The organism is Brevundimonas sp. UBA4553 (genome assembly GCF_002387245.1).
In the GTDB taxonomy this organism is placed as follows: Bacteria; Pseudomonadota; Alphaproteobacteria; order Caulobacterales; family Caulobacteraceae; genus Brevundimonas.
In genome coordinates, this window is record NZ_DGLD01000019.1 from 218,043 (window position 1) to 441,153 (window position 223,111).

Here is a 223,111-nt window from a genome sequence, read left to right on the forward strand (position 1 = left end):
GCCAGCATGATGCTGAGCGCCAGGAAGGCGGCGGCGCCGGCCTGCAGCATCAGAAAACCGAACATCCGCACCTGGAAGTCCTGGCCCCAGTCCTGGCGCAGGCGGGCGTAGCGAGCATCTTCGGTTTCACTGCTGGCTCGGGCGGCGATATGCAGACCCAGACGCAGACTCCACAGGCCGATCAGCGCCGCCGTAAGCCACTGACGCGCCGATGTCGGCGTCTCGTCGATGGGAATAAGAGCAACCCCGACGCCGGCCGCGCCCAGGCCGAATGACCAGAAGACATCGGCCCACCCGCCCTGGCCTGTGCGTCTCTGCACCAGCCAGGCCGCGCTCATCACCACGATCAGAAAAAGCCCCGCCGCCCCCCAGAGCGGCAGCAGGCGGATCACAGTTTCACGAAGGGTTGCATCAACCGGCCCAGCCAGCCGTCCAGCTGGATTTCCCCGTCCAGGGCGACGACACAGAGGCAGGGCTCGTCCGACACCACGCGCGGTTGGTGAAGCGTGTCGGGGTCTGCTTCCTCCAGATCTCCGACGTCGAACCGCTCCGTTCCGGTGGCATAGGCGCCCGACAGGACGCAGGTCAGTTCAACGCCACAGTGGGTGTGTCGGGGCGTTTCGCGACCGGGATCGATCTTCAACAAAATCACCCGGCAGTCGCCGTCACGTGGCGCATGGACGTCGCGCGCCCTGATGCCGGGGCCAAGCCAGCGCCAGGGTCCGAGAGCATAGCGCCGCAAGGGTTCGGGCAACTCGGCCATGTCGTTGAGCGGCGGTGGAGCCTTGGCTTCTCCGGCGTCCGTCTCGATCCTCGCCAAAGCCCGGGCCAGGGCGTCGTCCGCCATCGGCGAGGGCGGGGTCTCCTCCAGCAGTTCCCCGCCGACGACCTGAAGGCGGCGCACCCAGGCGTCATTGGCCGGACGCAAGGCCAGGTGCGCGGCGATCACGACGGCTTCGGGCGGGCTGAGAGTCCCTGCCGCGTAGGCCAGCAGGCGCTCTTCGGAGGGATTGCGGCGCGGGTTCATTGCGACGCGTCCTCTGACGGTTCGAGAAGAAGGCGAAGTTTGATCATGGCGTTGCGGATGCGTGATTTGACGGTGCCGAGCGGCAGATCGAGCCGGCGGGCGATTTCGGAATGAGGGCTGTCCAGGAAGAAGGCGAGGCGAAGGACCTCGACCTGATCCGGCTTGAGGCGCGACAGCGCCTCGCGGACCCGTTCTGCATCCTGGGACATGGACAGGAGGGCGTCGGGGCGAGGGGGCTCTTCGCCGATCAGGTCGACCTCCGGCGTCGGCAGGGGGCGTGCATCGCGACGCAGCATGTCGAGGCGACGGTTGCGCGCGATGGTGAAGATCCAGGTGGCCGCGCGCGCCTTGCTGGCGTCAAACAGATCAGCCTTGCGCCAGACCGTCAGCATGGCGTCCTGCGCGAAATCCTCCGCTGCGCCCGGCGTCGCGCCAGACTTGATCAGCCAGGCCTTCAGGCGTGGCGCGAAATGGCTGAACAGCTGGGCGAAGGCTTCGCGATCGCGGCGCAGGGCCACCGCCTCGATCAGCCGGTCGTGCGCAAAAGCGTCATGCGAGGAGCCGTCCGCCGTCATGCGGCTCGAAACCCTTGCAGAAGATGTGAATGATGAGGCCTCGGCATGCATGGAGCCTAATACGGTTCGTGGAAATGTCTGGATCATTCGCAATCCGATCACGGCAACGGTGCGTAGACAGGCGAGCCCGCAAATGGTCGGCGGGCGCGTGCCGGAGCCCCTCATGTCGCAGTCGTCCACCCCGTCCAGAAACGGCGAACTCAGGATCGCCGTGATCGGCTCCGGCGTGGCGGCCCTGTCATCGGCCTGGCTGTTGTCTCAACGCCATCAGGTCACCCTGTACGAGAAGGCCGACCGGCTCGGCGGGCACTCCAACACCGTGACGGCCGGCGTCGCGACAGGCGATGTGGCGGTGGACACCGGGTTCATCTGCTTCAACGACGCGACCTATCCCAATCTGATCGCCCTGTTCGCGCATCTGGGCGTCCAGACCCGTGCGACCGATATGTCGTTCGCCGTCTCGCTGGACAGCGGTCGGTTCGAGTATGCTGCGCCCGGGCTTTTCGCCCAGCGCCGCAACGTCCTGCGTCCCCGCTTCTGGTCCATGCTGGGCGAAATCATGCGCTTCTACCGCGAAGCGCCCATTGATCTGGGCGGGCTGACGGGGTCCGATCTGACGCTGGGCGGTTACCTGAAGCGCGAGGGCTTCAGCGAAGCCTTCCGCGACGACCACCTGTTGCCGATGGCGGCGGCGATCTGGTCCTCGCCGGCGCACACCTTGATGGACTACCCCGCCGAGGCCTTTATCCGCTTCTGCGGCAATCATGGCCTGTTGAAGCTTGTCGGACGTCCGACGTGGCGCACGGTTGAGGGCGGCAGCCGCACCTATGTCGAGCATATGGCGCGGGCGATCGATGACGTGCGACTGAACACCGGGGTGACGGCGGTGCAGCGCACCGATCAGGGCGTGACGGTGCGCGACAGCGAGGGCGGCGTCGAACGCTTCGATCATGTGGTCATCGGCGCCCATGCCGATCAGGCCCTGGCCATGCTGGAAGAACCGACCGCGCGGGAAAAGGAACTGCTGGGCGCTTTCCGCTACAGCCGAAACCTGACGGTTCTGCACACCGACGCCGGCCTGATGCCGCAGCGCCGCCGGGCCTGGGCCAGTTGGAACTATATCGGCGCTGACGAAGGCCTGTGCGTCACCTATTGGATGAACAAGCTTCAGGGCCTGCCGGGCCAGGATATCTTCGTCACCCTGAACCCGCCGCGCCCGCCGCGCCCGGACACCCTGCTGCGCAGCGAACTGTACGAACATCCCACCTTCAACCATGCCGCCATTCAGGCCCAGAAGAAGCTGTGGAGCCTGCAGGGGAAAGGCGGCGTCTGGTTCTGCGGCGCCCATTTCGGCGCCGGCTTCCACGAAGACGGTCTGCAGTCGGGTCTGGCAGTGGCCGAGCAACTGGGCGGGGTTCGGCGCCCCTGGTCGGTCGAGAACGAGAGCGGCCGCATCCACCTGTCGTCGACGTCGCTAACAGGGGCTTTGGAGAGCGCGGCGTGACCCAGGCCTCCGCCCTCTATCGCGGCGGCGTCATGCACCGGCGATTGCGACCGAAGGTCCACGAGCTGAACTATCGTGTCTTCTGGCTGCTGCTGGATCTGGCGGAGATCGAGGGTCTTGATCGACGTCTGCGCCTGTTCTCGCGCAATCGCTTCAACCTGCTGTCCTTTCATGACCGGGACCATGGCGACGGGTCGGGGAACGCGCTACGTCCACAGATCGAAGCCTGGCTTCAGCGCGCACGCATCTCGATCAGCGGCGGGCCGATCCGTCTGCTGACCATGCCGCGCGTGCTGGGCTACGTCTTCAACCCGATCAGCGTCTATTACTGTCATCAGGTCGACGGGCGTCTGGCGGCGATCGTCTATGAGGTGACCAGCACCTTCGGCGTGCGCCACGCCTATGTCGTTCCGGTGCCGGACGAAGATCAGGCGGCAGGTCTGATCCGCCAGGCGGCGGCCAAGGCGCTCTACGTCTCGCCCTTCATGGACATGGAGATGGACTACGAGTTCCTGGGCCACACGCCGGGCCAACGGCTGGATCTGACCGTCACCGGTCTGGACGCGAAAGGGGTGCTGATCACGGCCGCCATGTCCGCCGAGCGACGGCCGCTGGCCGATCGGGAGATCTGGTCGGCCGCCATCGCCCTGCCGTTCATGACCCTCAAGGTCATGGCCGCCATCCATTGGGAGGCCTGGAAATTGTGGCTCAAGGGCGTGCGTCTCACCCGCCAGCCGCCGCCAGCGTGGGAGCCGGTGACGATCCAGCGTCAGGCGCGGGAGAGCCGCCTTGGACGATAGGTCCTCGCTCCCGGTCATCCTGTGGTTTCGACGCGATCTCCGGCTGGACGACAATCCGGCTCTGAACGCTGCGATCGCAACCGGAAGGCCGATCATCCCGCTCTACATTCTGGACGATTTCGCTGAAGGGCGGCGTCTCGGCGGCGCCTCGCGCTGGTGGCTGGATCGGTCTCTTCGGGCCTTGGCGAGCGACCTTCGAGCGCGGGGCGGGCGCCTGATCCTGCGGCGAGGAGACGCCGAGGCCGAACTGCATCGCCTGATTGCAGAGACGGGGGCCGATCGGGTCTTTATGAACCGGCGGTTCGAGCCGGACGCCTTTGCCCGGGACGCCGACATCGCACACGCCCTCAAGAGCGAGGGCGTGGAGTGTCTGGGTTTCAACGCGACGCTCCTGTGCCGGCCGGGCGCGGTGCTTAACGGGTCGGGCCTGCCGTACAAGGTGTTCACGCCGTTTCACAAGGCGCTGCTGGCGCAGGCCGAGGCGCCGCAGGCGATTGATGCGCCGGCCGCGATCAAGGTCGTGGAAGGCCTGGCCACCGAGGCGGTCGAGGACTGGTGTCTGCATCCGACCAGCCCCGACTGGTCGACCCAGTTCACGGGAACGCCTGGAGAAGCCGGCGCCCAGGCGGCGTTGGGGCAGTTCGTCGAGCAGAGGCTGAAGACTTACGCCGCCGATCGGGATCGGCCGGATCGGGCAGGGACCAGCGGCCTGTCCGCGCACCTGCACTGGGGCGAGATCAGTCCGTGGCGAGCCGTGGCGGCTGCGCGCGCCGCCGCTTCTGGAAAGGTCCCGCCGGCGGAAGCCGAGAAGTTCGTGGCCGAGATCGGCTGGCGCGAGTTCTCGGCCCATCTGCTGCATCACTTCCCCTATCTGCCCGATCGCGCCTTCAAGGCCGAGTACGACGCCATGCCGTGGCGTGACGATCCAAAGGCCTTGGCGGCGTGGAAGGCGGGGCAGACGGGCTATCCACTGGTGGACGCCGGAATGCGTCAGCTCTGGACGACGGGGACCATGCACAACCGCGTCCGGATGGTGGTCGCCTCCTTCCTGGTCAAGCATCTGATGATTGACTGGCGAGAGGGCGAAGCCTGGTTCTGGGACACGCTGTCGGACGCCGACCTGGCGAGCAATGTCCAGAATTGGCAGTGGGTCGCGGGCTCGGGCGCGGACGCCTCGCCCTATTTCCGGATCTTCAACCCGGTCGCCCAGGGCGAGAAGTTTGATCCTCGGGGAACCTATGTCCGGCGCTGGGTCCCCGAGATCGCCAGCCTGCCGGATCGTTGGATTCAGACGCCCTGGACCGCACCGCCATCGGTGCTGGCCGATGTGGGGGTGACGCTGGGGCGGGACTATCCGAAGCCGATAGTCGACCATGCCAACGCGCGCGAGCGCGCATTGGACGCTCTGAAAACGCTCGCGTCTGCATCACGGCGTGGAGACGAAGAATGACCCTTTTCTCTTCTCGGGGCTTCAGCAAGCCATGACCACCACCTTGTACGGCGTCCAGAGCCAGAAGCGGTCGCGGTCGCCTGTGTTTGACCTGCTTCTGCGCCTCCTGTCCGCGAACTGGACCTGGGGCCGCCTGACCCTGATCCTGCCTGATGGCAGCCATCATCGTTTGGTCGGTCAGCAGCCGGGCCATGCCGCCGTGATGAACATTCGCAGCTACAACTTCGCCGCGCGGGTGCTGAAGAGCGGAGATATCGGCTTCGCCGAAGGCTATATGGCGGGCGAGTGGGAGACGCCGCAGCTGGCGGTGCTGCTGGAGACCCTGGTCAACAACTACGACCACATCCGGCGCCTGTTCGACGGCAATCCGCTGATGAACGGGATCAACTGGCTGGGTCACCGGCTGAACCGGAACAGCCGTCGCGGCTCGCGTCGCAATATCCACGCCCACTATGACCTGGGCAACGACTTCTATCGTGCGTGGCTGGACCCTTCGATGACCTATTCCGCCGCGCGGTTCGAGCGGTCGGATCAGACGCTGGAGGCGGCGCAGCGGGCCAAATACGCCGCTCTGGCGCGTTTGATGGACCTGAGGGCTGGCCACAGCGTGCTCGAGATCGGATGCGGCTGGGGCGGCTTCGCCGAGTTCGCGGCGCGGGAGGTCGGAGCCGTCGTCACCGGCGTCACCATCTCTCGCGAGCAGCACGACTTCGCTCGGCGGCGTCTGTTCGAGGCCGGGCTGGCCGACAAGGCTGACATTCGCCTGGTCGACTATCGCGATGTGGAGGGTCGGTTCGATCGCGTGGCGTCGATCGAGATGTTCGAGGCGGTAGGGCGGGAATACTGGCCGACCTATTTCAGCAAGGTCCATGAGGTGCTGAAGCCGGGCGGCCGCGCCGGACTTCAGATCATCACCATCCAGGACGGGCTGTTTGAAGAATACGACGCCCGCACGGACTTCATTCAGAAGTATGTCTTCCCGGGCGGCTCGCTGCCTTCGGAGGCGAAGCTGGCGCCGGTGGTGGCGGCCGCAGGCCTGACCTGGGGCGAGACCGAGCGCTTTGGTCGCGACTACGCCGACACCCTGGCCGAATGGACGCGCCGGTTCGAGGCGGCCTGGGGCGACATCGGTCGGGCAGGGGCAGGCTTCGACGATCGCTTCCGTCGCCTGTGGCGCTTCTACCTCGCCTACTGCGAGGCTGGCTTCCGATCGGGTCGGACCGATGTGATCCAACTGGCTCTGGATCGGTCTTCCTGACGCGATCAGTCCCGTATGAAGTGGGGCAGGAAGCGCGAGGTGTTGCGGGTGATCAGGCTGGTGTCTTCGCGCAGGCTCATGCCCGCCGCCTGGTCGCCTACCACCCACGAGCCGACGATGACGTGGTTGCCGTCGAAGCTGGGCGGGTTGCAAAGGGCCTGACGGATCCAGCGGCCTTCGCCATAGCCGCCGTCGATCACCTCGGCGGCGCTGCGGCCCTGTTGGATCAGTTCGACATTGGCGCCTTCACGCGAAAACAGCGGCTTGCGGACGTAAGATGATCCTAGCGCTGAATGGGCGGCGTCGTCCTCGAAGTAGGCTTCCAGCAGGTTGGGGTGGCCCGCGTGGCGTTCCCACAGCAGGGGCAGGATGGCCTTGTTGGAGAGGATGCTCTTCCAAGCCGGTTCCAGCACCGTCACACCCGCTGTCGGCAAGGGGGCGGCGTAGTCGTCGCGCAGCATCTGCTCCCACGGATAGAGCTTGAACATCGCCTGGATGACCCAGTTCTCGTGGTCGACGAACTGGCCGTCGGCGTTCAGGCCGATCTGGTCGATGGCGACGAACTGGGGCTCCAGCCCGGCCTGCTGCGCCAGGTCTTCGAGGAAGCGCACCGTCTGCCGATCCTCGACGAAGTCGGCGTCCGAGCTGAAGTGGACGAAGCCGCCGTTCGGGAAGATGGCGCGGAAGCGGTCCACCAGCTTCTCGTGCAGGCTGTTGAACTGATCGACGTCGGCGGGCAGGACGCCGGCCTTGATCTGATCCTCCAGCCACAGCCACTGGAAGACCGCCGTCTCATAGATACTGGTGGGGGTGTCGGCGTTGTATTCGTACAGCTTGGCGGGACCCGTGCCGTCATAGGCGAAGTCGAAGCGGCCATAGAGCGACGGATCGCCCCGCTTCCAGCTCTCGGCGACGTAGTTCCGCATGGGCTCGGGGATATCGAGCTGCTCCATCAGCCGTTCGGACTGGACCGCCTCGGCGACCAGATCGAGGCACATGGCGTGAAGGTCCTCGGTAGGCGCCTCGATCCCGTCCTCGACCTCGGCCATCGTGAAGGCGTAGGCGGCGGTTTCGTCCCAGTAGAGTTCGCCGCCGGTATGACGCCAGGTGAAGCCCAGGCTGTCGGCCTGGGCGTCCCAATGGGGGCGGGGATCAAGGCGCAGACGCTGCATGGGTCAGGCGGGGTCCTTGTCGGGCGTCGATTGGCCAATGCGCGGGGTGACGATGGTCACGTCCTTCTGGGTCAGGCGGGCCAGGACGTCGTCGGCCGACGAGTGGCCGGGCAGGATGCCGGCGTCGCGCAGCTTGGCGTCCAGATCGGCGCCGGTGCGGCGGTCTTCCAGCGCCTGGTTCTCGCGCAGCTTCTCTTCCTGAACGGCCTGGCGCTGCTTGATGCGTTGCAGGCTGTCGGCGGCCGAGCCGATGCGCGACTGGGCGCCGGCGGAGTTCAGGGCCACGGAGGTCTGGGCGCGCTGAACGGACTCGTTGACCTTGACGATGTCGATCTCGCGGCGAAGCGTCTCGATCTTCTGGTCGGTCGAGGCGATGGCGGTGCGCAGGCGTGTCTCAGCCGTCTTCATGTCCTCGATCAACGGGCCGCGGCTGCTGATCTCGACTTCCAGCTCAGCGATGCGGACGGCTACCTCGCGGGCCAGATCGGTCTTGCCCTGACCCAGGGCCGACCGGGCCGAGCTTTCGTACTTGCCGATCTGCTCGTGGAAGCTGGCCATCTCGTTCTCGGCCATGCGGCGGCGCGCCACCAGACCGGCCAGGTCGTCGCGCGCCTTGCCCTGGGCGTTGTCGGCGTCGCGGATCTCCTGATCCAGGATCTTCAGCGCGTTGGCGTCGACGACGCCTTGCGCCGCGTCATGGGCGGTGCCGCGGAACAGGGCGGAGAGTTTTCTGAGCATGGACATGGTCGGGTTCCCGGATCAGGCGGCGTCGGCGCCGAAGGTTTCACGCAGTTCGGTGGCGTCGATGGCGTTTTCCGCCAGGGTGCGCAACTCGATCAGAATGGTCTGCAGCGTCGTCTTGCACGACAGTTCGCCCATCAGCTCATAGACGTCCTCGCCGCCGACGTTTGTGATGGCGAAGTTGGATAGCGGCACCACGCGCTGGGCCTTCAGCAGGAACTCGTTGAAGGCGTGGCGGTCGGCCTGTTCGGCCACGGGCCACAGCAGGACCGAGCAGACGATTTGGGCGCCGCCGACGCTGAGATAGACGGGCAGGTCGCCATATTCATGCATGGTGGCCAGCAGCACCGGTTCGGCGCCTTCCAGCACGCGCAGGGTCATCTCGCCGTCGCGGACCAGGGGCGAGGCGTCCAGCGCCGTCTTGATGGCCGGCACGGTCCAGGGGGTTTCGATCACGGCGTCCATGTGGTGGTCGTCTCCAGAGATGATGAGATCAGAAGTGGGGCGGCGCGCCCCGCCGGCAAGGTGGCGGCCGGCAAGATGGGGCCCGCGCGTCGAATCGGTCACGATGGCGCGGACGGCGGCCTTCACATCCTCACGCGCGGCCTCGGGCACCCAGAGTTCCAGCTTGACCAGACCGGCCTCGCGACGCGCTTGTCGCCACGCACGAATGCGTTCGGTCGCGGCGGAGGAGGGGGCGGGCGGTGTGCTCATGTTTCATGTAACGCGTAACATGAACGCTTGACATCGGGCAATCCAGCACGGAATTTCAGGCCATGATCCGCATCATTCGGTCGCACCTTCCCTGTCCACTCGCCGTCGGCTCGCAGCGGGGCTAGATAGTCGCCCATGTTCAAGAAACTTTTCGGACAGTCGGACAAGAGCGAACCCGCGTCACGGCTGGCGACGGTGCGAAACATCACCGTGGGCCGCACGGTGGCGCTGGATCCTCTGGCCTGGCGTCGTCTGGGCGACGAGACGCATTTCACCCTCGACCGCGACGTGCTGGACATCACGGCGCAGGGCCTGGTCAGTCTGGACGGCGGGCAGTACGTGCACCGCTTCTACACCGACGATCATGTGATGCTTCAGGCCATGAGCGACGACGCAGCGGGCGCCGAAAGCTATGACTTCAGCCTGTTCGTGCCCTGGACCTCGGCCTATCCGCCGGGCGAGCGCGAGCGCCGCATCTGGCGAGACCGGCTGTCGGCGCCGGTCTTCCACGGCGCGGCCGAGGATTTGCCTGACTATCCGCGCTTCTGGTTCGCCGAGAGCGACGCCATCCAGCCGCCCGTCACCCTGTGGGAGACGATCTGGGACGACCGCGCGGCGGCGACGCCCTATGCCAAGATTTTCCAGACCTGCATGCTGTACGGTCGCGACCTGGCGGGCGGTCGTGAACTGATGATCGCCCTGGAACAGCAGCCCGAGGGCGGCGAGACGACACACGAAATCATGATCGGCATTCCGCTGGAAATGGCCGAGTTCCGCGCCTGACGGCGCCTGGGGAGACGCAAGACATGTTCGACTGGTTCACGTTTCAGCAGGGGGCGATCGCCTTCCTCATCGCCTTCGCCATGGCCGGCGCCTTCACCTTGGCGTTCAAGCTGATCTACCAGTGGGTCACGCCCTATCACGAGCATATGCTGATCCGGGAGGGCAACACCGCCGCCTCGATCGCCCTGGGCGGCGCATTGATAGGCTACGTCCTGCCTCTCGCCTCGGCTCTGTCGCACACCGTCAGCCTGATGGAATTCGCGGCCTGGGCGCTGCTGGCCGGCGTCATCCAGATCGTGGTGTTCGTCGCCATCAGCCGCATGGCCTTCCGCAACCTGGTGGTCCGCATCGAAGCGGGGGAGATCGCAGCGGCTGTCTATCTGGCCTCCATCTCCATCTGCGTCGGCCTGCTGAACGCCGCCTGCATGACGGCGTGAGCGCGATGACCGATCCCAGGGACCTCCCCCAAACCACCACGATGCGCCGGATGAAGCGCTCGCGGGTTCTGCAGGTCAGCAGCCTGATGGCCACCGCCGGCTTCTCCCTGGCCGCCTGCGGTTCTCCCCAGCGCGTGGCGCCGCCCGAGCCAGAGCCTGTCCAGGTCTACACCTCGCTGGAGGAATGCCGCGCCGCCAACGACATCTCGGACGCCGAGTGCGACGCGGCCCAGTCCGAGGCGCAGAAGCAGGCGGCGGCGACCGCGCCGCGCTACGCCACCCAGTCCGAATGCGAAGGCCAGTGGGGCCCCTCGCAGTGCCAGCCGAACAACAGCGGCGGCGGCTCCTTCTTTACGCCCCTCCTGACCGGCTTCATCATCGGCCAGATGCTGGACGGCGGGCGCTATCGCGGCGGCGGTCCGATGTATCGCGACCGGGACGGCCAGTATTCCAACGGCTACGGCGGGGGATACGCCTATCGGGACTACCGCACGGGCAAGATCCTGACCAACGGCCGTGAACATGGCGACGTGGCGCGTCAGGCGCCGAGCCGGGTGCAGAGCCGCACCACGGTGGTGTCGCGCGGCGGCTTCGGGGGCGGTGGGCGCGGCTACGGCGGCTAGGCCAGGCTAGCGGCGCCACACCTCGCGGCCTTCCTTCCAGGTGGCCTGCACCTTGATCCCGGCCAGCCTGTCTGGGGCGATGGTCATGGGATTGTCGCCCAGCAGGGTCAGGTCGGCCAGCTTGCCGACGGCCAGCGAGCCCTTCCTGTCGTCTTCATAGTGCTGCCAGGCGGCCCACAGGGTCATGGCCTTCAGCGCGATATCCACCGGCACGCGCTCGTCGGGGCCGAGGATGTCGCCCGAGCGGGTGCGGCGGGTGACGGTGGCGGACAGCACGCGCATGGCGTCAGGATTGGCCACCGGCGCGTCGTGGTGGCTGGTGAAGCGCATCCCGCGCCGCACGGCCGAGGCGCAGGGCGAGATCCTCTCCGCCCGGCGCGGCCCCAGCACCGAGTCCCGATGGAAGTCGCCCCAGTAGAAGGTGTGCATGGGGAAGAGGGACGGCACGATGCCCAGCGTCTTCAGATCGTCCAGTTGATCCATGCGGACGGTCTGCCCGTGGATCAGAACCGGACGGCGGTCACTGGCCCCGTGCCGGCGGGTCGCGTCGCGCACGGCCCCGATCAGCAGGTCGATGGCGGCGTCGCCATTGGCGTGCACCTCGATCTGCCAGTCGTTCCGGAAGGCCAGCTCGATCGCGTCCAGAGCCTGTTGCTCCGTCACCGCCGGATAGCCGCGATAGGACGCCGGCTGGCCCTCGGGCGGGATATAATAGGGCTGGGACAGCCACGCGGTCTTGCCCTGCGGCGAGCCATCCAGCGTCAGCTTGACCCCGCCGACCCGGAATTTTCCGACGTAGGTCTTTCGATACAGGGGCGTCGCCATGACATCGGTCGAGGTCAGGATGTCGGGGAAGGACAGGATGTCGATCGGCAGATCGCCGCGCTCGGCCATCTGGGCCATCAGCTGGCAGGTCCCGGTCGAAGAACGCCCGTCCTGCGCGGTGGTGTAGCCGAAGCTGGAGTAGAAGCGCGCGCCCTCGCGGATCATTTCCATATTGGCCCGGGCGTCCAGCCGGGTGAACAAGGCCCCCATGACGGCGAAGTGGGCGGTTTCCTCCATCACCCCGTTCGGCTCTTGCGAGCCCGCCTCGCGGCGGAAGGCGCCGCCGTCGGGATTGGCCGTCGAGGCGGTGACGCCCGCCGCCGCCAAGGCTGCGCTGTTGGCCGCGCCCAGGTGGCCGGACTGGTGAATGAACAGGATCGGCACGCTGTCGGAGATGGCGTCTAGGTCTGTCCGCGTTGGGTGGCGACCTTCCTTGAGCTGGGAGTCGTCGTAACCGAAGCCGATGACCAGCCGGGTGTCGCGGACCAGTTGCTCCTGCGCGTTCATCCAGTCGCGGGTGATGCGCTGCAGGGCCGCGATGTCATTTCCCTCGCCGTCTGGAGCGGGCAGCAGGTTGGCGTAGCGCGCCTGCAACCCCACCATGGAGACGTGGCCGTGCGGATCGAAGAAGCCGGGCGCCAGGGTGCGCCCGTCCAGGTTCACTGTCTCGACGTTGCGGCCTGCGGCGGCCCGTGCGGCGTCCAGCGAGCCGACGGCGACGATGACGCCGTTCCGCACCGCTATGGCCTCGGCGCTCGGGGCGGCGTCGTCCATCGTCAGGATCGGCCCGCCGGTGAAGATGGTGGCCGAAGGCGTCTGGGCCATGCTGCGGCCTCCCAGCAAGGCGGCGCCGGCCGCCGCGCCGGCGCCTGACAGCAGGCTGCGGCGATGGGGCGAGGATCGCCGGACAGACTCAGGGTCGATGACGCCAGACGGCATGGCTCGCTCCTCTTCTGCCGGGACGCTACGCCTAAACCGCGACGTTCGATAGCGCAGCCGCTGAACGCGACGCTGGCCGGTCTGTCAGAAAGGAGGAAATGGTGGACGCGACAGGGATTGAACCTGTGACCCCCTCGGTGTGAATCCTATTTGAGCGGTTTCAGGCTTTTTCAAAACGCTTCGATTTTTGAAACAACTTGCTGTTTTAGCAGTATTTATTTCTTGGTCCCTATTTCAGACGTTTTCAGGCTGTTTCGTTTTCGGCGCCCCCCTAACGCCCCCCTTGGTGTACTACGAGGGGGTCAGAAGTGATTTGGGGGAGAAATGCCTCAGGATCCCGTGCGTACAGATCGCCAGATCGCCGCCCTGAAGCCGCGCGACGGGCGGTACGAGGTGGCTGTGGCGGATAGCCGCGGCCTCTATGTCCGCGTCTGGCCTACCGGGGCGAAGGGCTTCGAACTTCGATACACCGCCGAGAATGGGAAACGGCGACGTCACGTCCTGGGCGCCTACCCGGACATCACCCTTGCTGAGGCTCGCCGTCTGGCCGCCACGGCCCGGGTCGCTGTCACCGGCGGGACGGATCCGGTCGCTGAACGCAGGTCGCGTCGTGAGGAAGCAAGGACAGGAGAGACGCTTGAAGATCTGGCCGAGGCCTACTGGAGAGCGGCGAGCAAGGGCCTCCACGGCGGGCGGCGACGTCCCAAGCAGGCGAGGACCATCGAGTCCGAACGTTCGCTCTTTCGTCGCTATATTCAGCCAGCTCTCGGCGACATGAGGTTTGCGTCCATCAGGCGCACCGACATCCGCATCTTCATGCGGGATCTGGCGGCCAACAGCGGCCTGGCCCCGGCCAGCCTGGCCTCGGTCGGGGGCGTCCTCCTGGGCGTTCTGGGCTTTGCGGTTTACGAGGATCGCCTTGAAGCCAATCCGGCCTATGGACTGACCAGGCCTCTTGCGCTCATTCCCCGTGAACGGATGTTTGACGACGAGGCGCTGCGAATACTCTGGCAGGAGGCGTCGCTGGCGTCGCTGCCCCGGGCTCCCGGCGAGAAGACGGCCGGCATGCATGCTCGCCTCGACGCCCCCACGGGCCTGGCGATCCAGTTTCTTATGACGACCCTCACGCGACGGTCCGAAGCCGCCGAGGCGCTTTGGAGCGAGATCGATATGGACAGCGCAGTCTGGACGATTCCCTCGCATCGCACCAAGGCGCGACATGTTCATGTCGTGCCTCTCCCAGAGGAAGCCCTGGCCATCTTGCGACGGGCGCGGGCGTTGTATCCGAGGAGCCCCTGGGTGTTCCCGGCGCCGCGAAACAGGACGGGGCCGGTGGATTCCCGCGCCCTGACCAGAGCGGTCGTCCGTACCTGCACGCGTCGCAACCTTGTGCCGGGGTCGCCTCACGACGTGCGCCGGTCGGGCGCAACCACCTTGACCGGCAGGTACGGGGTGGGGCGTTTTATCGTCGGTCATCTTCTGGGACATACTGTACGGGACGGCGCGACCGTCACTGGCGTGTACGACCGTTACAGCTACATGGCGGAGAAACGCGCGGCCCTTCAGTTATGGGCCAGTCATATCGCCAATCTGAAACCCTCCAAATCAGACGGTGGGACTGACCAGCCAAGCCGGGATTAGAGGCGCATCCTCAATCATCAAAACGGCGGCGATGCTTCGTGGCTGGCGGCCGGGTCGGCGCTTCTTCCAACCAAAAGCGGGGGGCGACGGGGAAGAAGACGGCCGGTTACGCCAAAGGGGGGCAATCACGGAGCCGGCCGTCTGCCGATCTTCCCGAGAAGAATCCGCATTCAGACAACGTTCGGCTTCGGCCGGGCCGCTCCCTTGGTCGGGTACCGGACTTAGCGGCTCCGGCCGACAGCGAAATGCGTGCATTGAAAAGCGTGACGGAGCGGGCCGTCCGGCTCGGCGTTTGCTCCTGAGTTGCAAGGAGCAGACGCCGAGCCGGACGGCCAGACTTTCAGGACCGTGGAACTCCCGGCGCTTCCGGGAAGACTGGGTGAGATCGACGCCCTCCTCCGGGCGGCGAGATCGTCCGGAGGCGCAAGCGGCGAGCGGGCCGTTCTGGATGAAATCTCCCGTATCATCGCCCGTTCCGGAGGTGAGACCTACCAGAAGCCGCTTGGCTGAGGCCGTCCCGCTCGCGCGGTGCGACGAATTCAATCCGCGCGGCCAGCCCTGTAGTCCGGCGCAGATCAAGGCCGAGCCCGCCGCTTACGCGTCCGGGAGTTCAGGACGTCGCGCGCCTCCTGCGCCCCCCTTGTCGGCGATCGCCAATGACGCGGTCACCGGGGGGAAGACGCCCGGAACGCCTGCGAGAACAAAGAAGAGAAACCGTCTTCCACGAGGGGCTGGCCGACGAGCCCGAACCCCGTCACCTGCCGCTCTTGCTGGACACCCTGATCGACCTCGCCGGCCACCGGCGATGGATCGCCGGCTTGGGGCGTCGGACCGCGGTGGCGCGGCTCGCCCATCTCCCGTGGGAACTCTATTTCCGCCTGGAGATCGCCCATCGCGCAGGAAGGGGCAGGATGGCCCTGCCGCTGAGCCACGCCGTGTTCGCGGACGTCCTCGGTTTTCCGACGTCTACGTCAATCGGTCCATCGCCCAGCGTCAAGGATCGGGACCGGTCAGGCGGGCGGGACGCGCTGTCGAGATCTGCGAGCGGGCGGCCCGGGTCGGGCAGGCGGGGTTAGACCCCGCCTGTCTGAGGCTGACAAGGGCGCCGGTCTAGGATTGCCGGAGCTCGAAATCGCCCAGGACGAGGCCCGAGGGGCGGCGGCTGCGGAATTTCCACAGGGAAGCCGGCTCCGGAACCGGGACGACCGAAAGACTGTCCAGCCCGGTCAGCCGTTCCTTCAGATCGGTCTCGCAATATTTGTCCCTGGGCAGGGAGCCGAGCCGCTCAAAGGGACCGTTCGGACCCTCTTCGAGGGCGGCGTGGTCCCGCCATAGGCGCCGCCATTGCCGGATCCAGGCGCGCGTCGCCAGGATCTCGGACGGCGTCGTGGTCTCCACCTCGCCTGCGACGACCCGCATCAGATCCATGATCGCGATCAGGTCGTCCACGACCGAGCGGTCGATATCGACATAGCGGGGGTAAAGCAGTTCCTCGCGGATGATGGAGACCATGGCGAACAGCCGGCAGAGTTCGGCAGGGCTGTCCGCGCCGGTCTCCGACTCGAGATGATCCTTGAAGCGACTGTCGAGATAGCGGAGCCCGGCGAGCATGTTCAAACCTCCTTTGCGGAGCAGGGACGGGACTGAAAGCCGTCCGTCCGCGCCGCGGCGCCCAGAGTCCGCTTTTGGTCACTGGCGGGGAAAGGGGCCAGGTAACCCCCATGGATCAGAGCCGCCAGGCGAGGCGCCGGTCGTTTCGCAACACCTGCAGCAGGCAGGAAGGCCTCGACGATCTGGTGCTCGCGCGCCGAAACCATTTCAAATTCGTGCGGGGCGAGCTCGAAGGTCTCGGTCATGACGCGCGCCGCCTTCATCTGGCCGAGACCCGGGACGCCTGGGGCGGTCTGCTGATCGAGGCGCGGTCGCTTGATTTCGAGCGCCTGGTCCTGGCGACGGGCGCCGGAAGCCATCTGTTCGACAGGCCCGGCGCGGCCGAACACGCCTGTCTGCTGGAGGACGTGGCGGATGCCGAGGCCTTTCATCGCCGGCTGGCCGCGCTCTTCCTGTCATCGGCCTACGACGGTCGCCGCCTGCTCAGGATCGCCATTGTGGGCGCCGGGCGACCGGGGTCGAACTCGCCACAGAGCTTCTCGAGGGACATGCGGTCCTGTCGGCGGCGCTCGACCCGACGGAACGGGTTCACCCTCGGAGTGACGGTGGCGGAGGCCGCGCCGCGCATACTCGGCGGTCTTCCCGAGACGGGCGCCGACAAGGCTGGCCAAGCGTTGCGGGCGCGCGGCGTCCGAACCCTCGGGCCTATATGACCCTTCACCTGCAGCACCACCGCGTCGTCGTGGGCCTGCGCAGGACCGTCCTGCTGGCTCTAAGCCGCTTGTTCCACCGCCGGGTCTCGGGACGACTCAAGCTTCATTGACGAGAATGACGATGCCATCGGACGGCCGGGGCGTTCAGGCGCGCCGGGTCGGAGCCGGCCGCCGGGGCGCCGCCGGGCTTCTGGCCCCGCCCGAGCGGCGCATCAGCGGCGTTCGGCCGAAGAAGAAGCCCAGCAACCGGCCGAGAAGACCGCCCCGTCTTTTCGTTTCGGATTCCGCTCTGGACATGAAGCCATCCTGACCCTGGGCGCAGGGGCGCCAACAACATGGGTTAGGAAGGCCGGTCTCCGTCAGCGCGGAGAATGGGCTCGCCGAAGATGCGGGCGCCATGCCCGGATGCCCGGACTTGCGGTCTGGCCGGAACCGGCGGTCTGGTGCCGTGATCCGTCTCCGGCGGCGATGCGCCCGGAACGCCCAGGCCGCCGAAGCGCTAACCGGACAGGTCAGGCGCCGGACAGGTTCGGCGCGGTCGAGGAAACCGCCCCGAACCCGCAGAGGAACGGATATGAAATTCTATGCGATCACTGCCGCCGACGCCCAGGGGGTCGAACGAAAGCTGAGGGCGCCTTCCCCGACGGATGTCCAGGCGGCGGACGCCGCCGCTCCCTTGATGAAAACCGGAGAGTCCGTCCATTTGATCCGCGAGACGCCGGACGACGGTCTTCAACGCGCCGATGGTCCGCCCCCCAGGACCCAGGCCGGGGAGCTGGCGCCGACCACGCCGGGCATGGCGGCGCGTCGCGATCCTTCATGATCCCGGGCGGCTGGTCCGGCAGCCCGGATGACGGCAGCGGCGACGGGATGAGGATCCGGATCGGCACGGCGGGCTGGGCCATACCTGCAGCGGTCAGAGATCGGTTTCCCGTCGCGGGCGGGGGGCTCGAGCGCTACGCCGCCCGGCTCGGCGCCGTAGAGATCAACTCCACCTTTTACCGACGTCACCGGGTCTCCACCTTTGAGCGATGGGCCGCCGCCACGCCGGCTGACTTTCGTTTCGCCGCCAAGGCGCCGCGCCAGATCACGCATCGTCGAAAGCTGGAGAACTGCGAAGACCTGCTTGCGGAGCTGGCGGCCGATTTGAAGGGGCTGGGCGATCGCCTCGGGGCCGTCCTGATCCAGACGCCGCCGAGCCTAGCCTTTGACGAGACCCGGACGGGTTCCTTCCTGGACGCCTGCCGCGGCCTGTTTGAGGCGCCGATCGTGATCGAGCCGCGACATGCTTCCTGGTTCACGGCCTCGGCGGATCATTGGCTCGCCGCCCGCCAGGTGGCGCGCGTCGCCGCCGATCCGGAGCCGGCGCCGGGCGCCGGCATGCCTGGCGGCTCCAGGGGCCTTGTCTACTTCCGTCTCCATGGCAGTCCCGAGATGTATCGCTCGGCCTACGGACGCGACCGGCTCGAGGTCATTCTTCAAGGGGTCATGGCTGCGGGCGAGGCCGGGGCCGAGCGCTGGGTCGTCTTCGACAACACGGCCTCGGGCGCGGCCGCCGCGGACGCGCTTGCGCTGGCCAGGATGGCGAGGTCGGCCTAGTCGCCGGTTTGGTCGTGGGAGGCGGCGACCGGCTTGGATTCAGGCGACTCGCGCTGCCTCAGGAAGATCGACAGGACCACGAGGACCGCCGTGGACAGGAACTCGCTCTGCCAGTTCTGGAAGGATTCGAACCAGAGCTGCGGGTCGGCGAGATAGGCGAGGGCGCCCTTGGACGCTTCTCCATGCTGCAGCGCCTCTTCACCGGCCGCACGCGCGCTTTGCGTCCAGTGAACAAGGAAGGAGAAGACGAAAAGCAGGATAAGCGCCAGGCCCAGAGAGCGTGCATAGACCGCGCGTGAGAAGGCGCCCCAGCGCAGGGGCGCGGGCGCGCCCGGCTTTCGGGCCTGGGCCGCGAGGTCGGCGTCGCGCGGCGGAGCTTCGGGATCCCGGGATTCCGACGAGCCCTTCTGGATCAGGAAGGCGGTGAGAACCACATAGGCCGCCATCTGCAGGAACTCGCTCTCCCAGTTCTCGAAGACGGTCGACAGGAAGGGGGCGCTTCCCAGGTATTCCATCAGCGTGCCGCCGCCCTGGCCGTGTCGCAGGGCCTCGGCCGTCTCGACGCGCCAGCCTGTCAGGGCGTGGCCCAGAATGCTGAGGGCGAAGAAGAGCAGCAGGACGAGGGTCAGGCTGTTGTCTCGCAAGAATCGCATGGGGTCCTCCGGTTCCTCCGTGAGAACGTCGCTTGACGGTCGAGGCTCCTTTGACGCGCGAAGCGTCCCAGGAGCTCCCTGTGTCGGGTAGAGGGCTGAGAAACGGACGCTCGCGAAGAGGCTGAGGCGGCTTGGGCGACAAAAGCCTCCGCCCAGGCGAGCTTGTAGTCGAAGCAGGACCCGGAGCCAGGTGTCCGTTGGGCGGGTAGAGGCAAGGCGCGAGCACCCCCTTGGCCGTCTCGATCTAGCGGCTATGCCCCCGGATCGGGATAGCCGGGAAGGGTACCGGCGGATCTCGTGGATGGCGGCGCCTCTCGCCAGGACGGCGACGCCGTTCCAGCTCTTCTGGCCCAACCAGATCGCCTCATAGCCGAGATCGCCGAGCGCCCGCCTGGGAAGTTCGCCTACCAGCGGAGCAGGACTGGGAGCCGGCCGTCTATCCCGTCGACGTTGTAGGCGGCGATCCTCATCGCGTACCGATGCCGGAGGCGAAGGGTCGGCCGGGGAGATCGTCTGCCGACGTCTCCTGATCTGGGAACAGGAAGACCGTGGCGTTCAAAGACGCGGGGGCGAGGCCGTTCCGCCGTCCCAGAATCGGCGGCCTCACGGACGGACGTCGGGCGGAACAGGGGCGCTTATGTCCACGCGCCAGATCAGGCGCTTGTCGGCGTTTTCGACGACGAGGCGGAAGACGATAGGCGTCTGGCCGGGCGAAGACTGCTCCGCCAGCAGCTCGGCGGCGAAACGCACCCCTTCACGGTAGGCGACGGCGTCCGAGACGGCCTCGTTCTCAAGCACGAGTTCCTTGTCCGACTGGGTGACGATATACCTGTAGAGCGCCATGACAGACATCTATACGACGGAACGTGAACATCGGATGATTGCGGGCCAGACGCCGACGCAGGGGCTGATCGCCCGGTTCGAGCGGCGGGACAAAATCAGCCCCGCCGAGCGGGCGGCGCTGCACGAGATTCTCGACCTGTCCGTCCTGCATCGCGCGGGAGAGCTGGTCATCCACGCCGGCGCCAGGTCTCAGGAGTGCCGGTGGCTGGTTTCGGGCCTCGCCGCGCGGATCAGCGGGTTCCAGTGCGGCGCCCGTTCCTTCACCCAGCTGAGCATAGCCGGCGATTTTCTGGACCTGCACAGCCTGGTCATGAAGCAGATGGACCACGGCGTCCTGGCCCTGACGGACTGCATCACGGCCGCCATGCCGCATGGCCGCATGATCGAGATGATCGAGGACCAGCCTCATCTCGGTCGGCTGTTCATGCTGGAGCTGGCGGTCGACGGAGCCATACAGCGCGAATGGTTTCACCGCCTGGGACGGCAGGACGCGCTTGGGCGGATGGCCCATCTCCTGTGCGAAATCGAGGCCCGCATGGCCTTGGCCGGGCTGGGCGACGGGAGCGGCTTCGGCCTGGCCATGACCCAGCAGGGCTTCTCCGACTGCCTGGGAATGTCATCCATTCATGTGAACCGCACCCTGGCCGAGTTGCGTCGCCGCAATCTTGCGACCTGGCGAGCCGGACGGGTCGAGATCCATGATCATGCGGGGCTCGTCGCCCTGGCCGCTTTCGATCCGGCCTATCTCCGGCTCCACCACGCGAGTCTAGCCGGCAGGGGCCGGCAGTCGGCCGATGGCGATCCGCAGGCGACGGCCAGGCTCGATGTCCCGTTGCAGATCGTCGCGATCGAACTCGGCCGGTCGTGCCAGCAGCGCCCGGTCCGGGGCATGGGCGGATCGGCCCGCCGGGGCCGCCGCGGACCTGAGGGCCTTCAGGATCCGGTGAGGCGAACGGAGGCCATGCCTTTGGGCGTCGGCGATTTGGATCTGGATCGGCGCGAATTCAACGACAAGGCCTGAAATTCGCACGCGCCCCGGCGCGTCGCGGTTTCGCACAGAATCCTGTTTGGGCTGTTTCAGGCTTTTTCAAACCGTTTCATTTTTTGAACAGCACGCTGTTCATAGCATTTGTTGGTCTCTTCTCATTTCAAGCGGTTTCGGGCCCTTTCGTTTTCGGCGCGCCCTATGGCGTATTCGAAAACCGTCGTCACCGACTTCGACGCGCTTTCCGAAGGCGTTTCACGCGCAACGCCCGGCCTCGCTGTCGGGGCGGTCCAGGGGGCGGCCCGAAACGGGCGACCAACTCTTCACACGGTCGGGTTTCGTGCGGGCCGCTCGGGCTGGAAGCTGACATCAGACGGCGCTCCAGGCGCTGCTGTTCCAGAAACTCGCGTCGAGGCAGGTCGCAGGCCGCGTGTCCGCCCCAAGACCGTCAGAGAGAATCTCCAGCGCCGGGGCCAGTCGTCCGGGGCGGGAGGGCACGAGACCGTCGCGGGGCGCCCAGAGGGCGTAGGAGCGCATGTGGGCGTCCGCCGCCGTAAACAGGACGCAGAGATCCGCAGCCAGACCCACGAGCACCAGCCGGGTTGCGCCGAGGGAAGGCAGGAGCACGGGCAGGCTCGTGCCGTAGAAGCCCGACTGCTGGGGCTTGATAATGAAGACGTCATCGTCGGCGGGCGCCAGCCTTCGGCAGATCGACGCCCCCCGCGCCCCGGCGCGGCAGGCCCGCTCGACGATCTGCCGGCGGTCTTCGGACCACCGGTCGAAGTTGTCGTTGACGTAGATGACCGGGGCGCCGCAGCGGCGGGCGGTCGCCCGGAGGTCGCGGATGACGTGGCTGGCGGCTTCGGCATGATCCAGAATCGCCGCCGCCCCCTCGAACTCCAGGTCGTTGATCATGTCTATGATCAACAGTGCGGGGCGGTCTCCCGCGGGATGTGCGGAGGCCGTGGGCGACATCGCGGTCAGCGGCCGACGTATCGATCGAATTCCTGGAGATATCGGATCGTCAGTCGGTCCTGATCCTCGGCGTGGGACTTCAGATGGAGAAACCAGCCGTGTTCTTCCTCGTACATATGGGTCAGGACGGCGCCTTCGACATGTTCCCACTTGTCGAGCCATGCCTCCGAATCCGGCGCGATTGTTTCAAGTTCCGCCATCTGCATCTTGGCGGCCGTCTGCTCGCCATAGGCCAGTCCGGCCTGGCCCTTGTGGCCATGGCGGGCCATGGCCGGATAGAGAACCAGTTCCTCCGCCAGGCTATGACCATTGAGTACTAGGGCCAGCGCGTCGCGCGCCGTGAGGCGCTCCGCACTCGTGGCCGCCTCGCGACCGTCGCGGAAGGCCGCCCTGATCGCATCATGATGATCCAGGGCCGTGGACAGCCAGTCTCCTGGAACAGCGGCGTCCCGGGCGGCCGCCGTGGCCTCCGCCCTCTTTTCGGCTGAGGGCGCAGGCGTGATGGCGGCGAGGGCCTTGTCGATGACGGACATGTCGGTCTTCTCCCTATGGCTTCGTCAGCCCTAACGATCCGCGATCGGGCTGGTCGGCTAAGACCGGAAGCCGACACAGCTGGGGGGGGGCGTCCCCAGGGTCCGGCGCCGGACATTTCTCCACACCCGGAATCGGCGCGATGCTGGTTGCAATGACCAGTTCCGCGGAGGGGTTTGCCCGGCCCGTGACGCTGAGAGGGCGCGCGGAGGAAGCCTGCGGCGCGTTCAGCAGGCGGAGGTTTTTCGTTTCGAACGGAACCTGCGTTCGGGGGGGCCCGTTGGGAGACTGCGATTACGCGCGGGGGCGTCGAGAATTGTCACAGCTAATGGATGAGAATGCGCGTTATCGCCTCTTGGTCGAGGCGATTACAGACTATGCCGTCTACATGCTGGACGAGGACGGGCGGGTTGTCAGCTGGAACCCGGGCGCCGAGCGGTTCAAGGGCTATCGAACCGAGGAGATTCTCGGGCGGCATTTCTCCTGCTTCTACACGCCCGAGGATCGCGCCGTCGATCTTCCGGCTCGAGCCCTCGCCATAGCCGCAGCGGAGGGGCGCTTCGAACAGGAGGGCTGGCGTCTTCGAAAGACAGGCGAGAGGTTCTGGGCCCACGTCGTCATTGATCCGATAAGCGGGGGCGAGGGACGCCTCATCGGTTACGCCAAGGTGACGCGGGATCTCACTGAGCGTCGTCGCGCCGCCGAAGACCTGCGCCGCAGTCAGGAGCAGTTCCAGATCCTGGTGGACGGGGTGACCGACTACGCCATCTACATGCTGGATCCCGGCGGGCGCGTCAGCAGCTGGAATTCCGGGGCTCAGCGCATCAAGGGATACCAGCCGCAGGAAATCATCGGCGCCCATTTCTCACGTTTCTATAGCCTGGAGGACCGAGCGAACGGCGCCCCCGAGCAGGCCCTGGAAGTCGCCGGACGGGAGGGACGGTTCGAAAAGGAGGGCTGGCGCCTGCGCAAGGATGGAAGCCGGTTCTGGGCTCACGTGGTCGTCGACGCCATCCGGGGCGAGGACGGCGGATTGATCGGCTACGCCAAGGTGACGCGGGACATCACGGAACGGGTCGAGGCCCAGAGGGCTCTGGAAAAGACACGGGAAGCCCTGTTCCAGTCGAAGAAGCTTGAAGCCATTGGTGAGCTGACAGGCGGAATAGCCCATGATTTCAACAATCTCCTGGCCGCCATCCTCGGAAGCCTGGATCTGGTTCGCAAACGCCTGCCGCATGATCCGCGGATATCGCCCCTTCTGGACAACGCCGTTCTCGGCGCCGAGCGCGGAGCCCAGCTCACTCGGCGCATGCTGGCTTTCGCCCGTAAGCAGGAACTGCGTCACGAGATTGTGGACCTCGGCGCACGACTGCCGGGGCAGAGAGAATTTCTCCAGGGCCTCGTCGGGGCGGACCATGAGCTTCGACTCGCTCTTGCACCCGACCTCGAAGCCGTGCGCACGGACCCGGTGCAACTGGACGCGGCCGTGGTGAACCTCGTCGTCAATGCGCGTGACGCCATGCCCGCCGGGGGCCGCATCGAGATTTCGGCCATGTCCAGAATCGTCGGAATCGAGGATCCCTTCCTCGCCCCCGGGGCATATGTGCGCCTCAGCGTGACCGACCACGGCGAAGGCATGGACGCCGAGACCGCAGCCCGTGCGATGGAGCCCTTCTTCACGACCAAGGGGGTGGGACGAGGGACGGGGCTCGGCTTGTCCATGGTCCACGGCTTGATGCTGCAGTCGGGAGGCCGGCTTGAAATCCAGAGCGAAAAGGGCGCTGGTTCCGTGGTCTCTCTGTGGCTGCCCCGCGCCGTCGGCCAGACCGAGGGCCTGCGCCCGGTTGCGGAGGACCCTCAGCTTCCCCAGGCGCTGAGGCTTCGCGTGCTGGCGGTCGACGACGACCCTCTGGTCCTGACCAATACCGTAGCCATGCTCGAGGAGCTCGGGCACGTAGTGACCGCCGCGAGCTCGGCGGGGCGGGCGCTCGAACTGCTGACCTCTGGGTGGGCCGTCGATCTTTTAATCACCGACCATATCATGCCGGTCATGACGGGCGCAGATTTGCTTGAGAAGGTGCGGCTTTCTCGCCCGGACCTCCCGGGCGTCCTGGCGACCGGCTATGCCGAAGCGGGGACGGCGGCGGAGGGCGGGGGCCCCGCCCGACTGGCGAAGCCCTTCACCCTGGAAGACCTGAAGCGCGCCATCCATCACGCCATGGAATGATCGGCGGACAGGCGGCGCCCTTGTTCACGCGGCGGACGGCTGACGGTCTTCGGGCGCGCCGCGGTCGCCGGCAGCTCGAACCTGCGGCCGCCAGGCGCGCAGGAGCGATGGTCTCCAGAAGTGTTCCGATCCGTGGTGTCTCCAGCACGACGCCTGGAATCGGGGATTCGAGAATCTCCGGCTGCCTCGCGCAGAAGCCTGTATGATCACGCCGCCAACTCTGCGCCCCGCCAGACGGGCTTGTCGTCGGCGGACGGTCGGCGATCGCCTTGGGTCATCAGCGAAATCCTCGATGGCCAGGTTCCGGCGGGGCGTGAAAACAGGCCGGCCCCCGCCGGATGGGCGACAGTGTCCGGCTTCCGACACAGGGGAGACGCCAGCGGGCCAGGACGATTGTCGAAGGAAGACCGGGAAGCGAACAATGCCCTATCTGGTGAGCTATGAGGTCGGGGAGAAGGCTATCGCCACCTGCGTGTCAGACGACCGTGCCGCCCTTCGCCTCGCCGCATGCTTTGAAGCCCAGGGGCTGAGAGGCGTTTCCATCCAGGACAATCGGAGCGACGAGGTCTATTCGCTCCGGGCCTTTCGTCTTATGCGCGGCGGGGATCGCGCGGGAGATCGGCTGTCGGAGTAGCGGTCGGCGCCTGCCCCCGGCCAGATCCCAGGGTTACGGCATCTGCGCCCTGGCTTCATGAGAAGGACAGTTCCGCGCGCTCGGCGCCGTCCCGCGCCGTCACGCAAACCGACCGGCCTCTTACGCGAAGGCGGTTGATCCGCACCGCCTCCCAGCCCTTGGGGAGGGTGATCGGTCGGCGCGCCCAGGTTTCCGGCTCGCCGTCGTCCACCACCAGTCCGGTAAGGCCGAAACAGAGACCCAGGAGCATGCCGCCTAGGTTGGCGAAAAACGGCCCGGCCGCCGGACCGTCCGCCCGGTCCGGCCTGTATTCCAGGCACTGGTGGAACCGGGGGCTGTCATAGGCGGCGAAGCCTTCCTCAAACAGTTTCAGCGCCAGGTCGCGGTCTCCGGCCATCGTCGCCCAGACGCAGTAGAGAGCAGGCAGCATGGGCGAACCCACATAGTCCGGCCAAAGCTTCAGATAGAAGCTCAGGGTCTTGCGGCGCACGGACGACGCAGCCGGATAGTCGTAGGGAAAAAGCCCGGCGAGAGGCGAGGGGGTGGCGCCCTTTTCCTCACGGCGATCATAGTCGTCATGGGCGGCGATCACCCCGTCGGCGCGCACCGGGAGATAGAGGTCGGCGAGAACCGCCTTCCAGGCGTCAGGCGCGGGTCTATGGAGCTGGCCCGCTACGCGCAGCGCCCGCTGCAGCACGTCGGCGCCGGCCATCAGGGTGAAGGCGTCGTTGTCCGGAGGCGAGGGAACCTCGGCCGGTCCCATGGAACGCAGGAGCTCGAAACCCCGGTCCGTTCGGGTGACCCGGCTTACGAACCAGTCGGCCACCCCGCTGAGGACCGGCCAGGCCTCCTGCTCCATGAACATCTGTTCGCCCGTGGCGTCGGCGAAAAGGGAGAAGGCGCGGGCCACATGGAGGGAGACATGGTCCTCGTGGTGAGCGGCGTCGCCGGCGCCGGGCGCCGCCTCCTGGCCCGTGCCGGGCGCCGCCTCCCAGGGATACTGCAGTCCCTGCCTGTTCGAGAGTCGCGCATTGTCCGCCGCCGCCGACCGTCCGCGGCTCCTGAAGGCGAGCATGGCGCGCGCGGCGTCCGGTTGCATGAGGATCAGGGGCGGGAGGCAGAAGGCCTCCACGTCCCACATCACATGGCCGTAATAGTAGTGATAATCGCGCCAGGTCGCGAGGCCGAAGATGGAGGTGGAGGACGGCGTCGCGGGGTGCGCGGAGGCGTTGAGATAATAGAAGGCCGCGTCGACGAGCGCCTGGTGCCGTTCACTCGCGCCGACAATGACGATCCGGCCCTCCCAGATTTCCGACCAGGCCGCGCGGTTGCGGCGTCTCAGGACGTCAAATCCGGTCCGGCCCGCCCTGGAGACGCGCCTGACCGCCTCCTCGTCCGGCCGAACGTGGAGGGCCGAAGGGACCAGAGCCGCCAGCTGATGGAAGCTCGACGCCCTGCCTGAGGCCAGCCGGATGTCGTATTCCGTGCAGAGGGGACCGGCGTCGCTCCAGGCCAGGACCTGTCGCCCGGCGGCAGCGGGGGCGCGGGTGACGAGGGCCAGACCGCATTGGCCGAGCGCGTCAGCCGTTTCCCACAGGAGGCTGCCGTCACAGGCGGGTTCGGGTTCGCCGGGCGTGTCGGTCCCTCGTCGGGCGATGCGTCCGGGCAGGCCTGCGATCGACACCAGGGCCCGGAACTTCAGGTCGCAGGGCCCATCGGCGGTGACGCGGACTTCCTGGGCGACGATCGAGGGGGCGGTTCGGCTGGCGAAGGCGACGATCTCGACCCGGATGCTCCGGGCCCTTGCTCGGAAGGTGAAGGCGGAATGAAGCTCGGCTTTCGCGAAATCGTAGGATTGACGGAGGTCGCCGACAGCCCAGGGTTGCTCGCTCATCCAGACCCCGTCGATCGCCAGGTCCCCGGACAGAGGATAGGGTGCGGCGGCGGCGGCCTCGATCCCGCGCTCCGGGTGGGCGCCGGCCAGGCCGCTGACGAGGACCATGCCGGCGAAGAGGGGGACCTCGCGAACCCTCAGGCCGATCAGGCCGTTGCCAAGATAGGCCGGCAGCTCGCCGTCTCGAGGTCCGGAAACAGGTTCAGGGTTCAGCGGCGGCGCAGGAGGGTCATCCATTCGGGGGAGGCTCCGCCGGCCTTATCTCACCGGGCTGTTCGACCGTCTTCGATCGGCAGGCCTCTTGAAGGTGTCGCCGACCACCGTGGCGTCCGGGCCGTCGGGACCGGCGCGCTTGCGGGATTCGCGACCGGTGCGCGCCACGGCCTCGTCGGACTCGTCAGCCTCGGGCTTGCCGCCCGGCGTCGCGGCGTTGCGGGCCCGTCCGCGTGATTGCTCCGTCACAATGATCATGCTCCTGACCGCCCCACGCCATACAGACGGCCTCTGGCCGGAATGGTTCCTTCCCACGCGCCCGGACGAGCCTGTGTCGGGCGCCGGTCTCTGCGCGTTCGCAGTTTCAGAAGAGGAGCGCAGGACGATCATCTCCGGCGCTGCGGGTTGCGACCGGACGGACGCGGTCCTGCCGAGAGCAGATCGCGGCGGCCGACCCCCGGCTCGCAGCCGCCGCTGCTCTTTCCTCCCGCCTTCTTCGTGTCGCGGCTCAGGGCCGTAGAGCCGGGGAAGGCGAAGCAAGGGAGGGCGTGGGCGCTCCGCAGAGGAGTGGAGGAGGCCCCATGGACAGCATCAAGCGATCGCCCGACCTGGAAATCACGACCTTGAGCCCGTCTGACCTGCAACGGCCGGCCCAGCCGGCCTTCCTGGAGGAGAGGGCCGATGCCGCCCTTCTGACCGGCTTGCTGGAACAGGAAGGCAAGAAAGGCTCCTGGCGGACGGCCTGCCGTCTTCTTGAGGAATTCGGCGACCTGGCCGGACTGGCGTCCGCCGACGAGGCCGCATTGGCGCGCGCCGGCCTGGGGGCGCAGGCCGCGACCAGCTTGATCCGCGCGCGGAGGCTCGCCATCGCCATACTGGGCGCCGAGGCCCGGCGTAGACCCGTCCTGTCGTCCTGGAGCGCTCTGGTCGACTATCTCCGCGCCGATCTCTCTCACGCCCCGCGCGAACACTTCAGGGTGCTTTACCTCGACAAGCGCAACCTGTTGTTGCGCGAAGAGCATCGCGCCGAAGGCACGGTCGACCACGCCCCCGTCTACGTGCGCGAGGTGGTGCGCCGGGCGCTTGAGCTCTCCGCCTCTGCCCTCATCCTGGCCCATAATCATCCGTCGGGCGATCCCGCGCCGTCGCGGGCCGACATCGAGATGACCCGACGCATTGTCGACGGCGCGCGTCTGTTCGACATTCTCGTTCACGACCATGTCGTCATCGGTCGGGAGGGGATTCAGAGCTTTCGCGCCCTGGGCCTGATTGGCGAACGGCCATGAGCCTGGCCGGCATCGTGGCCGCCCTCGGGGGCGAGCTCCATGCGGGCGGCAGCATCGCCCACGTCCCGGCCCCCGGTCACAGCCGCGCCGACCGATCCGTCTCCCTCCTGCTCGACGGCGACCGGGTGGTCGTCCATGGTTTCGGCGCGTCCGATTGGCGCGAGGTCCGCGACTATCTGCGCGGCCTCGGCCTGATCGACTTCGAGGGCCGGCTGACCGGGCGGGGCCTCGGCCCGACGACAGGCGGGCCGGCCGGCCGGCCGGCGGCGCCCGTCCGGACGGCGGCGGCGGTCGCCCTCTGGGAGGCCGCCCGGCCTCTCCGGGAGGGAGATCTTTGCCACCGACATTTTCAACGTCGTCGCATCGCCGGGGCGGTCCTCAGTCCCGCGCTCCGGCGTCACCCCGCCGCCCCCGTCAGCGTGTTCCTCAGAGAGGGACCGACACGTCCGGCCTTGCTGGCCGCCGTCCATGCGCCGAACGGAGATCTTGGCGCTGTGGAGATCACCTACCTGGAACCTGACGGCAGGATGGCCGAAAGGCTGAGGTTGCCGCGAAAGACGGTGGGCGTGATCGCGCCCGGATCGGCGGTCCGGCTCGATCGGCCGGCTCCGGCCCTGCTCGTGGCGGAGGGGGTGATGACGACCCTTTCCGCCATGGCGCGGTTCGGGTTGCCGGGCTGGGCCCTGCTTTCGGCGCACAACCTGTCGAACTGGACCCCGCCCGCGGGGGTGGCGCGGATCATCATCGCCGCTGATCGCGGACCGGCTGGCGAGGGCGCGGCCGCCCGGCTGTCGAGACGCCTGCGGACGGCTGGCTTGGAATGCCTTGTCCGTCTCCCGCCGGCGAGCTTCGGGGACTGGAACGACGCCGCTCCCTGAAGGGAGAGCGAAGGGCGGAGACGGGCGCCGATGCGACGGGATGAGCCCGATCGATCGGGTGGCGATGACCTATGTCCCGGTCTCAACCCGTGTCCGCCGCTCCGCTTCGATGGCTGCGGCCTGCGCTCCCGAAGCGTCTGCGTCCCGCCTTCCAGTCGCCGTGTCGCTAGCCGACATCGACATCGCCTCCGAGAACCTTCGCAGCGGCGAGGCCCGGACGAGGATATCGCGCGGCCGGCGGAACCATCGCCGTCGCGGCCTTCTGCAATATCCCACCGTGCGCCCCGGCCGGCGGGGGGCTCGACACATGGTTCTGGGCGGTCGGCGCCGGCTCCTGGCGCTGAGACGCCTGCGCGACGCCGGCCGCGCGAGGACGTCGCGCCTGAGCCGCCCCGCTCCGCCTACGCCGCCGCTGGCGGCGGCGTCCTCGCCTGAGACCGACGGCATCAGCCACGTCCTGCACGCCGCGCGGTCCGATACGGCGACGCGAGGCCTGATCCGGCCGCTCGCAGGCGAGCCTTCGGTCGTCCTGAGCGTTCTGGTCGCGCGACCCTTCGCCTGCCTGACTGCCTGGCCGTCTGTCTCGCGCAGTGAGGCCGCCCTGTCCGTAACGGCCTCGACCTTCGTCCCGGCGCACGGCCGGATCATCGCCGGCCTCGACGGCGTCGTGCGCGAACAGTTGGATGAGCGGCGACGCGCCTGGGAAGCTTGGGGCCCGACCCTCATCGCCTGGATCTATGGTTTCCACGCGGAAGACCGCTTCGCACTCATGGCTGAACTGACCGCCCTGAGCCTAGACCGGCGGGGCGGATGCCCGGGGATGAGGCGCTGGCGACGCTGAGGGGAATCCGGACGAGATCCGAACGGCGGAGGATCGAGGCTCGGGCGCCTTTATGGCGAGCCCTGAGGAAGAAGCCGCCTTTGACGAGCCGAGTCAGGACGAGGCTGCCCGGGCGACCTGACGCTCACCTCTTTGAGGCGGCGACGCGGCCTGAACGTGAAGGCGGCTTCGCCGGGCGCCTCCGGCGGAGCCGTCAGATTGGAAAGGAAGGGCTTGAAGGGGCGAGGTCGCCGGGAAGAGGGCTTTCCGGGCCTCCGGATCAAGGAGAATGAAAATGCAGACCATGGTGTTTACCGGCCGCCTAGCGGCCGACCCTCAGATCAGCCCCGACTTCGCCAAGGCGGTGTTCAGGCTGCTCGAGAAGCGCGGCGTGGACCCGGCAGGCAAGGACAGGATCGTCGGCGTCAACTGCGTGAGCTGGTCGGAGCGACTGAATGAGAAGGTCATCTCGCGCGCCCTGGTCCAGGGCTGCGAGGCGGTGGTCGTCGGGTCCTTCGTCGACATCGCCTATACGGCGCGCGACGGGAGTGAGCGGGCCGCCAAGGAACTGGTGGTCAACCGGCTGACGGTTCTCGACTGGGTCGCAGACCGGCAGGCGCCGGCGTCGCGTGCGGACGATTCCGAACCCGGTCGGGAAGCGGCCTGAGCCCGCTACACAATCACTTCAAGGAGACTGATCATGCAGACCCTCGTGATTGAAGGCTATCTGGCCGCCGATCCCTCCATTCTGGCGGCCCAGGGCTCGGGACGAAAGCGCGCCGACTTCCGCGTGCTGGAGACCACCCGTTATCGGCGCTCGGACGGCGAAGCGGGAGAGCGAACGACCGGCTTCAACTGCATCTGCTTCAACGAGAGCACGACTGAGAACTACATCGCCCCCTACGCCCGCAAGGGCAGCCGCGTCGTGATTCAGGGCCATGTTGAAAACGACAGCTGGACGGGCAAGGACGGTGTCGAACATTACGACCTTCGCGTGGTGGTGGGCGATATCCGACTGAAGAACCGTCGGCGGACCGAAGAAGCGCCAGCGACCGCGACGGCCGCAAAAGAAGGCGCGGCTCTTATCGACGACGACATCCCCTTCTGAAGAGGGGGCCGGTCCCGACGGTCGGGTCGCGGCTCTATCCAGGATGTTGGATCCAGGCCCGACGTCCTAGCGTCGGGCCTGGAGCTTGAGAGATGAAGGAAGGGGCGGGGACGGGCGGATCGATTGGACCGGGAGAAGCCTCATGTACTCAACCATCTGGACCCCTGAACGTCAGCGGCGGCTGATCGAACTATGGAGCGAAGGACGAACGGCGATCTTGCTCTCCCCTGTGAATAGAAGCCGCTCCATGGAGGTCAGATACTTCACGACGGCGGCGGGGCGACGTCGGTCTGTTACGGCGTCAGCGTACCAAGCCGCACCATCCAGATATCGCGCAGCCATCATCGTCGGATCGGTCCGATCGGCGATGAACTGGATTGCTGTTCCGGCGGCGTCGGAGAGCCGCTTCTGATTATCTGCTCGAAGCCACGACCAGAATTTCTCGTCGAGCCGAGCGCCTTCCCAGTCTCCGGTCCACGTCATGAAGGGGGTTCCATCCTCATCTACGGCGAGGGTGGAGCGCTGCGCATTGCGAACAGCGGGACCGCCTACGCGGACCTTGCTGGTGCTTTCGGCGCCGGCCATCACGTGGATGAAGGCGAGTACCGACTGAACCATACGGGCCTCGGCGTCTGCGAGATCATCGATCACGCTGATGGCGTTCTTGGGCGTGACCGGATCAGAGCCCTCGTCGCTGGCTCGCTGCTTCGAAACGAAGACGCGGCGAATGTCTGTCTTCGTCTGTTCGGAGTTCGAGAGATAGAAGGCCGGGGAATGGCTCGTGATGAATACCTGCGTGTCCGAGCGGGCCGCAATCACCGCAAAGCGCTCCGCTTCAGCATCAGCCGCGCCGAGGTCCAGGGAGTTCTCGGGCTCTTCGAAGCCCCAGACGAAGAACTTCTTTCCGGATTCGTTGTCGTTGATGTAGCGCAGGAGCTCGGGCAGATGGCGCGCTTTCACACCATCGCCCTTCTGTCGCAACAGCGAGTGTCCGTCCTCGCCGTGAGCGAAATCGAGCGACCGGAACAGCAGTCCCATGTCGGTCGGTGCGGCTAGGCGGGTCGTCGAGCCGAACAATTTGCTGAGGCCGTCAGAGAGGCCGCTCGTTTGGTTTCGAATCGCATCCACGAAGGTGTCGGTCGCCGCCTCAAAGCCACTACTCTCGGCGGTCGCAGCGTACATCCGTTCGATCAGGTCGCCGAAGACGTTGAGATCCTTGATGGCGGGGATGTATGTGAAGTCGATCTGGTTGAGAAATCGGGTCAGTTGGATACGTGACCCCTTGGATAGACCGCGGGGCGGCGTCTCCGTCATATCGCCGTCGATGTTCCACTGCCGCTTGATCGACACCGTTTCACCGAGCGACGGGCGGTAGTTCTGAGGAACATTGAAGTCGACGCGGATGGCGATGAACTGCCGACCCTTGGCCGCCTTCGCGGCGTCGCGGCGGATGTCGCTGAAGTCCAGGTCGAAGTCGATTTCGCCTCGGCCGGGCTCAGTCTCTTCGTTGAAGAAGAGGTTGAGGGCTCTCAGAAGGTTCGACTTGCCGCTGTCGTTGCGTCCAAACACGACATTCATGTCGCCAGGCCGTTCAAGCACTGCCGTGTAGAGGGACCGTAGGTAGCTGATCTCGATGCGTCGAATGAGTTTCATTTTTGCGGAGCGTTCAAGGCCCGACCATCGCGATCACGACCTAGGTGAGAGAATCGGTGGCCAGCGCCACTATTGAGCGAACCTGTTCTACCTTCGCTTGTCCAGTGTGGGGAAGGTCGTCCACGGCCACTTCCGTGTGGAAGTTGTGTCGCCAACTCCTCGCTATTCAAAAACGAACCATGCGCCGACAGGTCGGAGGTCTGCTTTCAGGCGGCTAACCAATGTCCGCTGCTGGCGCAACTCCGACATCCTTTGGTCGCGCCTAGCTTGCGGTGAGCAGTCAAAAGGTCTTGCGCAGGCGTAGCGAGTAGAAGGTCCGCGGGTCGATGTTGCGCGCTCCACGTAGGCGATAGGCCTGGTCGCACGGTCGGCGTAGGCGGTCCGCGTCTGGTGTTATTCATCCCAGAGGGTGATCTGGCCGCGGATGGCCAGGGTACCGTGAGGTCGCCGGAACAGCGGAGCGTGATGGTGCTGCACCGGACCCGGTCTATCCTGATCCGCCAGCGCATCCAGATCTCCGACGCGATCCGCAGCCACATGGCGGAGTTCGGCGTGGCCGCCGCCGTCGGGAGGCAGGGATTGCATTCGCTGATGGAGGTGGCTCACGACGCGGCTGACGAGCGTGTTCCGGTCGAGGCTCGAAGGGGGTCTCGCCATGCTGGCTGCGCAGCTTCAGCTGGTGAACGAGCAAGTCCTGGAAACCGACCGACTGATCCGGACCGACGCCCGATCAACCGAGGTCGGGCGCCGACTGATGGAGATTCCCGGCGTGGGCCCGCTGCTGGCCAGCGACTTGGTTGTCAAGCAAACCGGGAACTTCGCGCTTGTCAGCCTCTACTCGGCCACCGAAAGCTCGAGAGCACGGTTCGGCACTTGGGCATTGAGGTAGACGACGCCTTGGAGATTTCAGAGCAGATCGACCTGTGCCGTCATGCCGGGCTCGCAAGCGGGCCGCCACACGTCTGCTAGGGGTGGAAAACGGACGTTGGCTATTGCGTATTCCGAAGTGGCCTCATCCTTTATCGACTCCCGACAAGTCGTCAGCGCGTAACCCCTTGGGACAGACTCATGGAAAACGCCGAAAAGCAGTTGGTCGAGTTCATAGTGGCGGCCTATGGTCTCAAATCTTCAAAGTTGGGGCTACGGTTCGACCGCGTCGTTGAAACGGTTCTCGCGCGACTGCGGACTTTCACTAACACTTTGGCGCCGCGCGACACGACGGTCCTCGTAGCTATCACCGCCCCGATCCTCCTGCCAGCAAGAACGGTCCACGACCTGCAGCGTGACATCCAGGACTTGCTTTCGAGCCCCGCCCTTGGCGTTGACCGGGTCGCGATCGTGCGCGGCAATCCCGTCCGGCTCCGGCGTGTCGCAAACGCTCCGAAATCTGCGCCGAGGCTGATCGGCTTTGTGCATAATGGCGGGACGACCGCCGAGGTTCTGTTCGATCTCGCCGAGCAATGGTTGCTGAGTTCAGCCCGCGCCGGGGACCCCGAGGCTGGCGTGACGCTTACGGCCCCCGAAACCGATCCTTCTAGCGCCAGATAAGTCGAGAAGCGAAGTTCACTTAAGGGTGCTTAGCGGACGGTCTAACGTTTGATTTCGATGCGGAGAGCCCGGAACGGCTCGGAACCGCCGTTATGGATCGCATGGGGGCCTTCCGGCGGAAACCATAGCGCTTGAGGTGGCGGCCCCTCTGGAAGTTGAACACGGCGAACCTCAACCAGAGTCCCGTCTCGCATTTCGTAGATGATATCCATGAGCGGTTGAGCATGCTCGATGTGCATCACGCTCGGCCACTGGTGAACATGCGGCGGCTCGGTTTCGCCGGGCATGACCGTGACCTGCAAAACGCGCACATTGTCGTTCTCAAGGACAACCACATGGGTCGCCGGAGCCGCTGTAACGGCGTCCAGCGGGTCTGTCGGAGCCAAAATCGCTAAAGTCAGCGTTAGACCGATCATGGCTCACTCCTGGATATCGCTGGACTGTAAGGTGCTTGTTGATTTCAGCAAGTGTCCTCAGCGGGTGGACGTCTATCGGTCGCTGTCGCCATCGCACTCGTTCTTTGCGATTGTGTCGCCCGAGCGCTCTCAATCGCTCTTCCTTCGTCATAGTGAGTGATTGACTGTTCAGCTACGCGACGACGAAACGGATCCCCTAGCATATCCGAAAGGGCGACAAGGCGGTCCCTAACTCGCCAAGACGAATGTCTGAGAAGGGTCGGTCGTGTCTGAGGATTATGAGGACTCCGCGCGGCCGCTTGGACGCCAAGCCCGGCGAAGACTCCGGCCGCGATCCTTCCGCAGCCGTGGAACCCAGGACCATCGCAGTATCAACGCGCGGCGGCGGTCTTATAGCCTCGACGGATCTGTCGCTCCCCTGAGCAGGTCGCCGGGAGCGAGCCGGCTGCGCGACGGTTCAAGACGGCGTTGAGAGCTCAGGCCGCGGGTCGGCCTCGGCCAACTCGGCTGTAGCGGCGCTCGGCATCTCCGAGGCGATGAAGCCAAGAGGTCCGACACTGTTCGCCAGGCGTCGCCCTGCCGCAGCGTGCAGATAGACCCCCCATTGGGCCGCCTGTAGCGGAGAAGCGCCCCGCGCCAGGATTCCACCGATCAGCCCGGCCAGGACGTCGCCCGATCCGGAGGTCGCCAGGCCTGCGACGCCGCCTTCGTGCCGCCAGGCTGAGCCGGACGGGGTCGCGACGAACGTGACGGCGCCTTTCATGACGACGACGGATTGCAGCCGGCGCGCCGCCTCACGCGCCATGCCGAGGGGTTCGGCCAGAACCGCCCCCATCGGCACGTCCAGCAGCCGCGCCATCTCGCCGGCGTGCGGCGTAAGGACGGCGCGACCCTGGGCCAGCCGAGCGAAGCGTGAGGCCTCCTCAGGATGCGGCAGGGCCGCGGCGTCAACAACCAGAGGCAGCGACGGCCACGCCTGCATCAGCCGGCGGGCGAACCGCCGCGGCGTTTTCCGCGCGGCCATCCCGGGACCGATCACCACGGCGCTGGCGTTTGCGGCGAGGGGCTTGAAGCGGTCCAGTGACGGCAGGGCGATCTCCAGTCGCCGGGTCTCTGCGGCCTGTAGCATGCCCGCCTCCGGCAGGACGGCGCCCAGGGGGCCGAGGAACCGTTTCGTCGACAGGACCTGGAGCTTGCCGGCGCCGGCGCCCAGGGCCGCCCGACCCACGAGCACCGGGGCGCCCGGAACGCCGGCGCCGCCGGCTATGACCAGGACCGCGCCGCGCTCCTCCTTGTCGCTGCGAGGCGACAGCCGCGGCAGCGGCGTGTCGGCGATCAGGGCGGCGTCCAGCGGGGCGGCGCTCATCGAACCGCCACCGCCGCGTCCGGCGCCGAGGTCACGGCGGCGCCGGTCTCCTGGAGCGGCGCCGTGAAGTTATACCGGACAAGCTCCATTCGAGCGCCGTCGGCCGCCTGGCGATACTCGGTGACGCCGCAGTTGACCACGTCCCCGCGGGCGTCGATCGCAAGCACCTCGGCTTCGTCCATCTGCTCCAGCAGGTAGCGAAGACAGAGGACGACGACCTGGTGGCCGATGATCAGAACCCGCTTGTCGGCATGATGCAGACTGAGCGTGTCGAGAGCGCTGCGCAGCCGCAGGATGACGTCGCACCAGCTCTCGCCGCCAGGCGGTCTATGATAGAATTTGCCGAGCAGCCGCCGGGCAACGGCCTGGTCGGGGAACAGCTGGGCGACGCCAGTGGAGGTCAGACGGTCCAGAACGCCGAACTCGCGTTCGCGCAGCCGCTCGTCTTCGCAGAGAGAAGGCGTGGGTTCGGACAATCCGCCCGCGGCCCGGACGGCCTCCGCCGTCTCCCGGGCCCGACGGTATGGCGACGCGAGGACGACTTCGGGGCGTTCGTCAGCAGGAAGGCCCGCGAACCATAGGCCCAGGGCGTGGGCCTGGACGCGTCCCTGGTCGCTCAGAGGCACGTCGGCGTCGCGCATTTCAAGCTGGATGCGATCATGTCCCGCGGCATGGGCGGCGTCGAGCGCGACATTGCCGGCGCTTTGACCATGACGCACCAGCCAGAGCGCGGCGGGCCAGCGAGAGCGGGAGGCGGTAATGCTCATGACGTCTTTCTGAGAGGGAAACGGAAGCCGGACCGCGCGCGGTTTGCGCGATGCGCGGTGTGGAGGAACCCGCGACCCTGAGCCGGGCCGCCGCCCGGCGACGGGAACGCGGTGAGCGGCCGCTGGCCGATGCAGAGGACGGCCGGCTCATGCGGGCGCTCCGCGCTCGAGGGGGGCCTCCGCTCCCGTCATCCTCGGGTCGGGCTGCTTTTCCTGGTTCCTGAGAAATCCGGTCAGCGCCGCACCCAGATAGACGAGGGCCAGCAGAAGCAGGAGCAGGCCGACGAAGCGGAGCAGACGCCGAGGATTCCGCAGGACGGCGGGCTTGTCGGCGGGTTTCATGGATGTCGGTCCTCGTGCAGCGTCCTGGCCTCGAACAAGTCCGCTGGAACGATGACTGTTCCCGAGAAAGACGATCGGTCTCCTGGGAGACTCGTGGCGGCGCCCGCCCTTCGCGTCCGGCCGGCGGATGGGCGTTCCGGCGGGCGCGGCGGCCGCCGATCCGCAAGCCGCGGTTTTCGCGGCGATCACGCCGCGCTGCCGAGGGTGAAGGCGGCGAGAGCATCCTGGCGTCCCGGCGGTCGACCGTTCGCGGGCTAGGGGCGTCCCGCCCTGGTCGCCGGCCTGGCCATGAGGCGCGGCGACGGGCCTGGGTTCAAGGGACTTCCGCTGGGGCGGGACGATCGACAGGACGACCATGCGGCCGTCGACAGGAAATCGCTGATTATCCGCCGCGCAGCCAGGCGAATGGCGCAGCGCCGGGGCCTTGGGGATCCGCCTCCTCGGCCGCATGGCTCAGGCGCGATGTGCTCGCCGTGCGGACCCCTTGCATCCAACCGAACGGCGGCCCTCGGCTGTGAGCCGAAGGCCGCTTTCGAGTATTTCCGGCGCCGGTCAGGCTGCGGTTTTCCACGTCGGCTCGAGCGCCATGTGCGGCGGGCAGGGGGCTACGGCCTGGACGGGCAGGCCGCCCAGTTCATTGGCGTAACCATGGTTGACGTCCCGATGGTGCGCTTCGTCGGCCCGCACCACCAGCACTACGTCGCGCAGGGTGGCGTCGTCCGCCAGACCCCAGTAGCGTTTGGCGATCTCCGGGGCCGCGACGTTGGGGCTGCGACCCTCGTCGATCTCGGCGAGATAATGAGTATAGCTGATCACGGCTTCCTCCTCGAAGTAGCCGACTACGCGGTGAGCCGTCTTCGAGGAAACCAGGTAGAGGGCGAAGAAGAACAGATAGAAGACCCACTGTACGGAGACGATCACGAAGCGTTCGAACAGGGTCGGCTTGGCGACCTCGATGAAGGTCATCAGATGCATGCGTTCGTTCTCGGCCTCATCCATCAAGGTCTTGATCCAGCCCCGGTCGTCGCACATGCGCCGCAGGCAGCTGAGGTGATTGATGGTGGCGCCGACCATGCCGGGCACGGCCGCGACGGTCTCCAGGACGACAGCGCGGTGGCCGTAGCGCTTGGCGAAGAAGGTGTCGGCGCACCAGCGCAGCAGCTTGGTGAAACCGAAGGCGACGCGGTCCGAGAGGCCCTTGGGCTGGTGGTGGATGGAGAGATCGACGAGGGGGGCGCTCATGGCCTGTTCCTTCAGGTGCCAGCCGGTCCATCCGGCTGGCGATGACGGCGGTGTAGAACCCCTCCCGGCATCCCGATATTTCGGTTTTGACCCTAGGGGGAATTGCGGAGGCGCGAGCGGTGGCCAGAGGGGGTAAGGAGAGAACCATGCGCGTCTTCCGATCGCCGATCACCTCGCCGTCGGCCCTGATCCGACCGCACTCGCCCTGGATTGCGGCGGGAGCGGCGTTGCTGGTCGCCGGCGTTGCAGTCTTGGTGCGGCTGAACCTGTCGGAGGCGCTGGACGAGCAGGCCTCCTTCCTGATCTTCGTGCCGGCCGTCGTCGTGGGCGCGGCGTTCGGGGGCGCGGGGCCGGGTGTCTTCGCAACCCTGCTTGGGCTGTCCAGCGGTTTGCTGCTGGCGAGGGGCGGGCAGGCTCCCTGGTTGGAAACAGGCCTCTTTGTGATCGTCTGCGCCGCCGTGACCTTGGGCGGCGAATGGTTCCAGCGGGTCCACCGTGAGCTCTCCGGTCGCGAGACCCATCTGCGGCTCATCCTCAACACCGTTCCTGACGCTATGATCCTCATCGATGAGGGCGGAACCATGCGGGCCTTCAGCCCAGCGGCGGAACGCCTGTTCGGCTGGGCGGCGGAGGAGGCCGTCGGGCGGAACGTCAGCATGCTCATGCCGTCCCCTCATCGTGAGGCCCATGACAGCTACCTTGAGCGGTACGAACGCACGAAAGAACGGCGGATCATCGGCCTGGGGCGGGTCGTGGTGGGGGAGCGGCGCGACGGCTCGACCTTCCCGATGGAGCTGGCGGTCGGAGAGATGCGGACCGCCGAGGGACGATTCTTCACCGGTTTCGTGCGCGACCTGACCGAGCGCCAACAGGCCGAGGCGCGGCTTCAGGAACTTCAGGCCGATCTCGTCCGGGTGTCACGCCTGACAGCGCTCGGGGAGATGGCGTCGGCTCTGGCGCATGAGCTGAACCAGCCGCTGACAGCCATCTCCAACTATCTGAAGGGCTCGCGACGCCTGCTCGCTGGCGACACGGTTTCCCTTGCGCGTGTCGGCGACGCCGTCGACCGCGCCGCCGAACAAGCTCTGCGGGCCGGCGTCATCATCCGTCGTTTGCGCGATTTCGTCGCGCGGGGCGATACAGAACGACGTATCGAGGACCTGCCCAAGCTGGTGGAGGAAGCCTGCGCTCTCGCCTTGGTCGGCGTGCGCGAACACGGGGTCCGCGTCCGCATTGATATTGATCCTGCCGCAGGATGGGTGGTCGCCGACAAGGTGCAGGTGCAGCAGGTGCTGCTGAACCTGATAAGAAACGCCGTGGATGTGATGGAGGAGGCCTCGGTCAGACACCTCGGCGTCACGGTTGTCCCTGTCGACGAAGAGCGGGTGCGCATCACGGTGTCGGACACCGGCGCCGGTATTTCCCCCGGGGTGGCGGATCAACTATTCCAGCCGTTCGTGACGACCAAGCGCACGGGTATGGGCGTGGGCCTGTCGATCTCGCGCACCATCATTGAGGCGCACGGCGGCCGGATCTGGTTTGACTCCAATGAAGCCGGCGGGACGAACTTCCATTTCACGCTGCAGCGCTCCCGCCCTGAAGAGGATTCCGCCGATGACGAATGATATCGTGGTCCATGTGATCGACGATGACGCCGCCGTGCGGGACTCGCTCGCCTTCCTGCTGGAGACTGCAGATCTGAACGTCTGCACCTACGAATCCGCTATCGGTTTCCTTGCTACGCCCGACCGGGCGGTCGGCTGCATCATTACCGATGTGCGGATGCCCGAGATGACGGGCATGGAACTCGCGCGTCGCCTCCATGAAGCGGGATCCCGCGAACCGGTGATCATCATCACCGGTCATGCCGATCTCCACTTGGCGATCGAGGCGATCCAGGCGGGCGTAGCCGATTTCATCGAAAAGCCCTTTGATGATGAGCTATTGCTGGCGTCGATCCGGCGGGTTGTCGCCAAGGCGGGCGAGGCGGCCCTGGTGGAAGTCGAACGTCGGGAGATCGCTGCGCGCTTCGACAGCCTTTCCGGTCGTGAGCGAGACGTATTGAAAGGCTTGGTCGAAGGCCGCGCCAATAAGGTCATCGCCTATGACCTGAATATCAGCCCTCGCACCGTCGAGGTGTATCGGGCCAACCTCATGAGCAAGATGCAGGCAGGAAGTTTGTCAGAACTTGTTCGGATGACCCTGACCCTGCAGTCGTCCGCCTAGAGGTGGGGGCGCGGCTGTCAGGCGCGCCGACGCACGGCGAGCCTGACAGCCGTCGCCAAAGCCAGGCCTTTAGCTATGGCGATGCTTCAGGCTGCTGACCGCGTCATGGTCGGCCTTGATGGTGGCATACTCGGCGGAGATGCGTTGACGCAGCGTTTCGGGGAAGGATGCATCCTTTGCCGCCTCTTCGAAACGCGCCTTGATGACGTCTTCTCCGCGTTCGACCTCGGCGATCACGCCGCTGTCGTCGCGCCCCATCAGCTCACCCCTGAGTTCAGCGAACTTGTTGTGGATGCGGCCCAGCAGCGACTGATCATCTTCCGGTTCACCGCCCAGGTTCCGCACGTCAGCCTGAAGCCGGCGTCCGAGCTCTTCGCGCTGGTTGGCGCGATCTCTGAACATGCTCTTCAACTCGGGATTGCTGGCGCCCTCCGCGGCGTGACGATAGCCATGGACGCTGTCCAATGTGGTCTCGATCAGATCATTCAAGGCTTTGACGGCGCGTTCGTTGTCGGCGTGCATGGAGGCGGTGTCCTTTACAAAACGGGAAGATAGAACCTCCCATGTCGCGTCGTGTTCCGTGAGGCCTCGAGCCTACGACGTTGCTCCTGCACCTACCGTCATCTCCAGTCTTGGGAGGGAGCGTCCGCGCCTTCGGGCACGAGGTCTAGGATGGTCTCTATTTTTGCATCTGGCTCCTCTGGACGAGGAGGCTGGCGAAGGACCGTTCAGGAAGTCTTCGCAAAGCTTGAACTAGCTTCCACGGGGGGGAAGCATGTTTCCAAGTCTGACTGAAAGTTATTTTGCGGCGGTCGCCGAAGCGAGCCCGGATGTCATGCGCATTCTGGAGCTTGACGGTACGGTCGAGTTTATGAATGCGCGAGGGCTCGCCCTTCTCGAGATCGACCGGTTCGACGCCAACCGTCACAGACGCTGGTCGGACCTGTGGCCCGAAGCCACGCGCCCGGAATTGCTGGCTTCGCTGGAGATCGCCATCGTCGGCGGTATCGGTCGGTTTCGCGGTTTCTGTCCGACCGCCAAGGGCAAGCCTCGCTGGTGGGACAGCGTGGTCTCGCCTATCCGGGATGATGCCGGTCATGTGGTCCGTCTGCTGGCCAGCTCACGCGATGTCACCGCCGAGGTGCGACGAGAAGAAAGGCTTCGCAAGGCCGCGCTGAGAATTCGCCGAGCCAAGGCCGACAAGGCGCGTTCTCTGGATCACCTTCGCGCCGCGGTGGACGCCATGCCTGGAGGCATAGCTTTTTTTGATGCTGATGATCGTTTGACCATGTGCAACGCGGCTTATGAGGCCGCGTGCGTGCGGGTCGGCGGTGACGAGATCCGCGTCGGGCGTACCTACAGGCAGCTGTTGCAGCGATCTCTCTCGCTGGACCTGTTTCCGGAAGCGCTCGGTCGTGAGGGCGAATGGCTGGAGACGAACCTCGCCGCTCGCCAAAGAGGAGAAGCGAGAGAGCAGATGTTCTCCGACGGCCGCTGGTACAGATATGAAGATTGCAGGCTGCCAGACGGCGGATTGATCTCCGCAGCGTTCGATATCACTGCCCTCAAAGGGCGCGAGCGAGACATGGCGGCTCAGGCGGTGGTCCTGGCCGAAGCCAAGGCTGCGGCTGAGTCGGCGAGCGAGGCGAAAAGCGTTTTTCTCGCCAACATGAGCCATGAGATACGAACGCCTTTGAACGGCATACTGGCGATGGCCGATCTCCTATGCGGAAAACCGCTGGCCCCGGATGCGGCCGAGATGGCCAGCGTGGTGCGCGAATCGGCTCTGATGCTGGATCATCTGCTGTCCGATATTCTAGACCTCGCCCGAATTGAATCAGGGGACGCGGTCCTCGACCTGGGGGTATTCGATCTACGGAAGGCGCTCGAAAACGTGATCGCCCTGGCGCGGCCGAGGGCTGCGGAGAAAGGTCTCGAGCTCACGCTTGCGATCGGTGCGAGGCTCGATCAGCCTGTTTCGGGGGACGTCAATCGGCTAAAGCAGCTGCTGAACAATCTGCTGTCCAACGCCGTCAAATTCACCCATGAGGGTTCGATCAGCCTGACGGCGAGCCGGCAGGACGGAGGGACAGTGAGGTTCACGGTCGAGGACACGGGCGTCGGCTTCGATCCCGCCGACAAGTCCCGTCTCTTCCGGCGGTTCGAACAGATGGATCCCAGCATCACCAGGCGTTATGGCGGGAGCGGTCTTGGACTGGCGATCTGTCATCAGCTTGCCGTCCTGATGGAAGGGACGCTCGATTGCGACGCCTCTCCAGGCCGCGGCGCCCGTTTCTGGGCGACCGTTCCTTTGGAACAGGCGAACGAGCCGGACCAAGCCGCCGGGTGGTCAGGCCCCTCAGCTCTGTCTTCTCTGCGGGTTTTGGCCGCCGACGACCATCCCGCCAATCGCAAGATTGTCGAGATGATCATGGGGAGCGCCGGCGCCGAAACCCATCTGGTGACGAACGGAGCCGAAGCGGTCGCCGCCTGCCGGTCTATGGCCTTCGATCTCGTGCTCATGGATATCCAGATGCCGGTGCTTGACGGTCTGTCTGCGGTTCGCGAAATACGGGCTTGGGAGCGAGCCGCCGGGCGATGGCCGGTTCCCATCCTGATGCTGTCAGCCAACGTCCAGGAGGAATATGTCGATGAGGCTGCGGCGTCCGGCGCCGACGGACATGTGGGAAAGCCTGTGACCGCAGACCGTCTTCTGTCTGAGATCGCTCAGGTGCTGGACCATCATCACGGGGACGTGCGCCTTGCGGCAAGCGGCGGGTGAGGCGGTCGAAGCTCCCCCGCGAACAAAGAGGAGAAACGCCGGACTGGCGGGTGGTCCTGCGAAGCTTGAACGCTGAAGCCTGATTGCTGTACCCGACCTGACGCAGCGCTGCGCGCACCGCCCCCAAGCCGTCTTCAGGCGTCGAAGAGGGGGGCGTGCACGGCTCCGAGGAACCCAAGGCCAAGCTTGCGGTTCTGGTTATGGGCCGCTGAGGGGGGCGAAACAGCCGTGCGCAGACGCTTGACGATACTAGTTCTCAGCGTAGCCGTTCCTGCGGCGGCGGCGCTGGGCTTGCTCGTCGGCTTCAATGTCCTTGAAGCCCGTCGGGCTCACGAAGGCGCCCTTCTGGCGACGGCCCGGGCGGTGTCGACGGCCATCGACATGGACCTGGTGCGGAAGCTCGACGCCGTCGACACCATCGCTTCTTCTGACGCCCTGATCGCCAAGGACTGGGCAAGACTGCGTGAGAGGGCGGCGCGCCTCGAGCTGGGGGAGGGCGGGGGGCTGTGGGTGACCGGTTCCGACAAGGCCCGGGCTATCATCATGCCTGACCAGTCGGGGAGGGGCGACCTGACCGCTCCGACGGATATCTGGCCGGACTCTGAGTCCCGGAACGCCTCGGAGGGCCCGGCGCGAGTGTCCAATCTGCATTTAGACCCCCGATCGGAGGTCCCGGTAATTTCGGTTGGTTCCAGCCCCGTGCTCCAGCAAACGGGCCGTGCGGCTGTCCTGACTATTCCTGCGTCTGGCTTCCGGGACGTGATCAACCGCCAGCCGGCTGCAGCTTCGGCCCTCGTGACGCTCGTCGACGCCCGCCGTCGCGTGATCGCCAGATCACGCGATCACGAACTTTATGTCGGGGCGTCCGCGACGCCGGCCATGATCGCCGCCATGGCGGCCGCGCCTGACGGCGTGGTCGCGAGCCGGTCCCTCGATGGCGATCGAACGGTCGTGGCCTACAGCCGATCGGAAATCTCGGGCTGGACGACCATGGTCGTGGTTCCGCGCTGGTCCCTTGAAGCGCCTCTCTGGACAAACATCCTCGGTGTCGGCGCGGTGTTCCTTCTACTGGCCGGACTGAGCTTCGTGGCGGTGCGCAACCAGTCCGACGCCATCTCGCACGAGTTGGAGGCCTTGGAACAGGATGCGGCTGCGGTGGGACGGGGCGTGATCGTGACCCCTCGGCCAGGCCGCATTGCAAGCCTAGCCAAGGTCCAGACGGTCCTCAGCTGCGCGTCAGCCGAACTGGAGCGCCGTGACGAGCGGCAGACCCTTCTGATCAATGAGCTGAACCACCGGGTCAAAAACACCTTGGCGACCGTACAGGCCGTGGCGGCCCAGACCTTCAGGGGCGCCGAGCAGGAGGCTCTCCGAAAGTTCGACCAAAGGCTCGTCGCCCTCGGTCGGGCCCATGATCTGCTGACGCATGCGGTCTGGACCGAGGTCGAGATGAAGGATGTGATCGAACGTTGCGCGGAAAACCATGAAGGCCGTATTCGAGCGAGCGGCCCCTCCGTCATGTTGCCTCCCGAGGCCGCCCTGGCGCTCTACATGTGTCTCCATGAGCTCACGACCAACAGTCTAAAATACGGTGCGCTCGTCTCGGAAACCGGGAGCATAGAGGTTGAGTGGTCGCGCCAGGAGGAGGGCGACATCCAATTCTTTTGGCGAGAAGAGGGCGGGCCTCTCGTGAGCGCGCCGACACGCGAAGGTTTCGGGACGAAGCTGATGGACAGACTGGCGCGCCATGAACTGAACGGCAGGCTGGAGAGAGAATACATGCCGTCGGGTCTGGTCGCGCGGGGAAGATTCCGGCTTCCCCCCAAGAGCCGGTTTCGCTCTGACATGTAGGAACGCGTCTCGCGTTGAGACACGACCCGATATCTAACGTCCTAACCTATGTTGCAGACAGGTTGGCGCTTAGGTGCTCTGCCTGACGCGCCCCTCCCCGGGTCCAGGCATGGCTTGTTCGAGTAGTGCCGGGCGTCTGCAGCAGGAGAGGCGACCTTATGGCTACGGCGACGATTCTTCGGTGTCAGCGGAGAGATCCCAAGGGCGAAGTCCGGGTTTGGTACGAATACGCCCCGATTATCGACGGCCGCCCGCGGCGGCGACCCAACCACATGATGGGCTCGGCTGAAAGCGCCGCCGATCTGGCTCGACGTGACGGGTTCAGCCTCGACGACGCAATGCTGGATGTTCAGCTTTGACGCGGGAACGCCAGCGTTTGCGACGCGGCCTGCTGATCGTCATGGTTCTGGCGACGACAGTCTACATAGGGGTGAGCGCAAGCGTTCTGGTATGGGGCTTGAAAGCCGTTTTTTGACGCGAACCGGACGGCTTTGACGCCCGCTGAACGACGCGCCAGAGACGCGCCTTTTCATGAGGCATGAAGGACGAACCTGTCAGCACGGGTCGATTGGGGACGGGGAGGCGCAACGGGGACACAGCCGCGTGATCCATGACGCATGCCGAGGAGCGCGGCCTCCCATCGCTTTCCGACAGGGCCGATATCCCTGCTATAGGCGGCGCGTCGAGGGACCGGCGCGGGATGTCGGTCCGGCTGCAACGAGTCCTCCCATGACCATTCCCGCAGATCTGACAGACGCCCAGCCGGTCCCCAGTGGGGCGACCTCGCCGCGTTTTCTGATCAAGATCGTCGGCGCCGTGGCCTTCGCCCACCTGCTCAACGACCTGATCCAGGCCGTCCTGCCGGCCATCTATCCGATGCTGAAGACCAGGTTCGCCCTGAGCTTCACCCAGATCGGCCTGGTCGCGCTCGTCTATCAGTTCACGGCCTCCCTGCTTCAGCCCTGGATCGGCTTTTATACCGACAAGCATCCCAAGCCCTATCTGCTCCCCTGCGGGATGTTCGCCACCCTGATCGGCATCGGTCTGCTGGCGACCGCGGGCAGCTTCGCCATGCTTCTCGTCGCCTCGGCGGTGATCGGCGTGGGGTCGGCCACCTTCCACCCGGAGGCCTCGCGTGTGGCCCGTCTCGCCTCGGGCGGACGGTTCGGCACGGCGCAATCGACCTTCCAGGTCGGGGGCAACACCGGTTCCGCCATCGGCCCCCTGGTGGCCTCGCTGATCATCCTGCCTCTAGGCCTCACCGCCTTTGGATGGCTAGCGATCGCTGCGGTCACGGCGATCTGGGTGCTTTTCGGCGTGACCCGTTGGCGTGTGCGCAACCCTCATGCCATGGTGGCGGCCAAGGCCTCCAGCGAAGGTCCGCGGTTGAGCCGGGGCAGGATTGCGGGCGCCCTGACGGTCATCGCTGGGCTGATGTTCGCCAAATTCATCTACATCGGCGCTTTCACCAACTACTATACCTTCTACCTCATCGAGCGCTTCGCCCTCTCGGTGGAGGATTCCCAGTTCCACCTGTTCGCCTTCCTCGCCGCAGTCGCGGCGGGAACCTTCGCTGGCGGTCCCATCGGCGATCGTATCGGCCGCAAGGCCGTCATCTGGCTGTCCTTCCTCGGCGCCGCGCCCTTCGCCCTGATGCTGCCCTACGTCGATCTCGGTTGGACGACCGTGTTCTCCATCGCCATCGGCTTCATCATGTCGTCCGCCTTCGCGGCTCTGGTCGTCTATGCGCAGGAGCTCGTCCCCGGTCGCGTCGGCCTGGTGTCGGGCCTCATGTTCGGCCTGATGTTCGGCGTCGGCGGCGTCGGCGCGGCGGGCCTCGGCCTGCTCGCGGACGTCAATGGCGTCGTATGGGTGTACAAGCTCTGCGCCGTATTGCCCCTTCTAGGCCTTATCACGGCTCTGCTTCCTGACTTCAAGAAGCGGACGGCGGGATAGCGTCCATCCTTCGGGCGGTTGGCTGCGAGCGCGGGCTCGGGCGTACCCGCGAGGCACGGATCAACGGACCTCCTATCGATCCGTTCGCTGATGACGTCTGGCGTTCGAGGCGGCCGTTGGCGGAGCGTCCCTGCCTCTGAGGAAGGCTTCGTCGCAATCGTGGACGGAGGCGGGGGACGTTCCACGCCTCCGCATGCCTGGACTAATTGCCAGGCTGAGGGGTCGTGGACGTAATGACAGCCGTGGTGTCCGCCTGTGACGGGGTCACCACGGCCCGACGCTCGATCACGACGGGCCCCGAGGCGCGCGCTTCTGCGACACGGGCTTCAGCCTCGGCGCGGATCGCTTCAGCGCGAGCCGTCGCGCTTTGAGCCTGAGCGATGGCGACGCTGTCGCGGGCGCTGCTGATCTGGTTCTGGACTAGGGCGGCCTCCGCCGTCTGTCTCGCACTGTCGGCGGCGGCCTCGGCCTGTGCGGCGCGGAACTCAGCCTCGGTCGGTCCTGCGGCGGGGCGTGTCAGGAAGTAGACGAGGCCGAAGACAGCTGCGGCCAGAAGGAGACCCACCACCCACCAAAGGGCTGTGTTGCGTTCCCGTTCGACGATGACGGTCTCGGGCGCGCGGCGGATCTCACCGCCGATGGGGTTAATCACATTCGGCTCATCGCGGTTGAAATCGGCCATGGCTCTTCCTCGTCGTTGCTTCGGTCAAATCCTCTGGCGTGGGCTATGGTTCCGGTTGTCGATCCGAAGGCCGTGTGCTTCGCGCGTATCGCACAGGTCAGACTCCGGCTTTCGCTTGCAACCGATGACCGGCCGAGTGGACAAGAGCGTCCGGATGGAGGCGGCCCGCCCAGGCGCGTGTATACTTCGGGCCGGGTTGGGGAACTGGAGCGGGTGAAAAACCGTTCCGGCCTATAGCGCCGGTCGTGTCGATCGACGGCTCGACTATCAGCGCTGCTCGACCTATCGAGTGGAACCCGTCCTTGCCCCTCGCGCCCCGCGAGGGGCTTTTTCATCAGTGGCCGAAGGCGTCTTGGTCAAGATCCATGACTGCCTTTTCCTGCAGGGAGGCGGCGACCTCACGCGCAAAGGCGCGGTGGGCTTGCTCCTTGTCGAACATCACCCGCTCGGAGGCCTGCCGGCTATTGGTTAGCCTGTAGAAGGTTTCGGTCTTCTGCCGCGCAGCCGGGCGCTTGATACGTTCCAGCTTCACACCTGCCTGGGCTCTCACCAGTTTCTTCATGGCCGCCTCCTGTTCGGGATTCAGACCAGGAGGTCGGCTTTGGTTCCGACCATGGCGTTTTGCGTGCGTCGCGCCCGACGCGACGCCGATTTAACGGATGTCCGCTACGATCCCGGCGGGGAGGGCGGCCATCGCCCCGCGAGCCCCTCGGCCGCAAACGACGAGGATCGCGACGGCGCGTCAGGCAGCCGGTAGACGGGATGTGGCGGTCTCAACCACGTCCTCAGACCTCACTATGTCGGCGCCGATCTTTGTGGCGGCGAGCGACGACAGCTTTGCATGACCATGGTCTTGGTGCGCCGTCGGTTCTGCGATCCAGTTGATCGGAGCGTCGCTGTCGTAGCGGGCCTGTTTTCCATCAATTCCGCGCGGAACACTCGCTCGCCGGACGGCCGCGCTGATCAGGAAGGCATACGCTGTCCCTGACCGCGCTGCCGTTCCTGAGGATCGCCTTCCGGGGCGGTGTCTGCCTGCACCTTCGTCAGGTTTCCGTCCTCGTCCGAAAGAAAGTCGACGGCCCGCTTATCGCCGCTCTGGTCCCGGCTGGATTCGCGCGCTGCCTGTTTTTGCAAGCTGTCTTCGCCATGGCCCATGCCGCCCTGGTCGTTTTTTCCTGGCTGGCGACGGGATGGATCCGGATGGGGGTCGGATGCGTCTGTCATGTCGATCTCCTGTGCTGTCGGAGGAATCGAAGCGTCTGGCGCGCATGCTGTTCCGTCGTCCGGTTACACGAAAATGTTGAATGCGCTCAGGGAACGGAGAGGTCATCCAATCTCTCAGACGGTCCGTATCGGCTCAGGCTCAGGACTTGCTCCGGACGCCGTGCACGACCGCAAATGCCGAGTTCCGCTTCATAATGACCCGTACCAATCGCGTATCGGAGCTTCGCCAGCTCCAGCGTAACGCCGAGAATATGGCCCGGCTTTCACCCTTCAAGACGGACCGGGATCGGTTCGGGCGGATCGCCGCTGGATATCGGGAAGAGGCGGACGCCCTGGAGCGGGGAAGCAACCCAGCCCGTTGAGCGGCGCGGTTTCCCGCTGCAGGTTCGGGCGAGCTTCGAGTGGCGTCCCCTCTCAGACGGGATCGGAGAGGGAGCCTGCCGAACCTTCGCCGCTTGCGGCTGCTGCTTTTATTCCCCCTAGGCTGGCACCAGCGCCGCGGACGCCCACTCACACCAGACACGAGGTCTTTCGGCCCAGTGAGGCCGATCGGCCGTCCACTGCTGCCCCCTCGGCGGGTCCGCGATCAGTCCTATCCGCAACAGGCTAGCGAAACGACGGCGAAAATACCGGTCGAACCCCCGATTTTCAGGGGCGAATTGCGTTCATCAACCAACGACCCGAGCCGGCGCTGGCGAGATCGTCCGATCCGGTCCCGCCGGTTTCATCGAGAACGCCTGTTGCAGCAGAATTACGAGAAGTACGCCCGTAACAACGCAGGCGAGACGAATGAACCATACGTCGACCTGGTCGCGACGCGCCGGACGCTCGCCTGAACGTCTTGGTCGTTCCTGATCCGCCATCGCCGCCTCCCTGGATTTTCTGTTAACCGCTACGCCCAATCAGCATGATCCCCAGCAGAAGAAACCAACCAGAGCAGAAGAAGCAAGCAGAGGATCACGCCGACCCCCTGTTCCCCCGCGCCGCCGTGCTCGCGTTCATACAGGACACCTCTACCCGACCAGTTCCCAAGGGCTTGACAGGGTCTCGCTGGAGCAGCGCGGAAGATTGCGATCCGCCACGGCGCGGTCCGCTCTGACCTGCATGACAAAGCATTGGATTGAAGAGTTTCGGCGGATCGTTGAAACTGCGCTTGGCTAGGGTCGTGCGCCCGATGACGCGATCGCTGCCAAGGAGGTCGCCGCATGAAGAGGATTGAGCGCTCACTCGAAGAGGTTGAGGACTTCGCCGCCCTTTTGGCCGGTCCGCTTGGAGATACGCTTCGCGGCGCGGGGGCGATCATTCAACAGCGGTTGCGCCAGCGCCGCCTCGTCTGGGCTGATCTCGACGATCAGGCCGTGGCGGACCTCTTCATCGCAGCCTTGATGCAAGCCGTGCTCGACGCGCACCCTGACGCCAATCGCGACGTCGTGGAAAGCGCGTTGGCGACCTTGTCCAGCAGCATCTACATGGCTTTTGCGGCCAATTCTGGCGGCGGGACGGCGATCAACTGAAACTTGCGGCGGTGAGGGGCCGGCCGGATGTTCGGCCGGTCCGACACGCCGATTTGATTCTGAAACCGGGCTCCAAAACCTATGTATTGCATGTGGTTTGGCTTGGGCGAGGTTTGGCGTGATGGAAACGAGTGCCGACCGGAGACGACTTGGAGATCCTCTCCAGCGAACTCAGCGAGGGCCTGAAGTCAGCGCTGAGACTGGCCCGCGCCATCATCGAGGAAAGGGTGCGCGAAGGCGGCGTGACGGTTGATGACCTGGATAATCATCACCTTCTGGAAGATTTCACGGATGCGTTCGTCGAAGCGGCGCCGGCCGTCTACGCGGGAATGCACCGAGATACAGTTCGAAAAGTGCTTCGAGCCATGTTGTCGACCATCGTCCTGGACATTTCCGCCCAAGCTGACAGCAGCCGATCGATTCATTGAACCCGGAGAGGAGGAAGCCCGCCCCGGCGAAGCGGAGCGGGCCCGAGGAGGGGTCTGGGCGGCGATGCGATATCGCCTGGAACATGATGACTACGCAGCCGACCCCATAGCTTCCGAGTTGACGGCGGCGTCCGCGATGGTCGTCAGGTCTTCGTCGGTCTGGGATTCTTCCTGCAGTGTCTCGTCCAATAGCTTGACGGCCTCCTGCAGCCCCATCACCTGCGCCCAACGCTTCAGCGTGCCGTAGCGAGTGATCTCATAGTGCTCCACCGCCTGAGCCGCGGCCAACAGGCCGGCGTCGAGCGCCGGGGAGTCCTTGTACTCCTCGATGATTTCGTCGCCTTCGGCCAAGATACCTTCAATGGCGTCACAGGTCTTGCCGCGCGGAGCCTTGCCGATGATTTCGAACACCTGCTGCAGGCGTTCAATCTGGCCTTCGGTTTGATCCTTGTGTTTTTCGAACGCGGCCTTGAGTTCCGGCGCCTGTGCAGCGCGAGCCATCTTCGGCAACGACTTCAAGATTTTGCGCTCGGCGTAGTAGATGTCGCGGAGCGTATCGTGAAACAGGTTCTCGAGGGTCTTATCGGCCATGTCGTCCTCCTTATTGGCAGGAGAAAAAGCGCTTCGTCTCAGGCTTGTTCCATTCCAACGCCGACGCCGCTAGGCCCGGTCGATTTCGGTCCCGCATGTCTGTGTCCTGCGGCCGCGTCCCGGTGGACGTCTGAGGCGCCCGGCGCCCGCGTGCAAACCTTGACGATTTCGGCGCTCCCCGCCTTAATGCCAGCTGTGAAGTCGGCCTTTTCAGGAGGAGACATTGCAACGGAAGACGACCGACCAGCTATGCCAGCTCGCGCGAAGCGGCGGCAGCATGGTGATCTACGCGGACACGCGTCCCACAGAGGACCTCATTCAGATCGCCCTTGAACTGCGCCATGGGGCGACGCTGACGCTGAGCGGCATGGCGATGCGGCCCGTCGAAGACCTCTGTCGGATTGCAGACGCGGCGCCGGGCCGGGTATCGTTCGCGAGTTAGTTGGCTGGCGGGTTGCGGCGACAGTCCGGGCGAAGCCCGGCCCTACCGTCTGGACGGAGGGCCGGGATTGAACGCCTGTTCAAAGAATAACGGCGGCGGGCTAACTCGCCGCCGGCGTTGCAGATCGAGCCGCTTCGCCGACGTTCTCTGCAGCGGCTCCAACGCTCTCCGCGGCGCCCGCAATAGCATCGGACTCAACCCGTTCGCTCTGGCCCATATTGAGCAGGAAGTAGGCGATGACGCCGACCACCAGCAAGCCGAGAATGAGAGCGACGACCGCGCCCATGCCGCCGCCCCGTCTTTCTGCGACCACAGTCGGGCCGTCTGTGGTCGTTGTTCGTTCGACGGAGCCGTCGGGGTGTTGGACCGTGCGTTCGGTAGGCATGCTTCTGTCTCCTCCGTGAAGCTGTTCAAGCGGAGCAAAGCGCGCAGAGTTCCTTATAGCTAAGCCACCGAGACAGTGACGCTCAGTCACCGTAGGAGAGCCGCCAAGGCCTTGAGCCCTGGTGTCATGGATGATCAAGACCTCGCTCATGACCGACCCGAACGCCAAGGAGTCCCCTCAGCGACGCGCGTCGGGCGTATCAGCAATTCGCCTTGGCCAGGCGCTGGCGTAATTTGGGTCGGGAACTGGACATAAGAGCGTGCGTTAGTCGAGCACCCTTCACCGCGACCGCTATTCGGAGGCTCCCATGCCAAGGGACCCGGCAAACCCCCTATTTGAGAAGGTCGACGCATTCTTGAAAGAGGCCTTGGCGGAGCGGAATCTCGGGGCGCGGGCGCGGCTATTGGGCAAAGCCGTTTACTGGAACGAGATCCTGGCCAAGGCCGAGGGCAAGCCGTACCGCAGTCGTCTTTGAGAAAAAGACGCCCCTCGCGGTTCAGCGAGGGGCGGAGGTTCCGCATCATTAACAGTTAGAGAGACGATTGTGATCAAGGCCCGCTCCGGCCAGTAGCACGTCTGTTGAATGCAGGGATCGCCCGCTCGTTCCCTATGGACCTGCGCGGACGCCCACCTGAGCCTACTGAGTTTCGCACCAGCCTCGACTGCGTTGTCGTCCTGGAGGGAGGGGCCGCGCCCGCCTCACATTGGCGACACCGACGCCGTGGTCGATCAGTACGTCACCCGGCATGGCCTGCGCGGCATGGTCTCTCTCCCTTGCTGGAATGCGGGACTGCCCCCCCAGGCGCGAAAGGTTTCATGAAGATTCGAATGGCCTAGCGCCCCAATGGCCGCAGGCTTCTTCGAGCCGCTCATCAGCCGGGTCATCGTCCAGCCTTCATTTGACCCAGCCCTGCTGACGATCGTTCGTTTCACGCGGAATCGCCCGCAGGTCTTGCGGGCGTCTGTGCGCGGGCTCCTCGAGGCCTCCTTAAGATTACAGGGTTGGCGGATGGTTATTCGCATTGCAGAGTTTGGCCATCGTTCGTGCGCGTGAATCTAAGCCAGATCGAAGGGGGAACATTGAACGACGAGGATGAACGTCTCGCTGAGGTGTGGCTTGCGCACTTCGGCTCGCCCATGCCAATTTTTGGAGCAGCGGCCGTGGCGCGCAGGATTCTGCTCGATAACGGCGGTCGCGAGGCGCTGCGCGCTGCCGATATCGCCCTCGCAGAGGATGGCCGCAGGAACACGCCTGCTGTTCGGCCCTCGAGACCTCGCCGCTGAACAGGGTGATCGTCATCCTCCTGGGTATCACTGGGTGAAGATGCAGCCCTGGAAGTTGGGGCGGCGAGAGAGCCGAGTGCAGCAAACGCGACGAAGTTGCGGCGTGGTCCTGCCCTCAAGATCTCTCGATGAACAAGGATGCCTCAGGTCCGTCTTTGGACATCCGCCGGAAGTACGGATGGTGATCTGAAGGGCGGGGACGTGGCCCAGTCTGCGTCCCATATACAAGCTTGGCCATGATGGCTCGACTTGATGTCGTCTTGCGAACCTTGAGCCAGTGTCCGACACGGGCGCCCGAGGGACTCTGCGCCGGGTGCGGGGTGCGGAGTGCAGGAGGGTTGGTAGCTCGGCACCGCGGTGGATCACGGCTTGGCAGTCTTGGAGCAGATTTACCCGTATCGGGCGGTCCGTCGGACAGCGGACTGGCACAACGTCGCGGCGGGGGGGGGAAACAAACGTCCACTCGTCAGAGAAATTGGCGGGTGTTTGCTGCCCGGCGCTCCGGCGAACCTCGGCCTTGAAACCGCTTGTGTCGGGCAGGGGATACAGCAACTTTCGCCGCCCGTGAGGTTTCTTGGCTCGTGTCGCGACAGTCTGTTCGCCACGGACAGGAAGATCCTCATGCCTCTGATCCCATTCGCCCGCATCCTGACGTCATGGCTGGGGTGGTTGTTCCTCGCCGCCGCCGGCTATCTGTTGTGGACGTGGTGGTCGGGCGAGATTGTCTCCCAGTCGCCGGGCGTCGACTACCGGGTCCGGGAGGACTGGCGCGCCTGGACGGCGGCCGGGCTCCTGACGTGGAGTATCCTGGGCCGATGGCCCACGACCCTGCTTCTGGCCAGGAGCGACACCGATCCCACGGTGCCCCGTCGCGCCGACGGCGCTATGATCGACAGTCCAACCGGCTCCAAACTCTATGTGGAGACGCGCGGTCCGGCTAACGGGCCGGTGGTCGTCGCCACCCATGGCTGGGGCCTGGACAGCACGATCTGGCAATATTTGAACCGGGACTTGGCGACCCACCGCAGCCTTGTCCCGCATCAGCAGGTCACTTGGGACCTCCCCGGTTTGGGGCGCTCCAAGCCGCCCGCCGACGGCGAGATCGCGCTGGAGCTCTTCGCCGGCGACCTCGCGCACCTGATCGACCGCGTCTCGCCCCGACCCGTCGTCCTCATCGGGCATAGTATCGGCGGGATGACAATCCAGACACTGGCGCGCGACCATCCCGACCTGTTCAGGGCGCGCGTGGCTGGCGTCGTCCTATTTGACACGACCTACACCAATCCTCTCCGCACCATGATATTGAGCAAACTGGCTCTGGCAATGCGTCGTCCGGTGCTCGAGCCCGTTCTCAAAATGGCGGTCGTTTATGAACCGCTTGCATGGCTGGGCGCTTGGCAGGGCTATTTGAACGGCACCGCTCACATGGCCAACAGGCTTCAGTTCGGCAGATACGTGACCCGAAGCCAGCTTGAGCACACGACCCTGCTGGGGACCCGCAATTCTCCCGGGATTCTCGCCAGGGGCAATCTGGCCATGTTCGACTGGGACGCCTCCAGCGCGATTGCAGATATGGACTGCCCGCTCCTGATCCTGGGCGGCGACGTTGACGTCGTGACCAAGCTGGAGGCCAGCGAGGCGATCCGCGACATGGCGTCGGACGCCGTTCTGGAGCCCGTCTCCGGCGTCAACCATATGGGCTTCTTGGAGCGGTCGGGCCATTACAACAGCCGGACCATCGACTTCATCGCCGCCCGCTGCATCGAAGCGCAGCGCGGGTCGGCGCGCCCCGTTCGTGCGCCGATCCTGGATTAGGCTCGGTTGCGCGGGCGACGGCCTGAGCGTTCAGGGCAAAACGGCCGGGAACCGGGGCCGTTTCTTCGACGTCGCCGCAAGTGGACGTCCTTTCGGACCGCCCGCGTATCGATCGTTCGACGCGCCGATCATCCAGGGTAGATCGGACAGGAGGGGAGGCTTTGGCGGTCAGCAACAGGCCTCAACCTTCATCGTCCATCGGATCGACTGACGGCGTAAGGAGCTCGCTCGCCGCGTCATTGGTCGAGGGCGGGCGTGAACGAGACTCTTCAACCTGAGAAGCGCGACCGACGCGGGGCTGTCCTCGGCCGGTCAGGCCGAGAGCCTCGACTGCCTCATCGCCTTCACGGCCGAAAAGGCTCCGCAGGCGCACGTCCGTCTGGGGAAACGGCACTTCGATACCTGCGGCGTCGAGCGCGTCTGCGATCAGCCAGGTGTAGGCCGCGTGCATGCCCGCAGGCCGTTTGACGGCGGCTTGGGTCGGCCAGACCAGCAGTTCGAAATCCAGCCCGCGTTCGCCGAAGGCGACAAGCCAGACCTGGCTCTTGCGCGCCTCGGTCTCGGGAAGCGTGAACGGCGAGGCCCGGGCCGCCGCAAGCACGGCGTCGCGGACCCGACCGCGGTCTGCCCCGTAGGCGACGCTGAAGGGAACGTGGATACGACGCGTGTCGCCCTTCAGCGTCCAATTCGTCACCCGGTCCTCGATGAAGGCGGAGTTCGGGACGATGATGTTGACGTTGTCGTTGGTCCGGATGCGCGTCGCGCGCGGTCCGATCTCCATGATCGCGCCCCGCACGCCCGCCTCCAGTTCAACGTAGTCGCCGATTGAAACCATCCGGTCGAAGATGAGGAAGAGGCCGGAGACGAACTCCTTGACCACGCCCTGCAGACCCAGGCCGACGCCTATGCCCAGGGCTCCGGCGAAAACGGCCAGCGACGACAGGTTCAGTCCTGCCGCAGACAGGCCCGAGATCACGCCGAAGACGATCAGGCCATAGGTGACCAGCTTCTCCAGGACATAGAGGGCTGCGGTGCTCTTCTGGGGCGAGCGTTCGCGCACGCGGCACAGGATACGCCCCAGTATCTTGGCCAGGATGACGGCCGCTACGATGATGATGACGCCGCTGATCACGCCGCCCAGGGTGATGGCCGAGCCGCCGAGGCTGAACAGCCGCGCCCCCTCCAGCCGGTCCACGTCGCCCAGTTTTCCAAGATCAGGAAGCATGACGGGGAAGGGAGCGCCCGGCCAGCGTCACGGTTCCGCTTGTCCCCATGCATCGAATGTCGAGAGCCGGCGTTGAGGCCGTTCGACCATTGGGGCTCACACCGCGTGACACTGCAGCAGGGACTGGCGTTCGGACTGATCGCCCTGACCATCGGCGCCTTTGTCTGGGGCCGGTTCCGCTACGACCTCGTCGCCCTGGTGGCTTTGGTCGTCGGGTTGGCGGTCGGGATAATACCGGCCGAGGCGGCTTTCGACGGGTTCAAGAACGACGTCACCATCATCATCGCCTGCGCCCTGATCGTCTCGGCCGCCTTTGCGCGGTCGGGCATCGTCGAATTGGCGATGCGTCGCATCCTGCCCCTGCTGAAGACCGAGCGGTCGCAAGTTCCCGTGCTGACGGGGACGGTGACCCTGCTGTCGATGGCGACCAAGAACGTCGGCGCCCTGGCCATCATGATGCCCGTGGCCCTGCAGGTGGCGCGGCGCACGGGATCGGCGCCCTCGCGGCTGCTGATGCCGATGGCGTTCGGGGCGATGGCGGGCGGGATGGTCACCCTGGTCGGGACCGCGCCCAACATCATCGTCGCGGAGGTGCGCCAGAACATCCTGGGCCAGCCGTTCCAGATGTTCGACTATGCGCCGGTCGGACTGGCCCTGACCGCCATAGCCCTGGCCTTCCTGGCCGTCGGCTACCGTATTCTGCCACGGGACCGGCACGGCGCCACCGCCATGAGCGCCGCCTTGGCCGCCAACGCCTACGCCACCGAGGTCAGCGCGCCCGAGGACTGGGCGCCCGGATCGATGTCGGTCTCGGCGCTCCGGGAATGCGGCGAGGGGGATGTGCGGATCATGGCCCTGATCCGCGACGGCAGGCGCAGGCCCAATCCGCGCGGCAATACGGTCATCAAGCCCGGCGACGTCCTGCTGGTCGAGGGCGGTCAGGAAGCGTTGGAAGAATTCCTGGGGCGGTCGCGCCTCAGGCTGATCCGCGAGAACAGGCCCATAGCTCTCGAGAACGCCTCTGAAGAGATCGCCATCGTCGAGGCGGTGGTCGGCCGAAACTCGGCCTTGCAGGGCCAGTCGGTGCGCCAGTCGGACCTGTACGGCCAGCATGGGATCAACCTGCTGGGTGTATCTCGCAGCGGCTACGAACTGACCCAGCACCTTCGTACGGCCAAGCTGGCGTCCGGCGATATCGTCCTGTTGCAGGGCGCGGAACAGGCCCTGCCGGCGGCGCTGACTGCGCTGGACCTCCTGCCCCTGGCCGAGCGCGAGGTCCGGCTGGGCGGGGTCCGCAAGCGGTTCATGCCGGGCGTGGTGCTGATGATCGCCATGACCCTGGTCGGCTTCGGGGTGATTCCCGTGGCGATCGCCTTCTTCGGCGCGGCGGTGGCGATCGTCGCCCTGGGGGGGCTCAAGATGCGCGAGGCCTATGCGTCTCTGGACGGGCCGCTGCTGGTGCTGATCGCCGCCTTGATCCCGGTTTCGGACGCGATCCAGACGACGGGCGGATCGGACCTGGTCGCCGGCCTTCTGAGGACTGTCTTCAGCGGGATGCCCGGCATTCTTGCGGTCGGCGGGGTCATGCTCGCGTCGATGGCGGTGACGCCCTTTCTCAATAATGCTGCGACGGTCCTGATCGTCGCCCCCATAGGCGCGACCCTGGCCCAGCAATTGGGGTTCAACCCCGACCCGTTCCTGATGGCCGTGGCGGTGGGCGCCGCCTGCGATTTCCTCACCCCGATCGGACACCAGTGCAACACCTTGGTGATGGGGCCGGGCGGTTATAAGTTTTCGGACTACCCTCGGCTGGGGGCGCCGCTCAGCCTGCTGGTCCTGCTGGCCGGACCGCCCCTGATCCTGCTGTTCTGGCCTCTGTCATGACTTGATAGAGGCGCTCCGGGCGCATCCGCGGCGTTCAGGACTCAAACACCGCCATTATCCGGCTTGCCAAGTGAATCCGGGTGAATCAGACTTGGGCCGCGTCTGATTTGACGCCGGGGCGTGAGAACCTCGCTTGAGCAGATCCTGAAATCCCACTTCGCGCTCCGTCGCCGCGGGTGGCCAGCGCGCATGTCCAGGCTCCCGTCCTCGGGGGCTAAAGGCGTCGGCGCATGTGTTTGAGCATGTTCTCAACACCCGGTGCTTCGGCCGGGCTCGCCTCTGAAACCGGAGGCGAGCCCGTGTCGGATGGATTTGAGAAACTGCAGCCTGAGGCGCCCCTGACGCTGGACGTCCTCCATGGTCGCTATGCGGCTTGGTTCCGGTCGCGGCTGGTCCGGCGGTACGGGCCCGAGGAGGCCGAAGATCTGCTTCAGGAGGCCTGGTTGCGCCTGGCGCCCTATGAGGGGCTGAAGGACATTCGCCATCCCAGGGCGCTCCTGTTACGAATCGCGTCCAACCTGGCCATGGACCGGGGCGGACGTCGGCGGCTGCGGGAGAAGCACGCCCGCGAGGCGGCGGCGGCTCCGGGCTGGGGCGTGGAGGCGCCCGGCCAGGCCGAAGTCCTTTTCGCCAAACAGGTCGTCCTGGGATTGCCGCAACCTCTGCGGGACGTTTTTGTGTTATCGAGGATCAAGGGTCTGTCAAATCGGCAGATCGCGGAACAGCTCGGCATCAGTCCCAAGACGGTGGAGTGGAGGATGACCAAGGCCCTGGCTCACTGCGCCGCCCAGTTTCGACGCTAGAGAGAATGCGCTCCATGCCCGATTCCAAGGCGCGGGTTCAGCCTGCGGAGACGGAGGCGGCGGCCTGGCACGCCCGTCTGGGCGAGCCGCGGGTCAGCGCCGAGACGATCGAAGGCTTCTTCGTCTGGCGTCAGAAGCCCGAAAACGCCGAGGCTTATCGTCGGGTCGAGACCGCCTGGACGGAAACCGGGCGGCTGAAGGCCGACCCTGACATGGCCGCGGCGGTCGAGGCCGCCATGACCCGCAAGGCCGCTCCGGCCCGGCGCAGGCTGGATCGTCGGCTGGTCGGAGCAGCCGTCTTGTGCGCCGCGCTCGTCCTGGGCGCAGGCCTGGTCTACGCCCTCAAGGATCGAAACAGCTTCGTCACGGCGGTCGGCGAGACGCGCGTGGTGCAACTGGCCGACGGCTCTTCGGTGCGGATGGATACCGGTTCCCGGCTTCTGGTCCGCTACAGCGGGGATCGGCGCCACATCGAACTCCAGGAAGGCCAGGCCTTCTTCACCGTGGCTCATGACGCCGCGCGGCCCTTTGTCGTGTCGGCCGGAGAGGCGGAGGTGACGGCGGTCGGCACGGTCTTCGACGTGCGCAGGGACGCCGGAGCGGTCAGGGTGACCCTCGTGGCCGGCGCCGTCGACGTCCGGGGGCAGGCGGCGGGCGAGGTGCGGCGGCTGAAGAAGGGGCAGGAGGCCTTGGTGGCGGGACCGCAGATCATCGCCCGGGCCACCGACGTCGCCGCCGCCACAGGCTGGACCGAAGGACGGATCGTCCTGCGGGAGACCTCCCTGAAACAGGCCGTGACCGAGGTGAACCGATATCTGACGGCGGGCATCGAACTGGACGCTCCCCTGATGGAGGAGGAGAGGGTGAGCGGGGTCTTCAAGACCGGGGATCGCGACGCCTTTGTCTCCGCCGCCGCCGCCAGCCTTGGACTGAAGGTTTCGGAGGGCCGCAACGGCGCGGTCCGTCTGACGCCGAAAAAATAATTTGCGCCCGGCTCCGGGGTTGGGCGGGGTCTGAGCCGTCTCTCTCCTCGACGCCATCCCGCGTCGAGGGGAGCCGATAGAATGAAACGCCTGAGCCTCTTGTCCTGCAGCGCCCTGGTCGCCTGCGTCGTAGCCGTCGGCGCGCCCGCCTGCGCCCAGGACCTGCGCGACTATGACATAGAGCCGGGCGCGCTGGGCCGCGCGCTCGACCAGTTCGCCGAACGATCCAGCCGACAGATATTCTACACGCGGGCCCAGGTGTCGGGACGGCGAACGACAGGCGTCAAGGGCCGGCTTTCTTCCGGGGACGCCCTGGACCGTCTTCTTGGAGGCACGGGGTTGGGCTGGTCCGTAACCGAGGCGGGGGTGATCGTCCTGCGCCGCAACGAGCGGGCCGAGGGCGGCGATGCCGCGACCACGGTGGACGACGTGGTGGTCACCGGCACGCTTCTTCGGTCCTCGGGCGACCTGGCCTCGCCGGTCGTGACCCTGGACCGGAACGCCCTCGACCGGCGCGGCTTCGGGACCGTGGCGGAGACCCTGACGAGCCTGCCGCAGAACTACGCCGGATCAGCCACCCCGCTCGTCCAGGCGGCGGGCTCCGACGTCGGCGCGTCGAACAATGTCTACGCCACAGGGGTCAATCTGAGGGGGCTGGGTCCGTCGGCCACCCTGGTCCTGGTCAATGGCCGCCGGTTGGCGGGCACCGGATCGCGGGCCGAGTTCGCCGACGTCTCCGCCCTCCCGTCGGGCGCGGTGGAAAGGGTCGATGTCCTGCTGGACGGCGCCTCGGCTCTCTACGGCTCCGACGCCGTCGCCGGCGTGGTCAACGTCATCATGCGCCGGTCGTTCGACGGGCAGGAGACCCGCGCGCGCGTCTCCGTCGCCAGGGGCGGCGGGGAGGACGTCATCCTGTCCCACCTGGCGGGGCGAAGCTGGTCGGGCGGATCCGCCTATCTTTCCTACGAGTATCAGACCGTCAACGGCCTCAGCAGTCTGGATCGGCCCTATACGGCGGATGGCGACCTGCGCCCCTTCGGCGGCACGGATCACCGGCGGTTTTACAGCGCGCCTGGCAACATCATGGCCTTTTCAGGCGGCGCCTATGTGACCCAGTTCGCCATACGTCCGCCAGCGGGCGGGACGGCGAGGGGACCGGGCGACTTCGTCGCGGGCGAGGAGAACCGCGAGGCGGGCAGCTTGGGCGCCGACCTGCTTCCGGCCATGGAGAGGCGCAGCGCCTATGGCCGCTTCAGCCAGGCCCTGGGGGACCGGATCGAGATCACGGGCGACCTGCGCTACAGCCTGCGGAAACATGAGGTGGCCACAGCGGCGAGCGGCGGCGTCTTCACCGTGACCAGCGCCAATCCCTGGTTTGTCTCACCCGCCGGCGCCGCCTCCCACACCCTGGCCTATTCCTTCGCCCGCGACCTGGGACCGGGGCGGAGTCACGCCCGGTCGGAAAGCCTGGGCGTGACCCTGGGCGGACGGTTCGACCTGACGCCGGCCTGGACGCTCGAGGCCTATGTCGCGGGGGCCGAGGAACGCGGGGACTTCGACAATTCGAACCGGATCAACAGCCGCTTCCTCGCTGAAGCCCTGGGCAATATCCCCGATGACCCGGCCACGCCCTACAGGGCGGCGGTCGACGGCTACTACAACCTTTTCGGCGACGGCGCCGCCAACGGTCGGGCGCTCCTTGACTTCGTGGGCGCCGGAACAGCGCGTGTCGAGAACCGCAGTCGCGCGACCTCGGCCAACCTGCTCGTTCAGGGGCCGGTCGCGACCCTGCCGGGCGGCGAGGCTTCCCTGGCCCTGGGGCTGCAGCTTCGCAGGGAGACTTTCGAGACGCGAGGCGAGACCTTCATCGCGACGGCGGCCCCGGTCGAACGCCTCACCCCTCGCCGGGAGCGCAACATCTCCGCCGCCTTCCTCGAGGCGCGTATACCTTTTGTGGGCGAGGGCAACGATCGTCCCGGCCTGCGCAGCCTCGACCTCTCCGTGGCCGTGCGGTTCGAGGACTATGACGACTTCGGCGAAACGACCAATCCCAAGCTGGGCCTGGTCTGGTCGCCGATCGAGAACCTGGGGGTTCGCGCCTCCTGGGGAACTTCATTCCGGGCCGCCGCCCTGCCGCAGCTCTTCGATCCCATGGGGGTCTCACCCCTGTTCCTGAGCGGAGCGGGCGGCGCCAACATCCTCACCCTGCAGCTCAACGGCGGAAATCCCGACCTCAAGCCGGAGACGGCCGAGACCTTCACCCTGGGCTTCGACTATCGCAGGCGCGACGGCGCCAGCTTCAGCCTGAACTACTTCGATACCGAATTCACGGACCGGATCAGCCGGCCGCTGACCGAGAACGCGCGCGCCACGCTCACCGATCCGGCGGCCCGGCCCTTCGTGACCTTCATCAATCCGTCGAGCAGCGCCGCGGATCTGGCGCTCATCCAGAGCTATGGCCATCTGCCGGGATTCTCGACCCTCTATCCGTTCTCTACCTATGGCGCGATCGTGGACGGCCGCTGGGTCAATGCGGGCGGGGTCAGGGTGCGCGGCCTCGACGCCTCCGCGCGCTACGGCTTCGAAGTCTGGTCGGGCCGCCTTGATCTGGAAGCCTCGGCGTCCTGGATCCTCGACTACGAGACCCGCGCCACCCCGACGGCCCCGGTACGGCAAGTCGCGGGCCTGATCGGCTATCCCGTGGCGTTCCGGGCCCGGAGCGGCGCGACCTGGCGACGCGGGACCTTTGACGCAGGGCTCCACTGGAGCCGCGTGGACGCCTATCTAGACCATCTGGGCGCGCGGATCGACGCCTGGAATACGATCGACGCGCGGCTCGGGTGGAGTCCCGGCGACGCCGGCGGATGGGGTCTGGCCCTGGCGGTGCAGAACCTCCTGGACGCGGATCCGCCCTTTTATGACGCCCCCACGGGCTACGGCTTTGACGCCGGACAGGCCAGCCTCCTGGGGCGGGCTGTTTCGCTGCAACTGATCCGGCGCTGGTGATCGGTCGCCATGGGAAAGCTTGCAAGCCGTCTCGCGGCGGCGATGGCGGCCGCCGTTGTGACGACGGCGCCCGCCATGGCCGTCGAGACTGAAGCGGAGCGGCCGCTGACGGTCGAAGACGTGGTCTCGCTTGAAGCCTTCGGGCGCGCGGACATATCGCCGGACGGGCGATGGCTCGTCTACGAAAAGCGCGGGGCTTATGACACGGCCCCGCGCTTCGACCTGGCCTGGCGTTCGGCCTGGACCCTGATGGACCTGTGGATCGTCGATCTGGAAGCCCCGGCCGCCCGGCCCCGTCTCTTGCTGCCCGGGGAAGGACCGGGCCTGCAGCGCATGGCCTGGTCGCCGTCAGGGCGGCGCCTGCTCGTCACGCGCCTGCAGGGCGAGGCCTATGACTACGGGGTGGTCGATGTCGCGCGGGGGACGGTGGCCTGGACCGATCTCGCCGCCGATGTCTCGACACGGGGCGCGGAGGCGGAGTGGATGACGGACGAGGCGCTGCTAGTGATCAGCCGCCCGGACCGCAGCCTGCCCGCCGCCATGCGTCAGGACGGCGGAGCCCAGCCAAGGATGGCGGCGGCCTGGCGCCGCACGGCCCGGGGGAGGGAGGCGTCCCGCACCGTGGTGGAGACCCGCGGCGGCGTGGAGCAGGCCGAGTCGCCGCGGCCGCCTCGCGCCCTGGTGAGGCTGGATCTTGAGACGGGGACGAAACAGGTCCTGGCCGAGGGGCGGCTGACAGACTTCGCCCTCTCGCCTGACCGGCGTCTTCTGGCCGTCGTCCGCGGCGAGGAGCCGGTTCCGGTCGATCCTGACATCGTCGTGCTGACGGAAAGCGACCGGCGCGAGCGACTGAGCCTGATCGACCTGGAGACGGGCGTAGAGACGCACCCGGGACCTGGCCTGGACGTGGCGCCCCATCTCCTGCGCTGGTCATGGGATTCCACGGCGGTCCTGGCCTGGGCGCGCGCCGACGGATCGGCCTGGCGCGAAGGCGGACTGATCAAGGCGACCCGGCAGGGGGTGGAGCGGATGATTCCGGAGGGGCTCACGCCGGGCGATGACGCGGCCATATTGCGCGGGGTCCGGGCCGACTGGCTGGGCAAGCATCCTGTCCTTCTGGCGCAGGACGACGCGGGCGGACGCCTGGACTGGCGGCTGCTCGCCGGGGTCGGCCCGCCCAGGACCCTGACCGCCGGAATGCGGGACGTGCCGGCTCGGATCGCCAGCGCAGGGCCGGACGCCCTTCACGTCTTCGCGGACGGCGGATACTGGGCGATCTCGACACGCGGCGCGCAGCGACTTACGCCCGACGGCGTGCGCCTGCGGGAAACGGTTCCCTATGACCCGGAGCGATCTCGGCGGCAGGCCGGGGCCGAGGCGCCGCGACGGGACTGGAGCCTGGCGACGGACGAGACGGGGGCGGTCGTCCAGGTCTTCGCCGACGGCGGACTGCGCCGTATCAGCGGAGGCGCGGCGAGCGTCGTTCGGACCTTGTCGGCCGCGCCAGGCGCCGCCCTGGTGCTCGAACGGAAGGGGCTCGCTGAGACCCTGAGGCTGCGCCGGGGCGGCGAAGACCGCGCGCTCGACGTCGTCAACGCCGATCTGTCCGGGGTCGCCCTGGCGGAGCCCATGCCCGTGGCGCATCCGGGCGTGGACGGCAAGCCGGCGACGAGCTGGCTTTTCCTGCCCCGGGGCGCGGGGACGGCGCCCCTGCGCGGCTTGGTGGTCAAGGTCTACCCGGGGTCGTACGACAACCTCGTCTGGGCGGACCCGATGACCATGACCTACGGCCTCAGGGCCCAGGTTCTCGCGGGCGCCGGGTTTGCGGTGCTGAGCCCCGCCATGCCGCCGGGACGGCCGGAAGACAGAGGCGACCTCTATGTCCGCAGCGTCGACCTGGCGGTGGACGCGGCCCTGGCGGCCCATCCCGAGCTGCCCCGCGACCGCATCGGGGTCCTCGGCCACAGCTTCGGGGGCTACGCCGCGCTTGAAATCGCCGCACGCTCCAACCGTTACCGGTCCTATGTCGCCTCGTCCTCCTTCAGCGACATGGTCGGTCTCTGGGGCGAGTTCGAACCGGCCAGTCGGATCCAGCCGGAAGAGGGGATGAGGCTGCGCGCCAACCAGGGCGCGGCGGAAACCGGGCAGCACGGCCTGGGGGCGCCGCCGTGGCGGGCGCAGGCGGTCTATGAGGCGGCCAGTCCCTATCTGAAGGCCGAGGGCATCAGGGCGCCGGTCCTGTTCCTGACCGCGGACATGGACTTCGTGCCGACAGGGCAGGCCGAGCGGGTCTTCAGCGTGCTGCACCGCATGGGAGGGCGGTCCCGCCTTGTCACCTATTGGGGCGAAAACCACCACGTCTGGAGCCCCGCCAATATCCGTGATCGCTACGCCCAGATCTTCGACTGGCTGGATGAGACGCTCAGCGAGCCGCCGGCGCGGCCAGACGCGCTTCCCAGTGACGGACCCATCCCTCGAATGCCGCCAGGACCATGACGGCGGAATAACCCCCGCGCCACAGCAGGGCCTCGCGCGTGAGGGCGAGGTCCGCCGCATCCACGTCCAGAAGGCCGAGACCGGCGAGGCGGCCCTCCAGGAGCCAGGGCCTCAGAAAGTCGAGGCTGTCGTGAACCAGGCGGCCATAGAGGCGGGTCATGTCGCCCTTGGATCGCCGTTCGATGATTTCGATAGGGAGCCGATCGCGGAAGGCGTGTCGGGCCAGTCCGCGATCACGGCCGCCGAGGGTCAGGACTGGGGCCGGCAGAGAAAGGCAGGCCTCGACCACCGGCTGGGCGCAAAGCGGATTGCGCACGTCGACGAAGGGCGTGAGCGCGGAGGGCTCGTGGCGGGCGACGCTGTCGACGAGACCGGCGATCTGCAGGGCCTTGGCCGGGCCATAGTCGTCCCAGTCCCTGACCCAGGGGTGAGGCTCCATGAGCCCTGCGGCGGGCTTCAGCAGGGCATGGGGGCGCTGGAGGCGAGGGTGGGCTGACCAAGCCCGGCGTCGCGCCTGAAGGGCGAAGGTCCAGAGTGAGGCCTCATTGGCCGCGGCGAGTTCCCGGGCGTCCGCATCCAGCAGGCTCCGCCATCCCCTGGCGCGCCAGAGATCGACGAAGACGTCGGCCGTGGCGTTCTGGAGCAGGATGGCGTCTCCGCCCCGGCCGGTCATGAGGGCCTCGGCGCCGACGGCGCGGATGCGGTGCGCCCAGTCCGTCTGGTGGGCCTGGTCGAGCGCGTTCAGGCCTGGGCGGAAGCCGGCTGAAAGCGCGTCGAGGCTTTCGCAGGTCATTGGCGCGCGCAGATGCGGGACGCTGGCCGGGGCGATGTCCAGTCGCGCCGCCAGGCGGGCCAGGTAGAGGCGTTCGTCGGATTCCGGCGTGTCGCCATGGGCGTTGAGCCAGAGCCTGACGGCCTTGCGATCTCCTTTCACCAGGGCGGCGGCGACGATGGAGGAATCCAGCCCGCCGGACACCTCGGCGGCGAGCGGCGCGGAAAGCCCGGCCAGTCCGGTCACGGCCTCGTCCACCGCCTCCCTGAGCCGGGCGGCGGCCTCCTCGATGCCGGGCCAGGGCGCGAGGCTGCGCCGGGCCGGCAGAGCCGGGGTCCAGATTTCTACGAGCGAGGCGTCCAGCGGGAGGGGCTGGACGGTCCCGGGCGGAAGCGCGACGGGGCCGTCGAGGATCAGGGGGGCGCCGGCCGCGAGGGGATCCCTTAGGGCGAGATCGAGGCGCGCCCGGTTGATCAGCCAGCGCGGGCGACAGGCGTCCAGGAGCCATGGGAAGGCGGCGGAAGCGGCGAGCAGCAGGCCGTCCTGCTTCCAGGCGACGCATTCCAGCGCGCCGGAGGGATCGCGCAAGAGGGCCGTGGGGCGGCCGCGAGGGCCGAACTGGACGCCGATGTATCGGCCCCAGAAGCGGGCGACGAGCTTGCGTTCATAGGCCCAGGGGTCGTCGGGGGCGCAGGCCGGGAGCGTTGGGGCGCGCCGGTTGAGGACGTCGCCCACGAGCCTCCAGTTCGAAACCGTCGTCACCCGGGCGGGGCAGGGGCCGCCTGCGGCCAGCCAGCCGCCGGGACCGAGTTCGGTGACGTCCATGTCGTGCGCGCGGGCGAGGCGGGCGAGGCGGCGCGTGAGGCTGGCCTGGCCCCTGGCTTCCTCTTCGCCGTCCAGGGCGCAGACCAGGAGATAGTCGCCCATGGTCAGGCCGTCATGATGGGGGTGTAGCGCCTGACCCGCTCGAGGCGGTCGCCGACGACCATGTCCCCGATCTGCAACCAGCAGTGGGCCGAGAAGGGCCAGGTCCTGACGCCGAAGACCCAGTCGGTCGCGATGCCGAAACGCGCCAGGTAATAGCGGAGCTGGAAGGCTCTCTGCAGGCACTCGCCCTCGAAGGGGATCCAGGGGCGCGCAAGACGGGCCGCCGACAGCAGCGATGCGAGGCGGGTTTCAGACACGGGGGCGCGGTCCTGGAAAGCGGGGTCGACCGCCCGGCCGGGATTGAACCGGATCAGTTCGAGGAGGCTGCGTTTCTGAAAGATGGCCGTGGCCGTCGCCTGGGCGACAAGGGCCCTGGCGAGCGCGCGCCGCGGGCTCCGCACCGGGATCGTCAGCTCCCGCTGCGGCAGGGGCGCCCGGCGAACCGGCGGTGGAGGCGCATGACTCGCGAACCCCATGTCGATCAGGGCTTCCGCCGTCTCTGTATCGCCGGCCAGGAGACGGCCGTCCTCGTCCGTCGTCAGCCATGGGGCGCAGTCCGTCAGGCAGTCGTAGCGGTCCCGCGCAACGTCCAGGAGGACGATGTCGGTGTCGATCGTCGCGAAATGGACGTGCGGCGCGGGCCAGAGAGGGAGCGTCATGGATGGAGTCTCGCGCAAGGCAGGCGGGGTGCGGGCGGCCGCGACGACGGCCGCCCGCGGTCCGATCAGCCCATGGGCGGATAGAGGCTGTCCCGGACTTCCTTCTCGGTGAACTCGCCGATCAGCCCGTCGCGGGTCAGGACCCGGGCGCGACCGAAGCCGACGAGGCGGAGCTTGGAGGTGTTCATTGTCTCTCTCCCTTGGTTTGTCGCCACGGAGGTGGCCCGCGAAGAGAGCGCCCGGTGGGGGCGGCATGGAAGCTATATCCGGCGTATATTCGGGATCACTGGCCGGGGCGTCGGGGGCCAGGTCGTCGAGGCGGCCGCCAAGCCAGTCGCGTTGCGGATCTTCGCCCAGAACCTGGTCTCGCAGGCCTTCGAACTGGGCCGGCACCGCACTGACCAGGCTGGCGTGTCCAGCTCCGCCACGCGTTCGCCAAGCGGGCTTATAAGGGTCAACTGAGCAAAGGGACGGGCAGGGCCATCCTTAGTGGTCGTGTTCTGAACTCGCCCTGCCTGCAAAAGCCAGTCCACGTGTTCCCATTTTGTTCGCGGCTTGCTAGGCGTGGCCCATGGATGTCGTCGCCCCTCGCAAGATCATTCACGTGGACATGGACGCCTTCTTCGCCTCGGTGGAGCAGAGGGACGATCCCGCCTTGCGCGGTCGGCCGGTCGCCGTGGGTCACGCTGCTTCGCGCGGGGTGGTGGCCGCCGCCAGCTATGAGGCGCGTCGTTTCGGGGTGCGCTCGGCCATGCCCTCGAGCACGGCCCTGCGCAAATGCCCGAAGCTCGTCTTCGCCCCGCCGCGCTTCGACGTCTATCGCAGCGTCTCGGCGCAGATCCACGCCATTTTCGCCGACTACACTCCCCTGATCGAGCCTCTATCCCTGGACGAGGCCTATCTCGACGTGACCGCCAATATCCGCGGGCTGTCGACCGCCTCTGCGACGGCCGAGGAGATACGCGCGCGCATCCTGGAGGAGACCGGGCTGACGGCCTCGGCCGGGATTTCCTACAACAAGTTTCTGGCCAAGTTGGCCTCGGACCAGCGCAAGCCCAATGGCCAGTTCGTGGTGCCTCCCGGGCGAGGGGAGGCCTTCGTCGAGGGCTTGCCGGTCAAACGTTTCCATGGCGTCGGGCCCGTTACAGCGGAGAAGATGAACCGTCTGGGCATAGAGACCGGCGCGGACCTGAAGCGTCAGTCCCTGGCCTTCCTGCAGCACCACTTCGGCAAGTCCGGCGCCTGGTACTATGGCGTGGCCCGGGGAGAGGATCATCGCCCGGTCAATCCGGATCGCGAGCGCAAGTCGAGCGGATCGGAGACGACCTTCGCCAGCGATCTGGTCGATCCGGGGGCGATCGAGGCCGGGCTGGACGAGATGGCGGACGATGTCTGGGCCTGGTGCGAAAAGGCGGGGTCGCTGGGCCGGACCGTGACGGTGAAGGTCAAATGGGCGGACTTCCAGCAGTCGACACGGAGCCGCTCCTTCCATGAGCCGATCGCCTCGAAAGCGCGCTTGCGCGAGGTCGCCCGCCTTCTGGTGCGATCCCTCTATCCGCCGACGAGGGGGGTGCGCCTGGTCGGCGTCACCCTGTCCAATCTGGAGAAGGCCTCGCCCAAGCCCGCCGTTGGCGAACTGGCGCTGTGACGGCCCGGCCTCAGGCTGACCTGTTCGGCCATGTCTCCGGGCCGGCCGTTCCGCCAGGCTTCGACCACTGGCCGGAGGTCCTGACCGCGGCGGAGCAGGCCGCTGTGGTCGAGGAACTGCAGCGACTGGCGTTCAGCCCCTACGAGCACAGGGGCTACCAGGGCTTCCGGCGGATCGCCGCCTTCGGACGACGCTACGACTTGGAGCGGGGCAGGCTGGAAGCGGCGGACCCCTGGCCGGCGTTTCTTCGGGATCTGCTGGGGCGTCCGACGGGACGGCTGGGTCTGGACGAGACGGCTTTCGTCCAGGCCCTGGTCAACGAATACCGGCCCGGAGCGGGGATCGGCTGGCATCGCGACCGGCCCGTCTATGGGGAGATTATCGGGGTCTCGCTCTTGGCGCCCTGCATCATGCGCCTGCGCCGCAAGGCGGGCGCACGGTGGCGCCGCGCCGAGGCGCCGCTGGAGCCTGGCTCCGTCTACCGGTTGTCGGGCGAGGCGCGACGAGATTGGGAGCATTCAATCTCGCCGATGACGGCCCTGCGATATTCCATCACGTTCAGAACCTTGGCCTGAACGACGAAACCGCCCTGTCGCATCGCCAATATGGCGCTGGGCCTTGGGGCCGACGGCGCCGGCCCGGGCCTGTCGCTCGACGAGGAGGACGAGGAGGCCGCGCCTCAATCGGAGGAGGGGCGCGGGTCGACCGCCCTCCTGGCCACGGCGGCGATCTGCATCAGTCGTCCAGGCCCGCGAACCAGTCGGCATAGGGCGTCGTGTGCGCCATCCTGCGGTTCAGGTCGGGCGCGCCGTCCGGCCACCAGACCGGGCCGCGCTCGCCCAGGGCCACCTTGGCGCCGTCGACCCGGGCGCGGGCGGCCGGAACCTGGCTTCCGTCGCCGGCCAGGGCCGCCCTGACGGCGCGTCGCGCGTCCATCAATTCGGTGACCAGAGCGGCTCTCCGTTCCGGCGAAAGGTTGGGGTTGGAGGTCCGCCACAGCCTGCCGCGAACGACCAGATACCGGCCGTCCGGGGTCACGGGGCAGGCCTTCGACGTCATCTGCACCGTCTGGCGGCCGCCCCGATCCTGGCCGCCGGGCATGGCGACCCGGCGCGCCGCCAGCCTTCCTCGGCGGCGCCTCTGAGCACGATCCTAGCGATCCTGGCGGTCTTCGGCGAAGGCCTCGATCATCTTGTCGCAAAAGGCCGGAAGGTCGTCCGGCTTGCGGGAGGTGATCAAGCCCTGATCCGCCACGACCTCTTCGTCCACCCAGTCTGCGCCGGCGTTTGTGAGATCGGCCTTCAGGGAGGGCCAGGACGTCATGCGCTTGCCGCTGGCGACGCCGGCGTCGATCAGCGGCCATGGGCCGTGACAGATGGCGGCGATCGGCTTGCCGCTGTCAGCGACGCTGCGGATGAAGGCGATGGCCGCCTCTTCCAGGCGCAGGGCGTCGGGATTGATGACGCCGCCGGGCAGGACCAGACCGTCATAATCGGCGGGATCGGCCTCAGCCAGGGCCTTGTCGACGGCGGTCTTGTCGCCCTTGTCGTGGTGGTTGAAGCCTTGGATCTGGTCCGCCTTGGGCGCGACGATCTCGACGGCTGCGCCCGCGGCCTTCAAGGCTTCGACGGGTTTGGTCAGCTCCACCTGTTCAAAGCCGTCGGTGGCGAGGACGGCGATGGTCTTGCCGTGAAGCGAGGGGGTCGGCACATCAAACTCCTTGGGTCATGGGGGCAGGGCGAAAACACGACCCCGCAGCGATCGTTCCCCGGGAGCGCTCGGCCTCGTCCCGGGGCTTCAGACTCCATCGAACGGCGAACCCCCAGGCCTGCGGCCGTCGTCTGCATGGTGAGGGGCTCTGGGTGACGGCTCTGGGCGGAGATGAGGGCCTCGGCCCCTCAGGGATTGCCTGAAACCACGAGTGCGCTAGGACGGCTTCATGCAACGCTTGTTCGCCGCAATCGCCGCCACCGCGCTTCTTTCCGGCTGCACGGGGATTCCGCCCGCGGCGTCGGATCGCTCGCCGCTGAAGATCGCCAGCTGGAACCTCGAACATCTGGCCGAGCGCGACGGCGAAGGCTGCAGACCGCGCGAGGAGGGCGACTACGCCCTTCTGCGTCGTCATGCGGACGCCTTGGGCGCCGATGTGATCGCCTTCCAGGAGGTCGAGAGCCGGGCGGCGGCGGAGCGGGTCTTCTCGCCCGACCGGTACGAGGTGGTCATGTCCTCCCGCCCGGCCAGTCCGTGGGGCCCGGAATGCCGCGGCCTGCCGGGCCGCCATATCCAGAACCAGGCGGTGGGCTTCGCCATCCGCAAGGGCGTGCCCTGGTCGCGCCACGAGGATCTCTCCGCGCTCGCGCTCGGCAATCCAAACCTGCGCTGGGGCGTGGACGTCACGGTGGGTCGCGAGCGGCCGCTGCGGCTGCTGGCCGTCCACCTGAAGTCGGGATGCAATTCAGGGCGTGCGCCGACCGATCCGGACTGCCCGGTCCTGTTCGGCCAGGCGCCGGTTCTCGAGACCTGGATCGATGACCGGGCGAACGCCGGCGAAGCCTTTGTCGTCCTGGGCGACTGGAACCGGCGGATGGCCAGCCGGGGCGACGCCTTCTTCCAGGCGCTGAACGACGGCGAGCCGGCCGCCGCGAGCCTGACCCTCACCGGGGCGGGCCGTTCGGCCGGCTGCAAGGCCCGCTACAGGGAGTTCATCGACTTCATCGTCGTCGGCGTCGAGGCGGCCGAGCGCGTCGTGCCGGGCTCTTTCGAGGAATACGCCTATGCGTCGCCTGAAGCGGAGCACCCTTCCGATCACTGTCCGATCTCGGTGAGGATGTTGAACTAGGCGCGACGGGGGCTCCTGGTCTTCAGCCGGGGCGTATGCTGACGAAAAATGCGTTCGGCATGGCCTCTCGGTCCACCCCAGGGACGCCGACTCGGATAGATGGGCGTCATGACCCGTGACGAACTCGAGCGACCCTTGATCGGATGGGCCGGGCGGCTGCGGCCGCCGCGGACCCGGATCAGCAGCCCGGCCTGATCACCGTGGAAAGCGGGCTCTGGGTGGAGCATCTCTCCGTGGTGCGCGCGACCTGTTCGGCCCTGCACGACGGCCTGCGCTACCGGAACCTCCAGATCCATGTCGGTTCGACCTTGGTGACCGCCGTCCTGTCTCGCGCCGAGGCCGGCGAACGCGGCGCTCCCTATCGCGACCTGACGGCCCTGACAGCCTGATCGCGCGATCATCCGCCAGCCAGCTGGCCGGCGGCGGGCGGGTCGGGCCCTGGGCCCTTCCGGGAGAACGGACCGCGCGCTGGTTCGTTTGAGCCGGAGCATCCTCGCGAGATCCCCATGTCCCGATACACCCTCTACTACTGGTCCGCGCCGTTTCGCGGCCAGTTCGTGCGCGCCCTTCTGGCCCATGCCGGGGCGACCTGGGTCGAGGCCGGAGACGCGGCCGTGACCCGTCTGATGGAGGGGGCGATCGACGACATGCCGGTTCCCTTCATGGGGCCGCCGGTCCTGGTCGACGCGGAAGCCGGCCTGACCCTGTCCCAGACGCCGGCCATCCTGCTCTATCTCGGCGACACGCTCCACCTTCTCCCGAAGACCGCCGCTGGACGCGCCCTTTCGATCAAGGTGGCGAACGACGCCAACGACGTCATCGACGAACTCACCCTGGACGGGGGCCGCCAGATGTGGACCGAAAGCCGCTGGGCCGAATTCGCGCCGCGCCTGAAACGATGGATGGGGCTCTGGGAGGACTTGGGGCGCCGACACGGCCTCAAGCCCCAGTCCGGCTTTCTCCTCGGCGGCGAGACGGCGGGCGTCGCCGACGTCGTCACCGCGACCCTGTGGTCGACCATGGCGGAGCGCTTCCCTCTGATCGACGCCATGCTTGAAGAATCCGCCCCCCTCACGACCGGCCTGGTCCGCAGGATGGCGCAAACCCCGCCGCTCGCCGAACTGGCGGCGCGCGCCCGCGCCGACTACGGCGACCTCTATTGCGGCGGTCGGATCGAGCAGTCGCTGCGCGAGGTTCTGGAGGCTCAGGCGCCGGCCGACCGTACAACGGGCCCGCGCCGCTAATCCCGGACCGGACCTGAGGGCTCCGCCCTCGCGCCGGCCGGGGCGAAGCGGCTTCGCCGCTGGATCGGCGGTCTCCCCGGCCTTCCGCGTCGGTCATGAAAGTCGGTGGCCGTCGAGCGCTCGGAGTCGGAGCGGGCGAGTTCGCCGACCGCCTCGAGGACTGGGGCGGGCGTCTGGCCGAGGCGGAGGAACGCCTGCTGGAAGGGCGGCGGTGGTTGCCCGCCGTCCTGCGCGAGCTGAACCCTCGGCGACGATCGAGGGGGGGGGTGAAGCGGCTGGCGGGGGCCGCCGCGGCGCCTGACGAGGCCGACAGCTTCGCCACCGAATAGGCCTTCCATCGCGACAGGGATGGACTGCGCGCCCAAGGGCGTGCGGTTCTCTTATCGAGCAGCGCCCGTCCAAGGGTCACCAACCGCTTAAGAGCCGGAAGCTCGGCCGGTCTGTCGGCGGTTGCGCGCCGGGAGGGCGACGAGGGCAGGGGCGCTGACCTTTTGTCCTATGGGGAAACTGCGTGTTGCCGAACGCGCGCGCGAAGGCCTAGATCGCTAGATGATCCAGTATCTCAAGCCGGTTCGGTCGCGCCACAAGCCCGCCTCCCTCAGCCTGCGTTCGCGCCGGACCACCGCCGCGGAACTGCTGGTCTGGGCCTCCGCCCTTGGCCTGAGCGCCGTGGTGACGCCGCCCGCCAAGGCCGCGGTGATGGAGCTCCTGCAGGCCTACCGCTCGACCCCGCTGCTGGCTTGGGTCGATCCTCAGACTCTGGGGGCGACCGTCTTCATCCTGATCTTCGCAGGATGCGCTGTCCTGCTCGGCCTCGGCGCCGGCGCGGTCCTCAGAATCACCCTCCGGCGCGAGCGGCTGCGCCGTTCGACCGGCAGCGCCTTCTACCCTGGCCCCGGCCTCCGCGGACACCCACGCCTGGAGCCCTGAGGCCAGGGCGGTTTAGAACGTCGGATCAGGCTTCCGGATCGTCGGCCGCGCGCAGGCCGGGCCTGGCTGGCTTCCGTCGCGATCTGGCGTATGACCTCGATCCGCTCGGACAGGTAGGCGAGCTCTTCGCCCGTGATGCGGTAGCGCCGGGAGTTGCGCGCCTTCACATAAGGCGGCGCCCAGCAGTTCGAAGCAGCGCTTCTGGAACTTGGCGTCATGTGGCAGACCTCGCGCCGTCCGGGCTCGAGCGGCTCCGTCATGTTGGGAAGCCGGATCAGGTTGGGGCTCTTCGGCCGTCGCGAACGATGTCGATGAAGAAGCCGCGTCCTTGCTTCAGCTTCCAGTTCACGTCGTCCAGGCTGCGCACGATCAGGCTGACGGGCGTGCGCAGGGCGCCCGCCGACAGCTCGGCCAGCAGGCGCTTCTCGATGTCTTCCCAGACTCGAAGTGGGTTAGGTCTTCGTGGTCCACCCCGGCCAGGATGTCGAGGTCCGAGGCATAGCGTCCGACCGGATCATGGAGCTGGTCGCCGCGTGCGTGTGTCCCTTCGCCTGTTGTAGACTGACTGTCCGTGGCTCTGCTCGCGCGCGGACGGACCCCGCGAAGGTCCGCCATGGGTCGGTCCACGCCCCTTATCGCCAGGCGGAGGAGCCGACACTCATCGCGGTCACCGAATATCGCCTTACTGAACGGGCTGCAGTGACGGCCTCTGGCGCTGTGCCGACATCGAGGATGCCGCGGCGTAGTCCTCCGGGATGAAAGGGAAGCGGGCCTCTGACGAGGCCCCCCAGCCGAGCTTACAGGCCGAAGGTCACCATGCCCTCCTCGTTGATCCGCCAAGCCGGATTGAAGGCGATTTCCCAGGAATGGTCGTCCGGATCAGCAACATAGCCTCTGAACCCGCCTTGGGGAGGCGCGTCTGCCTGGCGGAGAATCCGACCGCCCGAACTTGCGAGCCTGTTCATCAGGGGGCCGACGTGTTCTGGGTCACGAACATTATGGGCGAGGCTGAACGCACCCGGACGCTTCAGCCCCTCCCTCCCCATGTCGCCTTCAAGGCCACCGTCAAGCCAGGTCCCCAGCATCAGGCCATTCATCTGATAGAAGACGATCTCGTCGTTCTCGAAGATCGGCGTCCACCCGAACCCGTCGACGTAAAACGTTTTGGATCTCGTCAGGTCGGCGACGCTGAGAGTGATGACCGCAATTTGCTGTTGCATAGTCCACGTCCTTTGCTCGCAGCCTGCACCATGCAAACCGCGTTGAAGGTCGGGGGACTCGCCGCAGGTTGCGACGGACAGGCCCGCTTGCGCGAGGACCGGACTAACCACACCGATCTGCCTTTTTCGACGCCTTCACACTAGCGCGGACGAGAGCCACGACAAAGTCGGCTCAGTGTCGAAAGTGGGCCTGAGAGCCGAGCAGGCAACAGCCGCTTTGAGGTCGTCACGCGCTGCCCCTTCGCTGGCGCAATGATCACCTGAAAGCAGGATCCGCAGACGGGGGTGTCCAGCCAGCTCGTTTGGTGAGGGAAACTGCAGACTGCGGATCATGCAGATCGGATCGTCGACCGCGGGCTGGGGCGTCCGCACGTGGCTGACGCTTCTTCCAGGCTGAGGACGCGCCACGGCCGTATATTGGGGGCCGCCGTCGGCAGTGCTGCTCGTCATGTCTCTGATGATCAAGCTCGCGCTTCGGCCCGCTATACAGACAAATCGTCGATGGGTGGCGCTCCAGCGATTGGAGTTGCTCGTGGGCTAAGATCGGCATGTCAATCCACTAGTCGAGCCGCCTGCCCAGGGGCATGCCGGGAAGCCCGGAGAGTCCGCAAAGGGTCGCGGCGTTCGCTCAAGGGTGGAGGAATGACATGAGATCCCGCTTCGCTGCTCGGCGTTAAGCGGGGGGACGCGCCTTAACCGGGTCGAACTGCTGAGCCACCGGATCAATTTGAACATTGGCTCCATGGGCGATCCTGAGGCCCTCTGCGGTTCTAAGAAGCACAAGGCTCATGCGATCCTTCGAAGGCGGCACAGAATCGCCGCCCGGCGTGGTGAAAGCCCCCATGCTCCAGCGTGCGACGACGGAAAGCGCGCCTGTTCCAACGGGCACGACACTCTCGACTTCCTCCAAGGCCAAGGGCACGCCCTTGAACATCATCTCGAGGTAAATTCGGTGGGCCAGCTCAGCCTGGGCTTTACCCTGCCAATGCATGCCGACAATGTTGACCCAATGAATGTCTTCCGTCGCCAGGCGAAACATTCGAGCCGCATCACCTGCATTCCAGGCGGCCTGATACTCGCTGAGCAGTTCAGCAACCGCCTGGACATCACTCGGTGAAGATGCGGCCTTGGAGGACGCGGCGACAGAGCCGAGTGTGGCGAACGCGACGAAGTTGCGGCGATCCATGGTCCTGCCCTCAAGACTTCTCATTGAACAGCAATACCTCAAGTTCGTCCCTGGACAAAGGCGCTTGGACCGTGGAGCCTGTTTCCACTTAAAGACGTCTGGGCCGAAAGCGGATCTGCGCCCGTGGATCTGGATGTCGCTTTCCCGACACGGGGGGCATGACGGCGTTTGGCGCACTTCCGACCGAGACTTCACCGCTCAGGTCGGGCGCGGGGCGACATGTGGCGTGCGGCTCGTGTCGATCGGTTCCTCACGGTTCCGTCATTGGAGCGCCGATTAGCACCGGTCTGCGGCTCGCTGCTTCGCTGATGTCGGCCCACTGAGAAAGACGTCGCCATCTGCCGCCTATGCGCTGCTCCCAAGCGCACAGCATATGTGAGGGTTGAAGACCGACGCAGGTCACGCGCCTAACGTCCGCGGAAGCGATAGGGCTGTCTCCCTCGGTCGACAGAGCGCCGGCCCATGAACCCGGCGCGAGATGTGCAAACAGGGTTTCCTCTGCCGGGGGATCGACGGGCGGTGGAATGGCCATCGCCTGGATCTGCGGCGCTTTCGGCGGATCCCGGAATCCGCGCTCCGGAATAGCGAGAACCCGGGTTTGATCGCTCAGCTGTGATGTTGCGGAGGCGCAGCCGGTAATGGTCAACATGCAGATGAGCGGCAAGATGCGCAAGCAACCCTCCGGGACTTACAGCCTGTCGCGAACAGAATGGCCGGAGCCCACCCGGTAATCAACACGGGGGCTGGGTTTTGACCGGGCTCGCTTGCGGGAAGCCGAAGAACAATTGACAGCCCGAAGCGCTTCGCGCGTCAGCCTTTTCGGCGTCGAACCTGTCCACTGATCACGCGGCGCCAGGGCGCAAGCGCTCAGCCGCCCTATGCGTCCTAAGTGATTGGTGTGAACAGGCCAAAGCGGCCAACCGAAGGATCTCGTCCGGCGTCGACCAGGACACCAGCGTCGAGGCCGGGCGCTTCGGGCCGTCTCAGCGGGCGGCTTTCATGCGGGTCGCTCGTGATCGGCCCGAACGTCGTGGCTCACTTGAAATCCCTTGTCTTCAGCCGGAGCGCCTTAAGCGAGAGATCGGGGATGTAGATGTCCCGCGCCCTGCTGGGGACGCCGCGAGGATCAGGCAGGCTGCCGTGATGGACTTCGTCGCCACGCCCATGAGGCAGGGGAAAGGCCTCGCCGCGTCCGCCGACCGAGGCCAGCAGCCCCGAGCCGTCATGAAGCTTGGTCGCCACGATGTGGACGACGTCGCCCTCGCGCTGAACCTTGCCGTCCACGATCAGGAGGCTGGCGCTCAGAACGATACGACGCTGCTGCTCGTAAAGGCTTGGCCATATCACCAGGTTGGCGACGCCGGTCTCGTCTTCGATCGTAATGAACATCACGCCCTTGGCCGAACCCGGCTTCTGGCGGACCAGGACGAGGCCGGCGGTGCGGGTCAGACGGCGGTCGCGCATGGCTGTCGCCTCGGCGCAGGTCAGGACGTGGCGGCTCTGGAGATCGTTGCGGAGGAAGGCGACGGGATGGTCGCGCAGGGTCAGGCCGACATGGCTGTAGTCCTCGACGACAGCCCGGCCCGGCGTCATCGGCTTCAGAAGCGGCGTGGGCTCAGGCGCCTCGGGGCGGTGTTCGGCGTCTCTTTCATCGGCGGCCGCGAACAGGGGAAGAGGCTCGTCGCGCAGGGCCTTGAGGACCCAAAGCGCTTCCCGACGCTCCAGCTTAAGAGCCGGTCTGAAGGCGTCGGCTTCTGCGAGTTTGACCAAGCTGGCGACGGGGATGCTCGCGCGTCGCCACAGATCATCCGGCGAGGCGAACGGCTGATCCTTCCGCGCCGCGACGAGACGAGCGGCGTCCCCGTTCGGTAATCCCCGCACCATCCGCAGCCCCAGACGAACGGCGAAGCCACCGTCGTTGGGCTCCAGCGTACAGTCCCATCGGCTGGTGTTGACACAGACGGGGCGGATTTCGACGCCGTGCTCGCGGGCGTCGCGGACGATCTGGGCCGGGGCGTAGAACCCCATCGGCTGGGCGTTGAGCAGGGCCGCGCAGAAGACGTCCGGGTGATGCCGCTTGAGCCAGGACGACGCATAGGCGATCAGGGCGAAGGAGGCGGCGTGGCTCTCGGGGAAGCCATAGGAACCAAAGCCCTCCAGCTGGCTGAACGTCTTGTCGGCGAACTCCGTCGTATAGCCGCGCTCGACCATCCCGCTGATCAGCTTGTCCTTGAAGTGACTGACCCCGCCGGTGAACTTGAAGGTCGCCATGGCGCGACGCAGCTGATCGGCCTCAGACGCGGTGAAACCTGCGCATTCGATGGCGACCCGCATCGCCTGTTCCTGGAAGAGCGGCACCCCCAGCGTCTTGCCGAGCACCTTCTCCAACTCGGGCTTGGGGTAGATGACCGGCTCCTTGCCTTCCCGGCGCCTGAGATAGGGATGGACCATGTCGCCCTGGATCGGTCCGGGACGGACGATCGCCACTTCGATGACCAGGTCGTAAAAGGTCCTGGGCTTGATCCGGGGGAGCATGGCCATCTGCGCCCGGCTCTCGATCTGGAAGACGCCGAGGGTGTCCGCCTTGCGGATCATCGCATAGGTCTGCGGATCCTCGGCGGGGATGGTCGCCAGGTCGAGCTGGATATCCTTGTGTTCGGCCAGCAGATCGAAACCACGCTTCATGCAACTCAGCATGCCGAGCGCCAGCACGTCCACCTTCATGAACTTCAGAGCGTCGATGTCGTCCTTGTCCCATTCGATGACCTGGCGGTCCTTCATCGCCGCCGGCTCGATGGGAACCAGGTCGTCCAGCCGGTCATGGGTGAGGACGAAGCCGCCCGGGTGCTGGCTCAGGTGTCGGGGGAAGCCGATGAGCTGGCGCGAGAGATCCAGCGCCAGCCGAAGCCTCCGGTCCTGAAGGTTGAGGTTGAGCGCCTCGACGTGCCGGTCCTCGACCCCGTCGCTGGAATAGCTCCAGACCTGGGACGACAGGGTCTTGATCAGGTCTTCGCTCAGTCCAAGGGCCTTGCCCACGTCCCTGAGCGCGCCGCGCGAGCGGTAGCGGACGACGGTCGAGCACAGGGCGGCGTGGTTGCGCCCATAGGTGTCGAAGATCCACTGCATCACGACCTCGCGCCGCTCATGCTCGAAATCGACGTCGATGTCGGGAGGCTCCTTCCGCTCCTGGCTGACGAAGCGCTCGAACAGCAGGTCGTTGCGCTCCGGATCGATCGAGGTGATCCCAAGGACGTAACAGACCGCGGAGTTGGCCGCCGAGCCCCGACCCTGGCACAGGATGTCCTGACTTCTGGCGAAGCGGACGATGGAATGGACCGTGAGGAAGTAGGGCGCGTAGGCGAGCGCGCCGATCAGCCTCAGTTCATGCTCGAGCGCGCGACGCACCTTGTCCGGCAGGCCTTCGGGATAACGCGCCCCGGCCCCTTCCCAGGTCAGATGCTCAAGCGCCTGTTGCGGCGTCATGCCGGGCAGGCTGGCTTCCTCGGGATACTGATAGGCCAGCTCGTCCAGGGAGAAACGACAGCGGTCGGCGATCTCGAGCGTCCGCGCCAGGGCTTCGGGGAAGCGCGGAAAGAGCCGGTGCATCTCCGGGGCGGGCTTCAGATGACGGTCGGCCGAGCGCTCACGCCGGAAGCCCAGGGTGTCGATCGTGCAGCTTTCGCGGATACAGGTCACCACGTCCTGGAGGATGCGGCGGTCGGGGTGATGAAAAAGCACGTCGTTCGTGACGACCGTCTTGACGCGGGCTCCGGTCGCCAGCACCGAAAGCTCATGCAGCCGCATCTGGTCGCGCGGCCGTCGCTGGAGCGTCAGGGCGAGATGGGCGTCGGCCCCGAAGATCGCGCTGAGCCGCCTGAGGCGTCGGCCAGTGACGGCGTCGGCCCGCTCGGGGACCAGGATGGCGATCAGGCCGTCGGCGAAGTCCTCCAGATCGTCCCAGTCCAGAAGACAGTTGGCCTTGCCGCCTCGCCGCTTGCCCAGGGAGAGCAGGCGACACAGCCGCGCATAGGCCGGCCGGTTGGTCGGGTAGACAAGCACCGTCGAGCCGTCGGTGAGCTCGAGCCGGCAGCCGACGATCAGCCGCACCCCCGTGGCCTTGGCGGCCTCATGGGCGCGAACGACGCCGGCCAGGCTGTTCCGGTCGGTGACGGCCAGGGCTCCGATCCCGCACGCCGCAGCCTGGCTGAACAATTCCTCGCAGGAACTGGCGCCGCGCAGGAAGGAAAAATGCGACGCGCACTGGAGTTCGACGTATCGAGGGGCGGCCATCTCAGGACCGCTGCGCTGTGGGAAGGACTTCGGAGCGATGCACGTCAGCCTCGGGCGATAGGCTGCAAGGCCAGCGCGGCTGCATGGAGACGTCGTTGCGGGTCACGGCCGCGCAACGTCCCTCGGGCCGGAGCGTTGGCTCAGACGCATGCGCATATCGACCTATAATGTGAACGGCGTCCGCGGCCGGCTTGAGGTGCTCCTGCGGTGGCTGGAGATGCGACAGCCCGACATCGTCTGCCTGCAGGAGCTGAAGGCGCCCCAGGAGGCCTTCCCGATCGCGGCCCTGGAGAAGGCCGGTTACGGCGCTGTCTGGCACGGTCAGAAGAGCTGGAACGGCGTCGCTATCCTCTCGCGCGGCGACACCCCCATCGAAACCCGTCGAGGCCTGGTCGGCGAGCCCGACGACCTTCAGAGCCGCTACATCGAGGCCGCCGCGAAGGGGATCGTCGTCGGCTGTCTCTATCTCCCGAACGGCAATCCCGCGCCGGGGCCGAAGTTCGACTACAAGCTGCGCTGGTTTGACCGCCTTCAGGCAAGGGCCCAGGCCCTGCTGGACAGCGGCGCTCCTGTCGTGCTTGCAGGCGACTACAACGTCATGCCGACCGACTTGGACGTCTACGCCCCGGAACGCTGGCGGGACGACGCCCTGTTCCGTCCGGAGGTGCGCGAGGCCTATGCCCGCCTCCTGGACCAGGGCTGGTGCGACGCCCTGCGCACCCTCCACCCCGATGAGGCCATCTACACCTTCTGGGACTATCTGCGGAACCGGTACGCGCGCGACGCAGGCCTGCGGATCGATCACCTCTTGCTGAGCCCGGCCCTGCAGCCGCATTTGCAACGCGCCGAGGTGGATCGAGAGGTGCGCGGCTGGGAAAAGACCAGCGACCACGCGCCGGTCTGGATCGACCTTGCGGACCGGGCGGTTCGACGCAGGACGAAACCCTGAAGGGCGCGCAGGGTTAGTCGAGGATCGTTTCTTTCGCGGATCCCTTTCATGAACCTCTCCGACTTCGCCGACACCACGCCGGAATACCGGCCAGAAATCTTCCTCAACGCCCGCTTGGAAGGCTGGGGCGTCTTGGAGCGCATCACGGGAGGGCTGCAGCAACGCTTCACCGTCCGGGCCCAGGGACGGTTCGACGGCGAGACGCTGGAGTTCAGCGAAACCTGGAGCTTCGACGACGGCCATGTGGATAGGCTCAACTGGCGGATCCGACCGGTCGGGGACGGCCGTTACGTCGGCGACGAGGATCGATTGGACGGGCAGGCGGAAGGCGACCAGGCCGGCTGCGCCTTCCACTGGCGCTACAGCCGCGACGTGCCGCAGAAAGACGGGTCCTCGACCAGGCTTAACTTCAACGACTGGTTCTACCGCATCGATGAAACAGCGGTGATGGCCAAGGGCGCGGCGGGGCGTCTGGGCGTTCCCTTCGCCACCGTCCATGTGCTCTATCGTCGTCTGGCCGACTGACCGGCTCATCCGAACTTGCCGTGAATGAACCAGTTCTGCGCCCCGGTTCGGGCGTCCTCGCCGTCGCCGGCGCGGAACAGCCAGAACCGTTCGCCGGCCTCGTCCTCGACCTGGAAGTAATCCCGCACGGCCCATAGCTCGGCGTCCCTGCAGCCCCATTCGCCGTAGATCCGTTCAGGTCCGTCGGCCCGGCTTATGCGCCGTCGGACCCCGCGCCAGGTGAACCAGGCCGGTGGATTGTCCGGGAGAAGAGCCAGGGTCTCGACCGGTTCTGGCGTCCGGAACAGGCGGATGGGACGCGGCCAGTCGCCGGCCCAGGCGGGGAGGGTCGACGCGGCTAGCGGCTCGGTCCGCCGCACCGAACGCTCGGGAACATCGCTTTCTCGCGGCTCGAGCTTGTAGAGGCGCCCGGCGCCGACGCGGTTGACCAGCAGGTCCACAAGGGCGGCGACGTCAGGGACGTCGGGATCGCTCAGCCCTGACGGGCCGGGACGCCAGTTCAGGGGCAGGGTGATCGAGGCGGCCAGGGTCATGCGCTCGATGCCGAACCCTGGCGCGATGCTCTCCACCCTGTCCCGCAGGAGCCGGGTCAGGCGCCGGCGATCCCGGACGGGGCGCGCCAGACTGATCCTCACGGCTTCGATGCGGTTGTCCACCCGATGGCAAAGCCAGTCGAGGCGTCTCGCGCCTGTTCCAGCCCGCTCGAGCTGGGCGCAAAGGTCGTCGACGAGAAGGGCGGCATAGCGTTCAAGCGTCTCCGGAGCGCCTATGGGTTCGGCGAACACCCGCTCGGCGCAGGGCTGTTCCCCCTCCGACACCGGGGTGATCGGCTCATGCATCCGCCCGAGGGCCTGGTCGAGGCGGCGGCCTGGCTGCGGTCCGAACCGCAGACTTAGCGGCGCGCGCGGCTGGCGCTCCAGATCCAGGACGGTCTCGAACCCCATCCGGCCCAGCGCATCAAGGAGGTCGGGTTCAAGGCGCAGGGCGGCGAGCGGCAGGGGGGCGAGCGCCGCCCCGACCTCGCCCTCCGCCACCATGGTCGGCGCGGACGCGAAACGGGCGAGCGCCCAGGCGGCGCCGTAGGTGGGGGCGATGGCGGCGCGAGCCTGGATCCCTGCGGCGCCCAGCCGCGTCTCCATGTCCTGGAGCAGGCCGGCCTCTCCGCTCCTGAGATGGGCCGCGCCCGTGGCGTCGATCGCCAGTCCGTCGGGCTCGTCGGCGGCGCAGATCGGCGCATAGCGACGAAGAGCCCAAAGGGCGAGGCGCTCAAGAGCCTCGGCGTCGCGCCCCGGCTCGGCGTCGAACGTGGACAGGTCCGGCGCCAGCGCATGCGCCTGCGTCGCCGCCATGCCCGGACGAAGTCCCAGCGCGCGGGCTGCAGGACTGCAGGCGGTGAGGATGCGGCGGCGTCGATCCCGCCCGACAAGCACCATCGGGCGTTCAGGCGGCGGCGCGGCGTCGCCCAGCCGTCGGCGCAATCGATCGATCGGCCAGTTCGGCAGGTAGAGCGAGACGACCCTTTTCATCACAGGCTTCCAGAGAGAAATCGGCGCAGTCGCCTGACCGGCAACGGAGGAGTTCGACAAACCACCGTGGACGGCCCACGCCGGGCGCGGGCAGGGGAGAGGAGGGCAGGGAGGTGATCCGCCATCGGGTCGAGGCTGCAGTCGGCTGCCCGAACTCGGCCGCCTCGGAGGCCCGTCGCCAGCGGCGGACGGCCAGCGCCGTCACCCCCGAGGTCTCGGCGGCGATTTGCAGTCGTCGGGACGCGGTCATGGACAGCCGCCCCACCTCAGCGACCACGGCGGCCAGACCCGCGTGTCTCAGCCCTTCCTCGAAACAGCTGAGCAGCGACGCCTCGTCGCCGGCCTCCAGATAGATCAGGCGATCCGGATCCAGGCCGACCTGGCTCAAGGCGGGAGCGAACAGGTCCGGCCGGGTGACGCACCACAGCACCTTGCCGGGCAGTCTGGCGGCGACGCCGGCCGCGAACAGCGCGGCCGCCGCGCCATCGATGGCCCCGTCGCCGCCGCCCGCGACCTCGTGCAGAGCCCCCAGACCGAGCCCGCCCTGGGGCAGGGCCGCATCGAGCGCCGGGATGCCGAACGACAGGACCCCGGCGTCCCGACGGCCCCCGGTTTCGAGGTGCTGGATCCTGGCGCGCAGGGCGGCGAGTTCGGCGGCGGGCCGGATGGTCATGGCGGCCTCCTTTCCGAGGTCTAATGTTCCTGATTTGTTCTGGTTCATCTTGCGAGATGGAGTCAACGGCCTGTCGCGCAACCGCCTGGGGATTTGGTGTGAATCTTTTTTGCATCCGTCGCGGAAGGACAGACGACGCGCGTTCAGGAGGGAGCGCCGGCAGGCGTGTTCGCAGCGCGCGGCTGACCTGCCGCGAACCTGGATGTCATGGCCCCGGGAAGGTGGCGGCTGTCAAACCCTGTCGGCGATCATGGAGGCGCCGCGGATCATCGCCCCGACCTTGGCGGCCAGTTCCGCCATCGCGAACGGCTTGGCGATCATGTCCATGCCCGGATCGAGGAAGCTCTCGCGAACCGTGGCATTGGCCGCGTAGCCCGTGACGAAGAGGATCGGCAAGGCGGGACGACGCGACCGCGCCAGTTCGGCCAGTTGGCGTCCGTTCAGGCCCGGCAGTCCCACATCGGAGACCATCAAGTCGATGATCTGATCCGAATGCAGGTGGACCAGGGCGCTTTCGGCGTCGGCGGCCTCCAGAGGACTATAGCCGAACTCCGCCAGCAGATTGACGACGAGGGCCCGGACAGAGGCTTCGTCCTCGACCACCAGCACGGTCTGGCCCGTGGCCGAGAAAGGCGCGTCAACCGTCTCGCTCGCCGCAGGCTCGGCGGCGCGCGTCGCCCGCGGCAGGTAGAGCCGGACGGTCGTGCCAGCGCCCTCGACGCTGTCGATGGCGGCGTGGCCCCCGGTCTGCCTTACAAAACCATAGATCATGGACAGGCCCAGGCCCGTGCCTTGGCCGATGGGCTTGGTGGTGAAGAAGGGATCGAAGGCCTTGGCCACGACGTCAGCGGGCATGCCGCCGCCCGTGTCCGCGACGGAAACCACGACATAGTCCCCCGGCGATAGTCCGGGATGAGCCGCCACATCGGACGGGCCCAGCACCCTGTTTTCCGTCCCGATCGTCAGCCGGCCGCCGGCGGGCATGGCGTCACGCGCGTTGATCGCCAGGTTCAGGACGGCGCTCTCCAGCTGGTTGATATCGCTGACGGCCGGCCAAAGATCTGTCGGCGAGACCACGGTCAGCTGAACCTGCTCGCCGAGCGTCCGCGCCAGCATCTCTTCCATCGACCGCGTAAGGGCCGAGACGTCGACCGGCTGCGGATCGAGCGGCTGCTGACGCGAGAAGGCCAGCAGGCGGTGCGTCAGGCCGGCCGCCCGCTGGGCGGACTGCACCGCGCCGTCCATGAAACGGTCGATCTCGGACAGGCGCCCGGCGGCGATCCGGCTGCGGATGATGTCCAGCCCGCCGATGATTCCGGTCAGCATGTTGTTGAAATCGTGGGCCAGCCCTCCCGTCAGCTGGCCGACGGCCTCCATCTTCTGGGCCTGTCGAAGCTGTTCCTCGGTCCGGGCCAAGGCTTCCGAGCGAGCCTTCTCGCCGGTGATGTCCCGGCCGTAGGCGTAGACCAGACCCTCCTCGGCCCAGGTGTTCCAGGTGATCCAGCGCAACCCGCCGTCCTTGTGCCGGTAGCGGTTCTCGAAGCCGTCGAGGTTCTCTCCGGTCAACGCCCGGGCGCGGGCGACATCGCTTGTTGACGCGTCCTCCTCGTGGATGAAGGCGCGATAGCCATAGCCCTCGAGCTCGGTCGGTTCATATCCCAGGAGACGCCGCCAGGACGGGCTGGTCGATTTGAAGCGCCCGTTCTTGTCGAGGATGACGAGGAGATCGCGCGAATTGTTCCAGACCCGGTCCCGCTCTTTGGTGCGTTCGGCGACCCGGTCTTCGAGCGTGTTGGTCAGATCCTGCAGCCTGGCCTCGGTGAGCTTGAAGGCCGTCACGTCATGGATGGCGCCGATGAAGCGATCGGCGCCGCCGGGGCCGTCCCGGCGGTGCTCGCCCCGGCAGGCGATCCAGCGTGTCTCGCCGTTATCAGGCCTGACGATCCGGCATTCGCGATAGGCCATCTGTTCCGGCGCTGGCTCGTCTCCGCCGATCAGGGGCGGCGAGCCAGCGACCAGCGTCGCGTTTATGGCTCGCAGCGCCACGGCGTCTGTCGGCGTGAGCCCCAGCAGATGGCAAAACTGCTGCGAAACCTCGACGGTGCCAAACCCGCTGACATATTCGAACGTGCCGACCCCCCCGGCGGACTGGGCGATCCGCAGGCGGTCCTCGATCCGCTTCTGCGCGGTGATGTCGGTGAGGACGCCGCTGAAGGTCAGGACGCGATAATCATCATCCCGCTTGGCCTGGCCCAGTCCGGAGACCCATCGCACCTCGCCGTCGGTGATCAGACGAAAGTCCTTCACGAACTGCTCGGCGCCATGCATCACCCCTGCCACGGCGATGCGGATGCGCATCCGGTCTTCCGGATGAACGGAGGCGAAGAAGGCGTCCGTGGGGAGGCCGGCGGACGCCTGCTCCCGTGATATCCCGTAGAGGTCGGCGAACCGGGCGTCGCCGTACAGCCGGCCCTCGGCCACGCTCCACAGCCATACGCCGCTGGCCCCGGCGTTCAGCCGGGCGATCAGGGGGGCGAGGGTGGAGGGCTGTGGCTCCGCCAAGGCTTCAGCCCATCCGGCCGAGGTCGTCCGCGCCCATGACGCGATCGATGAAGTCGCCGATGAGCACCTTCAGGGCGCTGAGCGAGGGCAGGTCCATCAGCATGGCGATATAGCCCCGTATGTCCCGGCCGCTGATGGAGAAATTGATATAGAGAAACAGCACCACGCCCTGATCGTCAGGACGCTCGGACAGTTCGAAGAACAGGGCGCCGTCGCCGCGCAGGACCTGCGGCAGAGACATGGTCAGAGGGCGTCCCAACATATTGGCCATGGTCGCCAGGCAGCCGTTCAGAACGACATTGCCCGTCTCGGCCAGGGCCTCGGCCTCGAGGGCCGCGACGTCTTCGGGCGACAACTCATCGCCCGTGACCGCCCGGGTCAGGGTCACGCCGTTGTTCTCGGGAAAGATGAGCAGCGCCCGTCCTGAAAAGGCGCCGTCGAAGTCCTGTCGAACGGCGACGAGTTCGCCCGCCTCGCGCTCATGGATGAGCCGGGCGGCGGCCTTGCGACTGACCACCTCGACCGAGGGGACGGACAGGGTGACCTGTTCGCCGACCATTTTACGCAGACCGGTCGCGGCGCGGCTGACGCCGATATTGACCAGCTCGGTCAAGGCGTCGTGCTCCAGCTCGGAGAGGTCGATTGGGGACGCCGTCATCCGCGTTGGCGCAGCTTCAGCGCGGCGCCGCCGAGGAAGCCCTTCACGCCCTCGTCCGTGATCGGCTTCGGAATGAAGGTGACGTCCAGGACTCGAGCCTGCGCGATGATTTCATCCTGAACATTGGCCGTCGCCAGGGCGATCGGCATCTCAGGATGAGCGTTGCGAATATCCGCCGCCAGTTCCAATCCGTTGCGCCCCGGCATGTTGAAGTCGAGGATCGCCAGATCGATCTCGCCCTCAGCAATCAACGCAAGAGCTTCGTCGGCGTTGCCCGCCTCCTGCTTCTTCCAGTCAGGCCGGAGCGAGGCGATGGCCTTGCCGACCACGATCCGGGCCAGTTTGCTGTCGTCGACGATCAGGAGGGTGGTCATTCGGGCGAATCCAGAAAGGTCTCGGTTGCCTGTGGAGGGAAAGGGCGGCCAGTGCAGGATGCGGCCCTGGCGCGAATAATCGCAGGCAAGAGGAAGCGGTTGAGAAAATCCTCAGCAGGAGCCCCTTCAAACTCCGCCGGGTAGGCGAGCAGCGCTTGAACCACGGCGCTGTGCAGTTGTCGACATCGGGACAGGTCGACGCGCGGGGGCGAGGGGGCGCCCAGCGCGGCCGCCACGGGTTCGGCGTCCTCGACGCCGCAGTCGCCCTCCAGAAACAGACGATCGCCGTCCAGCCTCACGCTCATCCGACCAGAACCTCCGGATCCAGCACCATCAATACCCGGCCGTCGCCGAGCAGCGTCGTCCCGTCAACGCCCGGCATGTCCGCTAGAAGGCCGTCGAGGGGCCGTACGACGACATCGGCGCGGTGATCGATCGCATCGACAGTCAGGCCCACCAGGTCCTGACCCGCCTGTATGATGAGGACCGTGTCGTCTCCGGCGGTCAGGGACGCGTCGCCGCCGACGAGGGTCGCCAGGGATAAAAGCGGAACGGTCCGGCGTCGCCAGGCGAAAGCCCTTCCGGCGCGGATCGGCGAGACAGCGCCGCCGGACACCCGGACGATTTCCAGCACGCAGTCTATCGGCACGCCATAGAGGTCCGCCCCCGCGGTCACGACGATGATCTTGGTGAGCGCCAGGTTGAGCGGCAGCGAGATACGAACGGTCGTCCCCTGGCCCGTCGTGCTGTCTATGGCGATCCGCCCGCCCAGACGCTGGACAGCCGTCCGCACGGCGTCCATGCCGACGCCTCGCCCCGAAACGTCGGTGAGCGCGCTTGCGGTCGAGAACCCAGGCAGAAAGATCAGGTCGATGATATCGTTGTCGGCCAGGGCCTGAACGGCTTCGGCGGACATCAGCCCCTTGCGAACCACGGCGGAACGGATCTCGGCGGGATCAAGGCCCGCGCCGTCGTCGCCGAGAATCAACTCGAACCGCCCGGATACGGCCGAGGTGGCCAGATGGATCGCGCCCTTGCGCGGCTTGCCGACCTTCTGCCGGTCGGCGGGCGTCTCGACGCCATGATCGACAGCGTTGCGGATGAGGTGGGTCAGAGGTTCTAAGAGGCCGTCGAAGATGGTCTTGTCGGCCTCGACGCCGTTGTCCTCCACCAGGACGTCGACCTCCTTGCCGAGCGATCGGGCCAGATCCCGGGCCACCCTCGGGAAACGGCGGAGCAGGGGGGCGACCGGCGTCATGCGAAGCGCCGTCACCTGATGGTGTATCTGCCCGGTCAGCCGGTCCAGACGTTTGGATTGCGTCGCCAAGGCTTGGATCAATCCACGGATATCGTCCGTCTTGGCGGCGGTCGACAAAGCGGCCAGCGCTGTTCGGGCGACGACCAACTCATCGGTCAGGGCGGCCAGCCGTTCGATCCTCTCCGCCTCGACCCGCAGCGTCCGAAAGCCGGCGCGATCCGTCGCGCCTGACGGGGTGTGGTCAGGGCTGTCATGCGGCGTCAGGGGGATGACCTCCACCTGATCCGGCACGAAGCGCAGGACAGCCCGCGCCTCCGCCACGGTCGCCGTGGTGAGCGCCAGCAGGATCAGGCGACAGGTGAAGGGATCATAGTCCGTCTCGCCGCCGTCGGGCTCCAGGGCGAGATCGAAACGGACGAGGCCGGGCAGTCCGGCCATCAAGGCCACCGGATCGTCGCCGGCGAAGTAGGCGCCCTGGGTCGGCGCATAGCGAACGGCCGTGAGCGCGCCTTGTGCGGGCGTTGTGGCTCGCAGGGCCTCCGCCCACCCCGGCGTCTCAATCTGTTCGATGCCGACGGACCCAGCCGCGCCGACCTTGAGCTGGTCGACGAGACGACGCGCCACCTCGCCGGCGCCGTTGGGGAGGCCGCCTTCCGCCTCGATCGCCGATAGCCAGCGCTCGGACTGGCTCAGAACGGCGAGAAGACCGTCCACGGCCTCGCTGTCCGCGACGCGGCCGCCAGATCGGATCGCGGACAGAACATCCTCTCCTGCATGAAGGGCCAGCCCCATGGCGGGAAGATCGAAAAGGCCGACCGATCCTTTCAAGGTATGGAAGGCTCGGAAGGCCTCGTCTGTCGCCGCCCGGTCGTCGGGACGGCGCTCCAGCGCCAGCAGGGCGTCGCTGCCCTGCTGCACCAGCTCTGGCGCCTCGACCAGGAATTGCGTCAGCAGCTCGTCCATCATGCCGAGGGCCGTTGATAGACGATGGCGTCGGGAAAGCGCCGGACGGTGAAGCGGTCGGTGATCCGGGACATCGACTCCGTGTGACCCAGGCAGATGAATCCGCCTGGCGCGAGGTTGTCGAACAGGTGATCCGCCGCCCTGGCCCGGGAATCTTCATCGAAGTAGATCAGGACGTTCCGGCAGAAAATCACGTCGAAGAGGCCCTGATCCTTCATTGAGCCGCGATCGACGAGATTGGCGGGGCGGAAGGTCACTGACTCGCGCAGGTCCTGGATCAGCCGCCGCCGCCCGCGGTTCGAGGGTTCGAAATAGGCGTTCGCCACCGTTTCGGGCAGCCGGCTCAACGACCGCTCGCCGTAGATCGCCTCCTTGGCTGCGGTCAGGGCGTCGCCGTCGATGTCGGAGCCGACGATCTCTACATTATAGGCGTCCACCAGCGGCCAGTTCTCGAGCAGCCACAAGGCGATCGAATAGGCCTCCTCTCCGGTCGAGCAGGGCTGGGACCAGATCCGGATACGATCGCCGGCGCCTCGGGTTCGGACGATTTCCGGCAGAAGGCTGCTGCTGAGGCACCGAAGCTGATGTTCCTCGCGATAGAAGTAGGTCTCGTTGACGGTGAAGCTGCTGATCACCGCGCGCGTTTCTGCGTCGTCGGCCCGCAGGCGCAGCAGGTAGTCGGCGAAGGACGCGCTGCGCGTCGCCGCCAGACGATCATGAAGGCGCCGTTCAATATAGTATCGCTTAGTCTCGCCGAACTGCATGCCGGTGCGAGCATAGAGAAAGTCGCAGAAGCGCCGCAGTTCTTCGGCGGTCAGGACCGGGACGGCCGGCGCCCGGACGGTCATGACCGCCCCGCCAAATCGGTCAGGCCGTTCGCCACCTGATCCAGCGGGAGCACGGCCTCGGCGCCTCCAGAGCGCACCAGCGCTCCCGGCATGCCCCAGACCACGGCCGTTTCTTCCGCTTCGGCAATCGTTCGACCGCCGCCAGCCTTCAGCCGGGAGAGGGCGGCCGCGCCGTCGTCTCCCATGCCGGTTAGCAGCACGCCGATGAGCCTTTCAGCCGACACATGCTCCAGGGCGCTGTCGACCATGCGGTCTACGCTGGGATGCCAGCGGTGGGCCGCGCTCGTCGGGGTCGGCAGGGCCGCCAACGCGCCGGAACGACGGCTGATGATCAGGTCCGCGTCGCCGCGGGCGATGTAGACGGTCCCGGGTTCGAGAACCATCGGTCGAACGACCTCCCTGACAGACAGGGCGCATAGGCGATCCAGCCGGGTCGCCAGCGCCCCGGTGAAGGTGGCGGGCATGTGCTGGGCCACGACGATCGGCCAGGGAAAGTCCGCCGGGAGGGGCGCCAGCACCGCGTCCAACGCGGGCGGCCCGCCGGTGGAGCTGCCGATCAGAACCAGCCGCTCCACGCTATCGTCCACGACGGGCGACAACCTCGTGCGAGCTGCGGCCGCAACGGATCGAGGGCGGCCGAGAGGTCGTCCGGCGAGAGCCGTTCCGCCGGTTTTCAGGCGCACCCTTTCGGCAAGACGGTGCGTCCCACCCAGCCGCGCGCCGGACGCCGACCGAACCTTTTCGACCAACAGCGGCCCGAACACGTCGACCTTCAGGGAAATCGCCCCGCCGGGCTTGGGAATGAAATCCACTGCGCCGAGCGACAGGGCGTCCAGCGTCTCGCGCGCGCCGTCCCCTGTGAGGGCTGAGAACATCACCACCGGGCAGGGATGCTCGATCATGATTCGGTCAAGACAGGCCAGCCCGTCCATCTGGGGCATCTGGATATCGAGGGTGATCACGTGGGGCTTGAGTTCTGGCAGGAGGGCCAGGGCCTCGAGCCCGTTTTTCGCGAAGGCGACCTCGACATCCGCCTCGCCGGCGAAAACCTCGCCGATCAGTCGTCGCATCAGGGCGGAATCATCGACGGCCAGGAGGCGGATCACGATCCGATCCCGATCCTCGAGATGTCCATGTCGGCCAACAGGTCGCGCTCGGCGCGGTCCAGCAGCGCCTTCGGCTCGATGAGCAGGATCAGCCGTTCGCCGCCATCCAGCGTGGCGACACGGGTGAACAGCCGGCCCGCGTCAGCTGTGAAATCGGGAGCGGGGTCCATCTGGGTCTCGGCGATGCCGAGGATCTCGCTGACAGCGTCCACGATAAAGCCGGTCTGTCGCGCTTCTACAGTCGTCACGATGACGCGCGGCTGTCCCAAGGCTGCGGATGTCGGCGCCTGGAAGCGCCGGCGTTGATCTATGACCGGGGTGACCCTGCCGCGGAGGTTGAGGACGCCTTCCACGAAGGCGGGGGCGCGGGGCACGCGGGTGAGGCGCTCCGGGAGGCGCGCGACCTCGCCCACGGCCGCCAGCGGCAATCCGTATTCATCGCCGCCGATACGGAAGATCAGATATGCCTCCGCGGCGCCGGTCGTCCCGGTCTCGTCCATCGGCCTCGCCTCGGTTCGGCCGTCGGCCAATATTTGTGCAGTCTTCTCATCGCGGAACAGCCGCTCGGTCGACAGGATCGCAACCAGCCCCTGGCCCTCTGGAAGCCGGGCGATGGACTGGACCTGCGCCTCGCCCTTTCCCCGGTTCAGCACCGCCGGAGCCGGGTCGACGGCGTTTTCCGCCACCCGGAGGATGGATTTGAGACCGTCGACCGCCAACCCGACATAGGCGTCTCCGACACGCGTGACGATCACCCGGTCGGCGTCGTCTCCCCTCTCGGCGAGCCCAAGAAGGATCTTGAGGGAGACGACAGGCAATAGCCGTCCCCGGAGATCCAGCACGCCACGCGTCATGTCCTCGGATCCCGCGACGCGGGTCAACTTGCCGCGGAAGGTGAGAACCTCGCTGACCGCCTCGAGCGGCAAGGCGTAGGTCTGGCCCGCCAGTTCGAAGGCCAGCAAGGTCATGGCCCGATCCGCCCCGGAGGCCTCCTCAAAGGGGAGGGAGGCGACCGTGCGCGCCCTGACTTCGCCGGTCCCGAGGGAGAAGGCCTGTCGCAGCAGTCCCTCCAGGTCGACGACGCGCGCGGCGGCGTCCTCGACGGCGTATAACCGGCCAAACGCCGCATTCGATTTCGGGGCTTCGGATGCGGACAACTGGGTCAGGGCGCCCACGCGATCCACCAAAAGCCCGACGGTCTGCCCCGCTTCGAGCAGCAAAAGCCGCGAATGTTCGCTGGGCGTGTCTTCTCCGCCGAAAAGACGGGCCAGGGAGACCACGGGCGTGGCGGCCCCGCGCAGCGCGGCGATCCCCAGCAGGCTGTAGGGGCTCCCGGGCACGCGCGTGACGCGAGGCTGTCGAAACACCTCGGACACAGTCGCGGCGTCGGCCGCGAATTGCGCCTCTCCCACAAAAAAGGTCAGGAAGGGGCGCGGGGCCGCTCTATTCACCTAGGCCTCGCGGGTCCGAAGTTCATCGGCCAGCAGGGCGATCTCCTCTATCGCGGCCGCGAGGTCCTCCGCGCCTTGCGACTGCTGCCGCGCCGCCGTGGCCGCCTGCGCCCCTGCCGAGCTCGCTTCCTCGGCGACGGACGCAATCTGGGCGATCCCGATCAGCACCTGTTCGACATCCTGCAGGGCGGAGCTCGCGCCGGCAGCGATCTCCACGCTCCCGGCCCTGAGATCTTCAGCGATCAGCGCCACCTTCGCCAGACGATCGTCCAGCTTGCGGTTCTTCTGGGCCTCGGCTTCCCCTACGGCGGCTATATGCTCCATGTCGCGACGAACCATCGCCAACTGCCCCTGCATCAGACGCACCGTCTCGCGAGCCCGGGCCGCATTCTCCTCGGACGCACGAGCCAGGTTCCGAATGTCGGTCGACACCAGGGCGAAGCCCCGTCCCTGATCACCGGCCCGCGCCGCCTCAATCGATCCGCTGACCGCCAGCATGTTGGTCTGAATGGCGACATTGGTCATGCCTTCGACGCTGCGCTCAATGGCGTAGGTGGAGACTTCCAGGGTTTCGACCAGGATCAGGACTTCGGCGATTTCCGCGCTGGCGCCCGCCACGCCCTCAGCCAGACGTGCGACAGCCGTGCGGCTGGCCTGTAAACGCGCTTGCGCGTCGTCGACGGCTTCGAGCGAGGCCCGTGCAGCGTTCTCTGAATCCGCCGCGGCCTTGCGAATCTGCGTCATGGCGGCGCTGGCCTGATGCGTCGCCGAGGCCTGAGCCTGCGCTCCGCGACCGATCTGATCGACAGCGGCGAGAATCTCTCCCGCTGCGCCAGCGAGTTCCTGGATGGTCGCCGACAACGCCTCGGCCGCCGCGCCGGCCTCCTCCGCCGCGGCCGTTCCGTCAGCGCTTTCGTTCAGCCGTTCCGCCACCGCCGCGAGCGCCTCCGCCGTAGATCGGCTCTCATCCAGCGCCGTGCTCTGCTGCTGTACGGCGCGTTGGGCTTCCGCGGCGCCGGCGGACTGCTCCTCGGCCGCTTTCGCCACGCTGTCGGCCCCCTCCTGGGTCTCGCGCAGGGCGCCCTCCGCTTCCAGCGCCGCCGCCACGATCGCCTTGTTGCGTTCGGTGATGTCGACCAGGGCGGAACGCATGGTCTGCAGTTCCGCGATCGCGGCGCGACCCGACCGCGCCTCCGCGGATGCGGTTTCAGAGGCTCCTGCGATTCTCCGGGCGATTTCGCGACCCTCTTCAGCCGCCCGCCGGGTCAAATCTGCAACCTGTCTCGATCGCTGTTCCGAGACCTCTGAAAGGCCGCGCACCTCATCGGCGACTACGGCGAAGCCCAAGCCGTGATCTCCTGCGCGCGCAGCTTCGATCGCGGCGTTCAGCGCCAGGAGATTCGTCTGGTCGGCCAGGTCGGCGACCGAGGCTGTCACTTCATCGACGGAGACGGCCTGCGCCTGCAACCGGTTGGCGATTTCAACCGATCTCCGCTGGCGGTCCGCGTTCACTTGGATCGCATCCGCCGAGGCTTCGATCAGCGCCGCCGCCTCGGCCAGCTCGACTTGCAGCTCCTGGCTGTAGCCGTGAGACCGCTCCGCGCGCCCTCTCGCCTGGGAGAAGCTCGTCGCCAGATTGTTCACCGCGGCCAGGGATTCATGCGCCGCTCCAGCCGCCTCTTCGGCGCCGCTGGAAATCTGCTCCATCGCGCGCTGAAGCTCCTCGGCTGCGCTCGAGGCTTCCGCGACGCCTCCGGCCAACTCCTGCGTGGCGGCTGAGAGCCGCTCGGCGGCGGTCTGAATCCCGCGAGATCGCGCGACGGGTTTGGAACGCCCTGCGATCGGCCCCGCTGAATGCGGTATCGCCTTCGCGCCGCGTTTCCCCGCCAGAGCGGATGTTTTCACCAAGGCCATTCGATCCCCATTGCGAATCCGGCTGGGCAAGTCGCCCAAACTGGAGAGCCGTGCGCCACAAGCGCATGCCGGACGGCTTCGAGCAATAACTCACGTTAGCTGACGACGTGTGTCACAAGCGCCTGAACGGCCAAGCTTATGGTTGATTCCCTGCGCCAGTGGTCATTGCCAGCCCTGTCGAGAGCTGTCGCGACGGAGCAGGATTTCTCCCAGGGGCGCAAAGTTCGCCCGCCGATCGAGGGATCACTCATGGGAACGGTTCTCCTCGACCCCTTCGACGTGCGTGACGCAGGGTGAGTTGGCGACGCCGCTTCCCTCGCGGTCCAGCAGGAAGAAGAAGGGCGGAAAACCGCGCGCGTCCATCAGGCCCAGCCGATGATTGGGTCCCACGGACCTGAAAACGTCGATGATAGGCTGGCGATCATAGATCATCGCCGCGGTGATCCGTCCGCGGTAGTCCACGCGACGCAACCGTGCGGTCGGCGACTGCGTCGCGAGAAGGGGCGCCGCCGCGCGGAAGACGAGGCTCGCCCCTCGGCTTCGCATCACGGATGACGCAAGTGGGCGAAGCAGGACCCATCGAGGATCCAAACTCAACGTCCGCGCGCCAAGATCAAACACAAGGGGATCAACGTCTTCCGAGGTGTGAAAGGCCTTACCCCGCCAGCCGTACGCCTCAAGCAGGCCGTCGAGCGGATGCCCGGTGTGAAGCGGTCGCCCCCGCCAATGACCGAGCATCTCATTCACCTCGGTTCCCGGCAGATAGTCGAAGAGCTCGAGCGCCTCCTGTCGGCTGGCGCCATGGCGCGCGAGATGATCGAGCACGCCGGAAGGATCGTCCAGCCATTCTGAAGAAGTCATAAGAAAGCGAACACCAAGCTCGGCTGTGAGGTTCCCGCGTCGGCCATGCTGGCGTGGGAGGGGGCGGCGCGGTCGCGTGACCATAGCCGTCGTTACGTCGGCTTCGATCTCCTCGGAGGGCCCGGGTGGGCGGCAGGCCTGGTCGAGCTGATTTTGACCTTAGGACTGACCTCCGGCTCGGCGACTGCACGATGGCGCCGCTCCGACGAGGCTGGTCAGGTCGGATACGCTCCGATCGAAGCCCGTAGCGGGAAGGGCGCGTTCCATCAGCTGGTCGACCCGGCAGCCAATCCACCTCCGACGACTAGGACTCCAGGAGCGACGTCCGTGGCGCCTCTTAATCCGGGCGCGCGGCCAACGTCCAGGCCGACATGGCTGAGCCGTCGCGCGGCATGAAGCGAAAAAGACGCTCACCGATCGATCAGGGATCAGGTCGGTTGCTCCTCGCAGTCGCCGTGTCGACGAGCGGCTAGCCTGCGAGGGACAACCCGGGTGCGCGCCGATTCAGCGGACGGAAATCAGGTCTAGAGTCCAGAGGGCGACAGAACCGGATCGCCGCCCCGGAGTTGGCTATGGCCTTCGGAGCAAGTCTTCCCATGACCCATAAGCCTGAGCCTGTTGTCGCCGCGCCCGTTCTGGGCGATGGGGGCGTCCCGCGTCCGGACGGTCTGAGGCCCGGTCGAAAGGCGCCGCCCGCCGCCGTGGCTGCGCGTCTCATCGCGACGTGGAGAGCGGCAGGGGGAGGGGATATGCTTCTGGTGGCGGGGAGCGAGCGTCGGGCGGACGAGATCGCCCGCGCCCTGGGAGCCATGATCACCGACGACGACCCTGTCGTCATGGTGTTTCCGCCCTGGGACTGTCTTCCCTACGATCGCGCCTCGCCGTCCCGCGAAAGCATGGGACGTCGTATGGCGGTGCTGGCCCGGCTCGCGGAGGCGGGACCGCGGGGACGTCTGGTGGTGTCTTCGCCCGAGGCGATGATGCAGCGGACGCCGCCCGGAGACATCGCAGACGCTCGCTTCGACATCGCGGTCGGCGCGCCGCTTGACCGGGAAGTCATGGCCGAGTTCGCGGCCCGGACAGGCTACATCCGCGATGAGCGCGTGGATGAGCCGGGCGAGATCGCGATCCATGGCGAGGTGATCGACATCTACCCGGCGGCGGCGACATCGCCGTTTCGCATCGTCATGGCCGAGGACGGCTCCGTGGCTGAGATCAAGGCCTTCGATCCCGTCAGCCAGCGTTCCCGGGAAAGTGCGTCCGCCCTTTCCCTGACCGCCGCGTCGGAGCTGGTGGTCGAGGGGGACGGAGCAGAGCGCGAAGCGACGCCCGGAGAGGAGCATCATCTGCAGGAGCATTATGGCCAGCCGCTGGGCGACCTGTTTCAGGCCTTGCCGGGCGGTCGCATCGTTCTGGACGAGGGCGTCCTCGAGCGCGCTGAGCGGACCGAGGCGCAGATCAGGGAGGCCTTCGAGGCGCGGCGGAGTTTTTCCGATGCTGACGGTCGGTCGCTGGCGGCCGTCGACAGCCTCTATCTCTCGCTCCCCGAGTTCTCACGCGCTGTCGAAGGCGCGGAGGCGCTTGACCTCGCCGGCCTAGGGCCCGTCCCGCACCTCGCGCGAGCCGGCGCCGCGGGAACAGGCCTGAAACGCTATCTCCAGGTCCAGCGCGCCGCCGGCCGGCGGGTCGTGCTGGCCGGGCTGGCTCATGAACAGCGTGTGATGGCCAGGCTTCTCCGGCGCAACAGGATTGAACCGCCAGCGGCCGTTGAGACCTGGGAAGCCGTGGGGGAGGCTGGGCCCGGCGCCCTGGTCTCTCTCGTTGCGGATTTTGACGAGGGCTACGCGGACGCCCGCGAGGATTTGGTCCTGCTGACCGCCACCGATCTCACCGGCGGCCGGATCGCTCAGGGCGCAGGCGCCTCGACCGATCTGTTCGGTGAGACCGAGGTGCGCCTCGGCGACGTTGTCATTCATGAGGAGCACGGGCTCGGCGTGCTGCGGGCGCTTGAGCAGGTCGAGGCGGATGGCGTGGTGCGGGACGTGCTGCGGCTGGAATACTATGGGGGAGCCGCAGTCCTGGCGCCGGTCGAGGAGCTGGGCCGCATCTGGCGTTACAGCGCCGAGCCCGCCGCCATCAAGCTTGACCGTCTCAACGGCCAGGCATGGCTGAAGCGTCGGGCGGAGGTCAGCGCCCAGATCGATGCGACCGCGCTCTGCATGATCGAGATGGCCAGAGCGCGCGAAGCCACGGCGACCGACAGGATCTCGCCGCCCCGACCCGACTATGCGCGGTTCGCGTCCCGCTTCCCCTTTCCGGAATCCGTCGATCAGCTCGCCGCCATCGACGACGTTCTGAGGGATCTGGCGTCGGGACGACCGATGAACCGACTGGTGTGCGGGGACGTGGGGTTCGGAAAGACGGAGGTGGCCCTGCGCGCTGCGGCGGCCGTCGCCCTTTCCGGCCGGCAGGTGATGTTGGCCGCCCCCACGACGGTTCTCGCCCGTCAGCACTACGAGACCTTTCGTCAGAGATGCGAGGGCTCCGGTATTCAGGTCGGACGCCTTTCCAGGCTCGTGGACGGCGGCGAGGTCCAGGATGTCCGCCGCGGCCTTGAGGATGGGTCGATCCAGGTCGTGATCGGAACGCAGGCGCTCGCGGACGACACCCTCGTCTTCGCTGACCTTGCTCTGGTGATCATCGATGAGGAGCATCGCTTCGGCGCCGCGCTCAAGGCGCGGCTGGCGGATCTTGCGCCCCATCTTCTGGCCCTGTCCGCCACCCCGATCCCCCGGACGCTGCAAGGAGCCCTCGTCGGGGTGCAGGACGTTAGCATTCTCGCCAGCCCGCCCGCGCGGAGACGCCCCGTCCGCACCTTTATGACGGACGACGACGGGGCTTCTCTGTCGACCGTCCTGCGTCGCGAGAAGAGACGGGGCGGGCAGAGCTTCGTGGTGGCTCCCCGCATCGAGGACCTTGAGCCTCTTGCGGCGCGTCTGTCGGCCCTGGTTCCAGAACTGAGCGTGATCGTGGCTCATGGAAAGCTGACGCCCGACGATATGGACGCGGCCATGTCGACATTCGCTGAAGGCCGGGGCGACGTCCTCCTTTCCACCAACATCGTCGAAAACGGCCTCGACGTGCCACGGGCCAACACCATCGTGATCTGGCGACCGGATCGCTTTGGCCTCGCCCAGCTGCATCAGCTGCGGGGCCGGGTTGGGCGAGGGCGACGCCAGGGGTTCGCCTATCTGCTGAGCGATCCTGGGGCGGAGCTTGCTCAGAACACGCGCGCGCGGCTGCAAACCCTCGAGGCCCTGGACCGACTGGGAGCGGGGTTCGCCATCAGCGCTCGCGACCTGGACCTTCGCGGGGGAGGCGACCTGGTCGGCGAGGAGCAGGCCGGCCATATCCGGTTGATCGGCGCCAGCCTCTACCAGCGGGTGCTGGCGCGCGCCCTGCGGGAGGCCAGGGGCGAAGTCGCGAGCGAGCCCGCGCCGCCGAAGACGACCCTGAATGCCAAAGGACGCTTTCCCGAGACCTATGTGCCCGATCCCAGCGTGAGAATCAGTCTGTACGCCCGCCTCGCCCGATGTGTCTCGGCCGAGGAGATCGATGCGTTCAGCGAAGAGATCGAGGACCGGTTTGGCCCCCCGCCCGAAACCGTGACGGCGCTCCTGGACGCGCGGAGGCTGACGGCGCTGGCCCGGGTCGCGGGCGTGACCGAACTGGTGTCCGGACCCAAGGCGACGGCCTTGGCCTTCGGGTCCAGGGCGCGGACGAAGCGGGCGCGGGCCCTGTCCAAAGGTCGTCCGAAGAGCGACGCCTGGCGCTGGTCGGGAGACAGGCTGCTCATCGAAACGTCCGGCGGCGAACGCCACGACCAAGTCTTTCTCGAAGCGATCCTCGTGGAGTTGGCTGAGGCAGCGGAATGCGAGGCGTGAGCCTGAAGTTTTGCGGGGCGACGGACCGGGACCATGGCTCCGGGGTGTTGATGAACGCGTCGATGCGCCTCGACCGGGCGGGAGAACGGGCTTCCATGGAGGTCCATGGAGACGACCTACACCGATCGAGCACGCCCGCGTCCGGGACAGGCCTGAGCCGACGCGGGTCTGAGGCGCGACGGGGGGCGCCCAAGGGGGACGGGCGACGTTCGCCTGGAACCTGGCGTGCTCGGGCGGGACAGCGCCGTCATTGCTGAACTATCCAGCGGACGATCCCGTCCCGGAAAGTCGGGCATCGAACTCCGGAAACGAACGAACCTTTTCGCTATTTCATCCCCGACGCCCTGTGCGCGGAAGCGCCCCACGGGTCGATGGGGGTCCCGAGGCGGGGAGGCGCGGGGAAGGTTGCGGCGTCCGGACATGAAAGAGGGCTGATGGCGGGGAAAGTCCGTTATGGATGAGGCGGCAGGTTGGGCGGCGCCCGTTGCAACGGCGGTCGCCGCGGTCATGACGGCCTCGAACCTCGGGCCACGGGTGACCGGCTGGGGTTTTGTCGTCTTCTTCGCAGGATCGATCTGCTGGTGCGTCGTCGCCGTGCAGACCGATCAGCCCAACCTTCTCTGGGCCAACGGCTTCCTCACCCTCGTCAATCTCGCGGGGGTCTGGCGCTGGCTGGGACGGCAGGCCCGCTACCAGCAGGCCAGCGCCAGGGCGAGCGCCGCGAGCGAGCGATCGAAGGCGCCGGATCTGGTTGCTCTGAGCGCCGTCCTCGGAGGGCGCGTGCAGGGGAGCGACGGTGAGATCGTCGGCCATGTGGTCGAAGTCATGGCTCGCCGCGACTCTTCGGCCATGGCCTATCTGGTCGTGAGCGTCGGCGGCCTGGGCGGGGTGGGCGAGACGCTCCGCGCCCTGGATCGAACAATGATCGTCCTGACCCCGGAGGGGGCGCATTGCCGTCTTTCCAGGGAGGCGGTCGAGAGCATGCCGGCGCTGTCGTTGGAGCAATGGCCCGCCGGCGCCGCCGATGTCCGGGCCGGACAGGACGCTCGGGTCCGTCAAGCGGAAAGGACGTCCGCGGAACGGCGTTAAGCAATTGGTTGAGCAAGTCCTTAACCGGGAAACCGGACGCTGGGCAGGGAGAGACCCAGGCTATGCTGAAGCTTCAGAACGGAATTCTCGAACTGGTCGCTCGAGGCGAGCCCCTCGGCCGCACCTTGCACGCCCTATGCGCCCGGGTGGAAGCGCGTCTTCCGGGCGTGCTCTGCTCCATTGTCGCGGTGGACGCGGGCGGACGGCTCCGCCCGCTCGCTGCGCCAGGACTGCCGGCCTCGTTCGGCGCGGAGATAGACGGCGTTCAGGTGGGGCCGGACGTGGGGGCCTGCGGGACGGCTATTCATTCAGGCGAGCCCGTCGAATGCCCGGATATCCGGACTGATCCCCGCTGGGATCGTTTCGCTGAGATCCCCCTCGGCCTGGGCCTGAAGGCGTGCTGGTCCGTACCTGTCCATGGCAAGTCCGATGAAGTGCTCGGAGCCTTCGCCCTTTATTTCCGCGAGGCGAGACGACACACCCCGCACGAGGCCGAAGTCGTGGAGGCGTCGATTCATCTCTGCGCGATCGCCGTGGAGCGCGCCCGGCAGGCCAGCGACCAGTACCGGCTCGCCTATATCGACATGCTGACCGAGCTTCCCAACCGGGCGGCGTTCAACCTGCCGTTCGGGGCGCGAGAAGAAGCGCCGCCGACGGCCAGCGCCGTCCTGGTCATCGACCTCGACAATCTGAAGACCGTCAACGACACCTTTGGTCACCGCGCCGGGGACTGCCTGCTGAAAGCGGCGGCGGCGGCGATCGAAAAAGGGGCGTCTCCCCACACGGCCTATCGCCTCGGCGGCGATGAATTCGCCGTGGTCATTCGCGACGACGGAGAGGAGGCCGCCGCCGCGACAATGGAGAAGCGGGCGAAAGCCATTCTTAAGGCGCTCGCCCATCCGATCGCCTGCGATGGTCACAGGATCATTCCGCGCGCCACCATTGGCGGAGCGAGCCAGGATGGCGGGACGAGCGTCGAACTCCTGCGGCAGAACGCCGACTTCGCCCTCTACCACGCCAAGGAGACGCGGCGCGGCGGTTTCGTGGCCTATTCGGCCGGTCTGGGCACGACCATGACACGGCGCCTCACCGCCATCCGCGAGGTGGCGGAAGCCCTTCAGGAAGATCGGATCGACGCCCATTACCAGCCGATCGTCCGCGTGGACACCGGCGAGATCGTCGGGCTGGAAGCGCTGTTTCGGGTGGTCCTGCCGTCGGGAGAAACCCAGGCCGCAGGCGACTATATGGAAGCGGTTTCGGATCCGCATACGGCCACGCTTCTGACGCGGCGCATGCTGGACATCGTCGCGCGGGACATCCGGTCCTGGCTCGATCTGGGAATCTGGTTCCAGCATGTCGGGATCAACGCCTCGTCGGCGGATTTCCAGGGCGGGCGGCTGATGTCGACCATCCGGAAGGCGTTCGACCGGGAAGACGTGCCGCTCGAACACGTCATCCTTGAAGTCACCGAGTCCGTCTACATGGGGCGATCCGGAGAGATCGCGCGGGAAATCCAGTCGCTGCGGGAGAACGGCCTGCGGGTGGCGCTCGACGATTTCGGCACGGGCTTCGCCTCCCTGACACACCTCCTGTCGCTCCCCGTCGACATCATCAAGATCGACAAGTCCTTCATCGCCCGCATGGAGCCGGAGAGCCGCAGCGCGGCCATCGTCGAAGGCCTGGTGTCAATCGCTTCCAAACTCGGCATCCGGGTGGTCGCTGAGGGGGTCGAAACCCAGGAACAGGCCGCCCTGCTTGAGCGCTTCGGATGCGCCTTGGGCCAAGGCTTCCTCTACGCCAAGCCGGCGGACCGGCAGACCGTGACGCGACTGCTCTTCGAGCGGGCCCAAAGGCGCGACCCCGAGATCGTCCAGGCTTCCTCCGCCGGAACGCGGTCGCAGGTCGGCGCCCGGTCGGCGAAGGAAACCCTGATACGCTATGCGGTCCTCCGCTGCGGCCGCGAATGGCGGGTCGTGTCGGAACGCCGCCAGCTGGGACATTTCGGCAGCCGCAGCGCAGCGTTACAGTGCGCCCTGCGTCTGGCGCGCGAGGCCAACGCCTCGGGCGCGCCGGTCGAGCTCCTCTACACGGAGACGGGCGGCGAACTGCGCGCGCTCCTCTTGTCGGAAGTCGAAATCACCGAGGCGGCCCTCGACCTGCGCGCGCGCTGGACCGAGATATCCGGCCCAGCTGACGAGACCTGCTCCGAGAGGGCCGGCGGCGTCAGGAGCGGTCCGTCCCTACGGGCCTTGACGGATTGAGACGTCTGTGGCCGGACAGGATGCGAGAGACGGGCTCACCGGGGTCGTCATTGGCGGGGTCCTTGGCGCGCCGCGAAACGATGACCCTGGACCCGCCGTGCTGGAGCTTCCGCCTTGGCCGGCGAGGTGGCGGGCGGTTCACGGCCTTGGGGCTATTGGCTCAAATGGAGGTGGTGTCGGTTGCTTGATCGACAACTAAAGGTAGGCGTTGCGGCCTGGAGGGCGTTGGGTGGGGTTTAAGGGTGGCGCGCCTCGCTTCGAGCAGGAGCCGCGGACGTGGGCTCGCGATGCCAGGCCGGCGGCGACGCTTAGAGCCCAGGGCGACTGTGCGGATCGAATCCGCGCCGGCGATTGGGGTCGAACCTCAATAGGTTCGATGGACGGGTGGGACCCGGCTTTTGTCGCCGCCCTGGATCTCCTGCTGGGCTCCCGCTTCCCCATCTTCATCACCTGGGGCCAGGATGATCAGATTTTTTTCAACGACGCCTACGCCCCGATCGTGGAGCTGAAGGGCGACTGTCTTGGCCGGCCTTTCCGCGAGGTCTTCAGGGAGGCGTGGTCGACCGTTTCCCCGCCCTTCATCCGGGCCCTGGCCGGTTACGCCAGCTTCAGCGAGGATTTCGAAGTTCCGCTGGTTCGAGGCGGGGGCCTCGCTCGATCGTGGTGGTCCTTCTCCTACTCGCCCGCGAGAGACACGGCCGGCGCCGTGCGCGGGGTTCTGGGCGTCGTTTATGAAACCACGGGCCGCCTCCTGGCTGAGCGGGCCCTGCGCTCGAGCGAGGCGGCCCTCAGGTCCGTGACGGACACCGCCCCGGGCCTGCTCTGGCGGTGCGCGCCCGACGGGTCGCTGGCGTGGATGAACCAGACGCTCCAGATCTACCTCGATCTATCTCTCCCGACGCAGGTCCGCCTTCAGGACCGCATCCACCCCGAGGATCTCGACCGGGCCGAGTCGACAAGGGCCGAGGCGGAGTCAGGGCCTCAGGCCTTTTCGGGCCAGTTCCGGCTCCGGGACGCCGACGGGGGGTTCCGCTGGTTCTTCATCAGGGCGCAACAGGTCTGGGCCGGGGACGGCCGCCTTGTCGGCTGGTGCGGGTCGGCCGTGGACATTCACGACTGGCGGCTCGCCGCTACGGCCGGGCCCGATGGGCAGGACCTTCTGAAGGAGGTGGCGGAGGCGAGCGCCAGCCTTCTCTGGACCATCGACCTTGGAACGGGAACCATCACGGGCCTCAACCCGGAGTTCCGGTCGGCCTGGGCCCTGCCGCCCTCCGGAGAGACCTGTCCGCTGGAGACCTGGCTGGCCCAGCTGGTGGACGAGGATCGGGCGAAGGTCGCGAGCACCCTGGATCATGTCTCGCGAGGCGACGCCGCCCAGGGCCGTTTCCGGGTCAGGACCGAGGGCGGACTTCGGACCTTCCACGCGACCGCCTTCCCGATCGCGAGCCAGGACGGGGTGATCCGCCGGATCGGGGGTCTGCTGGTGGACGTCACCCAGAGTATCGAGGCGCGCGCCTATGTCGTTCACGACGACCCGTCCGCGCAGAACCGGTTGGTCCACGCCTTCAGCCAGGCCGGCTTCAAGGCGCGGGGCTTCGATGGCGTCGAGGCCTTCGCCCGTCTCGCCGACGACCTCGAGCCGGGCGTGGTCGTCCTGGCCTCCGAGGCCGACTTCGACCGGGTCTATCGGGCCGCCGCCTTGCTGGCGCGCACCGGCAAAAGGCTGCCCTGGCTCGTCACGGCGCGACTTGGCGATCGTTTGGATACTGTGGTCCAGCTCATGAAACTGGGAGCGGCCGATGTTCTTCCCTATCACGCCGCCCTGTCAGCCCTGGTTTCCGCAGCCCGAGCCGTGAAGGTCTCGCCGGCGCGCAGCGCCGAACCGGGCTCCGGTCAGCCACGCCTGACTCTGTCGGACCTGTCGCGGCGGGAGCTGGAAGTCTTCGAGGGCCTCAGGGCTGGAGGCACGAACAAGTCGATCGCGCGCGCCTTGTCGCTCAGCCCCAGAACGGTCGAGACCTACCGCGCCCAATTGATGGAACGGCTTGGTGTCCGTAACCTGGCGGAGCTTCTCCAGCTGGCCCAGAAGATGGATCGCTGAGCGATACGCGGTTAGGGCCACGGTCCCGACGGGTCCTTTGAGAACGGCGACGCTGGGATCGGGTCGCCGCTCCCCATCTTCTGGGCGAAGGAGAGGATGTCATGGCTTCCGGCTGGGCGCATGAAGGCGCCGTACTCGATCAGATCAACGACACCATCGTCGACGGGGTGCTCAGCGCGCGCTCGCGCCTGCCGAGGGGAGAAGGCGCTGTGGAATGCGTCGAATGCGTCGAATGCGGCGAAGATATTCCTCTGGCGCGGCGAAAGGCCATGCCCGGCGTCACCACCTGCGTCAGCTGTCAGTCCAGCCGCGACCGTCGGATCGTCCACTCCGGAATCAATCGTCGCGGCAGCAAGGACAGCCAGCTTCGTTAGCGGTCGGCGGCGAGGCTGAACGTCCAACGCCCCTGACCGGCCCCGTTCTGCAGGATGGCGCGCATCGTGAACGGCTGCGCTGGACCGCTCCTGGTCGCGAGGTGAACCGGCGAGTCGGGCCAGGAAGGCGGTGACGGCGAAACGGAACGCTCCCGGAGGCTCGGCCTTGCGTCTCCCGGACGAGCGCGCGTCCGGGCCGGTTTCGCACTCGCGACACGGCTTCCGGCTGTGGCGGCGTCTCCCTGAGCCTGGGAAGGCTGTGACCCGACCGTCCAGGCCTCGACTTGGTCCTGTTCTGCTCTGGGCCGGTCTGACGGGATCGCCGGAGCGTTTGAAGCGTCTTTTCCACTGGCGGGCGGAACGCCTTCCGCGACCTCGGGCTTTCAGACTCGTTGCGGGCAGGCGGGCAAAGGACGGTGTAGGCGGTTTTCGTTCATCGCCGCGTGAGCGCCCGGTCAGGACAGAAGAGGAACCGAGCATGAAGTTCTACGAAATTGTCGTCGCCGACGCCGAGGGCGCAGAGCGAAAGCTGCGGGTGCCTTCGCCGACAGACGTCCAGGCGGCGGACGCCGCCGCCCCGCTGCTGAAGGCCGGAGACTCCATCCTGTCCATTCGGGAATCGCCCGATGACGGGCTTCAGGCGGCGGACGGGCCGCCGCCCAAGACACAGGCGGAGGAATTGGCGCCCACGACCCCCGGCATGGCGGCCAGACGCGATCGATTGTGACGACTTTTCCCGTCAGGCGGGCGGCCAGGAGCGCTCTTGAGGGGCGTCGGCTCAGCAGGGCGGGCGACCCTGCTGCGGGCGCGATCCCGGCTCTACCGGCCAGAAACCTCTGACAGGCGGGCGGAACCTTCCAGCCTCGGCCGACGCTGCATCGACATGGAAATGTTCGGGCCCTTTCTTCTGGCTGTCCTTGGCGCGATCCCGGCGGCCTTGGGATTGCGCGCTCTCAGCTCAGCGCTCAAGCGCTTCGGACGAAGCTGGCGTCCCCTATGAACCTGCTCCTTCTTGTGCTGGGCGTCGTGTTCGCCGCGGTCGCCGTGGCCGCAATCCGGTGGGATCGTCGCCAGAACAAGGGGCGGCGCAAATGACGGCGGTGACCCTGGTCGGCCGGCCGTTCCGTTAAGGGGTCCGGAAGCGGGCGGGCCGGCGGCCGCGATACGCCGGTCGCCGCCGGCGGGCTGTTTCGTGCGCCACGACCTGTCAGGGGTGCGCCGCTCTCATCAGGAAGGGCGGCACTCCGTCGGACGGCTAGAGGCGTCAGGGAAGAGGACGACGGCGCAGGTCAAGGTCCGGTGCATGGATCCGTTCGTCGAAAGGGGCCAGGCCGGGGGGCAGGCGGGTCGGTTTCCGGACACAGCGGTGTCGCAGGCGTGGGTTCGGGAGCAGAAGGGCGGCCCCGACGTTCACCCCCATATCTCAGGAGATGACGCATGAACATGGGTGAGCCGACGATCAGGGACGAGGAGGACAGGCTGCTTCCGGGCAAACTGGGCGAAATCGAAGCCCTGCTTCAGTCGGCGCGGGGCGCTGGCCCGGCGGTGGGGGAGCGGGCCGTGCTGGAGCAGATCTCACGCATCATATCCCGCGCCGACGGAGGGCAGACCTACCAGAAGCCCCTGGGGTGAGGCGCTTCACCCCCGGACGGGTCTTGACGGTGAGCCGCAGGGGCGCGGCGTTACTCGCCGTCCGCCCGCGTCAGGCCGCGGTGTCTTGCAGCGGACGCGCGGGCCAGGCTGACCGCCGTTCGGCGCCCGGCGACGAGGAGAGGCGGGGCTTGGGAATCTCACCTTTTACGCCGTCAAGGCAGCATGAAGCGCTTCGCAGCCCGGCGAGGTCGAGGATCTGCACCCTCCCGCGGCCGAACCTGACAAGACCCAGAGCCTGGAGACGCCCCGCGGCCGCGTTTATGCTGGTGCGTTGCACGCCGAGCATGGCGCCGAAATCGCCCTGCGTCAGGTGAAGCGGCGCGCCGTTGCCGCCGCAGTGCAACCGGACCAGCCATTTTGCGAGGCGTTCCTGCACGAGATGGGAGGCGTTGCACGCCGCCTCCGCGGCGATCTCGTTGAAACGTCCTGAGGATTGGCGCGCGACAAGGCGCGTCAGCCACTCGCGCCCGAGACCCCCAACGACCTGGCTGGCCGGCACGCGGCACAGAGTGGTGTCGATCAGGGCTCTGACCCCTGGAGGATGGTTGTCAGGCGCGAAGGCTTGATCCCATCCATGGACAGACCCGGCGACGACCGTGGCGACGCAGACGCCGTCGCTGTTGGGAAAGAGACCCAAAACGCCTGAGAGGATGAATGATAGAGACCCGCTTTCCGGCAGAATGCGCCCGGTCGGAAGCGTTTCGAGAAGGCTGTGGGTCTGGGCCGTCGACTGCACGTCCGGCGGCAGGGCCTGGAAGACAGGGTGATCGCAAATATCAAGGGCGACGCGAGAAGCGCCCGCGCTGGCGTTGATAAGGTTTATCCTGGTTTGCATGTCGACTCCTGACCTCACACTGGCGTGTCGGGGCCGCGCCGCACCTACATGGGTTAGTATTTTTGAAGACAAGAACAGACGGAATGCTTTTGTCTGGGCCAGCGAGATCGGCTGTCGGGGCTTATGACCGGCATTGCGCATAGGGAACGCCGGCTTCCATCCAGGTTTTTCAGCGGGAAGGGAGGTCCCATGACCCGTTACACCATCTGCTACAGCGCCCGAGGCACGGGCGTGCTCAGGACAGAATCCGTCATCGTGGACGAGGCGCAGCAAGCGCTCGCCCAGGTGAAACGTCGGCTGTGCGGCAGCCGGACCTTCGACCTGGCCAAGGTCTTCGAGGACGGCGAACTGCGCTTCAATGTGTCCGCCGAGGTGAAGGGCGGCGACCCCGAAGCCGTGAAGGGCTGAGGCTGTCGGCGCGCGGACCCTTTTGAGCAGAAGGGGGCGGGGAGAAGCGCGCGGCGGCTTGAGACGCTCGCAACTTCAGTTCGTCCAGGGGATTGAGCCATCATGCAAAACCAGATCGTCATTGTCGGCGGCGGCGCCGGAGGGCTGGAGCTCGCCGCCATGCTGGGGCGCCGTCTCGGTCCCCGGGAGGGACCGCGAAAGGTGCTGCTCGTCGATCGGGCGGTGTTTCACCTCTGGAAGCCGTCGCTCCATGAGGTCGCGGCCGGTTCTCTCGACGCGCGGCAGGAGGGCCTCTCCTATCTGATGCTGGCCCGACGCAATCATTTCCGGTTTTTACTGGGCGAAGTCGAAGCGCTCGAGCCGGGTGCGCGACGCCTGCGTCTGGTCGAGACGCGAGACGCGGACGGCTCGCTTCTGATCGGCGCCCGGGTGGTCGACTTCGACCGTCTGGTCCTGGCCACCGGCGCCGGAAGCCATCTCTTCGGCACCCCGGGCGCTGCCGAACACGCCTGGTTGCTCGAGAATGTCGCGGACGCGGAAGCCTTCCATCGCCGTCTGGCGGCCCTGTTCCTCTCTTCGGCCTATGACGGCCGTCGTCGGCTGAAGGTCGCAATTGTCGGGGCGGGGGCGACCGGGGTGGAGTTGTCCACTGAGCTCATTGAAGGCCACGCCGCCCTGTCGTCGGCGCTCGATCCGGCCGAACGCTTTGATCTGGAAGTGACGATCGCCGAGGCCGGTCCCAGGATACTTGGGGGCCTGCCCGACGCGGTCGCCGACAAGGCCGCGCGGGCGCTTCAGGCCCGCGGCGTCCGTCTGGCCGTCAATGCGAAAGTCACGCGGGTGCGGCCGGACGGCCTGGACACCAGCCTGGGCGATATCCCTGCCGATCTGATTGTCTGGGCGGCTGGCGTGAAGGCGGGAGACGAGAACACGACCTTCGGTCTCGCGACGGGCCGCCTGAACCAGTTCCTCGTCAACGACCGGCTGCAAACCTCCGCAGAGGGCGTCTACGCCATGGGCGATTGCGCCGAGGCGCCCGGACCCGATGGGCGGCCAGTGCCCGCCAGGGCCCAGGCCGCATCGCAGCAGGCGCTTTACCTCGCCAAGGCCCTGACCCGATCTGGCGACCCCGGGCCCTACCGCTATCGGGATCGGGGGTCCCTCATATCGCTCGGCGCCGGACACGGGCTGGGATCCCTGATGGGGGGCCTGGCCGGACCGAACTTCCTGATCGAAGGCCTCCTGGCGCGCTGGGCCTACATAAGTCTGCATCTGGCGCACCACCGCATCGTCGTGGGATCGCGCAGGACCGTGCTGCTCGCACTGAGCCGGCTGTTCCAGCGCCGCGCCTCGGGACGCCTGAAGCTGCACTGACGCCGCCGAGCCGCGCGGCAGCGACGCATGACCTTCGGTCGGCGGCCGCCGCCCGAATGCTGAAGGCTTGAGAAGGGGATCCGCACCTGGTCCGCCTGAGCATCCTGGAGCGATCAGCCGCACGGCCGTCATGAGAACGCCCCGGGGACCTGCGGTCCCCAGGGCGGCCTGCTCAGGCGCGGATCCCGGGAGCCGCCGTGGCGCCGGCGGCGGCGAAGGTCCTGCTCAACCGTCGGAACGTGGCCAGGGCCTGACCGGTGACCTGGTCCATGTTGTAGTAGCGGTAGGTGGCCAACCGTCCGACGAAGCTGACGTCAGGACGCGCCAGGGCGAGCGCTTCATACTGTTTGAAGAGCGCCTGGTTCTCGGGCCGGGGCACCGGATAATAGGGGTCGCCCTCGTCGCAGGGGTACTCGTAGCTGACGCTGGTGCGGGGATGGCTCTGACCTGTCAGGTGCTTGTACTCGGTCACGCGGGTGTAGGGCACGGCCTCGTCAGGATAGTTGACCACGGCGGCCGGCTGGAACGTCGCCTGGTCGAACGTCTCGTGCCGGAACGCCAGCGACCGATAGGGGAGGGGCCCGTACCTGTGGTCGAAGAACTCGTCGATCGGTCCGGTGAACACCAGGTGATCATACAGCACTTCCGCCTGGACATCCCTGAAGTCGACGCCGGTCTCCACCCGGATATTCGGGTGATCGAGCATGTTCTCGAACATGCGCGTGTATCCGTGCAGGGGCATGGCCTGGAAGGCGTCGGTGAAATACCGGTCGTCGGTGCTGGTGCGCGTCGGGACGCGAGCGGTGACGGAGCGATCGAGCTGTGAGGGATCCAGGCCCCACTGCTTGCGGGTATAGCCTCGGAAGAAGGTTTCGTAGAGTTCCCGCCCGATCGCGGAAACCACGACGTCTTCCGATGTCGCCACCTTGTCGACGGGCTCGGCCCGCGAGCTGAGATAGGCTTCTGCCTGCTCGTCCGAGCGCAGATCCAGCCCGTAGAGCAAATTCAGCGTGGTGCGGTTGATGGGCATGGGCACAAGCTGATCGCCTACGCGCGCGAGGACACGGTGCTCATAGGGCCGCCAGGGGGTGAAGCGCGAGAGATAGTCGAACACCTCGGCCGAGTTCGTATGGAAGATATGAGGGCCGTAGCGGTGAACCAGGACGCCTGCCGCATCATGCTCGTCGAAGGCGTTGCCGCCCACGTGGGGACGGCGATCGACGACGAGCACCCGCCGTCCGCTCGCGGCCAGACGTTCGGCGAGGACGGCGCCCGCGAAACCGGCGCCTGCGACCAGGACGTCATAGTGCGACGCGCGCGCCGAAGGGCGGATGGAGGGCGAGGCTGTAGACGGCGTAAGGTCCGTCTGCGCAACGCCTGGGCGGGCGCCGCCTTCGGGGACGTCGCCTATGGCGGCCGCATGATCGACCATGACCGCCATCCGCGCCTGTGTCTGGTCCCAGGACAGGTTGCGCAAGGCCGCGTCGGCCTCGGCGAGCCAGTCGTCGGCCGTCTTCTGCGACAGCGCGGCGTCGCAGGCGGCGATGAAGGCTTCGGCGCCGGCTGCGATGTGAACGCCCGCCAGCTCCCCATAGTGCCTGACGACGTCGGTCACAGGGGTTGAGACCACCGGGCGACCTCCCGCCAGATACTCGGGCGTCTTTGTGGGACTGATGAAGCGCGTCGATTCATCGATCGCAAAGGGCATCAGGGCGACATCCCATCCCCCGAGGAAGGCCGGCAGCTCGGCGTACGACTGCTGGCCCAGGTAGTGGATGTTGGGGCGGCGCGGCAGATCCTTCTCGTCAATCTTGACGACCGGACCGACAAAGACGAGCGACCAGTCGGGGCGGGCGTCGGCGACTGCGGCGATGAGGGCCAGGTCCATCCGCTCGTCAATGACGCCGTAGAATCCCAGGCGGGGACCGGGAAGCCCAGCCTGCGCCGGGTGGTCCGCCGCCGCGCTACGCGCCCTGGCGAAATGACCGGCGTCCACGCTGGAAGGGAAGGGGTGGATGTTGGCGTGACGGTTCCGCTTGGCTTCGAACAGGCTGTATCCGCCCGTGAAGACGACGTCCGCAGCGTTCATCAGTTCGGCTTCAAGGGTCCTGAGTTCGGGCGGGGCGAACCGGAAGGCCGAAAGCTCGTCCATGCAATCGAATACAACGGCCGCCGCCTCGATGTGGCGCGCAGCCGGCAACATCATCGGGGTGTAGTACCAGAGGACCGGCCGGCTCACCGCCTGTTCCTCCAGCAGGCCGTCCAGAAGCTGGCGCACGACGGCGTCGCGGCACGCCCCTTCGATGCCGTGCGGCAGGCGCGGCGTCGCCACCAGCACCCCCGTGTCCGGGCAGGCGCGGACGTCAAGCGCGACGGGAGCGCCAGGCTCTGAAGGCAGGGGCTCTTCAAAGAAGACGACCGGCCGGGTCCGGGCGAACCGGGCCATCAGATGCTGTGGGCGCTGGAAGACGAAGTCCCACCGGAGATGGGAAAGGCAGACAACGGGATCGCGCCGCGCGTGCGGGAGATCGAGAACGTCGGCGATGGCGGCGGGAGATTGGGTCATGGCGGCTTTCATCAAGGGAACCTTGATGAAATCCTGCGGGCGTCTGCGGTATCCCTGTGTCGGGTCTCGGGCACAGGCTCGCCGTAAAGCCGACGGTCGATCAGGAGATCCAGAGCGCGCGCCGTAGGCGTCTCGGACGCCGTAAACCGCCAGGCCTGGCCCTCATCGTCCGCCTCGGCCATCAGGCGCAGTCCCCGTCTTTCGCACTCCAGGACGAGCTCCGGATGAAGGTCGGGACTGAGTATGACCTGAGCCGCGGCCGGATCCGCCGCGCAACCGGATGCGCGCTGGAGATCCCCTGGCGGGTAAAGGAGGCGCTGGGTTTGTCGCCACCAACCTGACTGAGCGGCGAGCGCCATGTCGGTGGCCCCGTCGAGGGCGAGGTGACGCACCAGGGCGGCCAGGGCGGTGGGGCGAGGGGAGCCTTCGGAGAGATCGAAGACGCCCGTTTCATATCGACCGTCCGCGCGGGTCAGAAGACTGTCCCAGTCGAAGCTGCCCAGAAGGCTCCATGCGGTCACGGCCTCGACCCTGGCGCCCGCGCGGCGGGCGTCAAGCGCCGCCGACCAGCACTCGTGGAGCCAGCGTAGCTGTTCCTCCCGCGTGCAGCCCAGATGGCATTCGGTGACGATGAGCGGCCGTTGATAACGGCGCCAGAGCGTATCGAGATGCTCTCGCCATCCGGCGGGCGCAGGGTCCAGCGCCCGGACCGCCTCCACGTCCGCATAGGCGATACGACCGTTTCCGCCGTGCAGCCTCGATGGGTAGAGCTCCAGGCGATGGTCCAGGAAGCGGTCGCTGGTGACATAGTGATTGAGGCCGATCACGGGATGGCAAGGATCGGCCGACAGGCCGTCGAGACGAGGGCCGAACCCCATGTGCGACAGGTGGGCGTACAGGCCATGCTGCGGGGTCACCCGCCCGCACAGAAGATCCCAGGTCATGAGGCGACGGCGGTTTTCGTGATCGGCCTGGTCCTGGCATGGGGGAGTGGCGAAGGTCCGCCCGAAGTCCTCCGTCTGGATAAGGCGAGCATCGGGAATGATCCGGCGGATCGCCCGCATGGCGCCGCGGACGGCGTCGATCTGGTTCAGGAGGGCGAGCCAGAAGGAGGGCTCGTCTCGACGGTGCGGATGCCAGAGCCCGTACAAGGCGCTGAACCTCGCGGTGGTGAGGGGCTCGTTCACCGGGGTCCAGTCCCGGATCCAGGGATAGCGCCTCGCCGCTTCGCCCGCGAAACGCGCCAGGCCTTCTGCGAAGCCCGGGTCCAGCAGGTCGGTCCAGGCGGGCCCCGAGCCGTGATGGACAAGACCGACCACGACGCCGAGCCCCAGCTCGCGGATCCGATGAAGACGCCGGTCCGCCCAGGACCAGTCGAACTTCCCTGGCGCAATCTCCGTTCGCTCCCAGAGCAGAGGATAGCGAAGCGTCTTCAGGCCCAGGGATGCGAAGCGGTCCAGATCGCCCTCGCGATCATCGTGTCCGGTGAGGCCGATCTGGTCGCGAAAAACATCGCCGACGCGGTTGAGCGAGCATTCAGGTCCCCCCCAGATCTCGAGGGGCGGCTGTTCAGGCGACATGGACGCGAGAGGCGGCGGGACCAAAGCGAGGGTCAAGACGCCAGGCCACAGCGGTTCTGACGATGTCCTCGATCCGGGTGAAGGCGGGCGTCCAGGCGAGACGCTGGCGCGCCAGGGTCGGATCAGCCACGAGAACGGCGGGGTCGCCTTCGCGGCGTGCAGCCCGCTCCCAGGGCACCGGGCGCCCGCACGCCTGCTCTACGGCGGCGATCACCTCCAGCACCGACAGCCCCTTTCCAAGGCCGAGGTTCATGGCCACGAAACCGGCCTCGCCGGTCGGCGCCGTCAACGCCGCCACATGGGCGCGGGCGAGGTCCGAGACGTGAATGAAATCGCGTATGCAGGCGCCGTCTCGCGTCGGGAAATCCAGTCCGAAGACCTTGAGGGGCGGACCCACGCCGAGGGCGGCCTCGATGGCGAGCGGGATGAGATGGCTCTCGGGGTGATGCGCCTCGCCGAGTTTCCCGTCCGGATCGGCGCCTGCGGCGTTGAAATACCGGAGAGCCACCCCCTCCACGCCATGGGCGCGGGCATGGGCGGCGATCAGACGCTCCGCCGCAAGCTTGCTGTCGCCGTAGGGATTGATGGGTTGCGCGGGGGCGCTCTCGTCCAGAAGCGCCGACTGCGCCTGCCCGTAGACCGCTGCAGTGGAGGAAAAGACGATCCGCCTTACGCCATTCGCGCGCATGGCGGCGAGGACCGAAGCCACGCCGTTGAGGTTGACGTCCCAGAAGACGCTCGGGTCGTTGACCGAGCGACCCACCTCGATGAGGCCCGCGAAGTGGATCACCCCCTCCACCCCATGCCGCCGCATGCAGGCGCTCAGCGCGCCGCCGTCGCGCACGTCGCCCGTCACCAGCGGTCCGTAGAGCACCGCCTCCCGATGGCCGTTGGACAGATCATCGAACACCACGGGCTCATGGCCGGCCGTCGCAAGCGCCTTGCAGGCGTGGGAGCCGATGTATCCCGCGCCTCCCGTCACCAGTATTCGTTTCATCCCGGTCTCCGTTCACCCGGAGGGAAGGGGCTTCGTCGACGAACGTTGCCTGAGTCCGGTCTACGACTTGCGGGCGGGCGGGCGACGCGACGGCGGCGGCGACCGTCCAGCGGCGGGCCGAGATGGAACCGAGCGGTCCTAGGTGCGGGTGGAGGCCGCCGTCGAACGGGTGTCGCGCCCGGCGTTCTGTCCGGCGCGGAAGATCTTGATCGGCGTCTTGTTCTCCATCCCGTCGGACCGCCCGTCCGTGCGGGCCGGCGCCGTCACCGTGGGATCGGACTGTTCTTCAGGATCGACGGATGGCTCTTCAGGGGGGCGGTTCATGTTTGTGCTCCGGCTCGAGATCTGCCTGATCAACAGGGCCGCCCGTGTGGAGTTCCGGTGGAGGCGCAGCGGGGGACGCGAGACTCCGCGATCTCGCGCGCCCAGGATCGAACCGATCCAGAGATGCAGGCCGGAACGGGCGTCATCGGGTTACAGGGTGAAGACGGCGCCCACCGCGGCGATCCGTTCGACAGCCGCATAGCCGGGTCGGCTCAAGCTCGACCCGAAGACGTCGGGGTCGATCTCGTCGTAGTCGAGGCGGGCCCCGTGCCGGTCCGCCAGAGCCTGCGCGGCGAGGCGCACCAGATCCTCGCCTTCAACAATCGGGGCGCCGGTGTAGAGGATGAAGCGACCGCCGGGCGCAAGCCGATCCAGCGCGGTCCGCGTCCAGTCAAGGGCGACTTCCGCGCCATGCTGACCCCCGCCATCGCGGTAGAGCTTGCCGGCTCGGCCCTCGATGTAGGGCGGATTGGCTGCAATCAGATCCCAGGGTCCTCCGCGCTCCGGGAAGTCGCCTTTGCGCAGATCGAGCGAAAGACAGGCATGGCGCGCATTGACGCGCGCAAGGCGCAGGGCCGCAGGATTGATGTCCGTGGCGGTGACGCGAGCTTCCGGATCGAGGCCGGCGATCGCCAGTGCGCCGGCGCCGGCGCCGACGCCGATCTCAAGCGCGTTGCGCCAGTCATGGTCGGCGAGAGCCTGGCGCAGAAACCGGACGTACCTGTAGCTGTCCGGCCCCAGGAAGACGGCCTGATCCTCGCGCGATGAGGCGGAGTGGAGATGAAGCCGTCCGGCCAGGCGGCTGACGCGAAGCCGGGCCCGGTAGCCCTCGGCCTCAGCCGCCAGGGCGTCGGCGGCGCCGAGCCCCTTCAGGAGCCATGGGGGCGCTGTAGCAGCGTCGAATAGGCGGCCCCAACCGAGGATGTCTCTCAGGGCGTGGCGCTCGTTCGCCTTCCGGCGGCGGGAAACGAGCTTGTGGACGGCCGGGGTCGGGGAGACGAAGTCGTAGCCGGCCGCCTCGAGTCGCGAGAGGAGTTCGAGCAGGGCCTCGTCGGCCGGCGTCGGCCCGGTCGGGGTCACGCGGAGCGGCGCTCGGGCGTCGCGCCCCAGAGTTGGGTCCGGTAGGCGTCGAAGCAGCGCGCGCCGGCCATCAGGCGCATGACGGCACCCTCCGCCAGAGCCCGAATGCACTCCGGCCGATCCTGCGCCAGCGGACGCAGCACCTCCTCGTTCCAGGCTTCGGAGTGAGCGATGTCCAGGGTGGCGTGAAGGGCGAAGTATTTCCGCTCGGTCCCCACGCCAAGCCGTTTGAGGCCTTGGGCGACATGGGCCGCTCTCCAGGGGGCGGTGAGTTCGACCGCGCCCAGGGCTCCCAGAGCATGATAGGCGTATCGTCGCTGCGTTGAAAAGGCGACCAGGGTGTTGCCCAGGGCGAGCGAAGGCCAGACCGTGTCGTCGATCCGGGGATGCAGGTCGAGGGCCGAAGCGAGACGGTCCAGCATGGGACCGTGCATGCCGGCCGCGGAGCCGCGGCCCATCTCGTCCCAGTAGTTGCGCGCAAGCTCCAGCTTGGGCCGGGGGGGCATCTTGACCTGGGCCATCGCCACCAGATCCTCGAAGCCGGCTTCGCCAGCGACCTCCTGGAGGAGGAACCAGCGCATCTCCTCCATCGAGGCCGTCTCGGCCAGCCAGGGGAAAAGCGGGTCCGCCTCTCCCGGGCCCTGGCCCTTGAGCCCTTCGAACCAGGCGACGAAAGCGTCGGCGTCGGCCGGAAGGTCGGCCAGCCAGGGCGCGGCCTCGGCCCGGGCGCGCTCGATAAAGCCGCCCTCGACCTGCATCATCTCTGCGTCGTGGCGGAGATCGTCGCGCCATCCTGCGTCCGGCGTGGCCGGGGCCATGCGCCGATGGTTCCAATGCGCCAGCCGCCGGTGAAAGCCTGCCGGGTCCGACAGTTCGGTGGCGGGGAGCGAGGCGGGACCCTGTAGCGGCATGGAAGGCTCCTGTGACATGGGACTGCCATACGCCTTGGCCCGCGCGCCGGTTCCCGCAGGGTCGCAGGCCTGAGAAAAACCGCGTCTTCAAGTCGGGTTCCAGACAGTGGAACTGCGTCCCGGGCATTCGGTTCTTCCATTCCCTCAGGGAGGAACCGAGTGGAACACGCTGGATTTTGCTGGACGATCACCAAGGTCGAGGAGACTTGGAACTGGGCTGTTTCGGCCCCCGACGACAGGACGGCTCTGGTGGCCGGCCGCGCCCCTTCGCGCGCCGTGGCCGCGGCCATGGTGGTGCGCGCCCTAGTGCGCGGCATGACCGAAGAAGCGCCCCGCGAGCTGGCGGCATGAGCGTGGCTCCCATGGTCGAGGACCGGCCCCCGGAAGTTCTTGAACGCAGCCTTTATCGCGGACCCCATCTTTACAGCGCCCGGCCCATGGTCCGGATTCGTCTGGACCTGGGTAGGCTGGAGCTGTGGCCGACGGATCGGCTCGGCGCCTTCTCGACGCGCCTGTTGCAGGCGCTTCCCGGGCTTGACCGGCACGGCTGCTGCTATGGTGAGCCAGGGGGATTTGTCCGTCGACTGCGCGACGGGACCTGGTTCGGCCATGTCGTCGAGCACGTCGCGCTTGAACTGCAGACCCGCGCAGGGACCCCGGTCACACGGGGCAAGACGCGGTCGGTCCGGGGGCGGCCGGGGGTCTACGACATCCTTTTCACCTATCGTGACGAGACGACCGCGCTCCTAGCCGGTCGGCTGGCCCTGCAGATCTGCGACGCTCTCCTGCCGCCCGCCCTTGGCGGGGTCCGCGGACTGGAAAGGATTTGCGCGGACAACCTTGATCCTCGTCTGGTCGAAGCCGTGCTCGCCGACAAGGCCGTGGAGATCCTCTGGGACGCCGTCCGCCGGACCGCCTTCGGACCGTCGACCCAGGCTCTTGTCGACGCCGCGCGGCGGAAAGGAGTCCCCGTCGAGCGCCTCAACACCCAGAGTTTGTTGAGGCTGGGCTGGGGGTCGCGTCAGCGCCGCCTGCGCGCCAGCGTGACGGACCGCACGGGCCTGATTGCGGCCGAACTGGCGGGCGACAAGGCCCAGGCCAAGGCCATGCTCGAATCCGTCGGCTGCCCGACCGCACGGGGAGAGGTGGTTCGGACCGCAGACGAAGCCGCGGCCGCCGCCCGCCGCCTCGGCGGCCGGGTCGTGGTCAAGCCGCTCGACGGAAATCATGGACGCGGCGTGACGACGGGTCTGGACACCCCCGAGGCTGTGAGGAAGGCCTTTGACCTGGCCGCGCCCCACGGCCGGAAGGTCATTGTCGAGCAGGAGCTTCCCGGACGGGATTATCGAGTGCTCGTGGTGGACGGCAGGGTCGTCGCCGTCGCCGAGCGCCGCCCGCCTTGCATAGAGGGAGACGGACGCCGATCCGTCGCCGAACTCGTCGTCGAGGTCAACTCCGACCCGCGCCGGGGCGTCGGGCATGAAAACAGCCTGACCCTTGTCCGCCTGGACAAGGAAACTTTGGCCGTCCTGGCCGACCAGAAACTCGAGCCGGAGAGCGTGCCTGAGGCCGGAAGGCAGGTCCTGCTCCGGACCGCCGCCAATCTGTCGTCAGGGGGAACGGCCATCGATCGGACCGACGACATTCATCCCGCCAACGCCGCCATCGCCCGTCGCGCCGCCCTGGTCCTGGGCCTCGACGTCGCCGGCGTCGACCTGCTCGCGCCGGACATCCGGCGATCGGTGCGCGATACCGGCGGAGGCGTGGTCGAGGTCAACGCCGCGCCGGGGCTGCGCATGCACCTTGCGCCGTCGGAAGGGGAGGCGAGGGACGTGGCCAGGCCGATCATCGACATGCTCTTTCCGCGAGGCGCCCGGTCGCGGATACCGGTCGTCGCGGTGACCGGAACCAATGGAAAGTCCACGGTGGGTCGGATGATCGCTCACGTGCTGCGGGCGGAGGGACGCGCCGTGGGACTGACCAATACGAGCGGCGTCTATGTGGACGGGGAGCGGATTCGCGCTGGAGACGCCAGTGGCCCCCGAAGCGCCCGCATGGTCCTCAATGATCCGACCGTCGATGTCGCCGTGCTGGAATGCGCGCGCGGAGGAATCCTGCGCGAAGGACTGGCCTTCGATCGCTGCGACGTCGGTTGCGTCCTCAATGTCCAGCCGGACCATCTGGGGCTCAAGGGGGTGGACACGCTCGAGGACCTCGCCCGGGTCAAGTCGGTCGTGGCGGAGTCCGTGTCCCGCCGCGGGCTGAGCGTTCTCAACGCCGACGATCCCTTGACCCTGCGCATGGCCAGGCACGCCGGCGGAAGGGTCTGCTGGTTCTCCATGCGAGGCGGTGCGGAAGCGCCGGGCTTCCTGCTCAAGCACGTCGCCGAGGGCGGGGCCGCGGTCCTGTTCAATGCGCAGAACGGGATTTTGGAGCTCCATGACCGTGGCGAACGCCATAGGGTGGCCGAGGCGGCCGACCTGCCCTCCACTCTTGGCGGGGCGGCGGCCTTCAATGTAGCCAACGCGCTCGCCGCGGCCGCCGCCTGCTACGGCGTGGGCGTTCCGGCGGATCGTATAGGGCGGGCCCTGGCCAGCTTCACCTCGAGCTACGAACAGAACCCCGGTCGCCTCAATATCAACGACCAGCACGGTTTCCGGGTCATCATGGATTACGCCCACAATCCGGATGGTCTGCGCGCCCTTGGAAATCTGGTGGCCGCCACCCGGCCCGCCGGAGGCAAGGTCATCGCCATGATCAGCATTCCCGGGGACCGGCGCACGCAGGAAATCGCCGCCATGGGGGAGATCAGCGCGGAATTCTTCGACGAAGTGGTCTTCCGCGAGACGCCCGACAACCGGGGACGATCTCCCGGCGAGGTCATTCGCCTCCTGGCCGAGGGCGCGCTCCGGACCGGCGCAGACGCCTCACGCTTCCGCGGCGTCCAGAAGGAGGAGGACGCTGTGGCCGCCTGCCTCGAGGCGGCGCGACCCGGAGATCTCGTCGTCCTGACGCCCACGCGCATCGAAGCGGTGTGGGAGCAGATCCTCGCCTTCCGCCCGCGCCCAGTCTCGGTCGCGCTCGGGCTTGACGCGCCCGGCGTGATCCTGGAGCCGCCCCATGGTTGAAGGACCTCTCGTCATCATTGGCGGGCATGAGGACAAGACCGGCGACCGCGTCATCCTGAGAGAGGTGGCGCGCCGCCTCGGAGGCGGCAAGCTGGTGGTCGCCACCGTCGCCTCTCATGAACCCGAAGGCTATTTCGACAGCTATCGCCAGGGCTTCGAAGGGCTCGGGGTCGGGGAGCTTGTGGAGCTCTACGTGGAGGACCGCGCCGAGAGCCAGGACGAAGCACGTCTGGCGCTGTTCGACGGCGCTGCGGGCGTCTTCTTCAGCGGCGGCGACCAGTTGCGGCTCTCGAGCCAGATCGGCGACACGCCGATCGAGCGGCGCATCCGCGACCTTCACGCCCGCGGCGGCGTGATCGCTGGCACCTCGGCCGGGGCGTCGGTGATGAGTGAAACCATGCTGGTCAAAGGACCCAGCGCGGAATCCTATCGCATAGGCGAGGTGCATATGGCGCCCGGGCTCGGCCTCCTGCCCAACGTCATCATCGACCAGCACTTCGCGGAAAGGGGCCGTTTTGGCCGGCTGCTCGGCGCCGTGGCCCACAACCCGCGGCTGATGGGGCTGGGGATCGACGAGAACACGGCGGTCGTGGTGGAGCAGGGCGGGCTGCAGGTCATCGGAGACGGCGCCGTCTATGTCGTCGACGGCGAGGAGGCGACCCATACCAACATCTCCGAGGGAAGGGCGGAGGACGCCCTGTCCATGTTCGACGTACGGCTCCACGTCCTGTCGCAGGACGACCGTTTCAACCTCGACCGTCGCCGGCCCGAGCGCGCCGGTTCCCGAGGAGCGTCGGCGTCGATAGATCCTCAGTGACCTGAACCCGACACGTCGGTCCCTTGGCGGGCTGGGGGGTTAACCCTTCAGACCGACCACAGGAAGGAAGCCGACGTGACCAACGCAGACGACATCTGGCGCGATGTCTTCGTAACCGGCCTCAAGAACGCCCACGCGGTGGAAAACCAGGCCCTGGCTCTCATGGATCGCCAGATCGATCGCGCCAAGAACTTCACCGAGGTGGCCGACCGGCTGAAAGCGCATCGCCTCGAGACCGAAGGACAGATTGTCCGCCTGGAGACCCTGCTGTCCGGGTTCGACGAGAAGCCCTCCGGTCTCAAGGACGCCGCTCTCTCGCTCGGCGGAAACCTGGCGGCTTTGGGGCACAGTTTCGCCGAGGATGAGATCCTCAAGAACGCCCTGGCCAACTACGCCTTCGAGAACTTCGAAGCCGCCTCTTACCGGGCCCTGATTCTTCTCGCGGAAAGCGGAGGCTACGCGGAGGCCTATGATCCCCTCAGGGCGACGCTTGAGGAAGAAGTGCGCATGGCGCGCTGGGTCGACGAGAGCCTCCCCATGCTGGTCGAGAAGCACCTCGAATTGAGGCGCGCGGGCCAAGACGCCAGCCGCTGAGCCCCTCGGCGCTGCAGATCGGCGCCGCCCCCATCATACCAGTAGAGAGATATTGCTGTCATGTTCATGCACAACAAGAAGCTGATGTACACGGTCCGGGTCGCCGAGCCCAACCCCGGTCTCGCCACCCTGATGCTCGAACAGTTCGGCGGGCCTCAAGGCGAGCTGGCTGCAGCCATGCGCTACTTCACGCAGGGTCTGGCGGACGAGGATGTCGGGCGCCGGGACCTCCTGATGGATATCGCCACTGAGGAACTCAGCCACCTCGAAATCATCGGTTCCATTGTCGCCATGCTCAACAGGGGCGCCAAGGGCAAGCTGGCCGAGGCCGCCGAGGAGGAAGCCGATCTCTACGCGAGCATGACCTCGGGAGGGGAGAGCCATACGACCTCCATACTTTACGGAGGGGGGACCGCCCTGATCAACTCGGCCGGGGTGCCGTGGACGGCGGCTTATATCGATTCCATCGGCGATCCGGCCTGCGATCTCCGGTCCAACATCGCCGCCGAATCCCGCGCCAAGATCGTCTACGAGCGGTTGATCAACGTGACGGACGACCCGGGCGTCAAGGACGCCCTGACCTTTCTCATGACCCGCGAGGTGGCCCACCAGAAGTCTTTCGAAAAGGCCCTCTACGCGATCCCGGCCAACTTCCCGCCAGGCAAGCTTCCCGGTCATCCGGAGTTCGCGGACAAATACTACAACATGTCCCAGGGGGACGGCGACGCCAGCGGCTCCTGGAACGCCGGTGAGCAGTGGGACAGCGTCGACGATCGGGAGGCCCAGGCGGCGGTCGACGGCGGGGATGGCGATGCTACGGTCAAACTGTCGGCGGCGGAGAGAAAGCCGGTTGAGGCCTTTGCGGCCCGCACACGATCCGATCCGGCGGCCAACCCCGTCACCGGGGCCGATCTCGGCGCCGGCCCGGGCGCCGGCAGGACCACGCCGCTGGAGCCGGAAGGTTGAGGCGCGAAATAGGAGACGGGGCGGCGCCGGACAGCGCGGCTCGCCCGACACCGTCCTCAACCGTCACAGGAGCCAGACCATGATCGACGATCGTCTTCCGGACAGCCCGTCCTGCCGACCGATCGCCGTGGTGACCGGAGCCTCGTCAGGGATAGGCTATGAGTTGGCCCGTCTTCTGGCTGAAGACGGACATGACCTCATTCTCGCGGCCGACACAGATCTAGAAGAGGCGATAGAGGGTCTGGAAGCCTTGGGGGGACGCGTTGAGGGCCTGCACGCCGATCTTGCGACAGAGGCGGGAACGGCGGCGCTCTGGGCGCTGGTCGGCGACCGACCTATCGATGTCCTTGCGGCCAACGCCGGACACGGTTTGGGCCGTGGATTCCTCGACCAGGGCATGAGCGACATCCTTCATGTTGTCGACACAAACGTGACCGGCACGCTGCGGATCGCGCACCTCGCAGGACGACGGATGAGGGAGAGAGGCCAGGGACGGATACTCTTCACCGGCTCCATCGCCGGGCTCATGCCTGGCAGCTTTCAGGCGGTCTACAATGCAAGCAAGGCCTTCGTGGACAGCTTCTCGTTCGCCCTGCGCAATGAGCTCAAGCACAGCGGCGTCACGGTCACCGTGCTGATGCCGGGGCCTACCGAAACAAACTTCTTTCGACGGGCAGGCCTGCTCGACACGAAGGTCGGGCAGGATGAACAGAAGATGGATCCCGCTGAAGTCGCTCGCCAGGGTTATGAGGCGCTCAAGCGCGGCGATGGCGATGTGGTCGCGGGTCTGGGCAACAAGGTCCAGGCGGCCATGGCGGCTGTCACGCCCCAGACCGTGCTCGCCGAACAGCATCGCAAGATGGCGGAGCCCGGCTCCGGCGACTGAGCCGTCCTTTTAAGTCCGTCGTCGCAGTGCGGCGGCGGTCTGGCGGTCTCGACCGTTCCGCCTCTTCCGCAAGGAGGTCCTCGGGAGCGAGTCCGACTTCGCCACGGGAACAGACGTCTTGAGGGCTCGGACCTCGGTTCGCTCGCTCCGCCAATCCTGGAAGGAGTCGTACCAAGGCTGGAGTAAGCGAGGGAGACGAATGCGCCTTTCGCCGCTTGCCGTGCTCCAGGCCGTCTGCAGCCGCGGCTCGTGCGCTTTGGGTCCAGTGGGCGATGAAGGACGTCAGAAGGAGCGCCGCAAGGGCGATCCCCGGAGAACGCGAGTAGACGGTCCGGGAGAAAGCGCCCCCCCAGGAGAGCGGGGGCTCCGGGCGTCATGGCTTGGGCGTCGAGATCAGCCTCGCGGGGCGGCGCCCAGGGTCGCGGGATTCAGCGGAGCTCCTCTGGATGAGAAAGGTCGTCAGGACGATATAGGCCGCCCTTTGCAGAATTCGCTCTCCCTGTTCTCGAATACCGTCGCCAGGAAGGCGGGACTGCCGAGATAGTCGAGAAGCGCTCCCCCGGCTCGACCGTGGCGGAGGGCGTCCGCCGTCTCCACCCGCCATCCTGTCAGGGCATGACCGAGGATGCTGACTGTGAAGAGTAAGAAGGGTAGGAGAAGAACGAGCGTGAGGCTGTTGTCGCGCAAGGCTCTCATGTGGGCCTCCTGTTCCTTCCCGCAAAACGCCGCCCAGGCTCATGGTTCCTGGCGCCGGAACGTTGGAGAGGCTCCCTGTGTCGGGTTGAGATCTTGGGAAACGGATCGCGGCCAAGAGGATTGCGCTGTCTCATCGAAAGGACACAGCTCATGAACGCCCAGGAATCCGGAGCCATCGCGCTCGCCTCGATCGCCCTGCAACTGACCTTGCTCGACACCCTGGTTGAAAAGGGGCTGCTGGCGCCGGACGAGGTCCAGGATCTTCTGCTGAAGGCCGACGCCAAGGTCGGTGAGAGCCCGACCATGAACGTGACGAAGGGTTTTCTCGCCGACCTCCGTCGCGACCTGCAGCTCTAGGGTCGCGAACAGCCCCGCCATGACTCGAAAGGGGGCGGCGCGGCGTGCTTCGTCGAACAGGAGCTTATGCCGAGCGCCACGCTTGTCTTGGTGATCAGGCGGATCGAGCCGATGGCCAAGTCTCCATGCGCGCCGCCCGGCGGCGCCGACACCCGGAGGCGCCCCGCCCGCCTCGGGAGGGGGCGTCAGGCACAAGCGTATGCGAGAAACGCCGCCGCATGGACCAGCCGGGTAAATGGCGGGCGCCGCCGCGGAGCGAGAGCCATGGATCCCGGCCCGCTTTCGCTTCAGTCCCGCACCGCCGACGCCTCAGGATCGGCGGGATGAGAGGCGTTCCGAGTCGCCCTCTCAAGCGCGGCGAACAGGGTCTCCGGCTGGACCGGCTTGCCGATGAAGTCGTCCATCCCCGCGGCCGCATACTCCTCGCGCTGGTGCTGGAGCGCATTGGCGGTCAGGGCGATGATCGGCGTGGGGCGACGCCCAAGGAAGGCTTCCTCGGCGCGGATCGCCCGCGCCGCCGCAATGCCGTCCATGAGCGGCATCTGGATGTCCATGAGGATCACGTCCCAGGCGCGCGCCCGCCAGGCCTCCACGGCATCCCGCCCGTTCTCGACGAAGTGGCAGTCGACGCCCGTCGGCTCAAGGAGGAGCTGGAGAACCTTGCGATTGATCGGATGATCCTCGGCGGCGAGGATCTGCAGCGGCGCTGTCCGGCCTTCGCCGGATTGGCCCTTGACGTCTGAAGGTTCAGCCGCCGGTTCGATCACGGGCTCGGCGGCGAGGCGGGGCTGCTCCTGGAGGGGGAGGATCGCGACGAATTTCATGCCTCCCGCGACAAGGCGCTCGGCATGGATGTCGCCGCCCATCAGTCCGACGAGGTCAGCGCAGATCGACAGGCCGAGGCCTGCGCCGCCGTGCCGTCGCGTCGGCGACTCATCGAGCTGGACGAACTTCTGGAACAGGCGGTCCATCTGATCCTCGGCCACGCCCGCGCCCATGTCCGAAACCGCCAGCCAGAGGCCGCGGGGATCAGGCCGGGCCTCGACGAGTATCCGACCCTGATCACTGAACTTGACCGCATTCGAGATGAGGTTGGCCAGGACCTGTCGTATCCGGGTTTCGTCGCCGATATAGGCGTCTGCGAGATCCGGCGCGGCGGACAGCTGGAGCTCGAGACCCTTGGTTGTCGCCGCAGGCTCGAAGAGACGGACGAGGCTGTCGAGGAGGGCGCGAAGGTGGAAGGGGCGGGGCTCGAGGACGAAACGGCCCGCCTCGATTTTGGAGAGATCCAGCATGTCGTTCAGAAGGACTCTCAAGGCTTCGCCCGACTCCAGCAAAAGCTGGCTTTGTTCACGTTCGCGAGGAGGCAGATCCGATCCGGCGAGGACGCGCGCCAGGCCAATGACGCCGTTGAGCGGGGTCCGGATCTCATGGCTCATATTGGCGATGAAGGCGCTTTTGGCGCGGCTGGCGGCCTCCGCCTGGCGACGGGCTGCGACAGCCGCCGCCTCGGCGGCGCGCTGGCGCGCCATGTTCGCCGACAGCCCCCGTACTGCGGTTACAGTCGCCGCCACGAGCAACATCCCGGCCGCAAGGAGCTGCATCGCCGCCCAGGGGGAACCATAGTTGCGCCCGAGGAAGAGCGGCAGGCTCAGCAGGACGCCGAGGTGGGGAACCAGGGCGGCGAGCGATACGGCGCGCGAGCCGCCGGTCGCTATGGCCCCGTTGATAAGGGCGCCGGAGGCGAGGATCGCAGCGCAGATCAGACCGAGCGGGTCCTGGGTCATGGCCTGGCGCAGGGCGAAGCCGGCGAAGGACAGGTTGCCCGCGAGGACCAGGGCGAGGGCGAGCGGGGTCAGGCCGCGCCTGAGACGGGGGGAGGCGCTCCAAACGGAGGTGAGGAAGCGCTCGGCCGCCTGGATCAGGATGTAGGCGCTCGCCCAGACCAGGGCGAAAGGCGCGCCCACCATGGGCCAGAAGGCGCCGGCGATCAGCAGGCCGAACCCGACCCTCGTCCGCCATTGGCCCGCCCGTCGCCTCAGGGCCTCGCCCAGCCATCGTCTTTCCGTGGCGGTCATCCGCTTCTCTCCCTCGTGAATCGGATGGTGGGACGGTGTTCGTCAACAAAGTGTTCGAGGTCCTGCGAGCCGGAGGGCGACCGCCTCGACAATGTCGGGGGGCGCAAGGGAATCCACCTTAGGAGGCCGTCGGCCCTGTCCCGACGATATTCAAGGCGGTGATTGAACCGGGGCCCGTCATAACGGCGAAACCCTCGTCAAACAGGTAGAGAGACAACGTGCGGTCTCCGGCCATGGCCGCTCAGGCGCAGTCGGGGCGGGCAGCATCGGCGAGCCGACATAGGGGGCAAAAGCTTGAAGTGGAACGCGAGCGTCTTGCCGCGCACGCGAGGCGCTGCCGGGCGGCCGTAGGGGGAGAGACCCGCAAGTGGAGCGCGTCGCGCCCTTCTCGTCCCGGCGATCATAATCGTCATGGGCGGCGATGACCCCGTCCGACCGCGCCACGAGATAGAGATCGGACGGGGTCGCCGCCTTCCAAATTTCCGGAGCCTTGCGTCCCAGCCGTCCGGCTGTGCGGAGAACTCGCCTCAGCACGTCCGACCCGGTCATCAGGCGTCGCTGTTGCGTGGTCTCGGCGACGCGTCGTGAGGCGGGCCGGACGGGATGTGTCGACTTCCGGACCGAGGGGGAGGCGCAGGGAACTCGCGCCGCATCCATGGACTTGGTCGATCATGCCCCATCCCCTCCAGATCAAGGACGATCACTGGCGTCTTCGAGGTCACGGCGCCAGGCCCGTTTTTGACCCGGGAACGGCTCCCGCCGGGACCGACGAGGAGGCCGGAGGCGCGTCTTCGGTCCAGCCCGATCCAGTTGGGCCCGACGCGCCCCTGCCCACGGAACCCGTGTTTCAGCCGGGCGGACCGCGCCTCACCCGGGCGTTTTGGTACGGATGTGCGGCCGCGATCATCCTTGTGATGGTCGTGCTCGCCTTGATCAGCCTTTGACGGCCGGCCTCTGTCGGCGCCCGGACGGCCGCGCGGGCGCCCTCCCTGCATCTGCGGCGCTGACGGCCCGCCGCGGTCTCCACGAGACGCGATCTGGGTATGGCCGAACGGGGCGTCCGTTCGAGGCCCGAAACGGGCGCCGACGGCAATCCTGGGCGCGCATCGAGGCGGCTCTCGGTCACAGCGAAACCGTTCATGGGAGCAGTTGAGGATGCAGACGTTCATATTCGAGTCCGACGCGGGGGTAGGCGGACAAAACTTCAAATGGGCGGCGCCCCTGGCCTCCATCCAGGACGCCCAGATCGAGGCGGTCCGCACCCTCGGCGAACTGCTCAGGGACGACGGACCTATGTTCTGGGCCTGCGAAGGCGCGCGCATGACCGTCTCCCTGGTTGAAGGCGAACCCCTGTTCCAGCTTGTCGTGAACCGGGTGATCTCATCTGCCGTGGATGGCGGCGACGCCCCGCCGTCGCGAGGGGGCGAATGATCGATCGTGACGCCGCCGCCTGTCGCCGCGCCTTGTGGGAAATGCGGGAGATCGCCGCCGCAGCCTCCCTGGAGGGTAGCGCCATGACGGATCAGGAAGCGCTCCGCACGCTCTCGGCCATCGCCGCCTGGGTCGAGGCGGAGACGCCGCTCGACGGAGCGGCGTGCGGCGCCGCCATCCAGCTTCTGGTTGACCTCACGGACGGCGTCGACATCGACGCCCTCGACGACCGCCAGGCCCTGGACCTGTTCCGCCGCGTCCGGAACGGGTTGGAGACCTAGCCCGGGCCACCGGCTCCCGGTTTCGCCCCGGACCCGCCAACGCGGCTCCGGCCCCGGACTATCGGTGCGCGGCGGCTGCGAGCTGCCGACGGTCATCGGGCGGGGCGCGGCAGGAAGGCGCCGCGCCCGGGGCGGTCTGGGTTCTGGCGGCGACCGCTGCGGCCAATCGCCCAGGCAGGGATCGGCGGCCAAGCGGGGGAGTTGGCTTTCGAAAGCCATAAGGGAAACGACGAGCATGACTGAAGCCCACCGCGACTCCGATGCGACGAGAAGAGGCGGGGAGACCCACCAGACCGCCGCGGACGCCGCTTCCACCCTGACGACCAACCAGGGCGTCGCGATCGCCGACAACCAGAACCATCTCAGGGACGGTCCGCGCGGACCGTCCCTGCTGGAGGACATGATCCTCCGCGAGAAGATCACGCATTTCGACCATGAACGCATACCGGAACGGATCGTCCACGCGCGGGGCACGGGCGCCTTCGGCTATTTCGAGCTGACCGACAGTCTGGGCGCCTTCACCACGGCGCGCGTCCTGACCGAGATCGGCGAAAAGACCGAAGTCTTCGTTCGCTTCTCAACCGTGGCCGGCGGCGCCGGATCGGTGGACACGCCGCGCGATGTGCGCGGCTTCGCCGTGAAATTCTACACCCGAGAAGGCAACTGGGATCTGGTCGGCAACAACGTCCCCGTCTTCTTCATCCAGGACGCGATGAAGTTCCCGGACCTGGTGCACTCGGTCAAGATGGAGGCGGACCGGGGCTTCCCCCAGGCGACGGCGGCCCACGACACCTTCTGGGATTTCAATTCCCTGATGCCGGAGTCCACGCACATGCTGATGTGGGCCATGTCCGACCGGACTATTCCGCGGTCGTTCCGCACCATGGAGGGCTTCGGGGTCCACAGCTTCCGCCTGATCGACGCCGAGGGTCGGTCGCATTTCGTCAAATACCACTGGAAACCGAAGCTCGGCCTCCAATCGACGATATGGGACGAGACCGTGAAGATCGCGGGCGCGGACAACGACTATCAGCGGCGCGACCTGTTCGAGGCCATCCAGAGGGGCGACTATCCGGAGTGGGAGCTCGGGGTGCAGATCTTCGACGAGGAGACCGCGGCCGGCTTCCCGTTCGATCACCTGGACGCCACCAAGCTGATCCCGGAGGAGCTCGTACCGGTGCGCATCATCGGCCGCATGGTGCTCGATCGATATCCGGACAACTTCTTCGCTGAAACCGAGCAGGCCGCCTTCTGCCCGAGCCATCTCGTCCCGGGCATGGACTTCAGCAACGACCCCCTGCTTCAGGGGCGGCTCTTCTCCTATCTCGACACCCAGCTCAGCCGGTTGGGCGGCGCCAACTTCCATCAATTGCCGACCAACCGCGCGCGAGGGCGCGACGGAGGATGTCCCTTCCAGAACTTCCAGCGCGACGGCTCCATGCAGCACAAGGTTCCCAAGGGGCGCGCCAACTATGAGCCGAACAGTCTGGCCGAGGCCGGGGAGCGGGGCGGCCCCAGGGAGAATCCGGCCGCGGGATTCCGCAGCTTCCGGGAGCCGGCCGGCGAAGGCTTCAAGGGACGGTTGCGGCCCGAGAGCTTCGCGGACCACTACAGCCAGGCGCGGCAATTCTGGCGCTCGATGGAGCCCGCGGAGCAATCCCATATCGTCGGCGCCTTCGTGTTCGAACTGTCCAAGTGCGAGCACGGCCACATCCCCCTGCGCATGATCGCCAACCTGCGCAATGTCGATGAGGCCCTGGCCCGTCGGGTGGCGGACGCCATGGACCTCGAACTGCCGGCGGCCACGCCGACAGCCGCGCCCGTGCGGGACCTGGAGCCCTCGCCCGCCCTGAGAATCGTCGGCAATATGAAGGCGACGTTGAAGGGGCGCGTGGTGGGCGTTCTGCTCGACGAGGGCTCCTCCGCCGAGGACCTGGCGGCGCTCGAGGCTGCGGTTCAGGCCGAGGGCGCTTCCCTGAAGGTGGTGTGCCGGAAGATCGGTGGCGTCACCCTGTCCGACGGCAGCCGACGAAAGGCGGACGGACAACTGGCTGGCACGCCCTCCGTCCTGTTCGACGCCGTCGCCCTGTTGCTGGAGCCCGAGGCGGCTCAGACCCTCTGCGCCGAGGCCGCCGCTGTGCAGTTCGTCAACAACGCCTTCGGCCACCTGAAGGCCATCGGCCGCTCGGCCGGCGCCCAGGCCCTCCTGGACTGGGCGCGGGTCGAGCCGGACGAGGGCGTGACAGATCTCGCTGGTTTCGTGGAGGCCGCCAGGCATCGCTACTTTGATGCGAAACCCGGGTACGCGCCACGCCCTGAAACGCGGTGGCTGGTTCCGGAGCGCAAAGGCCGGAGCGGAACCAGCCGCTCCGGTGTTCGCTGAAACCCCTTGTGCGATCCATTGATAGGACGAAGGCCAGCCTTGAAGGGGTCTCGCCGCTTTGGGGCCGCGGGGGCGGGCAAGGTCAGGCTTCGATCAGGCGCCTGGGATCGCGGCAGGATCGAACCCTTGGAACCGGATCGATCGGCGTCTGCTTGAGGTCTCCATGAAGAAAGCCATCGTCACGGGAGCCGCGGGTCTGATCGGCCAAGGGATTTGCAGAGCCCTGGTCGATGACGGCTGGACCGTCGCCGCCTTCGACCTGAAACCCGGTCCGGATCACAGCCGGTCTGTGACCTGCGACGTGGGTGACGAGGCTTCCGTCCAGGCCGCCTTCGCCGAACTGGGGTGGGATAGGCTGGATCTGTTGGTCAACAACGCCGGCATCGCCGCACCGGACCGTGGTCCTATGACCGAACTGTCCTTGGCCGAGTGGCGCAAGGTCGTCGACAGCCACCTGACCGGCGCCTTCCTGATGAGCAGGGCGGCCATTTCCATGTTTGGAGACGAGGGCGTCATCATCAACATGGTTTCAACCAGAGCCTGCATGTCCGAGCCGAACACCGAGGCCTACGCCGCCTCAAAGGGGGCCTTGGTCGCGCTGACGCACGCCATGGCGATCAGTCTGGGGTCAAAAGTGCGGGTCAACGCCATCGCGCCCGGCTGGATCTCAGACGGTCAAGATCTTCGGCCGATCGACCACGCCCAGCACCCTGTCAGCCGGGTAGGCCGCCCCGAAGACATCGCGGGCGCCGTTCTCTATCTGGCCGGCGCCGGCTTCATCACAGGCCAGGTCCTGACCTTGGACGGGGGAATGACCCGCAAGATGATCTACGCCGAATAGCTCGGCCCCTCGCGGATTGCGGGCCCCCGCTTCGATGAGGGCCGCAAGCGGTCGAACGGTCTCGGCGGGATTGCTTTCCGCGATCGCCGGAAGAGGGAGGCTGGTCCGGTCTTAGTCTTTCGCCGACCTCCATTCTGAGCAGTGGCGGGCCGCTGTTCGCGGGCGCGGGGCTGCGTCTCGGCGGCCGGCGTGGTCTTGATCGGCGGTCGGGATCGCCGCCGGATGGGCTTGTAGGGCGGGGCGCCGCCCTTGTGTCGGATTCCCGACAATGGGGCGCTGTCGAGCGACAGCGGCTTTAACCGCCGTCCCGCGGCATCCCGCGCGGCCCATGGCAACCGGATGACGCCCGGGGCGCTTGGCTAGTCTAACCTCTCAGGAGCCCTGACTATGCGTCACGCCTCGATCATCGCCGCCGCAGCCGCCGCCTCCGTTTTATCCGCCTGCAGTCCGCAAGGCGGTAACGAGGCCGTCGACAAGGCCCAGGACGCCGTTTCAGCGCCGGTCGGTCAGACCTCGGCCGCCACCATGGGAAGCAATATGGTCAGCGCCTATGTGCCGGGCGCCGCCATGGGCGACATGTATGAAATCCAAGCCGCCGACATCGCCCTGGAGCGCGCCAAGCGGGCCGACGTCAAGGCCCTGGCCCAGATGATCAAAACCGATCACACCGCCGCCGCCGCCGCCCTCAAGACGGCTGCCGCCTCTGCGGCTCCGGACGTCGCGCCGCCCGCCGAACTGGACCAGCGTCGCAAGGGCCTGCTGGACAATCTGAGATCGGCGGGCGTGGCGGACTTCGACAAGGTCTATATCGACCAGCAGGTCGCGGCCCACCAGGAGGCCGTGACCCTGCATCGCGGCTTCGCTGACAACGCCGAGGCGCCGGCCCTGGCGGCCCACGCACGGACCGTCCTGCCGAAGATCGAGGCTCACCTGCAGAAGGCGCAGGAGATCCAGGCCGCGATCTCCGCCTGATCGACATGGCCCCCAGGCTGAAGGTCTTTGAATGGTCGGACGGCTTCCACCGCTTCACGGTGGCGGCTTCGTCCCGACCCAAGGCTCTGGCGGCCTGGGGCGTCCAGCAGGACATCTTCGCCTCCGGCCTGGCCAGGGAAGTCCCCGAGGCTGAGGATGCGGAAGCCGCGCGCGCCAGACCTGGCGAGGTGATCGAACGGGGACTGGCGGTCGACGTCGGCGAGGTCGGACCCCGGCGAGAGCGGGTGCGGGCGCGCAAGAGGCCGACGGCCGCCCAGAAGCGCCGGGTGGAAGAGCTCGCCGGCCGTTTGCAGGCGCTCGAGACCTCATACGCCGAGAGCGCCGAAGGCTTGCGCCAGGAGACGGCCAGGCTGGACGCGCGGGCCGCCGATGAGAAGGCGAGGTTTGAGAAGGCCAGGACGCGTCTTATCGGTGATCTCTCGGAGGCGCGCGAGAAACTTTGATCGGGAGGCGAGGGCGCCTCCCCATAACCCGGAGAAAACCAATGCAGGCCGAGCCGACAAGCACCGACGCCGAGATGGCGACCACCGGATTTCTGGATGACGACGCTCACGAGGGCGATCATGGAGCCTCGAGCATACAGGCGGTCATGATCAATCGACCGCGTTTCGACCTGTACGCCTTCTGGCGTGAGTTTCGGAACCTGCCCCTCTTCATGCCCAACGTCCGGTCGGTCAGCGCCGACGGCCGGGACTGGACGATCGCCGGGCCAGGGGGTTTCGACGTCGAGCTTGAAACCGAGATCGTGGAGGATCGGCCGGGCGAGAAGATCGCCTGGCGTTCGACCGAGGCGGCCGATGTCGATCATGAGGGTTGGGTCGAGTTTCGCGACAACGCCTTCGGTCGCGGAACCGAAGTCCGCGTCATGATCAGCTATGATCCGCCGGCCGGCGCCGTGGGCAAGCTGGTGGCCAAGGTGATGCAGCGCGAACCGCGCATCCAGGCCAGGCGAGAGCTTCGCCGTTTCAAGCAACTGATGGAGACGGGCGAGGTCTCGACCTCCCAGGCTCCCGCCGCCGCGCCCCGCGGCTGATCATCTCAAGGACAAATCATGCGCGCACTGACCTGGCACGGCAAACACGATGTTCGAGTGGACACCGTCCCTGATCCCGAGATCGTCAATCCCCGCGACGCCATCATCAAGATCACGGCCACCGCCATCTGCGGGTCCGACCTCCACCTTTACGACAGCGTCATTCCCGGCATGCACCGCGGCGACATCCTCGGCCACGAATTCATGGGAGAGGTGGTCGAGGTGGGGCGCGGCAACACCAGCCTCAAGGTCGGACAGAAGGTGGTGGTCCCCTTCGTCATCGCCTGCGGCCAGTGCTTCTTCTGCGGCAAGGAGCAGTACTCGGCCTGTGACAACTCCAATCCCGCGGACAAGTCCGACGCCTCCGAGGTCGCCTACGGCTACCCCGCGGCCGGACTGTTCGGCTATTCGCACCTGACGGGCGGATACGCGGGCGGCCAGGCCGAATATGCGCGCATTCCCTATTCGGATTTTGGTCCCATCCCAGTCCCCGAAGGCGTCGAGGACGAGCGGGTGCTCTTCCTGTCCGATATCTTCCCTACGGGCTGGATGGCGGCGGAAAACGCCGGGATCGAGCCAGGCGACACCGTGGTGGTCTGGGGTTGCGGGCCGGTGGGGCTGTTCACCATCAAGAGCGCGATCCACATGGGGGCAGGGCGGGTGATCGCCATCGACCATCATCCCCGCCGTCTCGCCCTGGCCAAGCAGAACGGCGCCGAGGTGCTCAACTATCATGAGGTCAAGATCCTGGAGGCCCTGAAGGAGATGACGGCGGGCATCGGCCCCGACGCCTGCATCGACGCCGTGGGCATGGAGGCGCATGGCTTCGCGCCGGATAACATCATCGATGCGGTCAAGCAGGAGACGAAGCTCGGCACTGATCGCCAGCATGTCCTGCGAGAGGCGATCATGGCCTGCCGCAAGGGCGGGCGCATCTCCATGCCGGGGGTCTATGGCGGGATCGGCGACAAGCTTCCGATCGGCGCCTTCATGCAGAAGGGTCTGACCCTGAAGACCGGCCAGACCCATGTGCAGAAATACCTGCCCAAGTTGCTGGAGCTGGTCATGGACGGACAGATCGATACGACCGACCTGATCAGCCATCGCCTGCCGTTGGAAGAAGCGGCGACCGCCTACAAGAACTTCCACGACAATCCGAATGAGTGGACCAAGGTCGTTCTCAAGCCCTGACGCCATTGTGGAGAGGGGACCGTTCCTTACCATAGACAAGGCCCGTCGAGAGACGGGCCTTGATGGCGGAGCCCCAGGGCTCGACGCGGTCACGCTACAGATGAGGACTGGCTAGTCCGGCCCCAGGCGACGAGCCCAACGGGCCTGGTCGCCAGAAAGACGCGACGCCCTCCTAGTCTCGATTGTCGCGTTCATGCCGCTTCTCCTCGCTGGACCCCTGCTGCGTCGAGCGGGCCTCGGGCGAATGCCCTTTGTGCACGTCTCCCTCACCGCCACCTCCGGAGATCTGGCTACGAGGCGAAAGGTGATCAGGCGCGTCGGGATCCTTCACCACGGGGTCCGGGCGCGGGGCGTCTCGATTTTGATGGCTTGATCCGGGGCCGCCCCAGCGGTCGGCGTCCTTGTCTCGGTTCATCGCAGCGTCTCCTGTAGTTGATCCACATTGATCGAACCGATAGGCAAGCCGGCTGTTCCCATTGTTGGGGCGAGGGCCTGGCGCGGGATGAGGGAACCCTTTCGCAGCCTCGATCCGGTTAAGCGCTTCCGGTCGACTTCGGGGTCGCTCCCGTCGGCGGCGTCTTGAAGGTGTCACCGATCTCGCGGGCATCGGGTCCGTCGGGGCCTGCTCGACGTTGGGACTCTTGACCGACCCGGCGCACAGCCTCGTCGGAGGTGGCGGGGTCCGGCTTGCCGCCGGGGCTGGCCGCGTTCCGCTCGCGGCCCTTGGATTGCTTTGCGTCTCCCATCCGTCTCTCCATCATGGCTTCACGAGGGGGAGGGGTTGAGGCGGGGGAAGGTTCCCAACGGGGCGTCCGGGACCTGCGACGGCGCCGGCTATGGGGGCGGGAGCCGAAATCGGAGCTTGGCGTTGAAGGCGCATGAATGTGACGCAGACCGCCGATCGCGCGGGAGACAGGGCCTATATCCGCGATCTGGGGCGCGCCTTCGGCGGCGCCTTGCTGTTCAGCCTGCCCCTGCTCATGACCATGGAGATGTGGGCGCTAGGCTTCGCCGCAGAACCGCACCGGCGCCTGGTCTATCTGTTGGCGGCGCTGCCGCTCCTCTTCGGATTGGCGCACTACGCGGGCTTTTCCGCTCGGCGCGGCCTCGTCAATAATCTGCTCGACACCTTGGTGGCCCTGGCGGTGGGCTATGTGACGGCGGCGGCCCTCATGTCGATCTTCAACGTGCTGGACTATAGTTCGGCGTCGTCCGCCGTGGGACAGGTGACCTTGCAGGCGGCGCCGGCCGCCCTGGGCGCCCTGGCGGCGCGGCGCCAGTTGTCAGACGCGTCCGACGAGGACGGCGAGGATCAGGCTTCCTACCCGGGCGAGCTCTTCCTCATGCTGGCGGGCGCGCTCTACTTCGCCATGAATCTCGCGCCGACGGAAGAAATGCGGCTTATCGCCTATCTCGCCACGCCGCTCGGCGCATTGGGCGTTTTGGTGCTGTCTATCATCCTGCTGCACCTGATCGTCTTCGAAGCAGGCTTCGCTGGCCAGGAGAAGGCTGAAACCCCGCTGAGGGCCTTTCTGGACTTCACCTTGCCGGGCTACGGGCTCTGCCTGCTGGCGAGTCTCGCCATGTTGTGGGTGTTTAGCGGGACGGACGGGCATGGTCTCCAGGCCTTGGTCGCCAACGTCGTGGTCCTGGCGTTTCCGGCTGCAATCGGCGCCGCCGCCGCGCGGCTCCTGGTATAGCCATGGCCCCCAAACGAGATCAGAAGCGAGGAAAGGGCGTGACGCGGCTTCAATGGGCCTGCGCCCTGGCCGGGCTTGTCGTGACCCTCGCAGCGGCGGGCGTTCTGGCTCTGTCCGCCTTTTCTTCGCCCGCACCGGCCACGCTGCACATCACGAGCGAGACCGTCCGTCGCTCGACCCAGGGATGGGTGGTTGATGTCCTGGTCTCCAACCGGGGCGACCTGACGGCCGCCGCCGTGGACATCGAAGGGCAGGTCGGGGATCAGCGCGCGTCGACCTCGCTAGACTATGTCCCTGGCCGCGGGGAGACGCGGGCCAGTCTGGTGTTCTCCGGGGAAGAGAGGCCCGAGCCGACATTGCGGGTGCTGGGCTGGTCGGAACCCTGACGTCTGGGCCGTGCCCCGGCGCCAGGCGCGACGGCGACCGATCGCGGCCGGTTCGGAGGGTCCGCAAACGGACGCCGCGGAACCGCAGCGGCCAACGGGCATTCACCGCGGGCGATCGCCAATGCGGTGGCGGGGGGCTTGTCCGGCGACGGGCGCCCTTCGTGGCGCGGCGTCGCAAGCCTTGTGGTTGTCGGAGTAGGGAAGGGCTCGGCTGTCGTGGCCGGGCGCCTTAGAGGTGGAGTCATGCTGTTAAGGACCCCGGCTATCGTACGCGCGTTCGAGCTCGCGGACTCGGGACAGTTCCGAATTCCAAGCGCGGTGCGTACCGCCATGGTCGCCGAGGGCTATACCCAATCAGACGTTTTCACGCTGGAGGGACGTGCGACCTGGGCTCAGCTGCGCAATCGATGCCTTGCGGCCAACGCGGAACGCGCGGCGCTCGCCCGAGCGACGATGGGCCCTTCCGGCCCCGCTCGACATGAACCTGCCGCCTAGGTCTGGAAGCGCACCAAGGCCCTAGCCAGGGCGGGAATGGGCCCGCTCTGAAACGGGTGTTCCGACGGGGGGCGGCCCAAGTTCGGTACAGACCTATCATGACGACAGGCCTTCGCTTCGGCGCATTGCCGCCCACGCCGTCCACCTCTGCGTGGACATGCAAAGATTGTTCGCTGAGGACACGGCTTGGCGGCCACCCCGGATGCTGCGGCTCCTACCCATCAGAGGGTCGGTGACTGCTGGTTCTAGGTGGGGGAGACCGATACGCTTTCGAGGGTCAGGCAGGTGCGGCTGCTTTCACGCACAGGGCGGTGAGCGCATTGATCTGATGAGGGCGGGTTGGTCCCGGCTTGACCAAAGAGGTCGGGGAATATGCGCCACGCCGGCGCGGCCTTGGGTCACATAGCCGCGCTACGCCGTTTAGGGACCAATGCGTCTTTATAGGAAGGGGACGCGGATGAAGGCCATTTCTCTCAAGGTGGTCATTGGCCTGGGGGCGGCCGCGCTTTTGGCGGCGCTGGCGCTAATGGTATGGGCTGGCTTCGCTATGTCCGCCCATGGCGGCTGAACGCTGACAGTCGCGGGGCCAACGCAGCTCTATGTCCGGCTGGGAGAGAGCACCAGACCATCGACGTCGAAGTTACGCCGGACCGTTAAGTTCCCTCCTCACAATTCTTGCGAGGAGGTGGGTTGAGGGGCGTAGCAGGCGAGTGACTGCGGTTCCCCGACGCCTGCAGACGTACGGGCGTGGTCTGTAAGGGAGCGGTCCTCATGTGGACTGAGCTCCAGTATGGGAGGGTCCGGGGGCTGATGAACGTAGCCGCAGGCGTCGGCGCCCAGGTCGCTGTCATGGCGGCCGTGATGCGAAAGCGGGTCGTCGAACATCTCGAAATGGCGGCGGCTTTAGCGCTGATACGGCCGTGTCTCTGCCGACAGCATCTCCGAAATCCACGGTGAAGGCGCTCATCAGACAGGGCGTCATCCGGCCTGCTGGAGCCAGTCTTCTTTCCTAACCAGGAAGCGGACGGCCGATCATTGCGGCAGCAGGGCCAGGCGGGCCTGGCCGTTGTCGCGGGCGTCCTGATCCTGCTGGCGTTCGTGTCCGTCGGCCTTTTGCTGGCGAGGCGATGATTGGCCTCGCCAGGTGAAACATGGCTGACGACTTCGCCTCGCAAGCTTCCATCCTCACCCGGGCCTGGGTGAGGATGGCGGACGCGGCCGTCCGACGCAGTCGGGGATCGCTCCGGGGGGGCGGGCCGTTGGAACGGCATGCATCTTCTGGGGTATCTCTTCGTCGGTTTCGACCTTCTGCTCAAGGCGATCACGGGTCGCGAGCGCTTCCTCTGAACTCGCGGACGCAGTGCGGATGTCAGCCATTCACTGAAACCGGCCGCCAACCAGGGTCTCGACCGCGTGGGCCATCAGGTATTCCCGCGCCGGGCTTTGCGGCGATTGCAAGGAGTCGGGGGTGACGAGTTCCCAAGCCGACACAGTAGCCGGGGCGGCGAAGGCGCGTGTGCAGACGACCATATCAATCGCTTTCGTCGGCGCGGGTCCGACCCCCTTTACACGCTCGAGTTTCTGTTGGCCGAGCCCCCGCGCGACGTGGGAATCACCGTGCTCGAGGCTCATGCGGAGGCCGGCGTCGGCGGCCCCTGTCGCCCCAGCAGGAATGATCCGGCCATACTGTCCAACATCGCGAGCGCGAAGATTCCACACCGGCCTTGCGGTGGCTCCGCACCTGGACAGCGTCCAGTTCTCCCGCTTCTGCCGCTCCCTCAAGCCGGTCTTCGTCGACGCCTATGGCGGGGTTCCGCATGAATCCGTCGAGCGCATGCTTGCGCTACATAGGGCTGGGAAACTGGAGGTTCTGGCTCTCGGCGACGACTATGGGATCGCCAGCCGGCCGCCGGGAGGCGGCGCGCGTCTGATCCGGGGACGGGCGGTTCGACGTTTCCCGGTCTTTATCGAGGCTACAGGCCGGAAGGTGCTCGGCGCACATCCAGTTCCCTTCCTGTCGCTGATCGAGCAGGGGGTCGTCCGGGACGCCTCCTCGGACGAGGACACTGACGGCGCCCGGGGCGTCGAGATCGACGACCGTTTCAACCTTGTAGCCGACGGTCTGCCGACGGATCGGCTGTTCTGCCTGAGTCCGCCCTTCATCATGGGCCGCCACCCCTTCGCCCAGGGCCTCACCAGTTCGCACGCCATGGGTGAAATCGTCGGGCGTCGACTGGCCTCGATCCTGGGGGACGGCCAGGCGTCGATCGACACGCTGCCGGCCGTGGCCTAGATTCGAGAGCATGAAGCTGTTCGCGATCTACATCGGCGGGGAGCATCCCGCCGCCAATATCGAAGTCCACGACATCCGCTTCGTCGCGGCCGCATCCCTGCAAGCCACCCACGCGATCCTGCTGGCGCAGTGGTGGGGCAGGCCGGGAAGTCTGCATATCGATTGCTGGTGCGAGATCGCGCGGGCGGACGGTTATGAGGTGTCGTTGAGGCCGGAGCCGTTCGAAGGTCCGGAACGGCTCTACTACGTCAATCTGGGCGGCTATGACGGCCTGGCTTTCGGCGAGCAGCACCGCAACGTCTTCGTGGTGGCCGACACCCTGGCGGGCGCCAAGGCCCGCGCGATCAAGCGGGCCAAGGGGTGGCGAGACGCTCACCGAGATGAAATGTACGAGGCCGACCAGGCGTTCGCCCTGGACGCGGCGGTTCTGGCCCAACGGCTCTACATCCACCTGACGCCCAGCCCCCTGAGCGGAGATCCGGATTTCACCTGCCGCTATGTTCCGGTCCGCTGAGCCTGCCAACTTCGGCTCAGGCCGGCAGGAGCGTTAATCGGCGGACCTGACGGTCTGCCGAAGGCGTCGCTTCAGGCCGGGAGATCGGCCAGGCGCTCCAGCTCATCATAGATGGCGTCCCCCGTCCGACTTTCGGCCTCGCGCCAAAGCGTGGCGGTCGTGGGGTTCACTAGGACCCCGTCAGAGGTGAGAACCAGGACATTGGGAAGGCCCGGCAGGTTGGGCGGTCCGAAGCGCCGGGCGATCTCCAGGTTGTGGCCGTCGCCGCTCCTGGGCATTCCGATGTTGACGAACACCAGCTCGTATTCGCGAGCGATCAAGTCGGCGAAGCGATCGGTCGCCAGCCATCCGGCCAGGGCGCGGCTGTCGCTGCACCAGTTGGCCCCCATCACCAGCAGAACCCGCTTCCCCGACCGTCCCGCGCGTTCTAGGGCGGCGTCGACGTCCGCTGAGGCGTTCTGGCTCACACGATAGGAACGGGCCTCCGGCTTGGGGGCGGTCGTGGAGAGGGGCGTCGATGCGCAGGCCGCGACGCTCAGGGCCATCGAGATGATCAATGTCAGCTGCTTCACGGGGTGATCTCTCATCGAACGGCGCGTTACGAATGTCGCGAACGGCTTCGCCACGAAACGCATCAGCGGTCAAGCTGCCGCCGTCTAGCGGCCTCCCTCGCCAGCGGGCGGGTCTTTGCGGTCCAGCGCGTCCGCCTCGCGCCTGTACCGCTCGGCGAGCCGCATGAACCGCTCGCTGTCCGCCTCGAAAGGAGTCAGGCGGGCCATGTTTTCCGCATTGCGTTGCAGCTGGCGAAGGTCAGAGACGGTCGGGAAGCGGGTCATTTCGGTACTGGACTGGACATGTATCCGGATCGAAGCAAGTCCTGAGCCGATGCGGGCGGGAGCCGACCTCGCTGGCTGATGCGTTCCCGGTGCTCGTCCAACATTATCGTGTAGCGCGGCGGCAGGAACGGCCTTGTTCCCCGTGGCTTGGCTCCCTGTAACCTCACAGGAGAACGACATGACCGACGTCCAGCCCGAGCCTGCCCGCGAAGAAGATCTGGAGACCAATACGCCGCAGCCCGATGAGAACCCGCAGCAGCGGGAGAACCTTCGGGATCAGGCCCAGCGCCAACCTGGCAAGGATGATCCGGCCCCCGCGTCTGGCGGCGACGGGGCGGCCGGAGCCGGAGGCAAGGACGGCTTCGGGACTGGCGGCTGATCGGTTGCGCACCCGATCGGCCCTATAGGTCCTTGGGGGCGCTAACCCTCGCATCCAGACAGTGGCGGCCTCTCTGGGGCCGCCACTTCTTGTTGAGAGGGCGGTGCGGCGCGGTTCTGTATCCAGGCGCCTCAAGGGATCGAGAACGATCGCCCGGAGGCTCGCCATGTCTGCGATGGCCGGTCCGCCGATCTTCGTGGATTCCTTTTCGGCGCCCTCGGCGCGATGCCATGAAGGACGCACCTCCGGGCGGCGATCAGACCGGCGCTTGACCTGCCTTATCCGGGGCTGCGGGCTCCAGAACGGCCTTGATGCGGCGAGACAGGGTTTCGATCGAGAAGGGCTTGGTGATCATCGCCATGTTGGACGCGAGAAAATCGGCGCGGATGACGGCGTTTTCAGCATATCCGGTGACGAACAGGATCGGCAGGTCGGGACGGCTCTCGCGGGCGAGCTCGGCCAGTTGACGGCCGTTCATGCCGGGCAGTCCGACATCGGTGATCAGCAGGTCCAGCGCCACCCCGGACTGCAGCACCTGGATGGCGAAGTCCGGGCCCTCCGCCTCGATGGCCTCAAAGCCCAGCTCATTCAGGACCTCTCCGACCAGCAGCCGGACGCTGGGATCGTCTTCCACGAAGAGGACCCGCCGGCCTCCGCCTGCGGCCAGATCAGCCGCCACAAGCGCCTTGATGGGACGCAGGGCCGCGTCGGCCATGGGCAGGTGAAGCGAGAACGTCGTCCCTTGGCCAGGCTCGGTCCTGATCCTGACGGCCCCGCCGCTCTGATTGGCGAAGCCGTGCACCATGGACAGGCCGAGGCCCGTCCCCTGTCCGATCGGCTTGGTCGTGAAGAAGGGGTCGAAGACCTTCTCGGCGATCTCGGCCGGCATGCCGACCCCTGTGTCGGTCACGCTCACCACAATATGGCGGCTTTGGAAGACAGGTTCGGCGTTCTGGGCTTGTGGGTCAGCTGTCCTGACGCCCACGGTGATGATCCCGCCCTCCGCAATCGCATCGCGCGCATTGATGACGAGGTTGAGCAGGGCGTTCTCGAGCTGGTGGGGATCGATCGCCGCCACCATAGGGCCGTCCGGAAGATCGAACTCAAGCGTCAGGTTCTCGGAAAGAGCCTGTTCGAACAGCGTCTCCAGCGACAAGACCAGAGCCTTCAGGTCGGTCGGTTGGGCGTGCAGGGACTGGCGCCGCGAGAAGGCCAGCAGGCGCTGGGTGAGGGCCGCCGCGCGCTCGGCCGAAACCACGGCCGCGTCGATGAAGCGGTCCAGATCTTCCGTCCGTCCGTCGGCCGCGCGCCGCCGGATGATGGCGAGCGAGCCGAGGACGCCGGTCAGCATGTTGTTGAAGTCATGGGCGATGCCGCCGGTCAGCTGCCCCATGGCCTCCATCTTCTGGCTCTGGCGCAATACGGCTTCGACCTCGGCGCGCTCCGCCATCTCCTGCTCGAGTTCCGCCGTCCGCTCGGCGACGCGCTGCTCCAGGGTTTCCGCCGCCTCGCGCAGGACGTTCTCAGCTTGGACCCGGTCCGTGACGTCATGGACAAAGACGTGAAAGCCCTCGATCTCGCCGGTTTCGCCTCGACGCGGCAGGTAGCGGATCTCCGCCTCGCGATAGGACCCGTCGAGCTTGGGCCAGGGGAGCTGGAGCATGACGTCTTCTCCAGCAAGGGCCCGGGCTATGGCCTGCTTGCGCGGATCGACATCGATATGCCCGCCGGTCCGGCTCATGAAGTCGTGGACGTTCTGACCGATCATCTCTTCGGGTCCGCGACCGACCCAGTCGCGGTAGGCCTGGTTGGCGAAGCGATAAACGCCGCCCTGGTCGATGAAGCCGATAAGAATCGGCAGGGCGTCGGTTATGGTCCTCAACTCCTGTTCGCTCGCCGTGAGAGCGGCCTGAGACGCTCTCAGCTGGTCGATGCGTTGACCGGTGTCGAACTGGCGCTGCCGGGTCTTGAGCGCTCCGTCTATGGCGCTCAGCAGAGAGGGCGAGCCCAACGGACGTTCCAGGACGGTAAGATGGCTGACGACCTCGGAAAGCAGGTTCTGGGCGACCGCGCGGCCCGCCTCGATCTGACGACGGGTCAGCAGGACCACCGGCATGTCGGACCAAGAGGCCTGGGCGTCCGCCCACGCCTTCAAGGGGGCGACCCCGCTCGCCAGGGCCTCCTCGGTCACGAGGATAGCGCCGCTCAGGTCGTCGAGGGCGGCGGCCAGGGCGGGCAGGGCGGCGAAGGCCTGAGCTTCATAACCTTCGCGCTCGAGCAGGCGCTCCAGGCTCGTACCGTCGCGGCCGTAGGGCGCGCAGATCAGGACACGTCGGCCGAGCGCCGCTCGCCTATGCGCCAATCGAACGGTCTTCCATCAGCGGAGCGCTGGCGCCGACGTATTCAGGCGTACCGGTCATGATTCCCTTGAAGTCTGACAGAGGCGCACCCACGCGCACGCCGCCGGAATCAATGCGCAGCTCCCGAATTGTATCCTCATGGGCGCCGCCTCTGTTCTTGATGATGGAGATGGCCTTGCGCAGGCGGCCGCCGGCTTCGAAGAACCGGAACAGGATGACGGCGTCCGCCATGTAGGAGACGCTCAGCTGACCGGTGCCCATGGTCCCCACCAGTCCCTGTTGCGGCGCGATCAGGAAGGTCGTGACGCCTTGCTGGTTGAGGTAGGAGAGCAGTTCGTGCATTTGCAGGACGAGCTGCTTCTCCTGGGGCATGGCGGAGACGTAGCCGTTCAGGCTGTCGATCACGATGACCCGCGCACCCTTGTTTTCAACCTCGTCGCGGATCCGCCACGCGAACTCGCCCGGAGGCATCTCCGCCGGGTCGATCTGCAGCACGGAGACCCGGTCCGCCTCAAGGTGAGGCGTCAGGTCGATATCCATCGCCTTGGAACGGGCCAGCATGGTGCCGATGCGTTCATCGAATTCGAAGATGGCCGCGCGTTCGCCTCGGGCGCAGGCGGCGGTGACGTACTGAAGCGCCAGGGTGGTCTTGCCCGCCCCGGCGGGCCCCGTCAGCAGGGTGCAGGTGCCGCGAAGCGGGCCGCCGGCGAGAAGGGCGTCGATCTCGGGCACGCCGCTCGGCGTCGGCTCTCCCACGAACGGCTCATGATGGTCGGAGGCGATCAGCCTCGGATAGACCTCCAGCCCTCCGGTGCGAATATTCATGTCATGGAAGCCGCCGACGAAGTTCACGCCCCGCAGCTTCTGGATCTCCAGGCGCCGACGGGCGGCGCCGAAATCAAGGGTGACGCGCTCCAGCGTAATGACGCCGTGGCAGAGGCTGTGCAGATGAGCGTCGCGCTGGCCGTTCTCGCCTGTCAGATCATCAACAAGGACCACGGTGGCGTTTCGGCCTGCGAAGAACTGCTTGAGCAGCAGGACCTGGCGGCGATAGCGCAAGGCGTCTTGGGCGAGAAGGCGCATTTCGGACAGGCTGTCAAAGACCACCCGCGTCGGATTGATGCGCTCGACCTCCGACTGGATAAGCCTGATCGTGTTTCCAAGCTCCAGTTCCCAGGGATGCAGCACCGACTGCTCGCTGCCTTCGCCCAGGACCGAGGCGGCTGAAGACAGTTCGAACAGGCTCACGCCGTCGAGCGACCAGCCGTGAGAGTCCGCGACCGCCTCAAGTTCCTCAGCCGTCTCGGAGAGGGTGACGTAGAGGACCCGTTCGCCCTTGGCGACGCCGTCCAGCAAGAACTGCAGGCACAAGGTCGTCTTGCCGGATCCGGGGGCGCCTTCAAGCAAGTAGAGTCGGGACGCCGGCAGACCCCCCTTCAAGATCGTGTCCAGACCAAGGTTTCCAGTGGACACGGTTCGGACGGGCTGAGGCATGATCTCTCCTTGCGCCTTCATGCTAGGCCGAAGGGAGGCGGGAAGCCAATGCGTCAGAAGAGCGTTCGGACGAGGTTGCTGACGCGGCTTGTCGCCGGCGCAAGCCGCCCTCGGGCGCAGAGCGTTCGAGCGCATAGAGGATGGCTTCGGGATTCAGCGGCCGGTCTCCGGTTCCACGCCCGGGCCGTATGCAGCTTGGCCGTCGTCCTTGAGCGTTGCGCAAAGATATGTCCGCTGGGCCTTGTATTGACGTAAAGAAGTGATCTTGCGCATGGGGGATGGGCGCGTCAGAGGGGCGCAAGGCGGGGCCTGCGACCTTCAGGGCCGCATGGAAAAGTAGACGGCCGGTTGCGCCAAAAGGGGGGCTCTCGCGAAACCGGCCGTCTGCCGATCTCCCTTCCCCGGGGAGTCTGCAAGAATCTAACGCCAAGCCGGCCGGGGCGCTCCCTTGTGTCGGGTTCCGGACACTGGGCGAGGCCGCGCCCAGGCGGTCGCAAGGTTGGAGCCTGACGCCGATCAACCGCCGTCGTTGCGAGGTGGTCGCCCGCACGAGGACCTGAACCCCCTGGCGGGTTCCATTCAAACTGCCTGCGAAATGCGGGCAACCCTTCAGGCGGCGAGAGACTTGTTCCGGGGCAAATGAAAGGCCCCGAGATATGAAACTCCTCATCCCCGCCCTGGCTTCGACAGCCTTCCTGCTGACCGCATGCAGCGACAACGCTTCTGATCGTGGTCAGGTGGAAGGGCCCGCCGTCTCAGGGTCCGAAGCGCCGCGGAACCCTGCTGTCGACACGGGCGGCGGTGAAACCCTGACGCCTGGCGCCAACTCCTTCACCGAAGCCCAGGCTCGTTCCGCGATTGAAAAGCAGGGTTACGTCGTCTCCGGCCCCCTGAGCCAGGACGCACAGGGCGTCTGGAGCGCCTCGGCGACCAAGGACGGCGCCGAGGCCGTGGTCTCGATCGACTACAAGGGCGTCGTGAGCGCCGCGGCGCCCGCCCGCTAATAAGAGTCCCTCCCAGGTTTTTGTTTTAAAGGATATTTTCCATGACGACCGTAACCCGATTGTTTGACCGGCACACCGAAGCCCTGGCGGCGGTTTCGGAGCTCGAAGCCACGGGCGTGGCTGCCTCGGACATCAGCATCATCTCGAACAACGCCGACGACTGGCATGCCGGGCATCGCCATGACGGCCACGCCTCCGGCCCCCTGGGCGACCGGAACGGCGACGGCGTCAACGACGTGGGCGAAGGCGCCGGCAAGGGGGCGGCCGCCGGCGGCGCGCTGGGAGCGGGCGCCGGGGTGCTGGCGGGCCTCGGCATGTTGGCCATCCCGGGCCTGGGCCCCGTGGTGGCGGCCGGTTGGCTAGCGTCGACCGCGGTCGGCGCGGCCGTCGGCGCGGCCGCAGGCGGCGCGACCGGCGGGCTTCTCGGCGCCCTGAAGGAAGCCGGGCATGGCGATGACGATGCGCACGTCTACGCCGAAGGCGTTCGTCGCGGCGGGACCTTGGTGAGCGTGAAGACGTCCGACGCCGAGCGCGCCAGGGTCGAGACGATTCTGAACAACCGCCAAGGACTGGACGCGGTGACGCGAGGCGGCGCCTACCGTCAGGCCGGATGGACGGAATTCGACCCGCGCGGCGAGCCCTATTCCCGCGAGCAGATCGAGGCAGAGCGCGCACGCTACCGTTAAGCGGCCTGATCGAAAACCGGACTGAGGCGTCGCTCCCCGAGGAGCGGCGCCTTTTCGTATCCGCGGTCGCGGCGAGTTTCGTTTTCAGGCGGCGGTGGGCTCGACAGGCGGCGCCCAGCTTGAGGGCTCAGCGGGTCGCATGGCGGTTGGGGAAGGGCGGGTGGAAGGGAGGGGCGTCCCCCCGCCGCAGCCGCAGGAAGCGCTACGAAGGCCAGGGAGGTCGAGGATCTGGACCTTGCCGCGCCCGAACTTGACCAGCCCCTTCTCCTGTAAACGCCCGGCTGCGGCGTTGATGCTCGTTCTCTGCACGCCGAGCATGGCTCCGAAGTCCGCCTGGGTGAGCCCCAGGGGCGCGCCGTTAGCCCCGCAGTGCAGGCGGACCAGCCACTTCGCCAGACGTTCCTGCACGCAATGGGACCCGTTGCAGGCCGCTTCCTCGGCCAGGGCCATGAGTCGAAGGGAGGATTGCAAGGCTACAAGCCGGTTGAGCCAGTCGCGGCCGAGGCCGTCGATCACGCTGGCGGCGGGCGTCCTGCACGCCAGCGTGTCCGTCAGGGCCCGCGCCTCGGGACGGTTGCATTCGGGGTGGAGGGCCTGGTCCCATCCGTGGACCGAGCCGGCCACCACCGCGGCGACGCAGATCCGCCCTCCGTTTGGAAAGAGACCCAGGACGCCGGAAAGCACGAAGGTCAAATGGCCGTCTTCCGCCAGCGTCTGGCCCGCCGCGATGGGCATGAGGACGCCTTGGGACTGGGCCCGGGATTGCACCTGGGGCGGAAGCGCCTGGAACACGGGGTGGTCGCCAAGGTCCAAGCCCGGGCGCCGGCCGTTTTCCGTGGTGTCGACGAGGCTGATCACTGCTGTCATCTGATACTCCCAGGCAAAGACTGGAGCAGTCGGAAGTCGCCGCACTTACATGGGTTAAGGAAGGCAGATGGAGGCGTCGCGCAGGGCCAGGCGCTGATGCCTGGCCTTCATGGCGGAACGGGCCCGCTGTCGGGGGATTATGACAGAGGTTGAACGACTGACGGCGAGGAGATCGTCCTGATCAACCCCCTGATCGAAAAGCTGTCCCGTCGCGACGACCTCGACGCGCGGGAACGACAGGCCCTCGGCGATGTCCTGCAACCGCCGGTCGTGGTCCGCGCGGGCGTGGACATCGCCGAGCAATACTCCTCGCCCGCCTACAGCAGCCTGGTGCTCGACGGCTTCGCCGCGCGCTATGTCGTCCTTCTCAACGGCGCCCGACAGATCACGGAACTGAATGTCCCGGGCGACTTCGTCGACCTCCACAGCTTGATGATGAATCCGATGGACCACGGGGTGGTGGCGCTCACGGACTGCGCCATCAGCCGCGCGCCCCACGATGGGTTGCGTCGCCTGACGGAAACAGAACCCCATCTGACCCGACTCCTATGGATGGACACCCTGATCGACGCGGCGGTGCACCGCCAATGGATCGCGGGTCTGGGACGCCGAACGGCCCTGGCGCGCCTAGCCCACCTTCTTTGCGAACTCTATCTGCGACTTGTGACGGTGCATCGGGCGGGGGACTGGAGGATGGAGCTGCCGCTGAGCCAGGCGGTCCTGGCCGACGTGCTCGGCCTGTCGGACGTCCACGTCAACCGATCGATCGCCCAGCTTCGCGCCTCGGGGATTGTGGTCTGGACCGGGCGGGTTATCGAATTGCGCGACTGGGACGCCCTGGCGAAACAGGCGGAATTCGATCCCACCTATCTGCGGCTGTCGAAAGCCCCTGTTTAGATCTCGGCCCCACGACGTGATGGGCCGCGTCCGAACCGGCCCGCTGTGCGGATCAGGGAAGCGTCCCTGTATGGGCTCGACCTGGGTCGGTCCGATTGCGCCTCCAGCCTGTCAGGAAGCCGCGGGCAGCAGGGGGCCGCAGACCGCGCTTAGGCTGGCGGCCTGGGTCAGGCCTTTCAGGTCCTGCAAGACCGTGCGCCCGGCCCGGTAATCAACCAGGACGTCGCGGCGAAGCTGTTGCAGCGTGCGATTCATATGGACGGCGCTCAGGCCCAGGATATCGGCGAGGACGTCCTGCGTCAGCGGCAGGTGCAGCACGCCGCCGCCGGCCGTTCCCAAGCGTACCTGCCGTTCATAGAGCTCCAGCAGGAGGTGGGCGGTGCGTTCATAGGCGTTCAGCCGACCGAGGCGGATGACCTGGCGCGCCATCCGCAGGCGTTCGGCGGTCCGGAAGCGTCGCCAGGCCTCGCGAAGCGGGGACGCCGCGGGCCCAGGTTCGGAAAGCGCGATCCAGAAGGCGGTGGCGTCGACCGTGACGATCTCGGTGAGCGCCCAAACCTGCAGGTCGGCGTCGACCGACCCGGAAGCGACGATCACATCCCCGGGGAGGCTGAGACCGACGATCTGGCGTCGACCATCCGTGAGCATGGCGCCCCGCGCAATCCAGCCCTTCACCACGAGGCGCGCCTGATTGCGCTCGGGATCGAGGGGGAGGGCGGCTCCGGCCGGCAATTGCTGGGGAGCGGCGGTGAAGCTGCGACGGATCATCGTCGTATCGTCGGGGGCGACTGGGGCGAAACTGGCCAACATCCGCTCCAACGGGGAGGTGAGCCGTTCTCCAAGACCTGTTTCCGACTGATTCTTCATGGCCTTAGACCAACAGCATGGCTTCGGCGCTCAGTTCTTTACATAGGTTGGTTTTTGCGACTTTCGGTGAAGCTCGAAGGCCGATTTACGACCGCTGGACGGTCTGTAGACCTGGCATCGGCTCAAGCGCTTCCGTCCGGATTGATCTGCTTGTCGTCGGGCGAGCCTCGCGCGGTCGCGTAGAGGCGGGCGCCGGGGAGGGGCTCACGCAGCCAGACGAGCGTCGAGGAGCAAGACCGATTCAGAGTCGCCTGACGCGGGTTCCAGAGCAGCGGCCGTAAGGGCGCGCGCCCTAGCCGCTGGCGTGGAGGCTGCTTCCGCGGGCGGAGACATGAAGACATAGAAGCCGCGGTTGGCCATGGCGGCCAGAAACTCTTCTTCGGCGGCAGGGTCGTCGAACATGGGGCGGGCCTGTCTCCCTTCGGTTGGGCGGGAGGAGGTAACGAGAGGACAGGCCTCGGCGTTCCAAGGGTCCGACACTGGATTGCCGACTTTCGCGGCAGGCGTTCGTCGGCCTTGGGCGGCGCGTTCCAGCGGCGCTTCGACGCCCGTCATCGTGGGATCCGGTCGCTTTTCCTGGTTTCGGGAAAACCCCGTCAGAGCTGCGCCGAGGCAGATCACGGCCAGCAACAGTCCGATCAGGCCCAAAAGCCGCGGAAGCCGGTTCGGCCGTCGCAGGATGGGCGGTTTTTCGGCGGGGTCCATGGCGGTCTTTCCTTGCGGTGGAAGCGGGAAACCAAGCCCCGTCGGTCAGCATCTGTTCCCTAGAAGCATGGAGCGGGCGGCGTGAGGTCAACTGGCTTTGGAGCCATTGCTTCGAAGCTATGCATCTCTCACGGCGGACCCGGGATGGAACCCTTCGCCGCACGACCCATTGCAGCAGAGGAGCAGTGATGCGCTCCATCCTTCGTGCGGCAGGCGTTGCACCCGTGGCGTGCGACGCATGCCAAACGTCGAGGACGGAGCGTCGGACCGCTCTATCCCTCATGGTCTGGCCAGGTTCCGCACGGCCTACTGGCTTGGTGCGCGCTCGCTCCGGTGGGGTTTCCATCGCGACTCCACATCGGAAGGGCGGCATGAGAGGCTGGCCCGATGTGCAACCGGTACGCCCTGACCACGAGCCAGGCGGCGATTCGCCAAGCCGCGAACGCCATGCGCGATCTGACCGGCAATCTCGCGGCTCAGCCTGGGATCTTTCCGGACCAGTCGGCCCCCGTCATCAGGACCGGAGAAGACGGGGTTCGAGAGCTGGCGATGGCGCGGTGGGGCCTGCCGTCGCCGTCCCGGACGATCCTCGAGGCGGCAGGACGGCGCGCGGACAGGATGAGGAGCCGCGGCGAGCGGGCGGATCTGCACCTCTTGCTGAAGGACGAGCCGGACAGGGGGCTGACCAATATCCGCCATCCTGAAAACCTCCACTGGCGCCCCTACCAGGCGGCGGCGCAGAGATGTCTGGTCCCCTTCACCAGCTTCAGCGAGTTCAACAGGGCTGCGGGCGGCGACATCTGGTTCGCCCTGTCCGACGATCGTCCGCTGGCCTTCTTCGCCGGCCTCTGGCGAGGACGTTGGACCGGCGTCCGCGCCCTTAACAAAGGGCGAGAAACCCTTGACCTATTTGGATTTCTTACCTGCCAACCCAATGCAGAGGTGGAGGCGGTCCACCCCAAGGCCATGCCCGTCATCCTGACGGAGGACGAGGACCTTGAGCGGTGGCTGTCAGCGCCCTGGGCTGAGGCGCGAAGTCTGCAGCGGCCTCTGGCTGACGGCGCGCTTTCCATCGTAAAGCGAGGAGCGCCCCTGGATGACGCCTGACGACGAACGCGAACTGGCGCTGAAGCTGTCGCGCGACGCGCATCGTCTTCATGAACGATCGCGCCGGGCGAGCTGGATCGGAGCGTCGATCTGGCTGCGGTTCAGGGCTCTGATGTGTGAGGAGACGGCGGCGCACCTGCATCGTCGTTCGGAACGATCGGACAGCTAGATCTCTGCGCGCTCCTGTCGAAGCCGGCGGTGTAAAGCCTCTTCTCGATACATGGGCCTGAGCGCACGCTACGATCCTGAGCGACGTATTGTGAAGGCCAGGCCGACCGCGCGCTCAACCGACGGGATCAAGCAGGGCGGCGCGCGGCCGGGATTTCATCTCGGACGACAAGGCGGATGGGACGCCGGGGCAGGGAGGGGCGCCGGAACACCCGCCCTGTTCCACGGCCTCGATCCGAAGAACGACGTCGCTCCAGGCGAGGGTCAGGCTTTCCACCACCCTGTCAGGAGAGGCGTCGAAATCCACCTTGGCGAAGGCGTCGTTCATCCAGATCTGGACTTCGCGAGCCAGGTCCGCCCGTAAATCCTCAGCGACGATGTCAGTCATGGAAGCCCCCGCCCCTCCGACGAAGACCATGCAGGGTTGCGTCGGCGGCCGATCTTCTAACAGGGGTGGCGCGAGCTTGTCCAGTTGAACGCGGTTCACTGTTAACTGTCCTGTAGACGCGTGGCGCGGGGTGGATTAGCTCGGACGATCCAGGGGAGTGCGCTATGATGCCGGATCGTTTGAGCGCGAGGCAGAGAGAGTGTCTGTTGCTCACACGGCACCATGGCACCAAGGAGATCGCCCACATGACGGGGATCTCGGAGTCTACCGCAAAGAAGCATATTCACGAGGCCTGTCAGAGACTTGGCGTGAACACGCGCAAGGCCGCTCTGGCGATTCTGGAACGAAACGTACCAGGGGGTACGACGCACCCCATGGCGGGGCTGGACCCGACCCGCTCGGTTGAGGCGATCAACACGGAGACGGGGCATGGCGATGAGAACGGGCGAACCGCCGCAGTGGGACTGGGCGCAGCTGGAGGCCGCTCTGGCCTTCATGGGGGCGGACCGGCGCAATCCCCTGCACGAATATCTTCTGGACGGCCTGCGGCAGCCCGAGGCCCTGGCGTCGCCGGAGGCCTTTCTGAGGGAACTGATGTCCGTGGTGGTGCTTCTGGCGGGCCGCGGGGAGGATATCGACCGCCTCCCGGCAATCCCCTTGTCCGCCTCGCCCTCGTCATCGTGCTGATCGCCGTGAGCGCGCTCCTGTTCAGCGCGGTCGCGGACATCGTCATCGGCGATCAGATCCGTCTCCAGACGGCCGATCGCTCTCGCTAAAACTCTCCTCGCACACCGAGGACCTATTTCCCCCGGATCGGGGAGGAGCGCTGAGCTATGAGCAAAGACGCCTTCGGAGTGGAACTGGCGCGTCAACTTTACGCCGCCGAGCGCGCCCTCGACATGGCGATCGCCGAGGTCAATGACCTGGCCTCGCTGATGACGCGCGGGCGCATTCGTCATCGGATATCCGCCGTGGTGGGACAGTCGGCGCTGGAAGACGTCGGCGCCCTGGTCGCCGGCTTGACCAGCTCCCGCCACAAGATCGTCAGCGCGCACGGGGCCCTGAAACGCGAGGCTGCGGAACTGGGCATAGGTTGGCAGGCGGCGGGTCCTGAGACTAAACCCGCTGACGACGGACCCGTGGTCAAGACGGGCCGATTGCAGGCCGTAGCCTGACGAGGGGCGAACTTGAGCGGATCGGTCAGCATACTGGCGCTATGGGGCCTGTGCCTGGGGCTGACCGCTCTATGCTGGCGTCTGGGCGGCGAACCGGAGCGGCGCGCGGCCGGCATGCTGTTCGCCGCTTATGCCTTCTCCGTTCTTCTGGGCTGGGTGCGGATCGAGGGCTTGAAGCCGGCCGTGGTCGCCGCGGACGTCTTGCTGGCGATCGGTCTGGGCTGGCTCGCGATCGCCTATCGTCGATGGTGGCTGCTCATGGCCGCGGCCAACGCCGTCCTAGTGGTGATCGCCCACGCCACCGTCTTCCTGGAGCCAAGCATCCATCAGCGCGCCTATATCGCCTACAGGATGCTCCCGGGCCTGGTCATTCCGCTGTGTGCGGGTCTCGGCGCCTGGGAACGATGGCTGGCCGGGGAGCCTGCCTGTGCGGGCTGGTTGCGGACGCGGGCCGCCTAGCCTAGCCTTTTCGTCTGACTGGCGAGAGGATCCTGGCTTGAAACGATCGGCGACCGAGTTCGACCAGGAGCTGGGCGAGCGTTTGCGTATCGTGCGGACCGTGAAGGGACTGACGCAGGCGGAATTGGGCAAGGCCGTCGGCCTCTCGTTTCAACAGATCCAGAAGTACGAGCAGGGCTCCAACCGCGTTTCGGCCAGCATGCTGCTCCAGCTTAGCCGGGCTTTGAACACTGATTTCAGCGCGATGGTGGCTCCGAACGGGGGAAGCCCGTCCGACACCATCAAGTCCATAGACCAGGAACAGCTGCTGGCGGCCTACGCGCAGTTGAGCCCGACGCGAAAACGGCTTGTGCTGGATCTGGCCCAGGCGCTGATCACTCCCTGACGGGACGCGCTTGAGGCGGCAGGAGCATGGCCGGCCTGATATTGGTCAGGCCTCGAGATCATCCGCCAAACTTGACACCATGTCTGGTGGTGCGTTTGATCACCGGCGCAATCTTAGGTTTGCAAATCTTCTGATTGCCCTGCTGACCCCCTTGTGGGTCGACATGTTCAAACCCGAAACCTTCACCGTCCCGGCGTTCCGGGACGGGCTCTTTCGTTTGAGGGTCAGGCCAGGATCCTGACGCTCGCTTCGCGGTCCCACTGGCGGCCTGCGGCGACCCTGACGAAGGGACCGACGTCCTTGCCGATGGCCACGACGCGGTCATCTGGGGTCACTCCGGCCTTGTCGAGGAGAGGGTGGCCCTCGGGCGTGTGCCCGAGCGCCTTCAGATGGGACGGCGTCCTTGACGAAATCGATCGCAGCGGCCTCGCCATGCAGGGCGGCGCAACCCGCGTCTGGGAGAAGGCCTGCAGAGCGTTTGGTATATCCGCGCCCCTCACGTTCTGAAGGCAAGTGCATTCTATGAGTAAGCCCGCCAGGCCCTACAAGCCATGGGCACGACCGTCCAGGCGCGCTAAGGGCGCGTCATCTGTCGGGCTAAGGCAGAGCTCGCTTTCGGCCATACTGACCTAGGTGCGGGGGTAGCCTTCGAACCTAGGGCGACGGGAGGAAGCGGACCTGCCATCGTTCCCGCCTTGCTGCCAATAGCTAAGGCTGGGGTTTTACAGTGGTCGGTTAAGTCGTTGTTTTCTCTGGATTCTGTTTGATTGGGTTTTACACCTTAAGTGTCGGTGTCCTCGTTGGAAATTTCAGATTTTGGTACCGTCATTCTAGGTTCGAGTCCTAGTTCCCCAGCCATCCGCCCTCCGATTCAGTATTGCCCGCCCCTACGGGGTTTGACCGTATCCCTGATACAAAACGGTGATACAAAATGCGGGTAATGAAGGGCCTCCACAAAAGGGATGGAATCTGGCGTGTGCGGGTCGCAATTCCCGCCGACTTGCAAGTCCGTTGGGGCAAGCGCGAAGAGATCGTCAGCCTCACAACCACGGACGAAAACGAAGCAATCCGCCTGGGTGCGCCCAAGATCGCGGACATCAAGCAGCGCATCAAGGACATGCGGAAATCTGCCGCTGCGCCTGTCTCGGCCGCACCGCCCGCCGTGGCCCGGCTGACAATCCCGCAGACTTTCGAAGCCATCCGACAATGGCGTCATCATGCCATTGATGACGCCTACCTCGACGCCTTCAATGGGACCGCTACGCCTCATGACCCGGTCGCGGCATCGTCGGTCCGCTACGCCCTCCAGCATCACTCGACCATCCACCAGATCACTGACTTTGATGCCCGGTTGGCCGAGGTCCTCTCTATCCCGGTCGATCACCCGGTGATCCAGCGCGCCAACGTCCGCGAGTGGTTCCGGGAAGCATGGAGCGACGTCGAAGGGTTCCGGGATCGCTTCCAACGTGACGACTTCAACGGTTGGCCGGAAGAACGCGACGCGCCCCTGGTCGCTGCGGCGACGCCCTCGGAATCCACGCCGGTGCGCGACGAATCGCGACTTACCCCCCTTGAACTCTATGACCGCTGGTCTCCCGTCGCCTCGATCAAGCTGGAGGCGCGCAACCGGGGTTACGTCCAACGCCTCGACGAATTTCTCGTAGCGAAGGCCATCGGCCAGATCGAGCCCCATGATTTGGCGCGATTCCGCGTCGAAGCACTTCGCTTCCCCAACACGAAGAACCCAGCCGTCCTGGCCCGGTCGTTCAGCGACATCATCGCCTGGGGTGAGGGGGAAGGTGCGGCAACACCCCGCCTCGACCAAGCAACCGTTTGGAAGTGGCTCAACACGATCAAGGGGATGTTCGCTTACGCGCAAAAGAACCGCTGGATCGACATTAATCCGGCCGAAGACACGATGGCCAAACCGCCGCGCAAGCGTAAAGCTCGCGTCGCCTTTGACGCCGCCGACATCGCTGAGATTTTCAGCAAGCCCGCCTTCACCGGTTTCTCTGGCCGCGTGAACGATGGCTATCGCGACACGCCGGGGGAGCAGGTGGTCCGCGACGCCAAATTCTGGATGCCGATCGTCGCCCTCTATACTGGCGCGCGCATGGAAGAGATCGGCTCGACCCTCGTGAGCGAGATACGCCAGATCGAAGGCATTTGGGTCATAGACCTCCTCGACCGTGCTGATGAGGAGAACGACGAGCGTGATCGTTCACTCAAGAACGAGCAGAGCCGCCGCATCGTGCCTCTGCATGACCGCCTGATCGACTTGGGCTTCCTCGACTACGTGAAGAGGCAAAAGAGCGACGGCTACCTCTTCCCTGACCTCGTCCCTTCTATGACACCGCGCGGACAACGTCGGACGGTCAACTTTTCAAAGTGGTGGGGCCTGTTCTGCAAGGCAAACGCCATGGTCAAGGGCGAGGGGATGGACGCGAAGAAGAAGCCCTTCCATTCGTTCCGGCACACGGCGATCCGCGCGCTGCGTCATCCCAAGGCCAACCCCGTCTTGGCTCGCCTTCTGGTGGGGCATGAAGAGGGCGAGTTCGACGAGATCAACGACAGATACGGCGAGGGGGCCGACATCAGGAAGTTGAAGGAGACGATAGACCTGATCGACTATCCGACGTTCAGGCTGGCTCGCTAGGGGCCTTAGTATTGCTCGACGCGCGCCGCCCTGCCCGTGTCTGCTTGATGCACGGGTCGCTCGTGAAATGTATTGTCGGGCATGAGATAGAACCGCCGCAGAACGCGATAGCGATTGTTCGGCAAGGCTTCGCAGAGATCGACAAGGGTCGGCTTCAAGCGGGCCTCTCGTTCCCCACGGAAGCGCGCCTCTAGGACGATCTTCGCCTGATTAGCAGCAGCTTCCTCGTCAGCTTCGAGGATTGCCATGCTGTCGATGAAGTTGGTCTCTTCGTTCCGGTAGAGGCGGGCGACGTAGACTGGCGGCATGGCTTGGTCTCCTTCGGCCAAAGATACGCCGCGCCAGCGGAGGGTCAACAAACCCATAAGCCTGTCCTTATGTCGGGGGTGGCCAGGACGGCCGTCAACCCGAACTCGCCAGCCGCCCTGCGCCCTTGACTCGATAGTCGGGTGACACACCATGCAGCATGCCCGCGAGCCAGCACCTCACGAAATTGACTTATCTGTTTGAGGTTGCGGCGGATGAGCATGCACCCGTCGAGTTGAAGAATGACATCCTCGACTATCTTCATAGCGACCTCGGGTTAAGCCGCGTGATGGCCGCGCTTATGCCACTCGATCAAGGCGACGACGTCACCTTCGAAACCCTGGCTCAACGCGCTCGCCCGCTTGCTCAAGCGAACCGAGTTCATGACATTCTGTCGGCATTCGCCGAGGAGCTTCCCACCAACGCCACGCTCAAACAGGCGTTGGTCTTTGCCCGCGTCGCGCAAGGTCACTATCTAAATCGGACTGGCCAGGGGGACTTAGCCCAGCGCAAGACGCTGATGGCCGATTCACGCCTCCCGAAAGACCTTGGGCACACGCTCCACACTGCGCTGGCCGTGTTCTTCGAGCCCATCGACCCAGAAACGCTTCCCGATGAGCGCAACAAGCCGGTCAAGCTATCGGCTGAGGGCGTCGCATTATTGCGACGCGTCCTCCATCGGATGCACGAGTCACAGCGTGAGCGTGATGGCCTCGCCGCCAATGTCGGGGACGACCCCGTTCAAAGTATCACGGATCATATCCGCCGAGGCCGATAGAGAGACCGGTCTCTCCGATCCCCCGACCCCGCATTTGCCGGGTAAGTTCTTCTTGTCTTGGCCAAGACCCTTCGTTCCGACGAAGGCCCGTGAGCGGATTCCGGTCCCCTCAAGGACAACCCTGCTGAACTGACGTCCAGGCGTCCTTCCAGCACCCAAAAAAGCAACCGACCCATACTGTCACTCCGGTGACAGACGCGTCCCCTCACAGGGGCAGATACGTGGCGCGCGCCAACCCCTCTCACCTTTCCGACCGACCTTCCCCCGCACCCCTCCCAAGTGAAACGAGAAAAAATGGAACATCGGACGACCATGCTTGAATGGTTGGAAGTCAGAAAATCAAACCCCATCGCGGAGGCCATGCATATGGTCGAAAAGCTCTGCCAAAGCGTCGTGCTGGGGCAGCGGTCCGCCGCCTATTTCTCCGGTCCCCCTGGAATCGGGAAGAGCTACAACATCTCGCGTGTGACCAAGAAGCGGTTCCTCACCTGTAACCCGACCAACTACCTGTCGCTCCTCAAAAGCATCGAACAAGCCCAGATCGAGGGCAAAGCTCTCTTCCTCGACGAAGCAGATGTCATTTTCCGTTCCGAGCGTATGGCGAACGTGTTGAAGACGGCGACGGGCGCGCGTGATCTTCGCTACTGGGACGGAGAATGTGTTGACGTGCCGGGAGGAATCTTCGTGGCGACCAATCAAGACCTCCTCGACAGGACGTGGATGGAACGCTCCGCTGCGGGCCATTGCTCCGCTCTGTTCAGCCGCGCCAGCCCTATCAACATCCCCCACGACCTTCTCCAACTTTGGGAGTATTCGATTGCGCTGGCGCAGACGGGGGGACTTCTGCGCGTTGACTACTGCGGGATGCCGATCAATCTCGATACGGTTAACCGCGCTTTCGACTGGTTCACTGTCAACGTCTACCGCCTCGACACAGTGTCACCACGCACCCTGCATCAGATCGCATCGGACATGAACCAACGACGTTTGGGGCGCATGGATACCGATCTCGAAAACTTTTACCTCAAGAACCGGCTGACCCGTGAAAGCGATCAGACGCCCCCGCCGACGCCGTTCAAAATCACGCCGAGCGAAGCACGCCCGGCCAGCAAGCGGCTTCCTAAAACGGTTTTCGGTCCCGTTCCTGCGCCGCCTGCAACGCGCAAACGGAACCGTAAAAGTGATGTGTATGAGATCGGCGTCCCGGCCTCGAACGTCATTGAGTTCATGAAACGCTGGGAGGAAACTATGACCGACTGACAAAGGGGAGAAGAAACTCGCGAACCTTTAAGCGACTCTTGCGGACCCTGCTTCGAGTTCGGCCATGCGCCCCTCCAATTTCTCAACGCGTGCCTCAAGTGATCGCGGTTGGGGGACGAGCCATGCCTCGATCGCTTCTCTGATGCACTCGCTGCGGTCCCGGTTGAGGACCGTAGCGCGTTCATCGAGTTGTTGAAGAAGGCCACTAGGAACCCTCAGGTTCAGCGGCACCATGGGCTCTCTCGCCATCAGTTGATCGTTTCCTGCATCTTCAAGAGGTTGGACACCGACTGGGGTCTCCAGGTGGAGCGGCGGGGCGTCAGCACGCCCCTCTCGTTGAGGCCCGACGCCAGTTGCGAAAGGCTATTGCAGCCCTCCGACCGCAAGGCTTCCACGATGGGCAGGAGATCGCGCGCGCGCTTTTGAGCGGCTTGGCCTCGCACAGTCGCGCTTTTTGCGGCCGCTTTTGCCGACGACTCGCCAATGCGAGGGTTGTTTCCCCCCAAGGGAAGGCCGCGATCACGTCGCGCCTGGAGGGCTGCACGGGTCCGTTCCGAAACCAACCGAGTCTCTTCTTCCGCCAAGAGGGCCATCAGTCGGACGGTGAGGCGGTTAGCGTTCGGGAGATCGACAGCGACGAAGTCCACGCCCGCTCGGTCAAGCTCCATCAACAGGAGCGGATCACGGCTCAGCCGACAAAGGCGAGCAATGACCAAGACTGCATTGTGGACACGGCAAAGGCTGAGTGCGCGATCAAGTCCGTGCCTCTGCCCCGGCCGCCCGGAGGCGATCTCGGTTACTTCGTCCAGGAGAACCGCGTCATCCCCGATGAACCGGCGCACCGCGTCCTGCTGCGCTTCCAGACCCAGCCCCGAACGTCCTTGCCGGGTAGTGCTAACCCGGTAGAGGGCCACGTAGCGAGGCATCAAATGAGCATGAACGTTCGTCATGGCTAACTTGATAGTCTAAACGCATTGCGTTCGCAATACATTTGAGATGCATGCTTCGGGCGTCCGACTAAATATCGGATGTCCAGCTACTTCACTAAGCTCAGGATCGAAGCCCAACGCGGGACCCAAGAGTTGATTTCCGCCCTCGCGACGGGTCCCTCATCACCGCTTTTTTCGCGCCTCCGGAAATGCGGCACGAGCACAGAATACAAGAACTCCGTGGCGTGCGGTGCTGTCGCGTGCGCCAAGTGCCGGGAGACTTATGTCCGCAAACAGGTCGCGGCCGTCCAGGCCGCGTTGGCTGGTGCGAAAAACGACGACTTGGTTATGGTCAGCATCGTTCTTGAGCTTGTGGGCTCTGTTACCGACATCGGCCCGAGTTTCGCATCGGCCAAGCGGAAGCTCAGAAACATCATCGAACAAAATCGCCGGTCGAAGGCCAGATGGTGTGATCTCCAGGCAGTGGGATGGATGGAGGTGGATGCCTTTGAACCGGAGAGGTTCGCTGATCTGCTGCCGCGCAAGAAGGCGCAGTTCGAAGCGATGGGCGTCCCTTACGCTGGAGACGGACCGGTATGGGTCACCACCCTGCACTGCATCGTCAGCTTAGCTAGCGTGGATCGACACGCCTTCGCTCGCGAGCTTGAGCGGGGCTGGTCGATCCCTACCCAGGTTCACATCCGGCCGTTTGACGGTGAGCGAACCGTTTCGGACAACATCAACAGCGTAGTCCGCTATTCGCTGAAACACAGCAGCGTCTCCAACGCCCACGTGACCGGCCCTGAGCCTTGGAATATCGTTTGGAGGAAAGCCTATTACGAATATTTGAACGATTGGTCCCGCTCATTCCAAAGCGTAAGGTTGTGGATTAGACCGCGCAGTTGTCAGATTCAAAGACATGAACCGAAACAACGTGAAATGTGTGATGAAGAATCTATAGAGCGATATATTGAGCCTATGCCAATACTGTTCTGATAGACTGATTTATCACTTTCGATGACCTATATATACAGTGGCGGTCAGCAAAATCTTAGCTTGAAGTGAACGGCGTCCACCGCTGATACGAACCCGAAACCCCACTTGTCCCGAAGGGGTGTGGACCAGCGACAGGACGGAGCCGTAGTCTCGCTCTGGAGCCAATCGAACATTTCGAAGAGTTGCAGCCGGTCGGTTGGGTCATCGCAGCCGATAGTGATTACGACGTGATGCTTGGCGGCAGCCGGTGAGGGGGTGGCCGGTCGAGAGAGGCGAGACAAATCTAAAGGAGGACGCATTCCCTATTTAGGTGCGCGTTGGAAGGACCAGAGGTTTGACTGGCATGGTTCCCGCTAAGGCATCTTGCGCGTCGCGGCGGAGGTAGACGCGCCCCGTCAGTGGCCCATCCCAGGCAGGTCGAAGTCGAGGTCGTCCAGTGCATGAAAGACCCCTTCGAGTTCGCGCGGCGGCTTGCATGGGAGAAAGCAGAGGACGCCTTGGCCGCTCACTCGCTCCTTCACACGTCGGGCAGTTTCCATTGAAACCGGCATATTGGCCCGACCGTGGATGCCAGTGAGCAGCCAACCGCCATCGGTTTGAGTGAGGACGATAATTACGCTGAGGTCGCCGATCGCAAGATAGGCCGTGGCTCCAAGAGCGATCGCGTTCACGTGCCCCGCAAGACAGTTCTGCCACTCCCTTCCCATGGCCCGAGCAATGGAGGGAACGATGCGTTGAATCCCCGGATCGTGGTCCAGCCCAATCCCCAGAGGGGGCAGCACGTCTGCTTTGGCGAACCAACCTCGCACCCAGTTGCTTGCGCGGAAATGGGGAGCATCCTCGATTGATTGCCGGAGCGCAGCGTCGGTAGCCATCGAGCATGCCTGACGGATAATCGGCAGCCGCGTGTTCAGCTTGTGAGCCTCCGTAGCAGTCCTGACCGCCATCGCGGTCTTGGGCGACAGAATGCCGATGTCCAAAATTTCTACCGCCTGGATGAGTTCGTCATCGAGCCGCGCATCGACGCCCTCAAGCACTCGCCGCCGCGCCCGTTGCTCGGGCTCCTGGGACGTCAGGAGCGCATACAGCCGACCGTAGGCGTCAGATGTGTTGAGGAGGCTGCTCCCGATCTTCTTGAGGATGGCGGGGAGGCTTGGCGGGGCATCAGGATAAGCGGCTTCGATGATGCGGGTCGGCTTCATCGCGATGAAGGCGTCGGCGATCTGAACGACAGTGTGTCTATCAGCGACGTCCCCATTTGCCCGGAGCAGGAAGCCCTCAGGAGAACTAATGACACCGGACGAGAGGGCTGCTGCCACCGCGTTCCGCCAGATAGGTGATGCTCGTGTCGCGACCGCCAGGATGCCCGGCCGAAACTCCTCCAGCTTCATCATTTCGACCAGGAACCAGCCGCTCAGCGGATGGAACCAGCCGACGCCTGGACGTGCTTGTGCGGCACCGTAACGTTCGAGAAAGGGGGTCATGCTCGCCTTTTGATCGAGAGAAAGGCGAGAGCACTGCGCTCAGCCGCCTGGAAATCTCTCGGGTAAGGGCTGTGTGACCATGTGCTCAGATTCGCACACGGGGGCGTCTGAACTCAAGAACTTTCGACCACGTCGCGACCGGCGCGGAAGCATTCGCGATTTGCCAGGGAGTTAGGCCGCCCCGGCCCAAACGGCGGCGGCCTTCGCTCGGACAAGTGGCCTCTAGAACGACCCGTCAGTGAGTGGTTGAGGCCGCCGCGTCGGGTTCAGGCATGATGTCGAGCGCAGGAAGACTGCGGACGATCTTCATAGTCTCAAGGCTGACCGTGATGACCCGCTGGAAGAGTTCGAGAGGGTAGGCCGGGTTGCCGACCGTCTCGATGGCGTAGCGGTTGGCGTCGTTGACGATGCCGCTGTCCTTGTCGGTCTTCACGACCTGACGCTCCATCACCCATTCCAGGGCGGGCTTTCCGTTGACCACGTAGCCGTAGGCTTCGAGCGGGATGTTCGTCATCGTGATGCGCGGGTTGTAGATCACCGTGCTCTTGTCGAGGTTCGGACGTTTGCCGCCGAACTTCATCTTCTCGACCCGATAGAAGGCTTCGGGATCATTGACGACGGCGAGTGACAGATCGCCCTCTCTGATGGTGACTGGATACGGGGTGGCAGTTTCATAGCCCACGTGAAGTTCCGCCAACCGTCGTCCGGCGGCGGCGAAGGAGCAAAACGAAGCAGCAGTCCTTACCAGTGGGATGCGGGGGAGTTCCTTGGACAGGTTATCTGCGTATTGCTCTCGGTAATCCTCAGAGTGAAGAACCCCGTAGACGTAATAGAATATCTCTTCCTCACTGGTGTTTTCATCGGGATATGCGAGCGCGAATTTGCTCACCGTTGAGGCGGTTATTGCGTATCTCCGAGATGGAGATGGCGTTGCACACTCAATGTCGCCTGCTCCAAAGAGGTCGTCACGGGGCGAAGGCTTGGAGTTGTATGTGTAGAGAGGAAAGTTCTGACCATTATAGTGGGTTTTGAACTCGGGCGGCGCGTCGATCATAAGCGCGGAAAATGCAACGCTTTCCCCAGCCCCGCTGACGCAAATCACCCGATTTTCCGCTTTGGAGTCAGGGAACATGGCCGGAATTCTGAAAACATACTCGTTCAGCTTACGATCAGCGTAGGACCATTGCTTTGTGAAGGGCCGATATGCTGCGACCCGAAGATGGGCTTCATTGAACTCAATGGATGCCCCCTTACCGACCGATCCCTTGAGGGCACGGCTCCAGCTAATCTGGGTGGAATCGCTGGTCACAAAAGAATCGACAAACGCGTCTCGCGCCTTCGCATTCTCAAAGCGGCGGCCGAGCGATGCGAACCGGTCAAGCTCTCGCTTGAAGGCTTCAATCATCTTCGAGACATTATGCAGCAAGGCAGGACGGGATGAGTTGAAAACCCACGCATCTCGGGCCGATTGCATGCCTTGTGAAAAAGTCGCGAAAATCGGGTCGGACGCTATATCCGACTTGTCTCCCATTGGGATGAAATCGGCAAAGCTATTATCTCGTTGATTGATCCAATCGCCGTCCTCGTTAGGAAGAATCGGGGTCCAACCGTCGCGTTCTGAAACGCCCCCGATTGAACGCATCGCGGTCAGCGCGTTGAGCTTCTGTTCGCGACTGAGATAGTCCCCGACATCGTGAAAATGTATCGCTCCCCGCGTCGTGGACGCCGGATTCTTCACAAGAATGAGGATCACAACAGGTTGGCGGCTGCCCTGCCCGAACACGTTGTCTCGTTCACGCCGACGAGCTTCGCCCTGCGTTCGAGCGTTTCCCCGCAAATGGAATACGTATAGGTCGGAGAACTCGTCAGCGATGCTCTTTCGAAGGCCGTCCATCGCGTTGCCTTCCAGCCACCCGCCGTCTGTTACATAGGCAAGAACGCCTCCAGCTTCGCCCATGCGATCAGTCCCCCACCGGATCGCTCGGATGTAGCTGTTGTAGAGTGAGTTCTTGTTGGTCGCTGATGAGCGGGCCGCATAGGTTTCTCGAATTCTTAAATCGAGACCTGGGTAGCTCACGTTTGCCGCGTTGTCGTTCTGCTTTTTCTGACCTGCGGAGTAGGGCGGATTTCCAATAATTACCTTAAGCGGCAATGACTTCTGTCGAGTTCGGCGGTTGCCATTGTCCTCCATCATGCCGGAAACCAGATCGTCCTTCTCCCAAAGCTGGAAGGTGTCGGTCAGGCAAATTCCGCCGAAGGGCTCGTATTCGCTTTCAGTGAGCGCGCTGTAGACCGCCTCAATGTTGATTGCGGCGATGTAGTAGGCGAGCAGGACAATTTCGTTGGCGTGGATTTCCCCCTGGTATTTCCGCCGTAACTCCTCAGGCGCGATCAGGCCGGATTGCAGAAGGCGGGTGATGAACGTGCCAGTGCCGGTGAAGGGGTCGATAATGTGGACGCCCTCGCTGCCCAAGTTCTGATTGAACTTGGAGCGGAGCACTTCGTCCACTGACCGGATGATGAAATCGACGATCTCGACGGGGGTGTAGACGATGCCGAGCTTCTCCGTCATGCGAGGGAACGCCTTGCGGAAGAACTTGTCGTAAAGCTCCACGATGATCCGCTGCTTGGCCTCGGCTGAATCTATCCCGGCGGCGCGGCGGCGAACGCTGTCGTAGAAGTTCTGTAGGGCCCCGGCCTCCTTCTCCAGGTTTTGCTCCTGGAGGACGTCGAGGACGGATTGCATCGCCACCGACACGGGATTGTTCCGGGCGAAACTGTGGTCCTCGAACAGGGCCTCGAAGACCGGCTTGGTGATGATGTGCTGGGCCAGCATCTCGATGGCCTCAGCCTCCGAGATGGAATCGTTCAGGTCGTCTCTGATCTCGGCCAAAAAGCTCTCGAACGCGTCGCGCTCCTTCGAACCTTCCTTGGCTACCGTGGTGGTGATGCGGGTGATGTGGGTCTGGGCGATCTTGGCGATGTCCGTCGCCCAGTCCTCCCAGTAGTCCCGCTTGCCGCACTTCTTGACGATCTTGGCCATGATCGCCCTGGCGAACTCATCGAAGACGAACTCAGTCTGAATGTCCGAGACACCTCTCAACGGTGCATCGCCAGCCTCGTCATCATCGGCCGCGCTGCCCTGGCCGATGTTCGCCTTGCCCTTGGCTGCCCCGGCCTTGGTGGGGAGCTTGTTGGTGACGGCGACAACCTCGATGTGGTCGCTGACGTCCACGCCAAGGCCCATCTTGTTGATGGTGGAGTCGAACCGCTCATCGTGTGAGCGAAGAGCGTTCAGAATGTCCCAGACGACCCGATAGCGTTCGTTGTCCTTGAGGGCCTCCTCGGGCGTCATTCCGGCCGGAACGCCTATGGGCAGGATGATGTAGCCCATCCGTTTGCCCTCGGCCCGACGCATCACCCGGCCGACAGACTGCACGACGTCGATCTGGGATTTGCGCGGATGCATGAACAGGATGGCGTCGAGAGCAGGGACATCCACGCCTTCCGAGAGGCATCGCGCATTGGTCAGGATGCGGCAGACTTCGCCGCCCGTGTCTTCCTTGAGCCATTCGAGGGCGCGGGTCCGTTCCTTGGCATTATAGGTGCCATCGACGTGCTGGAGTTCGCAGCCCAGCGGCGCGCGCCCGGCCTCCGTCTCTTGGCCCTCTTCGGAGGCGAGGTAGTCCCTGATGACGGCCGCGAACTCGTCCTTGATGAGCTTCGAACTGGCGATGTCCTTGCAGAAGGCCAGAGCCCGCTGCATCGGCTCCGGGTCGGCGGCCACGTCGTCGCTGAGACCGTTCTTCGTCAGGGCCTTGTAACAGCCGATGATCTTGGTCGCGTCGTCGAGCTTCAACTCGCTCGATCCGTCAGCCAGCCGACGCTGCATACTGGAACTGACCATGGCCTCATCGACGGCAAGGACGATCACCTTGTAGTCGGTCAGAAGCTGGTTCTCGACAGCCCAGCCGAAGCCACGCGCAAACAGGGTCGGGCCGAACATCGACTCGTCATCCATCGAGCAAAGTTCGACGCTGGCCTCGGCAGCCCTGGTCTGCACACTGTCGCCGAACACACGAGGCGTCGCGGTCATGTAGACCCGCTTCTTGCCTTGGATGAACGACTGGTCGTGCACCTTGATGAAGTTGCTGTCCTCTTGGCCGGGGAAGCTCGCGCCAGTCGTCCTGTGCGCCTCATCGCAGATGATGAGGTCGAACTCAGCCATGCCGTGCTGGGACTGTGCGGCGGCGACAACTGGTAGCGACTGGTAGGTGGCGAACACCGCCGTCATTCGGTCCGGTGCGGCCTTGGCGACCTTCGCCGCCAGCTTTGCCGCGTTGGTCGTAGCTGGATAGTCGAGGTCGTGGGCCTCGACCTCGGCGACATCATCGCTGTTCTTGCGACGCTTACCGACTTGGGCGTCCGAGCAGACCGCGAACGACGCCAGCGGAGTTGCGGAGTCGATCGTCCATTCGCGGATCGTTTGGGACATCAGCGACAGCGACGGCACCAGGAAGAGAACCGACTTCCCCCTGCCGACCATGGCCTCGGCGATTTTGAGCCCGGTGAAAGTCTTCCCGGTTCCGCAAGCCATGATGAGCTTGCCGCGATCCGCCTCAGCCAACCCGTCACGAACGCAGTCGAGGGCCTCTTGCTGGTGCGGCCGAAGCTGCTTCTTGGGCGCGACCTCGATCTTCTCCTCGTGGAGATAGGCCGCCCAGTTGATGGGACTGTCGGACAGGCGGTCGAGACCGATCCGGGTCGTGGGAATCTGCTGGCCGTCGAGGGCCTCTTCCGCGTGCCCGCTCCAAGGGGCATCCGTGGTGTCGATGATGAGCCGCCGGACGAACGGGTTCTTGCCCGATGCCGTGAAGAAGCTGTCGATGTCCGCCTTCGCGATCCGGTGCCCTTCGCGATAGAACTTGCACTGGATCGCGCAGTAGCCACCGTCATCCCTGAGCTTGGCCACGGCGTCGATGCCGGTGTCGCGCCCATCCACGCCGTTGGTTTTCGCCCAGTCGGAGAACAGCCAAGCGTCCTCGTATTCCTGGGCCATACCGGGGTCGTTCTTGATGAAATCGACCGCGATCCGCTCGAAGTAGCTGCCCTTCTCACGCTCGCTCTTGGCCGCGTCGCGGAAGGATTTCAGGAGGGCGCGGAAGTCGGACATACGGTGTCACCAGATCGTAGGCGGTAGGCGCGGCTATCGCCGCACGGGGTCGCTCTCACGATGAGTGTGGACGCCCCCGGCTACCGTGGCGTGCGTTGGCAAAAATGGGAAGGCAATAGACTCGCTGACCGAGCGCGGCTGGCGTCGTGGGGAAGTCAGCGGCTTACCTATCCCCGCCCTGGACGGTCCGATAGAGCGACACCAGCCGCCGCGTCTCGGCCAGTGCATCCCTGAGGTCGGGGGAGGGCGAAGCTCGGCAATCGTCGAGACGCTTGGCTGCTGCATATAGCTGTTCCCGAAGGGCGACCCGATCGGACGCTGGAATTTCACAGCCCGCCATCATCTTTTCAGATGCGAGATTGTTGAGGGCTGATGGATGGCCTCCTTCTGCGGCAAGGCACATCCAGTGCATTCCGCCGCGCCAGTTCGCTCGGGAGAATTGGGATGGGGAGCTTACAAAACTCCGCGCGCGCCCGAATGACTGGAGCCAGCCCACCATGTTCTGATCCGAATGCGAGCCCCGTAAGGCGGCAATCCAAGTCTGAACGTCGGCGAGTTCACTACAATCAAGATAGGCATCCACCTCGATCGGCTCCAAGTCGGAGAGCGTGGTGAAGTCCACAATGCCGATCCGCTCGGGTTTCGGCCGAACGAAGGCCGGTAAACCTGCCTGAGCGATCACTGCGCTGGCGATGCCGAGACGGATCGCGGACGCTTGGCCATCTGGCCTGCCGACAACAATCGTGTGCCCATCTTCGGATTCCACCGTCCAAATCTCGAATGCGACCCAGCTATCGTCGGACTCTGATTGAGGGGTGCCAGCAGCAGAGGCGAGAATCTCAGTCTTTGCGCGTCCAGCCCTGGAACGGTTTTGATCCATGCAAGGGTGCTTCGGCCAAGGCCAACCCAAGGCATCGAAATAGACCGCGCCGCCATTGTCGGACCGAAAAAAAAAGACGCTTTCGCCACACACAGGACAGCGAGCGTTCGGGTTGATGAAACTTATCCGCTGCTCCGAAGCAGGCTCCTGTGGGGTCGGCAGCCCGTAGGAAACTCCACCCCAGCCGCAGTTGCAGCGGGACGAGTGGTTCCAAGCGTTGCAAGCCAAATACGCCTCCCCAATTCGGCTACCAGTGAACGGTGTCTCGGACGGTCGCGCAACTAACGAGATTACATCAACTGGACGGGGGCGGCCTGGCTCGCTCTATTGAGGTGATGGCAGCCAAAGTCGGGAGGACAAATGCCTGTCACCGTTATGTCGAGCGCGGGCGACTACTTCGCGGAAATCGTTGAGCCCACAGTCCGCGAGTTTCAGACCACGCCAAGCACGTTCAGGACGGCGTTCGCCACTGCCACTGCCCTCTTCCACGCCCACGAATGGCTGTGGGCACATAACCGCGCCGACCTAGAGGCCCACTATGGTCAAACGTTCGACACGGCGGGCAAGTTCTGGTCCTTCGTCGAGACGCAAGTTCCACAAGCAGGATACATGCGCGACGTGGCGAATGCTTCGAAGCACGTCAAAATCGACAGGCGGCCCTCAACGGGTATGTCCCACATCGCAAATACTCATATCCAATCGACCGGATACGGAATGGGGACATATGGCGCGGGCCGGTATGGGGGGCAAAATCTCGCCATGGACGACAGCGGAAGGACGATCAGTTTCGACGCATGCGTGAACGACCTAATCGGGTTTTGGCGACCCTTAGTGCAGCGGCTGTATCCGACTTAATTGCCAGCGGCTTCGAGACGGTCGTTCAACCGTTTGGCCAGCGCGACTGAGGTCTCGGCGTGGCTCGTCTCATCGAGCAAGAGCGCGTGAAGTAGGCTTCCTTGCAGGGTCGCCGCGATTTGCCACAGATGATGCGACTTGCTGGTCAAGTCCGTCCAGGCGTCCTGCATGTCGAGGTTCTGGTCTGTCACCACCCCTCGCATGACGGACAGACCGGTGACGTGTGACGAGGTTCCCGAAAGCCCTCGGTAGAAGCGATAAAGCATGTCCACCTCACCCAGCTTGGCCAGAGTCTGCATGCTGAGCTTTGCGGCTCTGAGACCGGGGGGCAATCGTTCAGCAAGCCAACGTCGAGTCGCGCCCGCTTCCCGTTCCATCTCTTTGTCGCCCATGTCTCGGAATTGGTTGATCTGACCGTTGAGGGTCAGCAGCGCGTCCTGTTGAAGCTGGGTCCATAGGCCATCAGGCGACTTGTAGTTTGCCGCGATACAGATTGCTGCTTCGATCGAGGATCGCAGGATGGTGTCGGATTCGACCGGCAGCCCTCCATTGTAGAGCAGGGCGTATCCGCGATGGTGGCTCCACAGCCGCTTGAACAGCATGCAGGAGACCATCTTTGGATCGTTGTTCAATCCTACGGTCGCCAGCGTTCGCTGCCACAGGGCGGCCCCCAAGCGGTTCGTTTCGTTGAAGAGGAGCGCATCCTCAGCAATCATATGTTCGTGCCTTTGAAGGATGGTTTTGATGGGTCTCAGCGATCGCAAACTCCTGGTGCCGCATGAATGGCGTGCTCACGTTAACCCGTGGGTCAAGGATGATGAACTCGCAGACCTCCTCATTCTTCGAGGCGCGATAGTCTGGTCGTATGCCCACATCGAACAGGTCATCACAGAGATCACCATCCGTGCGACTTATCTCGATGCTTATCGCGGCCTGCGGTCACAGCCGCCGTTCTCGATGTCGGCACGGCTCGCCCATCTTCGCAAAATTCTAAACATGGATGGCCCGCTGGCTCGTTATCGTTGCTACGGGCTGGCCATGATTATGCGTTACGAGCGTGCTCGCGAGGTCAGAAACCAGATGGCTCACTCCGACATGTTCCCCATCAGTTTGTCAGGCCGCGAGTTCAGAGAGATTGTGATCGCAGACGGGACCATCACATCCAAAAGAGCCCCGTATTGGTCGGGAGAGTTGGAGCGCGTAGCAGAGAGTGCAGCGCGGTTCAGCCAACGATGCCAAGCGGTGCTTTACGGTCTCAATGCTCGGAATCTGCTACCGACTTTCGAGGAAGGTGCGGCTTTGGTTCTGGCTGAGCGTGCCGATCGAACCTTGGCCGACTGACGATCATAGGCGGCGAGACCCAATTGAGCAGTGCATACCTTTCGCTAAATCTGGAAGCGAACGAGCGCATCACATACCCGTCGCCGGGTCGGTGCATCTACTGCGGCGCGACCGACGCAGAGTTGACTGACGAACACGTCGTCCCCTTCGCTTTAACGGGCAACGCCGTAATCTTCGAAAAGGCTTCTTGTAGGCCCTGCGCGAAAGCGATCAGTCCCTACGAACAGTTTGTCCTCCGACAGACTTACGGAAATCTGCGGGTCCAGATCGACGCACCCACGAGACGCCCAAAGGACCGCAAAACCCGCATCGACCATCCCTTCCTGCTACTGGATGAGCGCGGCCGAACGATGCGGAAATGGACCGTCCAGACGGATTGGGACCGCTGCCCCGTCCTGTGCCCAAGCTGGCTCGCGCCATGGCCAACGATCATCGACGACAAGCCACGCTCAGCAGTCATCCACGGCGAGAAATGGTATTATCAAGATCAGCGGCTCACCGCCTTTATCGACAAGACTCGCCGGTTCTTCGGAAGCCCCGGCGTCGCCTATGAGGTGGGAAAGATCGACGGTGCGGGATTCCTGAGATTCATCGCAAAAATGGCCCACGGCTACGCAGTAGCGACGCGCGGCTATGATGCTTTCGACTGGCTTACTCCGGGCGTGATCCTCGGCTCTGATCCATACGTGTCTCACTTAGTGGGTGGATCAGGCTACGTAGAGCCAGCGGACCTGGAGACGGGGTCGGCCATCAAGTTCGACTTTGGAGACCCGACTCCTGAAATCCCATTCTTCCTGGTGCGAATTCGCCTGTTCGAATTCCTTGGGACGCCCGATCAAGTGGTGGTCGTGGGCCGTCCCAAAGGCACACCGGTTTTGATGGACGGTTAAGGCAAGTCAGTCTCTTGTCTCACCGACCGCAATGATACAAAACCTCGATACAAGCGGTCCCCCACCGTTTTGGCGAGTGTTGAGTTTGCGGGGTTTTTTGGGTGGGCGACGTCTCCTAGTTCCCCAGCCATCTGCTCTTCTCGACGCGAGTAGAGATCGCCCAACTCCCCCTAAAGTAATGTTGGCTTTGACAGCGGTTCGCCGCTTGGCTGTGGCGTGTGATTTACGCGCTTGGCATGCGTAGGCGCGCCGCTGGATGTTTCAGCGTCTCGCGATGGCCAAGGGTGATTTTGGCGCCTCTTCGTCAGTCGCTGGGCGGACTTGCGGTCGCTAAATGTGCTGAGGGGCGCCTGCAGCGGCTCTGCGTTTCTGAGCGGGTGGCAGCCTACTTTGGCGCGATCCGCTGTCTCCACGGCATGCCCAAGGTGATCTCGAGCGAGCTATTGGGCCGGGCGGTGAGTGGCGCAGAATCGCGCGTCCTTGAGAGCGAACGCATGCCGAATACGAAGAAGAGTGTCTCGAGGGGAGCGGGGTGCGCCATTCTCTTGTTCTTGAAGAGAATGGCGCGAGTGACGGGGCTCGAACCCGCGACCTCCGGCGTGACAGGCCGGCACTCTAACCAACTGAGCTACACCCGCGTTTCCCGAACCGAAGCGCTGTGCGCCGCGGCGAGGGGCGTCGTTTAGGCGGGGGCGTCGCACACGTCAAGCGATGCGACTGTGGATAAGTGAAAAGATCGCGCGACCTCCGTTACTTGGCCGCTGCGGCGGCCTGTGGCGGGGCCACGGGGCCAGCGATTCCGCCGTCTGTCGGAAGGTTTGAGGCGACGGCGGGCGGCGGCGGTTCGTAGTGAACGCCCACGCCCGGCCCCAGCGGCAGGTCCAGCGCCACCCAGGTCGCCACCATGATCAGACCCGCGACCAGGAAGGCCCCGGCATAGGGCAGCATGGTGGCCATCAGCGAACCCAGGCCGAAGCGCGGGTCCCAACGCTGGGCGAAGGTCAGGATCAGCGGGAAGTAGCTCATCAGAGGCGTCGCGATGTTGGTGACGCTGTCGCCCATGCGATAGGCGGCGGTCGTCATCTCGGGGCTGATGCCCAGCAGCATGAACATGGGCACGACAATGGGCGCCAGCGCCGACCACTTGGCCGAGGCCGAGCCGATGAACAGGTCGAAGACGCAGGACACCAGCACCACGATAATCAGAAGCAGAGGCGTCGGCAGGGCCAGCTCGCGCAGGGACCCTGCGGCGTTGACGGCCAGGATCGGCCCCAGGCCCGACCAGTTGAACATGGCGACGAAGTGGGCGGCGAAGAAGGCCAGGACGATATAGGGGGCCAACTGGCTGATCCCTTCGCGCATCATGCGGACGAGGTCGTGGTGGGACTTGATCGAGCCGGAGCCGACGCCGAAGGCCGCGCCAGCCCCGAAGAAGGTCAGGGCGAAGAAGGCGACCAGCGAACGATAGAGCGGGTTGAAACGCTGGGCCGGCTCGGCGTCAGCGTCGACGAAAGGGGAGCCCGGCAGCAGGGTGACGATCGTCCACAGCGCGATCATCGACAGGATGGTCAGGCCCGCGAAGATCAGGCCGCGCTTTTCGGCGCCGCTAAGAGGGGTTTTCTCTTCGGCGGTGGCCGGAGCGGCGGAAGAGGGAACCCAAGGGCCAAGGCGCGGCTCGATTACGCGGTCGGTCAGGAACCAGACAATCGGCGTGAACACGATGACGACGCCGACGATGAAGAACCAGTTGCCTGCGATGCTGACGGCATAGGACGGGTCGATCAGGTGAGCGGCTGGTTCGGTGATGCCCAGAATCAGCGCGTCGCTGGCGCCCGGAAACAGGTTGCCCGCGTATCCCCCCGACACAGCGGCGAAGCCGGCGGCCAGACCGGCAAGGGGGTGACGGCCTGCTGCGGCGAAGATGACAGCGGCCAGAGGGATGACGACAACATAAGAAGCGTCGGAGGCGTGGTGGGAGACCATGCCGGTGACCACCACGATCGGCGTCAGGATGAATCGCGGCGCATTCAGCAGGGCGCCGCGAATGGCGGTCGAGAACATGCCGGTCCGTTCGGCGACCGAGGCCCCGTAAATAATTGTGATCACGATCCCGAGGGGCGGGAAATCGGCCAGGGTGCGCGGCATGCCGATGAACAGCCGTTCCAGATTGGCTGGCGACAGCAGGCTTTCGGCCTGCAGTACGTCGCCGGTCACCGGGTTGACGGCGGACCAGCCCAGACCGGCGCCGACCATGCTGAGCACGATCAGGCCCAGGATCAGCCAGAGAAAGAGAAATACGGGATCGGGCAGGCGATTGCCGACGCGTTCGATGGTGTTCAGCAAGCGTGCTGCCAGGCTCATGCTGCGACCTTGATTACGGGGGTATGGGAAAGCCGCCATTTACGCGTATCGGCGGTGCGGCTGGCAATGTCGCGGCCTGCGGCAAAACGCGCGCAGGCTTGCGAACCGTTCTCAACAAAAAACCTTTGCCGACATGGGTTTGAACCTGCCGAAGGTTGGGTCTAAGAAGCCCCGAATCCGCCCCCTCCCTCGGCGGGCGAGGCAGCTCGAATGAACGCATTTCTTCTGGAATACCTCCCGATCGTCGTTTTCCTGGCGATCGCCGCCGTCCTGGGCCTCGGCTTCATGCTGGCCGCCTGGGCTCTGGCGCCGAAAAATCCCGACACCGAAAAGCTGTCGGCCTATGAGTGCGGCTTCAACGCCTTTGACGACGCACGCATGAAGTTCGACGTCCGGTTCTACCTGGTGTCGATCCTCTTCATCATCTTCGACCTGGAAGTGGCCTTCCTGTTCCCGTGGGCGGTGTCGATGTTCGACCTGTCGCATGGCGGCATGGTCTTCGCCTTCTGGTCGATGATGATCTTCCTCGGCGTCCTGACCGTCGGCTTTATCTACGAATGGAAGAAGGGAGCGCTGGAATGGCAGTGATCGCCCCATCGAGCCCGCTGGTCCCGGCGAACTCCGCCGCGCGTTCGACCGTCGAAGGCTACGACCCCAAGATTCATGACAAGTTCTTCGAGGCGGTGAACACCGAACTCGGCGAGCAGGGCTTCCTGACGACCTCGCTGGACGACGTCATCAACTGGGCCCGCACGGGTTCGCTGATGTGGATGTCGTTCGGCCTGGCCTGCTGCGCCGTCGAGATGATCCACCTGTCGATGCCGCGCTTCGACCTTGAGCGCTTCGGCACCGCGCCGCGCGGTTCGCCGCGTCAGTCGGACCTGATGATCGTCGCCGGCACCCTGACCAACAAGATGGCTCCGGCCCTGCGCAAGGTCTACGACCAGATGCCGGATCCGCGCTACGTCATCTCGATGGGCAGCTGCGCCAACGGCGGCGGCTACTATCACTATAGCTACAGCGTCGTGCGCGGCTGCGACCGCGTGGTGCCAGTGGACGTCTATGTCCCGGGTTGCCCGCCGACGGCCGAGGCCCTGCTGTACGGCATCCTGCAACTGCAGAAGAAGATCCGCCGCACGGGGACGATCGAGCGATGAGCGAACTGGTGCGCGTCGCGGAGCGCGAATCCGCCCTGACCCCGCTGGGGACTGAAATGGTGGCGGCTCTCGGTGTCGAGGCCGTCGTCGCCTATGGCGAGCTGACCCTGATCGCCCCGCGCGAGAACATCGTCGCCGTCATGGCGGCTCTGCGCGATCAATTCGGCTTCCAGTTGCTGATGGACGCCTGCGGCGCCGACTATCCCGATCGCGCCGAGCGCTTCGAGGTGGTCTATCATCTGCTGTCGCTGACCCGCGCCGCGCGCGTTCGCGTCAAGGTTTCGACCGACGAAGTGAAGCCCGTTCCCAGTGTCGTATCGGTCTATCCGTCGGCGGGCTGGTTCGAGCGCGAGGCCTTCGACATGTACGGCATGATCTTCTCGGATCACCCCGACATGCGCCGCATCCTGACCGACTACGGTTTCGAAGGGCACCCCCTTCGCAAGGACTTCCCGATGACGGGCTATGTCGAGGTCCGCTACGACGAAGAGCAGAAGCGCGTGGTCTATGAGCCGGTGAAGCTGGCCCAGGAATATCGCAATTTCGACTTCCTCTCTCCGTGGGAAGGCGCTGAGTACCCGGCCCCGGTCCTGCCGGGCGACGAGAAGGCGGGAGCCAAGTAATGGCCGACGGCAACAACACCCCTGCGACGGCCGCTCCCAAGGCGATTGATCCTTTCGAGGACTATGAGGATGGCCTGACCCCGCACGCGCGGGCGATGGACGACCGCAAGTTCACCATCAACTTCGGCCCGCAACACCCCGCTGCGCACGGCGTGCTGCGCCTGGTGCTGGAACTGGACGGCGAACTGGTGACCCGCGTCGATCCGCATATCGGTCTGCTGCACCGCGGCACCGAGAAGCTGATGGAGTCGCGCACCTATCTGCAGAACATCCCCTATCTGGACCGGTTGGACTACGTCTCGCCGATGAACCAGGAGCATGCCTTCTGCCTGGCCATCGAGCGCCTGCTGGAACTGGACGTGCCGTATCGCGGCCAACTGATCCGGGTCCTCTACTCGGAAATGGGCCGCATTCTGAACCACCTGCTGAACACGACCATGCAAGCCATGGACGTGGGCGCCCTGACCCCGCCGCTGTGGGGTCACGAAGAGCGCGAGAAGCTGATGGTGTTCTACGAGCGCGCCTGCGGCGCCCGTCTGCACGCCAACTACTTCCGTCCCGGCGGCGTCCATCAGGACCTGACGCCGGAACTGGTCGACGACATCGGTCGCTGGTGCGCCGAGTTCCCGGCCAAGCTGGCGGACATCGAGAGCTTGGTCACCGAGAACCGCATCTTCAAGCAGCGCAACGTCGACATCGGCGTCGTGTCCAAGGAAGAAGCCCTGGCCTGGGGCTTCTCGGGCGTCATGCTGCGCGGTTCGGATATCGCCTGGGATCTGCGCAAGGCCACGCCCTACGATTGCTATGCGGACCTCGAGTTCGACATCGCCGTCGGCAAGAACGGCGATTGCTGGGACCGCTACCTCTGCCGCATCGAAGAAATGAAGCAGTCGGTCCGCATCATGGAGCAATGCATCCACAAGCTGCGCAACTGCCCCGGCGAACCGGTCCTGACCGAAAACAACAAGATCACCCCGCCGCGCCGCGGTGAGATGAAGCGTTCGATGGAAGCGCTGATCCACCACTTCAAGCTCTACACCGAGGGCTTCAAGACGCCGGAAGGCGAGGTCTATGCGGCCGTTGAAGCGCCCAAGGGCGAGTTCGGCGTCTATCTGGTGTCGGACGGCACCAACAAACCCTACCGCGTCAAGCTGTCGGCCCCCGGGTTCCGCCACCTGCAGGCGATGGACTGGATGAACACGGGCCACATGCTGGCGGACGTGTCGGCCATCCTCGGTTCGCTCGACATGGTGTTCGGAGAAGTGGACCGATGAGCGTTCGTCGCCTCGCCAAGGAACAACCTGAATCCTTCGCCTTTTCAAAGGATACGAAGGCCAAGGCTGAGTGGTGGATCAAGAAGTATCCCGAGAACCGTCGCCAGTCGGCGGTGATCCCGATCTTGTGGCTGGTCCAGAAGCAGGAAGGCTGGGTCTCGGAACCCTCCATCCGCGCCATCGGCGAACTGCTGGGCATGCCCTTCATCCGGGTGCTGGAGGTCGCGACCTTCTACACGATGTTCATGCTGGAGCCGGTTGGTAAGGCCGCTCTGATTCAGGTCTGCGGCACCACGCCCTGCATGCTTCGCGGCGCCAACGAGCTGATGCGCGTCTGCAAGGAAAAGATCGGTCCCAAGGACGAACTGTCCGCGGACGGCCGCTTCACTTGGCAGGAAGTCGAGTGCCTGGGCGCCTGCGCCAACGCCCCGATGGCCCAGATCAACGACTACTACTACGAAGACCTGACGCCCGAGACGATGGCCCAGATCATCGACGACTTCGCCGCCGGCAAGTCGCCGAAGCCGGGCTCGCGCGTCGGCCGTCACACCTCGGAGCCCGAGGGCGGCGCCAAGACGCTGTCGGATCCGACGCTGTACGACGGCTCTCGCGCCAAGAAGATCAAGTCTTTGCCGAACTCTGCGCCGACGCCTGAGAAGGCTCCCGCCTGATGACGCGACCGAACCTGGACACGGATGAGGGCAGGGCGGCTTATCGCGCCGAGCTGCGCCGCGTCGGCTGGCCGTTCCGCTGGGGCGGAATGGCGCTGATCGTGGTGGCGGCGGGACTGGTGCTGTTCGCTCGCGAAGGTCGGTTCGGACTTACGGAAGATGCGGTGACGGGCGCCTATGGCGTTCTGGCCGTGGGTTGGGCGCTGGTGATCGGTTCGGTCTTCATGCGCACCCGCCACCATAAACGCCGCATGGCGGAAGGACTTTAAGGGCTCATGGTCGGACTCCTCGAAGACAAGGACCGCATCTTCACCAACCTCTATGGCTTCCATGACTGGGGCCTGGAGGGCGCGAAGCAACGCGGGGCGTGGAACGCCACCAAGGACATGCTGGACCTTGGCCGCGACTGGATCATCACCAACGTCAAGAACTCGGGCCTGCGTGGACGCGGCGGCGCCGGTTTCTCGACGGGCCTGAAGTGGTCCTTCATGCCGAAGGAAGTGAAGGATCGTCCGCACTACCTCGTCATCAACGCAGACGAATCCGAGCCCGCGACCTGCAAAGACCGCGAGATCATGCGCCATGATCCGCAACTGCTGATCGAAGGTGCGTTGATCGCATCCTTCGCGATGCAGGCGCACGCCTGCTACATCTACCTGCGCGGCGAGTATGTGCTGGAGCGCGAGCGCATGGAGGCTGCGGTCAAGCAGGCCTATGAGGCCAAGCTGATCGGTGACAACAACGTCCACGGGTGGGACTTCCACGTCTATATCCACCACGGCGCCGGCGCATACATCTGCGGCGAAGAGACGGCTCTGCTGGAAAGCCTGGAAGGCAAGAAGGGCCAACCGCGCCTGAAGCCGCCGTTCCCGGCCGGCGCCGGGCTCTATGGCTGCCCGACGACCGTGAATAACGTGGAGTCGATCGCCGTGGTCGGCACCATCCTGCGCCGCGGCGCAGACTGGTTCGCCAGCTTCGGTCGCCCGAACAACACCGGCACCAAGCTGATGTCCCTGTCGGGTCACGTGAACATGCCCTGCGTGGTCGAAGAGGCCATGTCGATCCCGCTGCGCCAGTTGATCGAGGATCACGGCGGCGGCGTTCGCGGCGGCTGGGGCAATCTGAAAGCCATCATCCCCGGCGGCGCGTCCTGCCCGGTCATCACGCGTGATCAGGCTGAAGTTGCGCTGATGGACTTCGATTCCATGCGCGAGCATCGCTCGTCGCTGGGTACGGCCGGCGTGACGGTGATGGACGAGTCCACCGACATCGTGAAGGCGATCGCCCGTATCAGCTACTTCTTCAAGCATGAGAGCTGCGGCCAGTGCACGCCGTGCCGTGAAGGCACCGGATGGATGTGGCGCGTGCTGGAACGCATGGCCGTCGGCGACGCCGATCCTTCGGAAATCGACCTGCTGCTGGACGTGGCCGGTCAGGTCGAAGGCCACACCATCTGTGCCCTCGGGGACGCCGCGGCCTGGCCAGTCCAGGGCCTGATCCGTCACTTCCGTCATGAGATTGAAGACCGCATCAACACCTACCGCAGCGGCCGGGCGAACTTCGCCGGCCACGCGATCGCGGCGGAGTAATCGTAATGCCTATCGCCAAGGTCAACGGCGTCGAAACCGAGTTCGAACCCGGCATGACCGTGCTGCAGGTCGCCGAGCGCGCCGGGCACGAGATCCCGCGTTTCTGCTACCACGAGCGCCTGTCCATCGCCGGCAACTGCCGGATGTGCCTGGTCGAGGTGAAGCCTGGACCCCCGAAGCCGCAGGCGTCGTGCGCCCTGCCGGCCGCCGAAGGGCAGGAGATCTTCACCGACACGCCGATGGTCAAGAAGGCCCGCGAAGGGGTGATGGAGTTCCTGCTCATCAACCACCCGCTGGACTGCCCGATCTGCGACCAGGGCGGCGAGTGCGACCTGCAGGATCAGGCTGTCGGCTACGGCCGTGACGGTTCGCGCTACGGCGAGAACAAGCGCGCGGTCGAAGAAAAGAACATGGGCCCGACGGTCAAGACGTTCATGACGCGCTGCATCCAGTGCACGCGTTGCGTTCGCTTCATCACCGAAGTGGCCGGCGTGCCGGACATCGGCATGATCTCGCGCGGCGAAAGCGCAGAGATCACCACCTACCTGGAAAAGAACATCGACAGCGAGCTGTCGGGCAACGTCAACGACCTGTGCCCGGTGGGCGCCCTGACGCACCGTCCCTGGCAGTACCACTATCGTCCGTGGGAGCTGAAGAAGACCGAGACCATCGACGTCATGGACGCCTTGGGCTCGAACATCCGCGCCGACGCGCGCGGCGCCGAGGTCATGCGCGTGCTGCCGCGCGTGAACGAGGGCATCAACGAAGAGTGGCTGTCGGACAAGAGCCGCTATGCGGTCGATGGTCTGGCTCGCCAGCGCCTGGATCGCCCGTTCGTGCGTGAGAACGGCAAGCTGCGAGCCGCCTCGTGGGATGAGGCGCTGAACACTGTCGCAACGAAGATCAAGGCGGCTTCGGCCGACCGCATCGGCGTCATCGCCGGCGACCTGCAGGACGCGGAGTCGATGAAGGCCGCGCTGGATCTGTTCCGCGCCCTGGGCTCGGCCAACACCGATTGTCGCCAGGACGGCGCCGCGATCGGGCAGGGGGCTCGCGAAGGCTGGCTGTTCAACTCTGGCCTGCAAGGCATTGAAAACGCTGACGCCATCCTGATCGTCGGCGCCAATCCGCGCACCGAAGCGCCGCTGCTCAACGCCCGTATTCGCAAGGTCTGGCTGAAGGGCGCCGCCGAGATCGGCGTCATCGGCGAGCAGGTCGACCTGACCTATGACTACAACTACCTCGGCGCCGGTTCGAAGACTGTCGGCAAGCTGCCCAAGGCGGCCGTCGACTTCCTGACCAAGGCTGAGCGCCCGGCGATCATCGTCGGCGCGGGCGCCCTGATCGGCGACACCGGCGCGGCTGTGCTGAACGCCCTGGGCGCGCTGGCCAAGAAGGTTGGCGTGGTCAAGGAAGGCTGGAACGGCTTCAACGTCCTGCACACCGCCGCTGCTCGCGTCGGCGGTCTGGACATGGGCTTCGTCCCCGCCGAGGGCGGCCTGGACGTGGCCGGCATGCTGAAGCCGGGCGCTCTGGACGTTCTGTTCCTGCTGGGCGCCGATGAAGTGAACGCCTCGGCCTCGGACGCCTTCCGCGTCTATCTGGGTTCGCACGGCGACCGCGGCGCGCACGGCGCCGACGTCATCCTGCCGGGCGCCGCCTATACCGAGAAGTCGGGCCTGTACGTGAACACTGAGGGCCGGGTGCAGATGGCTGAACGCGTCGTCTTCCCGAAGGGCGAGGCCAAGGAAGACTGGGCTGTCATTCGCGCCCTGTCGGAACGCGCCGGTCACAAGCTGCCGTTCGACACCCTGGAGCAACTGCGCGCCAAGCTGATGGGCGACCATCCGACCTTCGGCCGCATCGACTACCTGGCGCCGGCGGCGTCGTTCGACGTTGCGGGCCTGGGCGCCAAGGGCGATCTGGGCGACGTCGCTTTCGTCTCGACCATCGTCGATCCCTACCTGACCAACCCGATCGCGCGCGCCAGCGAAACCATGGCCGAGCTGTCCGCCGAGCGGACTGCCCCGGTCGTTCTGGCGGCGGAGTAAATCATGGACGCTGCGACCTCCTTCTGGGCCACGCCCCTCGGCTGGACCCTCGCCACCCTCGGCGGCATCCTGATCGTCACGGTCGGGATCCTGATCTCGCTCGCCTTCCTGCTGCTGGCGGACCGCAAGATCTGGGCCGGGGTTCAGCTGCGCAAGGGCCCCAACGTGGTCGGCCCCTTCGGCCTGCTGCAGTCCTTCGCCGACTTCTTCAAGTTCGTGCTCAAGGAAATCGTTGTCCCGTCGGGCTCCGACAAGGTCGTGTTCCTGGCCGCGCCGCTGATCACCTTCATCCTGGCCTTCATCGCCTGGGCGGTGATCCCGTTCGCGCCGGGTTGGGTGATCTCTGACTTGAATGTTGGCGTGCTCTACATCCTCGCGATCAGCTCGCTGGGCGTCTACGGCATCATCATGGGCGGTTGGGCTTCGAACTCGAAGTATCCCTTCCTGGGTTCGCTGCGTTCCGCGGCGCAGATGGTGTCCTATGAGGTCTCGATGGGCCTGGTCATCATCAACGTCATCCTGCTGGCCGGGACGATGAACCTGACCCAGATCGTGACGGCGCAGACCGGCTGGATCTGGAACTGGAACATGTTCGGCGGCGGCCTGGACACCCTGCCGACCATCGTGGTCATGCTGCCGATGACCATCGTCTTCTTCATCTCGGCCCTGGCCGAGACCAACCGCCCGCCCTTCGACCTTCCCGAAGCGGAGTCGGAGCTGGTGGCCGGCTATCAGGTCGAATATTCGTCCACGCCCTACCTGCTGTTCATGATCGGCGAGTACGCGAACATCGTCTTCATGTGCGCCATGATCAGCCTGCTGTTCTGCGGCGGCTGGAATCCGGGCTTCCCGACCGACTTCCTCGACAGCTGGCCGACCTTCCTGGCCAATCTGTTCTACTTCCTGGTGCTTGCGACCAAGATCGTCTTCTGGTTCTTCATGATCGCGCTGACCAAGGCTTTCGTGCCGCGCTATCGCTACGATCAGCTGATGCGTCTGGGGTGGAAGATCTTCCTGCCGGCTTCGCTGGTGGCTGTGGTGGTCGTGGCCGCTTGGCGCGTCTTCGCGGTGGGTGCGTGATGGGCGTTCGCGCCACATCACTGCTTGCGCCGGCTCTCGCTGTCGGCCTGTCGGCCTGTACCTTCAAGCCGATGAGCCCGGCCGCCCCGGAAAGCGCGGACGCGCGGCTGGAACGTGTCGAGCGCGAGCGTCGCGAGGAGGGCGACAAGCGGGCCTATTGCCAGCGTCTTTCGCGCGACGACCCGCGTTTTGATCGTGACGACTGCAAGCGGCAGGTGGGCTGATGAAGCTGTCGGTTGTCAGAATGATCGCCCTGGCCACGCCGCTTTTGGCGTCGGCCTGCGCGCCGTATGAGGCCGAGCCTGTCTCGGTCTATCAGTGGGAACGCAAGGTGGAGCAGTTGCAGCGGCAGGATGCCGAGCGCCAACGCCTGTGCCAGACCCTCGACAAGGAAAGCGCCCGCTATGAACGCGACTGCGCCGGAGTGAAATCGTAATGCTGACCCGTATCGTTCAGGCGGCCAAGGGCGCGATGCTGACCGACGTGTTCGGCGCCGTCGGCCTGTCGATGAAATACATGATGAAGCCGAAGGCGACGGTGAACTATCCGTTCGAGCGGAACCCGCAGTCGCCGCGTTTCCGTGGCGAGCACGCGCTGCGCCGCTACCCGAACGGTGAGGAACGCTGCATCGCCTGCAAGCTGTGCGAAGCGATCTGCCCCGCACAGGCCATCACCATCGAGGCCGAACCGCGCGCCGACGGCAGCCGCCGCACGACCCGCTATGACATCGACATGGTCAAGTGCATCTACTGCGGCCTGTGCCAGGAGGCCTGCCCGGTGGACGCCATCGTCGAGGGACCGAACAGCGAGTTCGCCACTGAGACGCGTGAAGAACTGCTCTATGACAAGGCCCGACTGCTGGACAACGGCGACCGCTGGGAACGGCTGATCGCGAAGAATCTGGAACTCGACGCTCCGTATCGCTAAACCGAGCCGCGATTCCGATCACGGGATCGCAGCGCAAGATTTTGAAGGGGGCTTTGTCCCACCCATGCTGCAAGGCATAGCGTTTTATCTTCTGGCGACGGTCGCCGTGGTCTCGGGCCTTCTGGTCGTGACCGCGCGCAACCCCGTGCACTCCGTCCTCTGGCTGATCCTCAGCTTCTTCTCGGCCGCCGGCCTGTTCGTCCTGCTGGGCGCAGAGTTTCTGGCCATGCTGCTGGTGGTCGTTTACGTCGGCGCTGTCGCGGTGCTGTTCCTGTTCGTGGTCATGATGCTGGACGTCGATTTCGTCCGTCTTCGTGAGGGCTACGCTCGCTACCTGCCGCTGGCGGGGATCGTGGCCGGCGTGTTGCTGGCCGAGATGATCATGGTGTCGATCACCGTGGTGCAGGGCGGGGCGGCGCGATCAGCTATCGCTCCCGTCGTGGCGGGCGCTGACGCCACCAATATCGAGACGATCGGCCGCGTGCTCTACACGGACTACGTCTATTTCTTCCAGGCTGCGGGCATCGTGCTGCTGATCGCCATGATCGGCGCCATCGTGCTGACCCTGCGCCACCGCCCCGGCGTGCGCCGCCAGGATCTGGCCGCTCAGGCTAACCGCGAACGCGCCAAGGCCGTCGAGGTCAAGTCGGTCGCCACCGGCCAGGGCGTCACCCCCGAGGAGCTTCTGTGATGGACATCTCGCTCCAGCACTATCTGGCGGTCGCCGCCATGCTGTTCACTATCGGCGTGTTCGGCATCTTCGTGAACCGCAAGAACGTCATCATCATCCTGATGTCGGTCGAGCTGATCCTGCTCGCGGTGAACATCAACTTCGTCGCCTTCTCGACCTATCTCAATGATGTGTCGGGTCAGCTGATGGCCATGTTCGTCCTGACCGTCGCTGCGGCTGAAGCCGCCGTTGGTCTGGCGATCCTCGTGACCTTCTTCCGTAACCGCGGTGATATCGCGGTTGACGACGCCTCCGTGATGAAGGGCTGATCGGAACCGTGACTATCCAGACTCTCGTCACTCTCGGCGTCTTCGCCCCCCTGCTGGGGGCGATGATCGCCGGCTTCTTCGGTCGCAGGATCGGGAACATTCCGTCGCAGGCGGTCACGACCGGCTTGCTGTTCTTCTCGTGCGCGGTCTCGTGGATCGTGTTCAGCCAGTGGACCTGGGGCGGGCTCGAAGCCTTCACCGTCCACATCGCGCCCTTCATCCACGTGGGCGACTTCCAGTCGAACTGGTCGATCCGCGTGGACGCCATGTCGGCCACGATGCTGATCGTGGTGACGACGGTGTCGTCGCTGGTTCACCTGTATTCCTGGGGCTACATGGCCGAGGACGACAGCCGGCCGCGCTTCTTCGCCTACCTGTCGCTGTTCACCTTCATGATGCTGGCGCTGGTGACGGCCGCCGACTTCCTGCAGATGTTCTTCGGCTGGGAAGGCGTGGGTCTGGCCTCCTATCTGCTGATCGGCTTCTGGTACAAGAAGGACACCGCCTCGGCCGCCGCCATCAAGGCCTTCGTGGTCAACCGCGTCGGCGACTTCGGCTTCCTGCTGGGCATGATGACCGTCTTCTGGATGTTCGGCACGATCGAGTTCGCCGAGCTGTTCCCGCAGATCGCCGGCAAGGCCGGAACGGGCTGGGACTTCCTGGGCCACACCTGGTCGGCGCTGGATCTGGCCGGTCTGCTGCTCTTCATCGGCGCCATGGGCAAGTCGGCGCAGTTCTTCCTGCACACCTGGCTGCCGGACGCCATGGAGGGCCCGACGCCTGTGTCGGCCCTGATCCACGCGGCGACCATGGTCACCGCCGGCGTCTACATGGTCTGCCTGCTGTCGCCGCTGTATGAGCACGCGCCGGTCGCGTCGCTGTTCATCGCCATCATCGGCGGCATCACGGCCATCTTCGCCGCGACCGTGGGCATGATGCAGAACGACATCAAGCGCGTGATCGCCTATTCGACCTGCTCGCAGCTGGGCTACATGTTCTTCGCGGCGGGCGTGGGCGCCTATCAGCCGGCCATGTTCCACCTGTTCACGCACGCCTTCTTCAAGGCCCTGCTGTTCCTGGGCGCCGGTTCGGTGATCCATGGCATGCACCACGAGCAGGACATGCGGAACATGGGCGGCCTGTGGAAGCTGCTGCCCGTGACCTATGCGGTCATGATGATCGGCACGATCGCCATCACCGGCCTGGGTCTGCCCGGCGTCGGCGGCTTCGCCGGCTTCTACTCCAAGGACTCCATCCTCGAGAGCGCCTATGCGGCGGCGACGTCGGGCCACTCGGCTGCGGGCATGTTCGCCTTCGTCATCGGTATCTCGGCGGCCCTCCTGACGGCCTACTACTCGTGGCGTCTGGTCTTCATGACCTTCCACAACAAGCCCGTGTGGAAGGACGAAGGCCACCATCACGCCGACGACCACGCCTCGCACGCCCAACTGGAGACGCATTCCGAGCCGCTGGACGATCACGGTCATGACGATCACGCGCATGACGACCATCACCATGGTCCGTTGCAGCCGCATGAGAGCCCTCTGCCCATGGTCGTCCCGTTGCTGGTGCTGTCGATCGGCGCGGTCTTCGCGGGCATGATCTTCGCCCCGCACTTCGTCGGTCACCACGAGGCCGAATTCTGGCGCGGCGCCATCTTCGTCGGCAGCCACAACCACGTCCTGCACGAGAGCCACAACGTCCCGACCTGGGTGAAGTGGGCGCCGTTGATCGTGACGCTGCTTGGCACCTTCGCCGCCTTCTGGATCTATGTCCTCAAGGAAGGCGTCGCCAGGCAGTGGGCCGAGCGCAAGGGCCCGCTGTGGACCTTCCTCTACAACAAGTGGTTCTTCGATGAGCTGTATGACGTCGTCTTCGTGAAAGGCGCCAAGGCGGTCGGCGACTTCTTCTGGAAGATCGGCGACGTGAAGATCATCGACGGTCTCGGCCCGAATGGCGCGGCCTGGGCTTCGCTGAAATCGGGCGGCTGGCTGTCACGCTTCCAGTCCGGTTTCGTCTACTTCTATGCATTCGTGATGCTGATCGGCGTGGCTGTGTTCCTTGCCTTCGCCATCTTCACGTGGGGAGCCTGAGCCTCGTGCCTCACATTCTGAGCATCGTCACCTTCCTGCCGCTGGTCGGCGCCGGCCTGCTGCTTCTGGCCGGCATGATGAACAAGGGCGGCCAGGACGCCGCGGCTCCGGCCGCGCGCTGGATCGCCCTGGGCACCACCCTGGTCGTGCTGGCCGTGTCCGTCCTGCTGGTCGCCCAGTTCGATCCGTCGAACCCGGCCTATCAGTTCGTTGAGAACTACGCCTGGTTCGCGGGCGCCGGTTACCATCTGGGCGTGGACGGGGTTTCGATCCTGTTCGTCCTGCTGACCGCTTTCCTGATGCCGATCTGCATCGTGGCCAGCTGGAAGTCGATCGAGACGCGCGTCGTCGAATACATGATCGCCTTCCTGGTGCTGGAGACCCTGGTCATCGGCGTCTTCACCTCGCTGGACCTGTTCCTCTTCTACATCTTCTTCGAAGGCACCCTGGTGCCGATGTTCCTGATCATCGGCATCTGGGGCGGAGCGAACCGGATCTACGCCTCGTACAAGTTCTTCCTCTACACCCTGCTGGGGTCGGTGCTGATGCTGCTGGCCATGCTGTGGATGGCCCATGAGACGGGCACCACCAGCATCCCCGCGCTGAAGCAGTACGCCTTCGACCCGGCGGTTCAGCCGCTGCTGTGGCTGGCCTTCTTCGCCTCCTTCGCGGTGAAGATGCCGATGTGGCCGGTTCACACCTGGCTGCCCGACGCCCACGTTCAGGCTCCGACGGCGGGTTCGGTCATCCTGGCCGGCATCCTGCTGAAGCTGGGCGGTTACGGCTTCATCCTGTTCAACCTGCCGATGTTCCCGCAGGCGTCGCAGATGTTCACGCCCCTGGTCTTCACCCTGTCGGTGATCGCCGTGGTCTACACGTCGCTGGTCGCCTTCCGTCAGACCGACATCAAGAAGCTGATCGCCTATTCGTCGGTCGCTCACATGGGCTTCGTGACCATGGGCATCTTCGCCGGCAACGACACCGGCGTGCAGGGCGCGGTCTTCCAGATGCTGAGCCACGGCTTGATCTCGGGAGCGCTCTTCCTGTGCGTCGGCGTGGTCTATGACCGGATGCACACCCGCGAGATCGCCTTCTACGGCGGCCTGACGGCGCGGATGCCATGGTACGCCGCCATTTTCCTGATGTTCACCATGGCAAACGTCGGCCTGCCGGGCACCTCGGGCTTCATCGGCGAAGTGCTGACCATGACCGGCGCCTATCAGGTGTCGACCTGGACGGCCCTGATCGCCGCCTCGGGCGTCATCTTCTCGGCGGTCTACGCTCTGACGCTGTTCCGCAACGTCATGTACGGCGAGATCAAGAACCCGGCGCTGCAGACCATCACGGACATCGACAAGCGTGAGCTGTTGATCTTCGTGCCGCTGATCGTCGGCACCATCTGGCTGGGCCTCTATCCCAACGCCGTCCTCGACTACACCGGGCCGACCGTTGAGGCCCTGACGACCGCCTATCGCGCAGCCATCGGCGGGTGAGAGCATAATGACTGATCTGTCTTCCGCCCTTCAACTCGCCGCCCCGGAACTGACCCTCGCGGTCGGCGGGCTGGTGCTGCTCATGCTCGGCGCCTTCACCGGCGAGAAGTCGACGCGCCTGATCTCGGGCCTGTCGATCCTGCTGCTGGCCGCCGCCTCGGTTCTGGCCGCGGTCGGCCCGCTGGGCACGGCTTTCAACGGCGCCTATGTGGCCGATCCTCTGGCCGTCTATGGCAAGGTCGCTATCTTCCTGTCGGCGGCGGTCGCCATTGTCCTGGGCGACGGCTGGATCCACCGCAACGGCATCGCCAAGTTCGAGTATCCGGTCCTGATCGTGCTGGCCTCGGTCGGCATGTCGATGATGGCGTCGTCGGGCGACCTGATCTCGCTCTACATCGGCATCGAGATGCACTCGCTGGCCCTCTATGTCCTGGCCGCCTATCACCGCGACAACCTGAAGGCCTCGGAAGCGGGTCTGAAGTATTTCGTCCTGGGCGCCCTGTCGTCGGGTCTGCTGCTGTATGGCGCCAGCCTGATCTACGGCTTCGCCGGTTCGATGCGCTTCGTCGACATCGCGGCCTTCGCTACGGCCAATCCGGGTCCTGGCCTGATCTTCGGTCTGGTCTTCCTGATCTGCGGTCTGGCGTTCAAGGTTTCGGCCGCGCCGTTCCACATGTGGACGCCCGACGTCTATGAAGGCGCCCCGACCCCGGTCGTGGCCCTGTTCGCCACGGCGCCCAAGATCGCCGCCATGGTGCTGATCATCCGCGTCTTGGTCGAAGGCTTCGGCGTCGCACACGGCCAATGGGCCCAGGTCATCATCCTGATCTCGCTGATCAGCTTCGCCGTCGGTTCGTTCGGCGGTCTGATGCAGAAGGACATCCAGCGTCTGCTGGCCTATTCCTCGATCATCAACATCGGCTACGCTCTGCTGGGCGTGGCGGCGGGCACCGAAGCGGGCGTCCAGGCCGCGCTGATGTTCATGACCCTTTACGTCATCGACCAGTTCGGCTTCTTCGCCGTCCTGCTGTCGCTGAGCCGCAACGGTCGCCCGATCCGCAAGATCGCCGATCTGGCCGGTCTGAAGAAGGATCGTCCGCTGACGGCGGTGGCCCTGACCATCCTGTCGCTGTCGGCCGTCGGCATCCCGCCCATGTCGGGCTTCTGGGGCAAGTTCTTTGTCTTCGGCGCCGCCGCTGATGCGGGCTACTGGATGGCGGGCGCGGCAGGTCTGGTCGCCTCGGTCGTGGCCGGCTTCTACTATCTGCGCATCATCAAGGTGATGTGGTTCGACGCGCCTGAAACCGACGTCGCCACCGACAAGTCGCCGCTGGAAGCCAAGTGGGTCGCCCTCGCGGCCGCCGTCTTCTGCTTCCCGCTGGTGATCGTCGCCCTGACGTGGCTGGAGCCGCTGACCCGCGCCGCCGCCTCGGGCGTCGGGGTCGGGTAAGGGTTTGGCCGCGCCGGTCCTGATCCTCGACGAGACCGACTCCACCAACGCCGAGGCGCGTCGCCGCGCCGAGGCGGGCGAGGTGGGGCCGCTGTGGATCACGGCGCGGAACCAGACGGCCGGTCGCGGCCGTCGTGGACGCCAGTGGGGCAGCGATAGCGGTAATCTGTTCACCACCTTGCTGTTGCTGACACAGAAGTCGCCGGCTGAGGCGGCGCAGCTGACCTTCGCCGCCTCGCTGGCGGTGGCGGACCTGCTGGATCGCTACGTCCCGCCGGCCCTTGTCACGATAAAATGGCCTAATGACGTGCTGCTGGACGGCCGCAAGACCTCCGGCATCCTGATCGAGTCCGGCCCGGCGCCGTCTGGCGGCCTGTGGCTGGCGATCGGCATCGGGGTGAACCTGAGCCAAACGCCCGGCGAGACCGAACGACCCGCCACCTGCATCGCTGAACACCTCAATCAGGATGTGGCCTCGGCGCCCGGTGTCGATGAGGCGGCGAATGCGCTGGCTGAGACCTTTGGCGTGTGGCTGGACCGCTGGACCACGCTCGGTTTCCAGCCTGTTCTCGACGCTTGGACCGCGCGGACGCCGGGGCTGCATGGCCCTTGCATTGCGCGGCTGACGCACGAGACGCTGACCGGCACGGCCGACGGGGTCGAGGCGGATGGTTCTCTGCGTCTGAAACTGTCGGACGGAGCGCTGCGGATCATCTCCGCTGGCGACGTCTTTTTCGGAGGGGCCGCCTGATGCTGCTGGCGATCGAGCAAGGCAACACCAACACCCTCTTCGCCGTCCACGACGGCAACGAGTGGATCGCCCAGTGGCGCACGGCCACCGACGCCATGCGCACGGCCGACGAATACGCTGTCTGGCTGCATCAACTGTTCGAGATGCGCGGCAAGGGGCTGTCCATGAAGGATCTCGACGGCTGCATCATTTCCAGCGTCGTGCCGCAGTCGATCTTCAACCTGCGTAACCTGGCGCGGCGCTATATCGCCGTCGAGCCTCTGGTGATCGGCGAGAACGTCAACCTCGGCATCGAGGTGCGCATCCCCAAGCCCAGCGAGGCCGGGGCCGATCGTCTGGTCAACGCTATCGGTGCGCTGCAAGTCTATGAGGGCGACCTGCTGCTGATCGACAGCGGCACGGCCACGACCTTTGACGTGGTGTCAGGTGGCGCCGAGCGAGGGCAGGGGGCCTTCGAGGGCGGTTTGATCGCGCCGGGTATCAACTTGTCCCTGCAGGCCTTGCATGAAGCGGCGGCCAAGCTGCCGCGCATCGCCATTCAACGCCCCGATGTCGTGATCGGGCGTGACACCGTGACTTCCATGCAATCAGGCGTCTTTTGGGGCTACATCGCCCTGATCGAGGGCCTGGTGGATCGCATCAAGACCGAGTGGGGCAAGCCCATGACGGTCGTCGGCACCGGCGGCGTCGCTTCGCTGTTCGAAGGCTCGACACAATCAATCGACCGGTTTGATCCGGACCTTACCATCCGCGGCCTACTCGAAATCTGGCGGCGGAATACCCACCTCTAGGGACGTATGACAAAGAAAACTCAAAACGACGAACTCGTCTTCCTGCCGCTAGGCGGCTCGAACGAGGTCGGCATGAACCTCAACGCCTACGGCTTCGGCCCGGCGCATGACCGTAAGTGGATCATCGTCGACGTCGGTGTGACCTTCGGCGACCCGTCCACGCCCGGCGTGGACGTGATCGTGCCCGATCCGACCTTCCTGGAGGGCGAGAACATCCTGGGCATCGTGCTGACGCACGCCCATGAAGACCATATCGGCGCCCTGGGCTGGCTGTGGCCGCGCATCAAGGCGCCGCTCTATGCCACCCCCTTCACCGCCTACCTGATCCGCGAGAAGCTGCGCGACGCCAATATCCTCGACGATGTCGAGCTGAACGAGATCCCGCTGGGCGGTGACCTGAACCTGGGTCCGTTCGACGTAACCTTCGTCACCATCACCCACTCGATCGCCGAGCCGAATGGTCTGGCCATCAAGACGCCGCTGGGCACGATCCTGCACACCGGCGACTGGAAGATCGACAATGATCCGGTCGTGGGCGAGCGCACCGACGTCGAGACCATTCAGCGCCTCGGCGACGAGGGCGTGCTGGCCATGGTCTGCGACAGCACCAACGTCTTCGTGGACGGGGTGGCGGGTTCCGAGGGCGACGTGAAGGTGGCCCTGGCCGCCCTGATCAAGGACCTGAAGGGCCGCGTCGCTGTTGGCTGCTTCGCCTCCAACGTCGCGCGCATGGACAGCGTGATCCGCGCCGCCGAGGCCGCCGGTCGCCGCGTGGCCCTGGCCGGGCGCTCGATGCACCGCATCACCGCCGCCGCCAAGTCGGTCGGCATGCTGAGCGACGTCAAACCCTTCCTGTCGGAGCAGGAGGCCCGCGTCTGGCCGGAGGACGAGATTCTGTATCTCTGCACGGGCAGCCAGGGCGAGGTCCGCGCGGCCCTGTCGCGTGTGGCCGAAGGCACCCACCCCTTCATCAAGCTGGGCAAGGGTGACCACTGCATCTTCTCGTCGCGGGTCATCCCGGGCAACGAGCTTTCGATCGGTCGCTTGCAGGACAAGATGGCCGACCGGGGCGTGCGCCTCTACACCGAGAAGGACCATCCCGGCATCCACGTCTCGGGCCACCCTTGCCGCGACGAATTGCGTCAGATGTACAACTGGGCCCGTCCGCAGATCGCGGTGCCGACCCACGGCATGCGCCGCCATTTGATGGAACACGCCAACCTGGCCAAGGACATGCAGGTCCCGGAAACCGTGACGCCGCGCAACGGCGACATGGTGCGTCTGGCTCCCGGACCCGCCGCCATCATTGATGAAGTGCCTTCTGGCCGTCTGTTCGTCGATGGCGGCATGCTGGTCGAGGAGGCGGGCGAGGCCCTGCGCGAGCGCCGGCACGCGGCGTCGAACGGCGTCCTGGTCGTCAGCTTCGCCATGGACAAACGCGGCAAGATCGTCAGCGACATCGACGTGCGCGGCATCGGCCTGCCGGGTGATGCGGACCGCCCGCTGGGCGACATCCTCGACGATCTCGCCGAACGCGCCGAACAGGCGGTTCGCAAGCTGAAGGGCGAGGCTCTGGATGACGAACTGGTGGTCGAACAGGCCGTTAGCCGCGTGTTGAAGAAGGCCAGCCAGCAGGTCTGGGATCGCCGGCCTATCGTCGAAACCGTGATCCTGCGTCTGTAATGACGGATCGGCTCTATCTGCTGAACCCTGACTGGTTCGACGATGAGGGCGGGCCCTGGTACTGCCCGCCCGGTGCCCGGATCGAAGGCGTTCTGAGCCTTTACCCGCGTCTGCGCGAGAAGGTCCACATCACGCATCTGGATCACCCGCGCCCGCGCTCCGCCGTGGTGGCCGAGGTAGGGGCGGCCAACCAAAGCTGCCCGTTGCTGGTGCTGGACGGCGAGTTCGACTGGCCGGACGCCCAGATCAGCATAGAGACCGGCGCCCGATTCCTGCAGGACGACGACATCCTGCCGTATTGGGCGGCGCGTTACGGCATCGGGCGGCCGCACCCGTAAAAGTGAACCCTTCTCCCAATGGGAGAAGGTGGCCCGAGGGGCCGGATGAGGGTTGGCGATATCCATCGGCGTAAGCCGCCGCGCTGCGGCTGACGCCGACGGACGCCTTCGACCCTCACCCTTTCGCCTGACCAATCGCTACGCTCTTGGAGGCTTAAGCCCTCTCCCACTGGGAGAGGGAAGGTGCTCAGCTCCCCAGCGTGACCTTGCGATAGTTGTCCTTGTCCAAGGCCCCGATCTCGACCGAGATCTGCGCCGGTCCTTCATACCGCGTCACCCCGGCCAGCAACGCCGCCTGCACTGCTTCCCCCAAAGCCGTCTTCTGTTCCTGCGTGCGGCCAGTCAGGATGCGCAGGTCGCAGTGGACCATGGCCTGGGCAGGGTCCCCATCGGCGATGATCAGGTCGTTGCAGCGCACGATGCGGGTCTTGCAGGCCTGGGTCTTAGCGCCGACCAGATCCACGCAGAGCCTGTGAATTTCGAGCGCCAGGGCGCGCCAATCGGTCCCGTCGAAATGGGGGGAGTGTTCCAGGGTGATCTGTGGCATGAGGGCGTCCTTGTTTCGCGCCATCCCTTAGCTCGCTGCTGACGCGGGCGAAATGCGGAATGGCGCCTGAACCGATGGATGATCGCCCATGCCTCTCGGCCCCTTCACTCTGGTGGCGCTGTATCTGACCTCCTGGTGGATCGTGCTGTTCATGATCCTGCCACTGGGATCATCGAAGCAGGTCGAGACGCCTCCGACCGACGGCAGTCAGTGGGGCGCGCCCGCCAACCCCCAGTTGAAGAAGAAATTCATCACCACGACCTGGGTCTCGGCCCTCGTCTGGGCGTTCATCGTCTTCATCGTCTGGACGGGGTGGATGCCGCTTCCGGACTTCTCGCGCGGCCCTGCGCTCTAGCTTTCGCCCCATTCGCCCGGTTAAACCTCGGGTCAGACTGATTTTGCAGAGATTCTCGCCATGCGCCTGTCGCGCTATTTCCTGCCGACCCTGAAAGAAGCCCCCTCTGACGCGCAGATCGTGTCGCACCAGCTGATGCTGCGCGCGGGCATGATCAAGCAGGAGGCCGCCGGTATCTACGCCTGGCTGCCGCTGGGCCTGCGGGTGCTGCGCAAGATCGAAGGCATCGTACGCGATGAACAGGTCAAGGCAGGCGCTGTCGAGTTGCTGATGCCGACGCTGCAACTGGCCGACCTGTGGCGCGAGAGCGGCCGCTACGACGCCTATGGCCCGGAGATGCTGCGCATCACCGACCGCCACGAGCGCGAGCTGCTGTACGGGCCGACCAACGAGGAAATGGTCACGGATATCTTCCGGGCCTACGTGAAGAGTTACAAGGCGCTGCCGCTGAACCTCTTTCACATCCAGTGGAAGTTCCGCGACGAGCGCCGTCCGCGCTTCGGCGTCATGCGCGGCCGCGAGTTCCTTATGAAGGACGCCTATTCCTTCGATCTGGACGAGGCCTCGGCCCGCATCGCCTACAAGCGCATGTTCGCCGCCTATCTGAACACCTTCTCGCGCCTGGGCCTGAAGGCCGTGCCGATGCGCGCCGACACCGGCCCCATCGGCGGCGACCTGAGCCACGAGTTCATCGTCCTGGCCGAGACTGGCGAGAGCGAGGTCTTCTGCGACCGCAAGCTGGTCGAGATGGACGCGCCGGGCCACAACCTCAGCGTCGAGCAGCTGGAAGGCGTGTTCAATGAGCGCACGGCCCTCTACGCCGCGACCGAGGAAATGCACGACGCGACCCAGTTCGAGAGCCAGACCGTCGAGGGCGACCGCCTGTCGGCGCGCGGCATCGAGGTCGGCCACATCTTCTACTTCGGCACCAAGTACTCGACCCCGATGAAGGCCAAGGTCGCCGGACCGGATGGTCAGGACACCGAGGTCCACATGGGCAGCTATGGGGTCGGCGTGTCGCGTCTGATGGGCGCCATCATCGAGGCCAGCCACGACGCCGGCGGCATCATCTGGCCGGACTCGGTCGCCCCGTTCGACGTGGTGGTGATCAACCTGCGCGCCAGCGACGAAGGCGTCTCGGCCGCCTGTGAGGAGGCCGTTGCCAAACTCGAGGCGCTGGGCAAGGACGTCCTCTACGACGACACCGACGAACGCCCGGGCGGCAAGTTCGCCACCGCCGACCTGATCGGCGTGCCGTGGCAACTGACCATCGGTCCCAAGGGCCTGGCCGACGGCGTGGTCGAACTGAAGCGCCGCGCCACGGGCGAGAAGCAAACCCTGTCGCTGGACGCCGCCCTGGAGCTGCTGACGAAATGACTGACGCCGCGACGGCTGTCCCGCCGCCCGCCGTAAAGCCCGCCGGTCCCTTCTCCGCCTGGGAGATCGGACTGGCCCTTCGCTACCTGCGCGCCAAGCGCAAGGAGGGCGGGGTCGCCCTGATCGCCATCATCAGCTTCGTCGGCATCATGCTGGCGGTGGCGGTGCTGATCAGCGTGATGAGCATCATGGCCGGGTTCCGTAGCGAACTGCTGGGACGGATGCTGTCGTTCAACGGGCACATGTATGTGCAGGGGCCGGTGCTGACTTCGCCGGATCGCGACGCGGCGTTGAAGCGCATCAGCGACGTGCCGGGTGTCGTCTCGGTTTCACCGCTGACGGAGTCGCCTGCCATGTTCCGGGCCGGAGGCCAGATGACCGGCGGCGTCGTGCGCGGCGTGCGACCCCAGGATCTGGCGTCGACCAAGTTCGTCTATGACAGCCTGACGCCCGAAATGCGCGCAGACTTCGGCCGTGGCGACTACGGCGGCGATAACATCCTGATCGGCAAGGCTCTGGCCGACCAGATGGGGCTGAGCGTCGGCAGCGCCCTGTCCATCTATTCGCCGACCGGGGCCGACAGCGCCTTCGGAAACCTGGGCGGTCTGGAAAAGACCTACCGGGTCGGCGGCATCTTCAGCTCTGGCACGGCTGACTATGATCGCGCCTACATCTTCATGCCGCTGGAGCAGTCCCAGCTCTTTTTCGGCAAGGAAGGTGTCTGGGAGGTAATCGAGATGAAAGTCGCCGAGCCTGATCAGGTCGAGAGGCTGCTGGCGCCGGTGCAACAAGCGGCTGGCCCGGGCAGCATCGTTACGGACTGGCGCAACAGGTTGGCCGCCTTCTGGGGCGCGCTGAAGGTCGAGCGTGTGGCCATGAGCATCATCCTGGGGCTGGTCGTCGCTATCGCCGCCATGAACATCATCAGCGGCATCGTCATGCTGGTGAAAAACAAGACGCGCGACATCGCCATCCTGCGCACCGTGGGGGCCAGCCCCTCGTCGATCCTGCGCATCTTCTTCGTCTCGGGCGCGGCCATCGGCATCGGCGGCACCATCGCCGGCCTGGTTCTGGGTTTGCTGTTCTGTCTGAATATCGGCGCCATCCAGCACTTCATTGAAGGGCTGCTGGGGGTCCAACTGTTCAACGCCGACGTCTACATGTTGGACGCCATTCCGGCCCTGGTCGATCCGTGGGACGTGACCTGGGTGGCGGTATTCTCCTTCTTCATGAGTTGCCTCGCCAGCCTGCCGCCGTCGTGGAACGCGTCGCGGATCGATCCGGTGGAGGCTCTGCGCTTTGAATAGTCCGTTGCACAAGACGCCGACGCTGAGCCTGCGCGGTATCACGCGCACCTATCCGACCGCCTCGGGTGGGCTGACGGTGCTGAAGGGCGTCGATCTGGACATCATGCCGGGCGAGGTCGTCGGCCTGATCGGGCCGTCAGGCTCGGGCAAGTCGTCCCTGCTGCACGCCGCCGGTCTGCTGGAGCGTCCCACCAGCGGGCAGGTCATGATCGACGGCGAGGACGTCGGCGGCCTGGACGAGCGGGCGCGCACGCGCCTGCGTTTGTCGCGGATCGGTTTTGTCTATCAATTCCATCACCTGCTGCCGGAATTTGATGCACGGGATAATGTCGCCCTGCCGATGCGCATCGCAGGTCATTCCGAGGCTGAGGCGCGCCGTCGGGCGGAGACCCTCCTCACCAGTCTTGGACTGGGCGAGCGATTCACCCACCAGCCGGCCCAGCTGTCGGGCGGCGAGCAGCAGCGGGTCGCTATCGCTCGCTCGCTGGCCAACAATCCGCGCCTTCTGCTGGCCGACGAACCGACCGGCAACCTCGACCCGGCCAACAGCCACGCCGTGTTCGCGGCCCTGCGCGAACTGGCCAAGACCACAGGTGTCGCCGCCTTGATCGCCACCCACAACATGGAACTGGCCGGCCACATGGACCGCGTCTTCGCCCTGAAGGACGGCCATCTGGAAGAACGCGCGGCCGAGGCCCAGACCTACTGATCGGAGGTTGCTACCCGACGGCGGCGGCGCCCCACAGGGTGCGCAGCCTCGCGCTACGGCCGCAGCCGATACGGTAGGCTTCATATTGGGCGGGGCGCCGACGGGCGAAATCCTGATGCTCCGGTCCTGCGGGCCAGAAACGCATGGCGGGATAGACCGGGGTGGTGAAGCCGGACGCCTTGGCGCCCAAAGCGGCGATCGCGGCGGTTCGTGATGCCTGCGCTGCTGCCGTCTGGGCCTCGGTGGCATAGACGGCCGTGACATAGGAAGGTCCTTGATCGCAGACCTGTCCGGTGGCGTCGGTCGGATCAATGGTGCGCCAGTAGCGATCAACCAGGGTGCGGTAGCTGACTACGGCGGGATTGAACGTCACCAGCACCGCTTCTCGATAGCCGGTTCCACCGCGCACCACCCGCTCATAAGTCGGATTGGGCGCCGTGCCGCCGACAAAGCCGGACACTGCCGAACGCACGCCGGGCAGCCCATCGAAGGCTTTTTCCTCAGTCCAGAAGCAGCCGCCGGCGAAGATCGCCGTCTGATAGCCGGCCGGCGTCGGCTCCAGCGCGGCGGCCTTGACTGGCGTTTCGCCGGGCGAACAGGCGGCGGCAAGCGTCAGGACGATAGGGAACAGAAGGCGCGACATGGGGAAACTCCCGGTCATTCGGCACAGTGTACGCTCGATAGGGGAAATTGGATGTTTCCTGCGCCCCGTGCTTGCAATGAGAACAAAGCAAGAATATAGAACATTTGAGGAACAACGGAGCTGGGGATAAACCGATGTCGCGTTGGGTGAGGGATATGCTGTCGCTTGCGTCATGCGGCGGCTTCGTCTGGATGATCTGGCAGGCGTCTTTCCTGGTGGCGTGATCGCCGCATCGACTCCCTGCATGATCTAGGTCTGGCCGCGCGGCGGTCGGATATGAGAGGTCCTGACGGTCGGGATCAGCGGAGTTTGTGTTGGCGGAAACGACGAACAGTCAGGGCTTTGTCCATCTGCGGGTTCGCAGCGCCTATTCCCTTCTTGAAGGAGCGATCAAGGCCGGCAAGATCGGCAAGATGGCTGCAGATGCGGGAATGCCGGCTGTCGCTGTCGCTGACCGCGCCAACCTGTTTGGCGCCTTGGAGTTCAGCCAGAATACGAAGGACGCTGGCGTGCAGCCCATCGTGGCCTGCGCCCTGCCGGTGCTCGGCATCGGCGGTCAGATCGCGGAACGTTGGGCCAAGACGCCGACCGTGGTGCTGCTGGTCCAGAACGAGCAGGGCTGGCTGAACCTGTGCGCCCTGTCATCCGCCGCCTATCTCGACGCGGGTGAGATGTCGGAGCCCGGCGTGCCTTGGGCGCAGGTTGTGGATAAATCCGAGGGGCTGATCCTGCTGTCGGGCGGTCCCGACGGTCCGGTCGACCCTCTGTTTGTGCAAAACAAGCCCGCGGAGGCCCGGGCGGCCCTGGCGGAGATGCAGCGCGTCTTTGGCGATCGCTTCTATGTCGAGTTGCAGCGCCATGGTCAGCCGCAGGAGCTGGCGGCGGAGAAGGGCTTGGTCGAATGGGCCTACGCCAACGACGTGCCTCTGGTCGCGACCAATGACGTCTATTACGCCAAGGCGGCGCAGGCGAAGTCGCACGACGCCCTGCTGTGCATCTCCGACGGCGCCTTCACCGGTCAGGAAGACCGGCGGCGCATCACCGGGGAACACTGGTTCAAGACCGCCGAGGCCATGCGGACCCTGTTCGCGGATCTGCCCGAGGCCTGCGACAACACCATCGACATCGCCCGCCGGTGCGCCTTCCTGGTGCAGACGCGGGCGCCGATCCTGCCGCGCTTCGACACCGGCGCCGGGCGATCGGAGGCGGACGAACTGGCGCACCAGGCGCGCGAGGGGCTGAAGCTCCGGCTGGAGAAGAACCAAGCCTATGCGCCCGAGGAAGACTACTGGAGCCGCCTGGAGTGGGAGGTGGGGATCATCCAGCAGATGGGTTTCCCTGGCTACTTCCTGATCGTTTCGGACTTCATCAAGTGGGCCAAGGTGCACGGCATCCCGGTGGGGCCGGGGAGGGGCTCCGGGGCCGGTTCGCTGGTGGCCTGGTCGCTGACCATCACCGATCTGGATCCCTTGCGGTTCGGTCTGCTGTTCGAGCGGTTCCTGAACCCCGAACGCGTCTCCATGCCCGACTTCGACATCGACTTCTGCCAGGAGCGGCGGGAAGAGGTGATCGACTATGTTCAGGACCACTACGGCAAGGACCGGGTGGCACAGATCATCACCTTCGGCACCCTGCAGGCGCGAGCCGTGCTGCGCGACGTCGGCCGGGTGCTGCAGATGCCGCTGGGGCAGGTGGACCGGCTCTGCAAGATGGTGCCGAACAACCCGGCCAACCCGGTGACGCTGGCGCAAGCCATCGATCTGGAGCCGCGCCTGAAGGAGGCGCGCGACGCTGAGGCCTCGGTTCGGACCCTGCTGGAAACGGCGCTCGAGCTGGAAGGACTTTATCGCAACGCCTCGACCCACGCGGCCGGCATCGTCATCGGCGACCGTCCGCTGACCGAGCTTGTGCCGCTGTATCAGGACCCGCGCTCGACCATCCCGGCCAGCCAGTTCAACATGAAGTGGGTCGAACCGGCGGGCCTGGTGAAGTTCGACTTCCTGGGTCTGAAGACGCTGACGGTGCTGGACCGGGCGCGCGAGTATCTGGAACGGCGCGGCGCCGCGCCGGAATGGAACCTGCTGCCGCTGGACGACGCGAAGACCTATGAGCTGATGGCCTCGGGGCAGACGGTCGGGGTGTTCCAGCTGGAATCCCAGGGCATGCGCGACACCCTGCGCAAGATGCGCTGCGGCTCCATCGAGGAGATCACGGCCCTGATCTCACTCTATCGGCCGGGGCCGATGGAGATGATCGACACCTATATCGACCGGAAGTTCGGCCGGGCCGAGGTGGACTATCTGCACCCCAGCCTGAAGGAGGTGCTGACCGAGACCTACGGCGTCATCATCTACCAGGAACAGGTGATGAAGATCGCCCAGATCCTGGCGGGCTACAGCCTGGGTGAAGCCGACCTTCTGCGCCGGGCCATGGGCAAGAAGAAGAAGGAGGAGATGGATTTCCAGCGCCTCCGCTTCGTCAAGGGCGCGTCCGAGAAGTCGGTGCCGGAAGGGCAGTCGGGCTCCATCTTCGATCTGGTGGCCAAGTTCGCTGGCTATGGCTTCAACAAGTCGCACGCCGCCGCCTATGCCCTGATTTCGTTCCAGACGGGCTGGCTGAAGGCCAATCATCCGGTCGAGTTCTTCGCGGCTTCGATGAGCCTGGACCTGTCCAACACCGACAAGCTGGCGGTCTTCTATCAGGACTGCCGCCGGTTCGAGGTGCCGGTCCTGGCCCCCGACATCAATCGGTCCTCGGCCGACTTTGACGTCCAATGGAAGGATGGCCAGGGCAGCGTCCTCTATGCTCTGGGCGCCATCCGTAACGTCGGCCTGGAGGCGATGAAGCATGTCGTAGAGGTGCGGGATGCGGGCGGGCCGTTCGCCGACATCTTCGATTTTCTGGAGCGAGTTGACCCCAAGGCGGTCAACAAGAGGGCGCTGGAAGGTCTGGCCAAGGCCGGGGCCTTTGACAGTCTGAACACCAACCGGCGTCAGCTATTCGAGCAGGCCGACACCCTGATCGCCTATTGCCAGAGCGTGGCCGCCGAACGCGCATCGTCGCAGGTCAGCCTGTTCGGCGCGGACCAGGCCGGGGCCGCACGGCCGCGGCTGAGGAGCGTCGAGCCGTGGGCGGGGCCGGACAAGCTGGATCAGGAACTGTCGGCGGTCGGGTTTTACCTGTCGGGCCACCCGTTGGAAGAGTTGACGCCGGCGCTGAAGCGTAAACGCGTGACCTTCGTGGCCGAGGCGCAGGGTCTGGCCGAAGCGGGGCACGAGGCCTTCATGATGGCGGGCGTGGTGCGCCGTCGTCAGGAGCGGGCCAGCGCCAAGAGCGGCGAGAAGTTCGCCTTCGTCACCTTCTCTGATCCGACGGGCGAGTTCGAATGCCTGTTCCCGCCTGAACAACTGCGCCGGTGTCGCGATATCCTGGAAGTGGGGGCTTCGGTTCTGGTCAAGGTGCGCGCCAAGTCGGCGGACGGCGAGGTGCGCTTCTTCGGCGACGACGCTAGCCGGATGGACGTCCTGCTGGACGACAATCAGATCGGGTTGCGGGTCATCCTGTCGGCGCAGTCGGCTGACGCCGAGGCGTTGAAAGCGCGGCTTGACCGGGCCAGAGCCCAGGGCAAGGGCGGCGAGGTCTGGCTACAGGCGACGCTGGGGGGGCGGACCGAGATCGAGATCAAGCTGCCGGGACGCTACCGTCTGGACGCCGCCCTGCGTGGGGCTTTGAAATCGGCCCCGGGCGTGGTGATGCTGGAGGACGCCTGATGACGGGAGGCATGGCCTTGAAGAATGCTCGCGGGACCTTTGATGTCGTCATCACGCCCGTTCCAGATGATGCGGCGCCCGATGCGCCGGGCCGGATGTTGCTGGCCAAGACTTTCCATGGCGACCTGACCGGAACAGCGGCCGGCGAGATGCTGGCGACCATGAGCCCGGAGCGATCGGGGGCCTATGTGGCGCTGGACCGCGTTCGAGGCGTGATCGACGGTCGTGAGGGCGGCTTCACCCTGGTGCATCGCGGCCTGATGGATCGTGGCGCGCAGGAACTGCTGATCACCATCGTCCCAGGGTCGGGGTCAGGGGCGCTGGCCGGTATCGCTGGCGTTTTCCATCTGACGATTGAGGACGGCGTCCATCGTTATGATCTGGAATACAGTCTGCCGACATCCTGAGAGGGGAACGACCATGACCGTGCACAAGGGATCCTGCCACTGCGGTGCGGTGGCCTATGAAGTCGAAGTCGGGCTGGAGGGTCTGATCGAGTGCAATTGCTCGCATTGCTATCGCAAGGGCTTTGTTCTGGCCTTTGCGCCGCGCGCGGCCTTTCGACTGACGGCGGGTGAAGAGGCGACCACCTCTTATTTCTTCAACCAGCACAAGATCGATCACCGCTTCTGCAAGACCTGCGGCGTCCAGCCTTTCGGCTATGGCGTAGCGCCTGAGGGGTCCGAGGTGGCGGCGATCAATGTGCGCACCCTGTCGGATGTGGAACCCTGGAGCTGGACCGCTCAGCGGGTGGACGGACGCAGCTTCTGACTGATTGGCTTGCCTTTTCCGATCAATCCGCCTAGAGAGCCGGCGCACTTCGCACGTGGGCGTGGCGCGGTCCGGGGAGACATCCCGGTCTGCACCGTTCCGAGGGACCGCCCGGTCCTTTAATCGCCCGCGCTAGGTTAGATCGGAAAAAGGAAAAGACGATCATGGCTCTGCCTGAATTCTCGATGCGTACGCTGCTGGAAGCCGGCGCTCACTTCGGCCACCAGACGCACCGCTGGAACCCGAAGATGGACCGCTACATCTTCGGCTCGCGCTCGAACATCCACATCATCGACCTGTCGCAGACGATGCCGCTGTTCCACCAGGCTCTGGTGGCTGTGCGCGACGTCGCCGCAAAGGGCGGCCGCGTCCTGTTCGTGGGCACCAAGCGTCAGGCCGCCGGCCCGGTGGCCGAAGCCGCCACGCGCTGCGCCCAGTACTACATGAACAACCGCTGGCTCGGCGGCACGCTGACCAACTGGCGCACCGTGTCGGGCTCGATCGCTCGCCTGCGTGAGCTGGAAACCCTGCTCGCCGGTGGCGGTGAAGGCCGCGTCAAGAAAGAGCTGCTGACCCTGCAGCGCGAGAAGGACAAGCTGGAATTGTCGCTGGGCGGCATCAAGGACATGGGTTCGATCCCCGACATCATGTTCGTGATCGACACCAACAAGGAAGCGATCGCGATCCAGGAAGCCCGCAAGCTGAACATCCCGATCATCGCCATCCTGGACACCAACTCGGACCCGGACGGCATCACCTACCCGGTCCCCGGCAACGACGACGCCGCACGCGCCATCCAGACCTACTGCGACCTGATCGCCGACGCCGTCCTGGACGGCCTGGCTGCCGGCGCTTCGGCCTCGGGCATCGACCTGGGCGCTTCGGAAGCTCCGGTTGAGCCGATGCTGCGTGAAGCCGCTGCTGCTCCGGTTGAAGCCGAAGCCGCTCCGGCCGGCACGGAAGGCGCCGCTGAAGAACTGCTCGCGACGACTGAAGAAAAGGTCGAGGGCTAAGACGCTCTCGGGCCCGGTCGGTGATCGGGCCTACGCCAAACTGACATGCGGTCGGGCTATCCATGCCCGGCCGCTCATTTGAATTTTCAGGAGAAGAACATGGCCGAGATCACTGCCGCCCTCGTGAAGGAACTTCGCGAGCGTTCGGGCGTCGGCATGATGGACTGCAAGAAGGCGCTGGTCGAAAACGACGGCAACATCGAAGCAGCAATCGACTGGCTGCGCGCCAAGGGTCTTTCCAAGGCCGCCAAGAAGGCTGACCGCGTCGCCGCTGAAGGCCTGGTCGCTGTCGCCGCCAAGGAAGACGGCAAGGGCGAAATCGCCGCCGCCATCGAGTTCAACGCGGAAACCGACTTCGTCGCCCGCAACGACCTGTTCCAGAACGCCGCCAAGTCGTTCGCCCAACTGGGCCTGGACCACCACTCGGTCGAAGCCCTGCACGGCGCTGAGCTGGAAGCCGGCAAGACGGTCCAGGACGAAGTGACCAACATGATCGCCACCATCGGCGAGAACATGCAACTGCGCCGCGCCGCCCGCCTGTCGGTGTCGGAAGGCGTGGTCTCGACCTACGTCCACAACGCTGTGTCGCCGGGCGTCGGCCGCATCGGCGTCCTGGTCGCCCTGGAAGGCGAAGGCGACAAGGCCGCGCTTCGCGAACTGGGCCGCAAGATCGCCATGCACGTCGCCGCAACGGCGCCGCTGTCGCTGAACACCGACGACCTGGACCCGGCCGCTATCGAGAAGGAACGCGCTGTCCTGACCGAGAAGGCCAAGGAAGAAGGCCGTCCGGAAAACATGATCGAGAAGATCGTGGAAGGTCAGATCAACAAGTTCCAGAAGGACGTGGTGCTGTCCAAGCAGCCGTTCGTGATGGACCCGGACGTGACCATCGAGCAACTGGTCGCCAACTCGGCCAAGGAACTGGGCTCCTCGAACCTGCACCTGGCCGGTTTCGTCCGCCTGGCGCTGGGCGAAGGCGTCGAGAAGGTTGAAGCCATGGACTTCGCGGCTGAAGTGGCCTCGATGACCGGCGGCAACTAACACCGAAGTTTCTTCCCGAAAGGGAAGAATTTTCAAAAGGGCGCGTTCGGCTTTGATGGCCGGCGCGCCCTTCGTCTATGATGAGCCGCCGATTCACCTCGCGCGGATGCTTAACCCCTGTATCCACGGACCAGACCCATGCCCGACGCCCCTTCCGAGTTTCGATACAAGCGCGTCCTGCTGAAGGTCTCGGGCGAGGTTCTGATGGGCGAGCAGTCCTATGGCATCGACATGAAGACGGTCGATGTCGTGGCGGCGGCCGTAGCCCAGGTCGCGCGCCAAGGCGTTGAAATCTGCCTGGTCATCGGCGGCGGCAACATCTTCCGCGGCCTGTCCAAGGCGGCGGAGGGCATGGATCGCGCCAACGCCGACTATATGGGTATGCTCGCGACCATCATGAACGCGCTGGCCATGCAGGGGGCGCTGGAGAAGATCGGCGTCGACACACGCGTTCAGAGCGCCATTCCCATGGCCGCCATCGCCGAGCCCTACATTCGTCGCCGCGCCATGCGGCACTTGGAAAAGGGTCGGGTGGTCATCTTCGCCGCCGGCGTGGGTGCGCCTTTCTTCACCACCGACTCGGGCGCTGCGTTGCGCGCCGCTGAAATGGGTTGCGACGCCCTTCTGAAGGGCACCAGCGTGGACGGCGTCTATACCGCTGATCCCAAGAAGGACGCGAACGCCACCCGCTATGACACGCTGACCTATCAGGACGTCCTGGCCAAGGACTTGCGCGTCATGGACGCCTCGGCCATCGCCCTGATGCGTGATAGCGAGATTCCCATCGTGGTCTTCTCGATCCGTGAGGAAGACTCGCTGCGCAAGACCCTGCGCGGCGAAGGCACCTTCACCGTCATCACCAACAAGGCCGCGTAAGCAGCCCTCGACCCGAACGACCAGACCAAGGAAGCACCATGGCCAAGCCCGACCTCAAGACCTACCGCGACCGGATGGAGAAGTCCGTCGCTTCGCTGAAGGAAGACTTTGCGGGTCTGCGCACGGGCCGAGCCAACTCGGGCCTGCTGGACCCAGTTCAGGTCGAGGCCTATGGCTCGACCTCGCCCCTGAACGCGGTCGCCGCCATCAGCGTGCCCGAGCCGCGCATGATCTCGGTCAGCGTCTGGGACAAGGGCATGGTCGGACCGGTCGAGAAGGCCATTCGCGCTGCAGGCCTGGGCCTGAACCCGATCGTCGATGGCCAGACCCTGCGCATCCCGGTCCCGCCGCTGACGGAAGAGCGCCGCAAGGATCTCGTCAAGCTGGCCGGAAAGTATGCTGAGCAGCAGAAGATCGCCGTGCGCAACGTTCGCCGCGACGCCAACGATGATCTGAAAAAGGCCGAGAAGGCGACCGAGATCAGCCAGGACGAACAGAAGAAGATGGAAGCCGAGGTCCAGAAGGACACGGACGCCGCCATCAAGAAGATCGACGAGGCCTTGAAGGTCAAGGAAGTCGAGATCATGCAGGTCTGACGCAGCCACGCGTCGGGAGGGAAATGCAGAATGTCGGCCGATACCGTCGCCACGGCGCCTGAGAAGGGGCCACGCCACGTCGCCCTGATCATGGACGGCAACGGTCGCTGGGCCGAGCGGCGCGGCCTGCCGCGCGTGGTGGGGCACCGGGAGGGCGTCCAGGCGCTCCGGCGAACGATCAAGGCGGCCCCCGATTTCGGCATCCGCTGCCTGACGGTGTTCGGGTTCTCGACCGAGAACTGGAGCCGTCCGGCTGACGAAGTGTCGGACCTCATGGGGCTGGTCCGCTCATTCGTGGGCAGCGATCTGAAGCGGCTGGAGGCTGCGGGGGTGCGCATCCGGGTGCTGGGCCGTCGCAAGGGTCTGCCCGCGGACATCGCCGCGATCGTCGATCGGGCCGAGGCGCAGACCGCCCATAACGACCGCTTCCTGTTGCAGGTCGCCTTTAACTACGGCGGCCGCGCGGATCTGGTGGATGCGGCTCAGAGGTTGGTCGATCAGGCGCGTGCGGGGCTGGCCGTGCAAGCCCTGACCGAGGACGATCTCGGCGCTGGCCTGTCGACCGCTGGCGCGCCGCCTGTCGACCTGATCGTGCGGACGTCGGGAGAGCAGCGCCTGTCGAACTTCCTGCTTTGGGAAGCCGCCTATGCCGAACTGGTTTTTCAGGACATTCTCTGGCCCGACTATGGGGCTGAGGCGCTGGGCGAGGCGGTCGCCCTTTATTCCAATCGCGAGCGGCGCTACGGCGGTCGCGACGTGCTGTCGGATGCAGCCGCAGCGAAGACGGCGGCGAACTGATGGCTTTGAAGATAGGCGACATCGGCCTTAGGGCGGCCTCGGCTGTGGTGCTGGCGCCGGCTGCAGTGCTCGCTACGTGGGCGGGCGGCGCCTGGTTCTGCGCTTTGGTTGTAGCGGCCTGCGGACTGTTGGCGTTCGAGTGGGCGCGGATGAGCGCGCCCCGATTCTGGCGCTCGGTCGGCGCCGCGGTGGCGCTCGCTCTGATCGTCGCCGTGGTCGCGGCGCACATCGGGCAGATGTCGCTGGCGCTGATCCTGCTCGTCTTCGGCGCCCTGGCGGCAGGCCTGTTTGCGCGGTCGCGCGGGGCTGAGGCTCTGGATGCGGCCTATGGCGTCCTTTATCTCGGCTGGCCGTGCGTGCTGCTGATCTGGTTGCGGGACCTCAACGACGCGCAGGGGCTCTATTGGACCGTGCTCGTATTCGCCGTGGCCTGGGCGTCGGACATTCTGGCCTACCTGGTGGGAAGCGCCGTGGGCGGACCAAAGCTGTGGCCGCGCTTTTCGCCGAACAAGACCTGGTCCGGCTTCATCGGCGGGCTGCTTGCCGGGATGATCGCCGGCGCGGCCATGGCCGGCTGGCTGGAGATGGGCCGTCTGAACATCTTCTGGGGAGGCGTTCTCGGTCTGGCGGCGGCCCTGGCCACCATGGCTGGCGACCTGTGGGAATCCGCGTTGAAGCGTCGTTTTGGGGTTAAGGACGCAGGCAACATCATTCCCGGCCACGGGGGTCTGCTCGATCGCGTGGACGGGTTGATGTTTGCGGTCGTGGTCGTCGCGGCCGGTCGCGTCATCGTTCTGATGCTGGGGCAGGGGACGTGATCGCCCGAAAGGTCAGCGTGCTGGGCTCGACCGGCTCGGTCGGGGCGTCGACGCTGGACCTGATGGATCAGGCCGAGATCGCCGGCTCAGGTGCGTTTCAGGTCGAGGTGCTGACCGGCGGAAACAATATCGCCAGGCTGGCCGAGCAGGCGCGGCGTTGGCGGCCCAGGCTGGCGGTGACGGCTGATCCCGCCCGCCTGTCGGAACTGCGCGACGCTCTGGCCGGAACAGGCGTCAAGGCGGCCGCAGGCCCGGAGGCCATAGTCGAAGCGGCGACGCGACCAGTGGACTGGGTCATGGCGTCCATCGTCGGGGCGGCAGGCTTGCGTTCGGCCTGGGCGGCGGCTGGAACCGGCGCGACGTTGGCCTTGGCCAACAAGGAAAGCCTGGTGTGCTGTGGTCCTGCGCTCATCGAGCGCGTCAAGCGCAGCGGGGGCAAACTGATCCCCGTCGATTCCGAACATTCCGCCATTTTCCAGGTGTTCCCCGCCGAAGCGCCCGAACAGGTGAGCAAGCTGGTGTTGACGGCCTCAGGCGGGCCGTTCCGGACCCTGGCGCGTGAAGCCATGGAGCGGATTACGCCGGAGCAGGCTGTGGCCCATCCCAACTGGAGCATGGGCGCCAAGATTTCGGTCGACAGCGCAACCATGGCCAACAAAGGTCTGGAGTTGATCGAGGCCGCCTATCTGTTCGCGATGGCCGGTGACCGTATCGATGTCGTGGTCCATCCCGAATCAATCATCCACAGCCTTGTGGAATATGTGGATGGTTCGACCCTGGCCCAGTTGGGCCCGCCTGACATGAAGACGCCGATCGCCTGCGCCCTGGCTTGGCCGGACCGTTTGGCCTGGCCGGCGCCGAAGCTGGACCTTGCAATGCTTGGCCGCCTGACCTTCGAGGCACCCGACGAGATACGGTTCCCGGCTCTCAAGCTGGCGCGGGAGGCTCTGGGGACGGGAGGCGTGGCGCCGATCGTGTTCAACGCCGCCAATGAAGTGGCGGCTCTGGCCTTCCTTGACCGCAGACTGGGCTTTCTCAATATTGCCGCAGTCGTCGCCGACACCTTGGAACGCGCGACGATTTCGGGGGTGAGTTCCGGTTCCGACGACGCCTGCGACACGGCTCTGGCCGTGGATGCTATGGCCCGACGGATTGCGAACGACATCATCGCCTCGCTCGCGATTGCTGCCTGAGGGCGACAGGAGACTTGATTGGGATGCTAGGCGTTGTTGGGCAGGCCCTGATCTATGTCGTGCCGTTTCTGCTGGTGCTGACGCTTGTCGTCACCGTCCATGAACTGGGTCACTTCCTGACCGCTCGGGCGTTCGGCGTAAAGATGGAGCGCTTCTCTATAGGTTTTGGCCGCGCCATCTTCCAACGCACCGACAAGCACGGCGTCGAATGGCGCCTAGGTTGGTTGCCGTTGGGCGGGTACGTCAAGTTCGCGGGCGATCTGGACGCCACGGGCGTGCCGGACAAGGCGGGCCTGGATGCGCTCAAGAAGGAGCTGGTGGCTGAACACGGCCCGGGCGCCGAGCGCGACTATCTGTATTTCAAGCCGTTGTGGCAGCGCGCCCTGGTCGTAGCGGGCGGGCCCTTCGCCAACTTCGTACTGGCCATTTTCATCTTCACCCTGCTGTTCAGTCTGGTCGGCGTCGAACTGCGCCCCGCACGTGTGGTGCAGGTGCAGCCTGGCTCGCCCGCGGCGGCCGCCGGATTCCAGACGGGCGACCTGATCACGCGCGTGAACGACAAGCTGATCGCGGACGGCGGCGAAGTCACTCGCGTCGTGGCGCTGAGCAGCGGCGACCCCGTGCGCTTCACGGTTGAGCGGGCGGGCGCAGAAGTCTTGCTGACCGCCACGCCGGAGCGCCGCACCGAGATTGATCCGATCGCGGGCCGCGTCTCCATGGGAAGAATCGGCCTTGGGCTTGGTTCCAGTCGCACCGAGGTGCGCCACGTCCGATATGGCCCGGTCGCCGCTGTGGGACAGGGGTTCAAGGAAACCGGCGCGATCCTGAACACGACCTTCACCTACATCGGCCGCATCTTCACCGGACGGGAATCGGGCGATCAGTTCAGCGGTCCCTTGGGCATCGCGAAGGCCTCGGGCGCGCTGACCAACGCCGCCGTCGCCGCTAATCCCGATCCTTGGGCCATGGCCGGAAATCTCTTGCTGACGCTGACCAGCTTCGCCGCCATACTTTCGGTCGGAATCGGTTTTCTAAATCTGATGCCCATTCCCGTTTTGGATGGGGGGCACCTGATGTTCTACGCCTATGAGGCGATGGCGCGCAGGCCTGTAGCGGCGAAGGTTCAGGAGGCGGGATATCGGGTCGGTCTTGCTTTGCTGGCCAGTTTAATGTTGTTCGCGACCTGGAACGACCTGCAGAAACTCAATCTCTTCAAATTCCTCGGCGGGCTCGTCTCGTGAGCCGACGCCAGCCCCCGATGGTTCCCCGAATGATTCAGAACGACAGTCGCCTTATGATCCGAACCCGTGGCCGTATTCTTGGACCCAGCGCCCTGGCCCTGGCCGTCGCCGCCGGCCTGGCCGGCCCGGCTCTGGCGCAAGCCACGCCTGCCGCACCGCCGGCCGCCGGCCAGCAGGACCCGCAAGTGGTCGTCACGGCTCCGGCTGAGGACCGCGCCGTCGTCAACCGCATCCTGGTGCGTGGCAACCAGCGGATCGATCAGACGACCGTCCTGTCCTACCTGCCGATCCAGCCCGGCGACACGATCGACGCGGCCGTGATCGACGTGGCCGTGCGCACCCTGTCGCGAACCAATCTGTTCGCCAACGTGCAACTGGGACTGCAGCCAAACGGCGATCTCATCGTCGAGATCGCGGAAAACCCGATCATCAACCAGGTGACGTTCGAGGGTAACAAGGCGCTCGCGCTGAAGAAGCTGCAGGACGAAGTCACGATCAAGCCGCGCGGTATCTACACGCGTGCCCGCGTGCAGGAAGACGTGGGCAAGATCGTCGAGCTGTATCGTCTGTCGGGCCGTATCTCCGCCACCGTCACGCCGAAGCTGGTGCAACTGGACCAGAACCGCGTGGATGTGGTGTTCGAGATTGACGAGGGGCCGGAAACCGGCGTCGCCGCCATCACCTTCCTGGGCAACACGGCCTTCTCGGACAGCGATCTGCGCGAGGTCATGGTGACCAAGCAGTCGAGCTGGTGGCGCCTGTTCAGCTCCAACGACAACTACGATCCCAACCGGCTCGATTATGACCGCGAGCAACTGCGCAAGTTCTATACGAACCGGGGCTATTACGACTTCCGCATCCTGTCGTCGGTGGCCGAGCTGAAACCGGACAGCAGCGCATTCGGCATGACGCTGACGCTGGATGAGGGCGATCGCTACACCTTCGGCGAGGTCAAGGTCGTTACGGAAAACGACCGTTTGAACGCCGACTTCCTGCAACGCCTGCTGCCGATCCGTTCGGGCGATCTGTATGAAAGTGATCGAATCGAGAGCGCCGTCGACACCCTGACGTTCGCCGCCGGTTCGGCGGGCTACGCCTTCGTCGAGATCAACCCCACCTATCGGGCCAATCCGGAAACCGACAAGGTCGACATCACCTTCAACATCCGCGAAGGGCAGCGCGTCTACATCGACCGCATCAACGTGGTTGGGAACACCCGCACCCTGGATTCCGTGATCCGTCGTGAACTGATGGTCGGCGAAGGCGACGCCTTCAACCGCTCGCTGGTCGAACGCTCGCGTAACAACCTGCGCGCGCTAGGCTTCTTCAAGGACGTCAAGATCGAAGAGACGCGCGGCAGCGCGCCCGACCGCTCAATCGTCAACGTCACCGTTGAGGAACAGCCGACCGGCGAGCTTTCCGTCGGCGCCGGCTTCAGCTCGGTCGACTCCTTCGTCCTGAACTTGGGCATTACGGAGCGCAACTTCCGCGGGCGGGGTCAGAACGTGGTGGCCCGAGCGGAGTGGGGTTCGCTGCGTCAGCAGATCGACTTCCGCTTCACCGAGCCGAAGTTCCTGGGACGCGACCTGCGGGCGGGCTTCGACCTGTTCCATACCCGTTATGACCTGAGCGAGTACTCGTCCTACGACTACCGCTCGACCGGCGGCGGCCTGCGTCTCAGCTATCCGCTGAACGGCTATTCCTCCTTCAGCGTCCGCTACTTCCTGAAGTCGGACGAGGTCATCATCCCCTCGGGCTACTGCAACGGCACCGGGTCTTCGGCGCTGTGCGATCAGGCGGGTGAGTTCCTGAACTCGTCGGCGGGCTATACGCTGCTGGTAAACCGCACCAATGATCCGGTTCGCCCGACGCGCGGCTGGTCGGCCTCGCTGAGGCAGGACTTCGCCGGTATCGGCGGCGACGTGAACTACCTGAAAACCGAGGCGGACGCCGCCTGGTACTATGGCTTCAGCCCCAACTGGATCGTCAGCCTGCAAGGCTCCACGGGCTATGTGTCCGGCTGGAACGGTGATCCGATCCGCATCAACGACCGCTTCTTCAAGGGCGGCAACACCTTCCGCGGCTTCGAGACGGCGGGTATGGGCGCGCGCGACCTGACCACGACCGATGCCTTGGGCGGCAACTTCTACGCCATCGGCACGATCGAGCTGACGGTGCCGAACTATCTGCCTGACGAGTATGGCATCAAGACTTCGCTGTTCGCCGATGTCGGCACGCTGGGCATGATCGACGACCGCTACACGGTCGACCCCGTCACGGGTCTGCCCAACCCGAACATCGTGGATGATCTTTCGCTCCGGGCTGCCGCCGGGGTCAGCATCCACTGGCGCTCGCCCATGGGACCGATCCGTTTTGACCTGTCCAAGGTTCTGTCGCAGGAAGACTACGACAAGACCGAGACCTTCCGCTTCTCCACCTCGACCCAGTTCTAACCGCAGCCTTCCAGACTGCTCAAAGGTTCAAGATGAAACTGTTCGCCATCGGCGCATTCGCCATTGCTTCGCTCGCCGCTTCGTCGGCTCTGGCCCAGTCGCAAGGCCCCGCCAATCCTGGCCCGGTGATCCCCGGCGTCTGCGTCTATTTCAACCAGCAGGCCTTGGCCCAGTCGACCGTCGGTCAAGCTGTTCAGGCGCGCATGGAGCAACTGGCTCAGGAAGTCCAAGGCGAGATCGCGCCCTATGCAACCCAGCTGCAGACGGAATATCAGGCGCTGCAACAAGGCGCGACGACCATTCCGGCCGACCAACTGAACCAGCGTCGCCAGGCGCTGCAACAACGCGCTCAGGAAGCTCAACAGCTGGAACAGACGCGCGACGCCGAGCTGCGCTACACCCTGGGTGAGCAGCGCCGTCAGATCTCGGAGGCCATCGAGCCGATCCTGGTCGCCGTCTATCAGGAGAAGGGTTGCGGCATCCTGGTCGACCGTGAAAGCGTCTTCATCATGAACCCGGCCATGGACGTGACGCCGCTGGTCATCCAGCGCCTGAACGCCGCCCTGCCGACGCTGAGCTTCAACCGCCTGCCGGTTCCGGCTCAGCCGCAGTCGTAAGACGGGCCATGCCCGATCCGAGATTTTTCCAGACCCTGTCGCCCCTGACGGTCGCCGCCCTCGCCGAGCATATCGGCGGGGAGGTGGTCCGGGGCGGCCAGGTCGTCATCTCGGCCGTTGCGCCCCTGTCCACAGCGGACCGGGGCGCGATTGCGTTTATGGGCGACCGCAAGTTCGCCGCCGCTCTGGCTGAGACCAAGGCTGGTTGCGTGATCGTGCCGGCTTCGGCCGTCGATCTGGCGCCAACCGGCGTCGCAGTCATCCTCTCGGGAGAGGCGCAGGCTTCATGGGCGCGAGCCTCGGCCTTGCTGCATCAGCCGGTCCGTCTCAACCGCGCTATTGCGGTTGCTGAAGCCGCAGAAGACGACACGGTCGTCGTCGAGCCCGGCGTTGTTCTCGGTGAAGGCGTTCGCATCGGGCGTGGCACGCGTATCGGCGCCAATACCGTGATTGGGCCGGGCGTCCAGATCGGCCGCGATTGCCTGATCAGCGCTGGCGTTACGGTCGGGTTCGCTCTTCTGGGCGACCGGGTGAAGTTGCTGGCCGGCGCGCGGATCGGCGAAGCGGGCTTTGGCGCCGCCGGCTCGAAGGCCGGACCCGTGGATATTCCGCAGTTGGGCCGCGTCATCCTGCAAGACGGCGTCACTGTGGGGGCCAATTCCTGCATTGATCGCGGCGCCTTTGACGACACGGTCATCGGCGAGAACACCAAGATCGATAACCTGGTCATGATCGGCCACAACTGCGTCATCGGCCGCAACAACCTGATGGCGGCGCACACTGGCATCTCGGGTTCGGTCACCAGCGGCGACAACTGCATCTTCGGCGGCCGGGCGGGCGTGGGCGACCACATCACCATCGGCGAAGGCGCGCGTGTCGCAGCCGGCGGCGGCGTTCTGGCCGATATTCCGCCGGGCGAGGTCTGGTCCGGCTATCCCGCCAAGCCGCTTCGTCAATTCTTGCGCGAGACGGTGTGGCTGTCCAAACAGGCGTCCCAGAAGAAGGGCGCGAAGGAAACGAAAGAATGAGCGAAGACAACAAGATCGATTACGCCGAGGTGATGCGTCGCCTGCCGCACCGCTATCCCTTCCTGCTGGTCGACAAGGCCGAGGACTTCGTAGCCGCGACCTCAATCGTCGGGATCAAGAACGTCACCCACAACGAGCCCTTCTTCCCAGGCCACTTCCCGATCGACCCGGTCATGCCGGGCGTCCTGATCGTCGAGGCCATGGCCCAGACGGGCGCCCTGCTGATGTCCAAATCCCTGGACGTGGCGGTGGCCGACAAGGTCATCATGTTCATGTCGATCGACGGCGTGCGTTTCCGCAAGCCCGCCCGTCCGGGCGATCAACTGCGCATGGAGGTCAAGGTGATCCGCGCGCGTGGGGACGCCTACAAATTCCGGGGCGAGACCTTCATCGACGGCAAGCTGGCCGCTGAAGCCGGGTTCATGGCCATGGTCGTGACTGTGGCGGAGCCCGCCCAGTGACCATCCACCCGACCGCTGTCGTCGACGCCTCGGCCCAAGTCGCCGACGGCGTCGTGATCGGCCCCTGGTGCCTCGTCGGTCCGGGCGTGACCCTGGCCGAAGGCATCAGGCTGGTCAGCCATGTGGTGGTCCAGCAGGACACAAGCGTCGGCGAGCGAACGGTCATCCATCCCTTCGCCGTGATCGGCGGCGACCCGCAGCACAACGGCTACAAGGGTGAGCCGGTGCGGCTGGAGATCGGCGCGGACAACGTCATCCGCGAGCACGTCACCTTCAACCGGGGCACGCCGCAGGGAACGGGCGTGACGCGCGTCGGCTCGAACGGCCTGTTCATGACCGGCGCTCACGTCGGCCACGATTGCGTGGTCGGCGACAATGTCGTCATGGCCAACAACGCCACCCTGGGCGGCCATGCCCAGATCGGCGACAAGGTCTTCCTGGGGGGGCTGTGCGCCGTGCATCAGAACGGTCGGGTGGGGCAGGGCGCCATAGTCGGCGGTCTGGCCGCCGTGACGCGCGACGTCATCCCCTACGGCTCCGCCTGGGGCAACCACGCCAGTCTGCACGGCCTCAACCTGATCGGGTTGAAGCGCAAGGGTTATGGCAAGGATGCGGTGCGTCGTCTGCTGGCCGCCTATCGCGATCTGTTCGAGGGCGAAGGTGTCTTCGCCGAGCGACTGGATGGCGTCGAGATGACCTATGCCGACCTGCCCGAGATCATGGAGATCGTCGCCTTCATTCGTGATGGCGCCAAACGGCCGCTCTGCCTGCCGGGCAAGGAATGACGCTGACGCCTCGTTTGGCGCCCAAGCTGGGCCTGATCGCTGGCGGCGGCGACCTGCCGGCCCGCATCGCGGCGAGGTGCGAGGCTGAGGGGCGGGCGGTTTTCATCATTCGTCTTGCGGGCTTCGCGGACGAACATCTGGTGCGCTGGCCGGGCGAAGAGTTCGGCATGGCCGAGATCGGCCGCATCCTGAAGAGGATGAAGGCCGAGGGCTGCGAGGCCGTCTGTCTGGCGGGCTACGTGAACCGGCCCGATTTCAAGACCCTGAAGCCTGACTTCAAGGGCGCGACCCTGCTGCCCGGCATCGTGGCGGCAGCGAGCAAGGGCGACGACGCCCTGCTGCGCAAGATCCTGTCGGTGTTCGAGGCTGAGGGCTACGCGATCGAGGGCGCCGACGACATCCTGGGCGGCGAGGCCTTGGCGCCGGGCGCGCTCGGCGCGGTGTCGCCGACGGCAGAGCAACTGTCGGACCTGAAGAAGGCGTTACATGTTTCTGAAAAATCAGGCGAACTTGATATAGGTCAGGGCGCGGTCGTCTGTGATGGACTGGTTCTTGCGGTCGAGGCTCAGGAAGGCACGGATGAAATGCTGCGGCGGGTGGCGGGCCTGCCTGCCGACCTGCATGGTGCGCCGGGCGCGCTGAAGGGCGCGCTGGGCAAGGCGCCCAAGCCAATTCAGGACTTGAGGGTGGACATGCCGGTCATCGGGCCGCGCACCGTCGAGTTGGCCGCCGCCGCCGGGCTGGCGGGCATTGGTGGATTCGCCGGACGATTGATCATCATCGATCATCAGGCTCTGGTCGACGAGGCGGACCGGTTGGGCCTGTTCGTCTGGGGCGTGGAAAGATGAGCCGTCCTTTGAAAATCATGCTGGTCGCTGCAGAGGCCTCCGGAGACGCCTTGGGCGCGGGTCTGGCGCAGGCGCTGCAGACGCGTCTCGGCGCGGACGTGGTCTTCGTCGGCGTCGGTGGACCCAAGATGGCGGCCCAAGGCGTCGTCAGTCCGTTCGACATCGCCGAACTCTCCATCCTGGGCTGGATCGAGGGGCTGAAGGCCTATGGACTGGTCAAGCGCCGGGTGGCGGATACGGTCGAACTCGCCAAGTCCGAGCGGCCCGACGCGGTCGTATTGATCGACAGTTGGGGCTTCACCATCCGCGTGGCCAAGGCTCTGCGCGAGGTTCTGCCGGGCGTGCCGCTGATCAAGTATGTCGGGCCTCAGGTCTGGGCCTCGCGTCCGGGCCGGGCCAAGACCTTGGCGGCCAGCGTCGATCACCTGCTGTCGCTCTACAGTTTCGACGCGCCCTGGTTCGAGCGCGAGGGTCTCCCGACGACAGTCGTGGGGTCACAGGCCCTGCACGTCGACATTGCCAGCGCCGACGGCGCCCGCTTCCGCGCCGCGCGCGGTATCGCCGCCGATGCGCCCCTGCTGCTGGTCTTGCCGGGCAGCCGGCCCAGCGAGATCACCCGCATGACGCCCGTCTTCGAGGCGACGGTGAAGCGTTTGAAGGCGGCCAACCCCAGGCTGGAGATCGCCGTCATCGCCGCTGGCACGGTCGCCGCCGACGTGGCGGGTCGCGTCGCAGCTTGGCCGTTTCGCGCCCACCTGGTGCAGGAAGCCGACAAGTACGACGCGATGAAGGCCGCCAATGTCGCCTTGGCCACCAGCGGTACGGTTTCGACCGAACTGGCCCTGGCCGGCGCGCCCATGGTCATCGCCTACAAGATCGACGGGCTGTCCTATTTGCTGATGAAGAATCTGGTGACGGCCAAGCACATCACCCTGTTCAACATCGCCGCCGACGAGCGCATCGCCCCCGAGTTCATTCAGAACGACGCCACGCCCGAGAAGCTGACCGAGGCGGTCGGTCGTCTGCTATCGGACCCGCAGGCCGCCGCCGATCAAGCCGCGCGTCAGACGGCGGCGCTCGACCTGATGGGGCGTGGCGGATCCGATCCATCGGAACTGGCGGCGGACGCGGTGTTGCGAGTGATCGCCGAGAAAAAATAGAAGCGCAGTCCTGCTTTCGACCGGGCTGGGATTTGACATACGCTGGCGACACAGACGTGGTTTGGCCCCGGCGCTATGTGTCTGATAGAAGCCTTTCCATGCAATCTAGGATTACTCGGTTCCTGAAGCGCAGAAATCGCGGCGAGCTCACGCTCATGGGCATATGTGCGGCTATAGCGCTGACGGCTTTTGGCATTGCGGTGGGACGAGCGCTCGCCGTTACCGCATGGCTTTTCTAGTCTCAGACCTTGTTCCACACGAGCACGGAGTGGGCCGCCGGTTCCGGTCTAAGTCATGAGAGGCGGCTCCCAGCGTCCGCTTCCCACCCGTAGCGGACATCTAGGGCGGCTCGTTAGCGCGTCATCCAGGGCTTGTTGGCGCCGGACTTCACCGTGATCGACTTGTCGCGTTGGAGGCCGCCCTTCTGGGGCGGGCCGGAGCGCGCCTTCAGGGCCGCCTGTTTCAGGCGGAGCGCGCGCTGGGCGGGCGTCTCGGCGGCCGGGGCGTCGTCGTTATGGTTGCTCATGACCGCTTCCTAGCATGGCGCAGCCGCTTCAGCGGCGCGAGAGAAACAAAAAACGCCGGAGCTTTCGCCCCGGCGTTCTTTCATTTTTGCTTGGCCGTGGTCAGGAGACAAAGTCTTCTCGACCCGACACGGCCTTAGCCGCGTTGTTCGATCGGCACATAGTCGCGTTGCGTCGGGCCGGTGTAGAGCTGGCGCGGGCGACCGATCTTCTGCGAGGGATCGGCCATCATTTCCTGCCACTGCGAGATCCAGCCGACGGTGCGGGCCAGGGCGAACAGGACGGTGAACATGGTGGTGGGGAAGCCCATCGCCGACAGGGTGATGCCCGAGTAGAAGTCGACGTTCGGGAACAGCTTGCGCGAGGTGAAGTACTCGTCCGACAGGGCGACCTTCTCCAGTTCCTTGGCGACCTGGAACAGCGGATCGTTCTCGCGACCCGTGGCGGCCAGCACTTCGTAGGCCGATTGCTGCATGACCTTGGCGCGCGGATCGTAGTTCTTGTACACGCGGTGGCCGAAGCCCATCAGCTTGTAGCGCTTGTCCTTAACGCCCTGGATGAACTCGGGAATACGGTCCGGCGTACCGATTTCCTTGAGCATGTTCAGCGCTTCTTCGTTGGCGCCGCCGTGCGACGGGCCCCACAGGCAGGCGATGCCGGCGGCGATACAGGCGAACGGGTTGGCGCCCGACGAACCGGCCAGACGGACGGTCGAGGTCGAGGCGTTCTGCTCGTGGTCAGCGTGCAGGGTGAAGATGCGGTCCATGGCGCGCACCAGGGCCGGATCGACCACATAGTCCTCGGCCGGAACGGCGAAGCACATGCGCAGGAAGTTCTCGGCGTACGACAGGTCGTTACGCGGCGAAATGAAGGGCTGGCCGATGTGGTATTTGTAGGCGCGCGCCGCGATGGTCGGCATCTTGGCGATCAGGCGAATGGCCGAGATGTCGCGCTGCACCGGATCATGGATGTCCAGGCTGTCGTGATAGAAGGCCGACAGGGCGCCGACGGTGCCAACCATGATCGACATGGGGTGGGCGTCGCGACGGAAGCCTTCGAAGAAGCGATCAAACTGCGCATGCAACATGGTGTGCATGGTGATGCTGTTTTCGAACTTCTCGTATTGCACAGCGGTCGGCAGTTCGCCGTGCAGCAGCAGGTGGCAGACTTCCACGAAGTTGGACTTCGAGGCCAACTGGTCGATGGGATAGCCGCGGTGCAGCAGAACGCCTTCATCGCCATCGATGAAGGTCAGGGCGCTTTCGCAGGCCGCCGTCGAGGTGAAGCCGGGGTCGAAGGTGAAGGCGCCGGTCGCGCCGTACAGCTTGCGGATGTCGATGACGTCCGGTCCGGTGGAGCCCGCGAGGACAGGAAGTTCGACGTTCTTGTCGCCGTAGGTGAAGGTCGCCGTGCCGGCGGGTTTCGCTTGTTCAGTCATCTAGGCCCCTTATTTTTCTTCGAGCCGGGCGCGGGGAGGCGTCCAGCCTGCATGGTTATGGGTGTTCACTTAGTCTGTTGCAGCGCATCATCCAAGCGCCCGAGACCTTCGTCGCGTCCGAGGGCGGCAAGAATTCTCGCAATGTCAGGCGACACCGATCCGCCTGTCAGAGCGCCTCGCATGGAAGGCCCTATTTTTCCGAAGCCTACGCCTTCTTCTTCGGCAAACGCCTTAAGCTCCGCCTCAAGGGCGAAAACATCCCAGCTCTGGAAAAGCCGGAGCCGTTCACGGAGTCGTGAAATTCGCTCGCCGCCTTCGTCGCTCAACAAACCACGGGTTTTCTCGTCCAAGGCGAGCGGGCGCGCCTTCAGGACAAACTCGGTCTGAGCGGCCAGTTCCACGATGGTCTTGGCCCGATCCTTGACGAAGGGCATGGCGCGCAACAGGCGGGCCTCGTCGTCGGGTTGAAGGACGCGCCCGGCGGCCAGATGGGCGTCCAGGGTCAGCTTTGCCAGGCGGTCGTCCTCGGCCATGCGAAGCCAGTGGGCGTTGACGTGGGCCAGCTTGTCGAAGTCGAGACGGGCGGGCGCCTTGCCGATGCCCGGCAGGTCGAACCATTCGAGGGCCTGCTCGTCGCTGAACAGTTCGTGGTCGCCGTGCGCCCAGCCGAGCCGCGCCAGATAGTTGCGCATCGCCTCGGGCAGATAACCCATGGCGGCGTATTCATGCACGGCCTGGGCGCCGTGGCGCTTGCTGAGCTTCGCACCGTCGGGACCGTGAATCAGCGGGATGTGGGCGAATGTCGGCCGGGTCCAGCCAAGGGCGTCATAGATCAGGCTCTGGCGGGCGGCGTTGTTCAGGTGATCGTCGCCGCGAATGACGTGGGTCACGCCCATGTCGTGGTCGTCCACCACGACGGCCAGGTTGTAGGTCGGAGCGCCGTCCGAGCGGACGATGACAAGATCGTCGAGCGACGAAGACTCCCAGCGCACGCTCCCTTGCACGGCGTCATCGACGGTCACGGCCTGATCCAGGGGGCGGCGGAAGCGAATGGTCGAGGGTTTGGCCAGGTCATCGACGGTGGGTTCGCGATCACGCCATGGAGAAACGAAGTCCCGGCCCTCTGCCTTGGCCTGATCACGCAGTGCGTTGGTCTCGTCAGCGGTCAGGAAGTCGCGATAGGCGTGGCCGGAGGCCAGCAGCAGGTCGGCGACCTCGCGGTGGCGCTCTGCGCGTGCAAACTGGAAGACGGGCTCTTCGTCGCCGAACAGCTCCAGCCAAGACAGGCCTTCGAAGATGGCCTGCACGGCCTCGTCGGTGGAGCGCTCGCGGTCGGTATCCTCGACGCGGATCAGGAATTTTCCTCCCCGGCTCTTGGCGTACAGCCAATTGAATAACGCAGTTCTCGCGCCGCCAATATGCAGGTAGCCTGTAGGCGAGGGGGCGAAGCGGGTGACGACAGTCGAGGAGGGGGAGGTCATTCAGGAAGGGTCCGTTGCGGAGGCCCTTATACGCTCGCGCGCGGCAAAGCGAAGCCTTGGCTTGCGGCTTATTGAGTGTGTCCGGACTGAAGTCGCGGATCAGACCGATCGCTGGCCCCTGTGGTCGCCGGTCTTCTTCGGCGGCGGTTGCGCAATCTACTTCGCCCTGAAGACCGAACCCCTGATGTGGCCATTGATGGTCGCGGCCGTGGTGACTGGCGGAGCCTGGCTTGCCGCGCGGCGGCTTGGGCTGGCGAGGCGGTGGACCCTGATCCTCTTGATGCTGGCCTGT

The 223,111-nt window shown here is 65.9% G+C and carries 214 protein-coding genes, 1 tRNA gene and 2 pseudogenes (2 of these 217 only partly in view); 135 read left to right on the forward strand and 82 right to left on the reverse strand.

Features of this window, described 5'->3' with window-relative positions:
- The 3 genes in view from B4A39_RS13515 to B4A39_RS13525 are tightly spaced (each overlapping or abutting the next) and all read right to left on the reverse strand, a layout consistent with a single transcriptional unit that may run on beyond the window.
- Positions 1-392: the 5' portion of a DUF1295 domain-containing protein gene (locus tag B4A39_RS13515; RefSeq protein ID WP_292037034.1), read on the reverse strand. The gene continues 412 nt to the left of window position 1, outside the view; 392 of the gene's 804 nt are visible here — the first part of the coding sequence; the start codon lies at positions 390-392; its stop codon lies off the left edge, out of view.
- Positions 389-1,027, reverse strand: a complete 639-nt coding sequence (locus B4A39_RS13520; RefSeq protein ID WP_292037035.1) for a ChrR family anti-sigma-E factor — start codon at positions 1,025-1,027, stop codon at positions 389-391. The genes B4A39_RS13515 and B4A39_RS13520 overlap by 4 nt, the downstream gene beginning before the upstream one ends.
- Complete coding sequence (locus tag B4A39_RS13525; RefSeq protein WP_292037036.1) at positions 1,024-1,602, reverse strand: sigma-70 family RNA polymerase sigma factor; 579 nt, start codon at positions 1,600-1,602, stop codon at positions 1,024-1,026. Before B4A39_RS13525 ends, B4A39_RS13520 begins: the two co-directional genes overlap by 4 nt.
- Before the next feature lie 163 nt (positions 1,603-1,765).
- On the opposite strand from B4A39_RS13525, the gene B4A39_RS13530 reads away from it, so the two are divergent.
- The 4 genes from B4A39_RS13530 to B4A39_RS13545 are packed head-to-tail and all read left to right on the forward strand — an operon-like array spanning position 1,766 to position 6,614.
- Complete coding sequence (locus tag B4A39_RS13530) at positions 1,766-3,106, forward strand: NAD(P)/FAD-dependent oxidoreductase (protein WP_292037037.1); 1,341 nt, start codon at positions 1,766-1,768, stop codon at positions 3,104-3,106.
- Positions 3,103-3,906: a DUF1365 domain-containing protein gene (locus tag B4A39_RS13535; RefSeq protein ID WP_292037038.1), complete on the forward strand. Its 804-nt coding sequence runs from the start codon at positions 3,103-3,105 to the stop codon at positions 3,904-3,906. The genes B4A39_RS13530 and B4A39_RS13535 overlap by 4 nt, the downstream gene beginning before the upstream one ends.
- The gene (locus B4A39_RS13540; protein ID WP_292037039.1) at positions 3,896-5,356 is read left to right on the forward strand and encodes a cryptochrome/photolyase family protein; all 1,461 of its coding nucleotides are present in this window, start codon (positions 3,896-3,898) and stop codon (positions 5,354-5,356) included. Before B4A39_RS13535 ends, B4A39_RS13540 begins: the two co-directional genes overlap by 11 nt.
- Before the next feature lie 31 nt (positions 5,357-5,387).
- Positions 5,388-6,614 carry an SAM-dependent methyltransferase gene (locus B4A39_RS13545; RefSeq protein ID WP_292037040.1) on the forward strand — a complete coding sequence of 409 codons (1,227 nt, stop codon included), beginning with the start codon at positions 5,388-5,390 and terminating at the stop codon, positions 6,612-6,614.
- Between the two features lie 5 nt (positions 6,615-6,619).
- Here the strand turns inward: B4A39_RS13545 and B4A39_RS13550 are convergent, their stop codons facing one another.
- The 3 genes from B4A39_RS13550 to B4A39_RS13560 are packed head-to-tail and all read right to left on the reverse strand — an operon-like array spanning position 6,620 to position 9,241.
- Complete coding sequence (locus B4A39_RS13550; RefSeq protein ID WP_292037041.1) at positions 6,620-7,786, reverse strand: glutathionylspermidine synthase family protein; 1,167 nt, start codon at positions 7,784-7,786, stop codon at positions 6,620-6,622.
- Positions 7,787-7,789: 3 nt separating this feature from the next.
- The gene (locus B4A39_RS13555; protein WP_292037042.1) at positions 7,790-8,530 is read right to left on the reverse strand and encodes a PspA/IM30 family protein; all 741 of its coding nucleotides are present in this window, start codon (positions 8,528-8,530) and stop codon (positions 7,790-7,792) included.
- Between the two features lie 15 nt (positions 8,531-8,545).
- A complete protein-coding gene (locus B4A39_RS13560) occupies positions 8,546-9,241 on the reverse strand; it encodes a YjfI family protein (protein ID WP_292037043.1) in 696 nt (231 codons plus the stop codon).
- Positions 9,242-9,376: 135 nt separating this feature from the next.
- On the opposite strand from B4A39_RS13560, the gene B4A39_RS13565 reads away from it, so the two are divergent.
- From B4A39_RS13565 to B4A39_RS13575, 3 genes are read left to right on the forward strand one after another with little or no spacing between them, the layout of a single operon-like run.
- Positions 9,377-10,024 carry a DUF2491 family protein gene (locus B4A39_RS13565; protein WP_292037044.1) on the forward strand — a complete coding sequence of 216 codons (648 nt, stop codon included), beginning with the start codon at positions 9,377-9,379 and terminating at the stop codon, positions 10,022-10,024.
- A gap of 23 nt (positions 10,025-10,047) precedes the next feature.
- Complete coding sequence (locus B4A39_RS13570) at positions 10,048-10,461, forward strand: DUF350 domain-containing protein (RefSeq protein WP_292037045.1); 414 nt, start codon at positions 10,048-10,050, stop codon at positions 10,459-10,461.
- A gap of 5 nt (positions 10,462-10,466) precedes the next feature.
- Positions 10,467-11,084: a DUF1190 domain-containing protein gene (locus B4A39_RS13575; protein ID WP_292037046.1), complete on the forward strand. Its 618-nt coding sequence runs from the start codon at positions 10,467-10,469 to the stop codon at positions 11,082-11,084.
- 6 nt (positions 11,085-11,090) lie between these two features.
- On the opposite strand, the gene B4A39_RS13580 is transcribed toward B4A39_RS13575, so the two are convergent.
- Complete coding sequence (locus tag B4A39_RS13580) at positions 11,091-12,848, reverse strand: amidohydrolase (RefSeq protein ID WP_292037047.1); 1,758 nt, start codon at positions 12,846-12,848, stop codon at positions 11,091-11,093.
- A 339-nt stretch (positions 12,849-13,187) separates the two neighbouring features.
- On the opposite strand from B4A39_RS13580, the gene B4A39_RS13585 reads away from it, so the two are divergent.
- Positions 13,188-14,489 carry a tyrosine-type recombinase/integrase gene (locus B4A39_RS13585; protein WP_292037048.1) on the forward strand — a complete coding sequence of 434 codons (1,302 nt, stop codon included), beginning with the start codon at positions 13,188-13,190 and terminating at the stop codon, positions 14,487-14,489.
- Between the two features lie 1,110 nt (positions 14,490-15,599).
- Here B4A39_RS13585 and B4A39_RS13590 read toward each other — a convergent pair.
- Positions 15,600-16,100 carry a hypothetical protein gene (locus B4A39_RS13590; RefSeq protein WP_292037049.1) on the reverse strand — a complete coding sequence of 167 codons (501 nt, stop codon included), beginning with the start codon at positions 16,098-16,100 and terminating at the stop codon, positions 15,600-15,602.
- A 110-nt stretch (positions 16,101-16,210) separates the two neighbouring features.
- Here B4A39_RS13590 and B4A39_RS13595 point away from each other — a divergent pair, with 110 nt between their 5' ends.
- From B4A39_RS13595 to B4A39_RS13605, 3 genes are all read left to right on the forward strand, one after another.
- The gene (locus tag B4A39_RS13595) at positions 16,211-16,813 is read left to right on the forward strand and encodes an FAD-dependent oxidoreductase (RefSeq protein ID WP_292037050.1); all 603 of its coding nucleotides are present in this window, start codon (positions 16,211-16,213) and stop codon (positions 16,811-16,813) included.
- A gap of 574 nt (positions 16,814-17,387) precedes the next feature.
- On the forward strand, positions 17,388-17,636 hold the full coding sequence (locus B4A39_RS13600; RefSeq protein ID WP_292037051.1) for a hypothetical protein: 249 nt from the start codon (positions 17,388-17,390) through the stop codon (positions 17,634-17,636).
- Entirely contained in the window at positions 17,633-18,412 is a 780-nt protein-coding gene (locus B4A39_RS13605; RefSeq protein WP_292037052.1) for a DUF72 domain-containing protein, read from the forward strand. The genes B4A39_RS13600 and B4A39_RS13605 overlap by 4 nt, the downstream gene beginning before the upstream one ends.
- Here the strand turns inward: B4A39_RS13605 and B4A39_RS13610 are convergent.
- Both B4A39_RS13610 and B4A39_RS13615 read right to left on the reverse strand, forming a co-directional pair.
- Positions 18,409-19,065 (reverse strand): DUF6766 family protein, encoded by a 657-nt coding sequence (locus tag B4A39_RS13610; RefSeq protein WP_292037053.1) that lies wholly within the window; start codon positions 19,063-19,065, stop codon positions 18,409-18,411. The genes B4A39_RS13605 and B4A39_RS13610 overlap by 4 nt on opposite strands.
- A gap of 603 nt (positions 19,066-19,668) precedes the next feature.
- The gene (locus B4A39_RS13615; protein WP_292037054.1) at positions 19,669-19,908 is read right to left on the reverse strand and encodes a DUF6894 family protein; all 240 of its coding nucleotides are present in this window, start codon (positions 19,906-19,908) and stop codon (positions 19,669-19,671) included.
- Here B4A39_RS13615 and B4A39_RS13620 point away from each other — a divergent pair.
- Positions 19,907-20,929, forward strand: coding sequence for a Crp/Fnr family transcriptional regulator (locus tag B4A39_RS13620; protein WP_292037055.1), 1,023 nt, complete (start codon positions 19,907-19,909; stop codon positions 20,927-20,929). The two genes, B4A39_RS13615 and B4A39_RS13620, sit on opposite strands and share 2 nt — an antisense overlap.
- Before the next feature lie 333 nt (positions 20,930-21,262).
- Here B4A39_RS13620 and B4A39_RS13625 read toward each other — a convergent pair whose 3' ends face one another.
- A complete protein-coding gene (locus B4A39_RS13625; protein ID WP_292037056.1) occupies positions 21,263-21,868 on the reverse strand; it encodes a cysteine hydrolase family protein in 606 nt (201 codons plus the stop codon).
- Positions 21,869-21,873: 5 nt separating this feature from the next.
- Positions 21,874-22,401 carry a hemerythrin domain-containing protein gene (locus B4A39_RS13630; RefSeq protein ID WP_292037057.1) on the reverse strand — a complete coding sequence of 176 codons (528 nt, stop codon included), beginning with the start codon at positions 22,399-22,401 and terminating at the stop codon, positions 21,874-21,876.
- Between the two features lie 326 nt (positions 22,402-22,727).
- On the opposite strand from B4A39_RS13630, the gene B4A39_RS13635 reads away from it, so the two are divergent.
- Both B4A39_RS13635 and B4A39_RS13640 read left to right on the forward strand, forming a co-directional pair.
- Positions 22,728-24,626, forward strand: a complete 1,899-nt coding sequence (locus B4A39_RS13635) for a hybrid sensor histidine kinase/response regulator (RefSeq protein WP_292037058.1) — start codon at positions 22,728-22,730, stop codon at positions 24,624-24,626.
- A 421-nt stretch (positions 24,627-25,047) separates the two neighbouring features.
- Entirely contained in the window at positions 25,048-25,260 is a 213-nt protein-coding gene (locus B4A39_RS13640) for a hypothetical protein (protein WP_292037059.1), read from the forward strand.
- A gap of 55 nt (positions 25,261-25,315) precedes the next feature.
- Here B4A39_RS13640 and B4A39_RS13645 read toward each other — a convergent pair whose 3' ends face one another.
- Both B4A39_RS13645 and B4A39_RS13650 read right to left on the reverse strand, forming a co-directional pair.
- Positions 25,316-27,391 (reverse strand): glycoside hydrolase family 65 protein, encoded by a 2,076-nt coding sequence (locus B4A39_RS13645; RefSeq protein ID WP_292037060.1) that lies wholly within the window; start codon positions 27,389-27,391, stop codon positions 25,316-25,318.
- 21 nt (positions 27,392-27,412) lie between these two features.
- Positions 27,413-27,625, reverse strand: coding sequence for a hypothetical protein (locus B4A39_RS13650; protein ID WP_292037061.1), 213 nt, complete (start codon positions 27,623-27,625; stop codon positions 27,413-27,415).
- A gap of 323 nt (positions 27,626-27,948) precedes the next feature.
- On the opposite strand from B4A39_RS13650, the gene B4A39_RS13655 reads away from it, so the two are divergent.
- From B4A39_RS13655 to B4A39_RS13675, 5 genes are all read left to right on the forward strand, one after another.
- Complete coding sequence (locus B4A39_RS13655; protein WP_292037062.1) at positions 27,949-28,653, forward strand: JAB domain-containing protein; 705 nt, start codon at positions 27,949-27,951, stop codon at positions 28,651-28,653.
- Complete coding sequence (locus B4A39_RS13660; RefSeq protein ID WP_292037063.1) at positions 28,650-29,531, forward strand: toprim domain-containing protein; 882 nt, start codon at positions 28,650-28,652, stop codon at positions 29,529-29,531. Before B4A39_RS13655 ends, B4A39_RS13660 begins: the two co-directional genes overlap by 4 nt.
- A 307-nt stretch (positions 29,532-29,838) precedes the next feature.
- Positions 29,839-30,372: a hypothetical protein gene (locus B4A39_RS13665; protein WP_292037064.1), complete on the forward strand. Its 534-nt coding sequence runs from the start codon at positions 29,839-29,841 to the stop codon at positions 30,370-30,372.
- 268 nt (positions 30,373-30,640) lie between these two features.
- Entirely contained in the window at positions 30,641-31,018 is a 378-nt protein-coding gene (locus B4A39_RS13670) for a single-stranded DNA-binding protein (RefSeq protein ID WP_292037065.1), read from the forward strand.
- Positions 31,019-31,051: 33 nt separating this feature from the next.
- Complete coding sequence (locus B4A39_RS13675) at positions 31,052-31,459, forward strand: single-stranded DNA-binding protein (RefSeq protein WP_292037066.1); 408 nt, start codon at positions 31,052-31,054, stop codon at positions 31,457-31,459.
- Between the two features lie 171 nt (positions 31,460-31,630).
- Here B4A39_RS13675 and B4A39_RS13680 read toward each other — a convergent pair whose 3' ends face one another.
- Entirely contained in the window at positions 31,631-33,112 is a 1,482-nt protein-coding gene (locus tag B4A39_RS13680; RefSeq protein ID WP_292037067.1) for an ATP-dependent nuclease, read from the reverse strand.
- Between the two features lie 393 nt (positions 33,113-33,505).
- Positions 33,506-33,697, reverse strand: coding sequence for a hypothetical protein (locus tag B4A39_RS16475; RefSeq protein WP_409449551.1), 192 nt, complete (start codon positions 33,695-33,697; stop codon positions 33,506-33,508).
- A 208-nt stretch (positions 33,698-33,905) separates the two neighbouring features.
- On the opposite strand from B4A39_RS16475, the pseudogene B4A39_RS13695 reads away from it, so the two are divergent.
- Positions 33,906-34,081: pseudogene (locus tag B4A39_RS13695) on the forward strand (hypothetical protein); the annotation flags it as partial.
- Positions 34,082-34,180: 99 nt separating this feature from the next.
- Positions 34,181-34,660 (forward strand): hypothetical protein, encoded by a 480-nt coding sequence (locus tag B4A39_RS13700; protein WP_292037068.1) that lies wholly within the window; start codon positions 34,181-34,183, stop codon positions 34,658-34,660.
- 41 nt (positions 34,661-34,701) lie between these two features.
- On the opposite strand, the gene B4A39_RS13705 is transcribed toward B4A39_RS13700, so the two are convergent.
- The 5 genes from B4A39_RS13705 to B4A39_RS13725 form a co-directional block, all read right to left on the reverse strand.
- Entirely contained in the window at positions 34,702-35,076 is a 375-nt protein-coding gene (locus tag B4A39_RS13705; protein WP_292037069.1) for a hypothetical protein, read from the reverse strand.
- Between the two features lie 457 nt (positions 35,077-35,533).
- A complete protein-coding gene (locus tag B4A39_RS13710) occupies positions 35,534-36,442 on the reverse strand; it encodes an NAD(P)H-hydrate dehydratase (protein WP_292037070.1) in 909 nt (302 codons plus the stop codon).
- Positions 36,439-37,209: a histidine phosphatase family protein gene (locus B4A39_RS13715; protein ID WP_292037071.1), complete on the reverse strand. Its 771-nt coding sequence runs from the start codon at positions 37,207-37,209 to the stop codon at positions 36,439-36,441. Before B4A39_RS13715 ends, B4A39_RS13710 begins: the two co-directional genes overlap by 4 nt.
- A gap of 147 nt (positions 37,210-37,356) precedes the next feature.
- The gene (locus tag B4A39_RS13720) at positions 37,357-37,551 is read right to left on the reverse strand and encodes a hypothetical protein (RefSeq protein WP_292037072.1); all 195 of its coding nucleotides are present in this window, start codon (positions 37,549-37,551) and stop codon (positions 37,357-37,359) included.
- A 552-nt stretch (positions 37,552-38,103) separates the two neighbouring features.
- The gene (locus B4A39_RS13725; protein WP_292037073.1) at positions 38,104-38,793 is read right to left on the reverse strand and encodes an alternative oxidase; all 690 of its coding nucleotides are present in this window, start codon (positions 38,791-38,793) and stop codon (positions 38,104-38,106) included.
- 146 nt (positions 38,794-38,939) lie between these two features.
- On the opposite strand from B4A39_RS13725, the gene B4A39_RS13730 reads away from it, so the two are divergent.
- A complete protein-coding gene (locus B4A39_RS13730) occupies positions 38,940-40,418 on the forward strand; it encodes a sensor histidine kinase (protein ID WP_292037074.1) in 1,479 nt (492 codons plus the stop codon).
- Positions 40,408-41,019, forward strand: a complete 612-nt coding sequence (gene fixJ, locus B4A39_RS13735; protein WP_292037075.1) for a response regulator FixJ — start codon at positions 40,408-40,410, stop codon at positions 41,017-41,019. The genes B4A39_RS13730 and fixJ overlap by 11 nt, the downstream gene beginning before the upstream one ends.
- Positions 41,020-41,088: 69 nt before the next feature.
- Here the strand turns inward: fixJ and B4A39_RS13740 are convergent, their stop codons facing one another.
- Positions 41,089-41,541, reverse strand: a complete 453-nt coding sequence (locus B4A39_RS13740; RefSeq protein WP_292037076.1) for a ferritin-like domain-containing protein — start codon at positions 41,539-41,541, stop codon at positions 41,089-41,091.
- A 253-nt stretch (positions 41,542-41,794) separates the two neighbouring features.
- On the opposite strand from B4A39_RS13740, the gene B4A39_RS13745 reads away from it, so the two are divergent.
- From B4A39_RS13745 to B4A39_RS13760, 4 genes are all read left to right on the forward strand, one after another.
- Complete coding sequence (locus B4A39_RS13745) at positions 41,795-43,801, forward strand: ATP-binding protein (RefSeq protein ID WP_292037077.1); 2,007 nt, start codon at positions 41,795-41,797, stop codon at positions 43,799-43,801.
- Between the two features lie 240 nt (positions 43,802-44,041).
- Positions 44,042-45,652, forward strand: a complete 1,611-nt coding sequence (locus tag B4A39_RS13750; RefSeq protein ID WP_292037078.1) for a sensor histidine kinase — start codon at positions 44,042-44,044, stop codon at positions 45,650-45,652.
- A 158-nt stretch (positions 45,653-45,810) separates the two neighbouring features.
- Positions 45,811-46,011, forward strand: a complete 201-nt coding sequence (locus B4A39_RS13755; protein WP_292037079.1) for a hypothetical protein — start codon at positions 45,811-45,813, stop codon at positions 46,009-46,011.
- A 370-nt stretch (positions 46,012-46,381) separates the two neighbouring features.
- Entirely contained in the window at positions 46,382-47,608 is a 1,227-nt protein-coding gene (locus tag B4A39_RS13760) for an MFS transporter (RefSeq protein ID WP_292037080.1), read from the forward strand.
- A gap of 202 nt (positions 47,609-47,810) precedes the next feature.
- Here the strand turns inward: B4A39_RS13760 and B4A39_RS13765 are convergent, their stop codons facing one another.
- From B4A39_RS13765 to B4A39_RS13775, 3 genes are all read right to left on the reverse strand, one after another.
- Positions 47,811-48,290 (reverse strand): hypothetical protein, encoded by a 480-nt coding sequence (locus tag B4A39_RS13765; RefSeq protein ID WP_292037081.1) that lies wholly within the window; start codon positions 48,288-48,290, stop codon positions 47,811-47,813.
- Positions 48,291-48,624: 334 nt separating this feature from the next.
- Positions 48,625-48,852: a hypothetical protein gene (locus B4A39_RS13770; protein ID WP_292037082.1), complete on the reverse strand. Its 228-nt coding sequence runs from the start codon at positions 48,850-48,852 to the stop codon at positions 48,625-48,627.
- Positions 48,853-49,253: 401 nt separating this feature from the next.
- Entirely contained in the window at positions 49,254-49,514 is a 261-nt protein-coding gene (locus B4A39_RS13775) for a hypothetical protein (protein WP_292037083.1), read from the reverse strand.
- A 1,205-nt stretch (positions 49,515-50,719) separates the two neighbouring features.
- On the opposite strand from B4A39_RS13775, the gene B4A39_RS13780 reads away from it, so the two are divergent.
- Positions 50,720-51,028 carry a hypothetical protein gene (locus tag B4A39_RS13780; protein ID WP_292037084.1) on the forward strand — a complete coding sequence of 103 codons (309 nt, stop codon included), beginning with the start codon at positions 50,720-50,722 and terminating at the stop codon, positions 51,026-51,028.
- 149 nt (positions 51,029-51,177) lie between these two features.
- Positions 51,178-51,456: a hypothetical protein gene (locus B4A39_RS13785; RefSeq protein WP_292037085.1), complete on the forward strand. Its 279-nt coding sequence runs from the start codon at positions 51,178-51,180 to the stop codon at positions 51,454-51,456.
- A 90-nt stretch (positions 51,457-51,546) separates the two neighbouring features.
- Here the strand turns inward: B4A39_RS13785 and B4A39_RS13790 are convergent, their stop codons facing one another.
- Entirely contained in the window at positions 51,547-52,047 is a 501-nt protein-coding gene (locus B4A39_RS13790) for a ferritin-like domain-containing protein (RefSeq protein ID WP_292037086.1), read from the reverse strand.
- Between the two features lie 223 nt (positions 52,048-52,270).
- On the opposite strand from B4A39_RS13790, the gene B4A39_RS13795 reads away from it, so the two are divergent.
- A complete protein-coding gene (locus B4A39_RS13795) occupies positions 52,271-52,489 on the forward strand; it encodes a hypothetical protein (RefSeq protein WP_292037087.1) in 219 nt (72 codons plus the stop codon).
- Positions 52,490-52,589: 100 nt separating this feature from the next.
- On the opposite strand, the gene B4A39_RS13800 is transcribed toward B4A39_RS13795, so the two are convergent.
- A complete protein-coding gene (locus B4A39_RS13800) occupies positions 52,590-52,874 on the reverse strand; it encodes a hypothetical protein (RefSeq protein WP_292037088.1) in 285 nt (94 codons plus the stop codon).
- A 1,905-nt stretch (positions 52,875-54,779) separates the two neighbouring features.
- Between B4A39_RS13800 and B4A39_RS13805 the strand changes: the two genes are divergently transcribed.
- On the forward strand, positions 54,780-55,973 hold the full coding sequence (locus B4A39_RS13805) for an alpha/beta fold hydrolase (protein WP_292037089.1): 1,194 nt from the start codon (positions 54,780-54,782) through the stop codon (positions 55,971-55,973).
- Positions 55,974-56,154: 181 nt separating this feature from the next.
- Here B4A39_RS13805 and B4A39_RS13810 read toward each other — a convergent pair whose 3' ends face one another.
- A complete protein-coding gene (locus tag B4A39_RS13810; protein WP_292037090.1) occupies positions 56,155-57,198 on the reverse strand; it encodes a mechanosensitive ion channel family protein in 1,044 nt (347 codons plus the stop codon).
- 105 nt (positions 57,199-57,303) lie between these two features.
- On the opposite strand from B4A39_RS13810, the gene B4A39_RS13815 reads away from it, so the two are divergent.
- From B4A39_RS13815 to B4A39_RS13835, 5 genes are all read left to right on the forward strand, one after another.
- Positions 57,304-59,082 (forward strand): SLC13 family permease, encoded by a 1,779-nt coding sequence (locus B4A39_RS13815; RefSeq protein ID WP_292037091.1) that lies wholly within the window; start codon positions 57,304-57,306, stop codon positions 59,080-59,082.
- Positions 59,083-59,381: 299 nt separating this feature from the next.
- Complete coding sequence (locus B4A39_RS13820; RefSeq protein WP_292037092.1) at positions 59,382-59,885, forward strand: RNA polymerase sigma factor; 504 nt, start codon at positions 59,382-59,384, stop codon at positions 59,883-59,885.
- Between the two features lie 14 nt (positions 59,886-59,899).
- The gene (locus B4A39_RS13825; protein WP_292037093.1) at positions 59,900-60,868 is read left to right on the forward strand and encodes a FecR family protein; all 969 of its coding nucleotides are present in this window, start codon (positions 59,900-59,902) and stop codon (positions 60,866-60,868) included.
- An 81-nt stretch (positions 60,869-60,949) separates the two neighbouring features.
- Positions 60,950-63,874 (forward strand): TonB-dependent receptor, encoded by a 2,925-nt coding sequence (locus tag B4A39_RS13830; RefSeq protein ID WP_292037094.1) that lies wholly within the window; start codon positions 60,950-60,952, stop codon positions 63,872-63,874.
- A 9-nt stretch (positions 63,875-63,883) separates the two neighbouring features.
- Positions 63,884-66,370, forward strand: a complete 2,487-nt coding sequence (locus B4A39_RS13835; protein ID WP_292037095.1) for a S9 family peptidase — start codon at positions 63,884-63,886, stop codon at positions 66,368-66,370.
- Here the strand turns inward: B4A39_RS13835 and B4A39_RS13840 are convergent.
- The 3 genes from B4A39_RS13840 to B4A39_RS13850 form a co-directional block, all read right to left on the reverse strand.
- The gene (locus B4A39_RS13840) at positions 66,297-68,069 is read right to left on the reverse strand and encodes an asparagine synthase-related protein (RefSeq protein WP_292037096.1); all 1,773 of its coding nucleotides are present in this window, start codon (positions 68,067-68,069) and stop codon (positions 66,297-66,299) included. The two genes, B4A39_RS13835 and B4A39_RS13840, sit on opposite strands and share 74 nt — an antisense overlap.
- Positions 68,070-68,071: 2 nt before the next feature.
- Positions 68,072-68,728, reverse strand: a complete 657-nt coding sequence (locus B4A39_RS13845) for a lasso peptide biosynthesis B2 protein (protein ID WP_292037097.1) — start codon at positions 68,726-68,728, stop codon at positions 68,072-68,074.
- Between the two features lie 65 nt (positions 68,729-68,793).
- Complete coding sequence (locus B4A39_RS13850) at positions 68,794-68,916, reverse strand: hypothetical protein (protein ID WP_292037098.1); 123 nt, start codon at positions 68,914-68,916, stop codon at positions 68,794-68,796.
- 383 nt (positions 68,917-69,299) lie between these two features.
- On the opposite strand from B4A39_RS13850, the gene dinB reads away from it, so the two are divergent.
- Complete coding sequence (dinB, locus tag B4A39_RS13855; RefSeq protein ID WP_292037099.1) at positions 69,300-70,376, forward strand: DNA polymerase IV; 1,077 nt, start codon at positions 69,300-69,302, stop codon at positions 70,374-70,376.
- Positions 70,373-70,951 carry an alpha-ketoglutarate-dependent dioxygenase AlkB gene (locus B4A39_RS13860; RefSeq protein WP_292037100.1) on the forward strand — a complete coding sequence of 193 codons (579 nt, stop codon included), beginning with the start codon at positions 70,373-70,375 and terminating at the stop codon, positions 70,949-70,951. Before dinB ends, B4A39_RS13860 begins: the two co-directional genes overlap by 4 nt.
- A gap of 160 nt (positions 70,952-71,111) precedes the next feature.
- Here the strand turns inward: B4A39_RS13860 and B4A39_RS13865 are convergent, their stop codons facing one another.
- Both B4A39_RS13865 and B4A39_RS13870 read right to left on the reverse strand, forming a co-directional pair.
- Entirely contained in the window at positions 71,112-71,477 is a 366-nt protein-coding gene (locus B4A39_RS13865) for a hypothetical protein (protein WP_292037101.1), read from the reverse strand.
- A 51-nt stretch (positions 71,478-71,528) separates the two neighbouring features.
- Positions 71,529-72,086: a type 1 glutamine amidotransferase domain-containing protein gene (locus B4A39_RS13870; protein ID WP_292037102.1), complete on the reverse strand. Its 558-nt coding sequence runs from the start codon at positions 72,084-72,086 to the stop codon at positions 71,529-71,531.
- Between the two features lie 229 nt (positions 72,087-72,315).
- Between B4A39_RS13870 and B4A39_RS13875 the strand changes: the two genes are divergently transcribed.
- The 5 genes from B4A39_RS13875 (at position 72,316) to B4A39_RS13895 (ending at position 75,389) form a co-directional block, all read left to right on the forward strand.
- Positions 72,316-73,215 carry an endonuclease/exonuclease/phosphatase family protein gene (locus B4A39_RS13875; RefSeq protein WP_292037103.1) on the forward strand — a complete coding sequence of 300 codons (900 nt, stop codon included), beginning with the start codon at positions 72,316-72,318 and terminating at the stop codon, positions 73,213-73,215.
- Positions 73,216-73,358: 143 nt separating this feature from the next.
- Positions 73,359-73,604 (forward strand): hypothetical protein, encoded by a 246-nt coding sequence (locus tag B4A39_RS13880; RefSeq protein WP_292037104.1) that lies wholly within the window; start codon positions 73,359-73,361, stop codon positions 73,602-73,604.
- 117 nt (positions 73,605-73,721) lie between these two features.
- On the forward strand, positions 73,722-74,459 hold the full coding sequence (locus B4A39_RS13885; protein ID WP_292037105.1) for a glutathione S-transferase: 738 nt from the start codon (positions 73,722-73,724) through the stop codon (positions 74,457-74,459).
- A gap of 95 nt (positions 74,460-74,554) precedes the next feature.
- Positions 74,555-74,788 (forward strand): hypothetical protein, encoded by a 234-nt coding sequence (locus B4A39_RS13890; protein WP_292037106.1) that lies wholly within the window; start codon positions 74,555-74,557, stop codon positions 74,786-74,788.
- Positions 74,789-75,008: 220 nt separating this feature from the next.
- On the forward strand, positions 75,009-75,389 hold the full coding sequence (locus B4A39_RS13895) for a hypothetical protein (protein ID WP_292037107.1): 381 nt from the start codon (positions 75,009-75,011) through the stop codon (positions 75,387-75,389).
- A gap of 797 nt (positions 75,390-76,186) precedes the next feature.
- Here the strand turns inward: B4A39_RS13895 and B4A39_RS13900 are convergent.
- The 3 genes from B4A39_RS13900 to B4A39_RS13910 form a co-directional block, all read right to left on the reverse strand.
- Positions 76,187-76,609 carry a VOC family protein gene (locus B4A39_RS13900; protein WP_292037109.1) on the reverse strand — a complete coding sequence of 141 codons (423 nt, stop codon included), beginning with the start codon at positions 76,607-76,609 and terminating at the stop codon, positions 76,187-76,189.
- A 673-nt stretch (positions 76,610-77,282) separates the two neighbouring features.
- Positions 77,283-77,795 carry an SgcJ/EcaC family oxidoreductase gene (locus B4A39_RS13905; RefSeq protein WP_292037110.1) on the reverse strand — a complete coding sequence of 171 codons (513 nt, stop codon included), beginning with the start codon at positions 77,793-77,795 and terminating at the stop codon, positions 77,283-77,285.
- A 1,035-nt stretch (positions 77,796-78,830) separates the two neighbouring features.
- Positions 78,831-82,085: an error-prone DNA polymerase gene (locus tag B4A39_RS13910; protein ID WP_292037119.1), complete on the reverse strand. Its 3,255-nt coding sequence runs from the start codon at positions 82,083-82,085 to the stop codon at positions 78,831-78,833.
- Between the two features lie 148 nt (positions 82,086-82,233).
- Here B4A39_RS13910 and xth point away from each other — a divergent pair, with 148 nt between their 5' ends.
- Positions 82,234-83,034, forward strand: a complete 801-nt coding sequence (gene xth, locus B4A39_RS13915) for an exodeoxyribonuclease III (RefSeq protein WP_292037121.1) — start codon at positions 82,234-82,236, stop codon at positions 83,032-83,034.
- A 48-nt stretch (positions 83,035-83,082) separates the two neighbouring features.
- Positions 83,083-83,559 carry a DUF3833 family protein gene (locus B4A39_RS13920; protein ID WP_292037122.1) on the forward strand — a complete coding sequence of 159 codons (477 nt, stop codon included), beginning with the start codon at positions 83,083-83,085 and terminating at the stop codon, positions 83,557-83,559.
- 5 nt (positions 83,560-83,564) lie between these two features.
- Here B4A39_RS13920 and B4A39_RS13925 read toward each other — a convergent pair whose 3' ends face one another.
- From B4A39_RS13925 to B4A39_RS13980, 12 genes are all read right to left on the reverse strand, one after another.
- Positions 83,565-85,085, reverse strand: a complete 1,521-nt coding sequence (locus B4A39_RS13925) for a Y-family DNA polymerase (RefSeq protein WP_292037124.1) — start codon at positions 85,083-85,085, stop codon at positions 83,565-83,567.
- Positions 85,000-85,758, reverse strand: a complete 759-nt coding sequence (locus B4A39_RS13930; protein WP_292037125.1) for an ImuA family protein — start codon at positions 85,756-85,758, stop codon at positions 85,000-85,002. The genes B4A39_RS13925 and B4A39_RS13930 overlap by 86 nt, the downstream gene beginning before the upstream one ends.
- Before the next feature lie 231 nt (positions 85,759-85,989).
- Positions 85,990-88,320: a hybrid sensor histidine kinase/response regulator gene (locus tag B4A39_RS13935; protein WP_292037127.1), complete on the reverse strand. Its 2,331-nt coding sequence runs from the start codon at positions 88,318-88,320 to the stop codon at positions 85,990-85,992.
- A 4-nt stretch (positions 88,321-88,324) separates the two neighbouring features.
- Positions 88,325-88,978 carry a chemotaxis protein CheX gene (locus B4A39_RS13940; RefSeq protein ID WP_292037129.1) on the reverse strand — a complete coding sequence of 218 codons (654 nt, stop codon included), beginning with the start codon at positions 88,976-88,978 and terminating at the stop codon, positions 88,325-88,327.
- Positions 88,975-89,352: a response regulator transcription factor gene (locus tag B4A39_RS13945; RefSeq protein WP_292037130.1), complete on the reverse strand. Its 378-nt coding sequence runs from the start codon at positions 89,350-89,352 to the stop codon at positions 88,975-88,977. Before B4A39_RS13945 ends, B4A39_RS13940 begins: the two co-directional genes overlap by 4 nt.
- Entirely contained in the window at positions 89,349-89,657 is a 309-nt protein-coding gene (locus B4A39_RS13950) for a hypothetical protein (protein ID WP_292037131.1), read from the reverse strand. The genes B4A39_RS13945 and B4A39_RS13950 overlap by 4 nt, the downstream gene beginning before the upstream one ends.
- The gene (locus B4A39_RS13955; RefSeq protein ID WP_292037132.1) at positions 89,654-91,576 is read right to left on the reverse strand and encodes a chemotaxis protein CheA; all 1,923 of its coding nucleotides are present in this window, start codon (positions 91,574-91,576) and stop codon (positions 89,654-89,656) included. The genes B4A39_RS13950 and B4A39_RS13955 overlap by 4 nt, the downstream gene beginning before the upstream one ends.
- The gene (locus tag B4A39_RS13960) at positions 91,573-92,421 is read right to left on the reverse strand and encodes a CheR family methyltransferase (RefSeq protein ID WP_292037133.1); all 849 of its coding nucleotides are present in this window, start codon (positions 92,419-92,421) and stop codon (positions 91,573-91,575) included. The genes B4A39_RS13955 and B4A39_RS13960 overlap by 4 nt, the downstream gene beginning before the upstream one ends.
- The gene (gene cheB / locus B4A39_RS13965; RefSeq protein ID WP_292037134.1) at positions 92,418-93,527 is read right to left on the reverse strand and encodes a chemotaxis-specific protein-glutamate methyltransferase CheB; all 1,110 of its coding nucleotides are present in this window, start codon (positions 93,525-93,527) and stop codon (positions 92,418-92,420) included. Before cheB ends, B4A39_RS13960 begins: the two co-directional genes overlap by 4 nt.
- Positions 93,524-94,978, reverse strand: coding sequence for a chemotaxis protein CheW (locus tag B4A39_RS13970; protein ID WP_292037135.1), 1,455 nt, complete (start codon positions 94,976-94,978; stop codon positions 93,524-93,526). The genes cheB and B4A39_RS13970 overlap by 4 nt, the downstream gene beginning before the upstream one ends.
- Complete coding sequence (locus B4A39_RS13975; RefSeq protein ID WP_292037136.1) at positions 94,979-96,685, reverse strand: methyl-accepting chemotaxis protein; 1,707 nt, start codon at positions 96,683-96,685, stop codon at positions 94,979-94,981.
- A 450-nt stretch (positions 96,686-97,135) separates the two neighbouring features.
- Positions 97,136-97,753, reverse strand: coding sequence for a DUF4334 domain-containing protein (locus B4A39_RS13980; RefSeq protein WP_292037138.1), 618 nt, complete (start codon positions 97,751-97,753; stop codon positions 97,136-97,138).
- Positions 97,754-98,349: 596 nt separating this feature from the next.
- Here B4A39_RS13980 and B4A39_RS13985 point away from each other — a divergent pair.
- The 7 genes from B4A39_RS13985 (at position 98,350) to B4A39_RS14015 (ending at position 109,154) form a co-directional block, all read left to right on the forward strand.
- Entirely contained in the window at positions 98,350-101,697 is a 3,348-nt protein-coding gene (locus B4A39_RS13985; RefSeq protein ID WP_292037139.1) for a DEAD/DEAH box helicase, read from the forward strand.
- A gap of 507 nt (positions 101,698-102,204) precedes the next feature.
- A complete protein-coding gene (locus B4A39_RS13990) occupies positions 102,205-102,786 on the forward strand; it encodes a PRC-barrel domain-containing protein (RefSeq protein ID WP_292037140.1) in 582 nt (193 codons plus the stop codon).
- A 62-nt stretch (positions 102,787-102,848) separates the two neighbouring features.
- Positions 102,849-105,047 carry a putative bifunctional diguanylate cyclase/phosphodiesterase gene (locus B4A39_RS13995; protein WP_292037141.1) on the forward strand — a complete coding sequence of 733 codons (2,199 nt, stop codon included), beginning with the start codon at positions 102,849-102,851 and terminating at the stop codon, positions 105,045-105,047.
- A 376-nt stretch (positions 105,048-105,423) separates the two neighbouring features.
- The gene (locus B4A39_RS14000; protein WP_292037142.1) at positions 105,424-107,148 is read left to right on the forward strand and encodes a PAS domain-containing protein; all 1,725 of its coding nucleotides are present in this window, start codon (positions 105,424-105,426) and stop codon (positions 107,146-107,148) included.
- A gap of 101 nt (positions 107,149-107,249) precedes the next feature.
- Positions 107,250-107,522, forward strand: a complete 273-nt coding sequence (locus B4A39_RS14005) for a DksA/TraR family C4-type zinc finger protein (RefSeq protein WP_292037144.1) — start codon at positions 107,250-107,252, stop codon at positions 107,520-107,522.
- 478 nt (positions 107,523-108,000) lie between these two features.
- Entirely contained in the window at positions 108,001-108,249 is a 249-nt protein-coding gene (locus B4A39_RS14010; protein ID WP_292037145.1) for a hypothetical protein, read from the forward strand.
- 710 nt (positions 108,250-108,959) lie between these two features.
- Positions 108,960-109,154 carry a hypothetical protein gene (locus tag B4A39_RS14015; protein WP_292037146.1) on the forward strand — a complete coding sequence of 65 codons (195 nt, stop codon included), beginning with the start codon at positions 108,960-108,962 and terminating at the stop codon, positions 109,152-109,154.
- A 70-nt stretch (positions 109,155-109,224) separates the two neighbouring features.
- Here B4A39_RS14015 and B4A39_RS14020 read toward each other — a convergent pair whose 3' ends face one another.
- The gene (locus B4A39_RS14020; RefSeq protein WP_292037148.1) at positions 109,225-110,010 is read right to left on the reverse strand and encodes a Crp/Fnr family transcriptional regulator; all 786 of its coding nucleotides are present in this window, start codon (positions 110,008-110,010) and stop codon (positions 109,225-109,227) included.
- Between the two features lie 189 nt (positions 110,011-110,199).
- On the opposite strand from B4A39_RS14020, the gene B4A39_RS14025 reads away from it, so the two are divergent.
- On the forward strand, positions 110,200-110,418 hold the full coding sequence (locus B4A39_RS14025; RefSeq protein ID WP_292037149.1) for a hypothetical protein: 219 nt from the start codon (positions 110,200-110,202) through the stop codon (positions 110,416-110,418).
- 102 nt (positions 110,419-110,520) lie between these two features.
- A complete protein-coding gene (locus B4A39_RS14030; protein ID WP_292037151.1) occupies positions 110,521-111,792 on the forward strand; it encodes an NAD(P)/FAD-dependent oxidoreductase in 1,272 nt (423 codons plus the stop codon).
- 172 nt (positions 111,793-111,964) lie between these two features.
- Here B4A39_RS14030 and glf read toward each other — a convergent pair whose 3' ends face one another.
- From glf to B4A39_RS14060, 6 genes are all read right to left on the reverse strand, one after another.
- Positions 111,965-114,358 carry a UDP-galactopyranose mutase gene (gene glf / locus B4A39_RS14035; protein WP_292037152.1) on the reverse strand — a complete coding sequence of 798 codons (2,394 nt, stop codon included), beginning with the start codon at positions 114,356-114,358 and terminating at the stop codon, positions 111,965-111,967.
- An 11-nt stretch (positions 114,359-114,369) separates the two neighbouring features.
- A complete protein-coding gene (locus B4A39_RS14040) occupies positions 114,370-115,938 on the reverse strand; it encodes a hypothetical protein (protein ID WP_292037153.1) in 1,569 nt (522 codons plus the stop codon).
- Complete coding sequence (galE, locus tag B4A39_RS14045) at positions 115,928-116,935, reverse strand: UDP-glucose 4-epimerase GalE (RefSeq protein ID WP_292037154.1); 1,008 nt, start codon at positions 116,933-116,935, stop codon at positions 115,928-115,930. Before galE ends, B4A39_RS14040 begins: the two co-directional genes overlap by 11 nt.
- A gap of 138 nt (positions 116,936-117,073) precedes the next feature.
- Entirely contained in the window at positions 117,074-117,259 is a 186-nt protein-coding gene (locus B4A39_RS14050; RefSeq protein WP_292037155.1) for a hypothetical protein, read from the reverse strand.
- A gap of 150 nt (positions 117,260-117,409) precedes the next feature.
- Complete coding sequence (locus B4A39_RS14055; protein WP_292037156.1) at positions 117,410-118,339, reverse strand: methyltransferase; 930 nt, start codon at positions 118,337-118,339, stop codon at positions 117,410-117,412.
- A complete protein-coding gene (locus B4A39_RS14060) occupies positions 118,336-119,250 on the reverse strand; it encodes an iron-containing redox enzyme family protein (RefSeq protein ID WP_292037158.1) in 915 nt (304 codons plus the stop codon). The genes B4A39_RS14055 and B4A39_RS14060 overlap by 4 nt, the downstream gene beginning before the upstream one ends.
- A gap of 159 nt (positions 119,251-119,409) precedes the next feature.
- Between B4A39_RS14060 and B4A39_RS14065 the strand changes: the two genes are divergently transcribed.
- The 6 genes from B4A39_RS14065 (at position 119,410) to B4A39_RS14090 (ending at position 125,641) form a co-directional block, all read left to right on the forward strand.
- A complete protein-coding gene (locus tag B4A39_RS14065) occupies positions 119,410-119,601 on the forward strand; it encodes a hypothetical protein (protein WP_292037159.1) in 192 nt (63 codons plus the stop codon).
- Positions 119,598-122,378: a cyanophycin synthetase gene (gene cphA, locus B4A39_RS14070; RefSeq protein ID WP_292037161.1), complete on the forward strand. Its 2,781-nt coding sequence runs from the start codon at positions 119,598-119,600 to the stop codon at positions 122,376-122,378. The genes B4A39_RS14065 and cphA overlap by 4 nt, the downstream gene beginning before the upstream one ends.
- Positions 122,371-123,195, forward strand: a complete 825-nt coding sequence (locus B4A39_RS14075) for a cyanophycinase (protein WP_292037163.1) — start codon at positions 122,371-122,373, stop codon at positions 123,193-123,195. The genes cphA and B4A39_RS14075 overlap by 8 nt, the downstream gene beginning before the upstream one ends.
- A 75-nt stretch (positions 123,196-123,270) precedes the next feature.
- Positions 123,271-123,789, forward strand: coding sequence for a ferritin-like domain-containing protein (locus B4A39_RS14080; RefSeq protein WP_292037165.1), 519 nt, complete (start codon positions 123,271-123,273; stop codon positions 123,787-123,789).
- Positions 123,790-123,849: 60 nt separating this feature from the next.
- A complete protein-coding gene (locus B4A39_RS14085) occupies positions 123,850-124,755 on the forward strand; it encodes a manganese catalase family protein (RefSeq protein WP_292037166.1) in 906 nt (301 codons plus the stop codon).
- Positions 124,756-124,834: 79 nt separating this feature from the next.
- Positions 124,835-125,641, forward strand: coding sequence for an SDR family NAD(P)-dependent oxidoreductase (locus B4A39_RS14090; protein WP_292037167.1), 807 nt, complete (start codon positions 124,835-124,837; stop codon positions 125,639-125,641).
- 459 nt (positions 125,642-126,100) lie between these two features.
- Here B4A39_RS14090 and B4A39_RS16480 read toward each other — a convergent pair whose 3' ends face one another.
- A complete protein-coding gene (locus B4A39_RS16480; RefSeq protein WP_409449552.1) occupies positions 126,101-126,337 on the reverse strand; it encodes a DUF6766 family protein in 237 nt (78 codons plus the stop codon).
- A 150-nt stretch (positions 126,338-126,487) separates the two neighbouring features.
- On the opposite strand from B4A39_RS16480, the gene B4A39_RS14095 reads away from it, so the two are divergent.
- Positions 126,488-126,694 (forward strand): hypothetical protein, encoded by a 207-nt coding sequence (locus B4A39_RS14095; RefSeq protein WP_292037168.1) that lies wholly within the window; start codon positions 126,488-126,490, stop codon positions 126,692-126,694.
- Between the two features lie 287 nt (positions 126,695-126,981).
- On the opposite strand, the gene B4A39_RS14100 is transcribed toward B4A39_RS14095, so the two are convergent.
- Positions 126,982-128,772 carry a response regulator gene (locus B4A39_RS14100; RefSeq protein WP_292037170.1) on the reverse strand — a complete coding sequence of 597 codons (1,791 nt, stop codon included), beginning with the start codon at positions 128,770-128,772 and terminating at the stop codon, positions 126,982-126,984.
- Between the two features lie 1,155 nt (positions 128,773-129,927).
- On the opposite strand from B4A39_RS14100, the gene B4A39_RS14105 reads away from it, so the two are divergent.
- From B4A39_RS14105 to B4A39_RS14140, 8 genes are all read left to right on the forward strand, one after another.
- Positions 129,928-130,203: a DUF6894 family protein gene (locus B4A39_RS14105; protein ID WP_292037171.1), complete on the forward strand. Its 276-nt coding sequence runs from the start codon at positions 129,928-129,930 to the stop codon at positions 130,201-130,203.
- Positions 130,200-130,484: a hypothetical protein gene (locus tag B4A39_RS14110; protein WP_292037173.1), complete on the forward strand. Its 285-nt coding sequence runs from the start codon at positions 130,200-130,202 to the stop codon at positions 130,482-130,484. The genes B4A39_RS14105 and B4A39_RS14110 overlap by 4 nt, the downstream gene beginning before the upstream one ends.
- 235 nt (positions 130,485-130,719) lie before the next feature.
- Positions 130,720-132,867 (forward strand): catalase, encoded by a 2,148-nt coding sequence (locus B4A39_RS14115; RefSeq protein WP_292037175.1) that lies wholly within the window; start codon positions 130,720-130,722, stop codon positions 132,865-132,867.
- Between the two features lie 163 nt (positions 132,868-133,030).
- A complete protein-coding gene (locus B4A39_RS14120; RefSeq protein ID WP_292037177.1) occupies positions 133,031-133,708 on the forward strand; it encodes an SDR family oxidoreductase in 678 nt (225 codons plus the stop codon).
- Positions 133,709-134,095: 387 nt separating this feature from the next.
- Positions 134,096-134,680 (forward strand): DUF4142 domain-containing protein, encoded by a 585-nt coding sequence (locus B4A39_RS14125; protein WP_292037179.1) that lies wholly within the window; start codon positions 134,096-134,098, stop codon positions 134,678-134,680.
- 5 nt (positions 134,681-134,685) lie between these two features.
- Positions 134,686-135,144 carry a hypothetical protein gene (locus tag B4A39_RS14130; RefSeq protein WP_292037180.1) on the forward strand — a complete coding sequence of 153 codons (459 nt, stop codon included), beginning with the start codon at positions 134,686-134,688 and terminating at the stop codon, positions 135,142-135,144.
- Positions 135,145-135,185: 41 nt separating this feature from the next.
- Entirely contained in the window at positions 135,186-135,734 is a 549-nt protein-coding gene (locus B4A39_RS14135; protein ID WP_292037182.1) for an SRPBCC family protein, read from the forward strand.
- A gap of 18 nt (positions 135,735-135,752) precedes the next feature.
- Positions 135,753-136,925 carry a zinc-dependent alcohol dehydrogenase gene (locus tag B4A39_RS14140; protein WP_292037183.1) on the forward strand — a complete coding sequence of 391 codons (1,173 nt, stop codon included), beginning with the start codon at positions 135,753-135,755 and terminating at the stop codon, positions 136,923-136,925.
- A 533-nt stretch (positions 136,926-137,458) separates the two neighbouring features.
- Here B4A39_RS14140 and B4A39_RS14145 read toward each other — a convergent pair.
- On the reverse strand, positions 137,459-137,671 hold the full coding sequence (locus B4A39_RS14145; RefSeq protein WP_292037185.1) for a hypothetical protein: 213 nt from the start codon (positions 137,669-137,671) through the stop codon (positions 137,459-137,461).
- A 138-nt stretch (positions 137,672-137,809) separates the two neighbouring features.
- Between B4A39_RS14145 and B4A39_RS14150 the strand changes: the two genes are divergently transcribed.
- The gene (locus tag B4A39_RS14150; protein ID WP_292037187.1) at positions 137,810-138,625 is read left to right on the forward strand and encodes a TIGR02587 family membrane protein; all 816 of its coding nucleotides are present in this window, start codon (positions 137,810-137,812) and stop codon (positions 138,623-138,625) included.
- Between the two features lie 38 nt (positions 138,626-138,663).
- Positions 138,664-139,011 (forward strand): hypothetical protein, encoded by a 348-nt coding sequence (locus B4A39_RS14155; RefSeq protein WP_292037189.1) that lies wholly within the window; start codon positions 138,664-138,666, stop codon positions 139,009-139,011.
- 1,872 nt (positions 139,012-140,883) lie between these two features.
- Here the strand turns inward: B4A39_RS14155 and B4A39_RS14160 are convergent.
- A complete protein-coding gene (locus tag B4A39_RS14160) occupies positions 140,884-141,138 on the reverse strand; it encodes a hypothetical protein (RefSeq protein WP_292037190.1) in 255 nt (84 codons plus the stop codon).
- 97 nt (positions 141,139-141,235) lie between these two features.
- On the opposite strand from B4A39_RS14160, the gene B4A39_RS14165 reads away from it, so the two are divergent.
- Complete coding sequence (locus B4A39_RS14165) at positions 141,236-141,799, forward strand: hypothetical protein (RefSeq protein WP_292037192.1); 564 nt, start codon at positions 141,236-141,238, stop codon at positions 141,797-141,799.
- Positions 141,800-141,809: 10 nt separating this feature from the next.
- Positions 141,810-142,313, forward strand: a complete 504-nt coding sequence (locus B4A39_RS14170) for a DUF1543 domain-containing protein (RefSeq protein ID WP_292037193.1) — start codon at positions 141,810-141,812, stop codon at positions 142,311-142,313.
- Between the two features lie 71 nt (positions 142,314-142,384).
- Here B4A39_RS14170 and B4A39_RS14175 read toward each other — a convergent pair whose 3' ends face one another.
- Both B4A39_RS14175 and B4A39_RS14180 read right to left on the reverse strand, forming a co-directional pair.
- Entirely contained in the window at positions 142,385-142,885 is a 501-nt protein-coding gene (locus B4A39_RS14175; protein ID WP_292037194.1) for a thioredoxin family protein, read from the reverse strand.
- A gap of 84 nt (positions 142,886-142,969) precedes the next feature.
- Positions 142,970-143,149, reverse strand: a complete 180-nt coding sequence (locus B4A39_RS14180; RefSeq protein ID WP_292037196.1) for a hypothetical protein — start codon at positions 143,147-143,149, stop codon at positions 142,970-142,972.
- A gap of 178 nt (positions 143,150-143,327) precedes the next feature.
- On the opposite strand from B4A39_RS14180, the gene B4A39_RS14185 reads away from it, so the two are divergent.
- Positions 143,328-143,528, forward strand: a complete 201-nt coding sequence (locus B4A39_RS14185) for a hypothetical protein (RefSeq protein WP_292037197.1) — start codon at positions 143,328-143,330, stop codon at positions 143,526-143,528.
- Positions 143,529-143,784: 256 nt separating this feature from the next.
- Here B4A39_RS14185 and B4A39_RS14190 read toward each other — a convergent pair whose 3' ends face one another.
- Together B4A39_RS14190 and B4A39_RS14195 are read right to left on the reverse strand one after the other, a co-directional pair.
- Positions 143,785-145,890, reverse strand: a complete 2,106-nt coding sequence (locus tag B4A39_RS14190) for a hybrid sensor histidine kinase/response regulator (RefSeq protein ID WP_292037198.1) — start codon at positions 145,888-145,890, stop codon at positions 143,785-143,787.
- Positions 145,880-147,382 carry an ATPase domain-containing protein gene (locus B4A39_RS14195; protein ID WP_292037199.1) on the reverse strand — a complete coding sequence of 501 codons (1,503 nt, stop codon included), beginning with the start codon at positions 147,380-147,382 and terminating at the stop codon, positions 145,880-145,882. The genes B4A39_RS14190 and B4A39_RS14195 overlap by 11 nt, the downstream gene beginning before the upstream one ends.
- Positions 147,383-148,038: 656 nt before the next feature.
- On the opposite strand from B4A39_RS14195, the gene B4A39_RS14200 reads away from it, so the two are divergent.
- A complete protein-coding gene (locus tag B4A39_RS14200) occupies positions 148,039-148,386 on the forward strand; it encodes a hypothetical protein (RefSeq protein ID WP_292037200.1) in 348 nt (115 codons plus the stop codon).
- A 41-nt stretch (positions 148,387-148,427) separates the two neighbouring features.
- Positions 148,428-149,072, forward strand: a complete 645-nt coding sequence (locus tag B4A39_RS14205) for a hypothetical protein (protein ID WP_292037201.1) — start codon at positions 148,428-148,430, stop codon at positions 149,070-149,072.
- 84 nt (positions 149,073-149,156) lie between these two features.
- Here the strand turns inward: B4A39_RS14205 and B4A39_RS14210 are convergent, their stop codons facing one another.
- Together B4A39_RS14210 and B4A39_RS14215 are read right to left on the reverse strand one after the other, a co-directional pair.
- On the reverse strand, positions 149,157-149,939 hold the full coding sequence (locus tag B4A39_RS14210; RefSeq protein ID WP_292037202.1) for a Crp/Fnr family transcriptional regulator: 783 nt from the start codon (positions 149,937-149,939) through the stop codon (positions 149,157-149,159).
- Between the two features lie 54 nt (positions 149,940-149,993).
- Positions 149,994-150,200, reverse strand: a complete 207-nt coding sequence (locus B4A39_RS14215) for a hypothetical protein (RefSeq protein ID WP_292037204.1) — start codon at positions 150,198-150,200, stop codon at positions 149,994-149,996.
- A 9-nt stretch (positions 150,201-150,209) separates the two neighbouring features.
- Here B4A39_RS14215 and B4A39_RS14220 point away from each other — a divergent pair, with 9 nt between their 5' ends.
- Positions 150,210-150,836, forward strand: a complete 627-nt coding sequence (locus B4A39_RS14220; RefSeq protein WP_292037205.1) for a Crp/Fnr family transcriptional regulator — start codon at positions 150,210-150,212, stop codon at positions 150,834-150,836.
- A gap of 111 nt (positions 150,837-150,947) precedes the next feature.
- Here the strand turns inward: B4A39_RS14220 and B4A39_RS14225 are convergent, their stop codons facing one another.
- Both B4A39_RS14225 and B4A39_RS14230 read right to left on the reverse strand, forming a co-directional pair.
- Positions 150,948-151,604, reverse strand: coding sequence for a Crp/Fnr family transcriptional regulator (locus B4A39_RS14225; protein ID WP_292037207.1), 657 nt, complete (start codon positions 151,602-151,604; stop codon positions 150,948-150,950).
- A gap of 303 nt (positions 151,605-151,907) precedes the next feature.
- On the reverse strand, positions 151,908-152,105 hold the full coding sequence (locus B4A39_RS14230) for a hypothetical protein (RefSeq protein ID WP_292037209.1): 198 nt from the start codon (positions 152,103-152,105) through the stop codon (positions 151,908-151,910).
- 690 nt (positions 152,106-152,795) lie between these two features.
- On the opposite strand from B4A39_RS14230, the gene B4A39_RS14235 reads away from it, so the two are divergent.
- A complete protein-coding gene (locus tag B4A39_RS14235; protein WP_292037211.1) occupies positions 152,796-153,515 on the forward strand; it encodes an SOS response-associated peptidase in 720 nt (239 codons plus the stop codon).
- The gene (locus B4A39_RS14240) at positions 153,505-153,684 is read left to right on the forward strand and encodes a hypothetical protein (protein ID WP_292037213.1); all 180 of its coding nucleotides are present in this window, start codon (positions 153,505-153,507) and stop codon (positions 153,682-153,684) included. Before B4A39_RS14235 ends, B4A39_RS14240 begins: the two co-directional genes overlap by 11 nt.
- Positions 153,685-153,798: 114 nt before the next feature.
- Here B4A39_RS14240 and B4A39_RS14245 read toward each other — a convergent pair whose 3' ends face one another.
- On the reverse strand, positions 153,799-154,071 hold the full coding sequence (locus B4A39_RS14245; protein WP_292037215.1) for a hypothetical protein: 273 nt from the start codon (positions 154,069-154,071) through the stop codon (positions 153,799-153,801).
- A 167-nt stretch (positions 154,072-154,238) separates the two neighbouring features.
- Between B4A39_RS14245 and B4A39_RS16485 the strand changes: the two are divergent.
- The 6 genes and pseudogenes from B4A39_RS16485 to B4A39_RS14270 form a co-directional block, all read left to right on the forward strand.
- A pseudogene (locus B4A39_RS16485) lies at positions 154,239-154,388 on the forward strand (sigma factor-like helix-turn-helix DNA-binding protein); the annotation flags it as partial.
- Between the two features lie 112 nt (positions 154,389-154,500).
- The gene (locus B4A39_RS14250; RefSeq protein ID WP_292037216.1) at positions 154,501-154,758 is read left to right on the forward strand and encodes a hypothetical protein; all 258 of its coding nucleotides are present in this window, start codon (positions 154,501-154,503) and stop codon (positions 154,756-154,758) included.
- Between the two features lie 146 nt (positions 154,759-154,904).
- Positions 154,905-155,246 carry a hypothetical protein gene (locus tag B4A39_RS14255; RefSeq protein WP_292037217.1) on the forward strand — a complete coding sequence of 114 codons (342 nt, stop codon included), beginning with the start codon at positions 154,905-154,907 and terminating at the stop codon, positions 155,244-155,246.
- Positions 155,247-155,258: 12 nt separating this feature from the next.
- A complete protein-coding gene (locus B4A39_RS14260) occupies positions 155,259-155,705 on the forward strand; it encodes a hypothetical protein (protein ID WP_292037218.1) in 447 nt (148 codons plus the stop codon).
- A gap of 37 nt (positions 155,706-155,742) precedes the next feature.
- A complete protein-coding gene (locus B4A39_RS14265; protein WP_292037219.1) occupies positions 155,743-156,090 on the forward strand; it encodes a helix-turn-helix domain-containing protein in 348 nt (115 codons plus the stop codon).
- Positions 156,091-157,030: 940 nt separating this feature from the next.
- Positions 157,031-158,746 (forward strand): site-specific integrase, encoded by a 1,716-nt coding sequence (locus tag B4A39_RS14270; protein ID WP_312217453.1) that lies wholly within the window; start codon positions 157,031-157,033, stop codon positions 158,744-158,746.
- Between the two features lie 5 nt (positions 158,747-158,751).
- Here the strand turns inward: B4A39_RS14270 and B4A39_RS14275 are convergent, their stop codons facing one another.
- Positions 158,752-159,111 carry a hypothetical protein gene (locus B4A39_RS14275; protein ID WP_292037221.1) on the reverse strand — a complete coding sequence of 120 codons (360 nt, stop codon included), beginning with the start codon at positions 159,109-159,111 and terminating at the stop codon, positions 158,752-158,754.
- A 101-nt stretch (positions 159,112-159,212) separates the two neighbouring features.
- On the opposite strand from B4A39_RS14275, the gene B4A39_RS14280 reads away from it, so the two are divergent.
- Together B4A39_RS14280 and B4A39_RS14285 are read left to right on the forward strand one after the other, a co-directional pair.
- Positions 159,213-159,830 (forward strand): hypothetical protein, encoded by a 618-nt coding sequence (locus B4A39_RS14280; RefSeq protein WP_292037222.1) that lies wholly within the window; start codon positions 159,213-159,215, stop codon positions 159,828-159,830.
- Between the two features lie 312 nt (positions 159,831-160,142).
- Positions 160,143-161,090, forward strand: a complete 948-nt coding sequence (locus tag B4A39_RS14285) for a hypothetical protein (protein WP_292037224.1) — start codon at positions 160,143-160,145, stop codon at positions 161,088-161,090.
- A gap of 27 nt (positions 161,091-161,117) precedes the next feature.
- On the opposite strand, the gene B4A39_RS16490 is transcribed toward B4A39_RS14285, so the two are convergent.
- Both B4A39_RS16490 and B4A39_RS14290 read right to left on the reverse strand, forming a co-directional pair.
- Positions 161,118-161,339: a ribbon-helix-helix protein, CopG family gene (locus tag B4A39_RS16490; protein WP_409449553.1), complete on the reverse strand. Its 222-nt coding sequence runs from the start codon at positions 161,337-161,339 to the stop codon at positions 161,118-161,120.
- Positions 161,339-162,040, reverse strand: coding sequence for a recombinase family protein (locus B4A39_RS14290; RefSeq protein ID WP_292037226.1), 702 nt, complete (start codon positions 162,038-162,040; stop codon positions 161,339-161,341). The genes B4A39_RS16490 and B4A39_RS14290 overlap by 1 nt, the downstream gene beginning before the upstream one ends.
- A gap of 78 nt (positions 162,041-162,118) precedes the next feature.
- On the opposite strand from B4A39_RS14290, the gene B4A39_RS14295 reads away from it, so the two are divergent.
- Positions 162,119-163,015: a hypothetical protein gene (locus tag B4A39_RS14295; RefSeq protein ID WP_292037227.1), complete on the forward strand. Its 897-nt coding sequence runs from the start codon at positions 162,119-162,121 to the stop codon at positions 163,013-163,015.
- Positions 163,016-163,410: 395 nt separating this feature from the next.
- Here B4A39_RS14295 and B4A39_RS14300 read toward each other — a convergent pair whose 3' ends face one another.
- The 3 genes from B4A39_RS14300 to B4A39_RS14310 form a co-directional block, all read right to left on the reverse strand.
- The gene (locus tag B4A39_RS14300; RefSeq protein ID WP_292037228.1) at positions 163,411-164,499 is read right to left on the reverse strand and encodes a hypothetical protein; all 1,089 of its coding nucleotides are present in this window, start codon (positions 164,497-164,499) and stop codon (positions 163,411-163,413) included.
- Between the two features lie 235 nt (positions 164,500-164,734).
- The gene (locus B4A39_RS14305; protein ID WP_292037229.1) at positions 164,735-169,672 is read right to left on the reverse strand and encodes a DEAD/DEAH box helicase; all 4,938 of its coding nucleotides are present in this window, start codon (positions 169,670-169,672) and stop codon (positions 164,735-164,737) included.
- A 163-nt stretch (positions 169,673-169,835) separates the two neighbouring features.
- Positions 169,836-170,552, reverse strand: a complete 717-nt coding sequence (locus tag B4A39_RS14310) for a hypothetical protein (RefSeq protein WP_292037230.1) — start codon at positions 170,550-170,552, stop codon at positions 169,836-169,838.
- Between the two features lie 360 nt (positions 170,553-170,912).
- Between B4A39_RS14310 and B4A39_RS14315 the strand changes: the two genes are divergently transcribed.
- Positions 170,913-171,407, forward strand: coding sequence for a hypothetical protein (locus B4A39_RS14315; protein ID WP_292037231.1), 495 nt, complete (start codon positions 170,913-170,915; stop codon positions 171,405-171,407).
- Here the strand turns inward: B4A39_RS14315 and B4A39_RS14320 are convergent.
- Positions 171,404-172,123 carry a DUF5677 domain-containing protein gene (locus B4A39_RS14320; RefSeq protein WP_292037232.1) on the reverse strand — a complete coding sequence of 240 codons (720 nt, stop codon included), beginning with the start codon at positions 172,121-172,123 and terminating at the stop codon, positions 171,404-171,406. The genes B4A39_RS14315 and B4A39_RS14320 overlap by 4 nt on opposite strands.
- Positions 172,124-172,151: 28 nt before the next feature.
- On the opposite strand from B4A39_RS14320, the gene B4A39_RS14325 reads away from it, so the two are divergent.
- Together B4A39_RS14325 and B4A39_RS14330 are read left to right on the forward strand one after the other, a co-directional pair.
- Positions 172,152-172,748 carry a hypothetical protein gene (locus B4A39_RS14325; protein ID WP_292037233.1) on the forward strand — a complete coding sequence of 199 codons (597 nt, stop codon included), beginning with the start codon at positions 172,152-172,154 and terminating at the stop codon, positions 172,746-172,748.
- Positions 172,749-172,870: 122 nt separating this feature from the next.
- A complete protein-coding gene (locus B4A39_RS14330; protein ID WP_292037234.1) occupies positions 172,871-173,638 on the forward strand; it encodes a hypothetical protein in 768 nt (255 codons plus the stop codon).
- Positions 173,639-174,199: 561 nt separating this feature from the next.
- Here B4A39_RS14330 and B4A39_RS14335 read toward each other — a convergent pair.
- Together B4A39_RS14335 and B4A39_RS14340 are read right to left on the reverse strand one after the other, a co-directional pair.
- Positions 174,200-174,276 (reverse strand) — tRNA-Asp (locus B4A39_RS14335).
- A 112-nt stretch (positions 174,277-174,388) separates the two neighbouring features.
- Positions 174,389-175,999: an AbgT family transporter gene (locus B4A39_RS14340; RefSeq protein ID WP_292037235.1), complete on the reverse strand. Its 1,611-nt coding sequence runs from the start codon at positions 175,997-175,999 to the stop codon at positions 174,389-174,391.
- A gap of 210 nt (positions 176,000-176,209) precedes the next feature.
- Here B4A39_RS14340 and B4A39_RS14345 point away from each other — a divergent pair, with 210 nt between their 5' ends.
- From B4A39_RS14345 to B4A39_RS14445, 21 genes are all read left to right on the forward strand, one after another.
- Positions 176,210-176,587: an NADH-quinone oxidoreductase subunit A gene (locus tag B4A39_RS14345; protein WP_292037236.1), complete on the forward strand. Its 378-nt coding sequence runs from the start codon at positions 176,210-176,212 to the stop codon at positions 176,585-176,587.
- Positions 176,557-177,156 carry a NuoB/complex I 20 kDa subunit family protein gene (locus B4A39_RS14350; RefSeq protein ID WP_292037237.1) on the forward strand — a complete coding sequence of 200 codons (600 nt, stop codon included), beginning with the start codon at positions 176,557-176,559 and terminating at the stop codon, positions 177,154-177,156. The genes B4A39_RS14345 and B4A39_RS14350 overlap by 31 nt, the downstream gene beginning before the upstream one ends.
- On the forward strand, positions 177,153-177,779 hold the full coding sequence (locus tag B4A39_RS14355) for an NADH-quinone oxidoreductase subunit C (protein ID WP_292037238.1): 627 nt from the start codon (positions 177,153-177,155) through the stop codon (positions 177,777-177,779). The genes B4A39_RS14350 and B4A39_RS14355 overlap by 4 nt, the downstream gene beginning before the upstream one ends.
- A gap of 95 nt (positions 177,780-177,874) precedes the next feature.
- Complete coding sequence (locus B4A39_RS14360; protein WP_292037349.1) at positions 177,875-179,053, forward strand: NADH-quinone oxidoreductase subunit D; 1,179 nt, start codon at positions 177,875-177,877, stop codon at positions 179,051-179,053.
- Entirely contained in the window at positions 179,050-179,724 is a 675-nt protein-coding gene (gene nuoE, locus B4A39_RS14365) for an NADH-quinone oxidoreductase subunit NuoE (protein ID WP_292037240.1), read from the forward strand. The genes B4A39_RS14360 and nuoE overlap by 4 nt, the downstream gene beginning before the upstream one ends.
- A complete protein-coding gene (locus B4A39_RS14370) occupies positions 179,724-179,993 on the forward strand; it encodes a hypothetical protein (RefSeq protein ID WP_292037241.1) in 270 nt (89 codons plus the stop codon). The genes nuoE and B4A39_RS14370 overlap by 1 nt, the downstream gene beginning before the upstream one ends.
- Positions 179,994-179,999: 6 nt before the next feature.
- On the forward strand, positions 180,000-181,313 hold the full coding sequence (nuoF, locus tag B4A39_RS14375) for an NADH-quinone oxidoreductase subunit NuoF (protein WP_292037242.1): 1,314 nt from the start codon (positions 180,000-180,002) through the stop codon (positions 181,311-181,313).
- Between the two features lie 5 nt (positions 181,314-181,318).
- Positions 181,319-183,364, forward strand: a complete 2,046-nt coding sequence (gene nuoG / locus B4A39_RS14380; RefSeq protein WP_292037243.1) for an NADH-quinone oxidoreductase subunit NuoG — start codon at positions 181,319-181,321, stop codon at positions 183,362-183,364.
- A gap of 3 nt (positions 183,365-183,367) precedes the next feature.
- A complete protein-coding gene (gene nuoH, locus B4A39_RS14385; protein WP_292037244.1) occupies positions 183,368-184,444 on the forward strand; it encodes an NADH-quinone oxidoreductase subunit NuoH in 1,077 nt (358 codons plus the stop codon).
- Complete coding sequence (locus B4A39_RS14390; RefSeq protein ID WP_292037245.1) at positions 184,444-184,668, forward strand: hypothetical protein; 225 nt, start codon at positions 184,444-184,446, stop codon at positions 184,666-184,668. Before nuoH ends, B4A39_RS14390 begins: the two co-directional genes overlap by 1 nt.
- Positions 184,668-184,880: a hypothetical protein gene (locus B4A39_RS14395; protein ID WP_292037246.1), complete on the forward strand. Its 213-nt coding sequence runs from the start codon at positions 184,668-184,670 to the stop codon at positions 184,878-184,880. Before B4A39_RS14390 ends, B4A39_RS14395 begins: the two co-directional genes overlap by 1 nt.
- On the forward strand, positions 184,880-185,371 hold the full coding sequence (nuoI, locus tag B4A39_RS14400) for an NADH-quinone oxidoreductase subunit NuoI (protein ID WP_040345161.1): 492 nt from the start codon (positions 184,880-184,882) through the stop codon (positions 185,369-185,371). The genes B4A39_RS14395 and nuoI overlap by 1 nt, the downstream gene beginning before the upstream one ends.
- A 64-nt stretch (positions 185,372-185,435) precedes the next feature.
- Entirely contained in the window at positions 185,436-186,062 is a 627-nt protein-coding gene (locus B4A39_RS14405) for an NADH-quinone oxidoreductase subunit J (protein ID WP_292037247.1), read from the forward strand.
- Complete coding sequence (gene nuoK / locus B4A39_RS14410; protein ID WP_105563431.1) at positions 186,062-186,370, forward strand: NADH-quinone oxidoreductase subunit NuoK; 309 nt, start codon at positions 186,062-186,064, stop codon at positions 186,368-186,370. Before B4A39_RS14405 ends, nuoK begins: the two co-directional genes overlap by 1 nt.
- A 14-nt stretch (positions 186,371-186,384) precedes the next feature.
- Positions 186,385-188,463: an NADH-quinone oxidoreductase subunit L gene (gene nuoL, locus B4A39_RS14415; protein ID WP_292037351.1), complete on the forward strand. Its 2,079-nt coding sequence runs from the start codon at positions 186,385-186,387 to the stop codon at positions 188,461-188,463.
- Between the two features lie 5 nt (positions 188,464-188,468).
- Positions 188,469-189,956 carry an NADH-quinone oxidoreductase subunit M gene (locus tag B4A39_RS14420; protein ID WP_292037249.1) on the forward strand — a complete coding sequence of 496 codons (1,488 nt, stop codon included), beginning with the start codon at positions 188,469-188,471 and terminating at the stop codon, positions 189,954-189,956.
- Between the two features lie 7 nt (positions 189,957-189,963).
- Entirely contained in the window at positions 189,964-191,406 is a 1,443-nt protein-coding gene (gene nuoN, locus B4A39_RS14425; protein WP_292037250.1) for an NADH-quinone oxidoreductase subunit NuoN, read from the forward strand.
- A 4-nt stretch (positions 191,407-191,410) separates the two neighbouring features.
- Positions 191,411-192,157, forward strand: coding sequence for a biotin--[acetyl-CoA-carboxylase] ligase (locus B4A39_RS14430; protein WP_292037251.1), 747 nt, complete (start codon positions 191,411-191,413; stop codon positions 192,155-192,157).
- Complete coding sequence (locus B4A39_RS14435) at positions 192,154-192,948, forward strand: type III pantothenate kinase (protein ID WP_292037352.1); 795 nt, start codon at positions 192,154-192,156, stop codon at positions 192,946-192,948. The genes B4A39_RS14430 and B4A39_RS14435 overlap by 4 nt, the downstream gene beginning before the upstream one ends.
- Positions 192,949-192,954: 6 nt before the next feature.
- Positions 192,955-194,631 (forward strand): ribonuclease J, encoded by a 1,677-nt coding sequence (locus B4A39_RS14440; RefSeq protein WP_292037252.1) that lies wholly within the window; start codon positions 192,955-192,957, stop codon positions 194,629-194,631.
- Entirely contained in the window at positions 194,631-194,969 is a 339-nt protein-coding gene (locus B4A39_RS14445) for a DUF3088 family protein (protein WP_292037253.1), read from the forward strand. Before B4A39_RS14440 ends, B4A39_RS14445 begins: the two co-directional genes overlap by 1 nt.
- Positions 194,970-195,156: 187 nt before the next feature.
- Here the strand turns inward: B4A39_RS14445 and B4A39_RS14450 are convergent, their stop codons facing one another.
- Positions 195,157-195,516 (reverse strand): 5-carboxymethyl-2-hydroxymuconate Delta-isomerase, encoded by a 360-nt coding sequence (locus B4A39_RS14450; RefSeq protein WP_292037254.1) that lies wholly within the window; start codon positions 195,514-195,516, stop codon positions 195,157-195,159.
- A gap of 88 nt (positions 195,517-195,604) precedes the next feature.
- On the opposite strand from B4A39_RS14450, the gene B4A39_RS14455 reads away from it, so the two are divergent.
- Genes B4A39_RS14455 through B4A39_RS14470 form a run of 4 tightly spaced genes read left to right on the forward strand, consistent with a single transcriptional unit; the run spans position 195,605 to position 199,264 of the window.
- Complete coding sequence (locus tag B4A39_RS14455) at positions 195,605-195,871, forward strand: DUF1467 family protein (protein WP_292037255.1); 267 nt, start codon at positions 195,605-195,607, stop codon at positions 195,869-195,871.
- Positions 195,872-195,931: 60 nt separating this feature from the next.
- Positions 195,932-197,248 carry a proline--tRNA ligase gene (gene proS / locus B4A39_RS14460; protein WP_292037256.1) on the forward strand — a complete coding sequence of 439 codons (1,317 nt, stop codon included), beginning with the start codon at positions 195,932-195,934 and terminating at the stop codon, positions 197,246-197,248.
- Entirely contained in the window at positions 197,245-198,555 is a 1,311-nt protein-coding gene (locus B4A39_RS14465) for a lipoprotein-releasing ABC transporter permease subunit (RefSeq protein WP_292037257.1), read from the forward strand. The genes proS and B4A39_RS14465 overlap by 4 nt, the downstream gene beginning before the upstream one ends.
- A gap of 4 nt (positions 198,556-198,559) precedes the next feature.
- A complete protein-coding gene (locus B4A39_RS14470) occupies positions 198,560-199,264 on the forward strand; it encodes an ABC transporter ATP-binding protein (RefSeq protein WP_292037258.1) in 705 nt (234 codons plus the stop codon).
- A gap of 10 nt (positions 199,265-199,274) precedes the next feature.
- Here B4A39_RS14470 and msrA read toward each other — a convergent pair whose 3' ends face one another.
- Positions 199,275-199,907, reverse strand: coding sequence for a peptide-methionine (S)-S-oxide reductase MsrA (msrA, locus tag B4A39_RS14475; protein ID WP_292037259.1), 633 nt, complete (start codon positions 199,905-199,907; stop codon positions 199,275-199,277).
- 314 nt (positions 199,908-200,221) lie between these two features.
- Between msrA and dnaE the strand changes: the two genes are divergently transcribed.
- The 18 genes from dnaE to lpxB all read left to right on the forward strand — a co-directional run bounded on the left by dnaE (position 200,222) and on the right by lpxB (position 219,376).
- Positions 200,222-203,677, forward strand: coding sequence for a DNA polymerase III subunit alpha (gene dnaE / locus B4A39_RS14480; protein ID WP_292037260.1), 3,456 nt, complete (start codon positions 200,222-200,224; stop codon positions 203,675-203,677).
- The gene (locus tag B4A39_RS14485; protein WP_292037261.1) at positions 203,677-204,084 is read left to right on the forward strand and encodes a DUF3224 domain-containing protein; all 408 of its coding nucleotides are present in this window, start codon (positions 203,677-203,679) and stop codon (positions 204,082-204,084) included. The genes dnaE and B4A39_RS14485 overlap by 1 nt, the downstream gene beginning before the upstream one ends.
- 13 nt (positions 204,085-204,097) lie before the next feature.
- A complete protein-coding gene (locus tag B4A39_RS14490) occupies positions 204,098-204,448 on the forward strand; it encodes a GFA family protein (protein WP_292037262.1) in 351 nt (116 codons plus the stop codon).
- Positions 204,449-204,612: 164 nt separating this feature from the next.
- Positions 204,613-205,461 carry a 30S ribosomal protein S2 gene (gene rpsB, locus B4A39_RS14495; RefSeq protein WP_292037263.1) on the forward strand — a complete coding sequence of 283 codons (849 nt, stop codon included), beginning with the start codon at positions 204,613-204,615 and terminating at the stop codon, positions 205,459-205,461.
- A 99-nt stretch (positions 205,462-205,560) separates the two neighbouring features.
- Positions 205,561-206,502, forward strand: coding sequence for a translation elongation factor Ts (gene tsf / locus B4A39_RS14500; protein WP_292037264.1), 942 nt, complete (start codon positions 205,561-205,563; stop codon positions 206,500-206,502).
- Between the two features lie 138 nt (positions 206,503-206,640).
- Positions 206,641-207,378, forward strand: coding sequence for a UMP kinase (pyrH, locus tag B4A39_RS14505; RefSeq protein ID WP_292037266.1), 738 nt, complete (start codon positions 206,641-206,643; stop codon positions 207,376-207,378).
- A 38-nt stretch (positions 207,379-207,416) separates the two neighbouring features.
- A complete protein-coding gene (gene frr / locus B4A39_RS14510; RefSeq protein ID WP_292037267.1) occupies positions 207,417-207,974 on the forward strand; it encodes a ribosome recycling factor in 558 nt (185 codons plus the stop codon).
- A 30-nt stretch (positions 207,975-208,004) separates the two neighbouring features.
- A complete protein-coding gene (gene uppS, locus B4A39_RS14515) occupies positions 208,005-208,772 on the forward strand; it encodes a polyprenyl diphosphate synthase (protein WP_292037268.1) in 768 nt (255 codons plus the stop codon).
- Positions 208,772-209,590, forward strand: coding sequence for a phosphatidate cytidylyltransferase (locus B4A39_RS14520; RefSeq protein WP_292037269.1), 819 nt, complete (start codon positions 208,772-208,774; stop codon positions 209,588-209,590). Before uppS ends, B4A39_RS14520 begins: the two co-directional genes overlap by 1 nt.
- A complete protein-coding gene (dxr, locus tag B4A39_RS14525) occupies positions 209,587-210,783 on the forward strand; it encodes a 1-deoxy-D-xylulose-5-phosphate reductoisomerase (protein ID WP_292037270.1) in 1,197 nt (398 codons plus the stop codon). Before B4A39_RS14520 ends, dxr begins: the two co-directional genes overlap by 4 nt.
- A 23-nt stretch (positions 210,784-210,806) precedes the next feature.
- On the forward strand, positions 210,807-212,024 hold the full coding sequence (locus tag B4A39_RS14530) for a M50 family metallopeptidase (RefSeq protein WP_292037271.1): 1,218 nt from the start codon (positions 210,807-210,809) through the stop codon (positions 212,022-212,024).
- A gap of 53 nt (positions 212,025-212,077) precedes the next feature.
- On the forward strand, positions 212,078-214,477 hold the full coding sequence (gene bamA / locus B4A39_RS14535) for an outer membrane protein assembly factor BamA (protein ID WP_292037273.1): 2,400 nt from the start codon (positions 212,078-212,080) through the stop codon (positions 214,475-214,477).
- 32 nt (positions 214,478-214,509) lie between these two features.
- Positions 214,510-215,094: an OmpH family outer membrane protein gene (locus tag B4A39_RS14540; RefSeq protein WP_292037274.1), complete on the forward strand. Its 585-nt coding sequence runs from the start codon at positions 214,510-214,512 to the stop codon at positions 215,092-215,094.
- Positions 215,095-215,102: 8 nt separating this feature from the next.
- Positions 215,103-216,122, forward strand: coding sequence for a UDP-3-O-(3-hydroxymyristoyl)glucosamine N-acyltransferase (gene lpxD, locus B4A39_RS14545; protein WP_292037275.1), 1,020 nt, complete (start codon positions 215,103-215,105; stop codon positions 216,120-216,122).
- Positions 216,119-216,583, forward strand: coding sequence for a 3-hydroxyacyl-ACP dehydratase FabZ (fabZ, locus tag B4A39_RS14550; protein WP_292037276.1), 465 nt, complete (start codon positions 216,119-216,121; stop codon positions 216,581-216,583). The genes lpxD and fabZ overlap by 4 nt, the downstream gene beginning before the upstream one ends.
- Complete coding sequence (gene lpxA, locus B4A39_RS14555) at positions 216,580-217,368, forward strand: acyl-ACP--UDP-N-acetylglucosamine O-acyltransferase (protein WP_292037277.1); 789 nt, start codon at positions 216,580-216,582, stop codon at positions 217,366-217,368. The genes fabZ and lpxA overlap by 4 nt, the downstream gene beginning before the upstream one ends.
- A complete protein-coding gene (gene lpxI, locus B4A39_RS14560) occupies positions 217,365-218,216 on the forward strand; it encodes a UDP-2,3-diacylglucosamine diphosphatase (RefSeq protein ID WP_292037278.1) in 852 nt (283 codons plus the stop codon). Before lpxA ends, lpxI begins: the two co-directional genes overlap by 4 nt.
- Complete coding sequence (gene lpxB, locus B4A39_RS14565; protein WP_292037279.1) at positions 218,213-219,376, forward strand: lipid-A-disaccharide synthase; 1,164 nt, start codon at positions 218,213-218,215, stop codon at positions 219,374-219,376. The genes lpxI and lpxB overlap by 4 nt, the downstream gene beginning before the upstream one ends.
- Positions 219,377-219,728: 352 nt before the next feature.
- On the opposite strand, the gene B4A39_RS14570 is transcribed toward lpxB, so the two are convergent.
- The 3 genes from B4A39_RS14570 to gltX all read right to left on the reverse strand — a co-directional run bounded on the left by B4A39_RS14570 (position 219,729) and on the right by gltX (position 222,819).
- Positions 219,729-219,902 carry a hypothetical protein gene (locus tag B4A39_RS14570; protein ID WP_292037280.1) on the reverse strand — a complete coding sequence of 58 codons (174 nt, stop codon included), beginning with the start codon at positions 219,900-219,902 and terminating at the stop codon, positions 219,729-219,731.
- Between the two features lie 134 nt (positions 219,903-220,036).
- On the reverse strand, positions 220,037-221,338 hold the full coding sequence (gltA, locus tag B4A39_RS14575; RefSeq protein ID WP_292037281.1) for a citrate synthase: 1,302 nt from the start codon (positions 221,336-221,338) through the stop codon (positions 220,037-220,039).
- Positions 221,339-221,403: 65 nt separating this feature from the next.
- Complete coding sequence (gltX, locus tag B4A39_RS14580; RefSeq protein WP_292037282.1) at positions 221,404-222,819, reverse strand: glutamate--tRNA ligase; 1,416 nt, start codon at positions 222,817-222,819, stop codon at positions 221,404-221,406.
- Positions 222,820-222,880: 61 nt separating this feature from the next.
- On the opposite strand from gltX, the gene B4A39_RS14585 reads away from it, so the two are divergent.
- A protein-coding gene (locus B4A39_RS14585) for a ComEC/Rec2 family competence protein (RefSeq protein WP_292037283.1) crosses the window boundary here: on the forward strand, positions 222,881-223,111 show its beginning. It continues 1,881 nt past the right edge of the window; 231 of the gene's 2,112 nt are visible here — the first part of the coding sequence; the start codon lies at positions 222,881-222,883; its stop codon lies off the right edge, out of view.

What these genes read in the sequence shown, in the direction of transcription:
- B4A39_RS13740 (WP_292037076.1), bottom strand. Translation starts at nt 41,541, where the DNA reads ATGCACGCCGACAACGAACGCGCCGTCAAAGCCTTGAATGATCTGATC.
- lpxB (WP_292037279.1), top strand. Translation starts at nt 218,213, where the DNA reads ATGAGCCGTCCTTTGAAAATCATGCTGGTCGCTGCAGAGGCCTCCGGA.
- B4A39_RS13805 (WP_292037089.1), top strand. Translation starts at nt 54,780, where the DNA reads ATGCCTCTGATCCCATTCGCCCGCATCCTGACGTCATGGCTGGGGTGG.
- B4A39_RS14485 (WP_292037261.1), top strand. Translation starts at nt 203,677, where the DNA reads ATGACGGGAGGCATGGCCTTGAAGAATGCTCGCGGGACCTTTGATGTC.
- B4A39_RS14010 (WP_292037145.1), top strand. Translation starts at nt 108,001, where the DNA reads ATGAAGTTCTACGAAATTGTCGTCGCCGACGCCGAGGGCGCAGAGCGA.
- fixJ (WP_292037075.1), top strand. Translation starts at nt 40,408, where the DNA reads ATGACGAATGATATCGTGGTCCATGTGATCGACGATGACGCCGCCGTG.
- B4A39_RS13940 (WP_292037129.1), bottom strand. Translation starts at nt 88,978, where the DNA reads ATGACGGCGTCCCCAATCGACCTCTCCGAGCTGGAGCACGACGCCTTG.
- B4A39_RS13530 (WP_292037037.1), top strand. Translation starts at nt 1,766, where the DNA reads ATGTCGCAGTCGTCCACCCCGTCCAGAAACGGCGAACTCAGGATCGCC.
- B4A39_RS13890 (WP_292037106.1), top strand. Translation starts at nt 74,555, where the DNA reads ATGAAAGTCGGTGGCCGTCGAGCGCTCGGAGTCGGAGCGGGCGAGTTC.
- B4A39_RS14240 (WP_292037213.1), top strand. Translation starts at nt 153,505, where the DNA reads ATGACGCCTGACGACGAACGCGAACTGGCGCTGAAGCTGTCGCGCGAC.
- B4A39_RS14370 (WP_292037241.1), top strand. Translation starts at nt 179,724, where the DNA reads ATGACGCGACCGAACCTGGACACGGATGAGGGCAGGGCGGCTTATCGC.
- B4A39_RS14540 (WP_292037274.1), top strand. Translation starts at nt 214,510, where the DNA reads ATGAAACTGTTCGCCATCGGCGCATTCGCCATTGCTTCGCTCGCCGCT.
- B4A39_RS13630 (WP_292037057.1), bottom strand. Translation starts at nt 22,401, where the DNA reads ATGTCCGTCATCGACAAGGCCCTCGCCGCCATCACGCCTGCGCCCTCA.
- B4A39_RS13900 (WP_292037109.1), bottom strand. Translation starts at nt 76,609, where the DNA reads ATGCAACAGCAAATTGCGGTCATCACTCTCAGCGTCGCCGACCTGACG.
- B4A39_RS13610 (WP_292037053.1), bottom strand. Translation starts at nt 19,065, where the DNA reads ATGCGATTCTTGCGAGACAACAGCCTGACCCTCGTCCTGCTGCTCTTC.
- B4A39_RS13655 (WP_292037062.1), top strand. Translation starts at nt 27,949, where the DNA reads ATGGACAGCATCAAGCGATCGCCCGACCTGGAAATCACGACCTTGAGC.
- bamA (WP_292037273.1), top strand. Translation starts at nt 212,078, where the DNA reads ATGATCCGAACCCGTGGCCGTATTCTTGGACCCAGCGCCCTGGCCCTG.
- B4A39_RS14520 (WP_292037269.1), top strand. Translation starts at nt 208,772, where the DNA reads ATGGCTTTGAAGATAGGCGACATCGGCCTTAGGGCGGCCTCGGCTGTG.
- B4A39_RS14060 (WP_292037158.1), bottom strand. Translation starts at nt 119,250, where the DNA reads ATGCCGCTACAGGGTCCCGCCTCGCTCCCCGCCACCGAACTGTCGGAC.
- B4A39_RS13675 (WP_292037066.1), top strand. Translation starts at nt 31,052, where the DNA reads ATGCAGACCCTCGTGATTGAAGGCTATCTGGCCGCCGATCCCTCCATT.
- B4A39_RS14320 (WP_292037232.1), bottom strand. Translation starts at nt 172,123, where the DNA reads ATGATTGCTGAGGATGCGCTCCTCTTCAACGAAACGAACCGCTTGGGG.
- B4A39_RS14000 (WP_292037142.1), top strand. Translation starts at nt 105,424, where the DNA reads ATGGACGGGTGGGACCCGGCTTTTGTCGCCGCCCTGGATCTCCTGCTG.
- B4A39_RS14390 (WP_292037245.1), top strand. Translation starts at nt 184,444, where the DNA reads ATGGGCGTTCGCGCCACATCACTGCTTGCGCCGGCTCTCGCTGTCGGC.
- B4A39_RS14350 (WP_292037237.1), top strand. Translation starts at nt 176,557, where the DNA reads ATGGAAGAAGGGAGCGCTGGAATGGCAGTGATCGCCCCATCGAGCCCG.
- B4A39_RS13670 (WP_292037065.1), top strand. Translation starts at nt 30,641, where the DNA reads ATGAAAATGCAGACCATGGTGTTTACCGGCCGCCTAGCGGCCGACCCT.
- B4A39_RS14140 (WP_292037183.1), top strand. Translation starts at nt 135,753, where the DNA reads ATGCGCGCACTGACCTGGCACGGCAAACACGATGTTCGAGTGGACACC.
- B4A39_RS13790 (WP_292037086.1), bottom strand. Translation starts at nt 52,047, where the DNA reads ATGGCCGATAAGACCCTCGAGAACCTGTTTCACGATACGCTCCGCGAC.
- B4A39_RS13985 (WP_292037139.1), top strand. Translation starts at nt 98,350, where the DNA reads ATGACCCATAAGCCTGAGCCTGTTGTCGCCGCGCCCGTTCTGGGCGAT.
- B4A39_RS14015 (WP_292037146.1), top strand. Translation starts at nt 108,960, where the DNA reads ATGAACATGGGTGAGCCGACGATCAGGGACGAGGAGGACAGGCTGCTT.
- xth (WP_292037121.1), top strand. Translation starts at nt 82,234, where the DNA reads ATGCGCATATCGACCTATAATGTGAACGGCGTCCGCGGCCGGCTTGAG.
- B4A39_RS14030 (WP_292037151.1), top strand. Translation starts at nt 110,521, where the DNA reads ATGCAAAACCAGATCGTCATTGTCGGCGGCGGCGCCGGAGGGCTGGAG.
- B4A39_RS14445 (WP_292037253.1), top strand. Translation starts at nt 194,631, where the DNA reads ATGACGGATCGGCTCTATCTGCTGAACCCTGACTGGTTCGACGATGAG.
- B4A39_RS13850 (WP_292037098.1), bottom strand. Translation starts at nt 68,916, where the DNA reads ATGAACACCTCCAAGCTCCGCCTCGTCGGCTTCGGTCGCGCCCGGGTC.
- B4A39_RS13770 (WP_292037082.1), bottom strand. Translation starts at nt 48,852, where the DNA reads ATGAAGAAACTGGTGAGAGCCCAGGCAGGTGTGAAGCTGGAACGTATC.
- B4A39_RS13895 (WP_292037107.1), top strand. Translation starts at nt 75,009, where the DNA reads ATGATCCAGTATCTCAAGCCGGTTCGGTCGCGCCACAAGCCCGCCTCC.
- B4A39_RS14105 (WP_292037171.1), top strand. Translation starts at nt 129,928, where the DNA reads ATGCAGACGTTCATATTCGAGTCCGACGCGGGGGTAGGCGGACAAAAC.
- B4A39_RS14245 (WP_292037215.1), bottom strand. Translation starts at nt 154,071, where the DNA reads ATGACTGACATCGTCGCTGAGGATTTACGGGCGGACCTGGCTCGCGAA.
- B4A39_RS13640 (WP_292037059.1), top strand. Translation starts at nt 25,048, where the DNA reads ATGCCCTATCTGGTGAGCTATGAGGTCGGGGAGAAGGCTATCGCCACC.
- B4A39_RS13665 (WP_292037064.1), top strand. Translation starts at nt 29,839, where the DNA reads ATGGTTCTGGGCGGTCGGCGCCGGCTCCTGGCGCTGAGACGCCTGCGC.
- B4A39_RS13570 (WP_292037045.1), top strand. Translation starts at nt 10,048, where the DNA reads ATGTTCGACTGGTTCACGTTTCAGCAGGGGGCGATCGCCTTCCTCATC.
- B4A39_RS13545 (WP_292037040.1), top strand. Translation starts at nt 5,388, where the DNA reads ATGACCACCACCTTGTACGGCGTCCAGAGCCAGAAGCGGTCGCGGTCG.
- B4A39_RS14185 (WP_292037197.1), top strand. Translation starts at nt 143,328, where the DNA reads ATGACCGACGTCCAGCCCGAGCCTGCCCGCGAAGAAGATCTGGAGACC.
- lpxD (WP_292037275.1), top strand. Translation starts at nt 215,103, where the DNA reads ATGCCCGATCCGAGATTTTTCCAGACCCTGTCGCCCCTGACGGTCGCC.
- B4A39_RS14125 (WP_292037179.1), top strand. Translation starts at nt 134,096, where the DNA reads ATGCGTCACGCCTCGATCATCGCCGCCGCAGCCGCCGCCTCCGTTTTA.
- B4A39_RS13700 (WP_292037068.1), top strand. Translation starts at nt 34,181, where the DNA reads ATGGAAAACGCCGAAAAGCAGTTGGTCGAGTTCATAGTGGCGGCCTAT.
- B4A39_RS13780 (WP_292037084.1), top strand. Translation starts at nt 50,720, where the DNA reads ATGAAGAGGATTGAGCGCTCACTCGAAGAGGTTGAGGACTTCGCCGCC.
- B4A39_RS14180 (WP_292037196.1), bottom strand. Translation starts at nt 143,149, where the DNA reads ATGACCCGCTTCCCGACCGTCTCTGACCTTCGCCAGCTGCAACGCAAT.
- rpsB (WP_292037263.1), top strand. Translation starts at nt 204,613, where the DNA reads ATGGCTCTGCCTGAATTCTCGATGCGTACGCTGCTGGAAGCCGGCGCT.
- B4A39_RS14465 (WP_292037257.1), top strand. Translation starts at nt 197,245, where the DNA reads ATGACTGACGCCGCGACGGCTGTCCCGCCGCCCGCCGTAAAGCCCGCC.
- B4A39_RS14235 (WP_292037211.1), top strand. Translation starts at nt 152,796, where the DNA reads ATGTGCAACCGGTACGCCCTGACCACGAGCCAGGCGGCGATTCGCCAA.
- B4A39_RS13840 (WP_292037096.1), bottom strand. Translation starts at nt 68,069, where the DNA reads ATGGGCGACTATCTCCTGGTCTGCGCCCTGGACGGCGAAGAGGAAGCC.
- B4A39_RS13620 (WP_292037055.1), top strand. Translation starts at nt 19,907, where the DNA reads ATGACAGACATCTATACGACGGAACGTGAACATCGGATGATTGCGGGC.
- B4A39_RS14530 (WP_292037271.1), top strand. Translation starts at nt 210,807, where the DNA reads ATGCTAGGCGTTGTTGGGCAGGCCCTGATCTATGTCGTGCCGTTTCTG.
- B4A39_RS16490 (WP_409449553.1), bottom strand. Translation starts at nt 161,339, where the DNA reads ATGGCGAGAGAGCCCATGGTGCCGCTGAACCTGAGGGTTCCTAGTGGC.
- B4A39_RS14395 (WP_292037246.1), top strand. Translation starts at nt 184,668, where the DNA reads ATGAAGCTGTCGGTTGTCAGAATGATCGCCCTGGCCACGCCGCTTTTG.
- B4A39_RS14325 (WP_292037233.1), top strand. Translation starts at nt 172,152, where the DNA reads ATGGGTCTCAGCGATCGCAAACTCCTGGTGCCGCATGAATGGCGTGCT.
- B4A39_RS13920 (WP_292037122.1), top strand. Translation starts at nt 83,083, where the DNA reads ATGAACCTCTCCGACTTCGCCGACACCACGCCGGAATACCGGCCAGAA.
- B4A39_RS14145 (WP_292037185.1), bottom strand. Translation starts at nt 137,671, where the DNA reads ATGGGAGACGCAAAGCAATCCAAGGGCCGCGAGCGGAACGCGGCCAGC.
- cphA (WP_292037161.1), top strand. Translation starts at nt 119,598, where the DNA reads ATGAGCGTGGCTCCCATGGTCGAGGACCGGCCCCCGGAAGTTCTTGAA.
- nuoG (WP_292037243.1), top strand. Translation starts at nt 181,319, where the DNA reads ATGCCTATCGCCAAGGTCAACGGCGTCGAAACCGAGTTCGAACCCGGC.
- B4A39_RS13705 (WP_292037069.1), bottom strand. Translation starts at nt 35,076, where the DNA reads ATGATCGGTCTAACGCTGACTTTAGCGATTTTGGCTCCGACAGACCCG.
- dinB (WP_292037099.1), top strand. Translation starts at nt 69,300, where the DNA reads ATGGATGTCGTCGCCCCTCGCAAGATCATTCACGTGGACATGGACGCC.
- B4A39_RS13730 (WP_292037074.1), top strand. Translation starts at nt 38,940, where the DNA reads ATGCGCGTCTTCCGATCGCCGATCACCTCGCCGTCGGCCCTGATCCGA.
- B4A39_RS13865 (WP_292037101.1), bottom strand. Translation starts at nt 71,477, where the DNA reads ATGCCCGGCGGCCAGGATCGGGGCGGCCGCCAGACGGTGCAGATGACG.
- B4A39_RS13520 (WP_292037035.1), bottom strand. Translation starts at nt 1,027, where the DNA reads ATGAACCCGCGCCGCAATCCCTCCGAAGAGCGCCTGCTGGCCTACGCG.
- B4A39_RS14090 (WP_292037167.1), top strand. Translation starts at nt 124,835, where the DNA reads ATGATCGACGATCGTCTTCCGGACAGCCCGTCCTGCCGACCGATCGCC.
- B4A39_RS13595 (WP_292037050.1), top strand. Translation starts at nt 16,211, where the DNA reads ATGGATCAGAGCCGCCAGGCGAGGCGCCGGTCGTTTCGCAACACCTGC.
- B4A39_RS14195 (WP_292037199.1), bottom strand. Translation starts at nt 147,382, where the DNA reads ATGCCTCAGCCCGTCCGAACCGTGTCCACTGGAAACCTTGGTCTGGAC.
- proS (WP_292037256.1), top strand. Translation starts at nt 195,932, where the DNA reads ATGCGCCTGTCGCGCTATTTCCTGCCGACCCTGAAAGAAGCCCCCTCT.
- B4A39_RS13925 (WP_292037124.1), bottom strand. Translation starts at nt 85,085, where the DNA reads ATGAAAAGGGTCGTCTCGCTCTACCTGCCGAACTGGCCGATCGATCGA.
- B4A39_RS14020 (WP_292037148.1), bottom strand. Translation starts at nt 110,010, where the DNA reads ATGCAAACCAGGATAAACCTTATCAACGCCAGCGCGGGCGCTTCTCGC.
- B4A39_RS14085 (WP_292037166.1), top strand. Translation starts at nt 123,850, where the DNA reads ATGTTCATGCACAACAAGAAGCTGATGTACACGGTCCGGGTCGCCGAG.
- nuoH (WP_292037244.1), top strand. Translation starts at nt 183,368, where the DNA reads ATGGACGCTGCGACCTCCTTCTGGGCCACGCCCCTCGGCTGGACCCTC.
- tsf (WP_292037264.1), top strand. Translation starts at nt 205,561, where the DNA reads ATGGCCGAGATCACTGCCGCCCTCGTGAAGGAACTTCGCGAGCGTTCG.
- msrA (WP_292037259.1), bottom strand. Translation starts at nt 199,907, where the DNA reads ATGTCGCGCCTTCTGTTCCCTATCGTCCTGACGCTTGCCGCCGCCTGT.
- B4A39_RS14050 (WP_292037155.1), bottom strand. Translation starts at nt 117,259, where the DNA reads ATGAACCGCCCCCCTGAAGAGCCATCCGTCGATCCTGAAGAACAGTCC.
- B4A39_RS13885 (WP_292037105.1), top strand. Translation starts at nt 73,722, where the DNA reads ATGTCCCGATACACCCTCTACTACTGGTCCGCGCCGTTTCGCGGCCAG.
- pyrH (WP_292037266.1), top strand. Translation starts at nt 206,641, where the DNA reads ATGCCCGACGCCCCTTCCGAGTTTCGATACAAGCGCGTCCTGCTGAAG.
- nuoK (WP_105563431.1), top strand. Translation starts at nt 186,062, where the DNA reads ATGGACATCTCGCTCCAGCACTATCTGGCGGTCGCCGCCATGCTGTTC.
- B4A39_RS14285 (WP_292037224.1), top strand. Translation starts at nt 160,143, where the DNA reads ATGCTTGAATGGTTGGAAGTCAGAAAATCAAACCCCATCGCGGAGGCC.
- B4A39_RS14315 (WP_292037231.1), top strand. Translation starts at nt 170,913, where the DNA reads ATGCCTGTCACCGTTATGTCGAGCGCGGGCGACTACTTCGCGGAAATC.
- uppS (WP_292037268.1), top strand. Translation starts at nt 208,005, where the DNA reads ATGTCGGCCGATACCGTCGCCACGGCGCCTGAGAAGGGGCCACGCCAC.
- B4A39_RS14290 (WP_292037226.1), bottom strand. Translation starts at nt 162,040, where the DNA reads ATGACGAACGTTCATGCTCATTTGATGCCTCGCTACGTGGCCCTCTAC.
- B4A39_RS14305 (WP_292037229.1), bottom strand. Translation starts at nt 169,672, where the DNA reads ATGTCCGACTTCCGCGCCCTCCTGAAATCCTTCCGCGACGCGGCCAAG.
- B4A39_RS13775 (WP_292037083.1), bottom strand. Translation starts at nt 49,514, where the DNA reads ATGACAGACGCATCCGACCCCCATCCGGATCCATCCCGTCGCCAGCCA.
- B4A39_RS14570 (WP_292037280.1), bottom strand. Translation starts at nt 219,902, where the DNA reads ATGAGCAACCATAACGACGACGCCCCGGCCGCCGAGACGCCCGCCCAG.
- B4A39_RS13905 (WP_292037110.1), bottom strand. Translation starts at nt 77,795, where the DNA reads ATGGATCGCCGCAACTTCGTCGCGTTCGCCACACTCGGCTCTGTCGCC.
- B4A39_RS13525 (WP_292037036.1), bottom strand. Translation starts at nt 1,602, where the DNA reads ATGACGGCGGACGGCTCCTCGCATGACGCTTTTGCGCACGACCGGCTG.
- B4A39_RS13580 (WP_292037047.1), bottom strand. Translation starts at nt 12,848, where the DNA reads ATGCCGTCTGGCGTCATCGACCCTGAGTCTGTCCGGCGATCCTCGCCC.
- B4A39_RS14160 (WP_292037190.1), bottom strand. Translation starts at nt 141,138, where the DNA reads ATGAGCCTCGAGCACGGTGATTCCCACGTCGCGCGGGGGCTCGGCCAA.
- B4A39_RS13950 (WP_292037131.1), bottom strand. Translation starts at nt 89,657, where the DNA reads ATGAGCGTGAGGCTGGACGGCGATCGTCTGTTTCTGGAGGGCGACTGC.
- B4A39_RS13550 (WP_292037041.1), bottom strand. Translation starts at nt 7,786, where the DNA reads ATGCAGCGTCTGCGCCTTGATCCCCGCCCCCATTGGGACGCCCAGGCC.
- B4A39_RS14455 (WP_292037255.1), top strand. Translation starts at nt 195,605, where the DNA reads ATGCCTCTCGGCCCCTTCACTCTGGTGGCGCTGTATCTGACCTCCTGG.
- B4A39_RS13660 (WP_292037063.1), top strand. Translation starts at nt 28,650, where the DNA reads ATGAGCCTGGCCGGCATCGTGGCCGCCCTCGGGGGCGAGCTCCATGCG.
- fabZ (WP_292037276.1), top strand. Translation starts at nt 216,119, where the DNA reads ATGAGCGAAGACAACAAGATCGATTACGCCGAGGTGATGCGTCGCCTG.
- galE (WP_292037154.1), bottom strand. Translation starts at nt 116,935, where the DNA reads ATGAAACGAATACTGGTGACGGGAGGCGCGGGATACATCGGCTCCCAC.
- B4A39_RS14275 (WP_292037221.1), bottom strand. Translation starts at nt 159,111, where the DNA reads ATGGGTTTGTTGACCCTCCGCTGGCGCGGCGTATCTTTGGCCGAAGGA.
- B4A39_RS13810 (WP_292037090.1), bottom strand. Translation starts at nt 57,198, where the DNA reads ATGCTTCCTGATCTTGGAAAACTGGGCGACGTGGACCGGCTGGAGGGG.
- B4A39_RS14130 (WP_292037180.1), top strand. Translation starts at nt 134,686, where the DNA reads ATGGCCCCCAGGCTGAAGGTCTTTGAATGGTCGGACGGCTTCCACCGC.
- B4A39_RS14075 (WP_292037163.1), top strand. Translation starts at nt 122,371, where the DNA reads ATGGTTGAAGGACCTCTCGTCATCATTGGCGGGCATGAGGACAAGACC.
- B4A39_RS14310 (WP_292037230.1), bottom strand. Translation starts at nt 170,552, where the DNA reads ATGGATCAAAACCGTTCCAGGGCTGGACGCGCAAAGACTGAGATTCTC.
- B4A39_RS14295 (WP_292037227.1), top strand. Translation starts at nt 162,119, where the DNA reads ATGTCCAGCTACTTCACTAAGCTCAGGATCGAAGCCCAACGCGGGACC.
- B4A39_RS14100 (WP_292037170.1), bottom strand. Translation starts at nt 128,772, where the DNA reads ATGACCGCCACGGAAAGACGATGGCTGGGCGAGGCCCTGAGGCGACGG.
- B4A39_RS13590 (WP_292037049.1), bottom strand. Translation starts at nt 16,100, where the DNA reads ATGCTCGCCGGGCTCCGCTATCTCGACAGTCGCTTCAAGGATCATCTC.
- B4A39_RS14300 (WP_292037228.1), bottom strand. Translation starts at nt 164,499, where the DNA reads ATGACCCCCTTTCTCGAACGTTACGGTGCCGCACAAGCACGTCCAGGC.
- B4A39_RS14225 (WP_292037207.1), bottom strand. Translation starts at nt 151,604, where the DNA reads ATGATCCGTCGCAGCTTCACCGCCGCTCCCCAGCAATTGCCGGCCGGA.
- B4A39_RS13845 (WP_292037097.1), bottom strand. Translation starts at nt 68,728, where the DNA reads ATGACGCTCCCTCTCTGGCCCGCGCCGCACGTCCATTTCGCGACGATC.
- B4A39_RS14170 (WP_292037193.1), top strand. Translation starts at nt 141,810, where the DNA reads ATGAAGCTGTTCGCGATCTACATCGGCGGGGAGCATCCCGCCGCCAAT.
- lpxI (WP_292037278.1), top strand. Translation starts at nt 217,365, where the DNA reads ATGACGCTGACGCCTCGTTTGGCGCCCAAGCTGGGCCTGATCGCTGGC.
- B4A39_RS13945 (WP_292037130.1), bottom strand. Translation starts at nt 89,352, where the DNA reads ATGACCACCCTCCTGATCGTCGACGACAGCAAACTGGCCCGGATCGTG.
- B4A39_RS13600 (WP_292037051.1), top strand. Translation starts at nt 17,388, where the DNA reads ATGAAATTCTATGCGATCACTGCCGCCGACGCCCAGGGGGTCGAACGA.
- frr (WP_292037267.1), top strand. Translation starts at nt 207,417, where the DNA reads ATGGCCAAGCCCGACCTCAAGACCTACCGCGACCGGATGGAGAAGTCC.
- B4A39_RS13650 (WP_292037061.1), bottom strand. Translation starts at nt 27,625, where the DNA reads ATGATCATTGTGACGGAGCAATCACGCGGACGGGCCCGCAACGCCGCG.
- B4A39_RS13565 (WP_292037044.1), top strand. Translation starts at nt 9,377, where the DNA reads ATGTTCAAGAAACTTTTCGGACAGTCGGACAAGAGCGAACCCGCGTCA.
- B4A39_RS14440 (WP_292037252.1), top strand. Translation starts at nt 192,955, where the DNA reads ATGACAAAGAAAACTCAAAACGACGAACTCGTCTTCCTGCCGCTAGGC.
- B4A39_RS14255 (WP_292037217.1), top strand. Translation starts at nt 154,905, where the DNA reads ATGAGCAAAGACGCCTTCGGAGTGGAACTGGCGCGTCAACTTTACGCC.
- B4A39_RS13980 (WP_292037138.1), bottom strand. Translation starts at nt 97,753, where the DNA reads ATGACTTCTTCAGAATGGCTGGACGATCCTTCCGGCGTGCTCGATCAT.
- B4A39_RS13745 (WP_292037077.1), top strand. Translation starts at nt 41,795, where the DNA reads ATGTTTCCAAGTCTGACTGAAAGTTATTTTGCGGCGGTCGCCGAAGCG.
- B4A39_RS14490 (WP_292037262.1), top strand. Translation starts at nt 204,098, where the DNA reads ATGACCGTGCACAAGGGATCCTGCCACTGCGGTGCGGTGGCCTATGAA.
- B4A39_RS14005 (WP_292037144.1), top strand. Translation starts at nt 107,250, where the DNA reads ATGGCTTCCGGCTGGGCGCATGAAGGCGCCGTACTCGATCAGATCAAC.
- B4A39_RS13560 (WP_292037043.1), bottom strand. Translation starts at nt 9,241, where the DNA reads ATGAGCACACCGCCCGCCCCCTCCTCCGCCGCGACCGAACGCATTCGT.
- B4A39_RS13605 (WP_292037052.1), top strand. Translation starts at nt 17,633, where the DNA reads ATGATCCCGGGCGGCTGGTCCGGCAGCCCGGATGACGGCAGCGGCGAC.
- B4A39_RS14340 (WP_292037235.1), bottom strand. Translation starts at nt 175,999, where the DNA reads ATGAGCCTGGCAGCACGCTTGCTGAACACCATCGAACGCGTCGGCAAT.
- B4A39_RS14115 (WP_292037175.1), top strand. Translation starts at nt 130,720, where the DNA reads ATGACTGAAGCCCACCGCGACTCCGATGCGACGAGAAGAGGCGGGGAG.
- glf (WP_292037152.1), bottom strand. Translation starts at nt 114,358, where the DNA reads ATGACCCAATCTCCCGCCGCCATCGCCGACGTTCTCGATCTCCCGCAC.
- B4A39_RS14345 (WP_292037236.1), top strand. Translation starts at nt 176,210, where the DNA reads ATGAACGCATTTCTTCTGGAATACCTCCCGATCGTCGTTTTCCTGGCG.
- nuoN (WP_292037250.1), top strand. Translation starts at nt 189,964, where the DNA reads ATGACTGATCTGTCTTCCGCCCTTCAACTCGCCGCCCCGGAACTGACC.
- B4A39_RS14230 (WP_292037209.1), bottom strand. Translation starts at nt 152,105, where the DNA reads ATGTTCGACGACCCTGCCGCCGAAGAAGAGTTTCTGGCCGCCATGGCC.
- B4A39_RS13645 (WP_292037060.1), bottom strand. Translation starts at nt 27,391, where the DNA reads ATGGATGACCCTCCTGCGCCGCCGCTGAACCCTGAACCTGTTTCCGGA.
- B4A39_RS13825 (WP_292037093.1), top strand. Translation starts at nt 59,900, where the DNA reads ATGCCCGATTCCAAGGCGCGGGTTCAGCCTGCGGAGACGGAGGCGGCG.
- B4A39_RS13835 (WP_292037095.1), top strand. Translation starts at nt 63,884, where the DNA reads ATGGGAAAGCTTGCAAGCCGTCTCGCGGCGGCGATGGCGGCCGCCGTT.
- B4A39_RS14040 (WP_292037153.1), bottom strand. Translation starts at nt 115,938, where the DNA reads ATGTCGCCTGAACAGCCGCCCCTCGAGATCTGGGGGGGACCTGAATGC.
- B4A39_RS13715 (WP_292037071.1), bottom strand. Translation starts at nt 37,209, where the DNA reads ATGAGCATTACCGCCTCCCGCTCTCGCTGGCCCGCCGCGCTCTGGCTG.
- B4A39_RS14210 (WP_292037202.1), bottom strand. Translation starts at nt 149,939, where the DNA reads ATGACAGCAGTGATCAGCCTCGTCGACACCACGGAAAACGGCCGGCGC.
- B4A39_RS13635 (WP_292037058.1), top strand. Translation starts at nt 22,728, where the DNA reads ATGGATGAGAATGCGCGTTATCGCCTCTTGGTCGAGGCGATTACAGAC.
- B4A39_RS14205 (WP_292037201.1), top strand. Translation starts at nt 148,428, where the DNA reads ATGACGACCGTAACCCGATTGTTTGACCGGCACACCGAAGCCCTGGCG.
- B4A39_RS14095 (WP_292037168.1), top strand. Translation starts at nt 126,488, where the DNA reads ATGAACGCCCAGGAATCCGGAGCCATCGCGCTCGCCTCGATCGCCCTG.
- B4A39_RS14405 (WP_292037247.1), top strand. Translation starts at nt 185,436, where the DNA reads ATGCTGCAAGGCATAGCGTTTTATCTTCTGGCGACGGTCGCCGTGGTC.
- B4A39_RS13800 (WP_292037088.1), bottom strand. Translation starts at nt 52,874, where the DNA reads ATGCCTACCGAACGCACGGTCCAACACCCCGACGGCTCCGTCGAACGA.
- B4A39_RS13960 (WP_292037133.1), bottom strand. Translation starts at nt 92,421, where the DNA reads ATGACCGTCCGGGCGCCGGCCGTCCCGGTCCTGACCGCCGAAGAACTG.
- B4A39_RS13760 (WP_292037080.1), top strand. Translation starts at nt 46,382, where the DNA reads ATGACCATTCCCGCAGATCTGACAGACGCCCAGCCGGTCCCCAGTGGG.
- B4A39_RS14270 (WP_312217453.1), top strand. Translation starts at nt 157,031, where the DNA reads ATGAAGGGCCTCCACAAAAGGGATGGAATCTGGCGTGTGCGGGTCGCA.
- B4A39_RS13765 (WP_292037081.1), bottom strand. Translation starts at nt 48,290, where the DNA reads ATGGCCGATTTCAACCGCGATGAGCCGAATGTGATTAACCCCATCGGC.
- gltX (WP_292037282.1), bottom strand. Translation starts at nt 222,819, where the DNA reads ATGACCTCCCCCTCCTCGACTGTCGTCACCCGCTTCGCCCCCTCGCCT.
- B4A39_RS13625 (WP_292037056.1), bottom strand. Translation starts at nt 21,868, where the DNA reads ATGTCGCCCACGGCCTCCGCACATCCCGCGGGAGACCGCCCCGCACTG.
- B4A39_RS13830 (WP_292037094.1), top strand. Translation starts at nt 60,950, where the DNA reads ATGAAACGCCTGAGCCTCTTGTCCTGCAGCGCCCTGGTCGCCTGCGTC.
- B4A39_RS14250 (WP_292037216.1), top strand. Translation starts at nt 154,501, where the DNA reads ATGGCGATGAGAACGGGCGAACCGCCGCAGTGGGACTGGGCGCAGCTG.
- nuoE (WP_292037240.1), top strand. Translation starts at nt 179,050, where the DNA reads ATGAGCGTTCGTCGCCTCGCCAAGGAACAACCTGAATCCTTCGCCTTT.
- B4A39_RS13990 (WP_292037140.1), top strand. Translation starts at nt 102,205, where the DNA reads ATGACGGCCTCGAACCTCGGGCCACGGGTGACCGGCTGGGGTTTTGTC.
- B4A39_RS13575 (WP_292037046.1), top strand. Translation starts at nt 10,467, where the DNA reads ATGACCGATCCCAGGGACCTCCCCCAAACCACCACGATGCGCCGGATG.
- B4A39_RS16475 (WP_409449551.1), bottom strand. Translation starts at nt 33,697, where the DNA reads ATGCAATCCCTGCCTCCCGACGGCGGCGGCCACGCCGAACTCCGCCAT.
- nuoF (WP_292037242.1), top strand. Translation starts at nt 180,000, where the DNA reads ATGGTCGGACTCCTCGAAGACAAGGACCGCATCTTCACCAACCTCTAT.
- B4A39_RS13975 (WP_292037136.1), bottom strand. Translation starts at nt 96,685, where the DNA reads ATGGAGCAGATTTCCAGCGGCGCCGAAGAGGCGGCTGGAGCGGCGCAT.
- B4A39_RS14355 (WP_292037238.1), top strand. Translation starts at nt 177,153, where the DNA reads ATGAGCGAACTGGTGCGCGTCGCGGAGCGCGAATCCGCCCTGACCCCG.
- B4A39_RS14135 (WP_292037182.1), top strand. Translation starts at nt 135,186, where the DNA reads ATGCAGGCCGAGCCGACAAGCACCGACGCCGAGATGGCGACCACCGGA.
- B4A39_RS13555 (WP_292037042.1), bottom strand. Translation starts at nt 8,530, where the DNA reads ATGTCCATGCTCAGAAAACTCTCCGCCCTGTTCCGCGGCACCGCCCAT.
- B4A39_RS13955 (WP_292037132.1), bottom strand. Translation starts at nt 91,576, where the DNA reads ATGATGGACGAGCTGCTGACGCAATTCCTGGTCGAGGCGCCAGAGCTG.
- B4A39_RS13615 (WP_292037054.1), bottom strand. Translation starts at nt 19,908, where the DNA reads ATGGCGCTCTACAGGTATATCGTCACCCAGTCGGACAAGGAACTCGTG.
- B4A39_RS14280 (WP_292037222.1), top strand. Translation starts at nt 159,213, where the DNA reads ATGCCCGCGAGCCAGCACCTCACGAAATTGACTTATCTGTTTGAGGTT.
- B4A39_RS14360 (WP_292037349.1), top strand. Translation starts at nt 177,875, where the DNA reads ATGGACGACCGCAAGTTCACCATCAACTTCGGCCCGCAACACCCCGCT.
- B4A39_RS13755 (WP_292037079.1), top strand. Translation starts at nt 45,811, where the DNA reads ATGGCTACGGCGACGATTCTTCGGTGTCAGCGGAGAGATCCCAAGGGC.
- B4A39_RS13875 (WP_292037103.1), top strand. Translation starts at nt 72,316, where the DNA reads ATGCAACGCTTGTTCGCCGCAATCGCCGCCACCGCGCTTCTTTCCGGC.
- B4A39_RS14025 (WP_292037149.1), top strand. Translation starts at nt 110,200, where the DNA reads ATGACCCGTTACACCATCTGCTACAGCGCCCGAGGCACGGGCGTGCTC.
- B4A39_RS16480 (WP_409449552.1), bottom strand. Translation starts at nt 126,337, where the DNA reads ATGAGAGCCTTGCGCGACAACAGCCTCACGCTCGTTCTTCTCCTACCC.
- B4A39_RS13930 (WP_292037125.1), bottom strand. Translation starts at nt 85,758, where the DNA reads ATGACCATCCGGCCCGCCGCCGAACTCGCCGCCCTGCGCGCCAGGATC.
- B4A39_RS13710 (WP_292037070.1), bottom strand. Translation starts at nt 36,442, where the DNA reads ATGAGCGCCGCCCCGCTGGACGCCGCCCTGATCGCCGACACGCCGCTG.
- B4A39_RS13910 (WP_292037119.1), bottom strand. Translation starts at nt 82,085, where the DNA reads ATGGCCGCCCCTCGATACGTCGAACTCCAGTGCGCGTCGCATTTTTCC.
- B4A39_RS13680 (WP_292037067.1), bottom strand. Translation starts at nt 33,112, where the DNA reads ATGAAACTCATTCGACGCATCGAGATCAGCTACCTACGGTCCCTCTAC.
- B4A39_RS14110 (WP_292037173.1), top strand. Translation starts at nt 130,200, where the DNA reads ATGATCGATCGTGACGCCGCCGCCTGTCGCCGCGCCTTGTGGGAAATG.
- nuoI (WP_040345161.1), top strand. Translation starts at nt 184,880, where the DNA reads ATGCTGACCCGTATCGTTCAGGCGGCCAAGGGCGCGATGCTGACCGAC.
- B4A39_RS13725 (WP_292037073.1), bottom strand. Translation starts at nt 38,793, where the DNA reads ATGAGCGCCCCCCTCGTCGATCTCTCCATCCACCACCAGCCCAAGGGC.
- gltA (WP_292037281.1), bottom strand. Translation starts at nt 221,338, where the DNA reads ATGACTGAACAAGCGAAACCCGCCGGCACGGCGACCTTCACCTACGGC.
- B4A39_RS14200 (WP_292037200.1), top strand. Translation starts at nt 148,039, where the DNA reads ATGAAACTCCTCATCCCCGCCCTGGCTTCGACAGCCTTCCTGCTGACC.
- B4A39_RS13995 (WP_292037141.1), top strand. Translation starts at nt 102,849, where the DNA reads ATGCTGAAGCTTCAGAACGGAATTCTCGAACTGGTCGCTCGAGGCGAG.
- B4A39_RS14450 (WP_292037254.1), bottom strand. Translation starts at nt 195,516, where the DNA reads ATGCCACAGATCACCCTGGAACACTCCCCCCATTTCGACGGGACCGAT.
- B4A39_RS14120 (WP_292037177.1), top strand. Translation starts at nt 133,031, where the DNA reads ATGAAGAAAGCCATCGTCACGGGAGCCGCGGGTCTGATCGGCCAAGGG.
- B4A39_RS13720 (WP_292037072.1), bottom strand. Translation starts at nt 37,551, where the DNA reads ATGAAACCCGCCGACAAGCCCGCCGTCCTGCGGAATCCTCGGCGTCTG.
- B4A39_RS13880 (WP_292037104.1), top strand. Translation starts at nt 73,359, where the DNA reads ATGGGCCGGGCGGCTGCGGCCGCCGCGGACCCGGATCAGCAGCCCGGC.